This is a genomic window from Thermomonas alba (genome assembly GCF_022419205.1).
GTDB classification, from domain to species: domain Bacteria; phylum Pseudomonadota; class Gammaproteobacteria; order Xanthomonadales; family Xanthomonadaceae; genus Thermomonas; species Thermomonas alba.
In genome coordinates, this window is the sequence record NZ_JAJOZU010000001.1 from 167,925 (window position 1) to 393,535 (window position 225,611).

At 67.8% G+C, this 225,611-nt stretch carries 209 protein-coding genes, 3 tRNA genes and 5 pseudogenes (2 of these 217 cut by a window edge); 123 read left to right on the top strand and 94 right to left on the bottom strand.

Annotated elements, in window-relative coordinates; genetic code table 11:
* On the top strand, window positions 1-356 hold the 3' end of the coding sequence (locus tag ML342_RS00830) for a 5-(carboxyamino)imidazole ribonucleotide synthase (RefSeq protein WP_240125342.1). Its footprint begins 787 nt before the window's first position; 356 of the gene's 1,143 nt are visible here — the last part of the coding sequence; its start codon lies off the left edge, out of view; the stop codon is at window positions 354-356.
* An 81-nt stretch (window positions 357-437) separates the two neighbouring features.
* On the opposite strand, the gene ML342_RS00835 is transcribed toward ML342_RS00830, so the two are convergent.
* Window positions 438-1,016, bottom strand: a complete 579-nt coding sequence (locus ML342_RS00835) for a superoxide dismutase (RefSeq protein ID WP_240125019.1) — start codon at window positions 1,014-1,016, stop codon at window positions 438-440.
* 143 nt (window positions 1,017-1,159) lie between these two features.
* Between ML342_RS00835 and grxD the strand changes: the two genes are divergently transcribed.
* The 5 genes from grxD (at window position 1,160) to ppnN (ending at window position 7,874) form a co-directional block, all read left to right on the top strand.
* Complete coding sequence (gene grxD / locus ML342_RS00840; RefSeq protein ID WP_240125343.1) at window positions 1,160-1,480, top strand: Grx4 family monothiol glutaredoxin; 321 nt, start codon at window positions 1,160-1,162, stop codon at window positions 1,478-1,480.
* Window positions 1,477-2,205 (top strand): SDR family NAD(P)-dependent oxidoreductase, encoded by a 729-nt coding sequence (locus ML342_RS00845; RefSeq protein WP_439655133.1) that lies wholly within the window; start codon window positions 1,477-1,479, stop codon window positions 2,203-2,205. Before grxD ends, ML342_RS00845 begins: the two co-directional genes overlap by 4 nt.
* Complete coding sequence (locus ML342_RS00850; RefSeq protein WP_240125021.1) at window positions 2,202-2,795, top strand: YhgN family NAAT transporter; 594 nt, start codon at window positions 2,202-2,204, stop codon at window positions 2,793-2,795. Before ML342_RS00845 ends, ML342_RS00850 begins: the two co-directional genes overlap by 4 nt.
* Before the next feature lie 211 nt (window positions 2,796-3,006).
* Window positions 3,007-6,351 (top strand): TonB-dependent receptor, encoded by a 3,345-nt coding sequence (locus ML342_RS00855; RefSeq protein WP_240125022.1) that lies wholly within the window; start codon window positions 3,007-3,009, stop codon window positions 6,349-6,351.
* 119 nt (window positions 6,352-6,470) lie between these two features.
* The gene (ppnN, locus tag ML342_RS00860; protein WP_240125023.1) at window positions 6,471-7,874 is read left to right on the top strand and encodes a nucleotide 5'-monophosphate nucleosidase PpnN; all 1,404 of its coding nucleotides are present in this window, start codon (window positions 6,471-6,473) and stop codon (window positions 7,872-7,874) included.
* A gap of 49 nt (window positions 7,875-7,923) precedes the next feature.
* Here the strand turns inward: ppnN and ML342_RS00865 are convergent, their stop codons facing one another.
* Both ML342_RS00865 and ML342_RS00870 read right to left on the bottom strand, forming a co-directional pair.
* Window positions 7,924-8,928: a sensor histidine kinase gene (locus ML342_RS00865; RefSeq protein WP_240125024.1), complete on the bottom strand. Its 1,005-nt coding sequence runs from the start codon at window positions 8,926-8,928 to the stop codon at window positions 7,924-7,926.
* A gap of 244 nt (window positions 8,929-9,172) precedes the next feature.
* Window positions 9,173-9,562 (bottom strand): hypothetical protein, encoded by a 390-nt coding sequence (locus tag ML342_RS00870; RefSeq protein WP_240125025.1) that lies wholly within the window; start codon window positions 9,560-9,562, stop codon window positions 9,173-9,175.
* A gap of 98 nt (window positions 9,563-9,660) precedes the next feature.
* Here ML342_RS00870 and ML342_RS00875 point away from each other — a divergent pair, with 98 nt between their 5' ends.
* The 6 genes from ML342_RS00875 (at window position 9,661) to ML342_RS00900 (ending at window position 17,977) form a co-directional block, all read left to right on the top strand.
* Window positions 9,661-10,377 (top strand): pseudouridine synthase, encoded by a 717-nt coding sequence (locus tag ML342_RS00875; protein WP_240125026.1) that lies wholly within the window; start codon window positions 9,661-9,663, stop codon window positions 10,375-10,377.
* Window positions 10,378-10,604: 227 nt separating this feature from the next.
* Entirely contained in the window at window positions 10,605-10,814 is a 210-nt protein-coding gene (locus ML342_RS00880; protein ID WP_072755265.1) for a cold-shock protein, read from the top strand.
* Between the two features lie 106 nt (window positions 10,815-10,920).
* On the top strand, window positions 10,921-11,742 hold the full coding sequence (locus ML342_RS00885; protein WP_240125027.1) for an RsiV family protein: 822 nt from the start codon (window positions 10,921-10,923) through the stop codon (window positions 11,740-11,742).
* 124 nt (window positions 11,743-11,866) lie between these two features.
* Window positions 11,867-16,207: a DEAD/DEAH box helicase gene (locus tag ML342_RS00890; RefSeq protein ID WP_240125028.1), complete on the top strand. Its 4,341-nt coding sequence runs from the start codon at window positions 11,867-11,869 to the stop codon at window positions 16,205-16,207.
* 146 nt (window positions 16,208-16,353) lie between these two features.
* Complete coding sequence (locus tag ML342_RS00895; RefSeq protein WP_240125029.1) at window positions 16,354-17,538, top strand: porin; 1,185 nt, start codon at window positions 16,354-16,356, stop codon at window positions 17,536-17,538.
* Window positions 17,539-17,635: 97 nt separating this feature from the next.
* Window positions 17,636-17,977 carry a type 2 periplasmic-binding domain-containing protein gene (locus tag ML342_RS00900; protein ID WP_240125344.1) on the top strand — a complete coding sequence of 114 codons (342 nt, stop codon included), beginning with the start codon at window positions 17,636-17,638 and terminating at the stop codon, window positions 17,975-17,977.
* A 138-nt stretch (window positions 17,978-18,115) separates the two neighbouring features.
* On the opposite strand, the gene ML342_RS00905 is transcribed toward ML342_RS00900, so the two are convergent.
* Window positions 18,116-20,308, bottom strand: a complete 2,193-nt coding sequence (locus ML342_RS00905) for a M3 family metallopeptidase (protein ID WP_240125030.1) — start codon at window positions 20,306-20,308, stop codon at window positions 18,116-18,118.
* Between the two features lie 144 nt (window positions 20,309-20,452).
* Here ML342_RS00905 and ML342_RS00910 point away from each other — a divergent pair, with 144 nt between their 5' ends.
* Together ML342_RS00910 and ML342_RS00915 are read left to right on the top strand one after the other, a co-directional pair.
* On the top strand, window positions 20,453-20,935 hold the full coding sequence (locus tag ML342_RS00910) for a glutathione peroxidase (protein WP_240125031.1): 483 nt from the start codon (window positions 20,453-20,455) through the stop codon (window positions 20,933-20,935).
* A complete protein-coding gene (locus tag ML342_RS00915) occupies window positions 20,935-21,342 on the top strand; it encodes a hypothetical protein (RefSeq protein WP_240125032.1) in 408 nt (135 codons plus the stop codon). The genes ML342_RS00910 and ML342_RS00915 overlap by 1 nt, the downstream gene beginning before the upstream one ends.
* Before the next feature lie 23 nt (window positions 21,343-21,365).
* Here ML342_RS00915 and ML342_RS00920 read toward each other — a convergent pair whose 3' ends face one another.
* The gene (locus ML342_RS00920) at window positions 21,366-22,160 is read right to left on the bottom strand and encodes a ferredoxin--NADP reductase (protein ID WP_240125033.1); all 795 of its coding nucleotides are present in this window, start codon (window positions 22,158-22,160) and stop codon (window positions 21,366-21,368) included.
* A 146-nt stretch (window positions 22,161-22,306) separates the two neighbouring features.
* Here ML342_RS00920 and ML342_RS00925 point away from each other — a divergent pair, with 146 nt between their 5' ends.
* Entirely contained in the window at window positions 22,307-23,827 is a 1,521-nt protein-coding gene (locus ML342_RS00925) for a fumarate hydratase (protein ID WP_240125345.1), read from the top strand.
* Complete coding sequence (locus tag ML342_RS00930) at window positions 23,824-24,219, top strand: hypothetical protein (protein WP_240125034.1); 396 nt, start codon at window positions 23,824-23,826, stop codon at window positions 24,217-24,219. Before ML342_RS00925 ends, ML342_RS00930 begins: the two co-directional genes overlap by 4 nt.
* Before the next feature lie 15 nt (window positions 24,220-24,234).
* On the opposite strand, the gene ML342_RS00935 is transcribed toward ML342_RS00930, so the two are convergent.
* The 4 genes from ML342_RS00935 to gluQRS all read right to left on the bottom strand — a co-directional run bounded on the left by ML342_RS00935 (window position 24,235) and on the right by gluQRS (window position 27,003).
* Window positions 24,235-24,735, bottom strand: coding sequence for a DUF456 domain-containing protein (locus ML342_RS00935; protein ID WP_240125035.1), 501 nt, complete (start codon window positions 24,733-24,735; stop codon window positions 24,235-24,237).
* A gap of 67 nt (window positions 24,736-24,802) precedes the next feature.
* Entirely contained in the window at window positions 24,803-25,249 is a 447-nt protein-coding gene (locus tag ML342_RS00940; RefSeq protein WP_240125036.1) for a cytochrome c, read from the bottom strand.
* Between the two features lie 50 nt (window positions 25,250-25,299).
* A complete protein-coding gene (gene phbB / locus ML342_RS00945) occupies window positions 25,300-26,040 on the bottom strand; it encodes an acetoacetyl-CoA reductase (RefSeq protein WP_240125037.1) in 741 nt (246 codons plus the stop codon).
* A gap of 42 nt (window positions 26,041-26,082) precedes the next feature.
* The gene (gluQRS, locus tag ML342_RS00950) at window positions 26,083-27,003 is read right to left on the bottom strand and encodes a tRNA glutamyl-Q(34) synthetase GluQRS (RefSeq protein WP_240125038.1); all 921 of its coding nucleotides are present in this window, start codon (window positions 27,001-27,003) and stop codon (window positions 26,083-26,085) included.
* 86 nt (window positions 27,004-27,089) lie between these two features.
* On the opposite strand from gluQRS, the gene htpX reads away from it, so the two are divergent.
* Complete coding sequence (htpX, locus tag ML342_RS00955) at window positions 27,090-27,989, top strand: protease HtpX (protein ID WP_240125039.1); 900 nt, start codon at window positions 27,090-27,092, stop codon at window positions 27,987-27,989.
* Between the two features lie 81 nt (window positions 27,990-28,070).
* Here htpX and ML342_RS00960 read toward each other — a convergent pair whose 3' ends face one another.
* Window positions 28,071-30,155 (bottom strand): EAL domain-containing protein, encoded by a 2,085-nt coding sequence (locus tag ML342_RS00960; RefSeq protein ID WP_240125040.1) that lies wholly within the window; start codon window positions 30,153-30,155, stop codon window positions 28,071-28,073.
* A gap of 68 nt (window positions 30,156-30,223) precedes the next feature.
* Window positions 30,224-31,246, bottom strand: coding sequence for an EF-P beta-lysylation protein EpmB (epmB, locus tag ML342_RS00965; RefSeq protein ID WP_240125041.1), 1,023 nt, complete (start codon window positions 31,244-31,246; stop codon window positions 30,224-30,226).
* A 92-nt stretch (window positions 31,247-31,338) separates the two neighbouring features.
* On the opposite strand from epmB, the gene efp reads away from it, so the two are divergent.
* The 6 genes from efp to folE2 are packed head-to-tail and all read left to right on the top strand — an operon-like array spanning window position 31,339 to window position 36,317.
* Window positions 31,339-31,905: an elongation factor P gene (efp, locus tag ML342_RS00970; protein ID WP_240125042.1), complete on the top strand. Its 567-nt coding sequence runs from the start codon at window positions 31,339-31,341 to the stop codon at window positions 31,903-31,905.
* A gap of 53 nt (window positions 31,906-31,958) precedes the next feature.
* Window positions 31,959-33,296, top strand: a complete 1,338-nt coding sequence (locus ML342_RS00975; protein ID WP_240125043.1) for a TRZ/ATZ family hydrolase — start codon at window positions 31,959-31,961, stop codon at window positions 33,294-33,296.
* A complete protein-coding gene (ubiG, locus tag ML342_RS00980; RefSeq protein ID WP_240125044.1) occupies window positions 33,293-34,003 on the top strand; it encodes a bifunctional 2-polyprenyl-6-hydroxyphenol methylase/3-demethylubiquinol 3-O-methyltransferase UbiG in 711 nt (236 codons plus the stop codon). The genes ML342_RS00975 and ubiG overlap by 4 nt, the downstream gene beginning before the upstream one ends.
* Entirely contained in the window at window positions 33,982-34,665 is a 684-nt protein-coding gene (gene gph / locus ML342_RS00985) for a phosphoglycolate phosphatase (protein WP_240125346.1), read from the top strand. The genes ubiG and gph overlap by 22 nt, the downstream gene beginning before the upstream one ends.
* Window positions 34,662-35,345 (top strand): isoprenoid biosynthesis enzyme family protein, encoded by a 684-nt coding sequence (locus ML342_RS00990; RefSeq protein WP_240125045.1) that lies wholly within the window; start codon window positions 34,662-34,664, stop codon window positions 35,343-35,345. The genes gph and ML342_RS00990 overlap by 4 nt, the downstream gene beginning before the upstream one ends.
* A 48-nt stretch (window positions 35,346-35,393) precedes the next feature.
* Window positions 35,394-36,317 (top strand): GTP cyclohydrolase FolE2, encoded by a 924-nt coding sequence (gene folE2 / locus ML342_RS00995; protein WP_240125046.1) that lies wholly within the window; start codon window positions 35,394-35,396, stop codon window positions 36,315-36,317.
* 21 nt (window positions 36,318-36,338) lie between these two features.
* Here folE2 and ML342_RS01000 read toward each other — a convergent pair whose 3' ends face one another.
* Window positions 36,339-37,217 carry a M23 family metallopeptidase gene (locus ML342_RS01000; RefSeq protein WP_240125047.1) on the bottom strand — a complete coding sequence of 293 codons (879 nt, stop codon included), beginning with the start codon at window positions 37,215-37,217 and terminating at the stop codon, window positions 36,339-36,341.
* A complete protein-coding gene (gene yidD / locus ML342_RS01005; RefSeq protein ID WP_240125048.1) occupies window positions 37,214-37,432 on the bottom strand; it encodes a membrane protein insertion efficiency factor YidD in 219 nt (72 codons plus the stop codon). The genes ML342_RS01000 and yidD overlap by 4 nt, the downstream gene beginning before the upstream one ends.
* Window positions 37,433-37,542: 110 nt before the next feature.
* Between yidD and dksA the strand changes: the two genes are divergently transcribed.
* A complete protein-coding gene (gene dksA, locus ML342_RS01010) occupies window positions 37,543-38,538 on the top strand; it encodes an RNA polymerase-binding protein DksA (protein ID WP_240125049.1) in 996 nt (331 codons plus the stop codon).
* A 98-nt stretch (window positions 38,539-38,636) separates the two neighbouring features.
* On the opposite strand, the gene ML342_RS01015 is transcribed toward dksA, so the two are convergent.
* The 3 genes from ML342_RS01015 to cysS are packed head-to-tail and all read right to left on the bottom strand — an operon-like array spanning window position 38,637 to window position 41,706.
* On the bottom strand, window positions 38,637-39,893 hold the full coding sequence (locus tag ML342_RS01015; RefSeq protein ID WP_275672332.1) for an MFS transporter: 1,257 nt from the start codon (window positions 39,891-39,893) through the stop codon (window positions 38,637-38,639).
* Window positions 39,890-40,333, bottom strand: a complete 444-nt coding sequence (locus tag ML342_RS01020) for a SufE family protein (protein ID WP_240125050.1) — start codon at window positions 40,331-40,333, stop codon at window positions 39,890-39,892. Before ML342_RS01020 ends, ML342_RS01015 begins: the two co-directional genes overlap by 4 nt.
* Complete coding sequence (cysS, locus tag ML342_RS01025) at window positions 40,330-41,706, bottom strand: cysteine--tRNA ligase (RefSeq protein ID WP_240125051.1); 1,377 nt, start codon at window positions 41,704-41,706, stop codon at window positions 40,330-40,332. Before cysS ends, ML342_RS01020 begins: the two co-directional genes overlap by 4 nt.
* A 109-nt stretch (window positions 41,707-41,815) precedes the next feature.
* On the opposite strand from cysS, the gene ML342_RS01030 reads away from it, so the two are divergent.
* The 7 genes from ML342_RS01030 (at window position 41,816) to argH (ending at window position 49,539) form a co-directional block, all read left to right on the top strand.
* On the top strand, window positions 41,816-42,256 hold the full coding sequence (locus tag ML342_RS01030; RefSeq protein ID WP_439655134.1) for a hypothetical protein: 441 nt from the start codon (window positions 41,816-41,818) through the stop codon (window positions 42,254-42,256).
* A gap of 262 nt (window positions 42,257-42,518) precedes the next feature.
* Complete coding sequence (locus ML342_RS01035; RefSeq protein ID WP_240125053.1) at window positions 42,519-43,532, top strand: N-acetylornithine carbamoyltransferase; 1,014 nt, start codon at window positions 42,519-42,521, stop codon at window positions 43,530-43,532.
* Window positions 43,533-43,602: 70 nt separating this feature from the next.
* Window positions 43,603-44,832 (top strand): argininosuccinate synthase, encoded by a 1,230-nt coding sequence (locus tag ML342_RS01040; protein WP_240125054.1) that lies wholly within the window; start codon window positions 43,603-43,605, stop codon window positions 44,830-44,832.
* Entirely contained in the window at window positions 44,825-45,919 is a 1,095-nt protein-coding gene (locus ML342_RS01045; protein ID WP_240125055.1) for an acetylornithine deacetylase, read from the top strand. Before ML342_RS01040 ends, ML342_RS01045 begins: the two co-directional genes overlap by 8 nt.
* Window positions 45,920-45,935: 16 nt before the next feature.
* On the top strand, window positions 45,936-47,288 hold the full coding sequence (locus tag ML342_RS01050; protein ID WP_338064975.1) for an acetylglutamate kinase: 1,353 nt from the start codon (window positions 45,936-45,938) through the stop codon (window positions 47,286-47,288).
* The gene (gene argC, locus ML342_RS01055; RefSeq protein WP_240125056.1) at window positions 47,285-48,247 is read left to right on the top strand and encodes an N-acetyl-gamma-glutamyl-phosphate reductase; all 963 of its coding nucleotides are present in this window, start codon (window positions 47,285-47,287) and stop codon (window positions 48,245-48,247) included. The genes ML342_RS01050 and argC overlap by 4 nt, the downstream gene beginning before the upstream one ends.
* A complete protein-coding gene (gene argH, locus ML342_RS01060; protein ID WP_240125057.1) occupies window positions 48,244-49,539 on the top strand; it encodes an argininosuccinate lyase in 1,296 nt (431 codons plus the stop codon). Before argC ends, argH begins: the two co-directional genes overlap by 4 nt.
* A gap of 57 nt (window positions 49,540-49,596) precedes the next feature.
* Here the strand turns inward: argH and motB are convergent.
* The 3 genes and pseudogenes from motB to ML342_RS01075 form a co-directional block, all read right to left on the bottom strand.
* Window positions 49,597-50,565 (bottom strand): annotated as a pseudogene (gene motB, locus ML342_RS01065) (flagellar motor protein MotB); the annotation flags it as partial.
* A complete protein-coding gene (motA, locus tag ML342_RS01070; RefSeq protein WP_240125058.1) occupies window positions 50,565-51,419 on the bottom strand; it encodes a flagellar motor stator protein MotA in 855 nt (284 codons plus the stop codon). The pseudogene motB and the gene motA, both read right to left, overlap by 1 nt.
* 434 nt (window positions 51,420-51,853) lie before the next feature.
* Window positions 51,854-51,930 (bottom strand) — tRNA-Pro (locus ML342_RS01075).
* 179 nt (window positions 51,931-52,109) lie between these two features.
* Here ML342_RS01075 and hisS point away from each other — a divergent pair.
* From hisS to hisIE, 11 genes are all read left to right on the top strand, one after another.
* The gene (gene hisS, locus ML342_RS01080) at window positions 52,110-53,492 is read left to right on the top strand and encodes a histidine--tRNA ligase (RefSeq protein WP_240125059.1); all 1,383 of its coding nucleotides are present in this window, start codon (window positions 52,110-52,112) and stop codon (window positions 53,490-53,492) included.
* Complete coding sequence (locus tag ML342_RS01085) at window positions 53,492-55,396, top strand: HAL/PAL/TAL family ammonia-lyase (RefSeq protein ID WP_240125060.1); 1,905 nt, start codon at window positions 53,492-53,494, stop codon at window positions 55,394-55,396. Before hisS ends, ML342_RS01085 begins: the two co-directional genes overlap by 1 nt.
* Before the next feature lie 202 nt (window positions 55,397-55,598).
* The gene (locus ML342_RS01090) at window positions 55,599-55,922 is read left to right on the top strand and encodes a YerC/YecD family TrpR-related protein (RefSeq protein WP_240125061.1); all 324 of its coding nucleotides are present in this window, start codon (window positions 55,599-55,601) and stop codon (window positions 55,920-55,922) included.
* Between the two features lie 12 nt (window positions 55,923-55,934).
* Window positions 55,935-56,849: an ATP phosphoribosyltransferase gene (hisG, locus tag ML342_RS01095; RefSeq protein ID WP_240125062.1), complete on the top strand. Its 915-nt coding sequence runs from the start codon at window positions 55,935-55,937 to the stop codon at window positions 56,847-56,849.
* Window positions 56,846-58,144, top strand: coding sequence for a histidinol dehydrogenase (hisD, locus tag ML342_RS01100; RefSeq protein WP_240125063.1), 1,299 nt, complete (start codon window positions 56,846-56,848; stop codon window positions 58,142-58,144). The genes hisG and hisD overlap by 4 nt, the downstream gene beginning before the upstream one ends.
* Entirely contained in the window at window positions 58,141-59,232 is a 1,092-nt protein-coding gene (gene hisC, locus ML342_RS01105; RefSeq protein WP_240125064.1) for a histidinol-phosphate transaminase, read from the top strand. The genes hisD and hisC overlap by 4 nt, the downstream gene beginning before the upstream one ends.
* 2 nt (window positions 59,233-59,234) lie before the next feature.
* Window positions 59,235-60,308 carry a bifunctional histidinol-phosphatase/imidazoleglycerol-phosphate dehydratase HisB gene (gene hisB / locus ML342_RS01110; RefSeq protein ID WP_240125349.1) on the top strand — a complete coding sequence of 358 codons (1,074 nt, stop codon included), beginning with the start codon at window positions 59,235-59,237 and terminating at the stop codon, window positions 60,306-60,308.
* The gene (gene hisH / locus ML342_RS01115) at window positions 60,305-60,907 is read left to right on the top strand and encodes an imidazole glycerol phosphate synthase subunit HisH (RefSeq protein ID WP_240125065.1); all 603 of its coding nucleotides are present in this window, start codon (window positions 60,305-60,307) and stop codon (window positions 60,905-60,907) included. Before hisB ends, hisH begins: the two co-directional genes overlap by 4 nt.
* Window positions 60,904-61,638 carry a 1-(5-phosphoribosyl)-5-[(5-phosphoribosylamino)methylideneamino]imidazole-4-carboxamide isomerase gene (gene hisA, locus ML342_RS01120; protein ID WP_240125066.1) on the top strand — a complete coding sequence of 245 codons (735 nt, stop codon included), beginning with the start codon at window positions 60,904-60,906 and terminating at the stop codon, window positions 61,636-61,638. Before hisH ends, hisA begins: the two co-directional genes overlap by 4 nt.
* Window positions 61,632-62,402, top strand: a complete 771-nt coding sequence (gene hisF / locus ML342_RS01125) for an imidazole glycerol phosphate synthase subunit HisF (protein WP_240125067.1) — start codon at window positions 61,632-61,634, stop codon at window positions 62,400-62,402. The genes hisA and hisF overlap by 7 nt, the downstream gene beginning before the upstream one ends.
* Window positions 62,399-63,007 carry a bifunctional phosphoribosyl-AMP cyclohydrolase/phosphoribosyl-ATP diphosphatase HisIE gene (hisIE, locus tag ML342_RS01130; protein ID WP_240125068.1) on the top strand — a complete coding sequence of 203 codons (609 nt, stop codon included), beginning with the start codon at window positions 62,399-62,401 and terminating at the stop codon, window positions 63,005-63,007. Before hisF ends, hisIE begins: the two co-directional genes overlap by 4 nt.
* A 15-nt stretch (window positions 63,008-63,022) precedes the next feature.
* On the opposite strand, the gene ML342_RS01135 is transcribed toward hisIE, so the two are convergent.
* The gene (locus ML342_RS01135; protein WP_240125069.1) at window positions 63,023-64,879 is read right to left on the bottom strand and encodes a sensor domain-containing diguanylate cyclase; all 1,857 of its coding nucleotides are present in this window, start codon (window positions 64,877-64,879) and stop codon (window positions 63,023-63,025) included.
* 78 nt (window positions 64,880-64,957) lie between these two features.
* On the opposite strand from ML342_RS01135, the gene ML342_RS01140 reads away from it, so the two are divergent.
* Complete coding sequence (locus ML342_RS01140; RefSeq protein WP_240125070.1) at window positions 64,958-66,334, top strand: calcineurin-like phosphoesterase C-terminal domain-containing protein; 1,377 nt, start codon at window positions 64,958-64,960, stop codon at window positions 66,332-66,334.
* A gap of 109 nt (window positions 66,335-66,443) precedes the next feature.
* Here the strand turns inward: ML342_RS01140 and mtnC are convergent, their stop codons facing one another.
* Genes mtnC through ML342_RS01160 form a run of 4 tightly spaced genes read right to left on the bottom strand, consistent with a single transcriptional unit; the run spans window position 66,444 to window position 69,076 of the window.
* Window positions 66,444-67,139 (bottom strand): acireductone synthase, encoded by a 696-nt coding sequence (gene mtnC / locus ML342_RS01145; protein WP_240125071.1) that lies wholly within the window; start codon window positions 67,137-67,139, stop codon window positions 66,444-66,446.
* A complete protein-coding gene (locus tag ML342_RS01150; RefSeq protein ID WP_240125072.1) occupies window positions 67,136-67,693 on the bottom strand; it encodes a 1,2-dihydroxy-3-keto-5-methylthiopentene dioxygenase in 558 nt (185 codons plus the stop codon). The genes mtnC and ML342_RS01150 overlap by 4 nt, the downstream gene beginning before the upstream one ends.
* A gap of 21 nt (window positions 67,694-67,714) precedes the next feature.
* Window positions 67,715-68,353 (bottom strand): methylthioribulose 1-phosphate dehydratase, encoded by a 639-nt coding sequence (locus ML342_RS01155; RefSeq protein WP_240125073.1) that lies wholly within the window; start codon window positions 68,351-68,353, stop codon window positions 67,715-67,717.
* Between the two features lie 57 nt (window positions 68,354-68,410).
* Complete coding sequence (locus ML342_RS01160; protein ID WP_240125074.1) at window positions 68,411-69,076, bottom strand: class II aldolase/adducin family protein; 666 nt, start codon at window positions 69,074-69,076, stop codon at window positions 68,411-68,413.
* Window positions 69,077-69,210: 134 nt separating this feature from the next.
* On the opposite strand from ML342_RS01160, the gene ML342_RS01165 reads away from it, so the two are divergent.
* Window positions 69,211-69,528, top strand: a complete 318-nt coding sequence (locus ML342_RS01165; protein ID WP_240125075.1) for a high-potential iron-sulfur protein — start codon at window positions 69,211-69,213, stop codon at window positions 69,526-69,528.
* Between the two features lie 80 nt (window positions 69,529-69,608).
* Here ML342_RS01165 and ML342_RS01170 read toward each other — a convergent pair whose 3' ends face one another.
* Entirely contained in the window at window positions 69,609-71,222 is a 1,614-nt protein-coding gene (locus ML342_RS01170) for an amino acid permease (RefSeq protein WP_240125076.1), read from the bottom strand.
* 120 nt (window positions 71,223-71,342) lie between these two features.
* Between ML342_RS01170 and ML342_RS01175 the strand changes: the two genes are divergently transcribed.
* A complete protein-coding gene (locus ML342_RS01175; RefSeq protein WP_338064965.1) occupies window positions 71,343-71,903 on the top strand; it encodes an NUDIX hydrolase in 561 nt (186 codons plus the stop codon).
* A gap of 2 nt (window positions 71,904-71,905) precedes the next feature.
* On the opposite strand, the gene serA is transcribed toward ML342_RS01175, so the two are convergent.
* Window positions 71,906-73,150 (bottom strand): phosphoglycerate dehydrogenase, encoded by a 1,245-nt coding sequence (serA, locus tag ML342_RS01180; protein ID WP_240125077.1) that lies wholly within the window; start codon window positions 73,148-73,150, stop codon window positions 71,906-71,908.
* 118 nt (window positions 73,151-73,268) lie between these two features.
* Between serA and ML342_RS01185 the strand changes: the two genes are divergently transcribed.
* Window positions 73,269-74,651: a D-2-hydroxyglutarate dehydrogenase gene (locus ML342_RS01185; protein WP_240125078.1), complete on the top strand. Its 1,383-nt coding sequence runs from the start codon at window positions 73,269-73,271 to the stop codon at window positions 74,649-74,651.
* Between the two features lie 66 nt (window positions 74,652-74,717).
* Here the strand turns inward: ML342_RS01185 and yeiP are convergent, their stop codons facing one another.
* The 6 genes from yeiP to ML342_RS01215 all read right to left on the bottom strand — a co-directional run bounded on the left by yeiP (window position 74,718) and on the right by ML342_RS01215 (window position 80,391).
* On the bottom strand, window positions 74,718-75,284 hold the full coding sequence (yeiP, locus tag ML342_RS01190; RefSeq protein WP_240125079.1) for an elongation factor P-like protein YeiP: 567 nt from the start codon (window positions 75,282-75,284) through the stop codon (window positions 74,718-74,720).
* A gap of 46 nt (window positions 75,285-75,330) precedes the next feature.
* Window positions 75,331-76,101, bottom strand: coding sequence for an SDR family NAD(P)-dependent oxidoreductase (locus tag ML342_RS01195; RefSeq protein ID WP_240125080.1), 771 nt, complete (start codon window positions 76,099-76,101; stop codon window positions 75,331-75,333).
* Between the two features lie 66 nt (window positions 76,102-76,167).
* On the bottom strand, window positions 76,168-76,662 hold the full coding sequence (locus tag ML342_RS01200) for a GNAT family N-acetyltransferase (RefSeq protein ID WP_240125081.1): 495 nt from the start codon (window positions 76,660-76,662) through the stop codon (window positions 76,168-76,170).
* 30 nt (window positions 76,663-76,692) lie between these two features.
* Window positions 76,693-77,583, bottom strand: coding sequence for a hydroxymethylglutaryl-CoA lyase (locus ML342_RS01205; RefSeq protein WP_240125350.1), 891 nt, complete (start codon window positions 77,581-77,583; stop codon window positions 76,693-76,695).
* A 22-nt stretch (window positions 77,584-77,605) separates the two neighbouring features.
* A complete protein-coding gene (locus ML342_RS01210) occupies window positions 77,606-79,606 on the bottom strand; it encodes an acetyl/propionyl/methylcrotonyl-CoA carboxylase subunit alpha (RefSeq protein WP_240125082.1) in 2,001 nt (666 codons plus the stop codon).
* A complete protein-coding gene (locus ML342_RS01215; protein WP_240125083.1) occupies window positions 79,606-80,391 on the bottom strand; it encodes an enoyl-CoA hydratase/isomerase family protein in 786 nt (261 codons plus the stop codon). Before ML342_RS01215 ends, ML342_RS01210 begins: the two co-directional genes overlap by 1 nt.
* Window positions 80,392-80,526: 135 nt before the next feature.
* Between ML342_RS01215 and ML342_RS01220 the strand changes: the two genes are divergently transcribed.
* The 3 genes from ML342_RS01220 to ML342_RS01230 are packed head-to-tail and all read left to right on the top strand — an operon-like array spanning window position 80,527 to window position 82,861.
* Window positions 80,527-80,778, top strand: a complete 252-nt coding sequence (locus ML342_RS01220; RefSeq protein ID WP_240125084.1) for a FeoA family protein — start codon at window positions 80,527-80,529, stop codon at window positions 80,776-80,778.
* Window positions 80,775-82,628 carry a ferrous iron transporter B gene (gene feoB, locus ML342_RS01225; RefSeq protein ID WP_240125085.1) on the top strand — a complete coding sequence of 618 codons (1,854 nt, stop codon included), beginning with the start codon at window positions 80,775-80,777 and terminating at the stop codon, window positions 82,626-82,628. Before ML342_RS01220 ends, feoB begins: the two co-directional genes overlap by 4 nt.
* A complete protein-coding gene (locus tag ML342_RS01230; RefSeq protein ID WP_439655127.1) occupies window positions 82,625-82,861 on the top strand; it encodes a DUF6587 family protein in 237 nt (78 codons plus the stop codon). The genes feoB and ML342_RS01230 overlap by 4 nt, the downstream gene beginning before the upstream one ends.
* Before the next feature lie 9 nt (window positions 82,862-82,870).
* Here the strand turns inward: ML342_RS01230 and ML342_RS01235 are convergent, their stop codons facing one another.
* From ML342_RS01235 to zwf, 5 genes are read right to left on the bottom strand one after another with little or no spacing between them, the layout of a single operon-like run.
* On the bottom strand, window positions 82,871-83,515 hold the full coding sequence (locus ML342_RS01235) for a bifunctional 4-hydroxy-2-oxoglutarate aldolase/2-dehydro-3-deoxy-phosphogluconate aldolase (protein WP_240125086.1): 645 nt from the start codon (window positions 83,513-83,515) through the stop codon (window positions 82,871-82,873).
* A gap of 2 nt (window positions 83,516-83,517) precedes the next feature.
* Window positions 83,518-84,528, bottom strand: a complete 1,011-nt coding sequence (gene glk, locus ML342_RS01240) for a glucokinase (protein ID WP_240125087.1) — start codon at window positions 84,526-84,528, stop codon at window positions 83,518-83,520.
* Window positions 84,525-86,354: a phosphogluconate dehydratase gene (edd, locus tag ML342_RS01245; protein ID WP_240125088.1), complete on the bottom strand. Its 1,830-nt coding sequence runs from the start codon at window positions 86,352-86,354 to the stop codon at window positions 84,525-84,527. The genes glk and edd overlap by 4 nt, the downstream gene beginning before the upstream one ends.
* A 1-nt stretch (window position 86,355) precedes the next feature.
* Window positions 86,356-87,051, bottom strand: coding sequence for a 6-phosphogluconolactonase (pgl, locus tag ML342_RS01250; RefSeq protein ID WP_240125089.1), 696 nt, complete (start codon window positions 87,049-87,051; stop codon window positions 86,356-86,358).
* A 6-nt stretch (window positions 87,052-87,057) separates the two neighbouring features.
* On the bottom strand, window positions 87,058-88,527 hold the full coding sequence (gene zwf, locus ML342_RS01255; RefSeq protein WP_240125090.1) for a glucose-6-phosphate dehydrogenase: 1,470 nt from the start codon (window positions 88,525-88,527) through the stop codon (window positions 87,058-87,060).
* Between the two features lie 177 nt (window positions 88,528-88,704).
* On the opposite strand from zwf, the gene fabA reads away from it, so the two are divergent.
* The 8 genes from fabA to ML342_RS01295 all read left to right on the top strand — a co-directional run bounded on the left by fabA (window position 88,705) and on the right by ML342_RS01295 (window position 94,089).
* Window positions 88,705-89,220 carry a 3-hydroxyacyl-[acyl-carrier-protein] dehydratase FabA gene (fabA, locus tag ML342_RS01260; RefSeq protein ID WP_240125091.1) on the top strand — a complete coding sequence of 172 codons (516 nt, stop codon included), beginning with the start codon at window positions 88,705-88,707 and terminating at the stop codon, window positions 89,218-89,220.
* Window position 89,221: 1 nt separating this feature from the next.
* Window positions 89,222-90,430 (top strand): beta-ketoacyl-ACP synthase I, encoded by a 1,209-nt coding sequence (gene fabB, locus ML342_RS01265; protein WP_240125092.1) that lies wholly within the window; start codon window positions 89,222-89,224, stop codon window positions 90,428-90,430.
* A 116-nt stretch (window positions 90,431-90,546) separates the two neighbouring features.
* Complete coding sequence (gene rpsP, locus ML342_RS01270) at window positions 90,547-90,795, top strand: 30S ribosomal protein S16 (RefSeq protein WP_240125093.1); 249 nt, start codon at window positions 90,547-90,549, stop codon at window positions 90,793-90,795.
* A gap of 50 nt (window positions 90,796-90,845) precedes the next feature.
* Entirely contained in the window at window positions 90,846-91,367 is a 522-nt protein-coding gene (gene rimM / locus ML342_RS01275; protein ID WP_240125094.1) for a ribosome maturation factor RimM, read from the top strand.
* Between the two features lie 12 nt (window positions 91,368-91,379).
* The gene (gene trmD / locus ML342_RS01280; RefSeq protein WP_240125095.1) at window positions 91,380-92,153 is read left to right on the top strand and encodes a tRNA (guanosine(37)-N1)-methyltransferase TrmD; all 774 of its coding nucleotides are present in this window, start codon (window positions 91,380-91,382) and stop codon (window positions 92,151-92,153) included.
* A 175-nt stretch (window positions 92,154-92,328) separates the two neighbouring features.
* Window positions 92,329-92,736: a 50S ribosomal protein L19 gene (gene rplS / locus ML342_RS01285; RefSeq protein WP_240125096.1), complete on the top strand. Its 408-nt coding sequence runs from the start codon at window positions 92,329-92,331 to the stop codon at window positions 92,734-92,736.
* 72 nt (window positions 92,737-92,808) lie between these two features.
* Complete coding sequence (locus ML342_RS01290) at window positions 92,809-93,213, top strand: RNA-binding S4 domain-containing protein (RefSeq protein ID WP_240125097.1); 405 nt, start codon at window positions 92,809-92,811, stop codon at window positions 93,211-93,213.
* A 141-nt stretch (window positions 93,214-93,354) separates the two neighbouring features.
* Window positions 93,355-94,089, top strand: coding sequence for a peptidoglycan-binding protein (locus ML342_RS01295; protein ID WP_240125098.1), 735 nt, complete (start codon window positions 93,355-93,357; stop codon window positions 94,087-94,089).
* A gap of 2 nt (window positions 94,090-94,091) precedes the next feature.
* Here the strand turns inward: ML342_RS01295 and ML342_RS01300 are convergent, their stop codons facing one another.
* Entirely contained in the window at window positions 94,092-94,559 is a 468-nt protein-coding gene (locus ML342_RS01300; protein ID WP_240125099.1) for an Lrp/AsnC family transcriptional regulator, read from the bottom strand.
* A 96-nt stretch (window positions 94,560-94,655) separates the two neighbouring features.
* Here ML342_RS01300 and ML342_RS01305 point away from each other — a divergent pair, with 96 nt between their 5' ends.
* A complete protein-coding gene (locus tag ML342_RS01305; protein ID WP_240125100.1) occupies window positions 94,656-95,825 on the top strand; it encodes a trans-sulfuration enzyme family protein in 1,170 nt (389 codons plus the stop codon).
* A gap of 72 nt (window positions 95,826-95,897) precedes the next feature.
* On the opposite strand, the gene katG is transcribed toward ML342_RS01305, so the two are convergent.
* Complete coding sequence (gene katG, locus ML342_RS01310) at window positions 95,898-98,072, bottom strand: catalase/peroxidase HPI (RefSeq protein WP_275672335.1); 2,175 nt, start codon at window positions 98,070-98,072, stop codon at window positions 95,898-95,900.
* Window positions 98,073-98,240: 168 nt separating this feature from the next.
* On the opposite strand from katG, the gene ML342_RS01315 reads away from it, so the two are divergent.
* Entirely contained in the window at window positions 98,241-99,287 is a 1,047-nt protein-coding gene (locus ML342_RS01315; RefSeq protein ID WP_240125101.1) for a LacI family DNA-binding transcriptional regulator, read from the top strand.
* Window positions 99,288-99,299: 12 nt separating this feature from the next.
* Here ML342_RS01315 and ML342_RS01320 read toward each other — a convergent pair whose 3' ends face one another.
* Window positions 99,300-101,078: an alpha-amylase family glycosyl hydrolase gene (locus ML342_RS01320; RefSeq protein ID WP_240125102.1), complete on the bottom strand. Its 1,779-nt coding sequence runs from the start codon at window positions 101,076-101,078 to the stop codon at window positions 99,300-99,302.
* Between the two features lie 8 nt (window positions 101,079-101,086).
* Window positions 101,087-102,577, bottom strand: a complete 1,491-nt coding sequence (locus ML342_RS01325) for an MFS transporter (RefSeq protein WP_240125103.1) — start codon at window positions 102,575-102,577, stop codon at window positions 101,087-101,089.
* 164 nt (window positions 102,578-102,741) lie between these two features.
* Between ML342_RS01325 and ML342_RS01330 the strand changes: the two genes are divergently transcribed.
* The 3 genes from ML342_RS01330 (at window position 102,742) to ML342_RS01340 (ending at window position 109,528) form a co-directional block, all read left to right on the top strand.
* Window positions 102,742-104,361, top strand: a complete 1,620-nt coding sequence (locus tag ML342_RS01330; protein WP_240125104.1) for an alpha-glucosidase family protein — start codon at window positions 102,742-102,744, stop codon at window positions 104,359-104,361.
* Window positions 104,362-104,366: 5 nt separating this feature from the next.
* On the top strand, window positions 104,367-106,481 hold the full coding sequence (locus tag ML342_RS01335) for a glycoside hydrolase family 97 protein (RefSeq protein WP_240125105.1): 2,115 nt from the start codon (window positions 104,367-104,369) through the stop codon (window positions 106,479-106,481).
* 266 nt (window positions 106,482-106,747) lie between these two features.
* A complete protein-coding gene (locus ML342_RS01340; RefSeq protein WP_240125106.1) occupies window positions 106,748-109,528 on the top strand; it encodes a TonB-dependent receptor in 2,781 nt (926 codons plus the stop codon).
* Window positions 109,529-109,725: 197 nt separating this feature from the next.
* Here the strand turns inward: ML342_RS01340 and ML342_RS01345 are convergent, their stop codons facing one another.
* From ML342_RS01345 to ML342_RS01355, 3 genes are all read right to left on the bottom strand, one after another.
* Window positions 109,726-110,079 (bottom strand): hypothetical protein, encoded by a 354-nt coding sequence (locus ML342_RS01345; protein WP_240125107.1) that lies wholly within the window; start codon window positions 110,077-110,079, stop codon window positions 109,726-109,728.
* Window positions 110,076-110,555: a bactofilin family protein gene (locus ML342_RS01350; RefSeq protein ID WP_240125108.1), complete on the bottom strand. Its 480-nt coding sequence runs from the start codon at window positions 110,553-110,555 to the stop codon at window positions 110,076-110,078. Before ML342_RS01350 ends, ML342_RS01345 begins: the two co-directional genes overlap by 4 nt.
* A 106-nt stretch (window positions 110,556-110,661) precedes the next feature.
* Window positions 110,662-112,272, bottom strand: a complete 1,611-nt coding sequence (locus ML342_RS01355) for a carboxyl transferase domain-containing protein (protein WP_240125109.1) — start codon at window positions 112,270-112,272, stop codon at window positions 110,662-110,664.
* 103 nt (window positions 112,273-112,375) lie between these two features.
* On the opposite strand from ML342_RS01355, the gene rlmD reads away from it, so the two are divergent.
* The 6 genes from rlmD (at window position 112,376) to ML342_RS01385 (ending at window position 117,091) form a co-directional block, all read left to right on the top strand.
* Window positions 112,376-113,719 (top strand): 23S rRNA (uracil(1939)-C(5))-methyltransferase RlmD, encoded by a 1,344-nt coding sequence (gene rlmD / locus ML342_RS01360; RefSeq protein ID WP_240125110.1) that lies wholly within the window; start codon window positions 112,376-112,378, stop codon window positions 113,717-113,719.
* A 3-nt stretch (window positions 113,720-113,722) separates the two neighbouring features.
* Complete coding sequence (locus tag ML342_RS01365; RefSeq protein WP_240125111.1) at window positions 113,723-114,259, top strand: CYTH domain-containing protein; 537 nt, start codon at window positions 113,723-113,725, stop codon at window positions 114,257-114,259.
* The gene (gene nagZ / locus ML342_RS01370; protein ID WP_240125112.1) at window positions 114,253-115,305 is read left to right on the top strand and encodes a beta-N-acetylhexosaminidase; all 1,053 of its coding nucleotides are present in this window, start codon (window positions 114,253-114,255) and stop codon (window positions 115,303-115,305) included. Before ML342_RS01365 ends, nagZ begins: the two co-directional genes overlap by 7 nt.
* Window positions 115,302-115,862 carry a hypoxanthine-guanine phosphoribosyltransferase gene (locus ML342_RS01375; protein ID WP_240125113.1) on the top strand — a complete coding sequence of 187 codons (561 nt, stop codon included), beginning with the start codon at window positions 115,302-115,304 and terminating at the stop codon, window positions 115,860-115,862. Before nagZ ends, ML342_RS01375 begins: the two co-directional genes overlap by 4 nt.
* 151 nt (window positions 115,863-116,013) lie before the next feature.
* Window positions 116,014-116,763 (top strand): S-methyl-5'-thioinosine phosphorylase, encoded by a 750-nt coding sequence (locus ML342_RS01380; protein ID WP_240125114.1) that lies wholly within the window; start codon window positions 116,014-116,016, stop codon window positions 116,761-116,763.
* Between the two features lie 124 nt (window positions 116,764-116,887).
* Window positions 116,888-117,091, top strand: coding sequence for a cold-shock protein (locus ML342_RS01385; protein ID WP_240125115.1), 204 nt, complete (start codon window positions 116,888-116,890; stop codon window positions 117,089-117,091).
* A gap of 166 nt (window positions 117,092-117,257) precedes the next feature.
* Here the strand turns inward: ML342_RS01385 and ML342_RS01390 are convergent, their stop codons facing one another.
* The 3 genes from ML342_RS01390 to ML342_RS01400 form a co-directional block, all read right to left on the bottom strand.
* A complete protein-coding gene (locus tag ML342_RS01390; protein WP_240125116.1) occupies window positions 117,258-117,554 on the bottom strand; it encodes a hypothetical protein in 297 nt (98 codons plus the stop codon).
* A gap of 206 nt (window positions 117,555-117,760) precedes the next feature.
* Window positions 117,761-118,063 (bottom strand): hypothetical protein, encoded by a 303-nt coding sequence (locus tag ML342_RS01395; protein WP_240125117.1) that lies wholly within the window; start codon window positions 118,061-118,063, stop codon window positions 117,761-117,763.
* A gap of 127 nt (window positions 118,064-118,190) precedes the next feature.
* Entirely contained in the window at window positions 118,191-119,366 is a 1,176-nt protein-coding gene (locus ML342_RS01400; RefSeq protein ID WP_240125118.1) for a thiolase family protein, read from the bottom strand.
* Window positions 119,367-119,549: 183 nt separating this feature from the next.
* On the opposite strand from ML342_RS01400, the gene ML342_RS01405 reads away from it, so the two are divergent.
* A complete protein-coding gene (locus ML342_RS01405) occupies window positions 119,550-122,462 on the top strand; it encodes an autotransporter serine protease (protein WP_240125119.1) in 2,913 nt (970 codons plus the stop codon).
* A 72-nt stretch (window positions 122,463-122,534) separates the two neighbouring features.
* Here the strand turns inward: ML342_RS01405 and ML342_RS01410 are convergent, their stop codons facing one another.
* From ML342_RS01410 to ML342_RS01425, 4 genes are all read right to left on the bottom strand, one after another.
* Window positions 122,535-122,912 carry a hypothetical protein gene (locus ML342_RS01410; protein ID WP_240125120.1) on the bottom strand — a complete coding sequence of 126 codons (378 nt, stop codon included), beginning with the start codon at window positions 122,910-122,912 and terminating at the stop codon, window positions 122,535-122,537.
* A 210-nt stretch (window positions 122,913-123,122) separates the two neighbouring features.
* Window positions 123,123-124,280, bottom strand: a complete 1,158-nt coding sequence (locus tag ML342_RS01415; protein ID WP_240125121.1) for an isovaleryl-CoA dehydrogenase — start codon at window positions 124,278-124,280, stop codon at window positions 123,123-123,125.
* Window positions 124,281-124,381: 101 nt separating this feature from the next.
* A complete protein-coding gene (locus ML342_RS01420) occupies window positions 124,382-125,482 on the bottom strand; it encodes a Glu/Leu/Phe/Val dehydrogenase dimerization domain-containing protein (protein ID WP_240125122.1) in 1,101 nt (366 codons plus the stop codon).
* Between the two features lie 161 nt (window positions 125,483-125,643).
* Window positions 125,644-126,483 (bottom strand): ChaN family lipoprotein, encoded by an 840-nt coding sequence (locus ML342_RS01425; protein WP_240125123.1) that lies wholly within the window; start codon window positions 126,481-126,483, stop codon window positions 125,644-125,646.
* Between the two features lie 68 nt (window positions 126,484-126,551).
* Here ML342_RS01425 and ML342_RS01430 point away from each other — a divergent pair, with 68 nt between their 5' ends.
* Window positions 126,552-129,992, top strand: coding sequence for a methylmalonyl-CoA mutase family protein (locus tag ML342_RS01430; protein WP_240125124.1), 3,441 nt, complete (start codon window positions 126,552-126,554; stop codon window positions 129,990-129,992).
* Between the two features lie 66 nt (window positions 129,993-130,058).
* Here the strand turns inward: ML342_RS01430 and ML342_RS01435 are convergent.
* Window positions 130,059-130,133 (bottom strand) — tRNA-Val (locus ML342_RS01435).
* 194 nt (window positions 130,134-130,327) lie between these two features.
* Here ML342_RS01435 and ML342_RS01440 point away from each other — a divergent pair.
* From ML342_RS01440 to wecB, 25 genes are all read left to right on the top strand, one after another.
* Window positions 130,328-131,050 carry a polysaccharide biosynthesis/export family protein gene (locus ML342_RS01440; protein WP_240125125.1) on the top strand — a complete coding sequence of 241 codons (723 nt, stop codon included), beginning with the start codon at window positions 130,328-130,330 and terminating at the stop codon, window positions 131,048-131,050.
* A gap of 21 nt (window positions 131,051-131,071) precedes the next feature.
* Entirely contained in the window at window positions 131,072-133,375 is a 2,304-nt protein-coding gene (locus tag ML342_RS01445; RefSeq protein WP_240125126.1) for a GumC family protein, read from the top strand.
* A 5-nt stretch (window positions 133,376-133,380) separates the two neighbouring features.
* A complete protein-coding gene (locus ML342_RS01450) occupies window positions 133,381-134,754 on the top strand; it encodes a DnaJ domain-containing protein (protein WP_240125127.1) in 1,374 nt (457 codons plus the stop codon).
* Window positions 134,751-135,971: a tetratricopeptide repeat protein gene (locus tag ML342_RS01455; RefSeq protein ID WP_240125128.1), complete on the top strand. Its 1,221-nt coding sequence runs from the start codon at window positions 134,751-134,753 to the stop codon at window positions 135,969-135,971. The genes ML342_RS01450 and ML342_RS01455 overlap by 4 nt, the downstream gene beginning before the upstream one ends.
* Before the next feature lie 89 nt (window positions 135,972-136,060).
* Window positions 136,061-136,498: a hypothetical protein gene (locus ML342_RS01460; RefSeq protein ID WP_240125129.1), complete on the top strand. Its 438-nt coding sequence runs from the start codon at window positions 136,061-136,063 to the stop codon at window positions 136,496-136,498.
* Window positions 136,499-136,612: 114 nt separating this feature from the next.
* Window positions 136,613-137,992: an O-antigen ligase family protein gene (locus ML342_RS01465; protein WP_240125130.1), complete on the top strand. Its 1,380-nt coding sequence runs from the start codon at window positions 136,613-136,615 to the stop codon at window positions 137,990-137,992.
* Window positions 137,993-138,089: 97 nt separating this feature from the next.
* Window positions 138,090-138,455: a MarR family EPS-associated transcriptional regulator gene (locus ML342_RS01470; RefSeq protein WP_240125131.1), complete on the top strand. Its 366-nt coding sequence runs from the start codon at window positions 138,090-138,092 to the stop codon at window positions 138,453-138,455.
* 52 nt (window positions 138,456-138,507) lie between these two features.
* On the top strand, window positions 138,508-139,791 hold the full coding sequence (gene tviB / locus ML342_RS01475; protein ID WP_240125132.1) for a Vi polysaccharide biosynthesis UDP-N-acetylglucosamine C-6 dehydrogenase TviB: 1,284 nt from the start codon (window positions 138,508-138,510) through the stop codon (window positions 139,789-139,791).
* A gap of 1 nt (window position 139,792) precedes the next feature.
* Window positions 139,793-140,848: a dTDP-glucose 4,6-dehydratase gene (gene rfbB / locus ML342_RS01480; RefSeq protein ID WP_240125133.1), complete on the top strand. Its 1,056-nt coding sequence runs from the start codon at window positions 139,793-139,795 to the stop codon at window positions 140,846-140,848.
* Complete coding sequence (gene rfbA / locus ML342_RS01485; RefSeq protein ID WP_240125134.1) at window positions 140,845-141,732, top strand: glucose-1-phosphate thymidylyltransferase RfbA; 888 nt, start codon at window positions 140,845-140,847, stop codon at window positions 141,730-141,732. The genes rfbB and rfbA overlap by 4 nt, the downstream gene beginning before the upstream one ends.
* A 31-nt stretch (window positions 141,733-141,763) precedes the next feature.
* Complete coding sequence (locus ML342_RS01490) at window positions 141,764-142,543, top strand: acyltransferase (RefSeq protein WP_240125135.1); 780 nt, start codon at window positions 141,764-141,766, stop codon at window positions 142,541-142,543.
* On the top strand, window positions 142,518-142,943 hold the full coding sequence (locus tag ML342_RS01495) for a sugar 3,4-ketoisomerase (RefSeq protein ID WP_240125136.1): 426 nt from the start codon (window positions 142,518-142,520) through the stop codon (window positions 142,941-142,943). Before ML342_RS01490 ends, ML342_RS01495 begins: the two co-directional genes overlap by 26 nt.
* Window positions 142,940-144,031: a DegT/DnrJ/EryC1/StrS family aminotransferase gene (locus ML342_RS01500; RefSeq protein WP_240125137.1), complete on the top strand. Its 1,092-nt coding sequence runs from the start codon at window positions 142,940-142,942 to the stop codon at window positions 144,029-144,031. The genes ML342_RS01495 and ML342_RS01500 overlap by 4 nt, the downstream gene beginning before the upstream one ends.
* The gene (locus tag ML342_RS01505; protein ID WP_240125138.1) at window positions 144,025-144,618 is read left to right on the top strand and encodes an acyltransferase; all 594 of its coding nucleotides are present in this window, start codon (window positions 144,025-144,027) and stop codon (window positions 144,616-144,618) included. Before ML342_RS01500 ends, ML342_RS01505 begins: the two co-directional genes overlap by 7 nt.
* A gap of 1 nt (window position 144,619) precedes the next feature.
* On the top strand, window positions 144,620-146,128 hold the full coding sequence (locus ML342_RS01510; RefSeq protein WP_240125139.1) for an O-antigen translocase: 1,509 nt from the start codon (window positions 144,620-144,622) through the stop codon (window positions 146,126-146,128).
* Window positions 146,129-146,147: 19 nt separating this feature from the next.
* Complete coding sequence (locus tag ML342_RS01515; RefSeq protein WP_240125140.1) at window positions 146,148-147,023, top strand: glycosyltransferase family 2 protein; 876 nt, start codon at window positions 146,148-146,150, stop codon at window positions 147,021-147,023.
* The gene (locus ML342_RS11860; protein WP_275672337.1) at window positions 146,990-147,556 is read left to right on the top strand and encodes an acyltransferase; all 567 of its coding nucleotides are present in this window, start codon (window positions 146,990-146,992) and stop codon (window positions 147,554-147,556) included. The genes ML342_RS01515 and ML342_RS11860 overlap by 34 nt, the downstream gene beginning before the upstream one ends.
* 8 nt (window positions 147,557-147,564) lie before the next feature.
* Window positions 147,565-148,962 (top strand): O-antigen ligase family protein, encoded by a 1,398-nt coding sequence (locus tag ML342_RS11970; RefSeq protein ID WP_240125141.1) that lies wholly within the window; start codon window positions 147,565-147,567, stop codon window positions 148,960-148,962.
* Window positions 148,955-150,112, top strand: coding sequence for a glycosyltransferase family 4 protein (locus ML342_RS11975; RefSeq protein ID WP_240125142.1), 1,158 nt, complete (start codon window positions 148,955-148,957; stop codon window positions 150,110-150,112). Before ML342_RS11970 ends, ML342_RS11975 begins: the two co-directional genes overlap by 8 nt.
* A gap of 18 nt (window positions 150,113-150,130) precedes the next feature.
* Window positions 150,131-151,918, top strand: coding sequence for an asparagine synthase (glutamine-hydrolyzing) (gene asnB, locus ML342_RS01535; protein ID WP_500809965.1), 1,788 nt, complete (start codon window positions 150,131-150,133; stop codon window positions 151,916-151,918).
* Complete coding sequence (locus tag ML342_RS01540; protein ID WP_240125352.1) at window positions 151,915-153,042, top strand: glycosyltransferase; 1,128 nt, start codon at window positions 151,915-151,917, stop codon at window positions 153,040-153,042. Before asnB ends, ML342_RS01540 begins: the two co-directional genes overlap by 4 nt.
* A gap of 12 nt (window positions 153,043-153,054) precedes the next feature.
* Window positions 153,055-153,888: an FkbM family methyltransferase gene (locus ML342_RS01545; RefSeq protein ID WP_240125144.1), complete on the top strand. Its 834-nt coding sequence runs from the start codon at window positions 153,055-153,057 to the stop codon at window positions 153,886-153,888.
* Entirely contained in the window at window positions 153,878-154,786 is a 909-nt protein-coding gene (locus tag ML342_RS01550) for a glycosyltransferase family 2 protein (RefSeq protein WP_240125145.1), read from the top strand. Before ML342_RS01545 ends, ML342_RS01550 begins: the two co-directional genes overlap by 11 nt.
* Window positions 154,787-154,798: 12 nt before the next feature.
* Window positions 154,799-156,937, top strand: a complete 2,139-nt coding sequence (locus ML342_RS01555; protein ID WP_240125146.1) for a bi-domain-containing oxidoreductase — start codon at window positions 154,799-154,801, stop codon at window positions 156,935-156,937.
* Window positions 156,934-158,037, top strand: coding sequence for a non-hydrolyzing UDP-N-acetylglucosamine 2-epimerase (gene wecB, locus ML342_RS01560; protein WP_240125147.1), 1,104 nt, complete (start codon window positions 156,934-156,936; stop codon window positions 158,035-158,037). Before ML342_RS01555 ends, wecB begins: the two co-directional genes overlap by 4 nt.
* A 62-nt stretch (window positions 158,038-158,099) precedes the next feature.
* Here the strand turns inward: wecB and ML342_RS01565 are convergent, their stop codons facing one another.
* Window positions 158,100-158,513: a type II toxin-antitoxin system VapC family toxin gene (locus ML342_RS01565; protein WP_240125148.1), complete on the bottom strand. Its 414-nt coding sequence runs from the start codon at window positions 158,511-158,513 to the stop codon at window positions 158,100-158,102.
* Entirely contained in the window at window positions 158,513-158,764 is a 252-nt protein-coding gene (locus ML342_RS01570) for a type II toxin-antitoxin system Phd/YefM family antitoxin (RefSeq protein ID WP_240125149.1), read from the bottom strand. Before ML342_RS01570 ends, ML342_RS01565 begins: the two co-directional genes overlap by 1 nt.
* Before the next feature lie 105 nt (window positions 158,765-158,869).
* Between ML342_RS01570 and ML342_RS01575 the strand changes: the two genes are divergently transcribed.
* The 4 genes from ML342_RS01575 to ML342_RS01590 are packed head-to-tail and all read left to right on the top strand — an operon-like array spanning window position 158,870 to window position 163,855.
* The gene (locus ML342_RS01575) at window positions 158,870-160,456 is read left to right on the top strand and encodes a heparinase II/III family protein (RefSeq protein ID WP_240125150.1); all 1,587 of its coding nucleotides are present in this window, start codon (window positions 158,870-158,872) and stop codon (window positions 160,454-160,456) included.
* A gap of 8 nt (window positions 160,457-160,464) precedes the next feature.
* The gene (locus tag ML342_RS01580) at window positions 160,465-161,688 is read left to right on the top strand and encodes a glycosyltransferase family 4 protein (protein WP_240125151.1); all 1,224 of its coding nucleotides are present in this window, start codon (window positions 160,465-160,467) and stop codon (window positions 161,686-161,688) included.
* Entirely contained in the window at window positions 161,685-162,848 is a 1,164-nt protein-coding gene (locus tag ML342_RS01585) for a nucleotidyltransferase family protein (RefSeq protein WP_240125152.1), read from the top strand. The genes ML342_RS01580 and ML342_RS01585 overlap by 4 nt, the downstream gene beginning before the upstream one ends.
* Entirely contained in the window at window positions 162,845-163,855 is a 1,011-nt protein-coding gene (locus ML342_RS01590; RefSeq protein WP_240125153.1) for an NAD-dependent epimerase, read from the top strand. The genes ML342_RS01585 and ML342_RS01590 overlap by 4 nt, the downstream gene beginning before the upstream one ends.
* Here the strand turns inward: ML342_RS01590 and ML342_RS01595 are convergent.
* The 6 genes from ML342_RS01595 to ML342_RS01620 are packed head-to-tail and all read right to left on the bottom strand — an operon-like array spanning window position 163,843 to window position 166,800.
* Entirely contained in the window at window positions 163,843-164,703 is an 861-nt protein-coding gene (locus ML342_RS01595; RefSeq protein WP_240125154.1) for a hypothetical protein, read from the bottom strand. The genes ML342_RS01590 and ML342_RS01595 overlap by 13 nt on opposite strands.
* Window positions 164,696-165,175, bottom strand: coding sequence for a lasso peptide biosynthesis B2 protein (locus tag ML342_RS01600; protein ID WP_240125155.1), 480 nt, complete (start codon window positions 165,173-165,175; stop codon window positions 164,696-164,698). The genes ML342_RS01595 and ML342_RS01600 overlap by 8 nt, the downstream gene beginning before the upstream one ends.
* Window positions 165,172-165,438, bottom strand: a complete 267-nt coding sequence (locus ML342_RS01605) for a PqqD family protein (RefSeq protein WP_240125156.1) — start codon at window positions 165,436-165,438, stop codon at window positions 165,172-165,174. Before ML342_RS01605 ends, ML342_RS01600 begins: the two co-directional genes overlap by 4 nt.
* Window positions 165,439-165,461: 23 nt before the next feature.
* Window positions 165,462-165,614, bottom strand: coding sequence for a lasso RiPP family leader peptide-containing protein (locus ML342_RS01610; RefSeq protein WP_240125157.1), 153 nt, complete (start codon window positions 165,612-165,614; stop codon window positions 165,462-165,464).
* 22 nt (window positions 165,615-165,636) lie between these two features.
* On the bottom strand, window positions 165,637-166,242 hold the full coding sequence (locus tag ML342_RS01615; RefSeq protein WP_240125158.1) for a hypothetical protein: 606 nt from the start codon (window positions 166,240-166,242) through the stop codon (window positions 165,637-165,639).
* A gap of 21 nt (window positions 166,243-166,263) precedes the next feature.
* Window positions 166,264-166,800 carry a hypothetical protein gene (locus ML342_RS01620; RefSeq protein ID WP_240125159.1) on the bottom strand — a complete coding sequence of 179 codons (537 nt, stop codon included), beginning with the start codon at window positions 166,798-166,800 and terminating at the stop codon, window positions 166,264-166,266.
* Window positions 166,801-167,107: 307 nt separating this feature from the next.
* Between ML342_RS01620 and ML342_RS01625 the strand changes: the two genes are divergently transcribed.
* From ML342_RS01625 to ML342_RS01635, 3 genes are read left to right on the top strand one after another with little or no spacing between them, the layout of a single operon-like run.
* On the top strand, window positions 167,108-168,865 hold the full coding sequence (locus ML342_RS01625; RefSeq protein WP_240125160.1) for an asparagine synthetase B family protein: 1,758 nt from the start codon (window positions 167,108-167,110) through the stop codon (window positions 168,863-168,865).
* Window positions 168,866-168,878: 13 nt separating this feature from the next.
* A complete protein-coding gene (locus tag ML342_RS01630; RefSeq protein WP_240125161.1) occupies window positions 168,879-170,573 on the top strand; it encodes an ABC transporter ATP-binding protein in 1,695 nt (564 codons plus the stop codon).
* 30 nt (window positions 170,574-170,603) lie between these two features.
* A complete protein-coding gene (locus ML342_RS01635) occupies window positions 170,604-171,728 on the top strand; it encodes an MraY family glycosyltransferase (RefSeq protein ID WP_240125162.1) in 1,125 nt (374 codons plus the stop codon).
* A 9-nt stretch (window positions 171,729-171,737) separates the two neighbouring features.
* On the opposite strand, the gene ML342_RS01640 is transcribed toward ML342_RS01635, so the two are convergent.
* From ML342_RS01640 to ccmA, 12 genes are all read right to left on the bottom strand, one after another.
* A complete protein-coding gene (locus ML342_RS01640) occupies window positions 171,738-172,595 on the bottom strand; it encodes a hypothetical protein (protein ID WP_240125163.1) in 858 nt (285 codons plus the stop codon).
* A gap of 328 nt (window positions 172,596-172,923) precedes the next feature.
* Window positions 172,924-173,010: transfer RNA gene (locus tag ML342_RS01645), tRNA-Leu, on the bottom strand.
* A gap of 30 nt (window positions 173,011-173,040) precedes the next feature.
* A complete protein-coding gene (gene metX, locus ML342_RS01650; RefSeq protein ID WP_240125164.1) occupies window positions 173,041-174,192 on the bottom strand; it encodes a homoserine O-acetyltransferase MetX in 1,152 nt (383 codons plus the stop codon).
* A 145-nt stretch (window positions 174,193-174,337) separates the two neighbouring features.
* Entirely contained in the window at window positions 174,338-175,339 is a 1,002-nt protein-coding gene (locus tag ML342_RS01655; protein WP_439655128.1) for a tetratricopeptide repeat protein, read from the bottom strand.
* Entirely contained in the window at window positions 175,333-175,779 is a 447-nt protein-coding gene (locus tag ML342_RS01660; RefSeq protein WP_275672339.1) for a cytochrome c-type biogenesis protein, read from the bottom strand. The genes ML342_RS01655 and ML342_RS01660 overlap by 7 nt, the downstream gene beginning before the upstream one ends.
* A complete protein-coding gene (locus ML342_RS01665) occupies window positions 175,776-176,321 on the bottom strand; it encodes a DsbE family thiol:disulfide interchange protein (protein WP_240125166.1) in 546 nt (181 codons plus the stop codon). Before ML342_RS01665 ends, ML342_RS01660 begins: the two co-directional genes overlap by 4 nt.
* Entirely contained in the window at window positions 176,318-178,240 is a 1,923-nt protein-coding gene (locus ML342_RS01670) for a heme lyase CcmF/NrfE family subunit (protein ID WP_240125167.1), read from the bottom strand. Before ML342_RS01670 ends, ML342_RS01665 begins: the two co-directional genes overlap by 4 nt.
* Complete coding sequence (gene ccmE / locus ML342_RS01675; protein WP_240125168.1) at window positions 178,240-178,728, bottom strand: cytochrome c maturation protein CcmE; 489 nt, start codon at window positions 178,726-178,728, stop codon at window positions 178,240-178,242. The genes ML342_RS01670 and ccmE overlap by 1 nt, the downstream gene beginning before the upstream one ends.
* Before the next feature lie 9 nt (window positions 178,729-178,737).
* Window positions 178,738-178,914 (bottom strand): heme exporter protein CcmD, encoded by a 177-nt coding sequence (locus ML342_RS01680; RefSeq protein ID WP_240125169.1) that lies wholly within the window; start codon window positions 178,912-178,914, stop codon window positions 178,738-178,740.
* Window positions 178,911-179,666, bottom strand: a complete 756-nt coding sequence (locus ML342_RS01685; protein WP_240125170.1) for a heme ABC transporter permease — start codon at window positions 179,664-179,666, stop codon at window positions 178,911-178,913. Before ML342_RS01685 ends, ML342_RS01680 begins: the two co-directional genes overlap by 4 nt.
* Before the next feature lie 173 nt (window positions 179,667-179,839).
* Window positions 179,840-180,511 (bottom strand): heme exporter protein CcmB, encoded by a 672-nt coding sequence (ccmB, locus tag ML342_RS01690; protein ID WP_240125171.1) that lies wholly within the window; start codon window positions 180,509-180,511, stop codon window positions 179,840-179,842.
* Window positions 180,508-181,164: a heme ABC exporter ATP-binding protein CcmA gene (gene ccmA, locus ML342_RS01695; RefSeq protein ID WP_240125172.1), complete on the bottom strand. Its 657-nt coding sequence runs from the start codon at window positions 181,162-181,164 to the stop codon at window positions 180,508-180,510. The genes ccmB and ccmA overlap by 4 nt, the downstream gene beginning before the upstream one ends.
* A gap of 103 nt (window positions 181,165-181,267) precedes the next feature.
* Here ccmA and ML342_RS01700 point away from each other — a divergent pair, with 103 nt between their 5' ends.
* From ML342_RS01700 to tpx, 4 genes are all read left to right on the top strand, one after another.
* On the top strand, window positions 181,268-182,416 hold the full coding sequence (locus ML342_RS01700; protein WP_240125173.1) for a pyridoxal phosphate-dependent aminotransferase: 1,149 nt from the start codon (window positions 181,268-181,270) through the stop codon (window positions 182,414-182,416).
* Between the two features lie 55 nt (window positions 182,417-182,471).
* Window positions 182,472-183,806, top strand: a complete 1,335-nt coding sequence (gene msrA / locus ML342_RS01705) for a peptide-methionine (S)-S-oxide reductase MsrA (protein WP_240125174.1) — start codon at window positions 182,472-182,474, stop codon at window positions 183,804-183,806.
* A gap of 85 nt (window positions 183,807-183,891) precedes the next feature.
* Complete coding sequence (locus ML342_RS01710; protein ID WP_240125354.1) at window positions 183,892-184,692, top strand: amidohydrolase; 801 nt, start codon at window positions 183,892-183,894, stop codon at window positions 184,690-184,692.
* 76 nt (window positions 184,693-184,768) lie between these two features.
* Window positions 184,769-185,269, top strand: a complete 501-nt coding sequence (gene tpx, locus ML342_RS01715; protein ID WP_240125175.1) for a thiol peroxidase — start codon at window positions 184,769-184,771, stop codon at window positions 185,267-185,269.
* Between the two features lie 102 nt (window positions 185,270-185,371).
* Here the strand turns inward: tpx and ML342_RS01720 are convergent, their stop codons facing one another.
* The 5 genes and pseudogenes from ML342_RS01720 to ML342_RS01740 all read right to left on the bottom strand — a co-directional run bounded on the left by ML342_RS01720 (window position 185,372) and on the right by ML342_RS01740 (window position 189,923).
* A complete protein-coding gene (locus ML342_RS01720; RefSeq protein WP_240125176.1) occupies window positions 185,372-186,244 on the bottom strand; it encodes a pirin family protein in 873 nt (290 codons plus the stop codon).
* Window positions 186,245-186,376: 132 nt separating this feature from the next.
* Window positions 186,377-186,757 (bottom strand): hypothetical protein, encoded by a 381-nt coding sequence (locus tag ML342_RS01725; protein WP_240125177.1) that lies wholly within the window; start codon window positions 186,755-186,757, stop codon window positions 186,377-186,379.
* Window positions 186,669-188,153: pseudogene (rluB, locus tag ML342_RS01730) on the bottom strand (23S rRNA pseudouridine(2605) synthase RluB); the annotation flags it as partial. The pseudogene rluB and the gene ML342_RS01725, both read right to left, overlap by 89 nt.
* Window positions 188,153-188,926, bottom strand: a pseudogene (gene scpB / locus ML342_RS01735) (SMC-Scp complex subunit ScpB); the annotation flags it as partial. The pseudogenes scpB and rluB, both read right to left, overlap by 1 nt.
* Before the next feature lie 121 nt (window positions 188,927-189,047).
* Window positions 189,048-189,923 (bottom strand): segregation and condensation protein A, encoded by an 876-nt coding sequence (locus ML342_RS01740; RefSeq protein ID WP_240125179.1) that lies wholly within the window; start codon window positions 189,921-189,923, stop codon window positions 189,048-189,050.
* A 354-nt stretch (window positions 189,924-190,277) separates the two neighbouring features.
* Between ML342_RS01740 and ML342_RS01745 the strand changes: the two genes are divergently transcribed.
* From ML342_RS01745 to ML342_RS01785, 11 genes and pseudogenes are all read left to right on the top strand, one after another.
* Entirely contained in the window at window positions 190,278-190,577 is a 300-nt protein-coding gene (locus tag ML342_RS01745; RefSeq protein WP_240125180.1) for a YciI family protein, read from the top strand.
* Window positions 190,574-190,885, top strand: a complete 312-nt coding sequence (locus ML342_RS01750; protein ID WP_240125181.1) for a BolA family protein — start codon at window positions 190,574-190,576, stop codon at window positions 190,883-190,885. The genes ML342_RS01745 and ML342_RS01750 overlap by 4 nt, the downstream gene beginning before the upstream one ends.
* Before the next feature lie 286 nt (window positions 190,886-191,171).
* Window positions 191,172-194,678, top strand: coding sequence for a chromosome segregation protein SMC (gene smc / locus ML342_RS01755; RefSeq protein WP_240125182.1), 3,507 nt, complete (start codon window positions 191,172-191,174; stop codon window positions 194,676-194,678).
* A gap of 22 nt (window positions 194,679-194,700) precedes the next feature.
* The gene (gene zipA / locus ML342_RS01760) at window positions 194,701-195,420 is read left to right on the top strand and encodes a cell division protein ZipA (protein WP_240125183.1); all 720 of its coding nucleotides are present in this window, start codon (window positions 194,701-194,703) and stop codon (window positions 195,418-195,420) included.
* A gap of 78 nt (window positions 195,421-195,498) precedes the next feature.
* A pseudogene (gene ligA / locus ML342_RS01765) lies at window positions 195,499-197,413 on the top strand (NAD-dependent DNA ligase LigA); the annotation flags it as partial.
* 203 nt (window positions 197,414-197,616) lie between these two features.
* A pseudogene (locus ML342_RS12030) lies at window positions 197,617-197,838 on the top strand (BRCT domain-containing protein); the annotation flags it as partial.
* Window positions 197,835-198,821 carry an EF-P lysine aminoacylase EpmA gene (gene epmA / locus ML342_RS01770; protein WP_240125185.1) on the top strand — a complete coding sequence of 329 codons (987 nt, stop codon included), beginning with the start codon at window positions 197,835-197,837 and terminating at the stop codon, window positions 198,819-198,821. The pseudogene ML342_RS12030 and the gene epmA, both read left to right, overlap by 4 nt.
* A 172-nt stretch (window positions 198,822-198,993) precedes the next feature.
* Window positions 198,994-199,098, top strand: a complete 105-nt coding sequence (locus ML342_RS11990; protein WP_369408257.1) for a DUF3011 domain-containing protein — start codon at window positions 198,994-198,996, stop codon at window positions 199,096-199,098.
* Window positions 199,099-199,135: 37 nt separating this feature from the next.
* Entirely contained in the window at window positions 199,136-200,209 is a 1,074-nt protein-coding gene (gene mtnA / locus ML342_RS01775) for an S-methyl-5-thioribose-1-phosphate isomerase (RefSeq protein WP_240125186.1), read from the top strand.
* Window positions 200,210-200,426: 217 nt separating this feature from the next.
* Window positions 200,427-203,003, top strand: a complete 2,577-nt coding sequence (gyrA, locus tag ML342_RS01780; RefSeq protein ID WP_240125187.1) for a DNA gyrase subunit A — start codon at window positions 200,427-200,429, stop codon at window positions 203,001-203,003.
* 323 nt (window positions 203,004-203,326) lie between these two features.
* Entirely contained in the window at window positions 203,327-204,226 is a 900-nt protein-coding gene (locus tag ML342_RS01785; protein ID WP_240125188.1) for an HDOD domain-containing protein, read from the top strand.
* A 23-nt stretch (window positions 204,227-204,249) separates the two neighbouring features.
* Here ML342_RS01785 and ML342_RS01790 read toward each other — a convergent pair whose 3' ends face one another.
* Window positions 204,250-204,735, bottom strand: a complete 486-nt coding sequence (locus ML342_RS01790) for a peroxiredoxin (RefSeq protein ID WP_240125189.1) — start codon at window positions 204,733-204,735, stop codon at window positions 204,250-204,252.
* A 139-nt stretch (window positions 204,736-204,874) separates the two neighbouring features.
* Here ML342_RS01790 and ML342_RS01795 point away from each other — a divergent pair, with 139 nt between their 5' ends.
* Window positions 204,875-205,369: an Hsp20/alpha crystallin family protein gene (locus ML342_RS01795; RefSeq protein WP_240125190.1), complete on the top strand. Its 495-nt coding sequence runs from the start codon at window positions 204,875-204,877 to the stop codon at window positions 205,367-205,369.
* A 157-nt stretch (window positions 205,370-205,526) separates the two neighbouring features.
* A complete protein-coding gene (locus tag ML342_RS01800; protein WP_240125191.1) occupies window positions 205,527-206,435 on the top strand; it encodes a DnaJ C-terminal domain-containing protein in 909 nt (302 codons plus the stop codon).
* 257 nt (window positions 206,436-206,692) lie between these two features.
* On the opposite strand, the gene ML342_RS01805 is transcribed toward ML342_RS01800, so the two are convergent.
* From ML342_RS01805 to purB, 10 genes are all read right to left on the bottom strand, one after another.
* Window positions 206,693-207,061, bottom strand: a complete 369-nt coding sequence (locus ML342_RS01805) for a response regulator (protein WP_240125192.1) — start codon at window positions 207,059-207,061, stop codon at window positions 206,693-206,695.
* Between the two features lie 59 nt (window positions 207,062-207,120).
* Window positions 207,121-208,131, bottom strand: a complete 1,011-nt coding sequence (locus ML342_RS01810) for a YhdH/YhfP family quinone oxidoreductase (protein WP_240125193.1) — start codon at window positions 208,129-208,131, stop codon at window positions 207,121-207,123.
* Window positions 208,128-208,739, bottom strand: coding sequence for an LOG family protein (locus tag ML342_RS01815; RefSeq protein WP_240125194.1), 612 nt, complete (start codon window positions 208,737-208,739; stop codon window positions 208,128-208,130). The genes ML342_RS01810 and ML342_RS01815 overlap by 4 nt, the downstream gene beginning before the upstream one ends.
* Window positions 208,736-208,894, bottom strand: a complete 159-nt coding sequence (locus ML342_RS01820; protein WP_240125195.1) for a hypothetical protein — start codon at window positions 208,892-208,894, stop codon at window positions 208,736-208,738. Before ML342_RS01820 ends, ML342_RS01815 begins: the two co-directional genes overlap by 4 nt.
* A gap of 65 nt (window positions 208,895-208,959) precedes the next feature.
* Window positions 208,960-210,390 (bottom strand): dihydrolipoyl dehydrogenase, encoded by a 1,431-nt coding sequence (lpdA, locus tag ML342_RS01825; protein WP_240125196.1) that lies wholly within the window; start codon window positions 210,388-210,390, stop codon window positions 208,960-208,962.
* Between the two features lie 60 nt (window positions 210,391-210,450).
* Window positions 210,451-211,650, bottom strand: coding sequence for a dihydrolipoyllysine-residue succinyltransferase (sucB, locus tag ML342_RS01830; RefSeq protein ID WP_240125197.1), 1,200 nt, complete (start codon window positions 211,648-211,650; stop codon window positions 210,451-210,453).
* Window positions 211,651-211,683: 33 nt separating this feature from the next.
* Window positions 211,684-214,509, bottom strand: a complete 2,826-nt coding sequence (locus ML342_RS01835; RefSeq protein WP_240125198.1) for a 2-oxoglutarate dehydrogenase E1 component — start codon at window positions 214,507-214,509, stop codon at window positions 211,684-211,686.
* Window positions 214,510-214,671: 162 nt separating this feature from the next.
* Window positions 214,672-215,208: a DUF7931 domain-containing protein gene (locus tag ML342_RS01840; protein ID WP_240125199.1), complete on the bottom strand. Its 537-nt coding sequence runs from the start codon at window positions 215,206-215,208 to the stop codon at window positions 214,672-214,674.
* The gene (locus tag ML342_RS01845) at window positions 215,205-216,404 is read right to left on the bottom strand and encodes a ribosomal protein uL16 3-hydroxylase (RefSeq protein ID WP_240125200.1); all 1,200 of its coding nucleotides are present in this window, start codon (window positions 216,402-216,404) and stop codon (window positions 215,205-215,207) included. Before ML342_RS01845 ends, ML342_RS01840 begins: the two co-directional genes overlap by 4 nt.
* Window positions 216,405-216,407: 3 nt before the next feature.
* Window positions 216,408-217,772, bottom strand: a complete 1,365-nt coding sequence (gene purB / locus ML342_RS01850) for an adenylosuccinate lyase (RefSeq protein ID WP_240125201.1) — start codon at window positions 217,770-217,772, stop codon at window positions 216,408-216,410.
* 84 nt (window positions 217,773-217,856) lie between these two features.
* Between purB and ML342_RS01855 the strand changes: the two genes are divergently transcribed.
* On the top strand, window positions 217,857-219,287 hold the full coding sequence (locus ML342_RS01855) for a class II fumarate hydratase (protein ID WP_240125202.1): 1,431 nt from the start codon (window positions 217,857-217,859) through the stop codon (window positions 219,285-219,287).
* Window positions 219,288-219,308: 21 nt separating this feature from the next.
* On the opposite strand, the gene ML342_RS01860 is transcribed toward ML342_RS01855, so the two are convergent.
* From ML342_RS01860 to ML342_RS01885, 6 genes are all read right to left on the bottom strand, one after another.
* Entirely contained in the window at window positions 219,309-219,806 is a 498-nt protein-coding gene (locus ML342_RS01860; protein WP_240125203.1) for an outer membrane lipoprotein, read from the bottom strand.
* A gap of 352 nt (window positions 219,807-220,158) precedes the next feature.
* Window positions 220,159-220,851 carry a DUF2884 family protein gene (locus ML342_RS01865; RefSeq protein ID WP_240125204.1) on the bottom strand — a complete coding sequence of 231 codons (693 nt, stop codon included), beginning with the start codon at window positions 220,849-220,851 and terminating at the stop codon, window positions 220,159-220,161.
* 30 nt (window positions 220,852-220,881) lie between these two features.
* A complete protein-coding gene (locus ML342_RS01870; protein ID WP_240125205.1) occupies window positions 220,882-221,943 on the bottom strand; it encodes an ABC-2 transporter permease in 1,062 nt (353 codons plus the stop codon).
* On the bottom strand, window positions 221,940-222,815 hold the full coding sequence (locus ML342_RS01875; protein WP_240125206.1) for an ABC transporter ATP-binding protein: 876 nt from the start codon (window positions 222,813-222,815) through the stop codon (window positions 221,940-221,942). Before ML342_RS01875 ends, ML342_RS01870 begins: the two co-directional genes overlap by 4 nt.
* Window positions 222,812-223,183, bottom strand: a complete 372-nt coding sequence (locus ML342_RS01880; protein ID WP_240125207.1) for a GntR family transcriptional regulator — start codon at window positions 223,181-223,183, stop codon at window positions 222,812-222,814. The genes ML342_RS01875 and ML342_RS01880 overlap by 4 nt, the downstream gene beginning before the upstream one ends.
* Before the next feature lie 3 nt (window positions 223,184-223,186).
* Complete coding sequence (locus tag ML342_RS01885) at window positions 223,187-223,435, bottom strand: hypothetical protein (protein ID WP_240125208.1); 249 nt, start codon at window positions 223,433-223,435, stop codon at window positions 223,187-223,189.
* A gap of 204 nt (window positions 223,436-223,639) precedes the next feature.
* Between ML342_RS01885 and ML342_RS01890 the strand changes: the two genes are divergently transcribed.
* From ML342_RS01890 to ML342_RS01900, 3 genes are all read left to right on the top strand, one after another.
* On the top strand, window positions 223,640-224,557 hold the full coding sequence (locus ML342_RS01890) for an FKBP-type peptidyl-prolyl cis-trans isomerase (protein WP_240125209.1): 918 nt from the start codon (window positions 223,640-223,642) through the stop codon (window positions 224,555-224,557).
* An 88-nt stretch (window positions 224,558-224,645) separates the two neighbouring features.
* Window positions 224,646-225,425: an FKBP-type peptidyl-prolyl cis-trans isomerase N-terminal domain-containing protein gene (locus tag ML342_RS01895; protein ID WP_240125210.1), complete on the top strand. Its 780-nt coding sequence runs from the start codon at window positions 224,646-224,648 to the stop codon at window positions 225,423-225,425.
* A gap of 85 nt (window positions 225,426-225,510) precedes the next feature.
* Window positions 225,511-225,611, top strand: the beginning of a protein-coding gene (locus ML342_RS01900) for a UDP-glucose dehydrogenase family protein (protein ID WP_240125211.1). 1,255 nt of this gene lie beyond the right edge of the window; the window shows 101 of its 1,356 coding nt (coding positions 1-101); its start codon is at window positions 225,511-225,513; its stop codon lies off the right edge, out of view.

Sequence of the window (225,611 nt, forward strand, 5' to 3'; positions counted from 1 at the left end):
AGATGGCGCCGCGCGTGCACAACTCCGGGCACTGGACCATCGAAGGCAGCGAGACCAGCCAGTTCCAGAACCATCTGCGCGCGGTGCTCGGCCTGCCGCTGGGCGATACCCGCATGGTCGGCCATGCCTGCATGCTGAACTGGATCGGTGCCCTGCCCGACGCGGGCCCGGTGCTGCGTGAAGCGGGCGGGCACTGGCACGATTACGGCAAGCTGCCGCGCGCGGGCCGCAAGGTCGGCCATGCCACCTTGCGCGCCGAGCATCCGGCGGAGCTGGCGGCATCGCTGCGCCGCATCGGTGAGGCGCTGGGCCGGCAGGCGCAGGTCGCGCCGGTGATCGCGCGGTTGACGGCCTGAGCGCGTCTCACGGCGGGGATCGCAACGAAAACGGCCGGGCTGCCCCGGCCGTTTCTCCATGACATGGAATGATTGGACGGCTTATTTCATTTGGGCCGCCACGAAATCCCAATTCACCAGATTCCAGAACGCCTCGACATACTTCGGGCGGGCGTTGCGGTAATCGATGTAGTAGGCGTGCTCCCACACGTCGCAGGTGAGCAGCGGGGTGTCCTCGCCGGTCAGCGGGGTGGCCGCGTTGGAGGTGCTGACCAGCGCCAGCGCGCCATCCGGACGCTGCACCAGCCAGGCCCAGCCAGAGCCGAACGTGCCGATCGCGGTCTTGGTGAAGGCTTCCTTGAACGCGGCAAAGCTGCCGAATGCGGCGTTGATCGCCTCGCCCAGCTTGCCGCCGGGCTCGCCACCGCCGCCCGGCTTCAGGCAGTTCCAGTAGAAGGTGTGGTTCCACACTTGCGCGGCGTTGTTGAACATGCCGCCCTGCGACTTGCGGATGATCTCCTCCAGCGGCATGCCGTCGAACTCGGTGCCGGCGATCATCGCGTTCAGATTGGTGACGTAGGCCTGATGATGCTTGCCGTAGTGGTAGTCGATGGTTTCGGCCGAAATGTGCGGCTCGAGTGCAGTGCGGTCATAGGGCAGAGCGGGCAGTTCGATGGCCACGGCAGACTCCTTGAGTGGTTGGGGTGGGGCGCGGCAGCGGCCGCGCGGACGGCTTACAATGCGGCATTGTATCCGCCACGCTCGTTGTCAAAAGGTGAAGCAGGCGGTTTGCACCGTTGCAGGAGTTCATCCGCATGTCGTCCATGTCCGTGGAAGAGCGCATCCGCGCGATCATCGAAAATCATCCCATCGTGCTGTTCATGAAGGGCACTCCGCAGTTCCCGATGTGCGGCTTCTCCAGCCGCGCCGTGCAGGCGCTGAAGGCGGCCGGCGCCACCGATCTGCATGCCGTGAACGTGCTGGAGGATCCGGAGATCCGCGCCAACTTGCCCCGCTATTCGGACTGGCCGACCTTCCCGCAGCTGTTCATCAACGGTGAGTTGATCGGCGGTTGCGACATCACCGTGGAGCTGGCCGAATCCGGCGAGCTCGCGCGGTTGGTGGCCGACGCGCGGAAGGACTGAGCGTGCCGGGCGCGCTGCAAGACCGCGCCGTGCTGGTGACCGGCGCCACCGGTGGGCTGGGGGCGGCCGCGGCCGTGGCCTGCGCCGAGGCCGGGGCGACCGTGGTCCTGCTCGGGCGCCGGGTCGCCGCGCTCAACCGCGTGTACGACGCTGCGCGGGCGGTCGGGCCGGAGCCGGCGCTGTATCCGCTGGATCTGGAAGGCGCCTCGCCCGACGATTACGACCAGCTGGCGCAGGTCCTGGAGCGCGAGTTCGGGCGACTCGACGGCCTGCTGCACTGCGCCGCCGAGTTCAAAGGGTTGACTCCGCTGGCACATACCGATCCGGCCGATTTCGCCCGCGCCCTCCATGTCGATCTGACCGCGCGCTGGTGGCTGACCCAGGCCTGCCTGCCGCTGCTGGCGAAGTCCGATCTCGGCGCGGCCGTTTTCGTGCTGGACGATCCTGCCCGCACCAGTGGCGCGTTCTGGGGCGGGTATGGCCTGGCGCAGGCCGCGCAGGCGGCATTGATCGGCATGCTGCAGGCCGAGCTGGGCGAAGCCGGTCCGCGCATCAGCGGGCTGCGGCTGGGCCCGATGCGCACCGGCCTGCGCGCCCGCGCCTACCAGGCCAATGCCGATACCGAGGCGCGTCCGCCTGGGGAATACGCCGCCGCCTGCGTGGAGTTGTTGTCCGCGGCCGGTATGGCTTGGCGTGGGCGGGTGCGCGAGGTGGCTGCGGCATGACCATCATTTCCGCCGCCGTCCTGCTGTTCTTCATCCTCGACCCGCTGGGCAACATCCCGGTGCTGCTGAGCCTGTTCCGCAGCGTGCCGCCCGAGCGCCAGCGCAAGGTCCTGCTGCGCGAGCTGCTGATTGCGCTCATCGTGCTGATGCTGTTCCTGTGGGGCGGCCAGTACGCGCTGGAGCTGATGCACCTGCGTCAGGAATCGGTGTCGATCGCCGGCGGCATCGTACTGTTCCTGATCGGCTTGCGCATGATCTTCCCGACCGCGGACGGGGTGATGGGCGAGGTGCCGGGCGGCGAGCCCTTCATCGTGCCGCTGGCGGTTCCGATGATCGCCGGGCCGTCCGGCATGGCCGCAGTCATGCTGCTGGGCAGCCAGCAGCCCGATCGCATGGGCGACTGGATGCTGGCCCTCACCCTGGCCTGGCTGGCCACCGCGGTGATCCTGCTGAGCGCCACCTGGCTCAAGACGCTGCTGGGCACCCGCGCGCTGATCGCGCTGGAGCGCCTGATGGGCATGGTGATCGTGGCGCTGTCGGTGCAGATGTTCCTGGACGGACTCTCCAGCTACCTGCGCGCGGTGGCGTGAGGGTTGCGTCCGGTCCAGGGATGTTGCCAAGAGGGCTGTCATGACGCCGTCATGATCCCCCTCCAGCATGTTAAACTTCAGTGATTCCGTACGCCGGGGCACGGCGTGCGGAAATCCCGCAGAACGGGCCGGTGACCGCAGGGGGCGGGCGCACCAGCCCTCGAGCCGATTCGCCCGCGTATTTTTCTATACAACCGTTAGAGGTCATACCATGAACCACCTGAACCGCGTCCGGCTGTCGAAGCTGTCGCTGGGCCTGATGGTCGCGCTTGCCGCGGCTCCCGTGTTCGCGCAGAGCACATCGTCCGGCCTCGCTGGCCAGGTGACCGGCGCCAACGGCCAGCCCGTGGCTGGCGCCGAGGTCACCATCGTCCACGTCGAATCCGGCACGGTCAGTCGCGCCGTCACTGACGCCAATGGTCGTTACAACGCCCGCGGTCTGCGCGTGGGTGGTCCGTACCGGATCACCATCAGCAAGCCGGGCGAAGGTACCAAGACCGAGGATGGCGTGTATCTGGAGCTGAACCAGGTCAGCACCGTCAACGCCTCGCTGGCGCCGGTGTCGAAGGATCTGGACAAGGTGGTCGTGGTGGGCGATGCGGGCAACTACCTGTTCGACCCCAACAACCGCGGCATCAGCACCTCGATCAGCGGCCGCCAGCTGGAAACCGCAGTCAGCGGTAACCGCTCGCTGGATGACATCGCGCGCCTGGATCCGCGCGTCACCGTGACCGACCAGAACGACGGCTCGATCTCGGTCAGCGGCCAGAACAACCGCTACAACAGCATCAGCGTGGACGGCCTGTCGGTGAACGACCCGTTCGGCCTGAACGCCAACGGCCTGGGCTTCACCGGTTCGCCGATCTCGCCGGATACGATCGCCGCGTATGACATCAAGATCACCGGCTTCGACGTCACCAACGATTCCGTCGGCGCCAGCATCAATGCCGTGACCAAGTCCGGCACCAACGATTTCCATGGCTCGCTGTACTACGCGCTGACCGACGCCAGCAGCATGGTCGGTCGCCGGGGTGGCCCGGCTTATAAGGGCTTCGACAAGAATGAGACCACCGGCTTCACCTTCGGTGGCCCGATCATCAAGGACAAGCTGTTCTTCTTCACCTCCTACGAGGAGCAGAAGATCAGCAATCTGGCCGGCGTCGGCACCGATGCCGTCACTAGCAGCAAGCTGACGGCCCAGCAGGTGGCCGACGTAGTGGCGGCGTTCAATGCCATTGGTCTGAACGTCGGCAACTACGGCGACGTGGCGGCTTCGCTCGACAACAAGCGTACCCTGGCCAAGCTGGACTGGAACATCAACGACAACCACCGCGCCAGCTTCACCTTCCAGCGCACCGACGAGAAGCGCCCGACGCCGTACAGCTCGTACGCACGCGATTACACCGTGCTTCTGCCGAGCAACTGGTACACCGTCGCCAACAAGACCGACAACTATTCGGTGCAGCTGTTCAGCGACTGGACCGAGAACTTCAGCACTGAGCTGAAGATCGGCTATCAGCACTACCACGCCAACAACGGCGCGGCGATCGACCAGCCCGAGGTCTATGCCTGCTTCACTGCGACCGCCAGCCAGTGCAGCAACGCGACCAACTCCAGCGCGGTCAACGGTTCCGCGCCGCGCGTGATCGGTGGCGAGGATCGGTTCCGTCACGAGAACTCGATCGACAGCAAGCGCATCAGTGGCACTTTCTCCGGCACCTACTATGCCGGCGATCACGTGATCAAGGGCGGCGTGGACTTCCTGAGCAACAAGGTGGCCAACGTGTTCGGCCAGCTGCTGCACGGGTCCTACAGCTTCTACGACAAGAACAACAACGGATCGGTGGTCGATGAGATCCTGGCCAAGAACTACTACTCGTTCGTCAAGAACTACCTGCCGACCGGCGTGACCCTGGCCGACAGCGCCGGCACCTGGAAGTACACCCAGATCAGCCCGTTCCTGCAGGACACCTGGCAGGTGACCGACAACCTGTCGCTGGTGTTCGGTGTGCGCGTCAACATCCCGAAGGCCGACCATGCGCCGCCGGTCGCGGTGGAGAGCAGCACCAACACCGCGCCGGGCGCCACCCCGGGCGCGCCGGTGTGGGAGAGCCGCTTTGGCTACACCAGCGCCACCACCCTGAGCTCGAAGAACAAGGTGATCGAGCCGCGCTTCGCGTTCAACTACACCTTCCCGACCGAGAACAAGATGCAGCTGCGCGGTGGCGCCGGCCTGTTCCAGACCGTGCCGCCCTATGTGTGGATGACCAATCCGTACACCAACAACGGCGTGGTCTCGGCCAAGCAGTACAGCAGCACCAATCCGAGCGCCGATCCGTTCAGCCCGGATCCCTACAACCAGCCGGGCCCGACCGCGGTGGCGTCCGGCGTGTGCGCGACCAACGCAGTCTGCCAGATCGACGTGGTGGACCCGAACTTCAAGCTCCCCACCGCCTGGAAGTTCAGCCTGGGCTTCGATGCCGAGCTGCCCTGGCTGTGGGGGATCACCGCCAGCCTGGACTATCAGCATCTGCAGGCGAAGGATGCGATCGACTACAAGATTCCGAACGTCGGCGTGCCGAACGGCAAGCTGCCGGATGGGCGTGATTCGTACTGGGTGACTTATCCCAATTCCAGCACTACCTCGATTGGTACGGGCACCAATAACGGCGCGTATGCCGAGATCAGCACCCGTTCGACCCTGCTGACCAATACCAACAAGGGCCATACCGACGCGCTGACCCTGACCCTGTCCAAGAGCATGGCCAACGGCTTCCGCGGCAGCTTCAGCATCACCCAGACCCGCAGCACCGAGGTCATGCCGGGTACCGCCTCGCAGGCGTTCTCGAACTACAACTACGTGGCGCGGGTGAATCCGAACGATTCGGTGGAGGCGGCCTCGCGCTTCGAGGTGCCGCTGTCGGTCAAGGCCTCGCTGAACTGGGATCACGCGTTCTTCGGTGATTACAAGACCACGATCTCGGTGTACTACAACGGGCGCAACGGCCTGCCGTACAGCTGGGTGTTTGGCACCGACGTGAACGGCGATGGCATCGCCAACGTCGACCTGGCGTACATTCCGACGTTGAACGACCCCAAGGTCACTTACAAGCCTGGCACCACCCAGGCGCAGATCGATGCCTTCCAGGCGCTCATCAGCAGCGATCCATACCTGAACGCCCACCGTGGCCAGATCGCGGAGCGCAACAAGTCGCATCAGCCCTGGATCAATCAGCTGGACGTGGGCTTCCAGCAGGAGCTGCCCGGCTTCTTCAAGGGCAACAAGTTCGTGGTACGCCTGGACATCTACAACTTCCTGAACCTGCTCAACAAGAACTGGGGCCAGCAGAACGGCCTGGGCTTCTTCGGTACCCGCCGTCTGGCCAATGTCGTGGACGTCACCGGTACCTGCCCGACCAACTGCCAGTATGTGTATGATCTGGGTACTCCCACCAACCCGACCTGGCAGAGCTTCGGCGTGTACGACACCTATGCCAACCCGGCGCGCGTGATCTCGCGCTGGCAGGCGCTGTTGACCATCAAGTACAAGTTCTGATCCCGATAGTCATCGGTTCTCTCTGCGAACGCCCGGGGCCACCCGGGCGTTTTTTTCGTGCGTTTTCCAGCCGCGCCGTCGTTGCGTCGCGGCGGTGGCAACTGCGCTAAAGTGGACGCATGAACGACAACAACGATTCGCCCAATCTCGCCGCTGCGGCGGCTTCCACGCTCCCCACGGTTTCCACCCATATCTATCCCCGCGGCGGGCTGGACGTGCTCTCGCGCGAGGAGGTGGCGCGCCTGCGCGATGCCTCCTCCGGTGGCCTGCATGAACTTCTGCGCCGCTGCGCGCTGGCAGTGCTGACCTCCGGCAGCGCCTCCGACGACCCGCGCGCCGCGCAGGAGCTGTATCCCGAGTTCGATATCCAGGTGCGGCAGCAGGACCGCGGCGTGCGCATCGAGCTGACCCACGCGCCGGCGATGGCGTTCGTCGATGGCCAGATCATCGCGGGCGTGGCCGAGCTGCTGTTCGCGGTGGTGCGCGACATCGCGTTCACCGCGATCGACCTCAACGGCGACTGTCAGCCGCAGACGTCGGCCGACATCACCGACGCGGTGTTCCGCCTGCTGCGCAATGCGCGCGTGCTGCAGCCGGGCGACCCGAATCTGGTGGTGTGCTGGGGCGGCCACTCGATCGGCCAGGAGGAGTACAAGTACACCAAACAGGTCGGCTACGAGCTGGGCCTGCGCGGGCTCGACATCTGCACCGGCTGTGGCCCGGGCGCGATGAAGGGGCCGATGAAGGGCGCCACCATCGCGCATGCCAAGCAGCGCCGCCGCCGCAGCCGCTACATCGGCATCACCGAGCCGGGGATCATCGCAGCCGAGTCGCCCAACCCGATCGTCAACCACCTGGTGATCATGCCGGACATCGAAAAGCGCCTGGAGGCGTTCGTCCGCATCGGGCACGGCATCATCGTATTCCCCGGTGGCGTCGGAACCTGCGAGGAGATCCTGTATCTGCTGGGCATCCTGCTGCGCGAGGAAAACGCGAATCTGCATTTCCCCTTGATCCTTACCGGCCCGACCGGCGCGGCGCCGTATTTCGAGCAGATCGACAAATTCATCCGCCTGACCCTGGGCGATGCCGCAGCAGCGCGCTATGAGATCATCGTTGCCGATCCGGTGCAGGTGGCCAAGCGCATGGAGGCGGGCATCCGCAAGGTGAAGGAACAGCGCATCGCGCAGCAGGATTCGTTCTTCTTCAACTGGGGGTTGCATGTGCCGCTGGAGTTCCAGCAGCCGTTCACCCCGACCCACGAGCTGATGGCAGGATTGGACCTGCACCACGGGCGCAAGCCGTACGAGCTGGCGGCCGATCTGCGACGCGCGTTCTCCGGGATCGTGGCGGGCAACGTGAAGGAGGACGGCATGCGCCGGATCGAGGCGCACGGGCCGTTCGAGATTCACGGCGATGCCGACATCATGCAGGCGCTGGATGCGCTGTTGCGCGCCTTCGTCCAGCAGCGGCGGATGAAGATCGCCGGCGACTATCAGCCCTGCTACAGGGTGGTGGCCTGATCCACTGCGATCACCGCCGCCACGCTGCGGCGGTGGTCCATGTTGGTGCTCATGCCGGCAGGAGCATGCGCGCGACGTAGCGCCCGTGCTCGACCCCGGCGTCCACCCGGCCGCGGTCGGCGGTCATCGCCTGCACCCGCTCGCGCGCGGAGGCAAGCCCGATGGCATGGCCGCGTCGGGCCTCATCGTCCGCGGGCAGGTCATTGCTGATCCGGATCTCGATCCAGCTACCGTCGATGCGCACCTGCACTTCGACCCGGCCGCCTTGCGGCAGGCGCTCGATGCCGTGGCGGATCGCGTTCTCGGCGAGCGGCTGGATCGACAGCGACGGCACCTGCACGGCCGGCACCGGCTCTGGCACCTGCCAGTCCAGCTGCAGCCGCGGGCCGAGGCGCAGGGCTTCGATGTCCAGGTAGCGCCGGGTCAGCGCCAGTTCTTCGGCCAGCGGGATTTCTTGCGGCCCGCGCAGCGCGCTGCGGAACAGGTCGGCCAGATCCAGCAGCACGCGTTCGGCCGCATCCGGCTGCGCGTGCACCAGCGCGGCGCCGGTATTGAGGGTGTTGAACAGGAAGTGCGGATGGATGCGCGCCTGCAGCGCCTCCAGTTCCAGCTGTTTTGCGCGGACCGCCCATTGCCGCGAGCGCCAGTAGTTCTGGTAGGTGAGCAGCCCGATCAAGCCCACCACCAGGGCCAGTCCCAGCATGCGCAGGATGAAGCCGGTGCGCGTGCCTTCGGCGTTGGCGGTCATCACCAGCACGCTCCAGGCCGCCGCGGCCACCAACAGGCTCATCAGCAGGAACAGGACCAGGCAGGCCCAGGCCAGGCGCAGCGGCGGCAGGCGTCCCAGCGGCCGCCGCAGCAAGTAAATCGCGCACAGGGTGCCCAGGGCCACCCACTGGATGCCGAGCGAGGCCAGCCCGAAATGCACCAGACGCTCGCCGCCGTGGGTGGGCGCCAGCGCCAGGATCGCGGCCAGGGCTTCGCCGCCCAGCACCACGCCCATCAGCGCGGGCGGGCGCCATAGCGCGGCCAGCGGGTCATCGGCAGTGGACATGCGCCTCCTCCGGTTGTCACCAGATTGCATCGCATGATAGGCGCACCAGTGAAGGTCTGAACAACGCCGTCCAGGCGTTGTCAGCCCGCGCCGAGCCCGGTACAGGCCCGGACTGGCCCAAACGCATCAATCACTTGCATGATTGATGCGCGGCTGGCCATCCATCGCCGACGGGAACCTTTGAGCTGATCAGAGGTTCCTGCCGAGGCCCGCGGGGACGCGCGGTATTCCGTCCCGGCTCGCCTCACTTGGTCGGCGAGGCGACCGGCACGGTATGGGTCGGAGCCGAGGTCGGCGTCGGATTGCCGCCGGCTGCGCGTCGTTCCAGCATGGCCTTGGGGGTGGCCGGCAGGCTACCGCAGGGCGGGCATTCGATCGGCGCCGGGAGCTGGGATTGCTGCGGGCGCGTGCCGGGCTGGGCGGTGGTCGCGCCGCGCGCCGTATCGAGGGTGATGCGGTTGTGGAAAGGCGTGTGCCGGCCTCCGGCTTCGGCGGTGCGGGCAGCGTCGGCCTTGGTCAGCTTGGCGCCGGCGGCGATGTCATCGCGGGTCTTGGCGACGGGTTCGGTGGCGTGCAGGGACGCGCTGGCGAACGTCAGCATGAGCAAGCCTGGAAGCAGCCAATGAGGGCGCATGTGAAGCTCCTGTGAGTGTTGGAGGAATGCAGGCCAGATCGGCGTGACGGGTGGATTTTTTCATCGTCTGACGCGCACCGGCCGGTAGAATGCCGTTCATGCGCCTGAACCGTCACATCGCCGACACCGGCTTCTGCTCCCGTCGCGAGGCCGATCGCCTGATCGTGCAAGGGCGGGTCACCGTCAATGGGCTGCCCGCCCGCATCGGCGCGGAGCTGGGAGCAGGCGACGAGGTGCGCATCGACGGCAACCTGCTTGCCGCACGCACTGCCGCCGCAGGCAAACGCCGGCACGTCTATATCGCGCTGAACAAGCCGGTGGGCATCACCTGCACCACTGAGACCGACGTGAAGGACAACATCGTCGATTTCGTTGGTCACGAGCAGCGCATCTTCCCGATCGGCCGGCTGGACAAGGACTCGGAAGGGCTGATCCTGCTGACCAGCAACGGCGACATCGTCAACCGCATCCTGCGCGCCGAGAACAAGCTGGAGAAGGAATATCTGGTCGCGGTGAATCACCCGGTGACGGAGGAGTTCCTGCGCGGGATGGCCCGGGGTGGGGTGCCGGTGCACGGTGTGCCCACGCTGCCCTGCAAGACCGGCAAGCTGGGGCGGTATGGCTTTCGGATCGTGCTGGTGCAGGGCCTGAACCGGCAGATCCGGCTGATGGCGGCGCATTTCGGCTACCGGGTCAAGCGGCTGCTCCGGGTCCGGATCGGCAACGTCAAGCTGGGCCATCTCAAGCCCGGACGATGGCGCAACCTGACCGACGCCGAGCTGCGTGGTCTACTGCCTGGACACACCGACTGGTAGCCCCAACGTCCGGCACGGGACGAAAAAAATCTTGCGGAAGATGCACAAATGCACTCGAAAACAGGGTAATGTGCGCTCACTGTTTCAAGCGGGATCACGGTACATCGTGACCCGATGCGGTAGATCCATTGCGATCCGCTACATCGTGTGCGTTGCCCCTTGCTCGACAGTCGCGGCTGGCTCGCCTGCCGTGTTTCCATTTCAAACTGTTCTTCAGGAGTAGCAACATGTCGGATCGTCAGACCGGTACCGTCAAGTGGTTCAACGACGCCAAGGGCTTCGGCTTCATCACCCCGGAATCCGGCCCGGACGTCTTCGTCCACTTCCGCTCGATCGTGGGCACTGGCTTCAAGTCCTTGCAGGAAGGCCAGAAGGTCTCCTTCAAGGTCGTGCAGGGCCAGAAGGGCCTGCAGGCCGACGAAGTGCAGGCGCTGTAAGCCGCCCGCGCATCGCGCAGAAAAGCCCGGCGTAAGCCGGGCTTTTTCTTTGCGCGCGTCGTGTCAGAATCCGCGCGCTTCCTGGTTGTCAGCGAGTGCTCGTTGCATGGCGGCGTTCACATCCGGTCTTCGCATCGTCTTCCTGGGATGCCTGCTGCTGGCAGCTTGCCAGCGTGGGCGCGAGGTGCAGGCATCCGTGGGGGCTTCGGAGGCATCCAGACAGGCCTCGGTCGAGGCCGCCCCAGAGTTGCAGGACGTGATCGAAACCACGCCTGCCTACATCATCGGCATCAGCTATCCGCAGGCGGCCAGGCGCTATCCACCGCTAGCGCGGGCGCTGCAGGATTACGCCGTGGCGATGCAGGATCAACTGATGCAGGCGGTAGGCAAGTTGCAAGGCCGCAAGCCGCCGGCGCCCTATGACCTCAGCCTGCAGTTCAGCATGGTCGCGGAAACGCCGCGGGTGGTCGCGGTGGCCGCCAGCGGTAGCAGCTATCAGGGCGGCGCGCATGGCATTCCGTTGGAGCAGCGCTTCGTCTGGCTGCCGCAGATGCAGCAGATGCTGGCGGCCGAGCAGTTGATTCCAGATGCAGCAGGCTGGCAGGCGGTGGCCGACTATGCGCGCGCCCGCCTGAAGGCCCAGCTGCAGCGCGATCTCGACGATGACCACCTGGAGCCCGACGTCTACGCGGAGCAACTGCAGATGCGCGGCGGCATGATCGATGCGGGCACTGCACCGAAGCCGGCGCATTTCGCACTGTTCGAGCCGGTGATGAATGCCGATGGCAGCATCCGCGCGCTGCGCTTCGTGTTCCCGCCCTACCAGGTCGCGCCCTACGTGGAAGGCACCCAGACCGTGGAGGTACCAGCCAAGGTGCTGCTGCCGTGGGTGGCGCCCACCTTCCGGCCGCTGTTCCGCGCCGGCTGAGCGGCACGCCGTCGCAGGCGTTGCGACGGCATACGGGCAAGCTGCGCGGATGCCCGCCCAGTTGCGCATCGCCTTCGCGCACCCCGTTCAGGCGCCTGCCGCAGGCGCGGCGGATAATCCGCGCATGGACGTCCATCCCGTGTTCGCGGCGTTCCATCCGGCGGTGGCCGGATGGTTCGCGCGCACGTTTACCGCACCAACCCCGGCCCAGGAGCGGGCGTGGCCAGCAATCCACACTGGCAGCGACGTGCTGGTGGCGGCCCCGACCGGCGCAGGCAAGACCCTGACCGGTTTTCTCGCCGCACTGGACGGCCTGGTGCGCGAGGGCCTCGCGCACGGGCTGCCGGACGCCACCTGCGTGCTGTACGTCTCGCCGCTGAAGGCGCTGTCCAACGACATCCACCTCAACCTGGAGGCGCCGCTGGCTGGAATCGCCGCGGAGCTGGCGCGGCTGGGCCTGCCCGAGGTGGCGATCCGCACCGCCGTCCGCACCGGCGATACCCCCGCCGGCGAGCGGGCCGCCCTGCGCCGGCATCCGCCGCACGTGCTGGTGACCACCCCGGAGTCGCTGTACATCCTGCTCAACTCGGCCTCGGGCCGGGCGATGCTGGGCGGCGTGCGCACGGTGATCGTGGACGAGATCCACGCCCTGGTGCAGAGCAAGCGCGGCAGCCATCTGGCGCTGTCGCTGGCGCGGCTGGATGCGCTGACCGGTCGCCGCGCCCAGCGGATCGGGCTGTCGGCCACCCAGAAGCCGGTGGAGGCGGTGGCACGCTTCCTCGCCGGGGCGGCGCCGCTGCCAGTGATCATCGACATCGGCCACGACCGCCCGCGCGATCTCGCGCTGGAGCTGCCGCCGACGCCGCTGGAGCCGGTGATGTCGCATCCGCAGTGGGCGCAGGTGTATGCGCGCATCGCCGAGCTCGCTGGCGCGCACGCCACCACCCTGGTGTTCGTCAACACCCGGCGCATGGCCGAGCGCACCGCGCGCCATCTGGCCGAGCTGCTGGGCGAGCAACAGGTGGCCGCGCACCACGGCTCGCTGTCCAAGGAGCTGCGGCTGGACGCCGAGCAGCGGCTCAAGCGCGGCCAGCTGAAGGTGCTGGTGGCCACCGCCTCGCTGGAGCTGGGGATCGACATCGGCGACGTCGAGCTGGTCTGCCAGATCGGCTCGCCGCGCAGTATCGCTGCCTTCCTGCAGCGGGTGGGGCGTTCCGGCCACCACGTTGGCGGCGTGCCCAAGGGCCGCCTGTTCCCCACCAGCCGCGATGAACTGCTGGAATGCGCGGCGCTGCTGGATGCGGTGCGGCGCGGCGAGCTTGACGCCCTGCGCATGCCGCTGGCGCCGCTGGACGTGCTGGCGCAGCAGATCGTGGCCGAGGTGGCCGCGCGCGACTGGGACGAGGACGCGCTGTATGCCTGCCTGTGCAGCGCGTATCCGTATGCGGATTTGCCGCGCGAACGCTTCGATGCGGTCGTGCGCATGCTGGACGAGGGCTTCGCCAGCCGCTACGGCCCCCGTGCCCGCTATCTGCATCGCGACGCCGTGCAGCGGCGGCTGCGTGCGCGCAAGGGCGCGCGCCTGGTCGCCACCCAGTCCGGCGGCACCATTCCCGACCTCGGCGACTACAGCGTGGTGCTGGAGCCGCAGGCGATCACCATCGGCAGCGTCACCGAGGATTTCGCGATCGAGAGCATCGGCGGCGACGTGTTCCAGCTCGGCAACGCCAGCTACCGCGTGCTGCGGGTCGAGGCCGGGGTGCTGCGGGTCGAGGATGCGCAGGGCCAGCCGCCGAGCATCCCGTTCTGGGTCGGCGAGGCGCCCGGGCGCACGGACGAGCTGTCGATCGCGCTGTCGCGCCTGCGCGCGCAGGTGCAGGCGGCTTTGGCGCAGGGTGGGGAAGCGCAGGCGCTGGCCTGGCTGTGCAATGACGTGGGCCTGTCGCCGCAGGCGGCGCAGCAGATCGCCGGCTACGCCGCGGCGCAGGTGGCCGGGTTCGGAATGCTGCCGACCCGCGAGCACATCGCGCTGGAGCGCTTCTTCGACGAATCCGGCGGTACCCAGCTGGTCATCCATTCGCCCTACGGCAGCCGCATCAACAAGGCCTGGGGCCTGGCCCTGCGCAAGCGCTTCTGCCGCAAGTTCAACTTCGAGCTGCAGGCGGCGGCGACCGAGGACTGCATCCTGCTGTCGCTGTCCACCAGCCACAGCTTCCCGCTGATCGAAGTGATCGGCTATCTGCATTCCTCCAGCGCGCGCGAGGTGCTGGTGCAGGCGTTGCTGGATGCGCCGCTGTTCCCGGCGCGTTTTCGCTGGAACGCCGCGACGGCGCTGGTTCTGCCGCGCTTTTCCGGCGGCCGCCGGGTGCTGCCGCAACTGCAGCGGATGAAGGCGGAAGACTTGATGGCCACGGTCTTCCCCGATCAGGTCGCGTGCCTGGAGAACATCGTCGGCGAACGCCAGGTGCCCGACCATCCGCTGGTGGCGCAGACCCTGGACGACTGCCTGCGTGAGGCGATGGACGTAGACGGCTGGCTGGCCCTGCTGCGCGCGCTGGAGGCGGGGCAGGTGGAGGTCACCGCGCGCGACCTCACCGCGCCATCGCCGTTCGCCGCAGAGGTGCTCGGGGCGCGGCCGTATGCCTTCCTCGACGATGCCCCGCTGGAGGAGCGCCGCACCCGCGCGGTGGCCGTGCGCCGGTTCGGCCTGCCCGAGCAGATGGATGATCTCGGCCGGCTGGACGAAGGTGCGATCACCGCCGCGCGCGAGGATGCCTGGCCGCAGGCCGCCAGTGCCGACGAGATGCACGCCGCGCTGGGCGATCTGGGCGTGCTCACGGACCACGAGGCGGAGGCGAGCGGCTGGCGGCCGCTGCTCGAAGCGCTGGCGGCGCAGGGGCGGGCGTGCTGCGCGCAGACCACGGCCGGCACGCGCTGGGTGGCTGCCGAGCGCCTGCCACTGCTGCGTGCGCTGCATCCAGACGCCGTCTGCACCCCGCCGCTGGCGTTGCCGCCCGCGCTGGCGCACGAATGGCCGCGCGAGGAGGCGCTGCGCGAGCTGGTGCGCGCGCGGCTGTCGGCGCTGGCGGTGACCGACGCGCAGGAACTGGCGGTGGGACTGGCGGTACCGGTGGCCGAGGTGGAGCTCGCGCTGCTGGCGCTGGAGCAGGAGGGCTACGCCCTGCGCGGCCGCTTCGCGCCGCAGGCGCAGGCCGAACAGTGGTGCGAGCGCACCCTGCTGGCGTGCATCCACCGGCACACCGTGGTGCGGCTGCGGCGCGAGATCGAGCCGGTCGCGGTGCGCGATTACGTGCGTTTTTTGTGCGACTGGCAGCACCTCTCCGGCGCCACCCGCATGCGCGGGCCGGAGGCGCTGGCGCGGGTACTGGCGCAACTAGAGGGGTTCGAGGCGCCGGCGCTGGCGTGGGAGGCCGAGCTGCTGCCGGCGCGGGTGCAGGGCTACGACCTGGCCTGGCTGGATGCGATGTGCGGCAGCGGGCGGATTGCCTGGGCGCGGCTGCGCGCCGGTGGCGAGGCGCTGGTGCGGGCGGCGCCGCTGGTGCTGCTGCCGCGCCCGCAGCTGGGGCGCTGGAGCCGGCTGGCCGCGGGCCAGCCGGAACCGGAGTCGCCGCCATCCTCGCGCGCGCAGCGGGTGGAGGCGGCGCTACAGGCGCATGGGGCGCTGTTCTTCGACGAGCTGCGGCAGGCCTCCGGCCTGCTGGAGGCCGAGCTGGAGGACGCGTTGGGCGAGCTGGTGGCGCGCGGGCGGGTGGGCTGCGACAGCTTCGCCGGCCTGCGCGCGCTGCTGCTGCCGGCCAGCCGGCGCGCGCCGCGGTTCATCCGCCGCGGGCACCGCGCCGCGCTGCGCGGGATCGCCGATGCCGGCCGCTGGGCGCGGGTCGCGCCGGTGCTGGGTGGGCTGCACGATCTCGATCCGCAGCAGGCGCAGGCCGACCGCGAGCATCTGGCGCGCGTCCTGCTCGCGCGCTGGGGCGTGGTGTGCTGGCCGCTGCTGGCGCGCGAGGCGCCGTGGCTGCCGCCGTGGCGGGAACTGCTGCGCGAGTATCAGCGGCTGGAGGCGCGTGGCGAGATCCGCGGCGGGCGCTTCATCGCCGGGGTGGCCGGGCCGCAGTTCGCGCTGCCGGAGGCGGTGGCCGGGCTGCGCGCGGTGCGCGCGCGTGCGCCCGACGGCACGCTGCTGGCGGTGTCCGCGGCCGACCCGCTGAACCTCGCCGGGCTGCTGCTGCCGGGCGAGAAGGTGCCGCGCCAGCCGGGCGCGCGGCTGCTGCTGCGCGACGGCGTGGTGATCGCCACCCAGATCGGCGGCGTGTTCGCGCCACGCGAGGCGCTGGCGCTGGACGCGCTCGAGGCGGCGCGCCACGCGCTGCGGCGGGAGCCGGGCGCCGCCTCGTTGCCGGCACCGGGATCGCGCCCGCAGGCCGATCCGTTTGGGCTGCGCTGTTGAGAGGGGCGTCACATTCCAATCGCGCGCACGATGTAAGTCGTCCCCGTAGCTAAAGATTCGATAAAAGGCGCCGTTACCTTCCTGGAGGGTGCGCCTGCATCTGTCGGGCTGGAGGCTCTCGTGAACCAATCGATGAGGGGATGGCAATGAACCGAGTGCAAAAAAGCAGCATCGTGCTGGCAGTCATGGCCGTAATGGCTGGGCCGGCGGCGGCGCAGGACGCCGACATGTTCAAACTGAGCGGTTTTGGCACGCTCGGTGTGGCTCACTCCAGCGAGGATAAGGCGGACGTCACCGCCGACTTCCAGACCGACAAGGCCGTGGGAGCGAGCGGAGATACCTCGATGCGTCTGGATTCACGTCTTGGCGTGCAAGTCGATGCCCGCTTCAGTGAAAACTTCAGTGGTGTCCTGCAGGTCGTCAGCGAATATGCGGTGACGCAGTCTTATTCGCCGCAGGTGACGCTGGCGCATGTGAAGTACCGGTTTGGTCCAAATTTCAGCATGCGTGTGGGGCGTATCAATACGCCGCTGTACATGCTTTCGGAATTTCAGCGGGTTGGTTATGCGGTGCCGTGGGCGCGACCACCGCAGGAGGTCTATAACTATCTCGTTCCGCTGGATGGAGTCGAGGGGACGTACAAATGGCAGGCCGGGGAAGCGGTGATCGGGCTGCAGGGTTTTTACGGTCGAATCAAGTCGGAGCGTGCGCACGTCCATGGTTTGCATGGTCTGGCTGTCAGCATTGATTATGGCGATTCCAGCGTGCGCATGAGCCATATCCGTGGGCAGGCGGGATATGTCACTCCGAGTATCGATGCGCTGTTCAACTTCTATCGTGGGCTTCCGATTCCGCCATTGGCTGCGCTGGCGGCGCGGCTGGATAACCGCGACATGCCAGGGCAGTTCAGTGGGATCGGCTACAGCTATGATCCAGGTAGCTGGTTCCTGCGGGCTGAAGTCATTCAGGCGGATTATGCGCCAACCCTTGCCAGCAGGACGACGTCGGGTTATCTCAGCAGCGGCATGCGTATCGGGAGTTTCACGCCTTCCATCACGGTTGCCCATGTGGATCGTGCCAAGCCGCAGCTGCCTGGAGCGCTGGACCCATTCAATCTCCTGAATGCGGCGGTTCTTGCAAGCAACAGTAACCGGCACAGTATCAGTGCGGCGCTGCGGTGGGATATACATTCAAATCTCGCGCTCAAGTTTCAGGCCAGCCATGTGAAGAATCATGCAGGATCGTATGGCGGTCTTGGTAATCTACAACCAGGATTCGTGCCGGGGAGAAGCTACAACCTGGTATCGGCGTCTTTGGACTTCGTATTCTGACATGGGGTGGGCCATGAAATTTTTTATTTCGAAGCGTGTATGGCCGGCTCTTTTCCTGTTGGCGGGCGTTCCGGTCCAGGCAGGGGTGGTGGTAGTGATGTCGGCGAAGAGCGATACCAATGCCTTGAGCAAGGCGCAGGTAGCACAGATCTACATGGCTAAGTCGGATGCGTTGCCGGATGGCAAGCTGGCACGTCCGATCGATCAGCCCGAAGGTACGGCCGTGCGGAATGAGTTTTACCAGAAGGTCGTGGGCAAGGATGCCGCGCAGATGAAGGCTTATTGGTCACAGTTGGTCTTTACCGGGAAAGCCCAGCCGCCGCGTGTGGAATCCGGTGATGCAGCCGTCAAGCAGGCGGTCGCGGCAAATGCATCGGCGCTTGGTTACATTAATGAAAATGCCGTGGATGGCAGTGTGAAAGTGGTATTTCGACCTTGATGGTCAGGTCATCTCCGTGATCCATGCCTCATCGGTTTGAATGGGGCATCGAAGTATTGCGGAGAGATGGGAAAACAGCGTGTGATGATGCACGAACGCCGCCCGCAGGCGGCGTTCGTGTCGTGCTGACGGGCGGTCTTACTTGCTGTCCAGTCCGCGCTGCTCCAGCAGCGGTTCGATCGTAGGCTCATGACCGGCCAGGTTCGGGAACAGACGATCCGGCGCGATCTCGCCGCCCGGCGCCAGCACCTTCTCGCGCACGCGATCGCCGTTCTCGCGGGTGAGCCCGCCGTGGTCGCGGATCCACTTGCTGGTGTTGGCCGCCAGCACTTCCGACCAGATGTAGGCGTAATAGCCGGCCGCGTAGCCGCCCATGATGTGGCTGAAGTACGGCGTGCGGTAGCGCGGCGGCACCGGCGCGTAGTCGAAGCCGTCGGCCTTGAGCGCGCTGGCTTCGAACGCCATCACCCCGGAGGCGTCGGGGATCTGCTCGAGCGGCAGCTGGTGCCAGCGCTGGTCGAGCATCGCGGCTTCCAGGTATTCGGTGGTGGCGAAGCCCTGGTTGAACTTGGACGCGGCGATCACCTTGTCCAGCAGTTCCTTCGGCATCGGCGCGCCGGTCTGGTAGTGCTTGGCGTAGTGCGCAAGCACCTCCGGCCAGTCGGCCCACATTTCGTTGACTTGCGATGGGTATTCCACGAAGTCACGCGGCACGTTCATCGAGAAGTACGGGTAGCGCACGTCCTGGAAGAAGCCGTGCAGGGCATGGCCGAACTCGTGGAAGGCGGTGGTGACCTCGTCCCAGGTCAGCAGGGTGGGCTTGCCTTCCGACGGCTTGGGGATGTTCAGGTGGTTGGCCACCACCGGCTGCTCGCCCAGCAGCTTGGACTGCGCGACGTAGGTGTTCATCCACGCGCCACCGCGCTTGGAGGCGCGTGCGTACGGGTCCCAGATGAAGATCGCCAGCGGCTTGCCGTCGCGGTCGAACACCTCGTAGGTCCAGGTGTCGGGATGGTACTTGGGCAGGTCGGTGCGCTCCTTGAAGGTCAGCCCGTACAGCTTGTTGGCGGCGTAGAACACGCCGTTTTCCAGCACGTTGCGCATTTCGAAATACGGCTTGAGCTGGCTTTCATCGAAGCTGAACTTGGCTTTGCGCACCTTCTCGCTGTAATAGGCCCAGTCCCACGGCTGCAGCGTAAAGCCCGGCTGGCCGGCCGCCTTCTGTTCGGCATCGATCATCGCCTGCAGGTCGGCGCCCTCGCGGCGGGCATTGGCCACTGCCTTCGGCGCCAGCTGGCGCAGCATGGCGTTGACGTTGTCCTGGTTGCCGGCGGTCTCGTCGGCCAGCACGTAGTTGGCGTAGGTGTCATAGCCCAGCAGGCGCGCGCGCTCCGCACGCAGCTTGAGCACCTGCGAAATGACGCCGGTGTTGTCCCACTGGTTGCCACGGCTTCCGCGCGCCACCGAGGCAGCAAAGATGCGCTGGCGCAGCGCGCGGTCCTGCAGCTGCGCCAGCACCGGCTGGCCGGTGGTATTGAGCAGGGCGATCACGTACTTGCCCGGCAGGTTGCGCGCCTTGGCGGCCTCCGCGGCGGCCGCGATCTGCTCCTCGCTCATCCCGGCCAGCTGGGCGCGGTCGTCCACCACCACTGCCGAGTCATTCACCTCGGCCAGCACGTTCTGGTCGAAGCGGGTGTTGAGCGTGGCCAGCTCGGTGTTGATCGCGCGGATGCGCGCCTTCTGGGTCTCGTCCAGCGCGGCGCCGGCGCGCACGAAGTCCTGGTAGCGCTTCTCCAGCAGGCGGCGATCCACCGCGTCCAGACCCAGGGTGTCACGCGCGTCGTACAGGGTCTTGATCCGCGCGAACAGCTTGGGGTTCAGCGCGATGGCATCGGCATGCGCGGAGAACTTCGGCGCGTACTCGGTCTCCAGCTTCTCGCGCACCGGGTTCTTGTCGGTGGCGACCAGGTTGAAGAACACGCTGGTGGCCCGGTTCAGCACCTGGCCGCTTTTCTCCAGCGCCACGATGGTGTTTTCGAAGGTCGGCGGTGCCGGGTTGTTGGCGATCGCCTCCACTTCGCGCAGCTGGATCGCCATGCCGGCGTCGAACGCGGGCGCGAAGTCGCTGTCCTTGATCTTGTCGAACTGCGGGTAGTGCATCGGCAGCGGGCTGGGCGCGGCGAATGGCCCGCTGTAGGCGGTGGCGGACGTCGTGGCGTGCGGCATCTTCTTGTGCGGGGCGGTCTTCTGGGCGGCGAGGGCGGGATTTGCTGGCGCGGCCATCGCAGCGGCCACTGCGAGCGCGAGCGCGCAGGCGATCGGGCGGGTCATGGGCGAAGGTCAGGAGTTGATGGAACTCACATTCTAGTCGATGCGGCCACGGCCGGTTTGGGCGGTGATTGATCGCTCGTGGAGCTGCAATGGCGTGTGATTACGCGCACAATAGAAGCAGGGGTCACACAACGGAGTCGGATCATGCCGACCGCATTCGATTTCGAGGCCGTCGATCTGGACGGCCGGGTGCAGCCATTGGCGCAATGGCGCGACAAGGTGCTGCTGATCGTCAACGTCGCCAGCAAGTGCGGGTTCACGCCGCAGTACGAAGGGCTGGAGGCGCTATGGCGCAAATACGGGCCGCGTGGGCTGGTAGTGCTGGGCTTTCCGTGCGATCAGTTTGGGCATCAGGAGCCGGGCGACGCGGAGGAGATCCGCCGCTTCTGCTCGCTGACCTACGACGTCAGCTTCCCGATGTTCGCCAAGATCGAGGTGAACGGGCCGAACGCACACCCGCTATGGCAGTGGCTCAAGCGCGAGAAGGGCGGGCTGCTCGGGATCGATGCGATCAAATGGAACTTCACCAAGTTCCTGGTCGGGCGTGATGGCCGCGTGCTCAAGCGCTATGCACCCACGGACAGGCCGGAATCGCTCGCGGCCGACATCGAGGCGGCGCTGGCATGATGCCGGCACCGATCGAGGGGCGCGGCTACCGGCTGGAGTTCGAGTTCCACCCCCCGCTGCTCACCGTGCATCTGCGTGGCGTGGTCTCGCCGGAGGCCAATCTTGCCGTGACGACCGAGTATTGGCAGCAGATCGCGCGGACCGTGCGCGAGGTCGGCGCCGAGCAGCTGCTGGTGCTCGATGAGCTGCCGGGCGAGGTCATGAGCGATGACGACCTGCTGCGCTTCTTCGACAGCCTGGCCGGGCTGGGGCTGGAGAAGGTGCAAATCGCCTACGTCGAAGCGCGCCTGGACCAGGTTCCCCGCATCGAGTACGCGCAGCTGCTGGCGCAGGAACGCGGCTACCAGGTGCGTGCGTTCGCCAATGAGCCGGAGGCGCGGCTATGGCTGCGCTATGGCGGGGCCTGAGCGCGGCCACGCTGGCGCGGTGGTCACTTTTCCACGAAGGCGCGCTCGAACACGTACTCGCCCGGGCTGCCGATGCGCGGTGAGGCGGTGAAGCCGCGGCGGTCGAGGATGGCGCGGAAGTCGGCCAGCATCTGCGGGCTGCCGCACAGCATCGCGCGATCGAAGGCGGGATCGAGCGCGGGCAGACCGAGATCGGCCGCGATCCGGCCGCTGTCGAGCAGATCGGTGATGCGCCCGCGCTGCAGGCGGCCATGCCAGTAGAAGTCCTCGCGGCTGACCGCCGGGTAATACAGTAGCTGGGCGCGGATCTGCTCGCCCAGATATTCGTGGCACTGCAGGCCACGGCTGAGGTAGTCGCGATAGGCCAGGTCCTGCTCGGTGCGCACGCCATGCACCACGATCACCTTCTCGAAGCGCTCGTAGGTGGCCGGATCCTTGATCACCGACAGCCACGGCGCCAGCCCGGTGCCGGTGCCCAGCAGGTACAGGTTGCGTCCGGGATGTAGATCTGAGATCAGCAAGGTCCCGGTCGGCTTGCGGCTGATCAGGAGGGTGTCGCCGGGCTTGATGTGCTGCAGGCGCGAGGTCAGCGGCCCGTTGGGGACCTTGATGCTGAAGAACTCCAGTTCCTCTTCCCAGTTGGCGCTGGCGATGGAGTAAGCGCGCATCAGCGGCTTGCCGTCCACTTCCAGCCCGATCATCACGAACTGGCCGTTGTCGAAGCGAAAGCCATCGTCGCGGGTGGTGGTGAAGCTGAAGTAGGCGTCGGTCCAGTGCCGGACGTCGAGCACCGTTTCGGTACCGAAAGGAGAAGCCATTGGGGGGGGGACTCTTGAGAATCTGAATCGCCCATTTTACGGGCAGCCTGGGGTGCTGGCTTGATCCTGCGCAACTCTGCCAACCCGCAGGCGACTCCATGTGGCCAGCGGTTAAAATGCCGGCAACCCAACGCACCCGCATGACCGTGACCACCATCAAGCAGGACGATCTGATCCAGTCGATTGCCGACGCGCTGCAGTACATCAGCTACTACCACCCGGTCGATTACATCCAGAGCCTGACGGCCGCCTACGAGCGCGAACAGTCGCCGGCGGCCCGGGATGCGATCGCGCAGATCCTGATCAACTCACGCATGTGCGCGGAAGGGCATCGCCCGATCTGTCAGGACACCGGCATCGTCACCGTGTTCCTCAAGGTGGGCATGGACGTGCGCTGGGAGGGCTTCACTGGTTCACTGGAGGATGCCGTCAACGAGGGCGTGCGGCGCGCCTACAACCATCCGGATAACAAGCTGCGCGCCTCGGTGCTGGCCGATCCGGCAGGACGGCGGCTCAACACCCGCGACAACACGCCGGCGGTGATCAACATGACGGTGGTGCCGGGCGACACGGTCGACGTGATCGTGGCGGCCAAGGGCGGCGGCAGTGAGGCCAAAAGCAAGTTCGTGATGCTCAACCCGTCCGATTCGATCGTGGACTGGGTGCTCAAGACGGTGCCGACCATGGGCGCCGGCTGGTGCCCGCCGGGCATGCTCGGCATCGGCATCGGCGGCACCGCCGAGAAGGCGATGCTGCTGGCCAAGGAGGCCCTGATGGAGCCGATCGACATCCAGGACCTGATCGCGCGCGGGCCGCGCAACCGGATCGAAGAGCTGCGCATCGAACTGTACGAGAAGGTCAACGCGCTAGGGATAGGCGCCCAGGGCCTGGGCGGGCTCACCACGGTGCTCGATGTGAAAATCAAGGACTACCCGACCCACGCCGCCAACCTGCCGGTGGCGATGATCCCGAACTGCGCCGCGACCCGGCACGCCCACTTCACCCTGGACGGCTCCGGCCCGGTGGCGCTCGAGCCGCCGTCGCTGGAGCACTGGCCGGCGCTGACCTACAGCCCGGCCAGCGCGCGCCGGGTGAACCTGGATACCATCACGCGCGAGGAAGTCGCCGCCTTCCAGCCGGGCGAGGTGCTGCTACTCAGCGGCAAGCTCCTGACCGGGCGCGACGCCGCGCACAAGCGCATCGTGGACATGCTGGATCGTGGGGAGCCGCTGCCGGTCGATTTCAACGGGCGCTTCATCTATTACGTCGGCCCGGTCGATCCGGTGCGCGACGAGGTGGTCGGCCCGGCCGGCCCCACCACTGCCACCCGCATGGACAAGTTCACGGAGCAGGTGTTGGCGCAGACCGGCTTGCTGGGCATGATCGGCAAGGCCGAGCGCGGCCCGGCAGCGATCGCGGCGATCAAGAAGCACAAGTCGGTGTACCTGATGGCCGTCGGCGGGGCCGCCTATCTGGTCTCGAAAGCCATCCGCGCCGCGCGCGTAGTGGCCTTCGAGGATCTCGGCATGGAGGCGATCTACGAGTTCGAGGTCAAGGATATGCCGGTGACGGTGGCGGTGGACAGCTGCGGCACCTCGGTGCACGAGACGGGGCCGCGCCAATGGCGCGAGAAGATCGGCAAGATTCCGCTGAAGGTGCTGGATTGAGCGCAGAGCAGGTGATCCAGGGCGAGGGCTTCAGGCTCCGTCTGCTACAAGAGGCCGACTACCTGCGCGCGCATGTGTACGATGGAACCGACTCCCAGGCCGTATCCATCGCCTATTGGCGGATGCTCGGCGCGGCCTGCCGCGCCGCCGGCTGCCAGCGGCTGCTGGTGGTGGAGGAGCTGGAAGATTCGGTCGATGCGGTCGAGGTGGATGCCGTGATCGCAGCAGCGCTGGAGGCGGGCCTCGGCGGGGTACGGATAGCCTTCGTCGAGTTGCTCGACGATCTGCCCGGCAACGAATACGCAGAAATCCTGTGCCGCGAGCACGGCATGCATGTGCGCACATTCACCGACGAGCTCAGCGCGCGGCAGTGGTTGCTGTACGGGGAGTAGGCCCGCGCCGACGGCCTACAGCCACCATGCCAGCGCGAACACGCCCACCATCGTCAGCGCCAGCGCCAGCTTGAACGCGGCCCCCAGCGCCAGCCCGAGCCAGGTGCCGGCGCCCACCTTGCCCGCTGCGCCGAGGTGCTGCGGATGCAGGCTGCGCCGGTGCAGCAGCTCGCCGATCAGCGCGCCCAGGAACGGCCCCAGCAGCAGCCCCGGCAGCCCGAAGAACAGCCCGATCACGCTGCCGAGGGTGGCGCCCAGCATCGCCAGCCGGCTGGCGCCGACCCGGCGCGCGCCGTGTGCGCTGGCCCATAGATCCACCGTCAGCGCCAGCAGCGTCAGCGCGCCCAGTGCCAGCAAGGGCCAGGGCCCGACGTGCTGGAAACCATCGGCCCACGCCGCGAGCAGCAGCCCGGCGAACACCAGCGGCGCGCCGGGCAGCACCGGTAGCAGGGTGCCGACCAACCCTGCCAGCACCAGCACGGCTGCCAGCACGTACAGCACGATGGGCAGGCTCATGGTGTGGTCATATGGTCAGGATCGACGAAGAGCAGGGGCTGCCGGCCGTCGCGCCGCGCTCACGCGCTCAGTTTTTGAAGTCGCGGTGGCAGGTTTTGCAGCCGTCGCCCAGCGACTTCATGGTGCCGGCCAGGCTCTCGCAGCTCAGCGGCGGCGCCGAGATGGCCTTGTCGGCCGCGGCACGCATACCTGCCGCGGCGGTACGGAAGCGCTCGTCGTCCCGCAGATCGGGAAAGGCCGCTTCGAGATCCGTGCCCATCGCGCGCAGCGCCTGCAGATGCGGTAGCACGTCGGTGGGCGTGCAGCGGTTCTGCTCCAGCGCCGCCTTCAGCTGGCCCATGTGCCAGGCCTGCACTTCCATCAGCGCCTCCGGGAAGTGGTCCTTGCGGGCATTCAGGGCGCGCAGCACCATGACCGTCGCCACGGCGCCGATCACCAGGCCCAGCACCAGCAGAAACAGATAGCGGCCAGCGTTGGACTTACGCGCGGGAGTTTCCGGGGTGGGGGTGGACATGCGGCCTCCTGGACTGGATGAGTGGGAAATGGACACCGAGCGGGGCGATCTTACCAGCCCATGTGGTGCCCGCCGTTGATGTCGAGGTTCGATCCGGTGATCCAGCCGGCCTGCTCGTCCACCAGGAACGCCACGCCGTGGGCGATTTCCTCCGGCGTGCCAAGCCGACCGGTGGGGATGTCGGCGATGATCTTGGCGCGCACCTCCTCCGGCACCGCCATCACCATGTCGGTGGCGATGTAGCCGGGCGAAATGGTGTTGACGGTGATGCCGTGGCGGGCATTCTCGCGCGCTAGCGAGATGGTGAAGCCGTGCATGCCGGCTTTGGAGGCTGCATAGTTGGCCTGACCGTATTGGCCCTTGAGGCCGTTGATCGAGCTGATCTGGATGATCCGGCCCCAGCGCCGCTCGCGCATGCCTTCGATCACGGGACGGGTGACGTTGAAGCAAGAGTTGAGGTTGGTATTGATGACCTCCATCCACTGCTCCGCCGTCATGCGGTGGAAGGTCGTGTCGCGGGTGATGCCGGCATTGTTGATCAGGATCTCGATGGGCCCCAGCGCCTGCTCGACCGTGCGCACCATGGTCGCGGCCTCTTGCGGGGAGGTGACGTCGCCACGGGCGATGAACACATCGAAGCCCTCATCGCGCATTCGCTGCTGCCAGGCGCGCGCTTTTTCCTCATTGCGGTAGTTGGTGGCGACTTTATGGCCCATCTGGGCCAGCCGTTTGACGATGGCGGTGCCGATGCCGCCGGTGCCACCTGTGACCAATGCAACCCTTGAAGTCATGCCAAGCTCCTTGCAAAAGCCGAGGAAGAGGGTGGAGCGATTCTAGGCGGGCGTGATGGCATTTGTGTTGTGCGGCGCGCAAGCCGATGCTGGAAGCCAGCGCGGCACGCGTGCCGGCTGAAAGGCTTCCCGTGCCGCGCGCAGGAAATCCTGCGGCGTGCGCATTCCGGCCAGCGCCAGCGGAGGCTGGCCCAGCCATTGCCATAGTCGGGCCAGGGCGCGCAGCGGCGCATGGGTTTCCACCGGATGTGCGGCGTCCGATTTCGACAGCTTGCGCCCGTTTGCGTCCAGCACCAGCGGCAGGTGCGCATAGGCCGGAGTCGGCAGGCCCAGCGCCTGCTGCAGCAGAATCTGGCGCGGGGTGGAGTCGAGCAGGTCGGCGCCGCGCACGACCTGGGTGATGCCTTGCGCCGCATCGTCCACCACCACTGCGAGCTGATAGGCCCAGAGGCCGTCGCTGCGGCGCAGGACGAAATCGCCGACGTGCTGGTCTATGCGTTGTGCGATCCGGCCGTGCACGGCGTCCTCGAAGACGATCATGCAGCCATCCGGAACCCGCAGCCGGATCGCCGGATCGGGCCGCCGCTGCGTGGTCACGCAGCCGCGATGGATGCCGCCGGTCGCGGCCAGCGCGCGGCGGCTGCAGTGGCATTCGAATGCCTGTCCGGTTGCCAGCAGACGTTCGAGCGCAGCTTGATAGAGTGCGTGGCGGCTGCTCTGGTACACCACCTCGCCATCCGGATGCAGACCAAACGCGGCCAGCGTGTCCAACTGCATCCGTGCTGCGCCTGGGACTTCGCGCGGTGGGTCGAGGTCTTCGATCCGCACCCGCCATTGACCGCCAGAATGACGCGCGAACAGCCAGCTTCCGAGCGCGGTCAGCAGCGACCCGGCGTGCAGCGGGCCGGTCGGCGAGGGCGCGAAACGTCCGCAGGCGTGCGTGTGGTCTGGGGACATGAACATGGCGTTCAGGGTGGTGGATTGAAATCTGGCAGGATCGGCCACACTACCGCAGACACGCGCGCGCCGGGCGCGCAGGAGTCGAACCGATGTTCAAGCGCATGTTCTTGTTTTTGGCGACCAATCTCGCGGTGCTGCTGCTGGTCAGCATCGTGTTGTCCATCCTGGGCGTGAATCCGCAGCAGTTCAGCGGCCTGATCGTCATGGCGGCGCTGTTCGGGTTTGGCGGGTCGATTCTTTCACTCCTGATGTCCAAATGGGTTGCCGTGCACAGCACCGGCGCCCAGATCATCACCCAGCCGCGCGATGAGGTCGAGCACTGGCTGCTGGCCACCGTGCAGCGGCAGGCGCAGGCGGCCGGAATCGGAATGCCGGACGTGGCCATCTACGATGCGCCCGAGATCAACGCCTTCGCCACTGGCGCCAATCGCAACCATGCGCTGGTGGCGGTCTCCACCGGCCTGCTGCGGGCCATGACCCGCGATGAGGCGGAGGCCGTGCTCGGTCACGAAGTCAGCCATGTGGCCAATGGCGACATGATCACCATGGCCTTGCTGCAGGGCGTGCTGAATACTTTCGTCATCGTGCTGGCGCGCGTGGTCGGGCGTGTGGTGGATGGCGTGCTCGGCGGCAATCGCGACAACGATGCGCCCGGAATCGGCTATTACCTGATCGTGTTCGTGCTGGAGATGGTGTTCGGGTTGCTGGCCTCGATGATCGCGATGTGGTTCTCGCGTTACCGTGAGTTCCGCGCGGATGCCGGCGGGGCGGCCCTGGCCGGTCGCGGCAAGATGATCGCCGCGCTGGAGCGGCTGGCGCAGATGCACGGGGCGAGCACGCTGCCCAAGCAGATTGCCGCTTTCGGTATCAGCGGTGGGGTCGGATACGGGTTGCAGCGTCTGCTGATGAGCCATCCGCCGATCGAGGAGCGTATCGCCGCGCTGCGCAACGCCGCGCCCGAGGCGCTTCGCGAGGCCTTGATGCCCTGAAAATGCGGTGCGCCGTCTGCGCTGCAGATCCCGGCGGGCGTCCGCAAGAACGCGGGCGCCTTGCGCGGTCAGCGCGGTGAATCACAGACTGAAGTCGTAGCTCATCTCGGGCGTGACCGGCGCCAGGAAGTCGCCCTGCACATAGCTGACTCCGGTCGAGTACAGCAGCGTCATGCTGGCGGCATCTTGCACATGCGGGACGATGGTGCGGATGCCGCAGTCGTGGGCCTTCTGCACGATCTCGCGCAGTTTGGCCTGGGAGGCGCTGTTCTTGGTCAGGTCTTCCATGAACTGCGGATCGACCTTGAGCAGAGCCGGCGTCACGTGCTGCAGCAGTTGCAGCGAGTTGAGCCCGGCGCCGAAACGCTCCAGCGCCAGGTGCACGCCCATCTCGGACAGGGCATTGGCGAAGGTCTGCACGCCATTGAGGTTGACGAACACCTTGGCTTCCGCGACCGCCAGCATCAGCAGTTCGCCCGGCACTTTGGACTGCGCCAGCTGTGCGCGGATGAAGCCTGGCATGTCCGGATCCAGCACGGCCTCCTGCGATACCGACAGCAGCAGGCTGGTGCGCTTGCCCATGCGCAGGCGGTCGCCGATCACGCTGATCGCGCGCGCCACCGCCCAGCGGTCGATCTCGCCGAGCAGGTCATGCTCTTCGGCGATCGGCAGGAAGATATTGGCTTCCACCGGCTCACCATCGCTGCCGAGCAGGCGCAGGAACATCTCGTAGGCTTCCTCGCTTTGGCCCTGGAGCGAGATGACCGGCTGGAAGCCGAGCTGGAACCCGTCCCCGGCGAGCGCGCCGCGGATGCGTTCCACCCACGCGGCGATCCGTTCCTGCTCGGCGCGGTCCAGTGCGCTGGGGTCGTACAGCTCCACCCGGTTGCCTCCGACGCCGACCGCAGCGGCCAGCTGATGGCTGGCTTTGGCCAGAACCTGGCTGGTGCTGGCGATCTTCTCGCCGATCTGGACGCCGCCGAGGCTGATGGTGGCATTGAGCGAGTTGTTGCCGACCGCCAGCACGCAGTCGGCCACGGCCGAGCGCAGCCGCTCGGCCAACGCGCTGGTGGCGTGGTAGTCGCTGTTGCGCGCCAGCACCGCCAGCTGGTGCTCGCCGAAGCGGGCGATCTGCGCCTGCTCGGCGGTCTCGGCGAGGCGCTGCCCGAGCGCCGCCAGCAGGGCGTCGGCGGCATCCAGTCCGATCACGTCTAGCAGTTGCATGTAATGGTCGGGCTCGACCAGCAGCAGGCCATGCGCGGCGCTGCCGGCGGCGGCCTCGCTCACTGCGGCATCCAGCAGGCCGAGGAAGGTCGGGCGGTTGAGCAGGCCCGTGGCCGGATCGCGCTGCTTGAGTTCTTCGACCTGGCGCGCCAGCTCCGGATCGACCTCGCTCGCCTGGTGGCGGAAGATCACTTGCAGGCAGGCCTCGCCCTGATATTGCGCCGGAGTGAATTCCATCACCGCCGGGAAGGTGTGGCCGGCGACGTCACGCGCGGTCAGCTCGTAGCGCGGCGGCGCCTCCTCGCCCTTGGACAGGCGCTTGAGCAGCGCTTTGAAGTCGGGGACGTCCTGCGGCGCCACCAGATCCAGCAGCGACATGCCCTCGATGTCCTCGAACGACTCGAACCCGAACATCTCGAGATAGGCCTGGTTGGCGCGGATGTGCATGCCCTCGTGGACATAGGCGATCGGCTCACGCGAGGAGTCGATCAGCATGTCGCAGCGGCGCTGGGTCTCGCGCATCTGCGCTTCCAGCCGGCGCTGCGTGCGGCGGGATTCCAGCGCCTCCCATTCGGCATGCACGGCTTTCAGGAACTGCTGCGGGCGGTCGCGCAGCGCCACTGCATGCGCCCCTAGCGTCTGCACCTGTTCCAGGATGTCGTCGTTGATCCCGTCCAGCAGCGCCAGCAGGGGCACGTCGCGACCGCCGCCGGCGACCGCCTTGGCCACCTGCTCGAACGGCACCAGCACCGAGGCGTAATCGGCCAGCACCATGTCCACCGGCTGCTGCGCCAGCATGGCCAGCAGCTCGTCCAGGCTTTCCGGGCGCAGCGGACGCACCGCGGTGCCCGCATTGCGCAGGCGGCTGACCATGGCCTCGGCCTCGTTCACCAGGTCGGTCACGAGCATCAAGCGCAGTGCGGTGTCCTTGCCAGTCGCCATGGGGGGTCGTAGTGCCGTCGTGTCGGGGGATGAATATCAGGCTACCGTACTCACGAATGTGATGCGGGTCAAAACTTGCCGAGAGGCGTCTTGCCTGGCTGGCCGGGGATCTCGCGCACCAGGCGCGGAACCAGATAGCCCGGCAGGCGGGCATGCAGGGCAGCGTGCAGCGCCAGCGCGGTTGCGTCTTCCACTTCGAAATGCGCCGCGCCGGCCACCCGGTCCAACTGGTGCAGGTAGTAAGGCAGCACGCCGGCGGCGAAGCCGCGTTCGCACAGATCGGCCAGCGTCTCCACGTCGTCGTTCACGCCGCGCAGCAAGACGGCCTGATTGAGCAGCGTCGTGCCGGCCCGGCGCAGGCGTGCCATCGCGGCGTCCACCGTGGGGTCGAACTCGCGGGCGTGATTGGCGTGGATCACCACGGTCACCGGCCATGGCAGTTGCTCCAGCCAGGCCAGCAGGCCGGCGTCCACGCGCTCGGGCAGTACCACCGGCAGGCGGGTATGCAGGCGCAGGCGGCGCAGATGCGGAAGGCCGCGCAGGGCGTCGCTCAGCTCGGCCAGCTTGTGGTCGGCCAGCGACAGCGGATCGCCGCCGGAGAGGATCACCTCGTGGATCGAAGGATCGGCGGCGATCAGCGCCACCGCGTCGCGCCAGCCATTGGCCGCCGCGCTGTCCTCGGCATACGGGTAGTGACGGCGGAAGCAGTAGCGGCAGTGGACTGCGCAGCTGCCGGTGGCGATCAGCAGGGCGCGGCCGTTGTACTTGTGGATGACCCCGCTACCCCGACGTGCAGCGATATCGCCCACCGCGTCCAGGCCGAATCCCGGCGCGACCCGGTCTTCGTCCAGCACCGGCAGCACCTGCCGCAGCAGCGGGTCGTGCGGGTCGCCAGGGCGCATCCGGGCTACGAAGCCGCGCGGAACGCGCAGCGGGAACTGCCGTGCCGCGGCCTCGGAGATGCTCGAAGCGATCGCGTTCAGGCCCAGCAGCGTCAGCAGCTCACGCGGGTCGCGTATGGCCTCCCGCCACAGTGTCTGCCAACGGGCGTGGGGAGGCTGCTGCAATGACGTCGGGGCTGCGGGTATCATGTCGGGCTGCAAGCACACCGTTCCGGTTTGCCCGGAACCCTCGTAAAACCCACAGTGTAGCCGCCCGCGCCGGGTGGCCCCAAGGAGTACGCATGGCCTCCCTCGGCATGAACGACGTCAAAGCCGGCCAGAAGATTCTGGTCAACAACGAACCCTGCATCATCACCGAGACCGACTACGTCAAGCCGGGCAAGGGGCAGGCGTTCACCCGCGTGCGCTATCGCCAGATCCGCACCGGCCGCGTGCAGGAACTCACCATGAAATCCACCGATTCGGTGGAGGCCGCGGACGTGGTCGATACCGACATGCAGTACCTGTACACCGATGGCGAGTACTGGCACTTCATGAATCCGGAGACCTTCGAGCAGATCCAGGCCGACAAGGCTGGCGTGGGCGATGCGGCCAAGTGGATCAAGGGCGAGGAAATGTGCATCGTCACCCTGTTCAACGGGGTGCCGATCCAGGTGACGCCGCCCAACTTCGTCGAGCTCAGGATCGTCGAAACCGACCCCGGCGTGCGTGGCGACACCTCCGGCGGCGGCGGCAAGCCGGCCACGCTGGAGACCGGCGCGGTGGTGCGGGTGCCGCTGTTCGTGGCGCAGGATGAAATCATCAAGGTCGATACCCGCAGCGGCGAGTACGTCTCGCGCGTGAAGTGATGCTCTGCCTGCCCGCGTCCGACGCGGGCAGGCGTTGCGGCCAAAGGACTCCCATGACCGAGCTTGCACCGCAGCCCTGCGACCTCTTGATCGAAGCCGGCTGGGTGGTGCCGGTCGTCCCGCACGGCGTGGTCCTGGAGGATCACGCCGTCGCCGTTTCCGAAGGGCGCATCCTGGCCGTGCTGCCGAGCGCCGAGGCGTGTCTGCGCTTTGCGCCGGCGCAGAGCGTCGCGCGTCCCGACGCGGCACTGATTCCCGGTCTGGTCAACGCCCACACCCACAACCCGATGACGCTGCTGCGCGGCGTGGCCGACGACCTGCCGCTGATGACCTGGCTGCGCGAGCACATCTGGCCGGTGGAAGCAGCGGTGATCGGCCCCGAGTTCGTGGCCGATGGCGTGGCCTTGGCGATCGCCGAGATGCTGCGCGGCGGCACCACCTGCGCCAACGAGAACTACTTCTTCCCGGACGTGCAGGCCGCGGTGTACCGCAAACACGGTTTCCGCGCACGGGTGGGGCTGCCGGTGATCGATTTCCCGACGGCCTGGGCCAGGACCGCGGACGAATATTTCGGCCGTGCCGTCGAAGTGCACGATCTGTGGCGGTGCGACCCGCTCATCACGACCGCGTTCGCGCCGCATGCGCCCTATACCGTCAGCGACGCCAACTTCGAGCGGGTGCGGATGCTGGCCGACCAGCTGGACGTGCCGGTGCATCTGCACACGCACGAGACCGCGCAGGAAGTGGCGGACTCGGTGAAGCTGCATGGCCAGCGTCCGCTGGCGCGGCTGGACCGGCTGGGGCTGGTGAATGACCGTCTGATCGCGGTACACATGACCCAGCTCACCGAGGCCGAGATCCAGCTGTGCGCCGAACGCGGCGTCAGCGTGGTGCACTGCCCGGAATCCAACCTCAAGCTGGCCTCGGGCTTCTGCCCGGCCTGCGCGCTGCTGAAGGCAGGCGTGAATCTGGCGATCGGCACCGATGGCTGCGCCAGCAACAACGACCTCGACATGTTCGGGGAGACCCGCACGGCCGCGCTGCTGGGCAAGGCGGTGGCGAACGACGCTGCCGGTTTCTCGGCCTTCGAGGCGCTGCACGCGGCGACGCTGGGCGGCGCCCGCGCGCTGGGGCTAGAGCAGCGCATCGGCTCGATCGAGCCTGGCAAGGAAGCCGACCTGGTCTGTGTGGACCTGTCCGCGTTGGAGACCCAGCCGCTGCACCATGTGGTTTCGCAGCTGGTGTACGCCGCCGGCCGCCAGCAGGTGACGGACGTGTGGATCGCCGGCCAGCCGAAGCTGCGCGATCGCACGCTGGTGGACCTCGATCTCGACGCCGTTCTGGCCAACGCGCGCCAGTGGCGGGCGCGGATCGCGGAGGTGCGGGCATGAGCGCGGCTTCCGGCAACTTCACTCAGGCCGAGCTCGACAAGTTCGACGCGCTCGCGCAGCGCTGGTGGGATCCTGAAGGTCCGCAGCAGGCGCTGCACGCGCTGAACCCGGCGCGACTGGGCTATGTCGCCGAGCGCATCGCCCTGCGCGATGCCGCAGTGCTGGATGTGGGCTGCGGCGGCGGCTTGCTGAGCGAGGCGCTGGCGCGCGCGGGCGCGCGGGTGGCGGGGATCGATCTGGCGCCCAATCTGCTCAAGGTCGCCCGCCTGCACGGGCTCGAATCCGGGGTGAAAGTCGAATATCGCCAGGCGGCGGTGGAAACCATCGCGGAGCAGATGCCCGGCGCGTTCGATGCGGTGACCTGCATGGAGATGCTGGAGCACGTGCCGGATCCTGGCGCGGTGGTACGCGCCTGTAATGCCGTTCTCAAGCCCGGTGGACGCCTGTTCCTATCGACCTTGAATCGGACTGTTGCCGCATTCGCGCTGGCCATCGTCGGCGCGGAATACATCGCCCGCCTGCTGCCCAAAGGCACCCATCAGTACCGCGATTTCATTCGTCCTTCCGAGCTGGCGCGCCTGCTGCGCGACGCCGGTCTGGTGCTGGAGGATGTCAGCGGCCTGCACTACGACCCGCTGCAACGGCGTGCCTGGGTCGGCGGCGCACCGCGTGTGAACTATCTGGCCTGCGCCTACAAGCCGGAATGAGCGCGGCCCCGTTTCCGGACGTCGTGCTGTTCGACCTGGACGGCACCTTGCTCGACAGCGCGCCGGACATGCTGGCCACGGTCAACCGCATGCGCGCTGCGCGCGGGCAGGAGCCGATGGCCCTCCCGGCGCTACGTCCGCATGTCTCCCGCGGGGCGCGGGCGATGACGGCGGCCGCGTTTCCTGGGCTCGACGGCGAAGTGCCCACCGCAATGGTCCACGAGTTTCTCGACGTCTATGCCCAGGAGCTGGGCCGACATAGCGCCCCGTTCGCAGGTGTGCCGGCGCTGCTGGAGGCGATCGAGGCCGCCGGCCGCCGCTGGGGGATCGTCACCAACAAACCCGAACGGCTGGCCCGGCGGGTGCTGGCCGGGCTTGGCTGGGAGGAACGCTGCGCGGTGCTGGTCGGGGGCGACACTCTGGCCGAGCGCAAGCCGCATCCGCTGCCGCTGCTGCATGCGGCGCAGAGCTTGGGCGTGGCGCCTGCGGACTGCGCGTACGTGGGCGACGACGCGCGCGACATCGCGGCCGCGCGGGCGGCCGGCATGCCGGCGGTGGTCGCGCTGTGGGGGTATCGACTGGCGGAAGACGACCCCAGCAGCTGGGGTGGCGATGCGCTGGTGGAAGCGCCTCGCGATCTACTGGACTGGCCGTTGGCATGAGCGATCCGATCGTCCTGCAAGGATTCTTGGGCAAGTGGCGCGCCCGCTGGCCGGAATGGGCCATCGCGGAGGCGTTTCTGTCGCCGGCGCAGCGGCCGCTGGCGCAGGCCTGGCTGGCGCTGCGCGCGGAACTGCTCGAAGCCGCCTGGGGCGGAGAGGATCCCACCCCGGGTGCGGCCAAGCTGGGCTGGTGGGAGGAGGAGTTGCGCGGCTGGGCGCGCGGCGCGCGCCGGCATCCGCTGGGGCTGGCCCTGCAGAAGCAGCCGCTGGATTGGGCCGCGCTGGCGGCAGTGCTCCCAGTGCTGCGCCTGCGGCGGGTGCCGGAAGACGATCGTACGGCCACCCTGGCCGGGCTGGCGCCGCTGGCTGCGGTGCTGGCGCCGCTGGCCGCGCGTCTGTTCGATGCGCGTGACGATGCGTGCGAGGGCACCTCTGCCGAGGCCATGGCCGAGGCGCTGCTGGCCGAATGGGTGCTGCTGCTGCCACAGCGTGGGGTGCCGGCGGCCGGAACGGCGATCGCGGATCTGCTCGCCCTGCCTGCGCCGCGCGCCGGCGTGCGCGTCGAGCGCATCCATGCCGCGCTGGTGCGCGGCCGCCTGCGGCGGATCGCCGCCGGGCGTCGGCCGCCGATTCCGGCGCCGGCGGCGCTGCTGGTGGCCTGGCGCGGCGCGCGCGGCTGAATCACAGCGTTGCAGGGCCGCTCACGCCCGGCTCGCTACAATGTCGCGATGCACAAGCCGCTGACCTCGCCGATCTTGCCCGATGTGGCCTTCGATACCGCCGCGCAGGCGCGTGCGCTGGATTGGGTGGGGATGGACGGGATGGCCTTGCCGATCCGGCTGCAGGACGCGGCGGGCCAGGTGATCACGGTGCCGGCCAGCGTGGACATCGCCGTCGATCTGCGCGATCCGGCGGCGCGCGGCATCCATATGTCGCGTCTGTACCTGCAGCTGCAGCAGGGGCTGGCGAACGAGGCGCTGAGCGCGCCGGCGCTGCGCCGCCTGCTGGAGGCTTGCATTACCTCGCAGCAGGGCCTGTCCAGCCGCGCCCGCCTGCGCCTGCGCTATGACCAGCTGCTATTGCGGCGCGCGCTGCGCAGCGGCAATGCCGGCTGGAAGCGCTATCCGGTCGAGGTCGAGGCGGAACTGGCCGATGGCCAGCTGCGCCTGGCGCTGGCGTTCGCGCTGGACTATTCCAGCACCTGTCCGGCCTCCGCGGCGCTGTCGCAGCAGGCCAATGCACAGCGCTTCGCCGCCGATTTCGCGGAGGCCGACGCGGTTCCGGTCGAGGCCGTGCGCGACTGGCTGCAAGGTCCGCGCGGGCTGGCCGCCACCCCGCATGCCCAGCGCAGCCGCGCCGAGGTGCGCGTGGAGCTGAAGCCGGCCTTTGACGGCCTGCCGCTGGTTCCACTGGTGGATGCGCTGGAAGCCGCGCTGGGCACGCCGGTGCAGACCGCGGTCAAGCGCGAGGATGAGCAGGCCTTCGCGCAGGCGAATGCCGCCAACCTGATGTTCTGCGAGGATGCCGCGCGCCGGGTGGCCGCCGTGCTGGCCGCGGATGCCCGTATCGCCGCCTGGAGCGCGCGCGTGGCGCATCTGGAAAGCCTGCACCCGCACGATGCGGTGGCCAGCGTCAGCGGCCGCAACGGCTGATCGCGCGGCCGGTGGCGCCGGCTATTGCCCGCGTTCGAGCACCAGCAGCGGGTCGATCCGGGTATCGAACCAATTCATCCCCCAATGCAGGTGCGGCCCGGTCGCGCGCCCGCTGGCGCCGACCGCGCCGATCACCTGGCCCTGTCGGACCACCTCGCCCACCTGCACGTCGATTCGCGACAGGTGCAGGAAGTTGCTGCTGATGCCATGGCCATGATCCAGCAGCACAGTGCCGCCGGTGAGGTAGAGATCCGGGGCGGCGAAGGTCACCACGCCGCTGGCGGGTGCCTGTACCGGGGTGCCCGCCGGGGCGGCGATGTCCATGCCCGAATGCGGGGCGCCGGGGATGCCGTCGTAGATCCGCTGGTTGCCGAAACGCCCGCTGATGCGGCCCTGCACGGGCCATTGAAAACGCTGGGCGAAGCCGGTTTCATCCCCATCGCGCTCGCGCGCGGCGCTCACCTGCGCTTGTTCCTGCGCGATCCGGCGGGCGATCTCCGGCGGCGGATTCACCGTGGCCGGCGGGGCACCGCGCACGATTTCCACCGGCCAGTCTCGCGGAGTCACCGCGATGCAGACACGGTGTGGCGGCGCCCCGGGGGGCTGAACCGTCAGCTCCAGCGGGCCCGGCTCGTCGCGACCGACGCCGAACACCACGCTGCCATAGGCGGTAGGGCGCAGGCTGCGGCCGCGATAGCGCACCGCGCTGCCCGCGGGCACCTTGCCGATCACCATGGCCCCCTGCGGCACGCTGGTCGGAAACACTACGCCCGGTGCGACGTCGGTGATGGCGCGAACTGTGGCGGTCGCTGCTTGCGACGGTCCTCGGGCGGCCGCCAGCGGGAGCGCGGCCAGCAGTACCAGCGCGATGGCGTGGCGGGTCGGCGCGCGCAGGCTCATGCCGGGGGGACGGGATCATGCCCGCCCGGATGCAGCGGATGACAGCGGGCGATACGACGCGCCGCTAGGTAGCTGCCTTTGATCGGCCCAAACCGGGCGATCGCCTCCATGGCGTATTCCGAGCAGGTGGGGACGAAGCGGCAGCGTGGACCCAGCAGCGGGCTGATCCAGCGCTTGTAGCCGCGAAGCAGGGTAATCAGCAGTTTGGAAATCACGGCGTCCCGGTGGGGATGAGGGCGCGGCGGGCGCGGTTGCCGCCTTGCCTCTGGCAAGGTATAACAGCGCGCCTTCCCGCCTCAAGGGAAAACGACGAGGAACACCTGACGTGGCAGCGAAGAAACCCGCCAAAAAGGCCGCCAAGCCGGCCACCAAGGCCGCTTCGGTGAAGAAGTCGGCTCCCGCCAAGAAGCCCGTCGCCAAGGCGGCTGCAAAGAAGGTCGCGGTGAAGAAAGCAGCGCCGGTCAAGAAAGCGGTGGTCGCGAAAAAAGCGGCGCCTGTGAAAAAGGCTGCAGCTGTGGGCAAGGCATCGCCTGCAAAGACGCCGGCGACCAAGAAGACGGCTCCCAAGGCGCCCGCCGCGGGCGCGAAGAAACCGACGAGCAAGGCAGCCGCCCCTGCGAAGAAGGCGGTCTCCAAGCCGGTTGCCAAGGCCCCGGCAGCGGCGAAGCAGCCAGCGGTAGAGAAGAAGCCAACGGTCAAGCCGGTGCAGGACGAGGCACGGGTCAAGTCCAGCCAGTCCGAGCCGAAGAAGCAAGATGCAGGTACTCGCGTGCCGCCGTCCTCCGGGCCGCAGGCACCGACATCGCAAGGGAAAGTCATGGTGGCAGTGAAGAAGACGTCCACGGCGCCGGCTGCGCCTGAGGGCAAGAAGTTCAAAGTGGTGCCCTACGAGGTCGATGAGGCCACCGGGCGCCCGATCGTCCCGCCGGGCTACAAGCCCTCGCCGGACGAGGAATACATGAATCCGCTGATGCTCGAATACTTCCGTCAGCGCCTGCTGCAGTGGCGCGCGGAACTGGTGGAAGAATCCAAGCAGACCATCGAGAACCTGAAGGAAGAGGTGCGCGACATCGGTGACGAGGCCGAGCGTGCCACCCGCGAAACCGAGAACTCGCTGGAGCTGCGCACCCGCGACCGCTATCGCAAGCTGATCGGCAAGATCGATTCCACCCTCAAGCGGATCGATAGCGGCGAGTACGGCTACTGCGTGGATACCGGCGAGGAGATCGGCCTGGAGCGCATGGAGGCACGCCTTACCGCCGAGCGCACGATCGACGCGCAGGAGCGCTGGGAGCATGCGCAAAAGCTGATGGGGGAATGAGCCTCCCGTCGGATTGATCGACACGCGATCTGGATTCATGCTGGCCCCGCTTCGGCGGGGCCAGCGCATTTGCAGGGCGCGGCGCCGCTGGACCGTGATCAGTGCAGCTCGCGCAGGTCCAGCCGGCGCAGACGCGGGGCCAGGCGCGCGGTGGTGGCGACCACCGCCAGGGTGACGCAGCCGCCCACGATGATCGCCGGCACCAGCCCGAGCAGGCGCGCCATCACGCCGTCGTAGAAGGCGCCCAGTTCGTTCGACGAGCTGATGAACAGGCCGTTGATCGAGGACACCCGCCCGCGCATGTCATCCGGCGTCACCAGCTGCATGATGGTGGAGCGCAGCACGACGGAAACGCCGTCGCACATCCCGTACAACACCAGCAGCACGGTGGACAGCCACAGCTGCCGCGACAGCGCGAACGCGATCGTGCACAGGCCGAAGCCTGCCACTGCCAGCAGCAGGGCCCGCCCCGCGTGCCGCTGCAGCGGGTAGCGGGTGAGCCACAGCGCGATCGCGATCGAGCCCAGCGCCGGGGCTGCGCGCAGCACGCCCAGCGCCTCCGGCCCGGCGTGCAGGATGTCCTGGATGAAGGCCGGCAGCATCGACACCGCGCCGCCCAGCAGTACCGCGAACATGTCCAGCGCCATCGCGCCCAGCAGGATCTGGTTGCCGGCGACGAAACGCGCGCCTTCTCGGATGCTGGCGAAGATCGGGCCGCGCTGCAGCGGTCGCGGTGGTTCGCTCACCGGCATCGCCAGCAGGGTGGCGCTTGCCAGCAGCGCCAGCGCGGTGCCAGTGGCGAACGCCGCGCCGACGCCCAGCGCACCCACCAACACCCCGCCCAGCGCCGGGCCCAGCACCAGCCCGGCCTGGAACACCACGCTGCCGAGGCTGGCCCCGCGCGCGAACTGTTCGCGCTGCAGCACCCGCGCGAACAGCGCGTTATAGACCGGCCCGAGGAAGGAGCGCCCGATGCCGCCCACCGCGACGGCGAGATAGATCGGCCAGGTGCCGTGCAGCGCCAGCACACCGCTGGCGGCCAGGGCCAGCACGCCGGCATTGAGCGCGAGCAGGGCGCAGGCCGCGGCGCCCAGCTTGCGACGCGGCAGGTGGTCCACCAGATAACCGGAGAACGGCGCGATGCAGAAATACGGCACCACTTCCGCCAGCCCCACCAGCCCCAGCGCCAGCGGATCGCGGGTGAACATGTAGAGATGCCAGCCCACCGCCACTGCCACCACCTGGTAGGAGAGCAGGGTGCAGATGCGGTACAGCATCAGCCAGCGAAAGCCGACGCTGCGCAGTGGTGAGTCCGGGGCGGGCTCCACCGCTGCGGATCCGGCGTCGATCCTCATGCGTTCGCGGCGGCCTGCGCGCGCTCGCGGATGAAGGCGAGCAGGGCGGCGAGGCCGTTGCTGCGGGTGGGCGACAGGTGCTTGGCCAGGCCGATGGCGGCGATGTAGTCCGGCGTGGTCGCCAGGATCTCGGCCGCGCTGCGGCCCGAATACACGCGCAGAGCGAGATAGATCAACCCGGAGACGATGGCCGAGTCGCTGGCGGCGTGGAACACCAGCCGCTGCGCGTCCCCTTCGGCCACGATCCACACCAGCGATTGGCAGCCGTGCAGGCGGTGCTCGTCCGTCTTCCAGGCCTCGGGGAAGGGCGGCAGCTTGCGGCCGAGGTCGATCAGGTACTGGTAGCGCTCCGACCAGTCGCCGAAGAACGCGAATTCCTCCGCGATCGCGGCCTGCGCCTCGGCGGCGGTGGGCTCGAGGGGAAAGGGGGGCTCGCTCATGTGCGCTTCCACCTGACGCCCTGCGGCGTGTCCTCCAGCAGGATGCCTTCGTCCGCCAGCTGCTGCCGGATCGCATCGGCACGGGCGAAATCACGCGCCTGCTTGGCCGCGATGCGCTCGTCGATCAGGGCCTGGATGCGGGCATCGTCGTCGCTGCCCGCGCCGCGGGTGAACCAGACGGCCGGAGCCTGCTGCAGCAGGCCGAGCGTGCCGCCCGCGCCCAGCAACTGCGCCTTCAGCGCGGCTTTTTCCTCGCTTGAGGCGGCCTTGCGCGCCTCGCCGGCGATGCGGGCGATCTCCGCCAGCGCCGCCGGGGTGTTGAGGTCGTCGCACAGCGCGGCTTCGACACTGTCTGGGATCACGGGTTCGGCCGGAATGTCCGCGAGGTCGCGCAGGGTGCCGTACAGCCGGTCGAGGGTGCGCACCGACTGCTCGATCAGGCCATCCGACCATTCCAGCGGCTGCCGGTAGTGCGCCGAGAGCAGGGCATAGCGCAGGGCTTCCGGCGGATGCGCGCGCACCAGATCATGCACGCGCTGGATGTTGCCCACCGATTTGGCCATCTTGGCGCCGCCGAAGTTCAGCATGCCGTTGTGCAGCCAGAACCGTGCGAATACCTTGCCGCCGTGCGCGCATTCGCTCTGCGCGATCTCGTTCTCGTGATGCGGAAACTGCAGATCCACGCCGCCGGCGTGGATGTCGATGGTCTGGCCCAGGTGGGCCTCGGCCATCGCCGAGCATTCGATGTGCCAGCCCGGGCGGCCGCGGCCCCAGGGCGAGTCCCAGCCCGGCAGGTCGTCGCTGGAGGGCTTCCACAGCACGAAGTCGCCGGGATCGCGTTTGTAGGGCGCCACCTCGACCCGCGCGCCGGCCAGCATCTCGTCGCGATCGCGGCGCGACAGCTTGCCGTAGTCCGGGAAGCTGGCCACTGCGAACAGCACGTGACCCTCCGCCGCGTAAGCGTGGCCGTCGGCGATCAGGCGTTCGATCATCGCGATCATCTGCGGCATGTGCGCGGTCGCCGCCGGCTCGATGTCGGGCGCGAAATCGCCGCTGACGCCCAGCGCGGCCATGTCCTGCCGGTAGGCGGCGGCGTACTTGTCGGTGAGCACGTGGATCGGCACGCCCAGCTCTTTCGCGGCCGCATTGATCTTGTCGTCCACGTCGGTGATGTTGCGGGCGAAGCGCAGACGGCCATAGCGGCGGCGCAGCAGCGCGGCCAGCACCCCGAACACCACCGGGCCACGCGCGTTGCCGATGTGCACGTAGTTGTAGACCGTGGGCCCGCACAGATACATGGTCGGGCCGGCTGGATCCTGCGGCGTGAACGGCTCGATTTGGCGGGTCAGGCTGTTGTAGAGATGCAGATCCATGGCGGCGAAATCGAAGCGGAGCGACATTGTAGCGGGGTGAACGCAGCCTGCTGCGACAGCGGCGATTCATGCGCCACGCCATGCCCGCCGATACACTCCGGGCATGCCGATGCGACCTTTTCCCCTCTCCTTGTTCGCACTGCCGACGGGCCTGCTCACATGCGCGCTGACGGCGGCGCAGGAGGCCCCGCGCGAGACGGTGATGCCGGTGGAGAACGTGCGCTACGACTACGCCCAGGTGCTGTCGGTGCGTCCGGTGTACCAGACCCTGCGCACCACCAGCATGGAAAAGGTCTGCGATCCACGCGAGCCGGCCAAGAGCGCGACCCTGGCGCGGGTGATGAACGCGGTGCGCGACCGCTTGAACCCCGCCAAGGAGGGGGAAGGCGAAAACTGCCGGATGGAGCCGGTGGTCAAGGAATACCGCCGCACGATCGCCTATGACGTCGATTACATGTACCGCGGCAGCAAGTTCCGCACGCGCATGGATAGCGACCCCGGCAACCGTCTGCGCATCCGCATCTCGATCACGCCGCATCCGGTCGAATAAGTCTCCGAGCCTGCCGCCGGTCTCCGCCTGCTTGCACCGGCCGCTCCGGCATGCGAGTATGCGCGCCCCGATGAACGCTCACCTCGCCACGCGCCACGCTGATTCCGCCCGGATGGCTTCCGGCATGACCTCGCGTGCGCGCCGACCCGAATCCACGCCTAAGGCTGGGTAATCCGGAGCGCCTCTTTTTTGCTTTGCATCCGAAACCCCGGCCCCCGCGCCGGGGTTTTTCGTTATTTCCTCCCACTTGCTGCCTGCGAGCTTGCCGATGAAGCATTTCCTCAACACCCAGGACTGGAGCCGCGCCGACCTCGACGCCCTGCTGGCGCAGGCCGCCGCGTTCAAGCGCCACAAGCTGGGTGATGCCATGAAGGGGCGCGCGATCGCGCTGGTGTTCTTCAATCCGTCGATGCGCACCCGCACCAGCTTCGAGCTGGGCGCGTTCCAACTGGGTGGCCATGCGGTGGTGCTGCAGCCGGGCAAGGACGCCTGGCCGATCGAGTTCGATCTGGGGGCGGTAATGGACGGCGAGGCGGAGGAGCACATCGCGGAAGTGGCGCGGGTGCTGGCGCGCTACGTGGACCTGATCGGCGTGCGCGCGTTCCCCAAGTTCGTGGACTGGGCGCAGGACCGCGAGGATCGCGTGCTCAAGGCGTTCGCCCGCTATTCCACGGTGCCGGTGATCAATATGGAAACGATCACCCACCCTTGCCAGGAGCTGGCGCACGTGCTGGCGCTGCAGGAGCACTTCGGCACCACCGATCTGCGCGGTAAGAAGTACGTGTTGACCTGGACCTACCATCCCAAGCCGCTGAATACTGCGGTCGCCAACTCTGCATTGACCATCGCCACCCGCATGGGGATGGACGTCACCTTGCTCTGTCCGACGCCGGATTACATCCTCGATCAGCGCTATCTGGCCTGGGCACAGGCCAATGTGGAGGAGTCGGGCGGCAGCTTCACCATCAGTCACGACATCGAATCGGCCTACCGGGGCGCCGACGTGGTGTATGCCAAGAGCTGGGGCGCACTGCCGTATTTCGGCAACTGGGCGGAGGAAAAGCCGATTCGCGACCGGTTCAAGCACTTCATCGTGGACGAGGCCAAGATGGCGCTCACCCGCGATGGGGTGTTCAGCCATTGCCTGCCACTGCGGCGTAACGTCAAGGCCACCGATGCGGTGATGGACTCCCCGCGTTGTCTGGCCATCGATGAAGCCGAAAACCGCCTGCACGTGCAGAAAGCCATCATGGCCGCACTGCTGAAGCAGGGGTGAGCCGCCGGCCGGCACTCGACCTCTTGCTCGTACCTGTCTTCATCCGATTCTCTTGCATTGGGCCATCGCCATGAACCCGACTGACTCCCGCGACATCGTCCTCGCCTTCTCCGGCGGTCTCGACACCAGCTTCTGCGTGCCCTATCTGCAGGAGCAGGGCTGGACCGTCCATACCGTGTTCGCCGATACCGGCGGCGTCAGCGCGGAAGAGCGCGCTGCGATCGAAGCGCGCGCCGCCGAGCTGGGCGCGGCCTCGCACGTCACCGTGGACGGCGGCCCGGCGCTGTGGGCCGGCTTCGTCAAGCCGTTCGTCTGGGCCGGCGAGCCGTATCAGGGCCAGTACCCGCTACTGGTGTCCGATCGCTATCTGATCGTGGAGGCCACCCTGGCGCGCGCACGCGAGCTTGGCACCAACGCAATCGCGCACGGTTGCACCGGCATGGGCAACGACCAGGTGCGCTTCGATCTGGCGGTGAAAGCACAGGGCGATTACCGCATCGTGGCGCCGATCCGCGAGATCCAGAAGGCGCATCCGCACACCCGCGCCTTCGAGCAGGCCTATCTGGAGGCCCGCGGGTTTTCCGTGCTGACCCGGCAGAAGGCCTACACCATCAATGAGAACCTGCTCGGGATCACCCTGTCGGGTGGAGAGATCGATGCCTGGGAGGCGCCGGGCGAAGCCGCACGCGGCTGGTGCGCGCGCCGTGAGCAGTGGCCGCTCGAGCCGCTGGAAGTGACGCTGCGCTTCGAGCACGGCGAGGCGGTGGCGCTGGACGGCACGCGGCTTCCGGGCGAAAAGATCTTGGCCAAGCTCAACACCATGTTCGCCCAGTACGGAGTCGGGCGCGGCATCTACACCGGCGACACCACGATCGGGCTCAAGGGCCGGATCGTGTTCGAGGCGCCGGGCCTGGTTGCGTTGTTGACGGCGCACCGCGCGCTGGAGGAGGCGGTGCTGACCAAGCAGCAGAACCGCTTCAAGCCCGAGGTGGCGCGCAAGTGGGTGGAGCTGGTCTATGAAGGGTTCTATCACGATCCGCTCAAGACCGACCTGGAAGCGTTCCTGGCGTCCAGCCAGCGCATGGTCAATGGCGAGGTGCTGCTGCGCACCCGTGGCGGGCGCGTGGATGCGGTGGCGGTGCGTTCGCCGCATATCCTCACCAGCAGGAACGCGACCTATGCGCAGTCGGCCGACTGGGGCGTGGAACAGGCGGAGGGCTTCATCAAGCTGTTCGGCATGAGCAGCACCCTGTGGGCCGAGGTGAACGGCGGGCAAATCGACGAGAAGGGCGGTGACTGACATGCTCGCCGTGGTTCTGCGCCACCTCGATGCGCTGGTGGCGTTCGACACCCGCAATCCGCCGCGACGGATCGGCACGGACGGGATCTTCGACTACATTCGCGCCCAGTTGCCGGACTTTCAGTGCGAGGTGACCGATCACGGCGACGGCGCGGTGTCGCTGCTGGCCGTGCGCGGCGCGCCGACGCGGGTGTTCAACGTGCATCTGGACACGGTGCCGTCCTCGGATGCCTGGAGCGCCGATCCGCTGCGTCTGCGAGTGGACGGCGAGCGTGCCATCGGGCTGGGCGCCTGCGACATCAAGGGCGCGGCGGCCGGCCTGCTGGCCGCGGCCAGCGCCACCAGGGGGGATGCCGCGTTCCTGTTCACCACCGATGAGGAGGCCAACGATGCGCGCTGCGTCGTCGCTTTCCTCGCCCGTGATCACGGGTTTTGCGAGGCGATCATCGCCGAGCCCACCCGCTGCGAGGCGGTGCTGGCCCACCGCGGGATCAGTTCGGTGTTGATGCGTTTCAAGGGCGAGGCCGGCCACGCTTCTGGCACCGGCGCACTGCAGGCCAATGCGCTGCATCAGGCGATGCGCTGGGGCGCCGCGGCACTGGCGCAGGTAGAAGCCGAAGCCGGCGCCCGGTTCGGTGAGCTGAGCGGCCTGCGCTTCAACATCGGCAAGGTCGAGGGCGGGATCAAGGCCAATGTGATCGCACCCAGCGCGGAGGTGCGCTTCGGCTTTCGGCCGCTGCCGTCGCACGACATCGACGCGCTGCATGACCGTTTCCGCGCCTGCGCCGCACCCGATGCGCTGGAGCGCTATGAGGAAACTTTTCGCGGGCCGTCGTTGCCGGCCGGGGATCCGGCCGATGCCGGGCAGCGCAGGCAAGCCGCGCAGGCGCTGGCCGAACGCCTGGGCTTGGCGGTCGGCCCGGCGGTCGATTTCTGGACCGAGGCCGCGCTGTTCTCGCAGGCCGGCCTGACCGCGCTGGTCTATGGGCCGGGCGACATCGCCCAGGCGCATGCCGCCGACGAATGGGTGGCGCTGGAGCAACTGCAGCGCTATGCCGAGTCCATTACCCGCATCCTTGGGAACTGAAGACACCGTGACGCCGATCCTGAAATCCCACGCCGTACACGATCCGCAGACACGCCAGACCATCGTGCGCCTGCTCTCCAGCATGGGGAGCGCCAAGGAGATCCAGCAGTATCTCAAGCGGTTCTCGCAGTTGGATGCCGCACGCTTCGCCGTGGTCAAGGTCGGCGGCGCGGTCCTGCGCGATGATCTGGACGCGCTGGTGTCATCGCTCGCCTTTTTGCAGGATGTCGGCTTGACTCCAATCGTGATCCACGGCGCCGGCCCGCAGCTGGATGCGGAACTTGCTGCTGCCGGTATCGAAAAGCAGACCATCGATGGCCTGCGCGTCACCTCGCCGGAGGCGCTGGCGATCGTGCGCCGGATCTTCCACACCCAGAATCTGACCCTGGTCGAGGCCTTGCAGGCGGCGGATGCGCGCGCGACCTCGATCGTCTCCGGCGTGTTCGAGGCCGACTACCTCGACCGCGAACGTTATGGCCTGGTGGGCGAGGTCAAGCGCGTCGAGCTGGCGCCGATCCAGGCCAGCCTGCAGGCCGGCTCGATCCCGGTGATCGCATCCCTCGGCGAGACCGCCGGCGGGCAGATCCTCAACATCAATGCAGATATCGCCGCCAATGCCCTGGTCAGGCAGCTGCAGCCGTACAAGATCGTGTTCCTGACCGGTACCGGCGGGCTGCTGGATGCCGAGGGCCGCATCATCGATTCGATCAACCTTTCCAGCGAGTACGAGTCGCTGATGCAGCAGCCTTGGATCGAGGGCGGCATGCGCTTGAAGCTCGCGCAGATCAAGGACCTGCTGGACGGCCTGCCGCAAGCTTCTTCGGTGTCGATCACGCGCCCGGCGGAACTGGCCAAGGAGCTGTTCACCCACAAGGGCTCGGGCACGCTGGTGCGACGCGGCGAGCGCGTGCTGCAAGGTCAGGCATGGAGCGATTTCGATTTGCCGCGCCTGCGCGCGCTGATCGAATCGGCGTTCGGGCGCCGTCTGGTCCCCGATTATTTCGAAACCACCCGATTGCATCGGGCTTATGTCAGCGAGCATTACCGCGCGGCGGTGATCCTCACCTGCGAGGACGCCGGCCTGTATCTGGACAAGTTCGCGGTGCTGGACGAGGCGCAGGGCGAGGGACTGGGGCGTGCCGTGTGGCAGGTGATGCGCGCGCAGACTCCGGCGCTGTTCTGGCGCTCGCGCCACGGTAATCCGGTAAATGCGTTCTACGATGCCGAATCCGACGGTTGCATCAAGCAGGCGCGCTGGAAGGTGTACTGGTACGGCGAGACCGGCTTCGACCGCATCGCGCAGTACGTCGCGCATTGCGCGCAGCGGCCCGCCACCTTGGAAGATGGCGAACGGGAGAGCCGGACATGAAGCGAGCGCGGATCGGGATCGTGGGCGCGCGCGGCTACGTGGGCGCGGAGCTGATCGCCCTGCTGGCACGGCATCCGGTCTTCGAGCTGGCGTATGTCACCTCGCGTGAGCTGGCCGGGCGCGCGCTGGCCGATCACGTCCCTGGCTATGCCGGCGACCTGACCTACACCGCGCCTGCCTATGACTGCCTGCCGGAGCTGGGCGCGGACGCGGTGGTGCTGGCGCTGCCCAACGGCAAGGCCGGCCACATCGTGCAGCGGTTCGACGATGCCGGTGCGGATACGGTGTTGTTGGACCTGTCGGCGGACTTCCGCTTCGACGATGGCTGGTATTACGGCCTGCCGGAGCTGACCCGCGCCCGCTACGTCGGCCAGCGCCGGATCAGCAATCCCGGCTGCTATGCCACCGCGATGCAGCTGGCGATCGCGCCGATGCTGGGCGTGCTGGACGGGCCGGTGCAGTGCTTCGGCGTGTCCGGCTATTCCGGCGCCGGCACCACCCCGTCCGAGCGCAACGACCCGGTGCTGCTGCGCGACAATCTGATGCCGTACGCGCTCACCGGGCATGTGCACGAGCGCGAGGTGACCTGCCGCCTCGGTCATCCGGTCGAGTTCATGCCGCACGTGGCGCCGCATTTCCGCGGGCTTACGGTCACCTGCAACCTGCACCTGGCGATCGCGTTCGAGCGCGACGAGGTGCTGGCGCGCTATCGCAGCCGCTATCACGCCGAACCGCTGGTGAAGGTGGAAGATGCAGCGCCGTGGGTCAGCCGGATCGCGGGGCGCCATCACGTCGAAATCGGCGGTTTCGCACTGTCCGCGGACCGGCGCCGGCTGGTGGTGGTGGCGACCGCGGACAACCTCTTGAAGGGCGCGGCGACGCAGGCGCTGCAGAATCTCAATCGGGCATTCGGACTCGATGAAATGGTCGGGATTCCGCTGCTGGAGGATATGGCATGAGTGATCTTCTGTGGCAGAAGCCCGGCGTGCAGGTGGATGCCGGCCTGCAGGCCTTTCTGGCCGGCGAGGATGTGCTGCTGGACCGTGAGTTCTTCGTGTACGACATCGCGGCCAGCGCCGCGCACGCCGAAGGGCTACAGCGCATCGGTATTCTGGCCGCCGCCGAGTTGGAGGACATCCAGCGCGAGCTGGCCACCCTGGCCGATGATTTTCGTAGTGGTGCGTTCGTGCTGGATGCGCGCTTCGAGGACGGCCATTCTGCGATCGAGGCACGCCTGACCGAGCGTCTGGGCGACGTCGGCCGCAAGATCCACACCGGCCGCAGCCGCAACGACCAAGTGCTGGTGGCCACCCGGCTGTGGCTGAAGGAGAAGCTTGACCGTCTGGCGGCGTTGTCGCGCGCGATCGCCAAGGTCGCACTGGACCGCGCCGAGGCGGAACAGAAGCTGCCGATGCCAGGCTATACCCATCTCCAGCGCGCGGTCGTCTCCTCTGCCGGCATGTGGTGGGCGGGCTGGGCCGAAGCCTTCATCGACGATGCGGTGCGTGCTCTCGATACGCGCGTGCTGGTGGACTGCAATCCGCTCGGCACCGCCGCCGGCTATGGCGTCAATCTACCGCTGGACCGCGAGCACACCTCCCGTGCGCTGGGCTTTGCGCGGCTGCAGGTGTCGCCGGTGTATGCGCAGCTCTCGCGCGGCAAGTTCGAGCTGGCCGCGCTGGAGGCCCTGGGAAGCGCCACCCTCGACCTGCGCCGGGTCGCCTGGGACCTGTCGCTGTTTACCAGCGCCGAGTTCGGCTTCGTCGCGCTGCCAGCGCAGTACACCACCGGCAGCTCGATCATGCCCAACAAGCGCAACCCGGACGTGATCGAGTTGATGCGTGCCACGCATGCCAGCGTCGCCGCGGCGCGCACCGAGATCGAGCAGCTGCTGTCGCTGCCGTCGGGCTACCACCGCGACCTGCAGGCGTCCAAGAGTGCGATCGTGCGTGGTTTCGGATGCGGCCTCGCCGCGCTGGCGCTGCTGCCGGATCTCATTGCCAATCTCGAATGGCGGCCGGAGCGCATGCGCGCGGCGATCGATGCCGGCATGTACGCCACCGACGTGGCGGTGGAATCGGCGATCGCCGGGGTGCCATTCCGCGAGGCTTACAGGGCCGCGGCCGCGGATGCCGAGAGTGTGGGGCAGGGCAGAACACCGGAAGGGTCGCTGGCCGCGCGCACCTCGCCCGGCGCAGCCGCCGATCTGCGCTTGCACGAACTGCGGCAGCGGTGGGACGCGCTGGGCTGATGGGAGAACCGCCATGCGGCACCGTCAGCCGGATTGCTGATTTCCGGCACTCCCTCACGGGGTGCTGGCGGCCGACGCGGGCGCTGCGGCCGGGGATGCCGCGCCCGGAAGCGTCGGCACCGGGCTTTCTACCGAGACCGGCACTGCAGCGGTATTGCCCAGCGCCTCGTCTTCCGCGGCCTTGGTCATGACGACGATGCTGATGCGGCGGTTGATCGGATTCAGCGGGTTTTTCTTGTCGAAGAGCACCGAGGAGCCGAACCCCACCACGCGCACCACCTTGTCCGGCTGCATGCCGCCCTCCAGCAGCGCGCGGCGGGCGGCGTTGGCGCGATCGGCGCTGAGCTCCCAGTTGCTGTAGCCGATGCGGTTGGCATAGGTGGCGGTATCGGTATGTCCGGCGATGGTGATCCGGTTGGGCACGCGGTTCACGAAGTTTCCGATCTCATGCAGGATGCCCACGGTATAAGGCATCAGCTTGGCGCTGCCGAGATCGAACATTGCACGGTTTTGCTTGTCTACGATCTGGATACGCAGCCCTTCCGGCGTGATGTCCAGCAGCAGTTGGTCCTTGAACGGCTCCAGCGCTTGGCTCTTGGCGATCGCTTCTTGCAGATCCTTCATCAGCTGCTCTAGCCGCTTTTGATCCAGCTTGCGCTGATCCACGTCGGAAGGCGGTTCATCCTTGCGCGGCGCGCGCGTGAGTTCCTTGCCGTCGTTCTTGGGCAGTTCCATGGTGCCGCCCAGCTTGATCATCGAGGTGCTGGCGCCGCCGGGCCCGTTCTGACCCTGCGCCTTCACCGTGCTCTGGCCGGCGACCGGGCTCGGGTTCTTGAAGTAGTCGGAAATCGCCTCACGCTGCTTGGTGGTCAGCGCCCCGACCAGCCACATGACCAGGAAGAACGCCATCATCGCGGTCACGAAGTCGGCATATGCCACCTTCCAGGAGCCGCCATGATGGCCGCCGCCCTGGATCTTTTTGACGCGGCGGATGACGATCGTGGGTTTATCTTCCTTGCCGGCCATTACTTGATGTTCTTCAGGTGTTGCTCGAACTCGAGGAAGCCCGGGCGCAACTCGGTGGGTACGGTCTTGCGCGCGAACTCCAGCGCGATCTTCGGCGGATAGCCGCGCAGGCTGGCGATCAACGCGGTCTTGACCGTTTCATAGATGCGCGAGTCCTGCTCGGCGCGGGCCTCGATGGCCGATGCCAGCGGCGCTACGAAACCATAGGCCAGCAAAATGCCGAGGAAGGTGCCGACCAGCGCGCCTGCCACGTGTGCGCCGACCTGTGCGATGTCGCCACCGATCGACCCCATGGTGATGACGATGCCCAGCACCGCGGCCACGATGCCGAAGCCGGGTAGGCTGTCGGCGACCTTGGTCAGCGCATGCGCCGGGGCCAGCGCTTCGTGGTGGTGCTTTTCCAGCTCCAGCTCCAGCAACGGCTCGAGTTCGTGCGGCTCGATATTCGAGCCGATCATCAGCCGCAGGCAGTCGGTAATGAAATCCAGCAGGTGGTGATCGCCCTGGATCGTGGGGTAGTTGCCGAAGATGGAGCTTTCGGATGGATTTTCGACATGGCTTTCCAGCGCCATGAAGCCTTCCTTGCGGGCGCGGTTGAGCAGCTCGTAGAGCAAGGTCAGCGCACCCAGATAGTCCTCGCTCTTGTAGCGTGGCCCCTTGAAGACGCCGAGCACGGCGGCCAGCGTTTCCTTGACCACTTTGACCGGGTTGGCGACCAGAAACGCGCCCAGGGCCGCGCCGCCGATGATGACGAACTCGAACGGCTGAAACAGCGCGCCCAGGCGGCCGTGAGATCCGAGGAAGCCCCCGATCACGCTGGCGATGACGACGATGAAGCCGACGATGATGAGCATGTGCGGGTAAGGTGGATGCAGCCAGAGGGAACCGGATTATTACCGGTAAAAAGGGGCTTGTAATCCCGTGACACCGCATCCTTGGATTTGAAGGGGCGGCCGGGCGTCTCGGCGCGATCAGAGGGGGGGTGCGGTTACGGTATCCGCGGCTGCCGGCGGCCAGCCGTGCATACCCAGTTCGCGCTATGCCTTATCGCGAATAGGCTGGATGGCGGTGGCTTCCTAGACTCGCCGGATCGTGCAGGCCGGGCCTGCCGTCTGACCGGGAGTGGTGTCCATGCCGCGAACGCTCTGGTGTTTGCTGGATCTGCCAAGGTTTGGCTTCCACTGCCAGTGGGACGGGCAGACTGCGCGCCGGTTGCGGCATTGGCCGCCTCGATGACACGAAAAAGCCGCCTTGCGGCGGCTTTCGTGCCCGTTTTCGGAGCTAAAACTGGTCGGGGAGACAGGATTTGAACCTGCGACTTCTACGTCCCGAACGTAGCGCTCTACCAGGCTGAGCTACACCCCGACGGTCGAGCCGCGCATTTTAGGGGCAAGCGGCGGTTACGGCAAGAGGGTGGCTCCAGAGGGTGGCTCCGGGTCGTTCGGGAGCACGGTGTCCAGTGAGGGGCGAATGCGCGGGCGGCCGCGGCAAGCTGACGGCCCCCGCTAAACTAATGCCCTTCTGCGACTTCCTGGAGCCTTGCCTTGATCAAGCCGCGTACCCCCGCCGGGGTGATGGAACTGCTGCCGCGCGACCAGATCGCATTCCAGCGCATGCTGGACATCATCCGCCAGACGTTCGAGCGTTTCGGCTTCCTGCCGGTGGAGACCCCGGTGATGGAGCTGTCCGAGGTGCTGCTGACCAAATCGGGCGGCGAGACCGAGCGTCAGGTGTACTTCGTGCAGTCCACCGGCGCGCTGGAGAAGGGAGGGGAGGGGCTGCCCGAGCTGGCGCTGCGCTTCGATCTGACCGTGCCTCTGGCGCGCTATGTCGCCGAGCATGAGCATGAGCTGGCGTTCCCGTTCCGGCGCTACCAGATGCAGCGCGTGTATCGCGGCGAGCGCGCCCAGCGCGGGCGGTTTCGCGAGTTCTATCAGTGCGATATCGACGTGATCGGCAAGGACAGCCTGTCGATCCGCTTCGATGCCGAGTTGCCGGCCGTGATCGCCGCCGTGTTCGAGCGGCTGGCCATCGGCGAGTTCACCATCCAGCTCAACCACCGCAAGCTGCTGCGCGGCTATTTCGAGGGCCTGGGGATCACCGGGGAGGCGCAGATGCTGGTGCTGCGCGAGCTCGACAAGCTGGACAAGCGCGGAAGTGATGCGGTTCGTGCGACTCTCGCGGGCGATGGGTTTGGCCTGAGTGCCGATGTCATCGACCGCCTGATGGCATTTTCGCAGGTGCGTTCGCAGGGGCACGCCGATGCGCTCGCCAAGCTCGATGCGCTGGGGCCCGGCTCGCCGCTCTTCGAAGAGGGGCGGGCCGAGCTGCGTGCGATTCTCGAGCAGATCCGCGCGCTGGGGGTGGCGGAGTCGCGCTATGCGCTGAATCTGTCCATCGCGCGTGGCCTGGATTACTACACCGGCGTGGTGTACGAGACCACGCTCGATGACTATCCGCAGATCGGCTCGATCTGCTCCGGCGGGCGCTATGAGAATCTGGCCGGCCACTACACCAAGTCGAAGCTGCCGGGCGTGGGCATCTCCATCGGCCTGACCCGGCTGTTCTTCCAGCTGAAAGAGGCCGGGCTGGTGCAGACCGCCGACAGTTCGGTGGACGTGCTGATGGCGCTGCTGGACGACGCTGGCCTGGAGCACGCTCTGGCGCTGTCGCAGCGGCTGCGTGCGGCGGGATTGAATGTGGAGACCCAGCTGGAGCCGCGCCGGCTGAAGAAGCAACTGGAGTACGCCGACAAGGCGGGCATTCGTTTCGTGGTGCTGCGTGGCGAGGATGAGGCCGCGCGCGGCGTGGTGGCAGTCAAGGATCTGCGTCGTGGCGAGCAGTTCGAGGTGGCGGAGGCGGAGCTGGCCGCGGCGCTGCTGGTCGAACGCGAGCAGCTGCGCAGCGGCGTGGGGAGTCCGCGATGATGGCGGTTGTCCGCCTCGACGGGCATTCGCTGACGCGTGAGCGGCTGGTGGCGGTGGCCCGCGGGGCCCGCGTGGAGCTGGATCCCGATGCGCTGGCGCGGGTGGCGCGCGCTGCCGACTTCCTGGCCGCGCAGGTGGCGAAGCAGGAGCCGATCTACGGGGTGTCCACCGGTTTCGGCAGCAACGCCGACAAGTTGTTGGGCGCGCACCGTCTGCGCGACGAGTTGCCGGGAGCGAAACCTTCGCAAGAGCCGCCGCACATCGAGCTGCAGCGCAACCTGATCGTCACCCATGCGGTCTGTGTCGGCGAGCCGTTTCCGCCGGAGGTGGTGCGGGCGATGCTGTGCATCCGCATCAACACCCTGCTGCGCGGGCATTCCGGCATCCGCGTGCAGACGTTGCAGGCACTGGCGGCGATGCTCAACGCCGGCATCGTGCCGGTGGTGCCGCAGCTGGGTTCGGTGGGCGCTTCCGGTGACCTGGCGCCGCTGTCGCACCTGGCCATCGTCCTGCTGGGCGGCGGCGAGGCTTTCGTGGATGGTCAGCGCATGCCCGGCGCGGACGCGCTGGCGCGCAAGGGCCTGGCGCCGGTTGCGCTGTCCTACAAGGAAGGCTTGGCGCTGAACAATGGCACCGCGCAAATGCTGGCCACCGGCGTGCTGGCGGTGCAGCGCCTGGAGGAGTTGCTGGATATTGCCGATTTGGCTGCGGCGATGACGCTGGACGCCTTCGCCGGCCGCCTCGGCGCATTCGCGCCCGAGGTGCACGCGCTGCGTCCACATCCCGGCCAGGTGGCGACCGCGGCGAATCTGCTGCGCCTGCTGGACGGCTCCTCGCTGGCCGGGATTGCCTATCACCTGGTGCCCAAGTTCCGGCCGTGGCTGCCCTCCAGTTGGGATACTCCGGATGCGCAGGCGCTCGGCTTCGACATCGGCTGGGACTGGGTGCCGCTCAGCCAGCGGCATGGGCGCGAAAAGTTCTACCAGCGTTTCCTGCCGTTCCGCGGCGGCAAGAAGCACCAGCCGCAGGACAGCTATTCGCTGCGCTGCATCCCGCAGGTGCATGGCGCGGTGCGCGATGCGCTGGCGCAGGCCAAGCGGGTGCTGGACATCGAGCTGAACGCGGTCACCGACAACCCGCTGGTGTTCCCGGACAAGGCCGATGCCGCGCACGTGGAGGAGCAGGTGATTTCCGCCGGTCATTTCCACGGCATGCCGCTGGCGCTGGCGATGAGCTACCTGAAGGCCGCCATTCCGGTGCTGGCTTCGATCAGCGAACGCCGCCTCAACAAGCTGGTGGACCCGGCGACCAGCGACGGTCTGCCGCCGTTTTTGATCGGCAACGAGGACGGCACCGAGTCCGGCCACATGATCGTGCAGTACACCGCGGCAGCCATCGTCAATGACCTGGCCAGCCGTGCGATGCCGGCCACGGTCTATTCCATCCCAACCTCTGCCAATGCCGAGGATCACGTCTCGATGGGCGCCAACGAGGCGCGCCACGTGCTGGCGATGGTGGAGGATCTGGGTAAGGTGCTCGCGCTGGAGCTGTACACCGCGGCGCAGGCTCTGGATCTGCGTCGCGACATGATCAACGCCGCGCGTGCGCTGGCGCGCCGGGTCGATGCCCAGGGCTTCGCTGTCAAGGTGCAGGGCGGGCCGCCGCCGGAATCCCCACAATGGCCGGTGTTCTTGCGGGAAGTGGAAGCACTGCGAACGCAGTTGGCGGAGGCTCCGGAGTTCCGCCCGGGGCGCGCGGTCGCAGCCGCGCACGCGGCGCTACGTGCGCGCATCCCGTATCTCGACCGCGATCGCGCGCTGGATGGCGAAGTCGCGGCGGCGGTGGCGATGGTGGCCGATGGCAGTCTGCTCGCCGCGATGCGCAGCGCGCTTGCTCCAGCGTGAAGACCGCCTGGCAGGTGGCGGGCTGCCAGGCGGGGCGCATGGTGGGCCCGCGCGCTGGACTGCGGGCCACGCCGGGAAATACGCCCCAGGGAAAGAGGAGGGCGCGGTTGACGCGCTCTTTTTTTTGGATTATCGTGCTAATACATTAATACGCTAATGCGTTAGTTCGTTAACGCGACACCCATTCCTTCCCAGTCTCCAGATGAAGCAGCGCCCCGAACCCCTGCCGCCTTACGATGCTGCCGTCGCCATCGACGCACTGGCTTATGTGCTGGCATCGCTCAAGGATCCGGCCGAGGTGCGCGCGTTCCTCGAAGATCTGTGCACGCCGGCCGAACTGGAGGCGATGGGCGACCGTTGGCGGGTAGTGCCTCAGCTGCTGCAAGGCTTGCCGTATCGCGAAATCCACGAGCGCACCAAGGTCAGCGTCACCACCATTGGTCGCGTCGCGCGCTGCCTGGAGCGCGGCGCTGGCGGCTACCGGATCGCCGCCCGCCGTCTCGGACTTCTCCACGACTCCCACTGAAATCGCCTCGCCATGAGCCCTTCCGCCACTCCGGCGGTGCGTGACCGTCTGCGCATCGCCATCCAGAAATCCGGACGCCTGAGCGAGCCGGCGCGTGCCCTGCTGGCCTCCGCCGGCCTGAGCTGGCGTGAAAGCCGCGACCGCTTGTTCTGCTATGGCGAATCGCTGCCCATCGATCTGCTGCTGGTGCGTGATGACGACATCCCCGGGCTGATCGCCGACGGCGTCTGCGACCTCGGCGTGGTCGGCCGCAACGTCCTGCTGGAGCAGGCGGGCGAGCGCAGCGAGGCCGGCCTGCCGCCGGCGTTCCGCGAATGGCGCGCGCTCGCCTTCGGCGGCTGCCGGCTGTCGATCGCGGTGCCCGAAGGCTGGGACTGGCAGGGGCCGGCACAGCTGGCCGGCAAGCGCATCGCCACCACCTATCCCAATCAGCTGCGCGCCTGGCTGCGCCAGCAGCAGGTCGACGCCGACATCGTGGTGCTCAGCGGCTCGGTGGAGATCGCGCCGCGCCTCGGTCAGGCCGATGCCGTCTGCGACCTGGTGTCCAGTGGTGCCACTCTGGCCGCCAACCAGCTCAAACCGGTGCTGGACATCTTGCAGAGCGAAGCGGTGCTGGCGGGGCCGGTGCAGCCGTTTTCCGACGTGCGCGCCGAGCTTGCCGACCTGCTGCTGCGGCGCATGGACGGCGTGCTGCGTATCCGCGACAGCAAGCTGCTGCTGTTCCAGGCCCCGCGCGAGGCATTGCCGCAGGTGTTGCAACTGCTGCCGGACGCCGAGCCGCCGACCGTATGTCCGATCGATGGCGCCGATACCCTGGCCTTACAGGCCCTGTGCCACGGGGCGATGACCTGGCAGCGGCTGGAAGACCTCAAGCGCGCCGGGGCGCGCGGGCTGATGGTGCTGCCGGTGGAGCGGATGCTGGCATGAAGCGCATCGACTGGAACCAGTTGGACGAGGCCGCGCGCGCGGCCGTGCTGCAGCGGCCGGTGCAGGCGGTGTCCGACGCCGTGCGCCGCGGCGTGCAGGCGATCTTCGAGGCGGTCGCCGCGCGCGGCGACGACGCCCTGCGCGACTTCACCGCGCGGTTCGATGGCGTGACGCTGCAGGATTTCGAAGTGGATGCGGATGAGTTCGCCCGCGCTGCCGAGGCCGTGCCTGCGGAGGTGCAGGCGGCGATCGCCGAGGCGGCCGCGCGGATCGAGGCCTTCCACCAGGCCGGCATCGCGCAGCCTTATGAAGTGGAAACCGCACCCGGCCTGACCTGCCAGCGCGTGCAGCGACCGATTCGCCGGGTGGGCCTGTACGTGCCCGCGGGCAGCGCGCCGCTGCCTTCGACCGCGTTGATGCTGTGCGTGCCGGCGCGGCTGGCCGGCTGCGCCGAAGTGATCCTGTGCACGCCACCGCGCGCGGACGGCAGCGCCGATCCGGCGGTGCTGCTGGCCGCGCGGCAGGCGCCGGGCGTGCGCGTGTTCAAGCTCGGCGGCGCCCAGGCGATCGCGGCGATGGCGCTTGGCACCGTCCGTGTTCCGCGCTGCGACAAGCTGTTCGGCCCCGGCAACGCGTGGGTGGACGAAGCCAAGCGGCAGGCCGCGCAGCGTCCTGGCGGTCCCGGGATCGATATGCCGGCCGGCCCGTCGGAAGTGCTGGTGATCGCAGATAGCGGCGCCAACCCCGCGTTCGTCGCCGCCGACCTGCTGTCGCAGGCCGAACACGGGCCCGATTCGCAGGTGTTGCTGCTGACCGACAGCGCCGTGCTGCTGGATGCGGTGGCGGCGGAAGTCGAGTCCCAGCTGGCGCGACTGCCGCGCGCCGAGATCGCGCAGCGCGCGCTGGAGGCATCGCGGCTGGTGCTGGTGCGCGACATCGCGCAGGCGATCGACATCAGCAATATGTATGCGCCTGAGCATCTGATCCTGGCGGTGCGCGCGCCGCGCGCCTGGCTGGACCGCATCGACAGCGCCGGCAGCATCTTCCTCGGCGACTGGACGCCGGAGGCACTGGGCGACTACTGCAGCGGCAGCAATCACGTCCTGCCCACCGGCGGCGCTGCGCGCGCGTGGAGCGGGCTGTCCGTGGCCAGTTTCCAGAAAGCCATCAGCGTGCAGGAAGCCAGCCGCGCCGGGATCGCCAGCGCCGGGCCCTGCGCGGCCACCCTGGCGCACGCCGAGGGCCTGCAGGCCCACGCGCGCGCAGTCGAACTGCGATTGGAGCAAGCGGCATGAGCACCACGGTGAACGCGCTGTTGCGCGAGGATCTGCGCGACTTCGGCGGCTACAGGTCGGCACGCAGCGAAGCGCTGTCCGGTTCGGTCTGGCTCAATGCCAACGAGTCGGCGTGGGCGAATCCGTCCGACCCCGGCGCGACCCTGCGCCGCTATCCTTCACCTCAGCCGCAGGGGCTGCGCGAGCGCCTGGCCCAGCTCTATCGCGTCGCGCCGGCGCAGCTGCTGATCGGCCGCGGCAGCGACGAAGGCATCGACCTGCTGGTGCGCGCGTTCTGCGCGCCGGGGCGCGGCCGCATCGTCATCGCCCCGCCGGTGTTTGGCATGTACGCGGTGTGCGCGCGCCTGCACGGGGCGGAGGTCGTCGAGGTGCCGCTGCGCGACAGCGAGGCAGGGCTGTGCGCGGATCTTGCCGCGATGGGCGATGCCGCGCTGGAGAGCGGCGCGAGCCTGCTGTTCCTGTGCTCGCCGGGAAACCCGTCCGGCGAACTGCTGCCGCTGGACGCGATCGCCGCGCTGGCGCGGCATCTGCGCGGCCGCTGCCTGGTAGTGGTGGACGAGGCCTACGGCGAATATGCCGACGTGCCGTCCGCCACTACGCTGCTGACCGACCACGACAACATCGCGGTGCTGCGCACCCTGTCCAAAGCACACGCGCTGGCTGCGGCGCGGGTGGGCTGCGTGATTGGCAATCCCGCGCTGATCGAGGCCCTGCGCCGCTGTCAGGCCCCGTATCCGGTGCCGCAGCCGGTGGTGGAGGCGGCGCTGGCCGCGCTGGCGCCGGAGGCGCTGGCGCTGACCCGCAACCGCATGCAGGCCGTGCGCGAGGCGCGCGCGCGGCTGGCCGATGGCCTGCGCGCGCTGCCGGCCGTGCGCCGGGTCTACCCCTCGGCGGGCAACTTCCTGCTGGTGCGCTTTGTCGATGCGCAGGATGCGTTCAATGCGCTGCTGGCTGCGGGCGTAGTGGTGCGCGACATGCGCGCGTTGCCGCAGCTGGGCGATGCCCTGCGCATCAGTGTGGGCACCATGGAGGAATGCCGGCGGGTGCTGGCCGTGCTCGCGACGCTGCGTGTGGAGGCGGCGGCATGAGCCTGCGTCCGATTCTGTTCGTCGATCGCGACGGCACTCTGATCGAGGAGCCGGCCGATTTCCAGATCGACGCCTACGAAAAGCTGCGCTTCGTGCGCGGGGTCATCCCAGCACTGCTGAAGCTGCGCGATGCCGGCTATGAGTTCGTGATCGTCAGCAACCAGGATGGCCTCGGTAGCGACGCCTTCCCGCGCGCGGCGTTCGATGGCCCGCACGCGCTGATGCGGCAGGTGTTCGAAAGCCAGGGCATCGTGTTCCGCGATGAGCTGATCGACTGCAGCCTGCCGGCCGACAACAGCCCCAACCGCAAGCCCGGGATCGGCATGCTGACCGCCTATCTACAGGATCGCCGCATCGACTGGGCGCGTAGCGCGATGGTGGGCGACCGTCCGACCGACATGGAGTTCGCCGCGAACCTGCATATCCGCGGCTTTCAGCTCGCCACTGCGCAGTTCGGCGGCGAGTGGGATTGGGCGGGCATCGCCCACGCACTGGCGGATGCGCCGCGCCAGGCCACGGTCGTGCGCAACACGAAGGAAACGAAGATCCGCGTGGAAGTGGACCTGGATCGCGCGGCGGAGCCGCAGGTCGCCACCGGGCTTGCCTTTTTCGACCACATGCTGGAGCAGCTCGGCAAGCACGGCGGGTTTGCGCTCACGATCCGCGCCGAGGGCGATTTGCACATCGACGAGCACCATACCGTCGAGGACACCGCGCTGGCGCTAGGCCAGGCCCTGCGCGAAGCGCTGGGCGACAAGCGTGGCATCGGCCGCTACGGGTTCACCCTGCCGATGGACGAGACGCTGGCCAGCGCTGCGCTCGATTGCAGCGGCCGTCCCTATTGCGTGTTCACGGGCGCATTTCGGCGTGAACGCGTGGGCGAGCTTCCCACCGAGCTCGTACCGCACTTCTTCCGTTCCCTGTGCGATGCCGCCGGCTTCAACCTGCATTTGCAGGTGCAAGGCGAGAACGATCATCACCAGATCGAAGCCTGCTTCAAAGCGGTGGCACGCGCATTGCGGCAAGCAATCCGCCGTGACGGCATGGAGCTGCCCTCGACCAAGGGGGTGCTGTGATGGACGTCGCAGTGATCGACGCCGGCGGGGCCAACTTCGGATCGGTCTGCTACGCGTTGGAGCGGCTGGGCGCGCGCCCGCGCATCGTGCGCGACGCTGATGGCCTACGCGGCATGCCGCGCGTGCTGCTGCCGGGCGTCGGTGCGGCAGCACCCGCGATGGCGCTGCTGCGCGAACGCGGCTTCGCCGACGTGCTGCCGCGCCTGGAGGTGCCGCTGCTGGGCATCTGCCTTGGCATGCAGCTGCTATTCGAAGGCTCGGAGGAGGGCGAGGTGGCCTGCCTCGGGCTGCTGCCCGGCCGCGTGCGCAAGCTGCAGGGTGGCCCCGGCCAGCGGGTGCCGCACATGGGTTGGAACACGCTGGAGCCATGCGTGGATTCGCCGCTGCTGGAAGGTATTGCCTCAGGCAGCCACGCTTATTTCGTCCACGGCTACGCGGCGCCGGTGACCGGCGACTGCATCGCCGCGTGCACCCACGGCGAGTGTTTCGCCGCCATGGTCGCGCGTGGCCGTATCGCTGGTGCCCAGTTCCACCCCGAGCGCTCCGCCAGTGTTGGGGCGCGCCTGCTCGCCAACTTCCTGCGCTGGACGCCTGCATGAGCTTCACCGTCTATCCCGCCCTCGACATCCGCGCCGGCCGGGTGGTGCGCCTGCGTCAGGGCGACTACGCCGACGAAACCCGCTACGGCGACGACCCGCTGGCATTCGCGCAGCGCTATGCCGACGCCGGCGCGGCATGGCTGCATCTGGTCGATCTGGACGCCGCCAAGGCCGGCGGTTACACCCTGCAGCCGCTGCTGCGCGACATCCATGCACGCACCGGCTTGCAGGTGCAGACCGGCGGCGGCGTGCGCAGCGCGCATGATGTGGCGGCGCTGCTGGAGGCCGGCGCGGCGCGGGTAGTGGTGGGCTCGCTGGCGGTGACCGCGCCGGATACCGTGATCGGCTGGCTGGCCACGTTCGGCAGCGAGCGGATCACTATCGCGCTGGACGCACGGCAGGACGCGGCGGGCACATGGCGCCTGCCGGTGCACGGCTGGACGCAGGTCGCCGCCGAGACGCTGGACGCGCTGCTGGCGCGCTATGCCGACGCCGGGCTGGTGCACCTGCTGTGCACCGACATCGCCCGCGACGGCATGCTGGCCGGGCCGAACCTCGACCTCTACCGTCGCCTGTGCGTGGCGCATCCGGGTGTGCGCGTGCAGGCCAGCGGCGGGGTGCGCGATGCCGCCGACGTGGCCGCGGCGCGCGCCGCTGGCTGCGCCGGCGCGGTGCTGGGCAAGGCGCTGCTGGACGGGCGGCTGGCGCTGGCGGAGGCGCTGGCATGTTGAGCCGCCGCCTGATTCCCTGCCTGGACGTGCGCGATGGCCGCGTGGTCAAGGGGGTGCGCTTCCGCGACCACGTGGACATGGGCGATATCGTCGAGCTGGCACTGCGCTACCGCGACGCCGGCGCCGACGAGCTGGTGTTCTACGACATCGCCGCCAGCCCCGAAGGGCGAAGCGTCGATCGCGCCTGGGTGGAGCGGGTGGCGCGGCTCATCGACATTCCGTTCTGCGTGGCGGGCGGCATCCGCAGCGTGGAGGATGCGCGCGCGGTGCTGCATGCCGGCGCCGACAAGATTTCCGTCAACACCCCGGCACTGGAGCGGCCGGCGCTGATCGCCGAACTGGCCGAGGCGTTCGGCGTGCAGTGCGTGGTGGTCGGCATCGATTCCGTGCGCGAGGCCGACGGCGAATGGCGCGTGCGCAGCCATACCGGAAATCCCGATGCGATGCGCGCGCCGGGCAAGCGTACCCTGGACTGGATCGCACAGGCGCAGCGCCTGGGGGCCGGGGAGATCGTGCTCAACTGCATGGGCAGCGACGGCGTGCGCAGTGGCTATGACATCGCCCAGCTCAAGGCCGCGCGCGCCGTTTGCCAGGTGCCGCTGGTGGCCTCCGGTGGGGCCGGCGCGCCGGCGCACTTCGCGCAGGTCTTTCTGGAGAGCGACGTGGATGCGGCGCTGGCGGCCAGCGTGTTCCATTCCGGCGCGGTGGAGATCCCCGCGCTCAAGCAATTCCTGCGCGGGCAGGGGATCGAGGTGCGGCTATGAGCAAGGCGACGTTGGAGATCGAGGCGCTGGCCTGGGACAAGCAGGGCGGCCTGCTGCCGGCCATCGTGCAGGACGCCGATACCCTGCGCGTGCTGATGCTGGGCTACATGGACCGCGCGGCACTGGCGGCGACGCTGGCCAGCGGCCAGGTGACGTTCTACAGCCGCAGCAGGCAGCGGCTGTGGACCAAGGGCGAGTCCTCCGGGCACGTGCTGGCGCTGGTGACGGTGGACGCCGATTGCGATGCCGACACCCTGCTGGTGCAGGCGCGCCCGCACGGCCCGACCTGCCACCTCGGGCGTGCCAGTTGTTTCCCCGCGGCGCCGGGTGATGCGCTGTCCGCGCTGGACGCCCTCATCGCCCGCCGCGCGCAGGAGCGCCCGCAGGGCAGCTACACCACCCGGCTGTTGGAGGCCGGCATCCGCCGGATCGCGCAGAAGGTCGGCGAGGAGGGCGTGGAAACCGCGCTGGCCGCGGTGGCGCAGGACGACGAGGCGCTGCTGGGCGAGGCGGCGGACCTGCTGTATCACCTGCTGGTGCTGCTGCGCGCGCGCGGGCTGGGGCTGGACGATGCCCGGCGCGTGCTCGCCGCGCGGGGAAGCTGACGGCCGCGCGCCGGATCAGGCGACGCTGATCGAATGCCGCACGCAGTTGCGGCCCTCGCGCTTGGCGCGGTACAGCGCCTCGTCCGCCAGCCGGATCACGGTCTCCGGTAGGATCGTCTGACCGGGGCTGACGGTATGCACCCCGATGCTGGTGCTCAGCGGAATGCGCTGGCCGTGATTCTCCACGCAGGTCTGCTGGATCCGCAGCCGCACCGATTCGGCCACTTGCAGCGCGGTCTGGGCGTCGGCGCCCGGCAGCACGAGCACGAACTCCTCGCCGCCGAAGCGTGCGGCCAGGCCGGCATGCTTGCGTGCAACTTCCTCCAGACAACGCGCGGCGGCGTTCAGGCAATCATCCCCGGCCAGGTGGCCATAGGTGTCGTTGATCTGCTTGAAATGATCCAGATCCAGCAGCAGCAACGCCAACGGCCGATTCTGGCCGTCCTGCGCGTGCAGCCACTGGGTGAGCGACTCGTGGAAGTGGCGGCGGTTGAACAGCCCGGTCAGGGGGTCGCGCCGGCTGTATTCGCGCAGCTGCACGTTGGCTTCGCCCAGCTGGGCCATGGTGGTGCGCAGCTCGCGGGTGCGGTCGATCAGGCCGCGCTCCAGCCGCTCGTTGGCATCCTGCACGATGCGGATGTTTTCCTCGCGCAGGCCCGCATACCGGCGTCCGAGCGCCAGCGACAGCAGCAATAGCTCCAGTGCCGAGCCGACCTGCACGCCGTTCTGAGTCCAGAAGTTCTGCGGAACCAGGCCGAAGGCCAGCAGGGTGAACGCCGTGACGCCCGCCAGAAACAGGGCCCAGGCCAGCAGGAACAGGCGGGCCGGCTGGTAGCCGCGGCGCATCATCACCAGCGAGGCGGTGATGATCCAGATGATCCCCACCAGCACCGCGCGCGAGGCGATCGGAGTGGCCACGCTGTAGGGCAGCCACAGCGAGGCCAGCCCGAGCAGGGCAAAGAAACCGACCAGGCACAGGCAGGCAAGATTGCCCGCCGGCCAGCGTTTGGGGAGATCGAGGAAGCTGCGCGAGAACAGCTGCATGCCGATCAGTGCGAGGCAGATCGACAGCGGCACCGACACGTCCGCCAGCCAGGGCGAATTCGGCCACAGATATTCGAAGCCATAGCCGTTGAGGGTGAACAGCACCAGCCCGAACGCAGCGGTATGCAGCAGATACCAGAAATGGCCGGCATCGCGCAGCATCAGCCACAGCACCAGGTTGTAGCACAGCAGCGCCAGCACGATGCCGTAGTACAGCCCGTTGGAGAACTGCGCATCGCGCATCAGCTCGGCAAACGCTTTGGGTGAGTACAGCACCAGCGGCACCTGCATCGAGCTCTCGCTCTGCACCCGCAGCAGCAGTTCCACCCGCTGCCCCGCCGGAAGATCAATGCGGAAGTTCGGGTGCCGGTAGCGCACGAAGCGGTCTTCGAACGGCACGTGATCGCCGCCCACCTGATGTTCGATGTGGCCATCGGGGTAGCGCAGGTAAAGATCCAGGGTGTCGCTGAGGGCGTATTCCTGCACCAGCAGCCAGCGGGGCTCGTCGGGCTGCGCGTTTTCGATCGGCAGATAGAACCAATAGGCGCCGGTTTGGAAGCCGAATGCCGGGTTGCCGTCCGGCAGCGGGGCGAACAACCCGGCTTCGGCGCGCCGAAAAGCCTGAGTGACGTCCGCCCTGGCCTGGGTGTCGTGCCAATAGGTCAGGCTGGGCGAGAGCGAAAAGCGGGAGTCGCCGGGCGTCAGCCGTAGCGCTGCCGGCGCATTCGCAGCGCTGGCGAACGCGCAGATGTGCAGCGCAAGCAGCGCCAGCGCGGCCAGCCACGACGTGCGGGCGCGGTTGCGCCATGTCCCCCGATGCATCCCCATGCCGGCATTCTAGGGCAGGGCGGGCGTGGCTGCAGAGGCGCGGCTGGCCGGTTGCCTCCGGCCTGCGCATAATGGGGCATGCGCAAGAGCTTCCTGCTGTGTTGCCTGCTGCCGCTGACGGCGGCCCTTCCGCCCGCCGCGGCCTCGCAGGCCGGTGGCGACCGGCCCGCCTGCGTCCCGGTGGTGGTGGAAGCCCCGCAGGCGCTGCCCGCCGCGGATGGCTGGCGTGGCCCGGGCTGCATCGACTATCGCCGCGCGCCGGCGGCGCTGGCCGGGGCGGGCGCGCAAGTGCTGGTGTTCGGCGATCCGCAGGTGAAATCGGACGCCGACGTGGATTACTTCCGCCGCGACATCGTGCAGCCGCTGCAGGGCCGTCTGCCGGTACGCCTGGGGCTGACCCTGGGCGATCTGGTGGACGATGTGCCGGCCCTGCTGCCGGCAGTGCGCCGGGTGACCGAGTCGCTCGGGGTGCCGTGGCTGTATGCGCCGGGCAACCACGATCTGGACCTTGCGGCGGGCGAGGCGGCCAGCGCCGCATTCCGCGCTGCGATCGGCCCGGACACCCAGGCGCGGCAGGCGGCGCTGGCCAACGTCGTGGTGCTGAACGACGTGATTCCGCTGCCGGGGCAGCGACCGGCCTATATCGGCGGCCTGCGCGAGGACCAGTTCGCCTTCCTCGAGCGCTGGCTGCCGACCCTGCCCAAGGACCGGCTGCTGGTGCTGGCGATGCACATCCCGCTGTTCGACCAGCCCGGCAAGAAGAACTTCCGCGACGCCGACCGCGCCCGCCTGTTCGCGCTGCTGCAGCCGTTCCCGCACGTGCTGGTGCTGAGCGCGCACACCCACACCCAGCGCCACTACTGGCACACCGCAGCCGACGGCTGGCAGGGCGCGGCGCCGCTGCACGAGTTCAACCTGGGCGCGGCCTGCGGCGCGTACTGGTCGGGCGTGAAGGACGCCGCGGGGATCCCGGATGCGACCATGGCCGATGGCACCCCGAACGGTTACGCGGTGCTCACCCTGAAGTCGGGCGGCGACTATGCGCTGGCCTGGCATGCCGCGCGCGACCCCGACGATGCCCAGATCGGCCTGTGGGCGCCGAAGGTGCTGCGGCGCGGGGCGTATCCGGCCTGGGGCGTGTTCGCCAACGTGTACATGGGCGACGACGCCACCCGCGTCGAGTTCCGGGTGGACGGCGGCGACTGGATGCCGATGAAGAAGGTGCTGCTGCCGGACCCGCGCCTGCAGGCCGAGAACCGGCGCGACGACGAGGCGACCGCGCTGCGCGGCTACGACCGTTCGCCGGAAGCGGAGATTTCGATGCACCTCTGGCGCGGCGCGCTGCCGACCTCGCTGGCCGCAGGCACGCATCGCATCGAGGTGCGCGCGTTCGACCGCTGGCGCGGGCCGGTGCAGGCCAGCACCAGCTATCGCCTCGACGAGGCCGCCCCGTAGGCGGGTCCATTTCCCGCCGGCGCGCGGGGCGTTCATTTCGTACGCATCCCCGGCCATGGTTCGACAGGCTCGCCACGAACGCGAGCGGTCGCGGCGCCGGCGGCCTGCCTCAGGGCGTGACCTGTGCGAACGATTCCGCGCGCGGGTGCCCGTGGGTGGCCTCCCCCAGCCGCGGCTGCGGGTAATCCTGCGCACGGTCGAGCAGGGTGGTGCGCAGCCCGGCTTCGTGCGCGGCGTCCAGTTCCTCCACCACATCGGACAGGAACAGGATCGCCTCCGGTGCCAGATCCAGTCGCTGCGCGATCGCGCGGTAGCTGGAAACCTCGCGCTTGCCGCCGATCTCGGTGTCGAAGAAGCCGGAAAACAGCGGGGTGAGATCGCCCGCCTCGGTGTGCGAGAACAGCAGCTTCTGCGCCGGCACCGAGCCGGAGGAGTACACCGCCAGCCGGTGTCCGGCCGCATGCCAGCCCTGCAGTGCGGGCAGCACGTCGGGGTAGAGTGGCGCGGTGAAATCGCCGTCGCGGTAGCCGGCCTCCCAGATCATGCCCTGCAGCGCCTTCAGCGCGGTGTGCTTGCGGTCCTGATCGATCCAGCCCTGCAGGGTTTCGACGATCACCGCATCGTCGCAGGCGCCGGCGGCGATCTCCACCGCCACCGCATCCAGCCAGCGGCGCACTTCCGGCGCCTGCCCATGGGCCCGGATGAACCCCGGCAGGCGCGCGCGCGCATAAGGAAACAGCACCTCGCGCACGAAGGCGATCGGCGAGGTGGTGCCTTCGATATCGGTGAGGATAGCCGTCGTCACGCCGCTTGCCCCTGCTCATAGCGCGGGAACCGCCGCGCGATGTCGCTACCGGTGAAGTGGCCGACCCAGCCGTCCGGGGTGGTGAAGAAGCGGATCGCCACGAAGCTGGGCGCCGGGCCCATGTCGAACCAGTGGGTCATGCCGTCCGGCACCGCGATCAGATCGCCGGCTTCGCACAGCACCTCGTACACTTTGTCGCCCACGTGCAGAGTGAACAGCCCGCTGCCGGCCACGAAGAAGCGCACCTCGTCTTCCTTGTGGAAATGCTCGTCGAGGAACTTGGCGCGCAGCGCGTCCTTCTGCGGGTTGTCCGGGGCGATGCTGACCACGTCCACGCTCTGGAAGCCGCGCTGCGCCATCAGGCGGTCGATGTCGGCGCGATAGGCGGCCATGATCGCCTCAGGAGCGTCGCCCGGCTGGACCGGGTGCGCCGGCTGCCAGCGCTCCAGTTGCACGCCGATCCGCGCCAGCTCGGCCGCCATGGTCTCGAACGCGGTGGTGGCCAGCAGCGGGGAGTCGGGGGCGTGTTCGTCGAAGATGCGCAAACGGCTCATCGCCATCGTCCTCCGCAAATCTCAGCGCGCGCCCAGGCGGCGCATTTCCAGCTCGCAGCCGAGCATGAACTCGAACGCGTCCAGGTGCCGGCGCGCCTCGTTGATGTCGCGGCCCCAGGCGTACAGGCCGTGGCCGGCGATCAGGTAGCCCCAGGTGTTGGGCGTGGTCAGCACCGCATCCACGCTGGCGGTCAGCGCGTCCATGTCTTGCGCGTTCGGCACCACCGGCAGGTCCACCTCGGTGTCGTGGGTGGTGTGCCCGCGCAGGGCTTTGAACAGCTCATAGCCGCGCAGGCGCACCCGGCCTTGGTCGGCATACAGCAGGCCGGCGATGGTCTGGGTGCGCGAATGGGTATGCAGCACCGCGCCCACCTCGGGGAACTTGCGGTACAGGTGCGTGTGCAGCGCGGCCTCCGCCGAGGGGCGGTGGTGGGTGGCGACCGGGTGGTTGTTCATGTCCACCACCATGATGTCGGCCTCGGTCAGGCGCCCTTTGTCCTTGCCGGAAATGGTGATGGCCGCGTGTTCCGGGCTCATCCGGATCGAGAAGTTGCCAGCGGTGGCCGGAGTCCAGCCGCGCGCGGCCAGCTCGCGGGTGTGCTGGATGATCTGCGCGGCGCAGCCGGCAAACAGGGTATGGTCGAAGGCGGGAGTTTCCATGCGTGCAGTGTAGCGGCTGCGGCGCCGCCTCCATATGACGATTCGGCAGCAGGACGGTCAGCCGCGTTCTGGCGTGCGCTGCTGGCCGTAGTACTTGAACTTCTCCAGCACCAGGGCCATTTCCTCGGGTGGTAGGTTGCGCGTCGGGCCCAGGCTGCGCGCCAGCAGGTACTGGCGGGCCAGGTTCTCGACCTCTTCCGCCAGGGCATAGGCGTCGGCCAGGGTCTTGCCGGTCGCCACCTGGCCGTGGTTGGCCATCAGACAGGCGCGCAGGCCGCCGTCCAGGGCGCGCAGCACGTTGTCCGACAGCGCCGCGGTGCCGAAGGTGGCGTACTCCGCGCATGGGATGTGGTCGCCCCCGGCCACGGCGACCATGTAATGGAACGCCGGGATTCCCTCACCCAGGCAGGCCAGCGCGGTGGCATGGGTGGAGTGCACGTGCACGACCGCGTTCACGTCCGGAAACGCATTCATGATGTCCACGTGGAAGCGCCATTCGCTGGATGGGATCAGCTGCCCCGGCGGGCAGGTGCCGTCTGCCTCGAGATACACGATGTCCTCCGGCAGCAGGCGATCATAGGCGCGGCCGGTCGGCGTGATCAGTAGGCCAGTGCCCCAGCGCAGGCTGGCATTGCCGGATTTGTGCAGGGACAGGCCGCTGGCGTTCATCGCCCGGCAGTGGTCGATCAGCGACTGGCGGGCGGCGCGCTCGTGGTCGTGCATGCGGGCGTGAAGCAGAGGAAAACAGCGGAATAGGATAATGGAGGCGGCCTTCGCGCAGGGTTGATCTCGATCAGTGCAGGGCGTCTCGAAAGGCGTATGTTCCCCGCAGCGTTCCCCAAGCCACGAGGTAGACCATGACGATCGATCGCTCCCGCCGCCGTTTCGTGACGCTCGCCGCGGCCGCCGCTGCGGCCCCGCTGGTGCTGCGCACCCTGTCGGCGCAGGCCGCCGACCTGCCGAAGCTGACCCCGGCCGATCCTGCGGCCAAGGCGCTGGCCTATGCCGAGGATGCGGCCACCGTCAAGCATCCGGCATTCAAGCCAGGCAGCCACTGCGCCAACTGCAACTTCTTCAAGGGTGCCGCCGGCGCAGCCTATGGCCCCTGCCAGCTGTTCCCGAAAAACAGCGTGGCATCCAAGGGCTGGTGCAGCGCCTGGGCGAAGAAGGCCTGATAGCGGCTACGGCATCTTCGCCGCGTCCAAAACGAACGGCGCCTTGCGGCGCCGTTCGTTTTTGTCCGATGCGGATCAAGTCAGTCCTTGATCGGCGGAACCGGCTTGGGCGGAATGCCGGCATCGCCTTCGTGCACTTCCACGGTGCCGCGGCCGAGATGGCTCTTGCGGTAGCCATAGATGAAATAGAGCACCAAGCCAATGCCGCCCCAGACCGGCAGCACCATCTTTGCTTCGAACGGCAGGTTGAGATACAGGAACACGGTACCGGCCGCCGCCACCGGGGCCACGATCCACACCAGCGGGGTGCGGAAAGGGCGCGGATGGTGGGGGGCTTTCACGCGCAGGATCAGCACCGCCAGCGCCACCATGAAGAAAGCGAACAGGGTGCCGGAGTTGGAGATGTCGGCCAACTGGCCCACCGGGAACAGCGCGGCGGCCAGCGCGACGAACAGACCGGTGATGAGGGTGACCTTGTGCGGCGTCTTCCACTTGGGATGCACGTCGGACAGGCTCTCGGGCAGCAGGCCGTCGCGCGCCATGACGAAGAAGATGCGGGTCTGCCCGTAGAGCATCATCAGGATCACCGAGGGCAGCGCCAGGTTCGCGGCCAGGCCGACCATGTCGCCCACGCGCGGGTGGTTCAGCATGCGCAGCACGTGCGCCAGCGCTTCGTTGGAGCAGACCAGCGGCTGCTGGCCCTGCGCCAGCAGCGCCTGGCACTGGGCGACGAACTCCGGCGTGCCGGGCTGCACTCCGGGGGCGGTCGGCTGGGCGCCGATCGCACCGACCGCGCCGGCGGCCACCAGCAGGTAGAAGATGGTGCACACCGCCAGGCTGCCGATCAGACCGATCGGGACGTTGCGCTGCGGGTTCTTGGTTTCCTCGGCCGCGGTGGAGACCGCGTCGAAGCCGACGTAGGCGAAGAAGATCGAGGCCGCGGCACCGACGATGCCCAACCCTGAGCCGTTGCCGTTGCCGAACCAGCCATTCGGTGCGAACGGCTCGAAGTGCCCCTTATCGATGACGGGCAGGGTCAATGCGATGAATGCGCTCAGCGCGGCGATCTTGATCGCCACCAGCACTGCGTTGACGCGTGCGCTCTCGGTGGTGCCGATCACCAGCAGGCCGGTGATCGCCAGCGCGATCAGCACGGCGGGCAGGTTGAACACACCGTGGCTGAAATCGACGTGCGGGATGCCGTTGGCGAACGACCATGCCGGGCCCGCGGCCAGCGCGGCGGGCAGTTCGAAGCCGGTCGCGCTTTTCACCAGCCCCATGAAATAGCCGGACCAGCCGACCGAGACCGCGGAGGCAGCGACCGCATATTCCAGGATCAGCGCCCAGCCCACCATCCACGCCAGCAACTCGCCCATCACCGCATAGGTGTAGGTGTAGGCAGAGCCAGATACCGGCACCATCGCGGCGATCTCTGAATAGCACAGCGCCGCCACCGCGCACACCGCGCCGGCGATCACGAAGCTCCACATCATGCCCGGGCCGGCCTTTTGCGCCGCCGCGGCGGTGAGCACGAAGATACCGGTGCCGATGATGGCGCCGATCCCGAGCATGGTCAGCTGGAAGGCGCCGAGCTGGCGGGTGAGGGATTTCTTCTCGGCAGTCTCGAGGATCTTGTCGAGCGGCTTGATTCGCTGGAACAGCATCAGGTGGCTCCCCTTTACTGGCTGGTGCATGGATGACCGCCGCGCCGGCAGTCACAAGCCGCCGACCATAAACGCTCTAGGGGCTCTGGCACAAGCGCCGGCGGTCAGGGCGCGGGATAATGTGCGCATTCATTATCGAGAGGGAGCGTGATGCGCGTCGAAGACACCGGATTTTCCACCGCACTGGACGATTACGCCTCTTGCAATCCCGGCGAGCAGGCCAAGGTGGCCCTGTTTCGCGAGCTATTGGCAGACCCGCAGGATCCCTTCCGGCGCGAGCGCCTGGCGGGGCATTTCACCGCCTCGTGCTGGCTGGTGGATAGAACCGGCGCGCGCGTGCTGCTGACCCATCACCGCAAGCTGGGGATGTGGCTGCAACTCGGCGGGCATGCGGATGGCGAGCACGATCTGGTGCGCGTCGCGCTGCGTGAGGCCGAGGAGGAGTCGGGGCTTTCGGGATTGCGCATCGCCCCGGACATTTTCGATCTGGATCGTCACTGGATCCCCGAGCACAAGGGCGTGCCGGCCCACTGGCATTACGATGTGCGCTATGTGGTGCACGCGGGCGAGTGCGAGGATTTCGTGGTCGGCCCGGAGTCGCTGGATCTGGCCTGGCGCCGGATCGACGAACTGGCGGCCGATCCCTTGGCGGATGCCTCGCTGCGCCGCATGGCCGGCAAGTGGATGGCGCGGCGGCAGGACGCGCGGTAGCGTCAGTACAGCACCCGCGTGCGCAGGGTGCCGGGAATCGCGGCCAGTTCCTCGCGCAGCGCGCTGGCCTGCGCCTCGTCGGCGGCCACGTCGATCACCACGTAGCCCACCTTCGGGTGGGTGCGCAGGAACTGGCCGTCGATGTTGAGCGCATGCCGGCTGAATACCTCGTTGACCTGCGACAGCACGCCCGGCACGTTGCGATGGATGTGCAGGAAGCGCCGGCTGCCGGCGTGCTCGGGGAGCGTGACCTCGGGAAAGTTCACCGCCGACAGAGTGCTGCCGTTGTCGCTGTAGCGGATCAGCTTGGCGGCGACCTCGGTACCGATGTTGTCCTGTGCCTCCAGCGTGCTGCCGCCCACGTGCGGAGTGAGCAGCACGTTGTCGAAGCCGCGCAGGGGTGACTCGAAGCCGGGTCCGTTGGCCTCCGGCTCAATCGGGAACACGTCCACCGCCGCGCCGCCTAGATGGCCCGAGGCCAGCGCCGAGGCCAGCGCGTCGATCACCACCACGCTGCCGCGCGAGGCGTTGATCAGATGCGCGCCCGGCTTCATCAGGCTCAGCTTTTCGGAATCGATCATCCACTGCGTCGCCGGGGTCTCCGGCACGTGCAGAGTCACCACATCCGCCTGCGCGAGCAGGTCGTCCAGCCCCGCGGCCGGCTGCGCGTTGCCCAGCGCCAGCTTGGTCTGGATGTCGTGGAAGATCACCCGCATTCCGAGCGCTTCGGCCAGCACGCCGACCTGGGTGCCGATGTGGCCGTAACCGATGATCCCCAGCGTCTTGCCGCGCACCTCGTGGCTGCCGGCGGCGGATTTGTCCCAGACCCCGCGATGGCACTGCGCGTTCTTCTGAGGGATCCCGCGCATCAGCATCACCGCCTGCGCCACCACCAGTTCAGCCACGCTGCGGGTGTTGGAGTAGGGCGCGTTGAACACCGGGATGCCGGCCAGTTCGGCCGCGTCCAGGTCCACCTGGTTGGTGCCGATGCAGAAGCAGCCGACCGCGATCAGGCGCCGTGCCTCGGCCAGCACATCCGCGGTCAGCTGCGTGCGTGAGCGGATGCCGAGGATGTGGGCGTGGGCGATGCGCTCCTTGAGCTTGTCGGGCGGTAGCGCCTTGGGGTGGGTTTCGATCTGGGTATAGCCGGCCGCGCGGAAGGCCTCCACCGCGCTCGCGCTGATGCCTTCCAGCAGCAGCACGCGGATGTCCTGTTTCGGGAACGAGGTTTTCTTCTTCGGCGGCATGGCGGCGTGCAGGCGAGGCGATGAGGAAACGAGCGCCGACTATAGCCAGAAACCGCCCGCGTTGTTGCGCTGCGGCATGCTATGTTCCGGCTACGTCCAGACGGCCCTGCGCCTTTCCATGACCGATGCTCGCCTTGCCTCGCTGCGCGCCGCCCTGCCTGGGCTGCGCCTGCTGACCGATCCCGCCGACCTTGCGCACTACGGCCGCGACTGGACCCGGCGCTGGACGCCGGCGCCGCTCGCGATCGCCCTGCCGGGCAGCGTGGAGGAGGTGCAGGCGGTGGTGCGCTGGGCGAATGCCGAGGGCGTGGCGCTGGTGCCCTCGGGCGGGCGCACCGGGCTGTCGGGCGGGGCGGTCGCCGCCAACGGCGAGCTGGTGGTCAGCCTCGAACGCATGAACAGGGTGCTGGGCTTCGACCCGGTGGACCGCAGCCTCAGCGTGCAGGCCGGCATTCCGCTGCAGCTGGCGCAGGAGGCGGCGCGCGCGCACGGGCTGTACTACCCGGTGGACTTCGCCGCGCGCGGTTCCTGCACCATCGGCGGCAATATCGCCACCAATGCCGGCGGCATCCGGGTGGTGCGCTACGGCAATACCCGCGACTGGATCGCCGGGCTCACTTTCGTCACCGGCAGCGGCGAGGTGCTGCGGCTGGGGCGTGGACTGGTGAAGGATTCCAGCGGCTACGACCTGCGTCATCTGGCGATTGCCTCGGAAGGCACGCTGGGGATCGTGGTGGAGGCGACGCTGCGGCTGACCGACCCGCCGCCGCCGACCCGGGTGATGCTGCTGGCGCTGCCCAGTTTCACGGCGCTGATGCAGGTGTTCGCCGCATTCCGCGGCCGGCTGCAACTGCAGGCGTTCGAGTTCTTCACCGACGTCGCCCTGAAGCACGTGCTGGCGCATGGCGGGCAGGCGCCGTTCGATGCGGTCCATCCCTTCTACGTGGTCACCGAGTTCGCCAGCGATGACACCAGCGAGGCCGAGGCGCTGGCGGCGTTCGAGCAGTGCATGGGAGAGGGGCTGGCCAGCGATGGCGTGATCGCCGCCAGCCAGGCGCAGGCGGCCCAGCTGTGGCACCTGCGCGAGGGCATCACCGAAAGCCTGGCGAAATACCTGCCCTACAAGAACGACGTGTCGGTGCGGATCGCGGCGATGCCGGCGTTCCTTGCCGAGGCGCAGGCATTGCTGGCGCGCGAGTACCCGCAGTTCGAGGTGGTCTGGTTCGGCCACATCGGCGACGGCAACCTGCACATCAACATCCTCAAGCCCGAAACGGCGGCGCAGGCGGACTTCGTGGCCGACTGCGAGCGCGTCACCAAGCTGCTGGCCGAAGTGTTGCAGCGGCATGGCGGCAGCATCTCGGCCGAGCACGGCATCGGGCTGGTGAAGAAGCCCTACCTGTGGTGCACGCGCAGCGCGGCGGAGATCGCGGCGATGCGCGGCATCAAGGCGGCGCTGGACCCGAACGGAGTGATGAACCCCGGCAAGCTGTTCGATTGAAGCCGCATTGGCGGCTGGCGCGCTTGCAAGTTTGCGTGCGCTTGCCGGGCGTTCGTGGGTGCGTTCTTACTCCGCCCGTCCGGCGAACTCGCCGGTGGTGGTGTTCACCCACACCTTCTCGCCGTTGCCGATGTACTCCGGCACCATGATCTCGATGCCGGTCGCCAGCTTGGCCGGCTTCGGGCGCTTGGTGGCGGTGCCGCCCTTCAGCTCCGGCGGGGTATCCACTACTTCGATCGCCACCGACTGCGGCAGCTGGATCGCCACCGGCGCATCCTCGATCAGTTGCACGTAGATACCGCTCAGCCCCTCCACGATGTAGCCGGCGGCATCGCCCACCGCGTCGGCATCCAGGGTGTACGGGGTGTAGTCCTCGTCGTCCAGAAACACGAAGGCGTCGCCATCGCGGTAGGAATAGGTGCATTGACGGCGCACCAGGTCCACCTCGCGCAGATCGTCGTCGGCATCGAAGCTGGCGTCCAGCTTGTTGCCGCCGGGGATGGCGTACATGGTGAAACGGTAGCGCACGTTGCCGCCGCGGCCCTGCGGGCTGCTGCGCTCGATGTCGCGGATCTGGTACACGCCGCCGTTGTATTCGACGACGTTGCCTTTCTTGATGTCGTAAGCCTTCATGCGTGGATTGGCCTGTGCAGAGTGGGAAGAATGGCGCGCGGCTGGCTTACTTCGGGGCCAGCCGGGTGGCGCCATCCAGGCGGATGGTTTCGCCGTTGAGGTAGGCGTTGGTCAGAATGTGGCCGACCAGGTCCGCGAACTCCTCCGGTTTGCCCAGGCGCGATGGGAACGGGATGGTCGCGGCCAGCGATTTCTGGACGTCTTCCGGCATGCCGTCCACCATCGGAGTCCAGAACACGCCGGGCGCCACGGTCATCACGCGGATGCCGAAGCGCGCCAGTTCGCGCGCCATCGGCAGGGTCATGCCGATCACGCCGGCCTTGCTGGCGGAGTAGGCGGCCTGGCCGATCTGGCCCTCGTAGGCGGCCACCGAGGCGGTATTGACGATCACGCCGCGCTCGCCGTCGGCGCCGGCGTCGTTGTGCTGCATGCGGTCGGCGCAGGCCTTGGCCACATTGAAGCTGCCGACCAGGTTCACCATCACGGTAGTCTGGAAGTGGGCGAGCGTCATCGGGCCGGTCTTGCCCAGCACGCGCCCGGCGCCAAGGATGCCGGCGCAGTTGATGCAGGCGTTCAGCCCGCCGAGGAAGGCCTGCGCCGCGCCGACGTTGGTAGCGACCTGGACTTCGTCGGTGACGTTGGTGTTGAAGTAGCGGGCGTTGGCCTCGCCGAGTTCGGCGACCGCGGCCGCGCCCTTTTCATCGTTGAGGTCGAACAGGGCGACCTTGCCGCCGTGGGCGACCAGATGCCGGGCCACGGCCAGGCCGAGGCCGGAGACGCCGCCGGTGACGACGGCGCGGACGTTCGAAAGCTGCATAGGGAGATCCTGCTGCTGCGGGGAAGCGCGGATTTTACCGGAGCAGGGCAGACCGCCGGAGGGGGCTCATTCGGCCACGAGGTCGCGCAGGTAGAAGCGATTGCAGCCGCCGTGCCCGGTGGCGCCCAGCGGGGCGTCGAGGCGGCGAAAGCCGCTGCGCTCGTACAGCCGCATCGCCGCGTCCATCCCGGTCAGGGTCTCCAGGTAGCAGCGGGTGAAGCCGAAGCCGCGCGCGGTCTCCAGGCAGCGCGCCATCAGCGCCGTGCCGGCGCCAAGCCCGCGCGCCTCGCGCAGGAAATACATCTTGCGCAACTCGCAGGTGTCGGGATCGCCGCCGGAAAGCGGCGCGATGCCGCCGCCTCCGACCACGCGCCCGTCGCGTTCGGCCACGAAATAGGCATGTCGCGGTGCGGCGTAGGCGCGGCTCATCCAGTCCACTTCCGGGTCGGCGATGGCAAAGCCGCTGCCCACCGCGCCGAACTCCGGCATCACGGTGCGGATGATGGCGGCAATGGCCGCATCGTCACTGGGTTGGATCGGGCGCAGGAGAAATGGAGGCATGTGGGAGCGGGCAGGCGGCAGGAGAGAGGATCAGGAGGACAGCGCGCGGCCGACCTTGCTGCCGGTTTCGCGCCCGAGCAGGCCGGCCAGCCAGCGCCCGGTCTCGGCCAGGCGCGCCAGGTCCACCCCGGTTTCGATGCCCAGTCCGTGCAGCATGTACACCAGATCCTCGCTGGCGAGGTTGCCGCTGGCGCCTTTCGCATACGGGCAGCCGCCGGCGCCGGCCACCGCGCTGTCCACCACCGCCACGCCTTCCTCCAGGCAGGCCAGCACGTTCGCCAGTGCCTGCCCGTAGGTATCGTGGAAATGGATCGCCAGCGCGGCCATCGGCACTTCGCCGGCGACCGCGCGCAGCATCGCGCGCGCCTTGCCCGGGGTACCGACGCCGATGGTGTCGCCGAGCGAGATTTCGTAGCAGCCCATCTGATACAGGGCGCGCGCCACGCGCACCACGTCGGCCAGCGGCACCTCGCCCTGGTAGGGGCAGCCGAGCACGGTGGAGACGTAGCCGCGCACGCGCACCCCGTCGGCGCGGGCGCGCTCCAGCACAGGCTGGAAGCGCTGCAGCGACTCCTCGATCCCGGCGTTGGTGTTCCTGCGGTTGAACGCCTCGGAGGCCGCGGTGAACACCGCCACTTCCCGCGCGCCGGCGGCAAGGGCGCGGTCGTAGCCGGCTTCGTTCGGCACCAGCACCGGGTAGGACACGCCCGGCGCGCGCGCGATCCCGGCCAGCACCTCGGCGGCATCGGCCATCTGCGGCACCCACTTCGGGCTGACGAAGGCGGTGGCCTCGATGCTGCGCAGGCCGGTTTGCGACAGGCGGTCGATCAGCTCGATCTTGCGCGCGGTGCCGATGTCGGTCTTCTCGTTCTGCAGCCCGTCGCGCGGGCCGACTTCCACGATGCGGACGGCGGCGGGCATGGCAGCGGATGCGGACATGGGATCAATCCTCCAGCACGGCCAGCACGGCATCGGCATCCACGAAGTCGCCGGCGGCGGCGCGCAGCTCCGCCAGCACGCCGTCGCGCGGGGCCTTCAGGGCCAGCTCCATCTTCATCGCCTCCAGCACCAGCACCACCTCGCCGGCTTTGACCGACTGTCCGGGGCGGGCCTGCACCAGCACTACGCGGCCGGGCATCGGCGCGCGGATGCGGTGGTCGCCGGCGGCCTCGCCGCCGCCGCCGTCGCGGTTGCCGGCGTCGATCCGCAGGGTCAGCCGGGTGTGGCCATCATGCACCTGCACCTGGCCGGTGGCGAGATCGGTGTCGGCGTGGAAGCGGCGCATCGCGCCGTCGATGCGCAGGCTGAGCGCGCCGTCCTGCCAGCGTGCGCCATCGATCACGTGGGGATGTCCGTCACGCAGCACACGATAGTGGCCGCCGTGGCCGTGCGCACGCAGTTCGATCCTGGCCTCGCCGTGCAGCAGGTGCAGCCGGCGCGCGCCGGCATGGCCCAGGCGCCAGCCGTCGGCCAGCGCCCATGGCGAGGTTGGGTCGGGCGAGGCCGCGGCCGCCGTGGCGGCTGCCGCTTCCTGCGCCAGCAGGCAGGCGCAGGCGGCGGCCAGCACCGCGGACGGCTCCGGGCAGGCGGGGGCGAGGAATTCGTCGAGATGGCGGTCGAGGTAGCTGGTGTCGATCCGCGCCTCCACCACCGCCGGGTGCCGCACCAGCCGTTCGAGGAAGGCCACGTTCGATTTCGGGCCCGCGATCCGGCAGTGCGCCAGCGCCTCGCGCAGGCGCGCCAGCGCGCGCGGGCGGTCTTCGTCCCACACGATGAGCTTGGCGATCATCGGGTCGTAGAAAATGGTGACGGTGTCGCCCTCGACCACGCCCGCGTCGATCCGCACGTGCCGCGACGGCGGCGGCAGGCGCAGCGTCTGCAGGGTGCCGGAGCCGGGCAGGAAGCCGGCATCGGGGTCTTCCGCATACAGCCGCACCTCGATCGCATGGCCGCGCTGCACGATGGCCTCCTGCGCCAGCGGCAGCGGCTCGCCGGCGGCGATCCGCAGCTGCCATTCCACCAGGTCGAGCCCGGTCACCAGCTCGGTGACCGGGTGTTCCACCTGCAGGCGGGTGTTGATCTCCATGAAGAAGAACTCGCCGCTTGGGGCCACGATGAACTCCACCGTGCCGGCGTTGGCATAATCGATCGCGCGCGCCGCCTGCACCGCCGCGGCGCCCATCGCGGCGCGCAGCTCCGGGGTGAGGAACGGCGAGGGCGATTCCTCCAGCACCTTCTGGTAGCGGCGCTGCGCCGAGCACTCGCGCTCGCCCAGATGCAGCGCATGGCCGTGATGGTCGGCGAATACCTGGATCTCGATGTGGCGCGGATGCTCGATGTAGCGCTCCAGCAGCACGCGGTCGCGGCCGAAGGCGTTTTTGGCCTCGCGCTGGCAGCTTTCCAGGGCGGAAGCGAACTCGAAGGGTTCGCGCACGATGCGCATGCCCTTACCGCCGCCGCCGTGCGCGGCCTTGATCATCAGCGGGTAGCCGATGCGGTCGGCCTCGCGCTGCAGCCGCTCGGGCGACTGGTCCTCGCCGGTGTAGCCCGGCACCACCGGCACGCCGGCGGCGGCCATCAGGTCCTTGGCGCCGGCCTTGCTGCCCATCTTGCGCATCGAGGCGCCGGATGGGCCCACGAACACCAGCCCGGCGGCCTGCACCGCGTCGGCGAAGTCGGCGTTCTCGGACAGAAAGCCGTAGCCGGGGTGGATCGCCTGCGCGCCGGTCTTCCTCGCCACTTCGAGGATGGCGTCGCCGCGCAGGTAGCTGTCCTGCGGGCGCGGGCCGCCGATGCAGTGCGCCTCGTCGGCCAGCCGCACGTGCTGGGCGTCGGCGTCGGCCTCGGAGAACACCGCGATAGTGCGGATGCCGAGCTTGCGCGCGGTGCGGATCACGCGGCAGGCGATTTCGCCGCGGTTGGCGATGAGCAGGGATTCGAACATCAGCGGGGCATCCAGCGGGGCTTGCGTTTTTCCAGGAAAGCGGCGATGCCTTCCTGGCCCTCGGGGGAGACGCGCAGGCGGGCGATCAGGGCGGCGTTGTCGGCGTCGTGTCTGGCGCCGTCGTGATGCGCGCACACGGCACGCACCAGCTGCTTGGCGGTCGCGCTCGCCCGCGGGGCGGCGTTCAGCAGTAGATCGACCTGGCGCTGCACCGCCGCATCCAGCGTCTCCGTGGGAACGACCTGATGCAGCAGGCCAATGCGCAGGGCTTCGGCGGCATCGAAGATTTCAGCGGTTGCGAAATAGCGGCGCGCGTTGCGGCTGCCGATGGCGGCGATCACATACGGCGAGATCACCGCCGGCAGCAGGCCCAGCCTGCTTTCGGTCAGGCCGAACTTCGCCGTGGGCACCCCGATGGCGATGTCGCAGCAGGCCACCAGGCCCACCCCGCCGCCGTAGGCATCGCCGTGGACGCGCGCGATGGTCGGCTTCGGCAGTTCGTCCAGGGTGCGCATCAGGCGGGCGAGGGCGAGCGAATCCTCGCGGTTTTGCTCCTCGCTGGCGGCGGCCATGGCGCGCATCCAGTTCAGATCGGCGCCGGCGGAGAACGCGGGGCCGTCGCCTTCGAGCACCACGACGCGCACGTCGGGGGCGGTTGCCAGCGTCTGCAGGGCAGCGGTGAGTTCCGCGATCAGCGCGGCGTCGAAGGCGTTACGCAGATCAGGGCGCGTCAGGCGCAGGCGCGCGAGTGGACCCTGGCGGTCGAGGTGCAGGGCAGCGGGCATGGGCGCAGCGGGTCTCCGGGAGTTTCGGGCCAAGCGCAATGATAAACGCCACATTGGCCGGGCTTGCGCAGGATCAAGGCGGCGCTTCCTCTTGGTGCTAGAATCGAGAACGATTCCTATTTGTGTGCCGCCTGCATGGTGCTGACCGAACTTCCGCCGCGCAAATCCGCCGTCGTTGCCGCGGTCGATGAGCGCGCGCCCAACGACCCAGTGGCGCGCCGGCTACGTGAACTCGGGTTCGTCGCCGGCGAGCCGGTCACGGTGGTCGCGACCGGGCCTCTGGGCGCCGACCCGCTGCTGGTGCAGGTGGGCTTCACCCGCTTCGCGCTGCGCAGGGTCGAGGCCGCACGCGTGCGTCTGCGCGGCCATGACGGAGCCGGCGCATGAGTCATTCCGTCGCCGTTTCGCGTATCGCCCTGGTCGGTAATCCCAACTGCGGCAAGACTGCGCTGTTCAATCTGCTCACCGGCAGCCGCCAGAAGGTGGCCAACTATGCCGGTGTCACCGTCGAGCGTAAGGAGGGCTGGCTGACGCTGCCGTCCGGGCAGCGCTGTTCGGTGCTGGACTTGCCGGGCGCCTACAGCCTGCATGCGGCCAGCCTGGACGAGGCGGTGACGCGCGATTTGATCCGCGGCTTCTATCCCGGCGAGCCGGCTCCGGACGTCCTGGTATGCGTGGTGGATGCCACCAATCTGCGCTTGCACCTGCGTTTCGTGCTGGAGCTGCGTGCGCTCGGGCGCCCGATGCTGGTGGCGCTGAACATGATGGACGTGGCGCGCCGGCGCGGGATCGCGATCGACGCCGCGGCCTTGGCGCGCGAACTCGGGGTGCCGGTGGTGGAGACGGTGGCGGTGCGCCGCGACGGCGCGCAGGCGCTGGTGCAGGCTCTGCAGCACATGCCGGCAGCGCCGCCCGAGACCCGGCAGCTCGACGAGGCGGCACTGCACGCCGAGGTGCGCAGGCTGCTGGGGTTGGCGGTGCGCATGCCGCGCCGCACCGCGGCGATCGACGATGCGCTCGACCGTTGGCTGCTGCATCCAGTGGTTGGGCTGCTGGTGCTGGCGCTGGTGATGTTCCTGATCTTCCAGGCGGTGTACGCCTGGTCCGCGCCGCTGATGGAGGCGATCGAGGCAGCCACCACCTGGGTCGGCGTCCAGCTCGGTCAGGCGTTGCCCGAAGGACCGCTGCGCAGCCTGCTGGTGGACGGTGTGATCGCCGGAGCCGGCAGCGTGCTGGTGTTCCTGCCGCAGATCCTGATTCTGTTTTTGTTCATCCTGGCGCTGGAGGAATCCGGCTATCTGCCGCGCGCGGCATTCCTGCTGGACCGGCCGATGGCGGCGGCGGGCCTGTCCGGACGCAGTTTCATCCCGCTGCTGTCCAGCTTCGCCTGCGCGGTGCCCGGCATCATGGCCACGCGTTCGATCCAGGACCCGCGCGACCGCCTGACCACGATCCTGGTCGCGCCGCTGATGACCTGCTCGGCGCGGCTGCCCATCTACACGCTGCTGATCGGCGCGTTCGTGCCGCGGCGCGACGTCTGGCTCGGGCTGAACCTGCAGGGGTTGGTGCTGTTCGGTCTGTATATGGCCGGCATCCTCAGCGCGCTGCTGGTGTCTTTCGCGATGAAGACATGGCGTCATGATGGGAGCGAGCATCCGTTGCTGATGGAACTGCCGTCCTACCGCCTGCCGCATCCGCGCGATCTGGCGATCGGGCTGTGGGAGCGGGCACTGATCTTTCTCAAGCGGGTGGGCGGCATCATCCTGGCGCTGACCGTCCTGCTCTGGTTTCTGCTGAGTTTCCCGGCTCCGCCCCCGGGCGCCGCCGGCCCGGCGATCGACTACAGCCTGGCCGGTCGTATCGGGCATGCGCTTACGTATGTCTTTGCGCCAATCGGCTTCAACTGGCAGATTTGCGTCGCGCTGATTCCGGGGCTGGCCGCGCGCGAGGTAGTGGTGTCCTCGCTGGCGACCGTGTATGCGCTGTCCGCCGGTAGCGACGAAGCGGCGGCGCAGGCGCTGGCTCCGCTGCTGCAGAGCCAGTGGTCGCTGGCCACCGGGCTGTCGCTGCTGGTCTGGTACATCTATGCGCCGCAGTGCCTGTCGACCCTGGTGACGATCCGCCGCGAGACCCATTCCTGGCGGCAGACCGTGTTCGCCGCTGGCTATCTGTTCGCGCTGGCCTATCTGGCCTCGCTACTGACCTACCATCTCGTATCGGTCTTGGGGGCGGGATGATCGCAGTGCCGCTGTGGCTGCAATACCTGCTGGTCGCGCTGGCGGTGCTGGCCAGCGCGGCGGTGGTCATGCGCAGGCAGTTTCCGAATGTCAGCCGTCGCCTGCGGCTGATGCTGGCGCTGCCGTTGGCGCGTCCTGGGCGGCCGGCGTGGATGCACGCGCTGGCACGCCGGATCGCACCGCCGGTGCAAGACCACGGCAAGCGCTGTAGCGGCTGCGATGGTTGCGACTGAAAGCGCGCTTCAGCGGCGCAGTGCCGCCTGCTGCGCGAGCTGGGTGATGCGCGTCCAATCACCCGCGCCAATGGCATCCTCCGGCAGCATCCACGAACCGCCGACGCAGGCCACGTTGGGCAGCGCGAGATAAGCCGGCGCCTTGCCGGCGTCGATTCCACCGGTGGGACAAAAGCGTGCCATCGGCAGCGGCCCGGCCAGGCCCTTGAGCGCGGCCACGCCGCCGCTGGCCTCGGCCGGGAAAAACTTGAAGCGTTGCCAGCCATGTTCCAACCCGCGCATCAGCTCACTGGCGGTGGCGATGCCGGGGATCAGTGGAATGCCGCAGTCTTTGCCGGCCGCATAGAGCGCGTCGGTGGCGCCAGGCGAGATCGCGAAGGCGGCGCCGGCATCTGCCACGCGCGCCAGGTCTTCGGCGGATAGCACCGTGCCCGCGCCCACGCAGGCCTCGGGCAGCGCGCGCCTGAGCAGGGCGATGGCGTCCAGCGCGCAGGGCGTGCGCAGGGTCACTTCCAGTACCGGCAGGCCGCCGGCGAGCAGGGCGCGCGCCAGCGGCAGGGCATCCTCCAGGCGGGCGATGGTGAGCACCGGGATCACCGGCGCGCGCGCGAACACGGCATCGATGCGTTCGCGCAGCTGGATGGGATCGAACATGGTTAGGACTCCGAGGCGCGCAGCGCGCAGGCGGCGCCGAGCAGGCCGGGATGGGGGTGGGTGATGACCTGGATCGGGACCGATTCCAGCAGGGTCGCCATGCGGCCTTTGGCCAGGAAACGCTCGCGGAAGGCGCTGCTGCGCAGGAACGGCAGGAAGCGCGGCACGATGCCACCAGCGATCATCACCCGGCGCGCGCCGTGGATCAGGGCGCAGTCGCCGGCCACGCTGCCCAGCACCGCGCAGAAGCGCGCCAGCGCGCGGCGTGCGGCCAGGTCATGCCCATCCAGCGCGGCGGCCACGATCTCGGCCGGATCGCGCAGGGCCGGGCGGCGCAGGCTGCTCTCGCCCGGCAGCAGGGTAGCCGCGGGCGGCACGGCCGCCCCGCGCAGCACCAGGTCGATTTCCGACAGGCCGCGGCCGCACAGCAGGCGCTCGGTGGACGTGCGCCCGTGCTGGGCGGTCAGCCATGCGGCGATCGCGCGCTCTTCGTCGCCGATCGGGGCGAAGCCGACGTGGCCACCTTCGGTTTCCACCACCTGCCAGCCGCGTTCGCCATCCCCGACCAGCAGCGCCACGCCCAGCCCGGTGCCGGGGCCGAGCACGCTGATCGGCCCACGTAGCGGCGCGCGCGCATCGCCATGCAGGGTCACCAGATGCTCGTCCGCCAGCGCCGGCACGGCCCAGGCGACCGCGCCGAAGTCGTTGAGCATGCGCAGTTCGGAGAGCCCCAGCGCGGCTTGCAGCTCGTTGCGTGAGAACGACCAGGCGCGGTTGGTCAGCCGGATCTCGTCGCTGCCCACCGGGCAGGCCACCGCCAGCGCAGCGCGGCGCGGGGCCGCCTGCACGTCGGCCAGATAGTGTTCGATCGCATGCTGCAGGCTGGCGAACTCGGCGTTCGGCAGCGACTTCGAGGCGCGCAGCTCGGTCCGCGGCGCCGTCAGATCCACCAGCGCGAAGCGGGCATTGGTCCCGCCGATATCGCCTACCAGGGCCAGCGAATCCGTGCTCATGCATCGGCCCCGAACAGGCTGCAGGCGCCTTCTTCGGCGGAGCCGACGGTGTGGCGCATCAGCCCGAACAGCTCGCGCCCGGTGCCTGCCTGATTGGCGTCCAGTGCCAGCGCGGCCGGCGAGCGGGCCTCCCATTCGGCGGCATCGACTAGGGCTTCCACGGTTCCGGCCTCGGCGTCGATGCGCACCAGATCGCCTTCGCGTAGCTTCGCCAGCGGCCCGCCGCAGGCAGCTTCCGGGGTGAGATGGATCGCTGCCAGCACCTTGCCCGAGGCGCCGGACATGCGGCCGTCGGTGAGCAGGGCGACGCGTTGGCCGCGGTCCTGCAGGGCGGCCAGGGTCGGGGTGAGTTTGTGCAGCTCCGGCATGCCGTTGGCGCGCGGCCCCTGGCCGCGCACCACCGCGACGAAATCCCCTTCCAGCGCACCGGCCTGGAACGCCGCGAGCAGGGCGTCCTGCGAGTCGAAGATCCGTGCCGATGCCGTGATCCGGCGGAACTCTGGCGCGACCGCGGAAATCTTGACCACGGCGCGGCCGAGATTGCCTTGCAGCCGGCGCAGGCCGCCTTCGGCATCGAACGGCGCGCTGACCGGGCGCACGATGTCGAGGTCGCCCGATTGCGCGGAAGGGGCCCGCCAGCGCAGGGCCAGATCGTCCAGATACGGCTGCATCGCCTGCTGGCGCAGGCTGCCGCCATGCATGCAGGCGATGTCCTCGTGCAGCAGCCCGGCGTCCAGCAGTTGCGCGATCACGAAGCCGATGCCGCCGGCGGCTTCGAACTGATTCACATCGGCCGCGCCGTTGGGGTAGATCCGCGCCAGTAGCGGGGTGGCGCGTGAAATCGCGTCGAAATCGTCCCAGTCGATCAGCAGCCCGGCCGCGCGCGCGATCGCGACCAGATGCAGCGTGTGGTTGGTGGAGCCGCCGGTGGCGGCCAGCCCGACCATCGCATTGACGATGGCTTTTTCGTCGATGGTGCGCGCCAGCGGTCGATAGTCGTCGCCGAGCGCGGTGATGCGCAGCGCCTGCTCGGCCGCGGCCACGGTCAGCGCATCGCGCAGCGGGGTATTGGGCGGCACGAAGGCGCTGCCGGGCAGGTGCAGGCCCATCACCTCCATCAGCATCTGGTTGGAGTTGGCGGTGCCATAGAAGGTGCAGGTGCCGGGCGCGTGGTAGGAAGCCGCCTCGGCGTCCAGCAGCTCGTCGCGGCTGGCCTGGCCGAGCGCGTAGCGCTGGCGCACTTCCGCCTTCTGCTTGTTGGGAATGCCCGAGGGCATTGGCCCGGCCGGCACGAAGATCACCGGCAGGTGGCCAAAGCGGAGCGCGCCGATCAGCATGCCCGGCACGATCTTGTCGCATACGCCAAGACACAGCACGGCGTCGAAACAGTCGTGCGAGAGCGCCACCGCGGTGGCCATCGCGATCACGTCGCGCGAGAACAGCGAAAGCTCCATCCCGGCGCGGCCCTGGGTGATGCCGTCGCACATCGCCGGCACGCCGCCGGCCACTTGCGCGCTGCCGCCGGCGTTGCGCGCGGCCATCCGGATCAGCGCCGGGTAGTGTTCCAGCGGCTGGTGCGCGCTGAGCATGTCGTTATAGGCGGTGACGATGCCGATGTGGGGGCCGCGTCCAGCGCGCAGGGCCGGTTTGTCAGGGCCGGCAGCGGCGAAGGCGTGCGCGAGGTTGCCGCAGGAGAGCCGGTGACGGAACGGACCCTGGGCGCGTGCTGCCTCCATCTGCGCCAGATACCCGGCACGGGTCGCGCGGCTGCGTTCGGCGATCCGGGCGGTGATGCGCGCGATGACGGGATGCAGGGGGACGGCCATCTTAAGGACTCCAGTGAACGTCGATGGGGAGGCCGGCTCGCAGCAGGGCGGCGATCGGAAGCGATGAGTCGCGGGCGTGCCAGGCGCGTTCCAGCATCGCGCGTTTGTCCTGCCCGGTGATCGCCAGCAATACGCTGTGTGCGCGCAGCAGGCGTGGCAGGGTCAGACTGATGCGCGCGAACGGGGCCTGCGGCGGCAGCGGATCGGGCAGGGTGGCGATGACCTCCTGGCCACTGTCCAGGGCCAGACCGGCGGCCAGGTTGGCATCGCCCGGGAACAGCGAGGCGATGTGACCGTCCGCGCCCATGCCGAGCAGTACCGCATCGAACGGCGCAGGATGGGCGGATAGCAGGGCGCGTGCCTGCATCAACGATGCCTGGATGTCGCCATCGGCGCAGGTCAGCGCGTGCACCTGCGCATCGCGCGTGGCTGTGAATGCCGCGCGCAGCTCCCTCACATTGCTGGCGGGGTGGTCATGCGCGACACAGCGATCGTCGGTAGGAACCACGTCGAGGCGGCCGGGCCGCTTCGACGCGGCGAGGCGTGCGTAGATCGGAAGCGGGGTGCGCCCGCCGGCCAGCGCCAGCCAGGCATGGCCGCGCTCGGCCACGCCGGCATCGCAGCGCTTGGCCAGCACCGCGGCGACAGCCCTGGTCAGGGCATCGGGGTCGGCATGTGCGTGGAAGCGGACCCCCATCGCGGTTTACTCCCGCCAGGCATGGCCGAGGCGATCCAGAAGCGAGGCTGCGGCCGCCGGGCCCCAGGTGCCGGCAGGATAAGGGCGCGGCAGCATGCTGGCAGCGCGCCAGCCGGAGGCGATCGCGTCCACCCACTGCCAGGCGGCTTCGGTCTCGTCGCGGCGCACGAACAGGGTGCCGTTGCCTTCGATTGCATCCAAATACAGCCGCTCGTAAGCGATGCGCCGGCGCGCGCTGGAAAACTCCTGGTGGAAATCGAGGTCCAGTGCCACCTGCGACAGGCGCAGGCCGTGCCGGTCCAGCCCTGGAGTCTTGCTCATCAGGTCGAGTTCGATGCGCTCCTCGGGCTGCAGCTTGATCAGCAGCCCGTTCGGGCGCATGTCGGCGGCCGCCGCGCCGCCGAAGATCGAGTACGGGACCTTGCGGAACTGCAGATAGATCTCGGTGCTGCGCGCCGGCAGGCGCTTGCCGGTACGCAGATAGAACGGCACCCCGGACCAGCGCCAGTTGTCCACGTGCGCGCGCAGGGCCACGAAGGTTTCGGTAGGGCTGGGGTGCCCCAGTTCCTCGGCGTAGCCGGGAACCAGGCGGCCTTCGACCGCGCCGGCGGTGTATTGACCGGTGACCGATTCGCTGGCGACGTTGCCGGCGTCGATCGCACGCAGCGAGCGCAGCACCTTGATCTTCTCGTTGCGCACCGCGCTCGGGTCGAACCGCGCCGGCGGCTCCATCGCGACCAGGCACAGCAGCTGCAGCAGGTGGTTCTGCAGCATGTCGCGCAATGCGCCGGCCTCGTCGTAATAGTCGCCGCGGCCCTCCACGCCGACGGTCTCGGCGACCGAGATCTGCACCTGCTCGATGTGGCGGGCGTTCCACAGTGGTTCGAACAGCGCATTGCCGAAGCGCAGCGCGATCAGGTTTTGCACGCCTTCCTTGCCGAGGTAGTGATCGACCCGATACACGCGCTCCTCGTCGAAGGCGTGCGCCACTGCCTCATTGATGGCGATGGCGCTGGCCAGATCGTTGCCGATTGGCTTTTCCAGCATCACCCGGGTGCCGGATCCGGCGGCGCCATGCGCGGCCAGCGCCTGGCAGATGGGGCCATAGAACTTCGGCGCGGTGCTCAGGTGGTAGAGCACATCGCCTGTGCGCAGGGCCTGCACGCGCGCGGCCAGTGCCGCCATCGAGGCATCGTCATCGGCGCCGGCGGGCAGGTAGTCCAGGCGCTCCAGCAGGCCGCGCAGGGCATCCTCGCTGCGCTCGTGCGCGGGGATGCGCTGCGCGATGCTGTCAGCCACCAACTGCACGAAGCCCTCGCGATCCAGCTCACTACGCGCGCTGCCGAGAATGCGCATGCCCTCCGGCAGCAGACGTTCGGCCTGCAGGCTGTACAGCGAGGGCAACAGCATGCGCCGGGCCAAATCACCGGTGGCGCCGAAGATGGTCAGCAGTGAAGCGGATGCAGGGCGGGTCACGTAGCGTGGTCTGGAAGAGCGTAAGGTGTTTCGAGCTTAATACGCTTTGCCGTACGCGATGGCCTGCACACGATTTCATTCATGTCTGGCCGCATCTCTGGCCGCATCGCGCATACGTCTGGGTATGTCCAGGGGCTGCGATTTAGAATCCGCTTCCAGATTCCTCAAGGCCATGGCATGCCCCGCGCTTCTTCCTTTACCCGTGAACAGCTGCTGGCCAGCGCCCGTGGCGAGTTGTTTCCCAACAGCGTCGCGCGCCTTCCGGCGCCTCCGATGCTGATGTTCGACCGCATCGTCGAGATCAACGACCACGGCGGCACGCATGGCAAGGGCTTCGTCCGCGCCGAGCTGGACATCCGCCCGGATCTCTGGTTCTTCCAGTGCCATTTCCTCGGTGACCCGGTGATGCCGGGCTGCCTCGGGTTGGATGCGATGTGGCAGCTGGTCGGCTTCTATCTGACTTGGCTCGGCGCGCCTGGGCGCGGGCGTGCGCTCGGTTGCGGCGAAGTGAAGTTCAGCGGCCAGGTACTGCCCACCGCCAAGGTGGTGAGCTACGAGATCGACGTCGCCCGCGTCATCAACCGCAAGCTGGTGGTGGCGCAGGCCGATGCCCGCACCCTGGTGGATGGTCGCGAGATCTACACCGCCAAGGACCTGCGGGTTGGCCTGTTTACTTCTACGGAAAGTCTCTGACATGCGTCGCGTCGCAATCACTGGCATGGGCATCACGTCCTGCCTCGGCAACGATCTGGATACCGTCTCGCGCGCCCTGCGCGAGGGCCGCTCCGGCATCCGCACGCTGCCCGACTCGGTCGAGCGCGGCCTGCGCAGCCAGGTGGGCGGCGCGGTCGAGGTGGACCTCGAGGCCGCGATCGACCGCAAGCTGAAGCGCTTCATGAGCGATGCCGCCGCCTACAGCTATCTGGCGCTGCGGGATGCGATCGCCGATGCCGGGCTGGACGAGGCGCAGGTCAGCCATCCGCGCACCGGCCTGATCGCGGGCTCGGGCGGCGGCTCCAGCCGTTGGCAGGTGGAGACCGCCGACATCGCCCGCACTCGCGGCGCGCGCAAGGTGGGGCCGTACATGGTGCCGCGCACGATGTGCTCCACGGTATCCGCCAATCTCGCCACCGCCTTCCACATCAAGGGTGTGAGCTACTCCATCAGCGCCGCCTGCGCGACCTCCGCGCACTGCATCGGCGCGGCCGCGGACCTGATCCGCCATGGCGTGCAGGACATCGTGTTCGCCGGCGGCGGCGAGGACCTGGACTGGACGATGACGGTGATGTTCGACGCGATGGGTGCGCTGTCCACCGGCTACAACGCCACGCCCGAGCGCGCCTCGCGTCCGTACGATGCCGGCCGCGACGGTTTCGTGATCGGCAGCGGTGGCGGCATGCTGGTGCTGGAGGACTGGGATCATGCGGTCGCGCGCGGTGCTCGCATCTATGCCGAGCTGGTCGGCTACGGCGTCACCAGCGACGGCGCCGACATGGTTGCGCCCAGCGGAGAAGGCGCGGTGCGCTGCATGCAGATGGCGCTGGCCCACGTCGATCGTCCGGTGGATTACCTCAATACCCATGGCACCGCGACCCCGTTGGGCGACATCGTCGAGCTCAAAGCAGTGCGCGAGGTGTTCGGCGATGCGATGCCGCCGCTGTCGTCCACCAAGGCGCTGAGCGGCCATTCGCTGGGCGCCGCGAGCGTGCACGAGGCGATCTACAGCCTGCTGATGCTGCGCGACGGCTTCATCGCCGGCTCCGCCAACATCGACGTGCTTGACCCGCAGGCGGAGGGCTTTCCGATCGTGCGCACGAGCCGCGAGGCGCGGCTGGACGTGGTGATGTCCAACAGCTTCGGCTTCGGCGGCACCAACGCCGCGCTGGTGTTCGCGCGCGCCTGATGGCGGGCGGTCCCTGCGTGGTCAGCCGACGTCCTGAGCCTTGGTTTGGGGCGGAAAACCGGCTATCATTCTCCGCTTACCCGGCCATCCCGGCCGCTGGGCAACACTGAAACGCTATGGTCAAGATCCGTCTCACCCGTGGTGGCGCGAAGAAGCGTCCCTTCTATCACATCATCGTCACCGACAGCCGCAGTGCGCGCGACGGCCGTAACATCGAGCGCCTGGGCTACTACAACCCGGTGGCGCAGGGCCAGGAAAAGCGCGTCGAGCTGAACCTGGAGCGCCTGAAGTACTGGGTGGACAACGGCGCGCAGATGACCGACAAGGTCGCCGACCTGTACAAGGCGGCCGCCAAGGCGGCTTGATCCACCGCGGCGACGCCCGTGCAGCGGCGTCGCCGGATGCATTGATTCCGATGAGCGCACCGTCAGCCGGTCAGCGGATGATTGCCGTGGGCCGCTTGCACGGTGCGTTCGGCGTGCGCGGAGAGGTCAAGCTGGAAAGCTATACCGAGCCGGCCCGCGCCATTGCCCGCTATCAGCCGTGGACCCTGCGCGATGCGCGCGGTGGCGAGCGTGTGTGCGAGGGAGCAAAAGTGCGCGCCGGCGCCAAGGGCCTGATCGCCACCCTGCCCGGTGTCACCGATCGCGATGCCGCCGACGCACTGCGCGGAACCGAGGTGCTGGTGCCGCGCAGCGTCCTGCCGCCGCCAGCGCCCGGCGAGTACTACTGGGTGGACCTGGAAGGCCTGCGCGTGGCCAATGTCGAGGGCGTGGACTTCGGGCGCGTGGCCTACCTGTTCGATAACGGCGCCAACCACGTGCTGGTGGCGCAGGGCGAGCGCGAGCGCATGATCCCGTTCGTCCAGCCCGACTTCATCCGCGGCGTCGATTTCGAGGCCGGTCTGGTGACGGTGGACTGGGACCCGGATTTCTAGCGTCCTGCCGGCATGCGCTTCGACATCGTCAGCCTGTTTCCCGAGTTCGTCGCGCAGCTTGCTGCGCACGGCGTGGTCGGGCGTGCCGGCGAGCGCGGGCTGCTGACGATCCAGGGCTGGAACCCGCGCGATTTCGCCGAAGGCAATTACCGCCGGGTGGACGATCGCCCGTTCGGCGGCGGCCCGGGCATGGTGATGCTGATCGACCCGCTGCGCGCCGCCCTGGCCGCCGCGCGCGCGGCCGATCCTGCGCCGGCGCGGGTGGTCTATCTCAGTCCGCAGGGGCGTCGCCTCGACCAGCGCAAGGTGCGCGAGCTGGCGGCGCTGCCGCGCCTGATCCTGCTGTGCGGCCGCTATGAAGGGGTGGACGAACGCCTGTTGCAGGCCGAGGTGGACGAAGAGCTGTCGATCGGCGACTACGTGCTGTCCGGCGGCGAATTGGCCGCGGCGGTGGTGATCGACGCGGTGGCGCGGCTGCTGGACGGCGCCCTGGGTGATGCCGACTCCGCGGCCCAGGACAGCTTCGAGGGCGACGGGTTGCTGGATTGCCCGCATTACACCCGCCCGGTGGAACACCCGCTGGGCCGGGTGCCGGAGGTGCTGCTGTCCGGTAATCACGCCGAGATCGCGCGCTGGCGGCGGCAGCAGTCGCTCGGACGCACCTGGCTGCGCCGGCCCGACCTGCTGAACGAGGCGGCGCTGTCGAAGGCTGATCGCGCCCTGTTGGAGGCATTCCGGACGCAATGGCTGGCGGCGGCTGGCAAACCGCCGGACGAGGACGCCTGAGGCGCGATGCCTGGGCCTGAGACAGCCGACACGCGTCAAGATTTCCGGCTATAATGCGCGGCTGGGCTTTGTCCCAGAATCTTTAGTGCCATGACGCGGGTCCACGTGCACTCGCGCAACAACGACTCCAACAGGCGCGTGCCGTGCACGCAACATTTTTGACAGGTTGATCCCCATGAACAAGCCCTCGATCCACACCCTCGTCCAGGACTTCGAAGCCGCCCAGGTGGCGCGCAAGCTGCCCGACTTCGGCCCCGGCGACACCGTCGTCGTCAACGTCAAGGTGAAGGAAGGCAACCGCGAGCGCGTGCAGGCCTATGAGGGCGTGGTGATCGCGAAGAAGAACGCCGGTCTGAACTCTTCGTTCACCGTGCGCAAGATTTCTCACGGCTATGGCGTCGAGCGCGTGTTCCAGACCCACAGCCCCACGATCGAGTCGGTGGAAGTCAAGCGCCGTGGCGATGTGCGCGCCAGCAAGCTGTACTACCTGCGGGGCCTGGAAGGCAAGAAGGCGCGCATCAAGGAAGATCTGGCCGGCAACGCCAAGGCCAAGGCCGCCGCGGCCGCCGCGGCCGCCGAGTAAGGCGCCTTCGCGGTTCTTGCGACGGCCACCCTTGGGTGGCCGTTTGCGTTTCCAGCGCAGCAACGCCTCCGCATGCCGATTCCAGACGTCAGTGCCAGCGTCCGCCTCGACCTGTGGCTGTGGGCCGCGCGCTTCTTCAAGACCCGTGCGCTGGCCAAGCGTGCGATCGAAACCGGCAAGGTCGAGGTCGGCGGCCAGCGCGCCAAGCCCGCGCGCGGCGTGCGGGTGGGCGATGCACTGATCGTGCAGCGCGCGGAGGAGCGGTTCGAGATCGAAGTGCTGGCGCTCAGCGATACGCGCGGCCCGGCCAGCGTCGCCCAGGCTCTGTACCGCGAATCCGAGGCCTCGCGCCAGGCGCGCGAGCTCGCGCGCGCGCAGCGTGCGGCCGAGCGCGCCGGCTACCAGCCGCCCGAGACCAAGCCGGACAAGCGTGCCCGCCGCCTGATCCGTGCGTTGGGCGATATCGACGCGCTGTAGCCCGCCTGCCGCCGCTCGCGTTGCCGTGCGGCCTTTCCCCTATGCCGAACGCAAGGGGCGCATAGGCCGTTTCGGGAATGGCGGCGGCGCCGATGGCTCCGCATCCTGCGCGGCATTGCAAGGTTTGCGGCGGAGAGGCAGATGACGGTGCTCAGGAATGGGTCCAGCGGGCCCGAGGTGCGGCGCCTGCAGGAGGCGCTGAATCGCAAGCTGCCGGGCTGCAACCTGCAGCCGGATGGCCGTTACGGGCCGCGCACGCAGGACGCGGTGCGCCGCTTCCAGGACCAGGCCTGGCTGGTGGTGGACGGCGAAGCCGGCCCCTGCACCCAGAACGCGCTGTTCGATACCGAGGCCTATCCGCCGGTCCAGCACCAGCGGCCCTTCATCCCGCAGCCGACCAGCTCCACCTGCTGGGCCGCTGCCACCGCCATGCTCAAGCGCAGCAGCGTGGCGGCGGTCAAGGCCGCCACGCCGTCCGACATGTGGGACGATGTGAACGGGCTGTACAACGCCTCCGATCTCGCCAACTGGCGACCGCTGACCGAGCGCTATGCGCGCGTGCATGGGCTGCGTTTCTATCCACCGACGTCGTGGACCCCGCAGGCATTCGCCGGCATGGTGCGGCAGGGGCCGGTGATGGTGGACACCCTGTGGAGCCCGAGCGGCTATCTCAAGCGCGTCCCCAGCGGCTACCAGGGCAGCCCCGGGCACATGACCCTGGTGGTGGGCGTGCGCGGCGACAACGATCCCAGCGGGCGCGGTACTACGTTGATGGTGTACGACCCGTGGGAGCCGAACGTGGGCCGGCGCTGGCGGGTGAGCTATTACCACTGGATGGGCGAAGTCTCCACCCGCACCTACCGCCTGTTCCAGTAGCATCAGTTCGCTGCGGGCAGCGGCGGCAGGTCCACGTTGCGCTGAAACTCGAAGATCAGCCGGGTCTCGATGTGCGCCACCTCTTCGCGCTCGGTGAACGCGGACAGGGTGAACTGGCGCAGATGTTCACTGTCGCGCACCCCGACATGGGCGAGGAAGTCGTCGGCACCGGCCACGTGATAGCAGGCCAGCACTTCCGGCAGGCTCAGCAGGTGGCGGTGGAAACCGTCCACCAGCGCGCGCGAATGCCGCGCCAGGCGTACCGACACCATCGCCTGCAGGCCGATGCCGAGCGCCTCCGGCGCGATCTCGGCGTGGTAGCCCAGCAGGATCTTCGCCTCGCGCATCCGCCGCACCCGCTCCAGCGCGGTGGAAGGGGCGATCCCGGTCTTGTCCGCCAGGTCCTTGTTGGGCAGCCGCGCATTCTTCCGCAGCAGCCGCAGCAGGGCGTAGTCGATTCGGTCGAGCATGCGGATTTCCCCGTAATGCGAAATATTATTCGGTCAAGATATGGTCAGGCGAACTAGGTTCTAGCATAGCGGCAGTCGACCGTATCGGAGGCTGCCATGCACCGTTTCCAGACCACCGCCGTCCATGCCGGCCGCGCCGACTTCGGCGCCCTGTGCGTGCACGCCCCGCCGCTGGATCTGTCCACCACCTACCCGGTGGCGGATCTGGCCGTGGGCACGGCCAGCTTCGATGCGTTGGTGGCCGGCGCCGCCGAGGCGGCCAATCCGATCTACGCGCGCTTGCACAATCCCACCGTGGCCCGCACCGAGCGCGCGATCGCTGCGCTGGAAGGCACCCAGGCGTGCGTCGCGTTCGCCTCCGGGATGGCGGCGATGACCGCGGTGCTGTTGGCGCGCGCGCAGCATGGCAGGCACGTGCTGGTGGTGCGCCCCTTGTACGGCACGTCCGATCATTTGCTGGCCAGTGGCATGTGCGGGCTCGAGGCCGAGTTCGTGCAGGCCGACGAGATCGCTGCCAGGCGCCGCGCCGACACCGCGCTGGTGGTGATCGAGACTCCGGCCAACCCGACCCTGCAGCTGGTGGATATCCGCGCGGTGGTGGCGGCCGCCGGCGAGGTGCCGGTGCTGGTGGATTCCACCTTCGCCACCCCGGTGCTGCAGCGCCCGGCCGAGCTCGGCGCTACCTACGTGCTGCACAGCGCGACCAAGTTCCTCGGCGGCCACGGCGACGTGATCGCCGGGGTCATCTGCTGCGACGAGGCGCATGCGGCGCCGCTGCGCACCGTGCGCGCGGCGACCGGCGCGCTGCTGCATCCGCTGGCCGCGTATCTCCTGCATCGTGGCCTGCCGACCCTGAAGCTGCGGGTGGAGGCGGCGCAGGCGAATGCGCAGGCGCTGGCGCAGCGCCTGCAGCAGCATCCGGCGGTGGCGCGGGTGTTCTACCCGGGCCTGGCGGGTGCGCAGGGTGCGCACCTGGTGGGCAGCCAGATGCGCGGTCCCGGCTGCCTGCTGGCGTTCGAGCTGCGCGGTGGCCACGCCGCGGCGGCGGCGGTGATGGCCGCGGTGAAGGTAATGACGCCGGCGGTGAGCCTGGGTTCGGTGGATACCCTGATCCAGCATCCGGCAGGCCTGACCCATCGGGTGGTGGAGGAGTCCGTGCGGGCCGCTACTGGCATCACTCCCGGCCTGTTGCGGCTGTCGGTGGGTATCGAGGATGTCGAGGATCTGTGGGACGACCTCGCGCAGGCGCTGGCGACTGTGGGCTGAAATCGTCCGTGGGCCGCAACCGGCCGACAACGGCCGCTGACGCGGCCGTTGCCATGACTGCCTGCGAGGAGATCAGGCGTGCAGGTCGAAGCGGTCGGCGTTCATGACCTTGGTCCAGGCCGCCACGAAGTCGCGCACGAACTTCTCCTTGTTGTCGTCCTGGGCGTACACCTCGGCGTAGGCGCGCAGGATCGAGTTGGAGCCGAACACCAGGTCCACCCGGGTGGCGGTCCACTTCACCGCGCCGGTCTTGCGGTCGCGCACTTCGTAATGGTCGCCGACCTTGATCCAGGTATTGGCCATGTCGGTGAGGTTGACGAAGAAGTCATTCGTCAGCACGCCGACGTGGTCGGTGAACACGCCATGCTTGCTGCCGCCGTGGTTGGTGCCGAGCACGCGCATGCCGCCGATCAGCACCGTCATCTCCGGCGCGGTCAGGCCCATCAGCTGGGTGCGGTCCAGCAGCAGTTCCTCCGGGCTCACCGCATAGTCCTTCTTCAGCCAGTTGCGGTAGCCATCCGCCAGCGGTTCCAGATAGGCGAAAGATTCCACATCGGTCTGCTCCTGGCTGGCATCGCCGCGGCCGGGCGAGAACGGCACCGGCACGGCGAAGCCCGCGGCCTTGATCGCCTGTTCCAGCCCGACGTTGCCGCCCAGCACGATCACGTCCGCCAGCGAGGCGCCGGTTTCACGCGCGATCGGCTCCAGCACCGCCAGTACCCGCGCCAGCCGCGCCGGTTCGTTGCCTTCCCAGTCCTTTTGCGGGGCCAGGCGGATGCGCGCGCCGTTGGCGCCGCCGCGGTAGTCGGACTGGCGGAAGGTGCGTGCGCTGTCCCACGCCGTGCTGACCAGATCGGAGACGGACAGGCCGCTGGCGGCGATCTTTGCCTTCACCGCGGCCACGTCGTAGTCCTTGCGGCCGGCCGGCACCGGGTCCTGCCAAATCAGATCTTCCTGCGGAACTTCCGGGCCGATGTAGCGTGTTCTCGGGCCCATGTCGCGGTGGGTGAGCTTGAACCAGGCGCGCGCGAAGGTGTCCTTGAAATACTCCGGATCGGCCATGAACTTGCGGCAGATCGCGTGGTAGATCGGGTCCACTTTCATCGCCATGTCGGCATCGGTCATCGCCGGATTGCGGCGCTTGCTGGGATCCGTCGGATCCAGTGGCTTGTCTTCCTCCCGGATATCGACCGGCTCCCACTGCCAGGCGCCGGCAGGGGATTTGCGCAGCTCCCACTCGTGGTTGAACAGCATCTCGAAGTAGCCCATGTCGAACCGGGTGGGGTGGGTGGTCCAGGCGCCTTCGAGCCCAGAGGCCATGGCGTTGGCAGCCTTGCCCTGCATGTCCGGATTGGCCCAGCCCAGGCCTTGCTCCGTGATGTCGGCCGCTTCGGGATTCGGGCCCAAGCGCTCGGGGCGACCGTTGCCGTGCATCTTGCCGACCGTGTGGCCGCCAGCGGTCAGGGCGACGGTCTCTTCGTCATTCATGGCCATGCGTTTGAAGGTCTCGCGCACTTCCAGCGCAGTCTTGGCCGGGTCGGGCTTGCCGCCCACGCCCTCCGGATTGACGTAGATCAGGCCCATCTGCACCGCGGCCAGCGGGTTTTCCAGCGAGTCGGGCTTGTCGTCGCTCTCGTAGCGGTCGCGGCCCAGCCATTCCTTCTCGGAACCCCAGTAGATGTCCTTCTCGGGGTGCCAGATGTCCTCGCGGCCGAAGGCGAAGCCGTAGGTCTTCAGCCCCATCGATTCATAGGCCACGTTGCCGGCCAGGATCATCAGGTCGGCCCAGCTGATCTTGTTGCCGTATTTCTTCTTGATCGGCCACAGCAGGCGCCGTGCCTTGTCCAGGCTGACGTTGTCCGGCCAGCTGTTGAGCGGGGCGAAGCGCTGGTTGCCGGTGCCGCCGCCGCCGCGGCCGTCGGCCACGCGGTAGGTGCCGGCCGCGTGCCAGGCCATGCGGATCATCAGGCCACCGTAGTGGCCCCAGTCGGCTGGCCACCAGTCCTGGCTGTCGGTCATCAGCGCGCGCAGATCCTGCTTGAGCGCGGCCACGTCGAGCGATTTCACCGCCTCCCGATAGTTGAAGTCCTTGTCCATCGGGTTGGTCTTGCTGTCGTGCTGATGGAGGATGTCCAGGTTCAGCGCGTTCGGCCACCAGTGGGTATTGGCATCGGCTGCGCCGATCGAGGTCGGGGCGCCGTGCATCACCGGGCATTGGCCGCGGCGGGGTTGGGCATTGCTTGCCATGAGGGCTGCTCCTTGAAGAGGTGGGATGGTGTGGGTGGCTCGCAGCCGAGCCGCAGGAGCACTCTAGGTTTGCCGCTTTGATAGGTGAAATACTTATTTGAGATCGGCTCGATAGCTCTCTTCGATTGCTTTTCGGGCGCAGGCGGCGCGGATTGCTACACTCGCGGCATGACCGAACCACGCCGTCCTCGCAAGAAGACCCGCGTCACCTCGCTGGACATCGCGCACCGGGCGGGCGTCTCGCAGGCCACCGTCTCGCGCGTGCTGGCCGGTAGTCCGCTGGTGAATGCCGAGACCCGGCGCCGGGTCGAGCAGGCGGTGCGCGAGCTCAACTACAAGGTGGACCGCCACGCCTCCAGCCTGCGTACCCAGCGCGCCGGCACCCTGGCGCTGCTGCTGTTCGAGGATCCGACGCCCGACGATTCCCACATCAACCCGTTCTTCCTGTCGATGCTGGGCTCGATCACCCGCGCCTGCGCGCGCCATGGGCACGATTTGCTGGTGTCGTTCCAGCAGCTCTCGGACGACTGGCATGCCGACTACGAGGACAGCATGAAGGCCGACGGGCTGATCCTGCTCGGCTACGGCGATTATCTGGCCTACCAGAGCAAGCTGGAGAAGCTGGTGGAGCAGGGCACCCACTTCGTGCGCTGGGGCCAGGTCGAACCCGGCCAGCCAGGGATTTCCATCGGCTGCGACAACCTGGCAGGTGGCATGCTGGCCGGACGCCATTTGCTGGCGCGCGGCCGGCGTCGGGTCGCCTTCATCGGGCACGCCTCCTCGCGGTTTCCCGAGTTCTTCGCCCGTTATCAGGGCTGCGATGCCGCGCTACGGGAGGCTGACTTGTGCCTGTTGCCCGAGCTGCAGGCGGATGCCGACAGCACCGAGGAAGCCGGCTACGCCGCCACCCGCGCGCTGCTGGCGCGTGGGCAGGCGTTCGATGCGCTGTTCGCCGCCAGCGACCTGATCGCGATCGGCGCGCTGCATGCGCTGAAAGAGGCCGGCCTGCGGGTGCCCCAGGACGTGGCGGTGGTGGGCTTCGACGGCACCCCGATGGCGCGCTTTGCCGATCCGCCGCTGACCACAGTGGTGCAGGACACCTCGCGCGCGGGCGGGCTGTTGGTGGAGACACTGCTGGCGCTGATCCGTGACCAGCCTGCATACAGCCAAATGCTCGCGCCGACGCTGGAGGTCCGCGCCTCCAGCGCCGAGTGAGCGCCGCAGGCGTCAGCGCGGGCGCTGCGCGTCGGCCATGGCCGCGTCCAGTGCCACGGCCAGCGCCGGATCGCTGACCGGCGCATCCAGCAGGAACACCTGCACGCCATGCGCCGGAACTTCGGCCGTGAGCGCGCCGCCGGCGCCGACATCGCGCACGCTGCCGTCCAGCGCGGAGACCCAATGGCCGGGCTGCAACAGGCGGTCGATCTGGAAGCGTTCCGGCGCATCGCCCTTGTTCAGTAGCACCAGCGCGATCTGGTGCTGGCCGGCGTGCTGGTACACCCGGTAGAACGCGGCGTGGGTGCCGGCCAGTTCGAGATTCAGCTGCAGCCCGCGTTGCAGGGCGGGCGAGGCCTTGCGCACGTGGGCGATGCGGGCCAGCGCGGCGTGAATCGGGCTGGTCTGCGCGGCGCGGATGCCTTCCACCCCGAAATAGTTGCGGTTGCCATTGTGTTCCGGGCGCCCGCGCATGAAGCCCATCTCCGAGCCGTAATAGACCACCGGGATGCCGCGCGCGGTGAACAGCCAGTTGTGGGCGTCGATGAAGCCGGTGTCGCTGGCATCCAGCCGTGGCATGTCGTGGTTGTCGTAGAAGGTGGCGAGCTCATAGGGATTGGCGTAGGGCCCGCCCGTGAGATGCAGCGCCGCAGCGAGCCGCTCGAAGCCGGCTTGCTGGCGGCCGAACACATCCTTCATCGCTTGCTGCAGCGGGAAGTCGAGCACGCTGGTCTGGCCGTGGCCCGGCAGGGTGTGATGGGCAATGGCGTTGGCATCGAAGTTGAAATCCTCGCCAAACATGAAAAAGCCCGGGTGCTTGGCGCGAATGCGGCGGGTGAACTTCTCCCAGAAACTGTCCGGCATCCAGGCGATGGTGTCGATGCGGAAGGCGTCCGCGCCCTGTTCGATCCACTGCTCGTAGGCGCCGGCCAGGTAGTCGAGCACCGCCGGGTTGTTCTCGTCGAAGTCCGAGAGCTGGGCGAGGTTGCCGTCGAAGATCGACCCCTTGCCGTCCTCGACCGGGCCGCGCGTGTTGTAGAAGCTGTGCAGCGGGTTGTGCGCCGGGTCGAGCTTCTGCGGCGGCAGGTTCTGGTGGTCGGCGATCAGGCGGCCGTCGCGGTCGTACACCTTGCCGAACTTGGGCTGGTCGAAGGCCATGCCCCAGGCCGGCGAGCCGTGGTTGGCCACGATGTCCAGCACCAGCTTCATGCCTTTGGCATGCATCGCCGCGGTCAAGTCCTTGAAGTCCATGCCGGGGCTGGGCAGGTGCTCATCCACCTTGTAGAAGTTCACGCCCCAGTAGCCGTGATAGCCGGCCATGCCGTGGTCGGTCAGAACGCTGCCGCAGGTCGCTGGTTTCCCACCGGTGAAGTGCTGGTCGGGATTGTCCACGATCGGGGTGATCCACACCGCGGTGAAGCCCATATCGCGGATGTAGTCCAGGTGTTCGGCCAGGCCTTTGAAGTCGCCGCCCAGGTAGCCGATGTTGCCGGATACGCCCGCGCAAGGAGGTTCCGGGATGTCGAAAGTGCGGTACTTGCCACCCTGGTCACGGTGGTCGTTGCCGGGATCGCCGTTGACGAAGCGGTCGGTCATCACGAAGTACACCGCCTCCCGCGCAAACGGCTCCAGGGTGCCGTAGTAATCCGCCGCCGGCGTCGCCTGTCCTTTCGCCTGTTCTTCCACCTGCACGTTCGGCTGCGCCGGCGGCGCGGGGCGGGCCGGGGTGCCGGCGCAGGCGGTGGTGGCAGCCAGCAGGGTGGCGGCGAGCAGGGTGCGGGTCGGGTGCATGGGCGGCCTCAGGCGCGGTGGGCGGACGGCTCGGGCACGCGCAGCACGCACAGCCCGGCCACGACCAGGCTGGCGCCGCCCAGCACCAGCACCTTCGCGGGGTCGTCCGCGAACAGGTGCTTGAGCAGGTAGCCCAGCGTGGCCACCGCCACCAGTTGGGGAATCACGATGAAGAAATTGAAGATGCCCATGTACACGCCCATCTTGGCGGCGGGCACGCTGTCGGACAGCAGCGCGTAGGGCAGCGACAGGATCGAGGCCCAGGCGATGCCCACCCCGACCATCGACAGCACCAGCCAGTTCTCGTTGGGCAGGAACGGGATCGAGGCCAGCCCGGCCCCGCCCAGGACGAGATTGAGCAGATGGCTGCCGCGCAGGCCGAAGCGACGCGCCATCCACGGAATCGCGATCGCGGCCAGCGCGGCGAAGCCGTTGTAGGCGGCGAACAGCACGCCCACCCAGTTGGCGCCGCTGTTGTAAGCGGCAGACGCGGTATCGGTGGCGCCGTAGTACACCTTCGTCACCGCCGCGGTGGTGTAGATCCACATCGCGAACAGCGCGAACCACGAGAAGAACTGGACCACCGCCAGCCGCCGCATCGCCAACGGCATGGCGTAGATGTCGCCCATCACCTGGGCGAAGCCGCTGTCGCGGCCGACCACGGTCAGCGTCAGCAGCGCCACGCCGTAGGCGGCCAGCAGCGCGCCCAGCAGGTACAGCTCGCGCGGCAGCTCATGCCAGGCCACGCCGGCCAGGCCCAGCGCGCCGATCGCCAGCCACAGCAGGCCGAAGCGGGTGGCGCGCGCGCGGTCCAGCGGCGCGCGGTCCAGCGGCGGTACCTGGTCGAAGGCGTGCAGCTGCTCGGGCGGATATTCGCGGGTGCGCAGCACCGTCCACAGGATCGCGCCGACCAGCACCACCGCGCCGGCATAGAAGGCGTAGCGCACGGTGTCCGGCACCTGGCCGGGGCCGGCAGTGTTCGCCACCCCGGCTTTTTCCAGCAGCCACGGCAGCAGGCTGGCGACCACCGAGCCGATGCCGATGAAGAAGCTCTGCATCGCATAGCCCTGGGCGCGCTGCGACATCGGCAACTGATCGCCGACGAAGGCGCGGAAGGGTTCCATCGATACATTGATCGAGGCGTCCAGCACCCACAGCAGGCCGGCGGCCACCCACAGGGTCGGTGAGGCCGGCATCAGCACCAGCGCCAGCGAGGCAAGCAGGGCGCCGGCGAGGAAGTAAGGGCGGCGGCGGCCGAGGCCGGTCCAGGTGCGATCGGAGAGGTAGCCGATCACCGGCTGCACCAGCAGCCCCGTCAGTGGCGCGGCGATCCACAGCCCAGGCAGCGCATCCATGTCCGCGCCCAGGGTCTGGAAGATGCGGCTGACATTGGCATTCTGCAGCGCGAATCCGAACTGGATGCCGAGAAAGCCAAAGCACATGTTCCAGATCTGCCAGAACGAAAGCGGCGGTTTGTCCTGTGCGATGGCAGCGTGCATGGCATCCCCGATGGCGGTGGCGATTCGGCCACCCGTGCGCGGCCTGGCTACATATAGCGCAGGCGCGCCGCGCTTCGCCGTGTAAACGTATTCAGCCTGACGGCTTTCGTATCCGCACGCGCCAGGCGGCATAGTCGCAGGCGACGACGGTATGGGTGGCTAGGATGGCAGCAGACAACTGGTGGCGCGGCGCGGTGATCTATCAGGTCTACCCGCGCAGCTTCAGCGACAGCAACGGCGACGGCGTGGGCGACCTGCCGGGGTTGCTGGCGCGCCTGGACTACATCGCCAGCCTTGGCGTGGACGCGATCTGGATCTCGCCGTTCTTCACCTCGCCGATGGCCGATTTCGGCTACGACATCGCCGACTACCGCAATGTCGATCCGCTGTTCGGCACCCTGGCCGATTTCGACCGCGTGCTGGCCAAGGCCCACGCGCTGGGCCTGAAGGTGATGATCGACCAGGTCCTGAGCCACTGCTCGAGCGCGCACCCCTGGTTCCAGGAAAGCCGCCAGAGCCGCGACAACCCGAAGGCCGACTGGTTCGTCTGGGCGGATCCGAAGCCGGACGGCACGCCGCCCAACAACTGGCTGTCGATCTTCGGCGGCGTTGCCTGGACCTGGGAGCCGCGGCGCGGGCAGTACTACCTGCACAACTTCCTCGCATCGCAGCCAGACCTGAACTTCCACAATCCCGCGGTGCGCGCGGCGCAGCTGGAGAATGTGAAGTTCTGGCTCGACCGCGGGGTGGACGGCCTGCGCCTGGACGCCATCAACTTCTGCTTCCACGACGCGCAGCTGCGCGACAACCCGCCCAAGCCGGCGGCGCTGCGCACCGGGCGCGGGTTCAGCCCCGACAACCCGTATGCCTTCCAGTACCACTGGTACAACAACACCCAGCCGGAGAACCTCGGCTTCCTGCACGAGCTGCGCGCGCTGATGGACCGCTATCCGGACGTGGGCGCGCTGGGCGAGATTTCGTCGGAGGATTCGCTGGCGACCATGGCCGAGTACTGCGCGCCCGGCCGCCTGCACATGGGCTACAGCTTCGAGTTGCTGACCGAGGACGCCAGCCCGGCCTACATCCGGTCCACGGTGGAGGCGCTGGAAGCGAAGCTGGGCGCGGGCTGGCCGTGCTGGGCGATCTCCAACCACGACGTGCAGCGCGCGGTGACGCGCTGGGGCAGCGGCGCGCCAGAAGCCGGCGACGACGCGCTGGCGCGGCAGCTGGTGGCGCTGGTGTGCTGTCTGCGCGGCAGCGTCTGCCTGTACCAGGGCGAAGAACTGGGCCTGCCCGAGGCCGAGGTGCCGTTCGAGGCGCTGCAGGACCCGTACGGCAAGACGTTCTGGCCGAACTTCAAGGGCCGCGACGGCTGCCGCACGCCGATGCCGTGGGACGCAAGCGCGCAGGCCGGCTTCACCACCGGCACGCCGTGGCTGCCGATCCCCGAGGCCCACCGCGCGCGCAGCGTGGCCGCGCAGGAGCAGGACCCGCGCTCGGTGCTGCACGCCACCCGCGCCTTCCTGCAGTGGCGCCGCGGGCAGCCGGCGCTGGTGGAAGGCGGCATCCGCTTCCTCGATGCGCCGCCGCCGCTGCTGGCGTTCGTGCGCGAGCACGCCGGCCAGCGCCTGCTGGCGGTGTTCAACCTGTCGCCCGCGCCGGTGGCGTGGCCGGCGTTCGCCGCCGGCGCGCTGCTTGCGGTTCCCGGCCCGGAGGCGGGCCACTTGCAGGACGGCACCCTGCACCTGCCGCCGCGCGGCGCTGCGTTCGCCATGTTGGAGTGATGCCGATGGCCGCCCATCCCTGTCATCGCCGTGGCGATGGAAATCCGCGACCCTCCCTGCGTGGATGCCTGCAGCGGCGCGGTGCGTCAAAGACCGGCGCGGGCTGGCTGCTGGCGGCGTTGCTGCTGTCGCCACTGGCGCAGGCCGAGACCGTGGCCCGCGTGGCCTCGCCCGACGGCCGCATCGAGGTGCAGCTGGACCTCAATGGCGAGGGCCGGCTGGCCTATCGCGTGCTGCGCGACGGCAAGCCGGTGATCAACGATTCGCGGCTAGGCTTCATCTTCCGCAATGGCCGCCAGCTGCTGCGCAACCTGCGCCTGGAAGGGCAGGCAAGCACCCAGGTGGACACCACCTGGGAGCAGCCCTGGGGCGAGCGCCGCTACGTGCGCGACCACCACAACGAGCTGCGCGCGTATTTCGTCGAGAAGGACGGCGACCACCGCCGCTTCGACATGGTGTTCCGGGTGTTCGACGACGGCGTCGGCTTCCGCTACGACATCCCGCGCCAGCCCGCGCTGCAGCAGGCGCAGATCGTGCAGGAGCTGACCGAGTTCGCGATCGCACGCCCGGCTACCGCATGGTGGATTCCGGCGCTGGAATGGAACCGCGAGGAATACCTGTACCGCAAGACCCCGCCGGCCGAGGTCGGTCTGGCGCAGACCCCGCTGACCCTGCGCACCGATGACGGCCTGCACCTGAGCATCCACGAGGCCGCGCTGGTGGACTATGCCGGCATGAACCTGGTGCGCGGTGGCGATGGCGAGCTCCGCGCCGCGCTGACTCCAGGCAGCCCGGTGCCGGTGGTGCGTACGACCCCGTTCGCCACGCCCTGGCGCACCATCACTATCAGCGAGCGCGCCGGCGGGCTGGCGGAATCCAGCCTGATCCTCAACCTCAACGAGCCGAACAAGCTCGGGGATGTCAGTTGGTTCAAACCCTCGAAATACGTTGGCGTGTGGTGGTCGCTGCACCTGAACCAGCAGAGCTGGGCGACCGGCCCGGGGCACGGCGCGACCACCGAAAACACCCGTCGCATGATCGACTTCGCCGCCGCCAACGGCTTTCGCGGCGTGCTGGTAGAAGGCTGGAACCTCGGCTGGGATGGTGACTGGTTCGCCAACGGCTGGAACTTCGACTTCCGCAGGCCGACGCCCGATTACGACCTCGAGGGCCTGGCCGCGTACGCCGCATCGCGCGGCGTGCACCTGATCGGGCACCACGAAACCGCCTGCGCGGTGAGCCATTACGAGCGCCAGATGGACAGCGCGTTCGCATTGTTCCAGCAGCTGGGGATCGACGTGGTGAAGACCGGCTATGTGTGCGACGCCGGCCAGATCGAGCGCCAGGACACGCCAGGCGGCCCCATCCTGCGCGAATGGCACGAAGGGCAGTGGATGAGCAACCATCATCTGCGGGTGGTACGCGATGCCGCCCGCCACCACATCGCCATCGACGCGCACGAGCCGATCAAGGACACCGGCCTGCGCCGCACCTATCCGAACTGGGTCTCCCGCGAGGGCGCGCGCGGCATGGAATACAACGCCTGGGGCCACCCGCCGAACCCGCCCGAGCACGAGGTGACCCTGGTGTTCACCCGCCTGCTGGCCGGGCCGATGGACTACACCCCCGGCATCGTCAGCCTGACCGGGCGCGACGGCCAGGAGATCCAGAGCACGCTGGCGCGCCAGTTGGCGCTTTACGTCGGCATCTACAGCCCGATCCAGATGGTGGCCGACCTGCCCGAGCACTACGCCGAGCACCCGCAGGCGTTCCAGTTCATCAAGGACGTGGCGGTGGACTGGGACGAGAGCCGGGTGCTGGCCGGCGAGGTGGGCGAGTACGTCGCCATCGCGCGCAAGCAGCGCGGCGCGCCGGTGTGGTTCGTGGGCGCGATGAACGACCGCCACCCGCGCACGCTGTCGCTGACGCTGGAGTTTCTCGAGCCCGGCAAGCGCTACCGCGCGGAGATCTACCGCGACGGCGAGGGCGCGGACTGGCGGGGACCGGCGCGCTTCCGCTTCGTGCGCGAGGACAAGACGGTCGCCCGCGGCGACGTGCTCTCGCTGTGGCTGGCCGGTGGCGGTGGCGCGGCGATCCGGCTGGTGCCATTGGGCGATTGATCGCACGGCCCGTGGCAGGCAAGCCATTGGTTCGCTGGCGGCCGACGTGCAGACGACGGTATTCATTCGGCACCGGTGGGGCCGTGCGACCTCGCGCGCGCATGCTCCTGCGCGTTCGTGAGCCATGAATACGTATGCAGATGCTTTCGTTTGCGCGGGCGCTGCCACACCATCGCAGCGTTCATGCATTCACGCGTGATACAGGCATGAAACCGTGGGCGACGCAGAGCGCCCGGATCTCACAAAGACCATTCCTGGAGGGGACCATGGTGCAGTTGAAGCGGAATCTGTTGAGCGTGGCGCTGGCTTCTGCCGCGCTGATGTTGGCGGTGCAGGCGCAGGCCCAGGAGGCGGCGAACAAGCAAACTGCGTCGGCCAGTGCAAAGAAGGAGAAAGAAGAGGCCAAGAACCTGGATAAAGTGGTGGTGACCGGTATCCGCGGCGGCATCGAGCGCGCGATCGACATCAAGAAGGATGCGACCTCGATCGTCGAGGCGGTGTCGGCGGAGGACATCGGCAAGCTGCCCGACGTCAGCATCGCCGAATCCATCGCCCGCCTGCCGGGCCTGGCCGCGCAGCGCGTCGCCGGCCGCGCGCAGGTGATCAGCGTGCGCGGCCTCTCGCCCGATTTCGCCACCACCTTGCTCAACGGCCGCGAGATGGTCAGCACCGGCGACAACCGCAGCGTCGAGTTCGACCAGTACCCGTCCGAGCTGATGGCCGGCGTCACCGTGTACAAGACCCCGGATGCGTCGCTGGTGGGGCAGGGCCTGTCGGGAACCATCGATATGCGCACCGTGCGCCCACTGGATTATGACAAGCCGGTGATCGCGATCAGCGGCCGCTGGCAGCAGAACTCGTTGGGGGCTGCCGCCAACCAGGGTTCGGCAGGCAACCGTTTCAACGTGAGTTACATCGGCCAGAACGCCGACCGCACGCTGGGCTTTTCGATCGGCTATTCGCATTCCGATACGCCGATCCAGGAAAACCAGGTCGGTCTGTACGAACCGTGGCAGGCGATCGGCGCCAACTGGCGGCCGGGCGTGCCCGCCGGCACCTACTATTCCGACGGCATCAAGGCGCTGCGCCGCACCGGCTACACCAAGCGCGATGGCGTGATGGCGACCCTGGAGTTCCGTCCGTCCGACGCCTGGACCAGCACCCTCGACGTGTTCCACTCGCAGGCGCACCAGGAAGACACTGCCAACCAGTTCGAGGTGCATATCGGTGACTACAACGGCGGCTATGGCCGCCTGAACGTGGTCAACGCGCAGATCAACAGCAACGGCACCTTCACTGGCGGCACCGCGCAGAACGTCTATCCGCTGGTGCGCGGCATGTACAACGACCGCAAGGACAAGATCGACGCGGCCGGCTGGCGCAACGAGTTCTCTTTCGCCAACGGCATCAAGCTGACCGCCGATGCCAGCTGGTCGCGCGCCAAGCGCGACGAGCTGAACCTGGAGAACAACACCCAGCTGCTGCCGGCGCCGCAGCTTGATTCGGTGCAGCTGGCCTTCACCTCGGACGGCTTCTCGCAGCTGCATCCGGGGCGTGATTACTCCAATCCGGCCAACCTCTACCTGGCCAACACCATCTACGGCTCCGGCTACGGCAAGGTGCCGAAGGTGCTGGACGAGCTCAAGAGCGGCCGCCTGGTGGCCTCGCTGCCGGCCCCGCACGCGATGGAGACCGTGTTCTCCGGGATCGACGTGGGCGTGAACTACGCCGACCGCAGCAAGGACAAGACCCAGCCCGAAGGCCCCATTTTGCTGGGCAGCCAGGGCGTCACCCCGATCGCCTCCGACCTGCAGTACGGGCTGGTGGACCTGGGTTTCGCCGGCGTTGGATTCATTCCTTCGTGGAACGTGCCGGCCGCGGTGGCCCGCTACATGACCTTCAATCCCAGCGACTCCTCGGCGCCGTACCTGATCCCGAAGGCGTGGAAGGTGTTCGAAAAGATCAGCACCGCTTTCGTGCAGGCCAACATCGACACGATGTGGGGCTCGGTGCCGGTACGCGGCAACGTCGGCGTGCAGATCCAGCACACCGACCAGTCCTCGGCCTCGCGCGTGTGGGACAGCTCGCAGCCCGCGGGCCAGGAAATCCGTCCCTATCAGAACGGCAAGACCTACACCGACGTGCTGCCCAGCCTGAACCTGGCGTTCTCGCTGGCGGACGACCAGACCCTGCGCGTGGCCCTGGCCCGCCAGGTGGCGCGTGCGCGCGTGGACCAGCTGCGCGCCTCGGTGGAGTTCGGCGTGAATACCGCCACCGGCAAGCCCGGCGCCGGCGGCGGCAATCCGCTGCTGGATCCGTGGCGCGCCAACGCGTTCGACATCTCCTGGGAGAAGTATTTCGGCAACAAGGCCTACATCGCCGCCGCCTACTTCTACAAGCAGCTGACCAGCTACATCTACACCCAGACCCGGGACGGCTATGACTTCACCGAGCTGCTGAAGGGCTGGGTGCCGCCGCCGGGGATGACCGTGCCGGTGCAGACCACCGGCACCATGACGGCGCCGTTCAACGGCAAGGGCGGCAAGCTGCAGGGCATCGAGCTCACGGCGTCGATGCCGCTCGACATGGTGTTCGGCGACAGCCTGCGCGGGTTCGGCGTGATCGCCAGCGCCAGCTTCACTGACAGCAGCATCAAGATCCTCGATCCGGAGAGCAGCAGCAGCGTCGGCAGCGGCCCGATCAGCCTGCCGGGGCTGTCCAAGCAGGTCTACAACCTGACCGCCTACTACGAGCGCAACGGCTTCGAGTTCCGCATCAACAACCGCCGCCGCTCGGACTTCATCGGCGAGATCGGAAACTTCGCTGGCAACCGCACGCTGCGCTACGTGGTCGGTGAGAACATCACCGATGCGCAGGTCAGCTACACCTTCGGCGAGGGCAGCCGCTTCAACGGGCTGAGCCTGCTGCTGCAGGCCAACAACCTGGGCGATGCGGCCTACCGCACCTACGCCGGCAGCAAGGACCGTCCGCTGGAATACATCAAGTGGGGCCGCACCCTGCTGCTGGGGGCCAGCTACAAGTTCTGATCGTTCGGCGCCCCTGGGATACGCCACCCCGCCGGTCGCTGGCCGGCGGGGTTTTTTGCGCTTTCGACCCGCGCGCGGCACGCCGATGTGATCGCCCTCCCGGGTGTCTAGCGACGCTTTCCTTGATCGGGGATGGCTTGCGGCCAGTCGCTCGAGCGCACGTATCGGCGTGCGTGTGCGGCGTGATGAGATGTGCTTCAGTGGCGCCGGCGCTTGCCCGCCGGCACCGGAACCGCTTCCACCGATACGCTGAAACTGCGCGCCTCGCCAGGGAAGACCGCACCCACGCCGGCCACGTGGCGGCTGACTTCCTCGCCGCGTTCGTTGCGGATCACCACCACCATCGTGTATTCGAAACTGCCGTGGTCATCCCCACGCAGGGTGCCTTCCACGTGCAGCGGTACGAAGCGCTGGGCCGCATCGGTGGCGGCGGCATCGAACCGTAGGTGACCGCGGCAGGCCGGGCAGACCGCCGAGCTTTCCAGGATGGTGGCCTTGCAGTGCGGGCAGGCGCGGGTGGCGCCTGCCTCGCCCGGGCGGATGGCGCTCATGCGGCGGCGCCGGGCTCCGGTTTCGCGGCCTTGGCGTCCTTCTCCCAGCCGCATTCGACGTGGCCGCGGATGCGGCTGCCGGCGGCGACGGTGAGCGAGCCGGCCTTGATGTCGCCGTTGAGCGCGCCGCTGGCCAGCAGCTCCACGTGCTGGGCCGAGGTGATGTTGCCGTCCAACTCGCCGGCCAGGGTCACCTTGCCGGCGGTGACGCTACCGGACACCTTGGCGCCCTGGTCGATCGTCAGGTTGCCCTGCACCTTGATGTCGCCCTTGAACTTGCCGGCAATGCGGACGTGGCCGGCGCCTTCGATCTTGCCTTCGATCGACAGGTCGGCGGCGATCACCGATTCGCGCGCGGGCGTTTCCACCGCGCGCACCGGCGCGGACTGGGCGGCCAGGTCGGGCAGATGGGTGGGCGGATCGAAGCGGGCGGGTTCGGGCTTGGACGCCGGCGCGGGGTCTTTCCAGATGGCCATGGGTGAGCTCTCCACGGGAGGAATCCTGGAGGCTACCACCATGAAGCGACGATTTGCGGCATGAATGCGCGCGTTGCGTCGGTCTCGCGTCTCAGTGTGAATCACATCACATTCTGAACACGCCGAACCGGGTGCGCTCCTCGATCGGCGCGTTCAGCGCCGCCGACAAGCCCAGGCCCAGCACGCGCCGGGTGTCGGCCGGATCGATGATGCCATCGTCCCACAGTCGCGCGGTGGCATAGTAGGGGTTGCCTTGGTCTTCGTACTGCTGGCGGATCGGCGCCTTGAACGCTTCTTCTTCCTCCAGCGTCCAGGTGCCGCCGCGCGCCTCGATGCCGTCGCGCTTGACCGTGGCCAGCACGCTGGCCGCCTGTTCGCCGCCCATCACGCTGATGCGCGCGTTCGGCCACATCCACAGAAAGCGCGCGCCGTAGGCGCGGCCGCACATCGCGTAGTTGCCGGCGCCGAAGCTGCCGCCGATCACCACGGTGAACTTGGGTACATGCGAGCAGGCCACCGCGGTCACCATCTTGGCGCCGTCCTTCGCAATGCCGGCCTGCTCGTACTTCTTGCCGACCATGAAGCCGGTGATGTTCTGCAGGAACACCAGCGGGATGCCGCGCTGGTTGCACAGCTCGATGAAGTGCGCGCCCTTGAGGGCGCTTTCCGGAAACAGGATGCCGTTGTTGGCGACGATCCCCACTGGATAGCCGTGCAGGTGGGCGAAGCCGGTGACCAGGGTCTTGCCGTAGCGCGCCTTGAACTCCTGCAACTCGCTGCCATCCACGATGCGGGCGATGACCTCGCGGATGTCGAACGGCCGGCGCGCGTCTTTCGGCACGATGCCGTACAGCTCCTCGGCCGGATATAGCGGCTCGCGTACGGGACGGGTCGCGACCGGCAGCACCTTCCTGCGGTTGAGCGAGCCAACGATGTTGCGCGCGATCTGCAGCGCGTGGCGGTCGTCCTCGGCAAAGTGATCGGCCACGCCGGAAAGAGTGGTGTGCACCTCGGCGCCGCCCAGGGTCTCGGCGTCCACCACTTCGCCGGTGGCGGCCTTCACCAGCGGCGGGCCGCCGAGGAAGATGGTGCCCTGTTCCTTGACGATCACGGATTCGTCGCACATCGCCGGCACGTAGGCGCCGCCAGCGGTGCAAGAGCCCATCACCACGGCGATCTGCGGGATGTTCTCCGCGCTCATTCGCGCCTGGTTATAGAAGATTCGCCCGAAGTGCTCCTTGTCCGGGAAGACCTCGTCCTGCAGTGGCAGGAAGGCGCCGCCGGAATCCACCAGGTAGACGCAGGGCAGGCGGTTCTCGCGGGCGATCTCCTGCGCGCGCAGGTGCTTTTTCACCGTCATCGGGAAATAGGTGCCGCCTTTCACGGTGGCGTCGTTGGCCACCACCATCACCTCGATTCCCATCACCCGGCCAATGCCGCAGACGATGCCGGCACCGGGGGCCTGGTCTTCGTACATGCCTTCCGCCGCCAGCGGTGCGATCTCCAGAAACGGTGAGCCGGGGTCGAGCAGGGCTTCGATGCGCTCGCGGACCAGCAGCTTTCCGCGCTCGGTGTGCTTGGCCCGCGCCTTCTCGCCGCCGCCGTCCGCCACGCGGGCCAGCCGACGCTCGAGCTCTGCTACCAGGCTGCGATGGAACGTGGCGTTGTCCTGAAACTCCTGTGAGCGAGGGTCGATCTGCGAGGTCAGCGCGGGCATGGGCATGCTGAGTGCGGGAAAGCCATAAGGATACTGCCAGCCGCGCCCAGCTCCGCATCCGGTCTGCGACAATGATCGGCCGTTTGCTGCACATCGATTTTCCGTGGCCCGCATCGACCGTTCCCCGCAGACCCTCTCCATTCTCGACCTCAGTCATGACGGGCGCGGCGTGGCGCGCTGGCCGGAGGGCCACGCCCAGGCGGGCAAGACCGTGTTCGTGGCCGGGGCGCTGCCGGGCGAGACCGTGCTGGCCGAGCAGACGGCGCGCAGCCGGCATTTCGATGAGGCGCATACGCTCAAGGTGCAGACCGCCTCGCCGGATCGGGTGTCCCCGCGCTGCCCGCACTTCGGCACCTGCGGCGGCTGCGTGCTGCAGCACCTGGCCGAAGAGCGCCAGATCGCCTACAAGCAGCAGGTGCTGCTGGACAATCTGCAGCGCATCGGCCGCGTGGTGCCGGCCGATGTCCTGCCGCCGCTGCGCGCCGAGGCCTGGGGCTACCGTCGCAAGGGGCGGCTCTCGGTGCGTCGGGTGGAGAAGAAGGACAAGACCCTGGTCGGGTTCCGCGAGCAGGATCCGCGCTTCGTCGCCGACCTGTCCGAATGCCACGTCGTGGTGCCGCAGCTGGGGTTCAAACTGGGGGCGCTGGGCATGCTGGTGGACGCCCTGGACGCGCGACGCGAGATCCCGCAGATCGAGTTCATTGCCGGCGATGCGGCCACCGCGCTGGTGTTCCGCCACCTGCAGCCGCTGTCTGCGGCCGACCGTGCGCGGCTGGCCGCATTCGGGCAGGAACACGGGTTTGTGATCTTCCTGCAGCCGGGTGGGGTGGACTCGGTGCATCCGCTGGGCGAGGACGCCACGCTGGCGTTTCGGCTTCCAGACTGGGACATCGAGCTGCAGTTTCGTCCGCTCGACTTCATCCAGGTCAACGCGCGTCTCAACGAGATGATGATCGCGCGCGCGCTGGACCTGCTGGAGGTGCAGCCAGGGGAACGTGTCCTGGATCTGTTCTGTGGGCTGGGCAACTTCACCCTGCCGCTGGCGCGTGTGGCCGGGGATGGCGTGGTGGTCGGGGTCGAGGGCGATGCCGGGCTGGTGGCGCGCGCGCGCGCCAATGCCGAACGCAATGGCCTGCGCAACGTGCGGTTTCATGCGGCGGACCTCGCGCAGGATCTGACTGGGCAGCCGTGGCTCAAGGCCGGCTTCGACAAGCTGCTGCTGGACCCGGCGCGCGCCGGCGCGATCGAGGTGCTGCGCCAGCTACCGCTGAAGGGCTTCAAGCGCATCGTGTACGTCAGCTGCCATCCCGGCTCGTTGGCGCGGGATGCCGGGTATCTGGTGCATGAGGCCGGCTGGACGCTGCGTGCGGCCGGGGTGATGGACATGTTCCCGCACACCGCGCACGTGGAGTCGATCGCGGTGTTCGATCCACCGGCGAAGAGGTGAGAGATGGGCGTCGAGATCGAACGCAAGTTCCTGGTGGCCGGCGAAGGCTGGCGTGCTGCCGTGCACGCCGTGGTGCCGATGGCGCAGGGCTATCTGAATGATCTGGATCTGCTGGAGCAGGGGCGTATGCGCGCTTCGGTGCGCGTGCGCATCGAGAGCGAATCAGGGTTTCTCAACATCAAGTCGAGCCAAATGGGCGCGATGCGGCAGGAGTTCGAATATGCGATCCCGCTGCCAGATGCGCAGCAGCTTTTGGCATTGTGCGTGGGCGGCCGGGTGGAAAAGCGCCGGCATTTGGTCATGCACGCGGGCCGGCAATGGGAAATCGACGAGTTTCTGGGCGATAACGCCGGGCTCGTGGTGGCCGAGATCGAGCTGGAGTCGGAGGATGCTTCCTTCGAGCGACCGGACTGGCTGGGGCCCGAGGTGACCTGGCTGTCGCGCTACTACAACCTGGCGCTGGCGACGCGGCCCTTTTGCCAGTGGACCCCGCAGGAGCGGGAGGCCCGCGATGCGCAGGCGGGAGGTGGTGCATGCTGATGATCGGCATCGCCGGGTTCGCTCTGGGCGCACACGAGCGCGACTGGTTGCAGCATCCGGCCTGCGCGGGCGTGGTGCTGTTCGCGCGTAACTTCGCCTCGCGCGCGCAGCTCGCAGAGTTGGCGCAGGCAATCCGCGCCGCCGCGCCGCGGCCGGTGCTGATCGCGGTAGACCAGGAAGGCGGGCGGGTACAGCGCTTCCGCGAAGGATTCACCAGGCTGCCGGCGCTGCAGGGTTTCGAGGCGCTTTATCGGCGTGACTCCGACGCCGCGCTGGCACTGGCGCGCGAGCACGCCTGGCTGATGGCCAGCGAACTGCGTGCCAGCGGGATCGACCTCAGCTTCGCTCCGGTCGTGGACCTGGCGCGCGGCAACCGCGCGATCGGTGATCGCGCCTTCGCCGCCGACCCGGCGGTGGTGGCGGCGTTCGCGCGCAGCTACGTGGCGGGCATGCATGAGGCCGGGATGGCGGCCACGCTCAAGCATTTCCCCGGTCACGGTTCGGTGCAGGAGGATACCCATTTCGATACGGCGATCGATCCACGTTCGCTGGAGGACCTTCGCGCGCAGGACCTGGTGCCGTTTGCCGCCGGGATCGCTTCCGGCGCGGATGCGGTGATGATGGCGCACGTGATCTACCCGCAGGTAGCGCCGGAGCCGGCTGGCTGCGCGCGGCGCTGGGTCACGGATATCTTGCGTGGCGAGCTTGGTTTTCGCGGCGTGGTGTTTTCCGATGATCTGGGGATGGCTGCCGCCGACGCCGCGGGCGACCTGCCTGCGCGCCTCCACGCCCATCTGGACGCTGGCTGCGACGTAGCGCTGGTCTGTCAGCCGGCACAGGTGCCGACCGCACTGGAGGCGCTCGCCTCGCGGCCGTCCAACACGCTGGCGCTGGCCGCCTTGCTCGGTCGCGGTGGGCTGGGCTGGGATGCGCTTCTGGCGGATCCCCGTCGGGAGGCGGCACAGCGCAGCCTCGCGGCATTGCCGACGCTGCAGTCGGAATCCGGCGCCGGGTCTGGCGCGATTCATTCAGGAGACGTGGCATGACCACCCCCAAACTGGCCAATGCGCTGGCCAATGCGCAAAAACTGTTCGATCGCATGGAGTTGGAGGCGGCGATCAACCGCATGGCCGGCGAGATCCGCGCCGCCTATGCCGATGGCGAAGTGCCGGTATTTCTCACGGTGATGCACGGCGGGCTGCCGTTCGCCGCGCAGCTGGCGTTCGCGCTCGGCGAGCGCGGGCTCGACCTCGAGTTCGACTATCTGCACGCCACACGCTATCGCGGCCAAACCACCGGCTCTGGCCTGGCCTGGCTACATCGTCCGGCGACTCCGCTGCAGGGGCGCAAAGTGCTGCTGGCCGATGACATCCTCGACGAGGGCCATACGCTGTTGGCGATCAAACGGTGGTGCGAGGATCAAGGTGCGATCGAAGTGCGGGTGGCGGTGCTGGCCGAGAAGATGCACGGCCGCTGCGTGGAGGGTATCGCCGCCGATCACGTCGGGGTGCAGGTGCCGGATGCCTATGTGTTCGGCTATGGCATGGATTTCCACGAGCAGGGGCGCAACCTGCCGGCGATCTATGCGCTGGGGGATGAGTGAAATTGCGATGGCCGGCGTGAGTGCCGGCTGCGCTTCGACGGACTCTCGATGGCGTGGATGCCGCCGAGAAGCCTACATGGATGTATTCACGGCGTGTCCGGCGAAGCGCAGCCGGTGCGTGCGTCTGCCTGCGGCGAATACGGAGTGAACGATGACCATCGAACTGGCGGTGATCGGCGGTACCGGCGTGTACGCGCTGGGCGAACTGGACGATGTCGAGACCCATCAGCCGCTGACGCCTTACGGCGCGCCCTCGGGGCCGGTGCGTGTCGGGTGGTATGCGGGCAAGCGTGTCGCCTTTCTCGCCCGGCATGGCGAGGGGCATTCGCTGCCGCCGCATCGCATCAACTATCGCGCCAATCTGGCAGCGCTCAAGGCGCTGGGCGCGCGCCGGGTGTTGGCGCTGAATACCGTCGGAGGCATCACCGAGCGGTTCGCACCGCGCGTGCTGGCCTGTCCGGATCAGCTCATCGACTATACCTGGGGCCGTATTTCGACCATCTGCGAAGAGCCGGGCAGCCCCGTGCTGCATGTGGATTTCGGCGATCCCTACACCCCCGCGCTGAGGCAGGCGCTGTTACGGGCCGCCGTGCGCGCCGGAGTGAGCGTAGTCGATGGCGGCTGCTATGGGGCGACCCAGGGCCCGCGCCTGGAAACCCGCGCCGAGATCGCGCGCTTGCGCCGCGACGGCTGCGACCTGGTGGGCATGACCGGCATGCCCGAAGCGGGTCTGGCGCGTGAGCTGGAGCTGGACTATGCCTGCCTGGCCATCGTCGCCAACTGGGCGGCTGGCGCCGGGCCTGACGCGGACGAGGTGATCACCCTGCAGGACGTGCTGGACAACGTGGCGGCGGCGATGGCCGGAGTGCCGCCGCTGCTGCGCCATTTGCTGATGGAATGAGAAACCAAAGCCAATACTGCTTGCGCGTGCAAGCGGTTGATGCATACTCCTGCCGAGCCGCCCCATGGCGGTGCCCCCACCATCCGGTTCATCACCACCCGCATCGCAAGAGGTTTCCGTAGTCATGCAGTACGGCACCGTGAAGTGGTTCAACGACGCCAAGGGGTACGGATTCATCGCGCCCGAAGATGGCGGCGCAGACGTGTTCGTGCATTTTTCCGCGATCGACGCCAAGGGCTTCCGCAGCCTGCAGGAAGGTCAGCGCGTCAGTTTCGAAGTACAGCAGGGGCCAAAAGGGCTGCAGGCGGCCAGCGTCAAGCCGGCATGAATCGCTGAATCAGTCCAGGATTTGCAGATTTTCAAAACCCCGCCGCATGGCGGGGTTTTTGTTGCGTGAACTTGTTGTACCCAGTCGCAGGCTGAAGCCGCGCATATAAAAAAACAGGGCCCGCGGAAGCGGGCCCTGTTCGCGTCGAATGCGTGGAAGAAGCAGATTACTTCTTCTCGCCCTCGGCGGCCGGAGCAGCCGGAGCCTCAGCAGCCGGGGCAGCGGCGTCGGCGGCCGGAGCGGCAGCGGCGTCGGCGGCCGGAGCAGCGGCGGCGTCGGCGGCCGGAGCAGCGGCGGCGTCGGCGGCCGGAGCAGCAGCCGGGGCAGCGGCGTCGGCAGCCGGAGCGGCCGGAGCCTCAGCAGCCGGGGCAGCGGCGTCGGCAGCCGGAGCAGCTTCTTCCTTCTTGCAAGCCGACAGGGCCAGGACGCCAGCGGCCAGGAGCACGAAAAGCTTGTTGTTCATTGGGACTCTCCAGAGGGTTGACTGATGGAACAGTTGGAAGTGGAACTTCAGGCAACGCCAGTGCGCTTAGCGTACCGGCTTGCACCGGTGGGTCGTTCACTGACTTACGTTTTTCCCGGTCGCCCGGGGCACGAAAAAGCCGTCGCGACTCCGACGGCATTTTCGGATTCTAGCAGCAATGCGCCGGCAAAACGCTCCGCCGACGATTACTTCTTGGCTTCTGCCGCAGTAGCCGCCTTCTCCGCTTCGTCGGCCGCTTTCTGGGCCTGTTCCGGAGTGGCAGCAGCGTCGGCCGGAGCCGCTTCCGCCGCCGGCGCTGCGGCCGCATCGGCCGCCGGAGCTTCGGCAGTGGCATCGGCCGCTTGGGCGGCCGCGTTGTCGGCAGCAGCCTGCTCGGCAGCCGGGGCTTCATTACCGGCAGCAGCGGTGTCGGCGGCGGGCTCGGACTTGCTGCAGGCAGTCAGGGCCAGGCCCAGGGCCATTGCCAGCAGGATCTTGTTGATCGACATGTTGCGGTTTCCTCGTCTTAAGTGGGGCAACGCTAAAAATAGCGCGCCCTATCATGATGACGTGCTGGTGTCGCGTGTCAAGCGGTTGGCCGAAAATTTCTCGCTCAGCCGTTTCGCGCGGCGGTTGTCATGCCAGCTCGATCGCCACCGCGGTGGCCTCGCCCCCGCCGATGCACAGCGAGGCGACGCCGCGCTTGCCGCCGCGTGCCTGCAGCGCATGCAGCAACGTCACCAGCAGGCGCGCACCGGAGGCGCCGATCGGATGGCCCAGTGCCAGCGCGCCGCCGTTGACGTTCAGCTTCTCGTGCGGGATGCCGAGGTCGGTCATCGGCGCCATCGCCACGCAGGCAAACGCCTCGTTGACTTCGAACAGATCGACGTCGGACACGTTCCAGCCGGCCTTGTCGAGGACTTTGCGGATGGCCGCCACCGGCGCGGTGGTGAACCATTCCGGCGCCTGCGCATGGGTGGCATGGGCGACGATGCGGGCCAGCGGCCTGACGCCGGCGGCGGCCGCGGCCTCGGCGGACATCACCACCAGCGCGGCGGCGCCATCGGAGATCTTGGAGGATGAGGCGGCGGTCAGGACGCCGTCCTTGCCGAAGGCAGGGCGCAGGTCCGGGATCTTGGCCGGATCGATCTTGCCCGGCTCCTCGTCCTTGCTGACCACGACCTCGCCCTTGCGGGTCTTGACCGTCACCGGCGCGATCTCGGCGTCGAACGCGCCGCTGGCCTGGGCCGCCTGCGCGCGGCGCGCGCTTTCCGCGGCATAGGCGTCGATGGTTGCGCGGTCGTAGCCGTACTTGCCGCAGGCCATGTCGCCGAACACGCCCATCGCTTTGCCGTCGTAAGGGTTGGTCAGGCCATCGAAGGCCATGTGGTCGAGGAACTCGGCGCTGCCGTAGCGGATGCCGGTGCGCGAGCCGTTGAGTAGGTGGGGCGCGTTGGTCATCGACTCCATGCCGCCGGCGACCACCGCCTGCGCGGAGCCGGCCTGGATGATGTCGTGCGCCAGCATCACCGCCTTCATGCCGGAGCCGCAGACCTTGTTGATGGTGGTGCAGCCGGCCGCATCCGGGATGCCAGCCATGCGCGAAGCCTGACGCGCCGGGGCTTGACCGAGGCCCGCCGGCAGCACGCAGCCCATGATCACTTCGTCCACCTTGTCCGCCGGCAGGCCGGCCTGCGCGAGCGCGGCGGCGATGGCGGCGCTGCCGAGCACGGGCGTGGGCGTGCCGGTGAACTGGCCGAGGAAGGAACCGATGGCGGTGCGCTTGGCACCGACGATGACGACATCGCGCATGGGAAAGCTCCGGTATGCCTGTGGCCGTGGGGGCCGGGAAATCCCGATTATGGCGCGAATCGAGCCCGCATGGCGCATGGCCACGTGTGCGGCGGCGTTGCATCCGAGAGGGTGCCTGACTTACAACTTCGATCGGTCGAGGTGCGGTGCCATGGGGGTGCCGACCTCCGGGGAGCCATCCACATGCCGATGAACCAGTTCTTTCCTGCGCGCCGCCCTATCGCGGCGCTCCTGCCGTGCGCGATTGCGCTGCTGCTGGCCGCTTGTGGCGGTGGTGGCGGCGCGGTGCGGTCTACGCCGCCACCATCGCCGCCCACCACGCCGGGCGGCGGTATCGGTTTCACGCCGACCGTGGCCATCGACAGCAGCCTCGTCGTGAACCCGCCGGCCATCCCCGCGCTGGCTGGGCCGGCCAGCCTGCCGCAATACAGCCAGCACCTGGTGCTGACGAATGCCGCCGGCGCGCTGGGCGCGGGGCTGAAGGGGCAGGGCGTCACCATTGGGCTGGTCGATACCGGAGTGAGCCGGCAGCACCCGGCGCTAACCGGGCGGGTGACGGCCAGCTTCATCCACGTCAACCCGAATACCAACGACACCAGCGTGGACGACGTGGTCGGGCACGGCACGGTGGTCGCGGAGATGGCCGCCGGCAAGGGCATCGGTAGCTGGGGCGGCGGGGTGGCGCAGAACGCGAATATCGTGTCCTCGCGCATCATCAGCGATTCTCCGCCGCCGGATGACGGGTCGGGTGCCGGCAACGAGATCCACGCCGGCGAGGGCTACGGCGATTTCTTCCAGGCCGTCAATACCGAACTGGCCAATGCCGGCGCGAAGATCATCAACAACTCCTGGGGCGGGCTGTACTGGAACGACCCGGCGTTGACCACCGAGCTGGCCAATGCCTGGCGCGATTTCGTGGTCAACCGTGGCGGCATCATCGTGTTCGCCAACGGCAACAGCGGCGGCGACCCGCGCTATGCCAGTGAGCCGTCCGACAACGCGCGCCTGCCCACGCTCGCCAACGATGCGCAGCTGGAAAAAGGCTGGCTGACGGTCGGCGCGCTCGATCCCAGCAACCCGACCCAGCTCGCCTCGTATTCGCAGCAGTGCGGTAGCGCGATGAACTACTGCCTGGTGGCGCCGGGCAACGTGGTCTTCATCGATCCGCAGGCCAAGGTCGGCGATGCCAGCTATGCGCTGTACCAGGGCGGCGGCACCTCATTCGCTGCGCCGCAGGTGGCCGGCGCGGCCGCGGTGGTGTGGTCGGCCTTTCCGTATCTGAACAACGATCAGGTGCGGCAGCTGATCCTGGGCGGGGCCAAGGATCTCGGCGCGCCCGGGGTGGACCCGGTGTTCGGCTGGGGTCTGCTGGATGTCACCAGGGCGGCGATGGGCCCCAGCAACTTCGCCTGGGGCGATTTCAGCGTGGCGTTCTCCGGCAACTCGGTCTGGCGCAACGAGATCGTCGGCAGCGGCGGGCTGATCAAGGGCGGCAGCGGCATTCTCACGCTGGCCGAGGCGGGCAAGTTCAGCGGCGACACCCGCGTCGATGCCGGCGGGCTGGACGTGCGCAAGGGGCTGCGCGGCAATCTCGCGGTGGCCGATGGCGCCACCGTGTGGGCCAGCGGGGCGTTCGGCGGCAACGTCGCCAACAGCGGCCGGTTCCTGGTCGGGGCGAGCACGCCGGCGAGCATCGCCGGCAACTTCCAGCAGTCGGCCAGCGGCAATCTCGGGGTGTGGCTGGGCAGCCCGCTGCAGGTAGGAGGCAGCGCCAGCGTGGCCGGGACGCTGTCCATCCTCGGCGTGCGCAGCGGCTACACCACCAGCGCCAAGGAAACCCTGCTCAGCGCCAACGGCGGCGTCAGCGGCAGCTTCGCCAGCCTGAAGGCGGCGTCGAACGTGTTTCTCGATGCCAGCCTCGGCTACGACCCCACCCACGTGTTCCTGAACATCAACCGGATCGACGTCAGCAAGGCGGTGGCGGCGCTGGGGTTGACCGGGGTGGCCGTGCCCAGTGCCCTGCGCATGGAATCGGCGATGCGGGCGATCGATGCCCAGCTCGGCGGGATTGCGCCTGGCGGCATCGGTGCGGCCTTCATCGACGCGGCCGGGGCGTTCCAGCAGGCGACCAGCGCGGAGCAGGCCTCGCTGTCGCTGCGCAGCCTGTCCGGCCAGCTGCACGGCGCTTCGCTGGCGCTGACGCTGGAGGGCATCGAAGCCGGCCGGCGCGCGCTCGATCAGCGCCTGGATGCGCTGACCCTGGCCCCGGCCCGCAGCGGCGGCTGGTATCGCGACCTCGCTGGCGGTGGCCAGCTGGCGCAGGCCGGGTTCGACACGGTGACGCTGGACAGCCGCGGCACGCTGGTCGGCAACGACTGGCGGCTGGGCGACTCGGCCCTGCTGGGGCTGGCGATCGATCACCAGCAGCAGGTGAGCTGGCTGGGCGCGCTGGGCGACCGCAGCGCCGGCGTGCAGCGCGAGGTGCAGCTGTACGCGGCGGCCTGGCGCGGGCCGTGGCAGGCGCGGGTACAGCTGGCCAGCGGCAGCTTCCAGCGCCAGATGCAGCGCAGCCTGCTGCTGGGCGGACTGCAGGACCACGTCGGCAGCCGCCTGTCTGGCGACTATCTTGGGCTCGCGTTCGAACTGGCGCATCGGCTGCAGGCCGGGCCGCTGGTGCTGCGTCCATACCTGTCCGGCGACTACGTGCGGGTGGCCAACGACGGGTTCGCGGAAGCCGGCGCCACCGGCTTCGGCCTGCAGGCGCCCGCCTGGGACGGCCGCCGCTGGCAGGCCGGCGCCGGGCTGCGCGCCGAGCGCAGTTGGCGCGTGGGCGATGTGCAGTGGACGCTGGACGCGCGGATGGAGTGGCAGCGCACGCTGGCGAACGCTGGCACCGCCTTCGATGCCAGCTTCACCGGTCTTGCGCAGTGGGCGCCGCTGCAGGGCATGGCGCTGTCGCCTCGGGCGCGCCAGTTCGGGCTGGGGCTGGGCGCGCAGTTCGGCCGCCACGGCCTGCTGCGCTTCGACCTCGGCCGTCGCGACGACGGCCTGCGCCAGGCCGGCATGGCCCAGCTGCAGGCCGGCTATCGATTCTGAGCAAGGCGCCGCTGGGGCGTGCATACTCATGCCGGGGCGCGGACCCCGGCATCCGGGTCGCTGCACCTGGGCTCAATTCTTGCCGGCGATCGGGATGATCGAGCGCACCGTCACCTGCTGGCCGTCGGGCGTGGTGAATGTCGTCTGCGCGGTCTGGACGTAGCCCTGCTTGGCCTCGGCGGCCAGTTGCATGTCGCCGGCGGCGCGGTCGGCTTCGCGGGCAGCCGCGGTCATGCGCACGCCTGCCGCGGTGGCATTGAGATCGGCGGCCACGGCATTGGCGGCGGTCGCGGTCTCGGCCTGATGGGCGACGGTTTGCTCGGCGTTGCCCTTCTTCTGCGCGTGCGCGGCCTGCTGCGGTGCGGGCTGGGCGGCCAGGGCGGAGGCGCTGGCCAGCACCAGGGCGCCCAGCAGCAGGGTGCGGGTGATCGGGGCCAGACGGGTCTTCATGGCGTTCTCCATCGGTGTTTGTGGGGGCGTGGGGCCAGGCCATGCCGGCGGCGGTTCCACGTGGCCAGCATCCGACCGCGCCGGTTAATCGCGCATGCACCGTGGATGAAAGATTGGTCATGATCCGGCCACCTGTCGGGCCGATGCAGGAAGCACGAAGCCCGCCGGAGGGGCGGGCTTCGCGGGGTATTACCGGTGCCGTCGTGGCCGTCAGTGGTTGCCGGCGAACAGTTCGCGGCCGATCAGCATCCGACGGATCTCGTTGGTGCCGGCACCGATGGCGTACAGCTTGGCATCGCGCAGGAGGCGCCCAGTCGGGTATTCGTTGATGTAGCCGTTGCCGCCCAGCGACTGGATGGCTTCCAGCGCCACCTGCACCGCCGCTTCGCTGGCATGCAGCAGGCAGGCCGCGGCATCCACGCGGCTCTTGTGGCCGGCGTCGTAATCACGTGCCACCTGGTAGGCGAAGGCGCGGCTGGACTGCAGCGCGGTGTACATGTCGGCGATCTTGGCTTGCATCAGCTCGAAGGTGCCGATCGGCTGGCCGAACTGGCGACGCTCGCGCACATAGGGCAGGGCGATGTCCAGTGCCGCCTGCATCAGGCCGATCGGGCCGCCGGTCAGCACCAGGCGCTCGGTGTTCAGGCCGCTCATCAGCACCTTGACGCCGTTGTTGACCTCGCCCAGCACGTTTTCCTGCGGGATCTCGCAGTTCTCGAACACCAGCTCGCAGGTGTTGCTGCCGCGCATGCCCAGCTTGTCCAGCTTCTGCGCGGTGGAAAAGCCCGGCATGCCTTTTTCGACGATGAAGGCAGTCATGCACTTGCTGCCGAGCTCGCGGCTGGCGGTGCGCATGTACACGATCAACACGTCGGCATCGGGGCCGTTGGTGATCCACATCTTGCTGCCATTGGCCACCCACACATCGCCCTTCAGCTCGGCGCGGCAGGCCATCGAGCCGACCACGTCGGAACCGGCGCCGGGCTCGCTCATCGCCAGCGCGCCCACCCACTCGCCGCTGCACAGCCGCGGCAGATACTTGGCGCGCTGCGCCGGGGTGCCGTTGGCGTAGAGATTGCTGACGCACAGGTTGGAATGCGCGCCATAGCTCAGGCCGACCGAACCGGAGGCGCGGCTGATCTCCTCCATCGCCACCAGGTGAGCGAGATAGCCCATGCCGCTGCCGCCGAACTCGGTGGGGGCGGTCAGCCCCAGCAGCCCCATCTCTCCCAGCTTCGGCCACAGATCGGGCGGAAAGGCGTTGTCGGCGTCGATCTGCGCTGCGCGTGGGGCGATCTCGGCCTCCGCGAAACGGCGCACTGCCTCGCGCAGGGCATCGATATCTTCACCGAGGGGAAACGAACGCATGGGAACTCGCTCAGCAGTGGCCAGGATGCGCGGGGCCCGCATCGGCTGGCCCCGCAGGATTACGCAGGCGGCATCGGGATGGATGCCGCGCGATGGAGTGCTCAGTTGCCGCGGATGCGGCCCTGGAAGCGGGTGCGTCCGCGGCCCATCGGCAGCTTCAGCTTGCCGATCTTTTCGATGCGCTCCTCGGCGAGGCGGTCGGCGGCCTTGTAGGTCGGGATGCCGTCGCGGTCGGAGATTTCGTAGATGCGGGTCAGGTTGTGATAGATCGTGCGCATCATGCGCATCGCGCGCTCGCGGTTGTAGCCGTCGAGTTCCAGCGCCACGTTCATGACGCCGCCGGCGTTGACGGCATAGTCCGGCGCATACAGGATGCCGCGCCGTTGCACTTCGTCACCGATTTCGTTGTTGGCGAGCTGGTTGTTGGCCGCGCCGCAGATCACCTTGCACTTCAGGCGTGGCAGAGTCTGCTCGTTGATGGTTCCGCCCAGCGCGCACGGCGAATACACGTCGGCCGGCACGTCGTAGATCTCATCCAGCCCCACGGCCTCGGCGCCGTATTCGGACACCGCCTTGTCCACCAGCGCCGGGTTGATGTCGGTGACGAAGATCTTGGCGCCGCGTTCCTTCAGCAGCTTCACGTATTCCATCCCGACGTGCCCCAGGCCTTGCACGGCATAGGAATATTTGCCGACTTCCTCGTTGCCGAACTTCTTGTTGAGGGTGGCCATCAGGCCCTGCAGGGTGCCGTAGGCGGTGAACGGCGAGGGATCGCCCGAGCCGCCGTGCACCTGATGCACGCCGGTGACGTACTCGGTTTCGCGGTACACGTACTCCATGTCGTTGACGTCGATGCCGACGTCCTCGGCGGTGATGTAGCGGCCGCCAAGGGAGTCCACGAACTGGCCGAAGGCGCGGAACAAGGCTTCCGACTTGTCCTTGGCCGGATCGCCGATGATCACCGCCTTGCCGCCGCCGATGTTCAGGCCGGCCACGGCGTTCTTGTAGGTCATGCCGCGCGAGAGCCGCAGCACGTCGTTGAGGGCTTCCTGCTCGCTCTTGTAGGGCCACATGCGGGTACCGCCCAGCGCCGGCCCCAGCACCGTATTGTGGATGGCGATGATCGCCTTCAGGCCGGCGTCCTTGTTGTGGCAGAACACGACCTGTTCGTGGCCGTAGGTGTCGAGCGTCTCGAAGATCATGGCAAAGCTCCGACCGGCGTCGCGCGAGGCGCGGCTGCAGGCACAGGTGAGAGGGAATGTTGAACCGCGGCAGGGCAAGCCGCCCGTCGCAGCCGTGCATTTTAAGCCATCTGCTCCGCGCGATCCGGCATACGTGAAGGTATGGATCGGAGGCTGCCCATTCAGCGGGATGTCGGTGGTGCTTTGAACCCTGCACAGGGATCCGGCCGCGCCGCCGCTGGGATGCGTTCCACTGCATCGAACATGGCGGCATCCGTCGTCGGTTCCAGAAAGCCGACGGCGCGTGCATGCAGGCCCTGGTGACGCAGCCAATACGGCACGGCGATGTCGCGGCGCACGTGGCCGTTGCCGGCGATCAGCACCACGCCTTGGCCGGCATGCACGCGCATGGTTTCGGCCATCACCACGTCGCGCGCGATCTGCGCTTTCGCCATCGGCGCCACCAGCGCCTCTGGCAGCGCGCCGCAGTGACTGTTGCGGACTTCCGCTGCCTGCGCGGCTAGTACCTCGGCGGGCACGTCGTCCAGCCGGTAACGGATGACGAGTTCCGCCGGCAGCGCGGCGGCCAAGCCGTCCTTGACTATTTTCGAGGCATCGCCGCGCGAGAGGTTGGCGGCATACAGCGGCAGCCTGTACTGCAGTGCCAGCGCGATGATCGGCTGGTAATACGCCCAGGTCCAGCCGGCTGTGGCGGGCGCGGCACGCGCAATCACGCAGCCGGCATCCGCGCACTCGCGCATCGCTGCGTCCAAGGCAGGCTGCTGGGCGATGTCGAACTGCTCCATCGCGATCGCCGGACGCCAGCCCGCTTCGAGTTCCTTGCGCAGCAGTGCGGCGCGCGCGGCATGGCCGGCCGCATTGTCATGCACCTCGCCGAGCAGCAGGAGACGCGGCGGACTGGCAGCTGGCGGCGCGTTCCGGCAGGCGGTGGCGGAGAGGATCGCAAGCAGGGCAACGAAGAGCAGGAACGTGCGCAGGCGCATGGCGAGAAAGGCGAGCAAGGCGACGGCCCATGCTACCCCGCGCGCTACAATCCGCAGGTTGTCATGATTTCGTGGATGCCCCGCCGATGAGCACCCCCGCCCACCACATTCCCGCGCCGCAGCCCGATGCCACTCCGCTGCGCTTCGTCACTGCCGCCAGTCTGTTCGATGGTCATGATGCCGCCATCAACATCATGCGGCGCCTGATTCAGGCGCAGGGCGCAGAAGTGATCCACCTCGGACACAACCGCAGCGTCGAGGACGTCGTGCGCGCCGCGCTGCAGGAGGATGCCGATGCGATCGCGCTGTCCAGTTATCAGGGCGGACACGTCGAATACTTCAAGTACATGGTGGACATGCTGAAAGCGCGCAATGCCGCGCATATCCGCGTGTTCGGCGGTGGCGGCGGCACCATCACTCCAGAGGAGATCCGCGAGCTGCAGGCCTACGGGGTTGAGCGCATCTACCACCCTAACGATGGCATGCACATGGGGTTGGTGGCGATGATCGAGGATGTGATCAAGCGCGCAGAAGCCGCTCGCTTGCCCGCCGCAATGCCGCATCAGGTCGCGCTCGATGATGACATCGCGATCGGGCGCATGCTCTCGGCGATCGAGGATGCGGTCGTGCCTGACGCCGAGCTGGCGCGCCTGCGAAAGGAATGGCAGCTGGCCGGCCACAAGACGCCGGTGCTGGGCATCACCGGGACCGGCGGCGCCGGCAAGTCGTCGGTCACCGACGAGCTGCTCAACCGCTTCCTGGCGCAGTTCCCCGGGATGCGCATCGCCGTGATTTCGGTGGATCCCACTCGCCGTCGCACTGGCGGTGCCCTGCTCGGCGACCGCATCCGCATGAACAGCCTGCGCAGCCCGCGCGTGTTCATGCGTTCGATGGCGACCCGCCGCCAGCACGCCGCGACCAATGCAGTGCTGAAGGACTGTATCGGCTTTCTGAAGTCGCTGGGGTTCGATCTGGTGATCGTGGAGACCGCCGGCATCGGCCAGAGCGATTCGGAGATCGTGGATCTGGTCGATTTCCCGGTCTATGTCATGACCTCCGATTTCGGCGCGCCCAGCCAGCTCGAGAAGATCGACATGCTGGACTTCGCCGAGCTCGTCGTGCTCAACAAGTTCGACAAGCGCGGCGCCGAGGACGCGCTGCGCGACGTGCGCAAGCAGTGGAAGCGCAACCGCGCAAGGTTCGACCTCAAGGACGAGGAGGTGCCGGTCTATCCCACCATCGCCAGCCAGTTCAACGATCCTGGGCTGAACTGGATGTTCGTCAATCTGTGCCGCCTGCTGCGTGAGAAGCTCGCGCTGCCGGCCGAGCGCTGGACGCCGCATCTGGACACCTCCTTGAGGGAGCCGCGCGCCACCGTGCTGATTCCCGGCAACCGCGTGCGCTATCTGGCCGAGATCGCCGAGCAGGGCCGCGCCATCAATGCCCGCATCGAGTCGCAGGCGGAGATCGCCGACCGCGCGCAGTCGCTGTGGGAGGCGCTCAAAGAGTTGGGCGATGCCGCGCTGCCCAAGCCGCTGGATCTGTACCCGGCAGAAGCCCTCATCGAGGGCGACGACCGCAGCCTGAAGACCCTGCGCCAGCGCTACAACGACGCCATCCAGTCGCTGGATTCCGAGGCGCTGAAGCTGCTGCGCGACTGGCCGGCGCGCCTGAAATCCATCACCGCGCCGGTCAACGAATACCAGGTGCGTGACAAGACCATCCGCGTGGAGAACTACCGCGAGTCGCTCAGCCACCAGCAGATCCCCAAGATCGCCGCGCCCACCTACAAGGCCTGGGGCGAGCTGCTCACCTTCTTGCAGAAGGAAAACCTGCCGGGCTACTACCCCTACACCGGCGGCGTGTACCCGTACCGCCGCACCGGCGAGGACCCCATCCGCATGTTCGCGGGCGAAGGCACGCCGGAGCGCACCAATCGTCGCTTTCACTACCTCAGCCTCGGCCAGCCGGCCGCGCGGCTGTCCACGGCGTTCGATAGCGTCACCCTGTACGGCGAGGATCCCGCCGAGCGTCCGGACATCTACGGCAAGATCGGCAACTCTGGCGTCAACGTGCCCACGCTGGACGACATGAAGAAGCTGTACTCCGGCTTCGACCTGTGCGCGCCCACCACCAGCGTATCGATGACCATCAATGGCCCGGCGCCGATCATCCTGGCGATGTTTCTGAACACCGCCATCGATCAGCAGGTGGAGAAGTATCTGAAAGCGGATCCAGCGCGCTGGGCCGAGGCCCAGGGGAAGATCGACGCCCTCTTTGAAGGCAAGCCGCGCCCGCGCTACGAAGGTCCGCTGCCGGAAGGCAACAATGGCCTGGGGCTGGCCCTGCTGGGCGTCACCGGCGACCAGCTAGTGGACGCCGAGACCTACGCGCAGATCAAGGCCGACACGCTGAAAACCGTGCGCGGCACCGTGCAGGCCGATATCCTCAAAGAAGACCAGGCGCAGAACACCTGCATCTTCAGCACCGAGTTCGCACTGCGCATGATGGGCGACATCCAGCAGTACTTCGTCGATCACCAGGTGCGCAACTTCTACTCGGTGTCCATCTCCGGCTACCACATCGCCGAAGCCGGGGCGAACCCGATCAGCCAGCTGGCCTTCACCCTGTCCAACGGCTTCACCATCGTCGAGTACTACCTGGCGCGCGGGATGAAGATCGACGACTTCGCGCCCAACCTGAGCTTCTTCTTCAGCAACGGCATGGACCCGGAGTACACCGTCATCGGGCGCGTGGCCCGCCGCATCTGGGCGCGCGCCATGCGCGAGCGCTACGGCGCCAGCCCGCGCAGCCAGATGCTCAAGTACCACGTCCAGACCAGCGGTCGCTCCCTGCACGCGCAGGAGATCCAGTTCAATGACATCCGCACCACGTTGCAAGCGCTGTATGCATTGTTCGACAACTGCAACAGCCTGCACACCAACGCCTATGACGAGGCCATCACCACGCCGACGGAAGAAAGCGTGCGGCGCGCGGTGGCGATCCAGATGATCATCAACAAGGAGCTGGGGCTGAACTTCTGCGAGAACCCCTGGCAGGGCAGCTTCATCGTCGGATATCTCACCGATCTGGTCGAAGAGGCGGTTTACCGGGAGTTCGAGGCGATCAGCGAGCGCGGTGGCGTGCTGGGTGCCATGGACACCATGTACCAGCGCGGCAAGATCCAGGAGGAGAGCCTGTACTACGAGCAGAAGAAGCACGACGGCAGCCTGCCCATCGTCGGGGTCAACACCTTCCTGCCCAAGGAGCACGGCGGCGACATCGTCACCGAGATCGAGCTGATCCGCTCCACCGAGGCCGAGAAGCGCCAGCAGATCGAAAATCTGCATGCCTTCCAGCGCAACCGCAATGCACATGCCCCGCACGCGCTGCAGCGGCTGCAGGCGGCGGCGCGGGAGCGCCGCAACGTGTTTGAATCACTGATGGAGGCGGTGAAGACACACTCGCTGGGGCAGATCAGCCACGCACTGTACGAGGTGGGCGGAGAGTACCGGCGCAACATGTAGCGCGGCCAGCGCCAGCGCTGGCAATGAAAAACCCCGGCTTGGCCGGGGTTTTTCGCGTTCATTCGGTGGTGGGCGGTGCAGGGATCGAACCTGCGACCCTTGCCGTGTGAAGGCAATGCTCTACCGCTGAGCTAACCGCCCCAAGTGAAGCGCGCATTGTACATGAATGGCGCGGCCAGGCAAGAGGGCGTGCGCGTAGCGGACGGGCCGACAGTGATGGGTGAACGAAGGGGATCGCGACGCGGGGTGATGAGCGTGAGGGTGGGCTGCATGTTCAGCTTGCGCATCGCGGTCGACCCCGCATAATGCAACATCCTTGGGAGAGAGGGTGACGCATGCGCAACGGCTTGCTGTTCTTGTTGGTCCTGATGCTGGTCTTGGGGATCTCGGGATGCGCCAGCGACGGCGCCGCCCGCGTCGGCCAGGCCAATGCGGTGACCGGCCATGCATTGCCGCCGCCGGATACCACCACGGCTTCCGGCGCCTATGAAGGCACCACCGACTACCGCATCGGCGCCCAGGATCTGCTGAGCATCAGTGTGTTCGGGGTGCAGGACCTCGACAAAGAAGTGCGGGTGAACTCCAACGGCCAGATCTCGCTGCCGCTGGTCGGCACCGTGCAGGCCGGCGGCAAGACGGTGCCGGAACTGGAGGCAGAACTGGCGCGGCGCTATGCCGACGGCTACCTGCAGAACCCGCAGGTGACGGTGTTCATCAAGGAATACACGAGCCAGCGCATCACCTTGGAAGGCGCCGTCAACAAGCCCGGCATCTATCCACTCACGGGCAAGACCACCTTGCTGCAGGCCATCGCGCTGGCTGGCGGGCTCGACGACAAATACGCCGATCTGGGTGGCATCGTGCTGATGCGTCAGGTCAATGGCAAGCGCATGGCGGCGGTGTATGACCTGCGCCAAGTGCGGCGCGGTATCGTCGAGGACCCGCAGGTATTTGGTGACGATATCGTGGTCGTCGAACAATCGGGCAGTAAGTCTGCCTATCGCCGCTTCATCGAGAGTGCGCCGGCCATCGGCGTGTTCCGCTGGCTCTTCCCCTGACCGATCACGGACGATTCCGGAATGACTGACGATCGTTTGCCCGCCGGCCCTGCCGGTGATGACAGCCGCCTGCCGACCCAATCCGAAGTGCGTGCGGCTGGCGCGTTGGCCGAGCGCAGGGCCGGCGCCGCGTTGGCGCTGGAACTGCACGAAGAGCAGCGGCGTGACGAGGACGAGATCGATCTGCTCGCCTTTTGGCACATCCTGGTCAAGCGCCGCCGTCTGATCGTGGGCGTATTGGCAGCAGTGGTGGCCTTGGCGCTGCTGTACACCCTGACGGCCACGCCGATCTATCGGGCAACGGCCGTCCTACAGCTGGAAAAATCGGGGATTCAGGTTCTGCCGGTCAATGGGATCCAGCCCGGAGACAGCATCGGCTGGGATCCGGAGTTCCTGCAGACTCAATACGAGCTGATCAAGAGCCGCGCGCTCGCCGAGCGCGTCGCCAACGAACTCGACTTGGATCCCGCCACTCTGCAGCGGCTCGAGGATCCGGGTTGGCTCGGGCGCATGCTGGGCTTGCTGCAGCCGAAAAAAACGACGCCAGCCAAGGCCAAGCCTGGGACAGGGGAGGCTCGTCGCGATGCGTTGCGGCAGATGCGCGAGGTGGCCGGGATCATCAGCGCGGGGCTTAGCGTGGAGCCCATCCGCGATTCAAGGCTGGTGCGCATTCATTTCGACAGCCCGTCTCCGGAGTTTTCCGCGCGCGCCGCCAACGCGATCGCCGAGGGCTACATCGCCGCGGGATTGGAGCGGCGCTTTGGCGCATCTTCATACGCAAAAACTTATTTGGAAGAGCAGCTCAAGTTGGCCAAGGCCCGACTCGAGGACTCTGAGCGCAAGCTGGTCGAGTTCGCGCAGAAAGAGAATCTGGTCAATACCGGAGAGCAAGGACAGTCGCTGGCGGCTCAGAACCTCACCCAGCTCAATGCCGCCCTGGCCACCGCCCAGGATCAGCGCATCCGTGCGCAGGCACGCTGGCAGCAGGCGGCCAGCGGCGCGATGCCGGCCGACATGCTGGCCAACTCCAACGTGCGTGCGCTGCAGCAGCAGAAAGGGCAGCTGCAGGCGCAGTACCAGCTGAAGCTGCAGACTTTCAAGCCGGACTATCCGGAGATGCTGCAGCTCAAGAGCCAGATCGACGAGTTGGACCGACAGATCGCCAAGGAGTTTGACGCCATCCGTGCCTCGGTCAAGGCCGAATACGACGCCGCGGTCAGGCAGGAGCAGATGCTCACCGGGCAGATCGCCGCCCTGCGCACGCAGGCGCTGGACGTGGATGGACGCAGCATCCAGTACAACATCCTCAAGCGCGAGGTGGACACCAACCGCCAGCTCTATGACGCGCTGCTGCAGCGCTACAAGGAAGTGGGTGTGGCCGGCGACGTGCGCGCCAACAACATCTCCATCATCGATCGCGCGGAAGTGCCCACCAGCCGCTTCAAGCCCAGCCTGACCCTGAACCTGGCGATCGGCCTGCTGCTGGGCGGCGTGCTCGGCGTGTTGCTGGCGTTCCTGCTGGAGTTCCTCGACGACACCCTGAAGACCCCGGAGGACATCGAGCAGAAGCTGAAGCTGCCGGTGCTCGGCATCATTCCCAAGCTCGGGCCGAAGGAGAGCGTGGCAGAGGTCGCGGCCAATCCGCAGTCATCATTCTCGGAGGCGTATCGCTCGGTACGCACGGCGCTGCAGTTTGCTACCGACCACGGCGTGCCCAAGACCTTGCTGGTCACCAGCAGCGGGCCCGGTGAGGGCAAATCCACCACTGCCCTCGCGTTGGCGCGCAATCTGACCCAGCTCGGCAAGCGCGTGCTGCTCATCGATGCCGACCTGCGCAATCCGTCGCTGCACAAGACCCTGGGGCTGCGCCCCGAGTTCGGGCTGAGCAACCTGCTGGCGGGGGCCTGCGCTTTCAGCGATACCGTGCAATCCACTGGCGAGGCGCAGCTGGATGTGATCCTGGCCGGCCCCCTGCCGCCGAATCCTGCCGAACTATTGTCCGGCTCCAAGCTGATTTCGCTGCTGACGGTCGGGAGTGAGCGCTACGACCACGTCATCGTCGACGGCCCGCCAGTGCTGGGGCTGGCGGATGCCCCGATTCTCTCCAATGCAATCGACGGCACGTTGCTGGTCGTCACCAGCGCCAAGACCAAGATCAGCGCTGCGCAGGCCGCGTTGAAACGGCTGCTGGCGGCCCGCGCGCGGATCGTCGGCGCGCTGTTGACCAAGTACGATGCGCGCACCGCAGGCTATGGGTATGGCTACGGCTACCGCTACGACTCCTACTATGCGTATGGCGGCAAGCCGCGGTTGACCAAGGGGTGATCGCCGTGGCCGGCGCGAAGGGGAGCGCGCTGGAATGGGCGCTGGCACTGCTGCAGGTGCCGGGGCAGCGCTACCTGCTGCGGCAGAAACCGTTGCCCGACGGGATGGAGCAGTTGCTGGCGATCGCGGCCGGCAGCTCTCCCGAAGTCATGGCTCAGGCGGTGGCCGCGTTCGGGGAGAGCGAGGCGCGGTTGCGCGAGGCGGCGCAGTTCTACGCGCGTGAAGTGCTGTTCTTCCCCGAGGCGGATGCGTATCGCGTGCTCGGAGTGACGGCGGATGCCTCTTGGGATCGCATCAAGCTTCACCATCGTCTGCTGCAATCGTGGCTGCACCCGGACCGGCCGCATAGCGAGGAGGATGCCGCCTTCGCGGCGCGCGTTAATGCGGCTTGGAACCAGCTGCGTAGCCCGGAGCGCCGGCGTGTGTATGACCAGACGCGTCGATCTGGTGTGGTCGAAAACGCGAGGGCAGGCGCGAGCCAGACTGCTGCGATAGTGGTTCCGGCGTGGCGTTCTGTGCATGAGCCGCTGCCGATGGAACTGCGTTGGCGCCGGCGTCTTCCCATCCTGGCGCTGCTCGGCGTATGCGCTTTGTTGGCGGTGTTGGCAGTACGCGATCTGGCACGCGATCCGGAACCTTGGGATGTGCCAGCGCCTGAGGCGCAGGAAATCGCCAGCGTGAGTACGCAGGCAAAACCAGACGGCCCGTCCGCCGACGTCTTGCCGACGTCCAGGCGCGGCAAGCCGAATGCGCGCGCGAGTGCGATCGCGCCGCCGTCGAAGTTGCCGCCGCGCGCGCACCTTGCGCCGCAACGCATGCGAGCGATGCCGGTGCCCGTGCCTGCCGCGGCAGTGGCGGCGTCTGTGGAAACGAAGGCCGTCGCCGTCCCGGCAAGCGCGGTGGATACCCTGCGGCCAGAGGGTCAGCGACGCAGCGCTGCGCCCGTGATCGCCGCGTCTTCAACACTGCCTCCATCCGATGAGGGCGCGGCTGGCGAGCCAGAGATGCCGGCAGCGCGCGGCGATGCCGTTGCAGAGAGCGCGCAATCTGCCGTGCCCGGTTTCGACCGTCTGCAGGCGGCGCAGCAGGCAGGCGACATGCTGCTGCGCTACATGCGCGATCCTGACCGTGCCCCACCTCCGATTTGGAACAGCCCGCAGGTGGAAGACGAGGCCGACCGCCTGCGCCAGCGGCTGCACGCCCGCGGACGCGTGAGGCTGGCGCAGGCGAAATGGCAGATCGGCTATGACAGCGCCGGTCTGGAATCGGCCTACATCATCAGTGGAAACGCGCCCGCCAATGGCCAGTTGCGCGCGCGCCTGCGCTGGCGCGATGGCTATTGGCTGGTGACCGCGATTGCTCTGGATGGACTTCCATGACGGCGACAATGCGTAAAGGCATCCTGCTGGCCCTCTCCATATTCGCGCTGTGGATCGCATGGCGGATCTACGGCCAGCTGCGTGCAGAGCAGGCGGCCGCATCAGACCCGGCGCTGGCCCTGGATTGGCGCCCGGAGTTTTCCAGCGCCCTGTTGGCGCAGGCGGAACGCCAGCTCGCCGCAGGCGATCTGCAGGCGGCACAGGACAGCGCACGCCGGGTGCTCGCCAACTCCCCCTTGCGCGGGCAGGCGTTCCGGATCCTGGCGCAGGTGGCCGATCGCCGCGGCGATGCGGCGCAGGCGCTGCGCCTCTACCAGATCGCCGCCCGGCGCGCGCCGCGTGACTTGCCCAGCCGCGCTTGGCTGGCGCAGTACTATCTGCGGCAGGGGCGCCATGCCGATGCGTTGACGCAGATCGACGACATGCTGCGGATGGCTCCGCAACGCGCATCCGCGATCGTCCCCGTCCTGGTACGGCTGGCGTCCGATCCCGCCTTCGCTGTCGCCCTGGCGCAAAAATTGGCCGCACGACCGCCCTGGCGCGAGGGCGTGCTGGCGGCTCTGCGCAATCCGCAAACCGGGAACCCCGAGGCGGCGGGGCGCATCATGGAGATGCTGCAGGCGCAGGGCGGGTTGAGCGAGCCCGAATACAAGGACTGGCTCGACAGCCTCATCGCCCAGGGGCGCTGGGGCGAAGCCTATGCGCGCTGGGCCAGCCGCGTGGACAAACCTGGCGGCCGCCTGCCGCTGCTCTACAACGGCGATTTCCGCCAGCCACCCTCGGATGTGGGATTCGACTGGCGGACCCGGCGCATTCCCGGAGTGTTGCTGGACTTCGTGCCGATGGCGGGCGTTCGCGGACAGGCGGCTTATTTCAGCTTCCTCGACCGGCGAGTGCCAGAAGGGGGGCTGGGCCAGCCGCTGATGCTGCTTCCCGGCCGCTACCGGCTGACCTTTCGCGCCCGCGCAGCCGCTCTGCGCAGCGAGATGGGCCTGCAGTGGCAGCTGGTGTGCGCCGGGCCTGCCGGCGTGCTGGCGCGCAGCGACCCGCTGCAGGGCGACATGGGCTGGAGGACGTTCCAGCTTCAGTTCGAGGTGCCGGCCTCGGGGTGTCCCGGGCAGTGGTTGCGCCTGGTCAACCCGGTGCCGCCCGGCGCGGCCCAGCGCATCTCGGGCGAACTTTGGGCGACTGGTTTCACGCTCACGCCACAAACCTGAATGTCTCCAAATAAAGATGCGCAGTATTGACTCTTGTCTTGTGAGTCGCTAACTTCGAGTCCGCGAGTCGCCCCCACTCCAAACCAAGGATGATTGCCATGAACAAGCTCTCCGTCGCTCTGATCGCCGTCTGCATGGGGCTTGCCGCTCCTGCATTCGCCCAGCAGCAAAACAAGGACGATGACATCGTCATCCAGATCAACGCCGGCACGGCGATGACCAGCACCGGTGGCGACTTCATGACGGCTTCCAGCGGCCAGCCGGTCGTGGTCGGCGGGAAAGTCATGATCAACGCGGGCTCTGCAGCTACGCTGGTCTACAAGAATGGCTGCAAGATGGAGCTGCGGCAGCCGGGTGTGTACACCGTGCCGGCGGACTGCAAGGTGGCCGGTTGGGCCAACAATGGCGGTGCCTCTGGCGCCAACGCCGCGATCATCGCCGGCGCAGCCGCCCTCGGGGCCGCCGTGTTGGTCAACGAGAAGGACGTGAAGGTTGGCCCGCTCAGCGCCAGCATCCGTCACTTCTGATCTTCCGCGTCACCTCGTAGTGCTCACACGCAGGGCAGGCCGCAAAGCCTGCCCTGCTGCATTTGCGCCGCCTGCCAGTCGCCAAGCGCGCGCTCGGCCGGATATGCTTGGACGATGCTGACCGAATATGCCCATCGTGCCGTGTTGCCGGCACTGTTCCTGTTGCTGCTGGCCTGCTGGCTGGGCGGCGGCGTCACCGTGGATGACACCGGTATCGATGAGGGCCTGCAGCTGCTGGCGCTACCGGTGCTGCTGCTGGCAGTGTGGCGGCTGCTCATGGAGGGGGGCTCGCCCTGGGTGCGCGTCGGCGTCGTGGCCGCATTGCTGATTGTGCTGGTGCCGGCGCTGCAGCTGCTGCCGATTCCGATGGCGCTCTGGCAGCTGCCGCCGGCGCGTCAGGCGCTGGCGGCGGATCTCGCGGTGGCGAGTGTGCAGGTCAATCCGCACTGGAGCCTGACGCCCGCTTCGACCGAGCGCGGCCTGTGGGCGCTGCTGCCGGCGCTGGCGGCGTTCATGGGCGCGTGCACGCTCGATGCGCGCGAGCGCCGACTGCTGGTGCAGGGGGTGCTCGGGCTGGTCGTCTTCAATGTGTTTTTCGCGTTCTTCCAGGCCGGGTTGCCGCCAGACAGCCCGCTGCGCCTGTATCAGGACTTCAACAACGGGTTCGGCGGGCTGCTGGTGAACACCAACCACCAGGCCACCGCTTGCATCATCGGCATGGCCCTGGCGGTCGGGCTTGCGGCCGAGGCGCGTCTGCGCGAAGCGCGTGGGGAGCTGCGGCCGCGCCATCACTGGCGCTATCTTGCGTTGGCGGGATTTCTGCTGCTGATGGTGCCGCTGTCCACCTCGCGTGCCGGCATGGCGATTGCGCTGCCAGTGCTGGGGCTGGCGCTGCTGTCGACCGGCTGGCTACAGATCACCCGCTTGCTGCGGCATCCGCGCCGGCTGGTGATCGCACTGGGCGCTCTGGTGCTGGCGGTGATTGGGGTGCGTGCCGGCATGGGCTGGCTGGCCGTGGACGAGCTCGAGGAGATGCGCCATACGATGGCCCGCGCGGCGTTTGTCATCGGTCAGGCCGAGGCGCCCTTGGGGAGCGGCGTGGGCAGTTTCGTGCCTGCGTTCGAGCAGGCCGCGCCGGAGTCTTTGCGCTTGCCGCAGTACGTCAACCACGCGCACAACGAATATGCTCAGTGGTGGATGACCACCGGCTGGCTGGGAATCATGGCGTTGGCGCTGGTGCTGGGGGTGCTGCTGGCGGCCGCCTGGCGCGTATGGCATGGCGAAGGTCGGCAGGCGGCGCTGGCCGGCGCCTGCCTCACGGCGCTGGTGGCCGTGCTGGCGCATTCGTGGGCCGATTATCCGCTGCGCACGCTTACCTTGATGGCGACCTGCGGCGCCGTGGCAGGGGTGCTGATGGCGGCGCTTGCAGAGATGCGGCGGCGTTCATCCGTTCGCAATGTGCCGGAGCGGCCGCCTGGGGAGGCGGCTGCATAGCGCTCAGAATCTGCGCAGCGCGGGCATGAGTTGGGCTTGCAAATGCCTTGCAGGCTGGTTTAAGGTCGCCTTGTTCAACGGATGAACAGGGCCTGACATGCCGACCTCCCATGATGAGCTCCAGGTGGCCATCCTGCGCCGGCTCGAGCAGGCGCCGCAGGCCAGCCAGCGCGACCTGGCGCGGGAGGCGGGGGTTTCACTCGGCAAGCTCAACTATGTGCTGCGCGCCCTGATCGAGAAAGGCTGGGTGAAGGTTGGCAACTTCTCCCGCAATCCGGACAAGCTGGGCTATGCCTACCTGCTGACACCGCGCGGGATCGAGGCCAAGGCGCGGCTGACCCGCCAGTTTCTGGCCCGCAAGATGCGCGAATACGACCAACTGCGCGCGGAGATCGAGCGCCTGCAGCAGGAAGTGGCACGCGCCGAGCGCGACTGCGACTTCCAGCACAACGACGACGGCTGACGCGTTCGCGCAGCCGTTTTTTTATCACCGTGAGTCAATGGAGCCTGACCCGATGCAACATCTTCATGACGCCCGCATCGCCATCGTTGGCCTGGGCTACGTGGGCCTGCCGCTGGCGGTGGAGTTCGGAAAGCAGTACCCCACCACCGGCTTCGACATCAACCAGGCGCGGATCGCCGAATTGCGCCAAGGGCGCGATAGCACGCTCGAGGTGGAGCCGGAGCTGCTGGCCCAGGCCACCCGGCTGACTTTCACCGACCAGCTGCAAGACATCGCGGAGTGCAATGTCTACATCGTCACCGTGCCGACCCCGATCGACGCCGCCAAGCGGCCCGATCTCACGCCGCTGACCAAGGCCAGCGAGACCATCGGCAGCGTCCTCAAGCCCGGGGATACCGTGATCTACGAATCCACCGTGTATCCCGGCTGTACCGAGGAAGTCTGCATCCCCATCCTGGAGCGCGTCTCGGGGCTGCGTTTCAACGCCGATTTCTTCGTCGGCTATAGCCCCGAGCGCATCAACCCGGGCGATAAGGCCCACCGCGTCACCACGATCAAGAAAGTCACCTCCGGCTCCACGCCGGAAGCGGCAGATTTTGTCGATGCGCTTTACGCCAGCATCATCACCGCCGGCACCCACAAAGCGCCTAGCCTGAAGGTGGCGGAGGCCGCCAAGGTCATCGAGAACACCCAGCGCGACGTGAATATCGCCCTGATGAACGAGTTTGCCCTGATCTTCCAGCGCCTGGGCATCGATACCCACGATGTGCTGGAGGCGGCCGGAAGCAAGTGGAACTTCCTGCCGTTCAAGCCCGGTCTGGTAGGTGGCCATTGCATCGGCGTGGATCCGTACTACCTGATCCAGAAAGCGCAGAGCGCCGGCTATTACCCGGACATCCTGCTGGCTTGCCGGCGCATCAATGACGCCATGGGCACCCACGTCGCCGCCGAGGTGGTGCGCATGATGCTCAAGCGTCGGCTGCCGGTGGTCGGCGCGCGGATGCTCATTCTTGGGTTCGCGTTCAAGGAAGACTGCCCGGATCTACGTAATACGCGGGTGGCCGATCTGGTGCGCGAGTTTCAGGAGTATGGCGCGCAGGTGGATGTGCATGATCCGTGGGTGCATCCCCTCGAAGCCCAGCAGGAATATGGAATCACGCCGATCTCATCGCTCACCCACGAGACCTATGACACCGTCATTCTGGCGGTTGGCCATCGGCAATACCGCGAAATGACGGGTGCCCAAGTGCGTGGTTTGCTGCGCGAGCCGGCGATCGGCGTGGTGTATGACGTCAAGGGCGTGCTGCCGCGGGATGCGGTGGACGGGAGGCTATGACATGACCACCTGGCTCGTCACCGGCGGTGCCGGCTTCATCGGCGGCAACTTCGTGCTGGACGCGGTCGCGCGCGGGATCCGGGTGGTGAACCTGGACGCGCTGACCTATGCCGGCAATCTGGACACGCTGGCCGAGGTTGCCCATGACCCGCACCATGTGTTCGTGCACGGCGATATCGGCGATCGCGCGCTGGTGGCACGCCTGCTGGCCGAGCATCGCCCGGAGGCGGTACTGAACTTCGCCGCCGAGAGCCACGTGGACCGTTCCATCGACGGCCCCGCGGCCTTCATCCAGACCAATGTGGTCGGCACCCTGGCCCTGCTGGAGGCGGTGCGCGACCACTGGAAAACGCTGGATGCGGCAGCGCGCGACGGGTTCCGCTTCCTGCACGTCTCCACCGACGAGGTGTACGGCAGCCTGGGCGAGACCGGTGCCTTCACCGAGGACACGCCGTATGCGCCGAACTCGCCCTATGCCGCGTCCAAGGCCGCGTCCGACCACCTGGTGCGCGCCTTCCACCACACCTACGGGCTGCCCACGCTGACCACCAATTGCAGCAACAACTACGGGCCCTACCAGTTCCCGGAGAAGCTCATTCCGCTGATGATCGCCAAGGCGCTGGCCGGCGAGCCGCTGCCGGTGTATGGCGATGGCCGCCAGGTGCGCGACTGGCTGCATGTGCACGACCACTGCGCCGCGATCCGCGCGGTGCTGAGCGGCGGCCGGGCGGGGGAGACCTACAACATCGGCGGCAATGCCGAGCGCGAGAACATCGCGGTCGTACGCGCCATTTGCGCGCATCTGGATTGGCGTCGTCCGCGCGCGGACGGGCAGTCCTATGCCGCGCAGATCACCTTCGTGCAGGACCGCCCCGGACATGACCGCCGCTATGCCATCGACGCCGGCAAGCTGCGCCGCGAGCTGGGTTGGGCGCCGGCGCGCAGCTTCGAGCAGGGCCTGGCCGACACCGTGGACTGGTACCTCGCGCACCAGGACTGGGTGGCGCGGGTGCTGGATGGTTCTTACCGCCTGGAACGCATCGGGACCGCGGCATGAGCGCGCACACGCCATCTTCGCAACGCAAGGGCATCATCCTGGCCGGCGGCTCCGGTACCCGGCTGTATCCGATCACCCGCGCGGTGAGCAAGCAGCTGCTGCCGGTGTACGACAAGCCGATGATCTATTACCCGCTGGGCGTGCTGATGCTGGCGGGCCTGCGCGAGGTGCTGATCATCACCACCCCGCACGAGCAGGCCTTGTTCCAGCGCCTGCTGGGCGATGGCAGCCAGTGGGGCATGCGCCTCGAATACGCGGTGCAGCCCAGCCCGGACGGGTTGGCGCAGGCGCTGCTGATCGCCCGCGACTTTCTGGCCGGCGCGCCCAGCTGCCTGGTGCTGGGCGACAACATCTTCCACGGCCAGGGCCTGACCGAACTGCTGCGCCGCGCCGATGCCCGTATCGAGGGCGCCACCGTGTTCGGCTACTGGGTGCGCGACCCGCAGCGCTACGGCGTGGCCGAGTTCGATGCGCAGGGGCGGGTGATCGGGCTGGAGGAAAAACCGGCGCAGCCGAAATCCCACTACGCCGTCACCGGCCTGTATTTCTACGATGGCCGCGCCAGCGATTTCGCGGCGCAGCTGGCGCCTTCCGCGCGCGGCGAGCTGGAGATCACCGACCTCAACCGCCGCTACCTCGAGGACGGCAGCCTGCACCTGGAGACCCTGGGGCGCGGCTTCGCGTGGCTGGATACCGGCACCCACGAGTCGCTGGTGGAGGCGGCGGCGTACATGGAGACCATTGAAAAACGCCAGGGCCTGCGCGTGTGCTGCCCGGAGGAGATCGCCTGGCGCAACGGCTGGATCGATGATGCCGCCCTGCGCGAACTGGCGCGGCCGCTGGGGAAGAGTGGGTATGGAGAGTATTTGCTGGGGTTGATTTGAGAGATATGGCCAAGATGGTTATGGAGGGGATATGAGGAATTTTGATGGCATTCACCCAACTGTTCAAATCGGTGATGGGGTGGTGCTGGGGGAAGATATCGTAATTGGCCCCAATACAATTATTTATGATAACGTGCATATTGGAAGCGGTAGCAGAATTGGGGCTAATGTCATATTAGGTGAGCCGTGTTCAGGATTTTACGCGTCTAGTGCTGGATATGAAAATCCAGTTCTTATGATAGGTTCTGGTGCGCGTATCAGGGCTGGTTCTATATTGTACTCTGGTAGTACGTTTGGGGATGGGTTAGAGACTGGTCATAGAGTAACGATTCGCGAGGGTACTAGCGCCGGGCTCAATTTTCGGGTAGGGACACTCTCAGACATTCAGGGCGATTGCTACATCGGAGACTATGTTCGCCTGCATAGCAATGTTCATATTGGGCAGAAAAGTAAAATAGGGAACTTCGTTTGGATATTTCCTTATGTTGTACTCACCAATGACCCGCATCCTCCTTCGAATGAGCTAGTAGGAGTGGAGGTTGATGATTTTGCAGTGATCGCTACCATGTCGGTGATTCTGCCTGGCATCAGGATCGGTCAAGATGCTTTGGTTGGAGCTGGCTCAATAGTCAATCGGAATGTTGAGCCTGAGTCTGTAGTGGTCGGTAATCCTGCAAAAAAAGTGGCAACCGTTCGAGAAATTAAGTCTAAAAAAGACGGGGGGGCGGTCTATCCTTGGCGCCACTATTTTGATCGCGGAATGCCTTGGCAGGGGATTGGGTATGATGCATGGCTCGCAAATAAAGAGTAGTGCCTGCCTGATTGAGCTTCCAAACGTGATTGATTCTAGAGGGAATCTGACGTTTGCGGAGTTTGAGCGCCATATCCCATTCCAGGCCAAACGCTACTTTATTGTTTATCAGGTTCCGCTTGTAGAGGTGCGTGGTGAGCATGCTCATAAGCAATGCCATCAGTTTCTGATTTGTGTTCGTGGACGATTGTCTGTAATTGGCGACAATGGGTCATCCCAGGTGGAGTATGTTTTGGATAGACCTAATATTGGCTTTTATATGCCGCCCATGACCTGGGGTACCCAGTACAAATATTCGCCCGATGCAGTGCTGCTGGTGTTCGCTTCGCATTATTACGATCCGGATGACTACATCCGGGATTACGACGAGTTCCTGAGACTGGTGCGGGGTGAGCAGTGATTCCGTTTCTTGATTTGAAAGCGCCGCATCAAGAGTTGCAGTCGGAACTGGATGAGGTCTGGGCGCGGGTTCGGGATTCCGGCTGGTACATCCTCGGCCCCGAGGTCGATGCTTTCGAGCAGGAATATGCGGCCTATTGCGGCGCCCAGCATTGCGTGGGGGTTGCCAATGGCCTGGATGCCCTGCATCTGGCGCTGCGTGCGCTGGGCGTGGGTACCGGCGATGAGGTCATCGTCCCGTCCAATACCTATATCGCCACCTGGCTGGCGGTGAGCCAGTGCGGCGCGGTGCCGGTGCCAGTGGAGCCGGATCCGGCGACCCACAATCTTGACCCGGAGCGGGTCGAGGCGGCGATCACTCCGCGTACCAAAGTGATTCTGCCGGTCCATCTGTATGGACAGCCGGCCGACCTCGATCCGATTCTGTCGATTGCGCGCCGGCACGGCCTGCGCGTCCTGGAGGATGCCGCGCAGGCGCACGGCGCGCGCTACAAGGGCCAGCGCATCGGTGCGCATGGCGATGCCGTGGCCTGGAGTTTCTATCCAGGCAAGAATCTCGGCGCTCTGGGCGATGCGGGGGCGGTCACCACGAATGACCCGGAGCTCGCCGATCGCCTGCGCGTGCTGCGCAACTATGGTTCGCGCGCGAAATACGTCAACGAGGTGCAAGGCTGGAACAGCCGGCTGGACCCGCTGCAGGCCGCCATCCTGCGCGTGAAGCTGGCGCATCTGGACGAGTGGAATGCCCGCCGCGCGGAGATCGCCGCGCTGTACCTGCGAGAACTGGCGGATTGCGGCGTGGTGCTGCCGCAGGTGCCGGACTGGGCGCAGCCGGTCTGGCATTTGTTCGTGGTGCGGCATCCGCGCCGCGATGACTTCCAGCAGCGGCTTGCGCAGGCGGGCGTCCAGACGCTGATTCACTATCCCATCCCGCCGCACCGGCAGCAGGCCTATGCCGGATTGGGTCTCGCCGAAGGTGCGCTTCCCATCGCCGAGCGTCTGGCTGCCGAGGTGTTGAGCCTGCCGATGGGGCCGCATTTGCCGCATGCTGATGCCAAGATGATCATCGGGGCCGTCTCGGAATGCTGATCCTCAAGATCCGTCGCAGGCTTGCGCTCGTTGCGATTCTGATAGTCCAGAAACTCAGGATTGCCTGGTATTTCCTGCTTTCGACAAATCGTGTATCGGGTCATCCGGTTCTGCATCAGCCTTTACAGGCAGCCGGAGCGGGCGTCATCAGCTTTGAATCCAGTGTCCGCCTTGGCGTGTTTCCATCGCCTGGCTTTCTGGACAGTTATGCCTATATCGAGGCGCGCAGTCCGAACGCCATGGTCATTTTGGGTGCTGGAACCTGGGTCAACAACGGGTTTCGTTGCATTGCGGAGCACTCTTCGATCCGCATAGGCAGGGGTTGTCTGATCGGCGCCAATGTCGAGATACTGGACAGCGACTTTCATGGCATCGCACCTGCGGAGCGTGGTATTTCGAAACCTGAATGGGCAGCACCGGTCGTGGTGGAGGATAACGTTTTTATCGGATCGAATGTCCGTATCCTCAAGGGCGTGCGGATTGGTGCGGGTGCCGTCATTGCCAATTCGGCGGTAGTGATTGCAGACATTCCGCCCATGGTCGTTGCGGCAGGAATCCCTGCGAAAGTCATCCGTCCGATTGCGTGACATGAGCAATTCCTACCGCCAGATCCTGCGTTCCTCGTCCATCATCGGCGGGGCCAGTATCATCAATATTGTGGTGGGCCTGCTGCGCATGAAGGCGGCGGCGCTATTGCTGGGGCCGGCGGGCGTTGGTTTGATTGGATTGCTGCAGAACATCCTGAGTACGGCATCCGGCATTGCCGGCTTGGGCGTGGGCAATGTGGGCACGCGTCAAATCGCGGAGGCTGCCGCCAGTGGAGAGGTGCAGGCAGTCGCCGCCACCCGGCGTGCCTTGTTTTGGCTGACGCTGGCGCTGGCCGTGCTTGGTGCGCTGGTCGTATGGATGCTGCGCCAGGAGTTGGCCTGGCGTGTGCTGGGTGATCGCGCATATGGGCGCGAAGTGGGCTGGCTGGCGCTGGGCGTGGGCTTGACGGTGGCCGCCGCTTCGCAAGCCGCGCTACTGAACGGAATGCGCCGAATCGGCGATTTGGCCCGCATCAGCATCGGCTCGGCGTTGCTGTCCACGCTGGTGGCGGTGGCGGCCATTGGGCGATGGGGCGAGCACGGAATTCTGGTTTTCGTGCTGGCGGCGCCTGTGGCCAGTTTTCTGCTGGGGCATTGGTATGTGGCCAAACTGGGCCGGCTACATGCGCCGCCCAGTCCAGTGTCAAGGTTGGCGGCGCAGTGGGGGACGATGCTGCGGCTCGGCCTCGCTTTCATGTTGAGTGGAGTGGTCGTCAACCTGGGGCAGCTGTGGGTGCGCACGCTCATTCAGCGCGAGGCGGGCGCGGAGGCGTTGGGGCATTTTCAGGCCGCATGGTTGATCAGCATGACCTATCTGGGGTTCGTGCTAGGCGCGATGGGGACGGACTACTACCCGCGGCTCACGGCGGTGATTCGCGACTCGCAGGCCGTGAACCGGCTGGTGAACGAGCAGACCGAGGTCGCGCTGCTGCTGGCTGGGCCGGCGTTCCTGACGCTGCTTGCGTTGGCGCCCTGGGTTGTCGAACTGCTGTATTCGCGGGAGTTTGCGGAGGCCGCTGCCATCCTGCGTTGGCAGGTGCTGGGTGATGTGCTGAAGGTGGCGGCATGGCCGTTGGGCTTTGTGATTCTGGCGGCGGGGGATGGACGTACGTTCATGCTGACAGAGTCGTTGGCGATTGGCGTGTTTTGCCTATTTGTGACGGGGTGGTTGCCTGTCATGGGCGTTATGAGCACGGGGGCTGCGTTTTGCGTGATGAATGCTGTACTGCTGCCATTGGTGTATTGGCTGGCGCGCCGGCGTACGGGGTTTCGCTGGCAGACGGGCGTGCGGCGCAGGCTCGAGCTGCTGCTGCTGGCATGCGCCGCAGTGGCGGGGGTGGGGGTGTGGTCGCAGGCCGCGGCTGCGGGTATTGGGGTGATGCTGGCGGCGGTGTTCGGGCTGGAGGGGCTGGCGCGGCTTGGTCACATGGCGGGGTTGACCGGCCCGGTCGGCCGCCTGGCGGCGCTCAGCCGCAAATTGATGGTGCGTAGTGGGGTGTGGCGTGGATAGTAATCAAGAATGGCCGTTGGTGAGCTATGTGGTTTTGAGTTACAACCATGCCCGTTTCATCCGTCAGGCGATTGATAGTATCCTTGCACAGGAATATCCGGCGATCGAGTTGATCGTCGTGGATGATGGTTCCACCGATGGTAGCCGAGAGCTGCTGCGCGGGTTGAGCAAAGAAAAAGGCTTTCGGTTGATCGAGAAGGAAAACGGCGGCGTAGTGTCGGCGCTCAATGCAGGCATTCCGGTTGCGCGTGGTGATTTCATCGTTCCGCACGCGTCGGATGATGTCAGCCATTCTGGGCGAACGCGTGCGCAGGTGGCAGCGTTGCAGGCGCTGCCGCAGGCTGGATTTACGGTGGGTGGGATTCGAAAAATTTCCGAAGATGGCGCCATTCTGGAGGAAAATCAGGCGATTGGGCCAAAAGTGTTCTGTTTCGATGATTTTCTGATGCGACGCGCCAGTGTGCCGGCTGTCTCGTGCATGTATCGCGCAGATGCGATCAGGGCGGCGTTGCCTCTGGATGAGAGTCTCTGTTTTGAGGATGTGCAATTGTTTTGGGTGGTGACGGAGAAGGGTTGGCATTGCCTGCTGGATGATCGCATTTTGGCAGTTGACTACCGGATTCTTCCGCGCAGCCTTGGGCGTCAACGTAAAGTCAGGTTGTGGCGTGATTACCTGAAGTTTGTTCGACGCTATGAGGGGCGTCCTTGGTATGACTCGTTGTTGAGGGATGCGAAATCGGGTTTGTTTGTACAGCTTGCGATCGAACAGAAGCGGGACGCGCTCGGATTCCTGCGGGCGCATGCAAAGGATATTCGTCTGCCCTTGCTTCTTCGTGGGTGCGTACTGCTGTCAATGCCAGAATGGATCATTCGCCGCCTGCGGAAGAAGCACTGATGCAAGCAATCGGTCTATATGCCTTTTCTCTCGTCGGTCAGCTGTTGCCGGCCACGCGACTGTTTGGCTTCAAGCGCTGGCTGCTGCGTTTGGCGGGCGCGAAAGTGGGCAACAACGTCCGCTGCGCATCGAGTGCGCGGTTCCAGCTGACGGGGCCTTTGCAGATTGGCGCCGATACCTGGATCGGGCACGAGGTCCTGGTCGTGGGGGGCGATGCGCCGGTCGAAATCGGCGCATGTTGTGATATTGCGCCACGCGTGCTGATCGCGACAGGCACTCATCAGATTGCGCCGCATGCAGCGCACGTGGCGGGTAAGGGATATTCGCTTCCTATCCGCATCGGCGATGGGTGCTGGATCGGCGCCGGCGCCATCATCCTGGGCGGCACCACGCTCGGGGCGCACTGCATCGTCGCGGCCGGCGCGGTCGTGCGTGGGCAGTTTCCTGAGCGGGTATTGATTGGTGGCGTGCCGGCGCGGGTCATCAAATCCATCGATGCGCTGACATCGCCTTCTGCAGATGCTATTGAGTAGGACTCTTTGTGCAACGACCGCATTCCGCATCTCTGACCATGAGCCTAGCGCCACGCCTGCGCGTGCGAGCGTTTCTTCTCATTGCGCTCGTGCTGTTGGCATTGCGTCTGGCCTCTTCGGCTACGGCAGGGGCGGCGTTTTTCCTGCTTGCCGCCTATGCCCTCACCGGTCGCGCCCAGGCCATTCAGGCATTGGCGCTGTCCTGGCTGTTCAGCATGCTCAATCCTGCGCTGTCACCCGAGGCGTCGATGGCCGCGCTTGGGCGCTATGCAGTGATCGCGGGGGCGGCGCTGTCGGTTCTGCTGCGTACGCGGCGCAGCAGAGATTCCAGCGGCGTTGCGATTCATCGCCTGGTGCTAGTCACCCTGTTGCTGGGCGCAGGCATCGTGGCGCATGCGCTACTGTTCAGTCCGATGCGGGACGTTTCCGTGCTGAAGGCCATTTCGTGGACGGTTGCCTTCGCTACCCTGCTGTCGGCCTGGTCGGGCCTGGGTGAGAGTGCGCGCCAGCGTCTGGAACGCCAGTTATTCGCAGGGTTGACGGCGATCCTGCTAGCGAGCCTGCCGCTGGTGGCCAGTGGGCGTGGCTATCTGGTCAATGGCACCGGCTTTCAGGGCGTGCTGGCTCACCCGCAGACCTTCGGGCCGACGGTTGCGCTGCTGGCAGCCTGGCTGGGTAGCCGGATCGTGGCGGATCGCCGTCCTTCCTGGTGGCTGGTGGGGATGTTCGCGCTCTGCCTAGTCATGATCGTGTTGTCGGAAGCGCGCACGGCGGGCCTGGGGTTGTTGTTGGGTCTGTTATTTGCAGCGTTGACCGGACGCATCCTGGCGCGCAGGAAGCTGCGCGATTATCTGCCCGGCCTGCGCAGCCGACGGGTGCAGCTGGCGGTTGGGCTGGGGCTGCTCGCCGTGATCGCCGCTGGCCCTTTCCTGGGGCAGCGCGTGGGCACTTACTTGGCCAAGCGCAGTGGCACCAGCAATGTGGTTGAGGCCTACGACCGTTCCCGTGGCGCCAAAGTGGACCAGATGTGGGACAACATCCGCGAACACCCGCTGCGCGGCATCGGGTTTGGCGTGGCGTCCGATCCGTTTGAAATGGAAGTGAAGCGCGACCCCGTGCTGGGCTTGCCCACGGGGGCGTCCATCGAGAAGGGGGTGGTGTATCTGGCCGTTTGGGAAGAGCTGGGCCTGCTGGGGCTGCTGGCCGTCCTCGTCTGGCTGTGGCTGCTGGTGCGGCGCGCGGCCCGCGCCGGTATGACGCCCCTCGCCGTGGGGTTGACGGCGCTGTTCATGAACTTCGGCGAGGCTACTTTGTTTTCACCGAGCGGGATGGGCATGCTCAGCCTGATTCTGCTGGCGTGGGCGGCCACCGGGCGATCGTCGCGCAAGGGTCACGCACGTGGCTGAGGTCTGGTTCTGGCAGACGGTGGTGACTCCGCACATGGCGGCCCTGGCGGCTGCGTGCGCGGCCGCGGGCCATCGCGTCACTTATGTGGCGCAGTGCGCGATGACGCCGGATCGCATCCAGCAGGGCTGGTCGGTTCCGGAAATCAAAGGGGTGGACGTGCGGTTGGCTGGCGATGCCGCGCAGATGCGCAGGGTGGCAAAGGAGGCGCCGCAGACGGCCCATCACCTGTTCCAGGGGCTGCGCGGGAACGATCTGCTGGCCGTGGCGCAGCGCCAACTGCGCTGGCGCGGCATGCGCCAGTGGGTCGTTATGGAGGCCGTAGCAGATGCAGGGGCGCCTGGCCACATCAAGCGTGCCCTCTATCGCGCTCTGTTCCTGCGATATCGACGCGATCTTGCGGGCGTGCTGGCCATTGGATGTGGCACCCGCGATTGGGTCGTGGCGCGGGGTATGCCAGCGCAGCGCGTCTTTCCCTTTGCCTATTTTTTGGGAGAACCAACAACCGGTTTCGAATCATCATCGACAAGCAAGATGGTGGAGGAGAAGGCCGGGAAAAGCCCGTCATCTTGCGTACGGTTGTTGTTCGTTGGCCGGCTGATATCGCTTAAACGGGTCGATCTGTTGATCGAGGCCTTGCGTCGTCTGTTTGACGCAGGTTTTTCGGGGTTCTCTTTGGAGATCGTGGGAGATGGTCCGCTGAGGGAAGGCCTGCGGCAACAGGCGGCGTTCTTGGGCGATCGTGTGACGTGGCATGGCGCTGTGCCGATGCCGCAGGCGCGCCGACATATGGCGCAGGCGGATTGTCTGGTGCTGCCCAGCGATCACGACGGGTGGGGCGCGGTGGTGTCGGAGGCATTGATGGCCGGCACGCCTGTGATCTGCAGCGATGCCTGCGGCGCGGCGGAAGTCGTGCGCGCCAGTGGCGTTGGCGCTGTGTTTCCGGCGGGAGATGCGGCAGCGCTGGCGGAGTGTCTGAAATCTGTGCTCGAAGCCGGCGCGCAGTCGCCGCAAGCGCGGCAGGAGTTGGCGGCCTGGGCGCGTTGCCTTGGCGCCGAGGCGGGCGCCGATTACCTGCAGCGCATTTTTGCGTATATGGAAGGACATGTACCGAGGCCACGGCCGCCGTGGCAGACCAAGGAGAGGACGTGACATGTCAGGGGTGAGGGAATGTGTGGGTTGATTGCGGCGTTTGCGCGAAACGGGGTGTCTCCGGCCGGGGTGACTCTCGCATTGGCAGCAATGCAACCGCGTGGTCCCGATGGGGAGGGGCTTTGGCAAGAGGGCGGGGTAGCCCTGGGCCATCGACGGCTGGCCATTCTGGATCTGGATGCGCGCGCGGCGCAGCCCATGCAGTCGGCCGATGGGCGCTACCTGATCGTCTTCAACGGGGAGATCTACAACTTCCGCGACTTGCGTCGGGAACTGGAGCGCGAGGGCCACGCTTTCCGTACCGAAAGCGATACCGAGGTGCTGCTGGCGCTGTTCGCGCGCGATGGCGAGGCGATGCTGGACAAACTTCATGGCATGTTCGCTTTCGTCGTCTGGGACCGGCAAGCACGCCGCGCATTCGCAGCACGCGATCCCTACGGCATCAAGCCGCTGTACGTGGCGAAGACCGGCAACGGGATCATGCTGGCCTCGCAGGTGAAGGCGCTATTGGCAAGCGGGCAGGTGGCGCATGATCCAGATCCGGAGGGGCAAGCCGGATTCTGGTTGCTGGGTAGCGTGCCGGAGCCACGCACTTGGTATCGCGATATCCAGGCGGTGCCGGCAGGTCACTTTGCCTGGATTGCGGAAGGGGCCGTCCAGCGCATGGTCTGTTGGCACGATATCGGCCAGGTATGGCGCAATGCCGAATCGATGGGCGAACGCGACGATGCGAGTGTGGTGGCAAGCGTGCGCGCGGCGTTGCGCGAGTCAGTGGCCCGGCATCTGGTCGCTGACGTGCCGGTGGGTGTGTTCCTCTCGGGAGGCATCGACTCAGGGGCGCTGGCCGGACTGATGGTGGAGGCCGGTACGCGCGACTTGCAAGGTGTCACTATCGCCTATGACGAGTTCGCTGGCAGTCACCAGGACGAAGCCCCCGCCGCCGCCGCCCTTGCGCGGCATTACGGTATCCGCCACCACGTGCGCCGGGTGACACGGGAAGAATTCCTTGCAGATTTGCCGCGCATTCTTGCGTCGATGGATCAGCCCAGCATCGACGGCATCAACACCTGGTATGCCAGCAAGGCGGTCGCGGAGCTGGGCCTGAAGGTGGTGGTGTCGGGCGTCGGTGGCGACGAGCTGTTCCAGGGGTATCGAAGCTTCCGCCAGCTTCCGGCGCTGGTGTCGCGTTGGCGCAAGCTGTCGTCGATTCCGGGGGCGCTCGCGTTGGGGCGTCTGGCCGGGGCCCTGCATGCGCGTCGCACTGGCAATGCGCGCTGGCGTCATGCGGCCGATTGGCTGCGTTCGCTGGAGGGGGCGTACTTGCTGAGCCGGGGACTGTTTGCGCCGGATGCATTTCCGACCGAGGCGGATACAGCGGTCCTCGCGAAAGGGTTCGATCCCGTTGCTCATGTCGTGGCGATGACCGGTTCATTGCCGGCTGATCGGCGTCTCGCATTAGGGCAAATCGAATCGATGACCTATCTGCGCAACCAGCTGCTGCGGGATTCCGACTGGGCCAGCATGGCGCATAGCGTGGAACTGCGCACGCCGCTGGTGGATGCGCATCTGCTGACGCAGTTGCAGCCACTGTTGCCCAGCTTCACCCGCTTCCCGGGCAAATCCCTGCTTGCGCAGGCTCCGGAAAAACCACTGCCAGAGGCCATTCGGCAGCGCCGTAAGACCGGGTTCGGCATTCCCGTGTCGCGGTGGCTGGCTGAAGGCGGCATCGCGGCCAATGATGGCAGCCGCAGTTGGGCCCGGCAGGTGGCGCGGGCCTGGAGCCAGCCGAGGAAAATGTCGGCATGAAGCTACTGCACGTCGTCCCCCATATCAGCGCCGAGGCATCCGGCCCGTCTTATTCGGTACCGCGGTTGTGCCAAGCCTTGGCCGAGGATGGGCATGCGGTGCGGCTGAGCTGCCTGGGGGCCGCGCGCCCGGTGCCGGGCGTGCAGGTGGACGTGCATCCGCAGTGGCCCGTGGCGCGACGCTTTGCCATTTCCCCGGCGCATGCGCGGGCCCTGGCGCGCGCGGCGCACGAGGTGGATATCGTCCACAACCACAGTCTGTGGTCGATGGTGAACGTCGCCGCGGGTTGGGTGGTGCCAGGCAAGCGCGCCAAGCTGGTGGTCTCGCCGCGCGGCACGCTGTCATCGTGGGCGCTGGGGCACAGCCGCTGGCGCAAACGGCTGCTGTGGCCCTTGCAGCGCCGCGTGCTGGCGCGTGCGGACCTGCTGCATGCCACCAGCGAGGCCGAATACCACGACATCCGGGCGCGCGGATTCCAGGCGCCGGTGGTGGTGATCCCCAACGGAATCGACGTGCCGCCGTTGCCGCCCCGCAGGCCGCAAGACGGACTGCGCACTCTGTTGTTCCTGGGGCGGCTGCATCCCGTGAAGGGCATTGATCGTTTGCTTGACGCGTGGGCCGCATTGGAAGCCATGTTCCCGGAGTGGCAGCTCGTCATCGCAGGCAAGGGCGAGTCGGCGCACGAGGAGGCGATCAAGGCACAGGCGGCGCGGCTCGGTCTGCAGCGCGTCCATTTCCCGGGGGCGCTGTACGGCGAGGACAAGGCGGTGGCCTACCGGGCGGCGGACCTGTTCGTGCTGCCCACCCATTCGGAGAATTTCGGCATGGTGGTAGCGGAGGCGCTGGCGCATGGCTGCCCGGCCATCGTGTCCAAGGGGGCGCCGTGGAGTGGATTGGAGCGCGAAGGCTGCGGTTGGTGGATCGACCATGACGTGCCAACCCTCCAGGCCGCGCTGACGCATGCGATGGCTCAATCCGCAGATATCTTGCAAGCGATGGGGGCACAAGGCCGGGAGTGGATGCGACGTGAATATGGCTGGATGTCAGTTGCACAGCGGATGACGGCGGCCTATGCATGGTTGCTTCATGGCGGCACCGTGCCTGCCTGGATTCAATTGGAGTGAATGAGGGAGATGATGATCCAGGAGGCTCATGTCTCGGTACCCAAGAAGACGGCACGGTTGCGCCGCCTGGCGGAAATCGTGTTTGGTCCATTGGTCGTGTTGCGTCGGTTGCCAGCCACTTCCGGCGGGGGGCGCATTCTGGTGAGCGGGCGCGTAGGGGGGTTGAAATACCTGCTCAAGTCTGCGCCACGTTGGGATATGCCGCTGCTGAACGTGGCACGTGCATTGGTCAAGCCCGGACATGTGGTATGGGATATCGGTGCCAATGTCGGGTTATTTGCGCGTGCGGCCGCGTTCCATGCGGGTGTGGATGGTTTCGTGCTGGCGGTGGAGGCCGATGCCGATGTCGTGAGATTACTGCGAAAGACCGCGGCCATGACAGAGCCAGGGCACGCGCGCATAGACGTATTGCCGGTCGCTGTTTCCGATGCGTGTGGTGTTGTCAGGTTTGATATTGCAACTCGGGCGCGGGCGGCCAATGCCATCCATGGTTTTGGCTCGACTCAGACTGGCGGTGTGCAGGAGACACGGCTTTTGCCAAGTCTCACGCTGGATGCGTTGTTGGACCATTTTCCCGCGCCAGGTGTTTTGAAAATCGATGTCGAAGGCGCGGAACTTGGCGTGCTTGCCGGCGCGCGGTGTCTGCTGACTGCTTGCCGGCCTATGGTTTACTGCGAGGTACAAGACTATACGCGCAGGCAGGCTGTCCAACTCCTCGAAGACGGTGGCTATACCGTCTTCGATGGGGATCGCTTCGCGGTGCAGGGAGCACTGCTGCCAGTGAACGATCGCACCAGCAATGTCATTGCCTTGCCGCGTGATGCGGAGAGTGGCGATGCAGGCTGATTTTCCCCGGGGGTATGGCATTCACTGGATGCCGGGCGTCGCCCCCGTCGCGGTAGTGATGATCTCGTTGAACGAGGCCCACAACATGGAGGCCGTGTTGGCTAACCTGGAGGGCTGGGCGCAGGAGGTCTTCCTGGTCGACAGCCACAGCGCGGACGACACGGTGGACATCGCGCTGCGGCATGGCGTGCACGTGGTGCAGCGTCGCTTTCGCGGATTCGGCGACCAGTGGAACTTCGCCCTGCGCGAGTTGCCCATCACGGCGCCGTGGACGATGAAGCTGGATCCGGACGAGCGCCTGTCCGACGAATTGAAGCGCAATCTGGCCGATGCCATGCGGCGGGGCGAGGTGGACGGTTTCACCCTGCAGCGCCGGCTGTGGTTCATGGGGCGGCCATTGCCGGTGCGACAGGAGATTTTGCGCGTCTGGAAAACAGGAAGATGCCGTTTTTCAGACGTGCTGGTAAACGAGCATCCCCTGCTGGATGGGCGCAGCATTCCAGTGGTGGGTGAACTCGAGCATCACGATAGCCCTGATCTGGAGCACTGGCTGCACAAGCAGAACAAATACACCACCGCCGAAGCGCTTGCTGCAGTGCGTGGAGATGCGCTGTCGGTGCAGCCGAGCCTGTTCGGAGGCTCCGCGCAGCGCCGAATGTGGCTCAAGCGCCATTTTTTTAAAATTCCATTTCGATATGCGTTGGTTTTTCTGTATTACCTAGTATTTGCTGGCGTCTGGCGAGCTGGGCGTGTTGGGTTGATATGGGCCAGGCTGCGTGCCGACGTCTATCGCTTCAGGCAGTACAAAATTTTCGAGATGCAGGTCACGGGCAGGGCACCGGGCAAGAGGGTTTACGCCCTCGGGCATCCGGATCTGCGCGTCCGGCAATTCGATTAGGAAGTTCATGGAATGAAACAAATCCTGCAAAGCCTCAAAACCGGCCAGACCACGCTGCTGGAGGTGCCGGCGCCGCGCCCAGGGCCTGGTCAGCTGGCCATCCAGACGCATGCCACGCTCGTGTCGGCCGGCACCGAGCGGATGCTGGTGGAGTTCGGCAAGGCGGGCTGGATCGCCAAGGCGCGCAGCCAGCCGGACAAGGTGCGGATGGTGCTGGAAAAGGTTCGCACCGATGGGCTGGCGGCCACGCTGGAGGCGGTGCGTAGCAAGCTGGACCAGCCGCTGGCGCTGGGGTACTGCAACGTGGGAACGGTGATCGCGGTCGGGCGCGGCGTGAGCGGCTTTGCGGTTGGTGACCGGGTGGTGAGCAACGGCAAGCATGCGGAGCTGGTGTGCGTGCCGCAGACGCTGTGCGCGAAGGTGCCGGATGGGGTCGGCGACGAGCAGGCGGTGTTCACCGTGCTGGCGGCCATCGGCCTGCAGGGCATTCGCCTGGCGCAGCCGACGCTGGGCGAGTGCGTGGTGGTGACCGGCCTGGGCCTGATCGGCCTGCTGACCGTGCAGCTGCTGCGCGCGCAGGGCTGCCGGGTGATGGGCATCGATTTCGATGCGGCCCGCTGCGCGCTGGCGCGTGACCTGGGCGCGGAGGTGGTGGTGAACCCGGCAGCCGGCGAGGACGTGCTGGCCGCGGCGCAGGCGTTTTCGCGCGGGCGCGGGGTGGATGTGGTGCTGATCACCGCCTCCACCCGCAGCAACGAGCCGGTGCACCAGGCCGCGCAGATGTGCCGCAAGCGCGGCCGCATCGTGCTGGTGGGCGTGACCGGGCTGACGCTGTCGCGGGCGGATTTCTACGAGAAGGAGCTGAGCTTCCAGGTCAGCTGCAGCTATGGGCCGGGCCGCTATGACCCGGCGTATGAGGAACAGGGGCACGATTATCCGGTGGGCTTCGTGCGCTGGACCGAGCAGCGCAACTTCGAGGCGGTGCTGGACATGCTGGCCAGCGGCGCGCTCACCGTGGCGCCGCTGGTGTCGCATCGCTTCCCGCTGGAGCAGGCGGAGGCGGCCTATGCGCTGTTGTCCTCGGATGCGCCGTCGCTGGGCATCGTGTTGGACTACCCGCGCGACGATGCGGCGCGTCTGCAGGAACGCACGGTGGCGCTGGCTTCGCCGGCGGGGGCTGGCGTGGCGGCACCGGGCAAGGTGGCCTTCATCGGCGCGGGCAACTATGCCGGGCGGGTGCTGATCCCGGCGTTCAAGGCGGCCGGCGCGCAGTTGCAGTCGCTCGCCAGCGGTGGCGGCGTCAGCGCGGTGCATTTCGGCAGGAAGTACGGATTCCGCAAGGCGTCCACCGATTGGGCCGACTGCGTGGCGGATGCGGACGTGGACACCGTGGTCATCGCCACCCGCCATGACGCCCACGCACGCCAGGTGCTGGCCGCGCTGCGGGCCGGCAAGCACGTGTTCTGCGAAAAGCCGCTGTGCCTGACGCAGGAAGAACTGGACACGATCGAGGCCGAGGCGCGTGCCCGGCCCGGCCAACGGCTGATGGTCGGTTTCAACCGTCGCTTCGCGCCGCAGGTGGTGAAGATCCGTCAGCTGCTGGCGCCAGTGGCGGAGCCGAAGAGCTTCGTCATGACCGTCAACGCGGGCGCCATTCCGGCCGACCACTGGACGCAGGACAAGGCCGTGGGCGGCGGGCGCATCGTCGGCGAAGGCTGCCACTTCATCGACCTGCTGCGGCATCTGGCGGGCGCGCCGATCGTCCAGCAGCACGCGGTGGCCCTGGGGCCGCATCCGGCGCTGGGCGTGCGCGACGACAAGGCGACCCTCACCCTGGTCTTCGCGGACGGCTCGGTGGGGACGATCCACTATCTCGCCAACGGCCATAAAGGCTTTCCCAAGGAGCGGCTGGAGGTGTTCTGCGCCGGCCGCGTGCTGCAGCTGGACAACTTCCGTGTCCTGCGCGGCTGGGGCTGGGCGGGCTTTTCGCGCATGCGCCTGTGGCGGCAGGACAAGGGCCAGGCGGCCTGCGCCCGTGCGTTCATGGACGCGGTCCGAGGCCATGCGCCCGCGCCTATCCCGCTGGATGAAGTGCTGGAGGTGAGCCGCGCCAGCATCGAGGCGCAGCTGGCGTTGGAGGGCAGGGCATGAGCGTGCTGGTGGACATCATCGCGGGCGCGCGTCCCAACTTCATGAAGATCGCGCCGATCCTGCACGCGATGCAGGCCCGACGCGATGCCGGCGGCCCCTTGCGCTGGCGGCTGGTGCATACCGGGCAGCATTACGACCCGCGGATGTCGGGGGAGTTCTTCGCGCAGCTCGGCATCCCCGCGCCGGACGTGAACCTGGAGGTCGGCTCCGGCACCCAGGCCGAGCAGACCGCCGGGATCATGGTTGGCTACGAGCGCCTGCTGATGCAGCAACGCAGCGCCTGCTGCCTGGTAGTGGGCGATGTCACCTCCACGATGGCCTGCGCCATCACCGCGCAGAAGCTGCACGTGCCGGTGGCGCACGTGGAGGCCGGGATCCGCTCCGGCGACTGGACGATGCCGGAGGAGATCAACCGGCTGGCGACGGATGCGGTGACCAACTGGTTCTTCACCACCAGCGAGCACGCCAATGCCAACCTGCGCCGCGCCGGCGTGGAGGAGTCGCGCATCTTCTTCGTCGGCAACACCATGATCGACACCTTGCTGGCGAACATGGAGCGCCTGCGGCCGCCGCCGTTCGTGGAAACCCTCGGCCTGCAGCCAGGTGGATATTTCGTCGCCACCTTGCACCGGCCGGCCAATGTGGACAGCGCCGAGGGCTTGGCACGCTTGCTACACGCGATTGGGAATGGCTGCCGCGGCTTGCCCGTCGTCTTTCCGGTGCATCCGCGCACGGCCAGGACATTGCGCGAGTTGCCCGGTTTCCCGGCCAACCTGCTGCTGGTCGATCCGCAGCCCTACCTGGAGTTCAACTGGCTAGTGAAGCACGCCAAGGGCGTGATCACCGACTCCGGCGGGATCACCGAGGAGACCACGGTGATGGGCGTGCCCTGCCTGACTCTGCGCGACAACACCGAGCGCCCGGAAACCGTGGAGCTTGGCACCAACGAGCTGGTCGGCACCGATCCGGCCAAGCTGGCGCCGGCGCTGGCGCGGTTGTTCGACGGGCAGTGGAAGCAGGGACGGGTGCCGCCGCTGTGGGATGGCCGCACGGGCGAGCGCATCGTGGCGACGCTGGAGCGGCTGCTGGCGTGCGGGTGACCGGACTCGCCCGATGACGGATCAGGGCGGGCTCCGATCCGTGCAGTTCGGTGCGGGGTCGATCAAGCCTCCGCCATGACCACGCCAACGCCGGCGGCACGGGCGGCATCGGCCAGCGCGGTGTCCACGGTAGCGATGGGGAGTTGCAGGCGCAGCGCCAGTTCCAGATAGGCGGCGTCGTATGCGCTGAGGTCGTAGCGCAGCGCCAGCGCGAGTAGTTGCGCTGGTTGCGGCGGGACCTTGTCGGTCTGGATCGGCAGCAGTGCCAATTGCTGGATGGCGGCCTGGGCCTGTTGCGCGATCATCACTCCGCGTTTGCAGGCGGTACGCATGACGTTGGCGTACTCCAGGTGAAGCAAGGGCGGCGCATGCGCATGGTCGTTTAGCAGCAGTTGCGCCACGGCTTCGGTGTAGGGATTGGATTGCGAGTCCAGCAGCCAGCCGCAGACCACCGAGTTGTCCAGTACGAACGGCATCAGTCCAGGCCTTGCCGGGCGATCGCCTTGAGATCGCCATCCAGGGTCGTGCCGCGCCGGAGTTGGGCCAGGCGCTGGAATACCTGTTGCGTCTGCGCTTGCCGGGACTTGCTGCCGATACGGGCGCGGGCTGGCACCAACCGCGCCACGGGCTTGCCGTGCCGGGTGACGGCGATGTCCTCCCCGGCTTCGGCGCGTGCGACCAGTTCGGAGAACCGGTTCTTGGCTTCGGCAATAGGGAAGCTGGGCATGCGAATCCTCAAAAAAATGGCTAGCCAGAATATAAATAGGCTGGACAGTATAGGCAATGCCTATGCGTTGGATATGATGTGCCGGATTAAGGCAGCGGAGCCGGCATGGCCGGAAGAGACGTTCTCACTCGTTACTGGCACACCCTGCGCTGGCTGCGGCCAGTGCAATGGTATGGCCGTGCCTGGCACCGCCTGTATCGGCCGGCGCCCGACCTGCGCCCGGCGCCTGCGCTGGTCTTGCCGGCTAGACGCTGGCAGGCGTGCGCGCGCGTGCCGTCGCTGGTGGGGCCGGAGGTCTTCCGCTTCCTGTCGGTCGAGCGCCGGATCGCGACCGTGGCCGACTGGAACCGCGCCGACTGGCCCAAGCTGTGGCTGTACAACGCGCACTATTTCGATGATCTGGTCGCGGACGACGCGGCGGCGCGCACGGACTGGCACCGTGCGCTGATCGCGCGCTGGATCGCGGAGAACCCGCCGGGGCAGGGCAACGGCTGGGAGCCGTATCCCACCTCCCTGCGCATCGTGAACTGGCTGAAATGGCTGCTGGCCGGCCACGCGCCGGTGCCCGGCATGCTCGATAGCCTGGCCGTGCAGGTGCGCTGGCTAGGGCGCCGGCTGGAGCATCACCTGCTGGGCAACCACCTGTGGGCGAATGCGAAGGCGCTGGTGTTCGCAGGTGCGTGCTTCGATGGCAGCGAGGCGCGGGCGTGGCTGCGCAAGGGGCTGCAGCTGCTGCGGCGCGAGCTGCGCGAACAGGTGCTGGCCGACGGCGGGCATTTCGAGCGCAGCCCGATGTACCACGCGATCCTCACCGAAGACCTGCTGGATCTTGTGCAGCTGGCGCAATCGTTCGACGCGCTGGGCACGGAGGCAGAACGCTGGCAGGACACGGTGCGGCCTATGCTCGACTGGGCCACGGCGATGGCGCATCCGGATGGAGACGTTGCGTTCTTCAATGACGCAGCTTTCGGTATCGCCGCGCCTTTACCCGCCTTGCGGGCATATGCGCAGGCGCTGGGCATGAGCGTTCCGCCATTTCCCGCCCCGGGCCTGCGGTTGCTGGAGGCCTCGGGCTATGCCCGCCTGCAGACGGGCCCAGCGCTGCTGCTGGCGGACGTGGCGCCGGTCGGGCCGGATTATCTGCCGGGGCATGCGCACGCTGATACGCTGAGCTTCGAGTTGTCGCTGCACGGTCGCCGTGTGCTGGTGAATGGCGGCACCTCCACCTACGAGAACAACGCCGAACGCCAGCGCCAGCGCGGTACCGCGGCGCACAACACGGTGGTGGTGGACGGGCAGGATTCCTCGGAGGTCTGGTCGGCGTTCCGGGTGGCGCGGCGCGCGCGCGTGCATGAGGTCAACGCCAGACAGCAGGAAGGAGTGTTGTCCCTCTCGGCCTGGCACGACGGTTTTCTGCGCCTGCCAGGGCGGGTGCGCCACCGCCGTCGCTGGCGGCTTTCCGCGCAGGCACTGGTGGTCGAGGACGTGCTGGAAGGCCATTACCGCGAGGCCGAGGCCCACTTCCTGTTCGCGCCGGGTGAGCATGACACGCTGCGCTGGCAGGTGGAGGGCGGCGAAGCGAGAATGGAAAACGCCGTCTGGTGCCCGCGTTTCGGGGAGGCGCAGCCCACCTGCAAGCTGGTGATCCGCTTCCTGCAACCCCGCTGCGCGGTGACCTTCTACTGGGATTGAACTCGCCCGTGCGTATCCTGTTTCTGTCCGACAACTTCCCGCCCGAGGGCAATGCCCCGGCGACCCGACTCTACGAGCACGCCACGCGCTGGGTGCGCGCAGGCCATGAAGTCACGGTCATCACGTGCGCGCCGAACTTTCCGGAGGGAAAACTCTTTGCGGGCTATCGCAATGCCTGGCGACAAGTGGAGTGGATGGACGGCATCCGGGTGGTGCGGGTCAAGACCTACATCACGGCAAACGAAGGCTTTCTCAAGCGCACGCTGGATTACCTCAGCTTCATGCTGATGGCCACTTTCATGAGCCTGTTCGAGCGCCGGCCGGACGTGGTGGTGGCGACCTCGCCGCAGTTCTTCTGCGCGCTGGCCGGCTGGATGGTCAGCGTCCTGAAGTGGCGGCCGTTCGTGTTCGAACTGCGCGATTTGTGGCCGGCTTCGATCGTGGCGGTGGGAGCCATGCGTAAGAGCCTGCTCATCCGCCTGCTGGAGCATCTGGAGCTGTTTCTGTACCGGCGCGCGGCAGCAGTCGTTTCGGTGACGGAAGCTTTCCGCGCCGATTTGATCGCCCGCGGTGTTCCGGCATGCAAAGTCGAGGTGGTCATCAATGGCGTAGACCTCGATCGCTACGAACCGCGGGAGCGCGATGGCATTTTAGCGCGGCAGTTCGATCTCGAGGGAAGATTCGTGGCCGGCTACATCGGCACGCACGGCATGGCGCATGCGCTTCCGAAAGTGCTGGAGGCAGCTGAACTGCTGCGAGGCCGGGATGACATTGCATTCTTTTTCGCCGGATCTGGCGCCGAGCGCGCGCATGTGGAGCAGATCGTCGCCGCACGGAGGCTGCATAACGTGCGGCTGATTCCGCGCCAACCGAAAGAAGCGATGCCGGCGCTATGGAGCCTGTGCGATCTGGCCATCGTGCCGCTACGCGACACCCCGGTGTTCACTACGGTGATTCCGTCGAAGATTTTCGAGGCGATGGGCATGGGCGTGCCGATCCTGATGAGCCTGCCGGAAGGCGAGGCCACCAGCATCGTGCGTGCCACCGGTAGCGGGGTGTGCGTACCGCCCGAGAATCCGCAGGCAATGGCCGCGGAGATCGCACGCCTGGCGGATGCGTCGGCAGAGATGGCGCGTCTGCGTCGGCAGGCGCGTGCGGCTGCTCCGCAGTTCTCGCGCGAGACGCTCGCGCAGCGCATGCTCGCCGTGTTGGAGCGGGTGGCCGCGCGATGACCGCACAAGACCCCGGACGACCAATTCAGCATGCGCGGCGAGCGTTGGCGCAGACCCTGCTGGGCGCGCCCTTGCCACAAATGCTGGCGGGTGCCGAGGGTCTGGCGCTGGCGCGGCGCGAGGGCGTGCTGCCCCTGCTGGAGGCGGCCCTGCGCGCATCGCCGCAATGGCCGGAACTACCGCAGGAGTTCACGCGCGAACTGCAGGAGGAGGTGCGACGCGCCATCGGACTGGATCTGTACCGCCGGCATGAATTGGCTCGGGTTGCCGCTGCGCTAGCGGATGCAGGCGTGCGTGCTCTGTTGCTCAAGGGCAATGCGCTCGGCTTGTGGCTGTATCCGCAGCCCTATCTGCGGGTGACGCGCGACATCGATTTGTTGCTGACTTCGCGTGCCGAGATCGAGCGCGTCGTGGAGTTGCTGGCGCCACTGGGGTATACGGCAGAGCCGGATCCGGGGCGCTTCTTCTTCGAACGCAAATGCCAGATGAAAGTCGCAGGCCATAACCGCTGCGAGCTGGATCTTCATCGCCGCCTGCTCAATGCGCCTCTGTTTGCGGAGGCGCTGTCGTTTGATCTGCTATGGTCGCAGTCGCGGCCGCTGCCCGGGCTGCCTGATGGCATCCGCGGGCTATCGCCCGCGCATGCCCTGTTGCATGCCTGCCTGAATCGGGTGCTCGACATCCAGACCGGCGAACCGCAGCGGTTGAAGCTGCTGCTCGATGTGCATCTGCTGGCGGAGCGTCTGGAGGCGGGGCATTGGGTGGAGCTTGTCGGACAAGCGCGCGCAAGCCGGATCGCAGGGGGCTGCTTGCGGGTATTCGATGAGACATCCGCCTTGTTCGATACCCGGTTCCCTGCGGATGTGCTTGAGGACTTGCGCCGTTTCGCTGCGAGCGAGGCGCTGGACTGGACACGTCTGGCCGACTGGCGCTACATGCAATGGCGAAATTTCTTGGCTGTGCCAGGATGGGGAGCGCGTTTGTGTTGGGTGTGGGAACGCCTGTTTCCGACACGCAGCCGACTTCTCGGGCGGCGCAACCGCTACGGAGAGGGGCATTGGCTGCTTTTGCTGCTTCGTCGTCTGGCTTATGGGATTCGTCGATTACACAAAAATGAGCATACGGGGCGCCCTGGGGCGTCGGATGGAGTGATCGAATGAGTATTCTGGTCACCGGCACCGCCGGTTTCATCGGTTCCCACGTCGCCCAGCGCCTGCTGGCGCGCGGCGATCAGGTCATTGGCCTCGACAACCTCAACGACTACTACGACGTCAGCCTCAAGCAGGCGCGGCTGGCGCGGCTGATGGATGTGCCGGGGTACACCCATATCACCGCGGATCTGGCAGACCGTGCGGCCATTGAGCAAGTGTTCGCAGCACACAAGCCGCAGCGCGTGGTGCACCTGGCCGCGCAGGCGGGCGTGCGTTATGCCGCGCAGAACCCGCACGTGTACGTGCAGAGCAACGTGGTCGGCTTCCTGCATGTGCTGGAGGGGTGTCGCCATCACGATGTGGAGCATCTGGTCTATGCCTCCACCAGCTCGGTGTACGGCGCCAACACCGCGATGCCGTTTTCCGAGCATGCCTCCACCGAGCATCCGCTGACGCTGTACGCAGCCAGCAAGAAAGCCAACGAGATGATGGCGCACAGCTACGCCCATCTGTATGGGATTCCCTGCACCGGGCTGCGCTTTTTCACCGTGTATGGCCCGTGGGGCCGGCCGGACATGGCTCCGATTCTGTTTGCTCGGGCGATCAGCGAGGGTAAGCCGATCCGGGTGTTCAACCACGGGCGCCACAAGCGCAGCTTCACCTATGTGGACGATATCGTGGAGGGCGTGGTGCGCACGCTGGATCGGGTGCCGGGCCAGGATCCGGCCTGGTCGGGAGCCCACCCGGACCCGGCCACCAGCGGGGTGGCACCGTATCGGCTTTACAACATCGGACACGAGCAGCCGATCGAGCTGCTGCATTTCATCGAATTGTTGGAACAGAACCTGGGGCGCAAGGCGCAGATGGAACTGCTGCCGTTGCAGGCGGGTGATGTGCCGGATACAGAGGCGGATGTCTCCGACCTGGTGGCCGCCACGGGCTATCGGCCGCAGGTTTCGGTGGAGGAGGGCGTGGCCCGTTTCGTGCGCTGGTACCGGGAGTACTACGGCACGTGAGCGTCGGGCGACAGCATCGCCAGCAGGATCGATTCGACCTGCGCGAGCGCGCCGTATTCGCGGGGATAGTCCAGCTGATAGCTCAAGCCTGCCGCCGCCAGTCGCGCCACCAGTCGAAACTGTCTGGCGAGCGTCTGCTTGTCGTGCACGTCCAGCATGAAGGCGTGGCGAATCCAGGCTAGATGTGCCTGGGATGGCGTCAGATGCGTGATGGTGGGCTCCCTGGCACTGCCATCGCCCAAAAAGAACGCCGCGCGCAAAGGGGCAGCCGAAGTGGCCAGCGGCAACAGGCTGCGAACATCGAAGCGCTGCTTGTGGGTGTAGCTGACCGCGGGCATGGGCGCGATATCGGTCGGCAGCAGGGCCGTCCGGCTGTCTTGCCACAGACGAACCGAGGGGCGATTGGGCATCGCCAGGATGTTGCCGTCTGCCTCGCGAAGTTCCAGCCCGTCATCGGTGAGCAGGGGATGCCCGCGGCTTGCAAGATAGGTCGCCAGCGTAGATTTGCCGCGCCCGCTTTGGCCGAGAAACCCCACGGCTGCGCCATCGATCGAAAGCGCGCTGGCATGGAAGACTGGCCGGTGTTGCAGGCTGAGGGCAGCTGGGAGTACCTGGTTGGCGAACAGATGCTCCAGGGTGGGCGCGTCAGTGCCGGGCACTGGGATGGCCGTGATCTGGCCTGCGTGCGTGACGTGGAAATCGGCCAGCTTGGGGAATCGCATGCGATAGCCGTCGGGCATGCGATGGATCAGGCACCAGATGCCTCCGTTCGGCAGCGTCCAGCAGTGCAGCGGGGACGTGTGATCTTCGGCCTGCGGCCTGGCCGGAAGTTTTAGGTAATCACGCATCATCGCAAGGCGTCCGGGGCGGCAGGGGAACTGCCGTGAAAGGTTTGGCTGGAGCCGAAGAGGGATCGAGCGATAGGCCGTTCAACTCGACCCAGGCATGCATTTCAGGTGGGCTGTCCGAGATGCGCCGCACGCCCAGCAGCAACTGGCTGGGAAGGCCGCGCCGGCGCAGGAGGACGTGCAGCAGGAGGGCCTGGCGCAGGCAGGTCGTTTTGATGGGCCCGCGGCGACCGGCAATGGCGATCAGCCTCGCCAGACGTTGCGCGCGCGCCAGCTCCGCCCGGGTGATGTTAGGCGCTGGGGCAATGGGCGTGTTGCTACAGAACCGTTCGAGCAGCGAACGCGTGCGACGGTATCCAAGGCGCTTTAGCAGCAGCGAAACGACCGGCAGGGCGAGCATCAGCAGCGGAAGCAGGATGCGTTCGCGCGGCGCCAATGCCCGCCAGCGCGCCAGGGCGCGCGACGGGTTCATTCCAGTTCGATCAGGCCGGCATCTTGCAGGCGTGCCATCAACGCCAGCAGATCGCGTTCGATGCGCTCGGCTGGAGCGTCAAACTCCACGCACAGCGCCGCGTGCAGCGCCCGCAGTGGGGTAGGCTGCTCCATCAGCTGCCAGATACGGGCGCCAACCCGATTCAGCCCGAAATAGCGCTCGCCGGCAAGGTCGAGCAGCACGGCCTCGTCGCCGTCGTCCTGGCACAGCACATGCCCGGAGCGGCGTACGCTCCGGGACATGTCAATCATGTTCCCCACGCAGATCAGGGCTTCTTGTTCGGGATCGGGGTCGCGCCTTCGACCTGGCTGACACCGCCGGCCTGGGTGAGTTCGGCGATCGAGCCAAACTCGATCAGTGCTGGGGCTTCATACGGCTGGCGTTCACGCGTCTGGGAACGGTCATCGCAACGATTCATGGGAGTTCCTCCTTGAGTAGCGTTAATGCAGATACAACTGTAAGGCGACTGCACCGTTGCCGCCATCCACCGGCACCGTGATGATGCGGGCAGCGCGTGGCAGCCCAGGTCCGCCCGCCAGCAACAGGTGCTGCGCCCAGCGGGTGGCCTGGAGATCATCCGCGAAGCCACCGCTGACCAGGCAGCGGCGGCCCCGACAAGTGGTTTGCAGGCCGACCGGCTGGCCCAAATCGGCCGGTATCTTCTGCAAAGCCTCGCGGATGGCCTGCTGGTGGCCCTGTTCCACGCTGGGCAGGGCGGGTTCCTGTGTCAGCAGGCGGTCTTGCTCGGCGACCAGACGGGCCGGATCGTCCGCGGATCTGCGGGCCTTGAACTGGACGGGATCGAAGGCAGCAGCCGCTGAGTCTGGCAAACGGCTGCTGGTCGGCGCCGAGTGAGCCGGGGAGGACAAATCCGCGAACGAAGATGCGTCGGTGACGTCGGCTGCCGCCGCCCCGGCGGGCGCAGCGGCAGGCTGCAAGGCAGCCATCCTGCTGGAAAGCCGCCAGTAAAGCACCGCATTACCTGCTGAAAGCAGGCAAGCAAGGCCGACGGCGGCGGCAAGCCAGCGGGAGGACGGCGCAGTCATGGGGTGTCGTCGTGACGCGGATCAGATGTCGTACTTGACGAACCAGTCGTTCAGCTCGGTATAGGCCGGTAGGGTGCAATAGATGTTCACCGGCGCCAGAAACTTGTTCGTCCCGGAAGGTGTCCACTCGGCGATCGCCTGCGCCCCTGAGTTCGGCAGGCTGATCGGGTTGCCTGCATTGGGAGCGTAGACGCTTGCGCCGCTTTCTCCGTAGAAACCTTCGTTCAAGGTGCAGGAAATGGTGCGACCGGTGCCGGCGTAGCGTCGCGCCCAGATGGCGACATAGCTCACTGCGCCATTGTTTGCACCAAGAATGGCATATGCATCGGCCGGCAGGTTGCACACCACATCCACCGAGGAGTTGGTCTTGTTGATCAGCCGGTTCTCGGTGCGCGTCAGCTTGCTGTCGCTGACGGCATCCACGCCGTGACAGGTCGCGCCCGCGTTCTGGTAGAAGGAGCGGGTAGCTGCCGCGGCCGGGGTCGAGTAAAGCAGGCCGCAGGCCAGGGCCAGCGCGCCATACAGGGCGGTCTTGGTGACGAGGTTGCTGGTGCACATATGGGTATTCCCTCCCGGTGGATTGGCATGTGTGGGGGTCGGCAGTCCGTAAGAACACCAACGTTGTCGCCCTGGCAGGCGCATGGGCGGCGCATCGGTGACCGATCAACCCAACCCTATTTAGATCCTGATAAGCTCGCTCGTCAAGCGGAACTTTGTGACAGCGGAGCGGCGGCAGGCCAGGGACGAGGTGCGGATGCGCGGGGTGGTGGGGGAGTTTCGGCTGGACGGTGGCCAGACCGCCGCGGGGGGTGGGCCGAGCTTTACTGGAGATGACGGCTGGCGCTCACCGGAGGGTGCGCTCGCGGTGCGTCGCTGGGGAGCGCCGGTCGCCGGGGATGGGCTGGGCTGGCGGCAGGATCCCGCGACTGGCCTGCTGCTGGTGGCGGATGCCGCGCTGTATGACGCCGATCGCCTGTGCCGCGCGCTGGAGGCGCCCGCGGACGAGGCGCGTGCGCCGCTGTCGCTGCTGCTGCGTGCCTGGCAGCGCTGGGGCGAGGGCCTGTTGGAGCATCTGGATGGCGACTTCGCGCTGCTGGTGTGCGACGGGCACCGGCGCCAGGTGTTCGCGGCGGTCGATCCGGTCGGCATGCGCTCGCTGTTCTACCGCTTCGATCCGGCGCGCGGGATCGTGTTCGGCTCCACGCCCGAGGCGGTGGCCGAATGGTGCGGGCTGGATGCGCGGATTCCGGAGCACCGCCTGCTGGAGCCGCTGTTCGGCGCCGAGCAGCTGGCGCATCGTGAGCCTGAGATCGCCGGAGTGGACCGGCTGCCGGCCGCGCACATGCTCACCGCCGGGCCGGGGCGTCTGCAGGTGCGGCGCTGGTGGCGGCCCGGCCAGCGCAATCCCGGACTGGCGGCGGACGACCTCGACGGCTGGACGGAAGGGGTGCGCTGGCATCTGGCCGAGGCGGTGCGCAAGCGGTTGGCGGATGGCGTGCAGGCCGGCGTCCAGTTCAGCGGCGGTCTCGATTCGGCCGCGGTGCTGGCCTTGGCGCAGCGGCACGCATCCGCGCGCGTGCGCGCCTTTTCCCTGGTGGATCATGGGCGGCCGGATTGCCCCGAGACCCGCGCCATCGAAGCCACGCTGGCATTCACTGGGGTGCCCGCGCAAGTGGTCGATCTGGCCGATCCGCAGGCATCGATCGCGCAGGCGCGCGCGGCCACCGCGCTACTGCCGCGCTTCATCTACGGGCGCAACGGATTTCTGCCCCTGTTCGAGCGGCAGGCGGCGACTGCCGGCGTCCAGGTGATGATGAACGGCCTGGATGGCGACCTGCTGTTTTTCTACGAGGATCTGCTGGAGCGTCAGGTGCGTGCCGGGCGCGGCGAGGCCCTGCGTAATGCCCGGCTGCAGGATGCGCTCTCGATCGAGCCTTGGATGGAAGCGGAAGTGCGGCGCCTGCGCGTGAGCAGCCGTCTGCCCTGGTGGCTGCGCGAGCGTATCCGCGATCTGCGCGCGCACCTGGAAGTGGCGCCCCGCCTACACGCGGCCTGTCTGAATCAGCAGACCATCGCGCGCTTCGAGCTGCGTGCGCGCATGCGCGACTATCTGGCGTCGCTACGCCGGCCGCGTCCGCCGGCTTCTGGCGTGCCTACCGAGAGCTTCATGGGGCTGATCACGCAAGAGGGCATCGCCCGCTTCCAGCAGCGCATGCGGCATGCCGGGATCGAAATGCGCTGCCCGCTGCTGGATCGGGCCCTGATCGAGTTCGCGGCCTGGCTGCCGCTGGAGTTTCGCCTGCGCGAGGGACATCTGAAATGGATCATGCGGCGTGCGGTCGCGCCGCTGCTGCCGGCCGAGGTGGTTTGGCGCGGCGATAAGCTGCATCTCGGCTCGCACTTCGACCGCCTCATGCTGCAGCCGGTGCTGGAGGGCATGGTGCGGAGTTTCGAGCGCGGCAGTGGCCCGGCGGTTGCATCCTGGGTGGATCGCCCGCGCTTTCTGCACATGGCTCGGCGCTGGCAGGCGGGCCACCTGGACGGCGTCTGGCAACTGCGCGTGCTGGTGCTGCTGGAGCACTGGCTGCAGCACAATGCGGACAAAGTGGCTTGGGCGCATTGAGGGCGCATTGAGCATGAGGACGGGGCTTGCGCATACGTGGCGTGCCTATGCGGCGTGGCTGCGTCCGTATGCTCCATCCTTGGGGCTGGCGCTGCTGCTGATGCTGGTGCAGAGCATCGCGACCCTGGTGCAGCCGTGGCTGGGCGGGCAGGTGGTGGCGCGCTTGCTGCGCGCGCAGGGCGTCGGCTTGCTGCTGTGGGGGCTATTCATTGCATTCGCTGCCCAGGCCGTCCTGGGTTATGTCACGGCGATGCAGCTACAGAAAGTCAACGGCCGATTGGTGGCCGAGGCGGGCAGTCGCGTGTATGCCCATTTGCAGGCCTTGCCGCTGAGCTGGCATCACGCCCGTCGGCGCGGCGAGGTGTTGGCGCTGCTGACCGGGGACATCCACCGGATCGGGGATTTCCTCACCGGCACCCTGCTGCCGCTGTTGCCGCTGCTGGTGACGTTGGTGGGCGCCTGGCTGGTGATGTGGCATCTGGCACCCCTCATCGCCTGGGCGGTCGCGCTGATGCTGCCGTTGATCGTGTTGCTGCTCAAGCTCGCCGGCCGTCGTTTGCGCCCGCTGGGGCAGGCCACCGTACAGGCGTGGGCCGCGCTATCCGGCTTGGCCGAGCAGAATCTGGAGCTTTTACCGGTGCTCAAGGCTTTTGCCACCGAAGCGCTGGAGGAGCGCCGGTATCGCGAGGGAGCGTACCGGCTGGCGGCAGCGCAGCTGCGCCAGGTGCGCTGGCAGGGCGCGATCCTGCCGCTGACGCAGATCGTGGGGGCCGGATTGGTGCTGGCGCTGTTGGGGGTGGCTGGGCAGCAGGTCGTGGCGGGCCGATTGCAGGTCGGTGGGCTGGTCAGCGTGTTTTTGTATGGGATGGTGTTGGTGAATCCGCTGAGCCAGCTGGCCAGCGTCTACGGGCAGGCGCAGACGGCCCGCGGCGCCGCGCAGCGTCTGCTGGACGTGATGCAAACGGCACCCGAGGCGGACGCGGGCGATGTCGATGCCGTTCCTGCTGGCGGCGATCTCGTGTTCGATCGTGTCGACTTCGCTTATCCGGGGCGCCCGCCGCTATTCAGCGATTTCTCCTTGCGCATCCGGGCCGGGGAGACGCTGGCCATCACCGGGCCCAATGGAGCAGGCAAGAGCACGTTGGCGCACCTGCTGCTGCGCCTGCATGAGCCCCAGCGTGGCCAGATTTGCATCGGCGGGATACCACTGGCCCGTTTTCGTCTGAGCGCGCTGCGCGGTGGGATTGGGCTGGTATCGCAGCAGGTCTTGCTATGGCATGCCTCGATTCGCGACAACATCGCCTATGGGCGCGTGGATGCAGACCAGGCGGCGATCGAGCGGGCCGCGCGCGCAGCCCGCGCGCACGACTTCATCCAGGCCCTGCCGCAGGGCTATGACACCGTGATTGGCGACCAGGGTGTGCGCCTGTCGGGCGGGCAGAGGCAGCGCATCGCCCTGGCGCGGGCGCTGCTCAAGGACCCGCCGATTCTGATTCTGGATGAGGCGACCGCAATGTTCGATCCTGCGGGGGAGGCCGAATTCATCGCCGAATGCCGTGAAGTCCTGCGCGAACGCACCGTGCTGCTGATCACCCACCGTCCGGCCAGCCTGGCGCTGGCGGATCGGGTCATCCGGCTCGCGCACGGGCGCTGGGAGGCGCTGGAAAAAATCGGTGATCGTCATCCCGATTCTGCTAGCAGCGTTTAGACTGGGGTGACCTGCAGGGAAGGCAGACCGATGCTCTCGAAGTTCCAGGGGTTCGATGTGATCTGGATGCTGGCGGCGTTCCTCCTCACCGCCGGCCTGCTGTGGGCGTTGCAGCCGCTGGCGCGCCGGTGGAACCTGCTGGACCATCCGGCCGGGCGCAAGGACCACGCGGTGCCGACCCCGATCACCGGCGGCATCGCGATTTTCCTCGCGGTGCTGGTGATGTTTTTCTGGACCGGCGCCAGCAGCCCGGCCGCCCATTCCTTCCTGGCGGCTTCCGCCCTGCTGATCGTGCTCGGCGTGCTGGATGACCTGTACGACCTGCGCTGGTACTGGCGGATCCTCGGACAGACCTTGGCCGCGCTGCTGATCATCTACTGGGGCGGAGTGCGGGTGGAATACATCGGCCCGGTGTTTGGCATGAGCCCGACCGCGCTGGGCTGGCTGTCGGTGCCGTTCACCGTCTTCGCCACCCTCGGCGTGATCAATGCGATGAACATGATCGACGGTGCCGACGGCCTGTGCGGCCTGCTCGGGCTGGCGGCGCTGGCGATGCTGACGGCGGCGGCGATCTATTCTGGCAATGATCTGCTGGCCGCGCGGCTATCGGTGCTGGTCGGCGCGCTGGCTGGCTTTCTGCTGTGGAACATGCGCCTGCCATGGCGGCCACGCGCCAAGGTGTTCCTGGGTAATGCCGGTAGCGCGATGCTGGGGCTGGTGATCGCCTGGATCAGTTTCCGCCTCACCCAGGAGCCCAAGCATCCGGTAATCCCGGTGCTGGCGCTGTGGATGCTGCCGATTCCGGTGATGGACTGCCTGGTGCTGATCGTGCGTCGCCTGCAGGAAGGCCGCTCGCCGTTCTCGGCCGGCCGCGACCATATTCATCACATCATGCAGGATGCCGGTTTTGGCCCGACCCGCGCTGCGGTGCATCTGGCCTGGGTCAGCCTGCTGCTTGGGTTCACCGCGGCCTGGCTCAAGCGCATGCAGGTGCCGCCGCCGCTGCTGCTGCTGGCCTTCGCGCTGCTGTGCGTGGGATGGTATGCGCTCACGGTGCGCCGCGAGCGCGCGGTGGCTTTCTTCCGCCGTCTGCGGCGTGCGCCGGCTGCCTGCCCGCAGCGCCAGGCCTCGCTGCCGCTGCCGGAAGTGGAGTAGCCGGCCCGGTCACTCCAACTGGTCGGCGGCCCAGGCCGCGTCCAGCGCTTCCATCGCGTCCAGTGGCTTGCACTTGGCGGCCTTCTCATAGGCCGCGGCGGCAGCGTCTTCATTGCGCCGCTCGTCCAGCAACAGCAGGATGTTGCCATGCTCGACGTGTGTGATCGGCGAGGCCGGGGTCAGCTTCAGCGCGGTGGCGATGTGCTTTTCGGCTTCCGCGGCCTTGGCGCCGTAGGTCAGGCCGGCCAGCATCGTGCCGATCTTGCTGACGATCTCGGCGTGGTACACCGCCAGCGCGGTATGCGCCTCGGCATGCTTGGGGGCCAGCTCCAGCGCGGTGTCCAGCGCCGTGCGCACCTTTCCGGCGATGCCCATTTTGAGCGCCTTGGCGATCGACAGGCCCTGGCTGTAGCGGCCGAGCGCGAACGCCAGCCGATAGTGGCTGTTGGCTTCTTCCGGTAGCGCCTGCACCGCCGCTTCCGCCAGTTCGGCGGCGCGCTGGAAGCGGCGGAGCTTTTCGTCGTCGTCCTCCACCAGGTAGGTGGCGTGGATGCCGATCGCCTTCACCGCTACCGAAGCACCGACCGGCCCCAGCGCTTCGCCCGCGCTGAATGCGGTCTGGAAGTCGCCGCGATGGAAGGCGCGCCAGGCTTCTTGCAATGCGCTTGCCAGCGCCTCGGCCTCGAGCTTCGGGGCGGCTTTGCCCGCCGCTTTCAGGAGCGCCGCGGCGCGTTTGACATCGGGGTAGGGCTCGGTGTCGCCGGCATGCAGCTTGGGCCAGGCTTTCTTCAGCGCATCTCCGGGATAGGCGTAGGGCGTGGCATCGAAGGGGAACGGCGCCCAGGCGGACGATGTCTTGCGGGCCATGCGGCAGGCTCCTGATCGGCTCAGGTTTGCAGCATCCAACGCCGGGCGATCACTGGCAAGAGGGTGGGCGACAGGGTAGTGTGAGTGTGCCGGGATCGCGCCCGGCACCAGGGCCGTTCGATGGGGCGCAGCATGCAGGACCGCCGACGATCGCATCCGCATCCTTTTCCGCTGCTCGGGTTTCGGCCGACGCCGCGCCATCTTTGGCTGGCTGCGCTCGGGGTGCTGGCCGCGCTGCGCCGGCGTACGCGCGGCGCTCGCAAGCGCTGATGGCCAGATGCTTTCAGACAAAGCGTCTGCCGGCTGGCCCTGCGAGAGCCTTCGCGGCTGGTGCCGGAGGTGGGACTCGAACCCACACGCTTTTGAGGGCGGCGGATTTTGAGTCCGCTGCGTCTACCGATTCCGCCACTCCGGCGCGGATGCGCAGTATAGCCGAGTCGCGGGTCTAGGCCACCTGGCCTGCGTCCAGCTCGGCTTGCGCGAGCGCATCGAGAAAGCCGGCCATGGCGGGGGCGAAGCGCGCCTGGTCTACCAGGAACGCATCGTGGCCCTGCGGCGAGGGCATCGCCAGAAAGCGCGTCTGGCAACCGGCCTGACGCAGCCCGGCGGCGATTTCCTCCTGCTGCTGGATCGGGAACAGGATGTCGGTCCTGACCCCGATCACCAACGCTTGCCGCACGCCGCTGATCGCGGCGAGCGCCGCCTGTGGGTCGCCGCCGTGGGCTTCGCCGAGGTCGAACCAGTCCATCGAGCGGCTCAGGTACAGGTAGCTATTGGGATCGAACGTATGCACGAAACGGCGCGCGTGCCCTTCCAGATAGCGCTCGACTTCGAACTCCAGCCCGAACGGATCATCGTCCCGGCGCTCCGCGTCCAGCCGCACGCGGCCGAAGCGGCCATCCCATTCCAGCGCCGAGCGGTAGGTGATGACGCCCAGCTTGCGCGCCATGCGCATGCCGTTTTCCGGGTAGGTGCCGGCGGCCTCGTAGTCGCCGTCGCGCCACTCCGGGTCGAGCCGGATCGCCTCCCGCTGCAGCGAGCGGATCGCGATCGAGAATGGCAGCGCGCGCGCCGCGCCGCAAATGTTCACGTGGCTGCGGGCGATGCCGGGATGGCGCGCCAGCAGCGCGAGCGCGCTCATGCCGCCCATCGAGTTGCCGATCACGCAGGCCAGTTGCGCGATGCCCAGCCCGCGCACCAGCGCGGCTGCGGCATCGGCGATGTCTTCGATCGACAAGGCCGGAAAGTCGAGCCGGTAGGGCGTGCCGGTGGCCGGATCCGGCGAGGCTGGGCCGGTGCTGCCCTTGCAGCTGCCGAGCGCGTTCACGCAGATCACGAACCAGCGACGGGTATCGATCGGCTTGCCCGGGCCGATCATCCACTCCCACCAGCCGGGCGCCGGGTTGTCGGCATGGCTGGCGGCGTGCGCGTCCGGCGACATGCCGGTGAGGAGGAGGATGGCGTTGCCGCCCGCCGCGTCCAACTGGCCCCAGGTTTCATAGGCCAGGCGCGCGCCATGCAGCATGCCGCCACGCTTCATCGGGAACGGCGATGGCAGCGCGAACCAGCGGGTGCCGGGAGGGATGAACTCGGCCATGAGAAGAGGGGCGGAGAGCGGGAGCCGGTGTCCCATCATCCCCCAGCGGCGGCCATATCGACATACCGAATCGGCATTTCGGCATGAACGATCCGCAGGCAGCGGCTTGCATCCAAACGCGGAGCCTGCGCGTCAGTGCGGGCTCTCAGCGCGGCCCGATCACCAGCGCGATGGGCTGACGGGCCGGCAGCGTCACCCGCACCGGCGCCGATTCGGGATCGTCGTCCTGGCGCATGGCCTGGCCGCTGGCCGATAGCCGCGCCACCAGTTCCACCTCGCGCAGCTGCGACAGCCTGAGGGTGGGCATCGGGCTGTCGGCATCGCTGAGCTGGACTTCCAGCGGCAGCGCGCTGGCCGGATGCTTCTGCACCGCTACCGGCATCGGCGGGCCGCCGATTTGGCGGGCGATCACGAAGACTGCGGCATTCGGCGGCAGCTGTCCCCGCGCGGCCAGCGCGGGATCCAGGGAGACCTTCACGGACAGCAGCGGTGCCGGTGCGGCAGGTTCTGCCAGTGGCGCCAGGCCGGCCTGCGCGCGGGCGGCATTGATTTCCTTGCGCAGGCTGGACGCCGTGGCGGCGTCGACCTGCGCTAGCAGCGGCTGCCAGGTGGCGGCGGCCTGCGCGTTTTCGCCGCGCTGGCGCTGCGCCACGCCGAGGAACCAGCGCGCGCGCTGGTGCGCGGGATTGGCGCGCAGCGCCGATTCGAGCAGGGCGATGGCCTGCGCATCGAAGGCATGTGCCTGGTCTGCCAGCGCCCGCGTCTGCGCCGCCTCGGTGAGAAGATCGGCATCATTCGGCGCCAACGCCACCGCCCTGGCGAGGGCATCTCGTGCCTTGCCTGGATCGCCCAGCCGCAGGTAGGCCTGCCCGAGCAGGGCCCAGCCTTCCACTTGCCGTGGATCTCGCGCCAGCACCGTCTGCAGCTGCGCCACCGCCTCTTGCAGAGTGCGCGGAGGCTGTCGCGCAGCCGCATCCAGCGCGTGCGGCGTGCCCAGCAGGCGATAGAGCAGGGCGGCGGATGTCAGCGTCACCAGACCGATGCCCAGTGCCACCCCGCGCGCCTGCGGCCATAGCGGCCGCAGCAGGGTGGCCAGCACCAGCACGCCCAGAATCAGCGAGAGGACAAGGAACGCGGCCATCACCATTCCTGCCCGTCGTCGCCATCGGCCGTCGGCACCTCGTGCCGGCGGCGGCGCACCAGCGCGACCACTACCGCCGCGCCGGCCAGCAGCACCAGGATCGGACCGAGCCACAGCAGCAGGGTGCGGCCCTGCAGCGGTGGCTGATACAGCACGAACTCACCGTAGCGCTGCACCAGGTAGTCCTTGATCGCCGCGTCGCTCTTGCCCTGGCGCATCAGGTCCAGCACCTCGCGCCGCAGCTGCAGGGCGATCAGCGCGTTCGAATCGGCCAGCGACTGGTTCTGGCACATCACGCAGCGCAGCTGCACGGTGAGCGCGTGGAAGCGCGCCTCCTCGGTGGCATCGCGGAACTGCAGCGGCGCGGCGTCGGCCTGCTGGCCTGCTTGGGCGAAGGCGGGCAGCGCGGTCAGCCAGAGCAGGGCGGCGAGCAGGTAGCGGATCATCGCCCGGCCTCGATCTTCGCCAGCAGCGGCAGCAGTTCCTGGGTGATGATGGCGTCGGTCAGCGGCCCGACGTGCTTCCAGCGCACGATGCCCTTGCCATCGACCAGGAAGGTTTCCGGCGCGCCGTACACGCCCCAGTCCAGCGCGGTGCGGCCTTCGACGTCGGACAGCACGACCATGTACGGGTTGCCGAACTGCTCCAGCCAGCGCAGCGCGTCGCTGCGTTCGTCCTTCCAGTTGTAGCCGACCACGCGCACGCGCTTGCTCTCGGCGAACCGGGTCAGCACCGGGTGCTCGACCCGGCATTCCACGCACCAGCTGCCCCACACGTTGAGCAGGAACGGCTGGCCGCGCAGGTCGGAGAGCTTCACCACATAGGCAGGATCGTGCAGCACCGGCAGCGCGAAATCGGGTGCCGGCTTGCCGATCAGCGGCGAGGGCAGGGCGTCGCGGTCGGGCTTGCGGCTCAGCCACACTCCGGCGGCGAGCAGCGCGGCGAGCAGCGCGAAGATGGCCAGCGGCAGCCAGCGCGAGGCTTTCATGCGGTGTTTGCCTCCTTCGGGGTGCGGTGGAAGCGGCGATCCAGCGCGGTCACGGCGCCTCCCAGCGCCATCAGCAGCGCACCGGCCCAGATCCAGCGCACGAACGGTTTGACGTACAGGCGCACGGCCCAGGCTTGATCGCCCAGTGGCTCACCGAGCGCGACGTACACGTCGGCCAAGGCGCCGGGGGCGATCGCCGTCTCGGTCATCACCTGGCCGCCGGCCAGGTAGCGGCGTTTTTCCGGATGCAGCGTGGCGAGCGGGCGGCCGTCTTCGTCCACCTGCACGGTGGCGTAATCGGAGGTGTAGTTCGGCCCCTGCAGCGCGCGGGTGCCCTCGAAGCGGAACGCATAGCGGCCCAGGGTCACGCGCTCGCCTGGTTTCATCGCCAGCTCGTGCTGGCGGCCCAGTCCTTCGACCAGCAGCGCGCCGATCAGGAATACCGCGATGCCGAAATGGGCCAGGCTCATGCCCCACATTTCCAGGGTCAGCCGCCCGCTGGCGCGCAGCCGCGTCCACACGAAGCGCAGCGTGCCGGCCGCCACCCAGGCCGCGCCGAGCAGCCCGGCGGCGGTCTTCCAGCGCCCCTGCGGGGCAAGCACGAACGCGATCGCGCCAAGCACCAGCGCCAGCACCGCCCACGGCGCCAGCAGCCGCAGCGGGGTGGCCATGTCCTCGCGCTGCCAGCGGGTCAGCGGGCCCAGCGGGAGCAGCGCCACCAGCGGCGCCATCAGCAGGGTGAACAGGGTGGCGAAGTAGGGCGGCCCGACCGAGATCTTGCCCAGCTCCAGCGCATCGGCCAGCAGCGGGTACAGGGTGCCCAGCAGCACCATCGCGCAGGCGCTGGCCAGCAGCAGGTTGTTGATCAGCAGCAGGGTTTCGCGCGAGCCGGCGCTGAACGGCTTGCCGGCGGCCTCGGGCGCGCGCAGGGCATACAGCAGCAGCGAGCCGCCGACCACGAGGCCGAGGAAGACCAGCACGAACAGACCGCGCCCGGGGTCGGCCGCGAATGCGTGCACGCTGGTCAGCACGCCGGAGCGCACCAGGAAGGTACCCAGCAGCGACAGCGAGAATGCGGCGATCGCCAGCAGCAGGGTCCAGCCGCCGAAGCTGCCGCGCTTTTCGGTCACCGCCTGCGAATGCAGCAGCGCCGCGCCGACCAGCCACGGCATGAAGCTGGCATTCTCCACCGGATCCCAGAACCACCAGCCGCCCCAGCCCAGTTCGTAATAGGCCCACCAGCTGCCGAGGGCGATGCCGAGGGTCAGGAAGGCCCAGGCGACATTCGTCCAGGGGCGCGCCCAGCGCAGCCACTGCGCGTCGATGCGGCCTTCCAGCAGCGCCGCGATGGCGAACGCGAACGGCACCGAAAAGCCGACGTAGCCGGCATACAGCAGCGGCGGGTGCATGATCAGCCCCGGGTCCTGCAGCAGCGGGTTGAGGTCGCGCCCGTCGCTGGGCGCCGGCAGCAGCCGCATGAACGGGTTGCTGGTGAAGATCAGGAACGCCAGGAAACCGGTCGCCACGATCCCCAGCACGCCCAGCACGCGCGCGACCACCGCAAGCGGCAGACGGCTGGAAAAGCGCGCCAGCGCGGCGGTCCACAGCGCCAGCACCAGCGCCCACAGCAGCAGCGAGCCTTCATGCGCGCCCCACACCGCGGTGTAGCGATACACCGTCGGCAGCAGGGAGTTGGCGTTTTCAGCCACGTAGCGCACCGAAAAATCGGCAGTGAGAAAGGCGTGGGTGAGCAGCACGAACGCCAGCCCCACCAGCAGCAGCTGCATGTAGGCGGCCGGCCGCGCCACCGCCATCAGCGCCGGCTCACCGCGCCAGGCGCCGAGCAGCGGCAGCAGCGCCTGCAGCGCCGCCACCAGCAGCGCGAGGATCAGCGCGACTTGCCCCAGCTCCGGCAGCATCAGCGCGAGCCCTCGGCGGGCAGCGTCGACGCGGATGGCACCTGGTGCTTGCGGTGCGCAGCCGCCATTTTGTCGGCCACTTCCTTGGGCATGTAGGTCTCATCGTGCTTGGCCAGCACCTGCTCGGCCACGAACACGTTGCCATGCATGCGCCCAGTGGCGATCACCGACTGCTTCTCGCGGAACAGGTCGGGCAGGATGCCGGTATAGACCACCGGCAGGCGGGCATCGCCGTCATCCACCTCGAAATGCGCTTCCAGCGAGCCAGGAGCACGTTTGAACGAGCCGGCGGCCACCATCCCGCCCAGCCGGAACTTCGCCTGGCCATTGCGCACGTTTTCGCCGGCGCTGCCGTCGAGCACCTCGTGCGGGGTATACAGATAGGCGACATTGCGCTGCAGGGCGAGCGCGATCAGCGTGGTGGCCAGAGCGGCGGCGGCCAGCACGGCAAAAATCAGCAGCAGGCGGCGTTTGCGAGTGGGGTGCATGGAATCGGGTCAGTCGCGCTGGAGGGGAGCATCGGCTGTCGCGTGGGCGACCGCTTGCCGCGCACGGCGCGAGCGGAGGATCGTGCGCAACGCGCGGCGCAGCTGCAGGCGCGGGACGATGAAGTCCCACAGCAGGAACACGGCGAATACCGTATAGGCGGCGATGACGTAGTCGCGGTAGCTCATTCGGCGCGTCCCGTAGCGGCGAGTTTGGCCACCCAGTCCTTGCCGGCTTCGCGACGCAGATTGTCGGCGCGCGCGCGCGCCAGCAGCGAGCCGAGGAACCACAGCTTGGTTCCGACCAGCATCCACACCAGCGGCGGCAGCATGCTCGCATCCATGCTGGAAGGGCCGAACAGGCGGATGGTCTGGCCCTGGTGCAGCGAGTTCCACCACACCACCGACCAGCGGATCACCGGCAGCAGGGCGACGCCGACGATGGCCAGCAGGCCAGCGGCGCGCGCGGCGTTGCGGCGGTCGTCGATCGCCGCGTACAGGCCGATCACGCCCAGGTACAGGAACAGCAGGATCAGCTCGGTGGTCAGGCGCGGGTCCCAGTCCCACCAGGTCCCCCACATCGGCTTGCCCCAGATCGAGCCGGTGGCCAGGGTCACCGCGGTGAAGCCGGCCCCGGCGGGCGCGCAGGCCATCGCCAGGATCTCGCACAGCTTGATCCGCCAGATCAAGCCGATCGCCGCATACACCGCCATCAGCGCGAATACCGCCATGCTCATCCAGGCCGCAGGGACATGGATGTAGAAGATGCGGAAGGCATCGCCCTGCTGATAATCGGCAGGCACTTGCCACAGCGCGCCATAAGCGCCATACAGCATCGTCACGATCCCGAGTCCATAGCCCCAGGGCGACCAGCGCGCGGCAAAGCGGTCGAAGGTCGGAGGCGAGCCGAGTTGGTGGAACCAGCGGATCAGCGGATGCATCAGGGAGGTGGACGAGTTCCGGCGGACATTGAGGGGCGAGGCCCGCGCAAGGATACCAGCCTGTCCTGGGCCACATGCTCGGACGGGTTTCCGGTCATGCCGGCCTCAGCGGCAGGCGCGCACTATCCCGCAGCGGCAAGCGGGGTGGTTTGATCTGCCTCAAGCGAGCGAAATCAGGCATGGCCGATGCGCAGTGCGGCGGCGGCCGTCGGCGGCGCGAGCAAGAGCGCCAGCACCAGCCCGGCCGCGAGCAGCAGCAGCGCCCCGACCGCATCCAGCCCCTGCGCGTGTGCCGCCACCGCGCCGGCACCGAAGACCAGCACTGGCACATACAGCGGTAGCGCCAACAGCGCGACCAGAACGCCGGCGCGACGCATCCCGACGGTCAGTGCTGCGACCACCGCGCCCAGCAGGCTCAGGGTCGGCGTGCCCAGCAGCAGCGAAGCCAGCAGCACCGGCAGCTGCGCGTGCGGCAGGTGCAGCAGTTCGCCCAGCAGCGGTACCGCCACGATCACCGGCAGCGCGGTGGTGGCCCAATGCATCAGGGTGCGTACCAGCACCAGCCACCACAGCGGCACCGGCGCCAGCATCCACTGCTCCAGCGAGCCGTCTTCGGCATCGCCGCGGAACAGGCCGTCCAGCGCCAGCAGCCCGGCCAGCAGCACCGCCAGCCACAGCACCGCGGAGGCCACCGGCGCCAGCGCGCGCGCCTCGCCGCCGAGCCCGAGCGCGAACAGCACCACCGTCAGCAGCGCGAACAGCGCCGGTTGCAGGGCATCGCCGCGGCGTGCCCACAGCAGGGCAAGATCACGCCGAACGAGCGCGCGCGTCGCCCGCCAGATCATGCCGTCGCCTCTGCGCGTGCCGGAGGGGGCAGCTCCAGCAGCCGGGTGCGTACCGGAGGCGCGGCATAGGCGCCGTGGGTGGTGATCAGCGCAGCGCCACCGGCGTGCAGATGGGCCTGGACCATGCGATTGACCAGCCGGATACCGTCCAGGTCGAGGTTGGCGTAGGGCTCGTCCAGCAGCCACAGTGGCGCCGGCGACAGCCATAGCCGCGCCAGCCCCAGGCGTTTCTTCTGGCCTGCCGAGAGCGTGCGCAGCGGAGCATCCTCGAAACCGGCCAGGCCGACGAGCGCCAGTGCCTGCTCCAACTCCAGACCGGGGCGGCGGCCGTGCAGCCCGCACAGATAGTCGAGATTCTCCAGCGCCGACAAATCCGCCTTCAGGCCGGGCAGATGGCCGAGGTAGGCCATGTGCCGCGCGCGCGCCTGTGGCCGCGCCGGACGCCCGGCAATCGCCAGCGTGCCTGCGTCTGCGCGCAGCAGCCCGGCCAGCACCCGCAGCAGCGTGGTCTTGCCGGCGCCGTTGTCGCCTTGCACCAGCAAGGCTTCGCCGGCGTTCAGCTCGAAGTCGAGCGGCCCGAACACCGGCAGTTCGTCGCGGGTGAAGCGCAGGCCGCGGGCAGCGAGCAAGACAGGGGCGGAATCGGCAGACATGGCCGGCGATTCTACGGGATCGCACCGCGCAGCCGGCGGCGGATGCCGCATCCGTGGCGCAGCCCCATGCGTACACTAAATGCCCCTTCAACGCGGCATGGCCATGCACATCGATTCCAAACTGCCGAAGGTCGGCACCACCATCTTCACCGTGATGTCGCAGCTCGCGGCCGAGCACAGCGCGGTCAATCTCGGCCAGGGCTTCCCCGATTTCCCGGTGCCCGCGCGCCTGATGGACGCGCTGGGTCGCGCGATGCAGGCCGGCCACAACCAGTACGCGCCGATGACCGGCGTTCCCGCGCTGCGCCAGGCCATCGCGGCCAAGACCGAGCGCTGCTACGGCTGGCGCCCCGATGCCGAGGCCGAGATCACCGTCACCAGCGGCGCCACCGAGGCGATCTTCAGCGCGATCCACGCGGTGGTGCGCGCCGGTGAGGACGTGATCGTGCTCGACCCCTGCTACGACTGCTACGAGCCGGCCATCGACCTGGCCGGCGCCAGGGCCGTACACGTGCCGCTGGACCCGGCGACCTTCGCCCCCGACTGGGACGCGGTGCGCAATGCCATCACCCCGCGCACGCGGATGCTGATAGTCAACAGCCCGCACAACCCGTCGGGCGCGATGCTGAGCGCGGCCGACATGCAGGCCCTGCAGGACCTCCTGCGCGGGACCGACATCCTGCTGCTCAGCGACGAGGTGTACGAGCACATCGTGTTCGACGGCGCCCGCCACGAATCCGCGTTGCTGTATCCGGAGCTGCGCGCGCGCGCATTCGTCATTTCCAGCTTCGGCAAGACCTACCACTGCACCGGCTGGAAGCTCGGCTACTGCATCGCGCCGCCCGCGCTGTCGGCCGAGTTTCGCAAGGTGCACCAGTACAACGTGTTCTGCAGCTTCAATCCGGCGCAGCATGCATTCGCGGAGATGATCGAAGCCGAGCCGGGCCATTACGAGACACTGGGCGCGTTCTATCAGGCCAAGCGCGACCGTTTTCGTGAGCACTTGCAGGCGACCCGCCTGAAGCCGCTGCCGGTCCCGGGCGGCTATTTCCAGTTGGTGGATTATTCGGCGGTGAGCGATTTGCCGGATGTGGAGTTCGCGCGTTGGCTGACGGTGGAGCACGGCGTCACCGGCATCCCGCTGTCGCCGTTCTATGCCGCGCCGCCGCCGGGGCAGCGCCTGCTGCGGCTGTGCTTCGCCAAGAACGACGACACCATGAACCTTGCGATGCAGCGCCTGTCCAAGCTGTGACGGCCGCGCGGGGCGCTGCCGCAGTGATCTGTCCATTCCTACGTCAGAGGGCGCCATGACGACCGAAAAGATCATCGCGATGCTGCTGGCCCTGCTGCTGACCGTCGGGGGCGCGATCTGGGTCTGGCGTGGGTTGCAGGCGCAGCCGGTGCCACATGCACGAGGAGGTGCAACCGTGAACGAGGCCAATCTGCAGGACATTTATTTCGGCATGGGCTGCTTCTGGGGCGCGGAGAAGCGCCTGCGCGCGGTGCCGGGGGTGGTCGCGGTGGAAGTGGGCTATGCCGGTGGCGATGCGCCGAAGGTGACCTACGAAGACGTGCTGCGCGAGGAGCGCATGATCCGGCTCGGCCGCAGCCACGCGCGCAACCATGCCGAGGTGGTGCGGGTGCGCTATGACCCGCGCAAGCTCGACCTAATGACGCTGCTCGCCGCGTTCTGGGAGAACCACGACCCCACCCAGGTCGGCGGGCAGGGCAACGACATCGGCAGCAACTACCGCAGCGCGATCTATTACACCAGCGAGGCGCAGAAGGTGGTCGCCGAACAGAGCCGCGACATCTACCAGAAGAACCTCACCCGCGCCGGGTTCGGGCCGATCACCACCGAGATCCTGCCGGTGCGCCACTACAACCGCGCCGAGGAGTACCACCAGGACTACCTCATCAAGAACCCGGATGGCTACTGCGGGCTGGGCGGCACCGGCGTGAAGTTCGGACTGGATGCCGTGGCCGGCGCCACCCCGCCGCCGGACGGCGCAGCCCTGCACGCCGACCGCCAGCTGGTGGTGTACGAGGCCGAGGACTGCCCGTACTGCGAGAAGTTCGAGGCCGATGTGCTGTCCGACTGGAAGGCCGACGTGCCGTTCGTGCGCACCCGCGCGCAGAAGGCCCCGACCGGCTGGACCCTGGCCGGGCCGCTGCTGGGCACGCCGACCATCGTCCTGTTCGAGCACGGCAAGGAAACCGCGCGCTTCACCGGCTACGCCGGCGACCCGAAGAAGTTTTGGCAGTGGCTGGGGTTCTACCTGCTCACGCCCGAGCAGCAGCGGATCGCGTTCGAAAACGGCACCGAGCGCCCGGGCACCGGCGCGCATCTGTATGAATCGCGGCCGGGCACCTATTACGACCCGGTGAGCGGGGCGGCGCTGTTCCGCAGCGATGCCAAGTTCGACAGCAGCTGCGGCTGGCCGAGCTTCTTCGAGCCGCTGCCGGGCGCGCTGGAGTATCGGCCCGACGACAGCCACGGCATGCACCGCATCGAGGTGCGCAGCCGCAGCTCCGGCATCCACCTCGGGCACGTGTTCGACGACGGCCCGCCGCCCACCGGCAAGCGCTACTGCATCAACGGCAACGTGCTGAAGTTCGTGCCGGATCCGCCCAAGGCCTGAGCGCGGATTTCCTTCTGCGCCCGCAGATGGAACAATCGGGTCCGGCATCCCACCCCACGAGCGACCGTCTCCCATGTCTGCCGAACTGCCCGACCTGCGCGTCTCCCTCGTCCAGGGCGAGACCCGCTGGCACGATCCGGACGCCAACCGCGCCTACTACGGCGCGCTGATCGCGCCGCTGCACGGGCTGACCGACCTGGTGGTGCTGCCGGAGACCTTCACCAGCGGCTTCTCGAACGAGGCGATCGCGCGCGCCGAGGGCATGGACGGCCCGACCGTGGCCTGGATGCGCGCGCAGGCGGCGGCGCTGGATGCGGCGGTCGCCGGCAGCGTGCAGATCCGCACGCCGGAGGGCGTGTTCAACCGCCTGCTGCTGGCCACCCCGGACGGCAAGCTTGTGCATTACGACAAGCGCCACCTGTTCACCTTCGCCCGTGAGCACGAGCGCTACGCGCCCGGGCGCGAGCGCGTGGTGGTGGAGTGGAAGGGCTGGCGAATTTTGCTGCAGGTCTGCTACGACCTGCGCTTTCCGGTGTTCTCGCGCAACCGCCATGATCCAGCGCGCGCCGGCCTGGCCGACTACGACCTGGCGCTGTATGTCGCCAACTGGCCGTCGGCCCGCGCCTATCCGTGGAAGACCCTGCTGCGCGCGCGCGCGATCGAGAACCTGTGCTTTGTCGTCGGCGTGAACCGGGTCGGCACCGATGGCAACGGCCTGCACTACAGCGGCGACAGCGCGGTGATCGACTTCCTCGGCCAGCCGGTCAGCGAATGCATGGACGAGCCGGTGGTGGTCACCACCACCCTGCAGGCGGCCGAACTGCTGGCGCATCGCCGGCATTTTCCAGCATTGCAGGATGCCGATCGGTTCGAGCTTTTGCCCTGATCCGGGATGCCCTGCACGCGGCGGCGACCCCCCGCCGCTACGCTTTTCATCTCCCGCCAATCCCCAGGAGTCCCGCATGTCCAGCGTCACCCTCAAAGGCAACCCGGTCCGTGTCGGCGGCCAGCTCCCGGCCGTCGGCAGCAAGGCGCCGGCGTTCACTCTGGTCGGCACCGATCTGGCCGACCGCTCGCTCACCGATTTCGCCGGCAAGCGCAAGCTGCTCAACATCTTCCCGAGCGTGGATACCGGCGTGTGCGCGGCTTCGGTGCGCCACTTCAACCAGGACGCCGCCAAGCTGGCCGACACCGTGGTGCTGTGCATCTCCGCCGACCTGCCGTTCGCGCAGGCGCGTTTCTGCGGTGCCGAAGGGATCGACAGCGTGGTGATGCTGTCCACCCTGCGCGGGCGCGGCTTTCTGCGCGATTACGGGGTGGAGTTGGAAGACGGCCCGCTGGCCGGCCTGGCGGCGCGCGCGGTGATCGTGCTGGACGCCGACGACACCGTGCGCCATGTGCAGCTGGTGCCGGAGATCACCCAGGAGCCGGACTACGCCGCCGCGCTGGCCGCGCTGGGCTGACCAGCGCAGTGCCCGGGCTTGCCGGTCGACGGGCGATAGCCCTCGCCGCGAGCAGGCGCTGGCGCCATCGCCGGGCGCTGGCTCCCATGCGGACGCGCGGCGTCAAGAGGCGAGGGTGCCGAAGCGGCCGCTGTTGAAATCCGCGATGGCCTGCAGGATTTCCTGCTGGCTGTTCATCACGAACGGGCCGTAGCCGACCACCGGCTCGTCGATCGGCTCGCCGGCGAGCAGCAGCAGCTTGGCATCGCCGCTGGTCTCGATCGTGATGCCAGTGCCCGCGGTGGACAGCGTGGCCATCTGCGCCGGGCGCAGCACTTGCGTGCCGTTCAGCTGGATGGTGCCGTCCAGCACCACCAGCAGCGTGGTCCAGCCCTCCGGCTGCGGCAGCTCCAGCGTCTTGCCGGCGGCCAGGCGCAGGTCCCACACGTTCATCGGGGTGAAGGTGCGCGCGGGGCCGCGCTGGCCCGCGTATTCGCCGGCGATGATGCGCGCGGTGCCGGCGCGCTCGGGCAGGGCGATCGCAGGAATCTGCGCATCCCGAAGGCTTTGATAGCCCGGCGGGCCGAGTTTGTGCCTGGCGGGCAGGTTGACCCACAGCTGCACCATCTCGAACGGCCCGCCCTGCGCGGCGTACGCGCTGGAGTGGAACTCCTCGTGCAGGATACCGCCGGCGGCGGTCATCCACTGCACGTCGCCCGGCCCGATCACGCCGCCGTTGCCGGCGGAGTCGCGGTGCTCCACTTCGCCCGCGTACACGATGGTCACGGTCTCGAACCCGCGGTGCGGGTGCTGGCCGACCCCGCGGCGCTCGCGGGTGGGCGAAAAATGGGTGGGGGCCGCGTAGTCCAGCAGCAGGAACGGGCTGCGTGCTGCCACGCCGGGGCCGCTGTAGCCGAACATCCCATGCACGGGGAAGCCGTTGCCGACCCAGTGGCGGCCGGGGGCGCTGGTGATTTCGAGGATCTGCTTGTGCATGGACAGGCTCCGATGGCGGCACGCAGCTGCCGCAAGGCCTATGCAGCATGGAGGCCACGGCGGAGGCGTTCAACGAGGCCGACGGGCGACGGATCGTTGCATCCGTGACGCCATGCCCGCGCGGGGGCGGCGCTATTTGGTGAAACTGATGTCCAGCGCGGTGTAGAACGGCGCTTTCGGCGGCGCGAACACGGTCTTCTCGCGCACGTAGCGCTGCAGGCAGATCGCCAGCGGCGAACTGCCCTGGCGCCAGGTCTGCTGCACCCGGCCCTCGGCATCCAGGCGCATGACGATGGTGAACGGGCTGAAGTCGGTCTGCGGCCGGCCCAGCGCGCACTCCGCCACCCCGGCATTCAGCAGGGACTGCTGCGCGGCCAGCATCGCCGCGTGTGCCGGCCCGGTCACGCCGGCCTCGTCGGCATCGGCGAGGCGTTTGGCGTCGATGTATTCCAGGTCGGCCGGGGCCGCCGCTTGCGCGGCGGCCAGCCACAGCCCGAGCAGCACCGCAGGCATGGCCTCAGCGGTTCCCGCCGCGCGGGCCGCGGTTCCCGGCGCGGGGCTTGCCGCCGCGGGGCTGTTTCGGCGGTGCGCCGTAGGGGTTGAAGCCGCTGCCATGGGCGTGATCCGACGGCAGGTGCAGGGCCTGGCCGGAACGGCCTCCAGGCTTGGGCGCGCGCTGCGAGCCAGATTTCCTGGGGCCGCGCTGACCGGGGTTGCGATGGCCGGACGGACCGGTGTCCACGCCGTCCGGCACGTACCAGGTGCGCAGCGCCGCCGGATTTTCACCGCGCTGCTCGCCCGGCTTCATGCGCTGCCCCGGCTGCCGCGGGCCTTTCACCTTGAGCCGCTTGTCGCGTTGCTTTGCGGCCATTTCGCCGGTCACGGTCAGGCCACCGCCCGGCTTCTTGCCGCCGCGCCGGCCGCGCTCCTCGCGCAGCTGGTCGAAGCGGCGCAGTTCGCGGCTTTCATCGACGGTGGTATGGCCGCCCACATAGCCCTGCCCGCGTGCGTTGCCGGCAATCACGGTCTTGCTGGCCTTGCGTTGGCCCAGCACCGGCATCAGCGTCAATGCAGAGGGCGGGCCATCCTCCAGCCCGACTGCCTTGCGCAGCGCATCGACTTCGGCCTGCGGTAGTTCCTGCGACTGCCCGCGCAGCAGCGGCTGCGGCAGCCGCACCTGTCCGTAGCGAATGCGCTTCAAGCGCGAGACCTGGCAGCCCTGCGATTCCCACAGGCGGCGCACTTCGCGGTTGCGGCCTTCCTTGACCACGACCCGGAACCAGTCGTGCGAATCGCTGGCGCCGATCCGTTCGATTTCGTCGAACTTGGCCGGGCCATCCTCCAGCGCGACGCCGCGCGCCAGGCGATCCACGATCTTGTCGGAGACATGCGCTTCACCTTCCGGAGGACGCACCCGGCAGACGTATTCGCGCTCGACTTCGTGGCTGGGATGCATCATCGCATTGGCCAGCTCGCCATCGGTGGTGAGCAGCAGCAGTCCGCTGGTGTTGATGTCGAGGCGGCCGATCGCGATCCAGCGCGCGCCCTTCAGCGCCGGCAGGGAATCGAACACGGTCGGCCGCCCTTCGGGATCTTCGCGGGTGGTGACCTCGCCTTCCGGCTTGTTGTACATCAGTACCCGCGGCGGGTCGCTCAGGGCGGTGGCGACGAAGGTCTTGCCGTCGATTTCGATCTTGTCGCCGCCGGTGATGCTCATGCCGGTCTGCGCGATCTCGCCGTTGACCTTGACCAGCCCGGCGGCGATGCGCTGTTCCAGCGCGCGGCGCGAGCCGAGGCCGGCCTGTGCCAGGACCTTGTGCAGACGCTCGCTGATGCGCGGAGTGTTGGCATCGGCGGCGACGGCACGCTTGAGGCTGAGCGGGCGGCGGGTCTGTTCGGTAGTGCTCATGGGGTTTGCTCCGACGATGCGGCGTCCGCGTCGTCTCTGTGGGGGGGTACGTTGGATGGGAGTTCTTCAGGGATGTCTGCGGTCGCGGTCGCTTCGGCCATTTCCGGGCCGTGTTGCCGGATATCGGCATCGCTGGACGCCGACGGCTGCACGCCGTCGTCTGCGTCGGCCTGTGCCGCGGTATCCGGCGCGCTGGCCGGAATCGCTGGTTCCAGCGACAGTTGTGGCTCCAGCTCACCGAGGTCTTTCAGTTCCGACAGCGGCGGAAGCTCGTCGAGCCGCTTGAGGCCGAAATAGTCGAGGAACGCCTTGGTGGTGGCCAGCAACTCGGGTTTGCCCGGCACGTCGCGGTGGCCGACCACGCGAATCCAGCCGCGTTCCTCCAGCGTCTTGATGATGCTGCTGTTGACCGCCACGCCGCGGATTTGCTCGATCTCGCCGCGGGTGATCGGCTGGCGGTAGGCAATCAGCGCCAGGGTCTCCAAAGTGGCGCGGGTGTATTTGGTCTGGCGTTCGGTCCATAGCCGCGCCACCCAAGGGTGGACGTCGGGCTTGACCTGGAAACGCCAGCCGGACGCCACTTCCACCAGCTCCACGCCGCGCGTCTCGCAGGCCGCTTGGAGTTCCAGCAGCGCGTTTTCCACGGCATTGTCCGGAATCGGCTCGTCCAGGGTGAACAGGCCCTTGAGCTGGACCAGGCTGAGCGGCTGCTGCGACGCCAGCAGCGCCGCTTCGACGATGCGGGTGACGAGAGTTTGGTCGAGCTCGGTCATGTGCGATTGCCTTGGTGCTTGGGTGCCGCGCATGGAAGGCCGTCAGCCTGACTGCCAACATGGGCGGCCGGTCTGCGCGGCGCTGGGGCCCTGCCTGCGCGGGGGCGACGGTCGCGGCGATTCATGCCTGCGCACCGTCGTCATCATCGAATTCCGAGGACAGCGCATCCACCGCGGTAGGGGTGGCGGCGCTCGCCAGCGATTTCACGTAAATCGGGGCCAGCGGTGCCTCCTGCACGATGTCGATCAGTTGCTCCTTGGCCAGGGTCAGCAGGCCGAGGAAGGTGACGACCACGCCGAGTTTGCCTTCCTCGGGGGCGAACAGCGATTCGAATCGGTGGAACGCGCCGCCGGCCAGGCGCTGCAGCAGTTCGCCCATGCGCTGGCGCACGCTGAGCGCATCACGCTTGATCGCATGCTGGGTGAACAGCTCGGCGCGCTTGAGCACCTCGTGCAGGGCCAGCAGCATCTCGCGCAGCTCCACCGGCGGCGGCAGGCGCACCGCCGCACGGTCGGGCACGTGGGCGCAGGCCACGCTGGTGTCGCGCTCCAGGCGTGGTAGCGCGTCCAGGTCCTCGGCGGCTTTCTTGTAGCGCTCGTATTCCTGCAGCCGGCGCACCAGTTCTGCGCGCGGGTCTTCCTCTTCGCCGTCCTCGCTGGGAGGGCGCGGCAGCAGCATGCGCGATTTGATCTCGGCCAGGATCGCCGCCATCACCAGATACTCGGCGGCCAGCTCGAAGCGCATTTCGTGCATGGCCTGGATGTAGTCCACGTACTGCCGGGTGATCTCCGCGACCGGGATGTCCAGGATGTCCAGGTTCTGCCGGCGGATCAGGTACAGCAGCAGGTCCAGCGGGCCTTCGAAGGCGTCGAGAATCACCTCCAGCGCGTCCGGCGGAATGTAGAGATCCTTGGGGATTTCCACCACCGGCTGCCCGAGCACGATCGCCAGCGGCATTTCCTGCTGCTGTGGGATGGCCTGCGGATCGTGGCGCATGCTCGGATTCTGGGCGCGGGCATCGGCCACCGGGCCGCTGCTGGATTCGGATGTCATCTGGTTTGCGGCCCCCTCCGGGCCACAGCATGGATCTGGCGAAGGCCGTCGAGGGCCGGATCATGTCGCGCTTGCCGCGATCCGCCCTGCCTGCGCGCTTGCGGTCCTTGATTTAAGGCGCAGCGAAGCAGGTGGCGGGCGGCCGGATCGGCGGGCGCGCAGCGGCGTGGGGAGCCGGTTGGCCGCGCGGACCGCATGGACCGGCCTGACACGAGGAATGAAGGGTACGGGTTGCCGCGGCGGCTGTCCACTGGCGGGCCGTACAATGGCGGCATTGGTTCATGGAGCAGGCACGCCATGTGGTATGCGATCGAAGGCTTTGACGGGCAAGACGTGTTGCCCCAGCGGCAGCAGGCACGGCCTGCGCATCTGGCGCGGCTGCACGCACTGCGCGATGCCGGCCGCCTGTTGCTGGCGGGGCCGTGTCCCGCGATCGATGCGGAGGATCCAGGTCCAGCCGGCTTTTCGGGAAGCATCGTGATCGCCGAGTTCGACTCCTTGGAGGAGGCGCGCGCCTGGGCCGAGGCCGATCCGTACGTCGCGGCGGGCGTGTACGCGCGGGTCGAGGTGCGGCCGTTCCGCAAGGTGCTGCCATGAGCCCGGGCTGGACCGAGGCTGACATCCCGCGGCTCAATCCGGCGCGGGTGGAGCGCATTCGCGCGTTGCTCACGGAGGCGCTGGCGCCGCTGGCGCTCAAGGTGCATGACGACAGCCACCGTCACGCCGGGCATGCCGGCGCGCGCGGCGGGTTGGGGCATTTCCGGGTCGAGATCGTCAGCGCCGCATTTGTCGGCAAGCCGCTGCTGGCCCGACACCGGATGGTTCATGCCGCGCTCGGCGAGATGCTGCGCACTGACATCCACGCCCTGGCGATCACTGCCAGGGCGCCAGGCGAGGGCGATTGACCCCGGCTATACTCGCTCGACGGCACCTGCGTGCCAGTCCACTTCCTCTGGGTGGATCCGACATTCAGGGACCTCTGATCAACGCAGAGGTTTCCGCCGGCCATGGAGGGCCGGCCACGCATCCGTCATGTAAGTGATCGATGCGTGTGAGCCGAGTCCGGGCTCGTGCCGGACTCGGCGGCGGCTGACAACGCTCGGATGGCGTTGTTCAGACCTTCCTGGAGGAGTATTCGTTCCATCTTCGTAACGGGCGGCGCGGCGGCGCCGCCAGGGCTAACCGACGCGCATGCGCCTTTCCACCATCAAGCTGTCCGGCTTCAAATCGTTCGTCGATCCGACCACCTTGCATCTGCCGACCAACATGACCGGCATCGTCGGTCCGAACGGCTGCGGCAAGTCGAACATCATCGACGCCATCCGCTGGGTGATGGGCGAGAGCGCGGCCAGCCGCCTGCGCGGCGATTCGCTGACCGACGTGATCTTCTCCGGCAGCTCGGCGCGCAAGCCGGTGTCGCAGGCCAGCGTCGAGCTGATCTTCGATAACTCCGATCACACCATCACCGGCGAGTACGCCGCGTTCAACGAGATTTCGGTCAAGCGCACGGTCAGCCGTGACGGCCAGAGCGCGTATTACCTCAATGGCAGCAAATGCCGCCGGCGCGATATCACCGACCTGTTCCTGGGTACCGGCCTGGGGCCGCGCAGCTATTCGATCATCGAGCAGGGCATGATCTCGCAGGTCATCGAGGCGCGGCCCGAGGAACTGCGAATCTATCTGGAGGAAGCCGCAGGCATCTCCAAGTACAAGGAGCGTCGAAAAGAGACCGAGGCCCGCATCCGCCATACCCGCGAGAATCTGGATCGTCTGAACGATCTGCGCGAGGAGGTGGACAAGCAACTCCAGCATCTCGCCCGGCAGGCGCGCCAGGCCGAGCAGTACAACGCGATCCAGGCCGAACGCAGAATCAAGGAAGCCGAGTGGAAGGCGCTCGAGTTCCGCGCGCTGGACGGCCAGTTGCGCGCGCTACGCGAGCAGCTCGCGCAGGAGGAAACCCGGCTGGAACAGCTGGTCGCCGAGCAGCGGCATGCCGAGAGCGTGCTGGAAGCCGGGCGCGTACGCCGCGAGGCGGCGAGCGAGGCGTTGAATGCGGCGCAGGCGGCGGTCTATCAGGTGGGCAGCACCCTGGCCCGAGTGGAGCAGCAGATCGCCCATCAACGCGAACTGTCGATCCGCTTGCAGCGGGCGCGTGATGAGGCGCAGGCGGCATTGATCGAGCTTGGTCATCACATCAGCGGTGACCAGCAGAAGCTCGACGCACTGAAAGCCGCGCTGGCCGAAGCGGAGCCGCGGCTGGAACTGCTGCAGGAAGAAGACCTGCAGCGTCAGGAGGCGCTGCGCGAGGCCGAGGCGCGGCTGGCGGACTGGCAGCAGCGCTGGGACGCGCATAGTCGCGAGCAGGCCGACGCCGCCCGGGCGTGCGACGTCGAGCGCACCCGGATCGAACACCTGGATCGCCAGATCCTGGAGGCCGATCGCCGCCGTCAGCAGCTGCGCGAGGAGCGCGCCAGCCTCGATCTGGACGTCCTCACCGACGGATTCGATCAGCTGCAGCAGCAGCATGACGAGCAGCGCGAGCGGCTGGAGATGCTCAGTGCCGAGGTCGAGGCCCGCCGTCAGGCGACCGCCGACGTGCAGGAACGCCAGCGCGCCGTGCAGGCAGAGCTAGCGGAACTGCGCAAGCAGGCGCAGACTGCGCGCGGTCGGCTGGCCTCGCTGGAGACCTTGCAGGCCGCCGCGCTCGGGCAAGAACAAGGGGCCGCAAGGCAATGGCTGCAGGCGCACGGGCTGCTGGACGCCGCGCGCGTCGGCGAGCGTCTGCAGGTGGAGCCCGGCTGGGAGAACGCGGTCGAGACCGCCCTGGGCCAGCTGATCGAAGCCGTGATCGTGGATGCGCCCGAGCAGTTGATCGACGCCCTCGGCGAACTCGGTGAAGGCCGTCTCGCGTTGGTGGCAGGCGCGGAGGGGGATGACGCCGTCTATCCTCCGACTTCGCTGGCGGCCAAGGTCCGTGGTCCGCGTGCGATTCGGTCGCTGCTGGCGCGCCTGCATGCCGCCGAGACCTTGCCCGAGGCGCGGGCGCTGCAATCGACGCTGGGCGAGGGCGAGTCGGTCATCACCCGCAATGGCGAGCGCCTGGGTGACGGCTGGGTGCGCATCGCTCGGTCCGGCGCGGCCCAGCAGGGGGCGCTGCTGCGTGAGAAAGAAATCCAGGCGCTGCGCGCGGAAATCGAGCAGCACGTCCAGCGCGAGCGCGCGCTGGAGGCCAATCTGGCGCAGCTGCGCGACGCCCATCTGGCCGCGGAGCAGCAGCGCGAGGACGTCCAGCGCCAGCTGTACATGGCGCACCGCAGCGTCTCGGAACTGGCGGGCCGGCTGCAGAGCCAGCAGGGCCGGCTGGAGACGGCGCGCAACCGCATCGCGCGCATCGACGCGGAGCTGGCGCAGTTGGAGGAGGCGCTGCACAGCCACAAGGAGCAGGCAGCCGAAGCCCGTGTGCGGATCGAGGAAGCGCTCGCGCGCATGGGCAACCTGGAGTCGGCCCGGCAGACGCTGGAAAACGAGCGCCGCTATCTCTCCGACCGGCGCGAAGCCGCGCGTATCGCTGCGCGTGAGGCGCGCGACGCGGCACACGCGCTGGCCTTGACCCTGGAGTCGCAGCGCGTGCAGGCGGTGGCGCTGGCGCAGGCGCTGGAACGCATGGGCGGTCAGCGCGGCCAGCTGGATGCGCGCCTGGAGGAGCTCGCTGCGCAGTTGGCCGAGGGCGACGCGCCGGTCCAGGCGCTGGAGGCGGAACGGCAGGTGGCGCTGGAAGAGCGGGTGCGCGTCGAGCGCGAGCTGGCGCAGGCGCGGTCTTTGCTCGATGGCATCGATGCCGAGCTGCGCCAGTACGAACAGGTGCGCCAGCAGCGCGATGCGCAGGCGCTCGCGCAGCGCGAGGCGATCGCCCAGCGCAGGCTGGCGCAGCAGGCGCTCGCGCTCAAGGCCGAACAGTTTTCCGCCGCAGTCGCCGAGGCCGGTTTCGTGCTGCAGGACTTGCTCGACGCACTGCCCGCGGATGCTGACCCCGCCGTCTGGGAGCGCGCGGTGGCGGATCTGGACGCGCGCCTGCGGCGGCTGGAGCCGGTCAATCTGGCCGCCATTGCCGAGCACGCCGAAGCGGCCCAGCGCAAGGAATATCTGGATGCCCAGGATGCCGATTTGCGGGTTGCGCTGGAGACGCTGGAGGAGGCCATCCGCAAGATCGACCGCGAAACCCGCGGCCGTTTCAAGGACACCTTCGATCGTGTCAATGCGGGGATGCAGGAGCTGTATCCGCGCCTGTTCGGCGGCGGCCATGCCTATCTCGAGCTCACCGGCGAGGATCTGCTGGATACCGGTGTGGCGATCATGGCGCGCCCGCCAGGCAAGCGCGTGTCGAACATTTCGCTGCTGTCCGGCGGTGAAAAGGCGATGACCGCGGTGGCGCTGGTGTTCTCGATCTTCCGTCTGAACCCGGCGCCGTTCTGCCTGCTCGACGAGGTGGACGCGCCGCTGGACGAGGCCAATGTCGGTCGCTTCACCGCGATGGTCAGTGAGATGAGCGAGCAGGTACAGTTCCTGTTCGTGACCCACAACAAGGCGACCATGGAAGCGGCGCACCAGCTGTTGGGCGTGACCATGCGCGAGCCGGGCGTTTCGCGCCTGGTGTCGGTGGATCTGGCCGAAGCCGCGCGCCTGGCCGGCGCGGCATGACCTGCTTCAGGAGGGCATTCGGATGTCGGACATGACCCTGCTTCGAATCGGCATCGCAGTGGCGATGTCGCTGCTGCTGGGCGCGATCATTTACTTCGGCCGCAACCGTCACGATGGTCAGGGCCGTCGCGTGCCGCGGGCTGCGGCAGACCGGCGCGCGGCCCCCGAGTCAGTGGCGTCTGCGGAGCAGGAGGCGGGGGAGCGGGAAGCGGCGGCGGTGGCACAGGACGAGTTGCCGCTGCCGGCGCCAGCGCCGGAGCGCGAGCCGCCCGGCCGCCGCCCCCATGATCAGTTCGATCGCATCCTGACTCTGTATGTGGCTGCCAAGGCCGGCTGCACCCTGCGCGGCACGGACATCGTGGTCGCGGCCGAGAAGGCGGGGCTCACCTTTGGCTACATGGACGTGTTCCACCGCCTGGTGGACGGCCGCCCGGAGCTGGGGCCGATCTTCAGCGTGGCCAATATCCTCAAGCCCGGCAGCTTCGATATGGCGCGTATCGCCGAGCTGGAGACACCGGCGATCGCGTTTTTCCTGACCCTGCCAGCGCCGGTGCCAGCACTGGATGCGTGGGAGGCCATGGAGCCGGCAGCGCAGCGCATGGCGGCTCTGCTCGATGGCGTGGTGCTGGACGAGGAGCGCAATGCGCTCGGGCGCCAGCGCATCCAGCATATCCGCGAGGAGCTGCGTGCCTACGACCGTCAGCATGCCGCGCCGCCGCTGGGCAAGTCCACGCGCTGGTGAAGCGCAGGCCATGCGCGCTCCAGTCTCGCCCAGTCCAGGGCTTGGGGAGCGGCGGCAGGGCAGGCGACAATCTGGGCCATGACTGACATCGCTGCCCGCATCATCGCGCTTCGCCAGCGCATCGAGGACGCCAACCGGCGCTATCACGAGCTGGACGATCCCGACATCCCGGATGCCGAATACGACGCGCTGGTGCGCGAGCTGGAAGCGCTGGAGCGCGCGCATCCCGAGCTGGCCAGCCCGGACTCACCGACCCGCAAGGTCGGCGCGACCCCTTCCGGGCGCTTTGCCCAGGTCGTGCACGCAGTGCCGATGCTGTCGCTGAACAATGCCTTCAGCGACGCCGAAGTGGCAGATTTCGTGCGGCGCATCCAGGAGCGGCTCGGGCGCGACGACCTGGTGTTCTCGGCCGAGCCCAAGCTCGACGGACTGGCGGTCAGCCTGCGCTACGAAGACGGCCTGTTCGTGCAGGGCGCGACCCGCGGCGACGGTGCCACCGGCGAAGACGTCACCGCCAATCTGCGCACGATTTCCGTCATCCCGCGGCGGCTGCAGGGCGCGGGCTGGCCGCAGGTGCTGGAGGTGCGCGGCGAGGTGTACATGGCGCGCGCCGACTTCGAGCGTTGGAACGAACATGCCCGCCTGCATGGCGGCAAGGTGCTGGCCAACCCGCGCAACGGCGCGGCCGGCTCGCTGCGCCAGCAGGACCCGGCGGTGACCGCGCAGCGCCCGCTGAGTTTTTATGCCTATGGCATCGGCCAGGTCGAGGGTGGGGCGTTGCCGGATACCCATTCGGCCACTCTGGCGCGGCTGCGCGACTGGGGCTTTCCGGTCAGCGATCTGGTGGAGGTGGTGCGCGGCCTGGACGGTCTGCTCGACTACTACCGCCGCATCGGCGCGGCCCGCGACGGCCTGGCGTTCGACATCGATGGCGTGGTGTACAAGCTGGATGACTACGCAGGCCAGCGCGAGATGGGCTTCGTCGCGCGTGCGCCGCGCTGGGCGATCGCGCACAAGTTTCCGGCGCAGGAGCAGGTCACCGTGGTGGAGTCGATCGAGGTCAGCGTCGGCCGCACTGGCGCGGTGACCCCGTGGGCGCTGATGCGCCCGGTGCAGGTGGGCGGCGTCACCGTCACCCGCGCCACGTTGCACAATGCCGATCACGTCGCGCGGCTGGACGTGCGCGTGGGCGATGCCGTGATCGTGCGCCGCGCCGGGGATGTGATCCCGGAGGTGGTGCAGGTGGTGCGTTCGCGGCGGCCGGCGGGAACCGTGCCCTGGCAGATGCCGACCCACTGCCCGGTGTGCGGCGCGGAACTGGTGCGCGAAGAGGGAGCGGCGGTGTGGCGCTGCTCCGGCGAGCTCAGCTGTCCGGCGCAGCGGGTGCAGGCGGTGTTCCACTTCGCCTCGCGGCGCGCGATGGACATCGACGGGCTGGGCGAGCGCCATATCGAATCGCTGGTGGAGTTCGGCTACCTGCGCGACGTCTCCGATCTGTATCGGCTGACGCTGCACGACCTGCTGGACATGAAGCGACGCGCGGACGAACGCGACGGCAGCGTGCCGGAGGTGGTCAAGGCCGGGCGCGTGGCCACCAAGTGGGCGGAGAATCTGATCGAAGCGATCGACCGCAGCCGTGAGACCACTCTGGCGCGGTTCCTGTACGCGCTCGGGATCCCGCACGTCGGCGAGAGCACGGCCAAGGCGCTGGCGCAGTGGTTCGGCGACCTTGCGCTGATCCGCCACCTGCCGTGGCCGCTGCTCAAGCGCGTGCCCGACGTGGGTGGCGAGGTGGCGCGTTCGATCGGGCATTTCTTCGACCAGCCCGGCAACCAGCAGGTGATCGACCGCCTGCTCGCGCGCGGCGTGCGCATTCGCGACCAACACATGCCCGATCCGCGCCTGCGCGACGGGCTGGATTTGGCGACGTTGCTGGCGGATCTGGAGATTCCCAAAGTCACCGCCCTGCGCGCTGCGCAGCTAGGGGCGGCGTTTGGCACTGCGCAGGCGCTGCTGGACGCGCCGCTGCCTGCGCTCGTCCGCGCCGGCTTGCCGGAGGAGGCTGCCGAGGCGTTGGCCGCGTGGCTGGAGGTGGAGGCCAATGCCGCCCTGCTGCTGCGCAGCGCCGAGGCGCAGGCATCGCTGCGCGCGCGCCTGCCTGCGCAGGCGGTGCAGGCGGCGGGCCCGCTTGCCGGCCAGACCGTGGTGCTGACCGGCACGCTGGCCTCGATGGGTCGCGAGCAGGCCAAGGAGAAACTCGAAGCGCTCGGCGCCAGGGTGGCCGGCAGCGTATCCAGGAAGACCAGCTTCGTGGTGGCCGGGGCCGAGGCCGGCTCCAAGCTGGCCAAGGCGGAGGAACTGGGCGTGCCTGTCTGGGATGAGGCCAGGCTACTCGCCTTCCTGACGGAGCAGGCATGAGCGGCATCGGGGGATGCGACTGGCCGCCGACGGCGAGCGTAGAGGCGCTGCGCCTGCGTGCCAGCTTCAACCGCCTGGCGCGCGAGTTCTTCCATGCGCGTGGCGTGCTGGAAGTCGAAACCCCGGTGCTGTCGCGCGCCGGCAACACCGAGCCGAACATCGCCTCGTTCGCGCTGGAGTTCTGCGGACGCACCGATGGCGCGCCGCGCACGCGCTGGCTGCGCACCTCGCCCGAGTTCGCGCTCAAGCGCCTGCTGGCGGCCGGCATCGGCGACTGCTACGAGCTCGGGCGGGTGTTCCGCGACGGTGAGGCCGGCGGCCGCCACAACCCCGAGTTCACCATGCTGGAGTGGTATCGCGTCGGCTGGGACCACTTGCGCCTGCTGGACGAGACGGTGGCGCTGGTGCGTGAGGCGCTGGCGCTGGTGGGGCGCACGGCGACGCTGCGGGTGACGACCTTCCGCGACCTCTACCGCGACCGCCTGGGACTGGATCCATTCACCGCAGATGCGGGCGAACTGCACGCGGCGCTGGGCGATGTCGTCATCGACCCTGCCGGGCTAAACCGCGACGACTGGCTGGACCTGCTGATGACCCATCGCCTGCAGCCGGCGTTCGATGCCGACACCCTGCTGGCGGTGCATGACTGGCCGGCCTCACAGGCGGCGCTGGCGCGCATCCGCGAAGGCGATCCACCGGTGGCCGAACGCTTCGAGCTGTACCTGGGGTCGCTGGAGCTGGCCAATGGCTACCACGAGCTGCTGGATGCCGGTGAGCAGCGCGCCCGCTTCGAGCGCGACGGTCGCGTGCGCGCGGCGCGCGGACTGCCGGCCGTACCGATGGATCAGGCGCTGCTGGCGGCGCTCGCCAACGGCCTTCCGGAATGTGCCGGGGTGGCGCTGGGCGTGGATCGGCTGCTGATGGCGCTGCTTAGAACCGACCGCATCGCGGATGTGCTGGCGTTCGATTTCGCTCGCGCGTGAGACGCCACGCGACGGGAGGGCGATCGCTGAATGGCATATGGAGATCCAGGCGGGACGGCGCAGAAGTTTGGGGACGGGATGGCACCTCGGCGGAGCGTGGCGACTGTCGTGGCGGCGAGGCGCGCGTGGCGAGCCGAACCACGGGTGGTTCCGCGTATATGCCTGACCTGCGGTGAACGCGCGGAGCCGCCGTATCGAGGATCTCACCTGGGGCTACGGCCGCGGCGTGGTTTGGGTTGCGCAGGGCTGCCGCGCCGAGTTCCGCAGCAGTCGCTGAGTGGGGCGCAGGCTCGGGTCCGTGGTTAAATGCGCGGATGACCGATACCGCGCTTGCACTCGCCGATCTCGACTTCGACCGTTATGACCACGTCCGCCCGATCCGCTGGACCGGCGAGGCGCTGGAGCTGCTGGATCAACGGTTGCTGCCGTTTTCCGTGGTGCATGAAGTCTGCCGCAGCAGCGATGAGGTGGCCGAGGCCATCGCCAAGCTGGTGGTGCGTGGCGCACCCGCGATCGGGATCGCGGCCGCCTGGGGCGTCGTGCTGGCCGCACGCAGCATCGAGGTAACCCGCGCGCAGACGGCGCTGCATCAGCTGGAGCCGGCCTTGCAGCGTTTGAATGCGGCGCGGCCGACCGCGGTCAATCTGATGTGGGCGCTGGCGCGCATGCGCCGCGCGCTGGCGACGGCCGATGGCGACTGGCGCGCCGCGCTGGAGCGCGAGGCGCAGGCGATCGAGCGTGAGGACCTGGCCGCCAACCGCCGCATGGGCGCGCTCGGCGCCGCCTTGCTCGCGCCCGCCAGCGGGGTGCTGACCCACTGCAATACCGGCTCGCTGGCCACCGCCGGCTTCGGTACCGCGCTCGGCGTGATCCGCGCTGGCGTCGCCGCCGGCCGCGTCGCGCGCGTGTTCGCCACCGAAACCCGCCCCTGGAACCAGGGCGCGCGCCTGACCGTGTGGGAGCTGATGCAGGACGGGATCGACGCCACCCTGATCGCCGATTCCGCCGCCGCACACCTGATGAAGACCGGACAAGTGCAGTGGGTGGTGGTCGGCGCCGACCGCATTTGCGCCAATGGCGATACCGCCAACAAGATCGGCACCTACCAGCTGGCGATCGCGGCCAAGCACCACGGGGTGAAGGTGATGGTGGTGGCGCCGTCTTCGACCGTGGACATGGCGACCGCGGCGGGCGATGCGATCGAGATCGAGGAGCGCGACCCGGCCGAGTTGCTGAGCTTCCGTGGCGAGCGGGTGGTCGCCACGGGCGTGCGCGCCTGGAACCCGGTATTCGACGTCACCCCGCACGCACTCATCGATGCCATCGTCACCGAGCGCGGCGTGGTCGAGCAGCCCGATGCAGCGCGCATGCGCGCGCTGTTCGGCTGAGGCGTCGGCCGCTGCCGGCAAGGTGCCCGGCACGGGTCGCAGCTTTCCGCGCAAGCGATTGATTTTTCCGGTGAAATCCGGGTGCTTTGAGAGGCGGCGGATGATACAATCCAAGGCTTGCTCGAGCCCCGCCTGATGCGCGCGCGGATGCCGTTTCCGCGCCTCTGGCGTGGGCTCGCAATCCCGACCCAGATTCGCGACAGGAACCGCACCTACGATGGCCGATCTCGCCAAGGAAATCATCCCCGTCAAGCTGGAAGACGAGATGCGGCGCAGCTACCTCGATTACGCCATGAGCGTGATCGTCGGGCGCGCGCTGCCGGACGTGCGGGATGGCCTCAAGCCGGTGCACCGGCGCGTGCTGCACGCGATGAACGAGCTGGGCGCGCATAGCAACAAGCCCTATTACAAGTCGGCGCGCATCGTCGGCGACGTCATCGGTAAATACCACCCGCACGGCGACAGCGCGGTGTATGACACCCTGGTGCGCATGGCGCAGCCGTTCTCCCTGCGCTATCTGCTGGTGGATGGCCAGGGTAACTTCGGCTCGATCGACGGTGATTCGGCAGCCGCCATGCGCTATACCGAAGCGCGCATGTCGCGTCTGGCGCACGAGTTGATCGCCGACATCGACAAGGACACGGTCGATTTCCAGCCCAACTACGACGAGAAGGAGCTCGAACCCACGGTCATGCCGACCCGGGTGCCGAACCTGCTGGTCAATGGTTCGGCCGGCATCGCGGTCGGCATGGCGACCAACATCCCGCCGCACAACCTCGGCGAGGTGGTGGACGCGACGATCGCGCTGATCGACAACCCGGACATCGACATCGACGGCCTGATGGAATTCATCCCGGGCCCGGACTTCCCCACCGCCGGCATCATCAACGGCGTCGGTGGCATCCATGTCGCGTACCGCACCGGCAAGGGTCGCGTGCGCATCCGCGCCAAAGCCGAGATCGAGGTGGCCGATAACGGCCGCGAGTCGATCATCGTCACCGAGATCCCCTACCAGGTGAACAAGGCGCGGCTGATCGAGAAGATCGCCGAGCTGGTGAAGGAGAAGAAGCTCGAGGGCATCAGCGAGCTGCGCGACGAGTCCGACAAGGACGGCATGCGCATCTACATCGAGGTCAAGCGCGGCGAGTCGGCCGAGGTCGTGCTCAACAACCTGTACGCGCAGACCCAGATGGAGTCGGTGTTCGGCATCAACATGGTGGCGCTGGTCGATGGCCGCCCGCAGCTGCTGAACCTCAAGCAGATCCTTCAGGCCTTCGTGCGCCACCGCCGCGAGGTGGTGACCCGCCGCACCATCTTCGAGCTGCGCAAGGCGCGCGCCCGCGCCCACATCCTCGAAGGCCTGACCGTCGCGCTAGCCAACATCGACGCGATGATCGAGCTGATCAAGACCTCGGAGAACCCGCAGGTCGCCAAGGAACGCATGCTGGCGCGCACCTGGCAGCCGGGCCTGGTCGGCAGCCTGCTGGCCGCGGCAGGCGCGGAGGCTTCGCGTCCGGAGGACCTGCCGGCCGGCGTGGGCCTGCTGGCGGAGGGCTACCAGCTCACCGACACCCAGGCCCAGCAGATCCTGGAGATGCGCCTGCACCGCCTGACCGGGCTGGAGCAGGAGAAGCTCACCGACGAATACCGCCAGCTGCTGGAGGAGATCGCCGGGCTGATCCGCATCCTCGAAAACCCGGACGTGCTGCTGGAGGTGATCCGTGAGGAGCTGCGTGCGCTCAAGGCCGAGTTCGGTGATCCGCGCCGCAGCGAGATCCGCGCTTCCGAGGAAGATCTGGACATCCTCGACCTGATCGCGCCGGAAGACGTGGTGGTCACCCTGTCCCACGCCGGCTACGCCAAGCGCCAGCCGGCCACCGCCTACCGCGCGCAGAGGCGCGGCGGCAAGGGGCGCAACGCGGCGGCGACCAAGGACGAGGACTTCATCGACCAGCTGTGGCTGGTGAATACCCACGACACGCTGCTGACCTTCACCAGCCGCGGCCGCGTGTTCTGGCTGCCGGTGTATCAGCTGCCGGAGGCCGGGCCGAACGCGCGCGGGCGCCCGATCATCAACTGGATCCCGCTGGAAGAGGGCGAGAAGGTGCAGGCAGTACTGCCGGTGCGCGCGTACGAAGAGGGCAAGTTCGTATTCTTCGCCACCGCGAACGGCACGGTGAAGAAGACCGCGCTGACCGAGTTCGCATTCAAACTGGCGCGCGGCAAGATCGCGATCAGCCTGGACGAGGGCGATGCGCTCATCGGCGCGGCGCTGACCGACGGCGCGCGCGACATCATGTTGTTCGCCAGCAACGGCAAGGCCGTGCGTTTCGATGAGGGCGAGGTGCGCGCGATGGGGCGGGCGGCGGCCGGCGTGCGTGGAATGCGGCTGGCCGAGGGCGAGCGCGTGGTCAGCCTGATCGTGGTGGAGGGCGAGGGTGACATCCTCACCGCCAGCGAGCATGGCTATGGCAAGCGCACCGCGCTTGCGGAGTTCCCGAAGAAAGGCCGCGGCACCCAGGGCGTGATCGCGATGAAGACCAGCGAGCGCAACGGCGCACTGATCGGCGCGATCCAGCTTTCCGACCACCATGACGTGCTGCTGATCTCCGATGGCGGCACCCTGGTGCGCACGCGCGCGGCCGAGATTTCGCAGGTGGGTCGCAACACCCAGGGCGTCACCCTGATGCGGCTGGCCGAGGGCGAGAAGCTGCAGGCGATCGAACGGGTGGACGCCAGCTTCGATTCCGATGCCGACACCGAGGGCGACGGCGATCAGGCAAACGCCGACTGATCCCCGTCCCCGGGGGGGGGGCGCTGCAGGAGGGCGTGTCGGCTGCCGCGCCCACCGCGCATGCGATAGCCTGTAGTCGGATCGACGGATGCGGAGCATGGGAGCCGATGGACACGTGGGGGTGGGCCGCGGTTGCGGGGAGCGTGCTGGCGCTGGCCGGCATCGCGGCATGGCGACTGCGCCGCGGCACGGGCGCGGCGGCCTCGCGTAGCGCGCCATCCGTAGTCGCGGCAATGCATCCGCCGCCCTCGGCCGAGGCAGACGGGAATCGAGACCGCGCTGCTGACGCTGCAGCCGCGCCGGCGCCGCCCAGTGGACGCGAGTTGACCCGCGACCTGCTGGCCTCTGCGGTGGAATCCTCGCTGAGAGACGGAATCGCGCCTTCTGCCGACGAGGCGGCCCGCGCGGCGATCGCCACGGCCTGTGCCCACCTGCTGTCGCGCCCGCAGTTCCTGGCGCGCCATCTGCCGCGCCGCCCGCAGCTGTTGCCCCGGTTGATGCGCGCCTTCAACGATCCGGAGGTCGGGCTCGATCAGATCGTGCAGATCGTAAGCGAAGATCCGGCGCTGTCGGCCAATCTGCTGCGGATTGCCAACAGCGCCTACTACCGGGTGCAGGAGAGCGTCGTGGAGAATCTGCCGCGGGCCGCTGCCTTGCTCGGCCTGGACGGAATGCGCCAAGTATTGCTCGATGCGCTGCTGCAGCCGGTGCTGTCGGTGGGAGTCGGCCCGCTGCGGCGTTTGCCGGAGGTCATTTGGGAACATACCCGGCTGACGGCTGATATCGCAGCCGATCTGGCGCGCACGCGCCAGGACGCGGATGCCGCACTGGTCGCCCAGATGGCGGCGTTGCTGCATGGGCTGGGCATGCTCGTGGTCGTGCAGCTGCTGCGGGAGAACCCGCAACTGACGCCGGATGCGATGGCCGTGGCACAGATCCTGGAAGAGCAGGCCGCGCCGGTGGCGCACCGTATCGCCCAAAGCTGGGAACTGCCGCCGCGCATCGAGGCGGCGCTCGAGGCGCAGCGCGGCGAGCGCATGCCGACGGATCCGGTCGGGTGTGCGCTACGCAGCGGGCGCATGCTGGCTGCGCTCGCCATGCATTGCCACGCGGGGCGCTGGACGCCGGAGCAGGGGCTGGCCCTGCTGCAAGCCTGGGCCGACCAGCGCGGGCTGCAGGATGATCTCGGGTCGATCTGGCGGCGTCTGCACGCCCAGGATTAGCAGGCCCGCACGCGCTGCCGGCTTCAGTCCGGCAGATGGGCCAGCACGTGCTCGGCCGAAGATACCCGGTATTCGCCAGGGGCCTCCACCCACAGGCCCTTGACGATGCCATTCTCGGCGTACAGGGCGAAGCGCTTGCTGCGCAGCCCCATGCCATAGCCGCTGGCGTCCATTTCAAGCCCCAGCGCGCGGGTGAAGTCCGCATTGCCGTCGGCCAACAGGAGCAGGCCATCCGGCACGCCCTGGGCGCGTCCCCAGGCTTGCATCACGAAGGCATCATTCACGGCCATGCATGCCAGCGTGATGCCGCGCGCGCGGAAGGCATCGAAATGCTGGACATAGCTGGGCAGATGTCGTTCCGAGCAGGTCGGGGTGAACGCCCCCGGCACGGAAAACAGCACCAGCTTGCGATGGTCGAATAGCGTGTGGGTATCCACCTTGTGGATGCCGCGGCCGTCGATGTACTGCAGCACCGCTTCTGGAATACGCTCGCCGATTCGGATCGTCATTGGCCATCCTCGCATCACTGAAAAAATCCTGACTGGGGCGCGCGCAGCCGCATGCCTGCTCTTGACCGCGCCGGGCCTCGCTCCCATTTAGCGCTCGCGGCAGTGGTGCAGAGCCGCAACCCGTCAGGAGGAGGATGCCATGAATTCGATCACTCATACGAATGATCCGCGCCTTGCGCAAGCGCCGCGTCGTCTGAGCCAGTCTGCGTTTCCGGATGACGTGCGCCAGTTGTTCGAGCGGTTCTTCCAGATCGGCGACTTCGCCGATGGTTCTTCGGTGGTGACCAGCGAGTGGACACCACGGGTGGACATCCGGGAAGAGGACAATCGTTTCGTGATCCTGGCCGACTTGCCGGGCATCGATCCGAACGATGTGGAAATCATGATGGACAAGGGCATTTTGTCCATCAAGGGCGAGCGCAAGAGCGAGGCCGAACACCACAGCGAGCGCTACAGCCGGATCGAGCGCCGCTACGGCATGTTCCACCGTCGTTTCGCGCTGCCCGACAGCGCCGATCCCGATGCGATCACCGCGCAGGGCTACAACGGCGTGCTGGAGATCAGCATTCCCAAGCGGCCGGAGACCACCCCGCGCCGGATTCATGTCGGCAAGCCGGAGGGCCGCGTTTCCTGAAAAAGTGCGCTTGACGGTCACCGGTTGCTAGCGCTTGCGTCTAGACTACGGCCCGTGATGTTCGCGGGCCGTAGCTTTTGTGGGGCGCTATGGCGCCGCCTGCGCCGGCGCGAACTCGCATCGGCTTCTCATCGAATCGAACTGGAAGCGGCTTGGCATGGAATTCAAGGATTACTACGCGACGCTCGGGGTAGAGCCCAGCGCGGGCGAGGCAGAGATCAAGACTGCCTATCGACGGTTGGCGCGCAAGTACCACCCCGATGTGAGCACGGAAAAAGACGCCGAGGAGCGGTTCAAGGCGGTCAACGAGGCCTACGAAGTGCTGCGCGACCCGCAGAAGCGCGCCGCCTATGACCAGCTGCGTGCCGGCGGCTATCGTCCGGGCGATGAGATCCGGCCGCCGCCGGGCGGCTTCCATCGCGGTGCCGGCGGGCAGCCGGACTTCGATTTCGAAGAAATCTTCGCTGGCGGTGGCGCTGGCGGCGGATTCTCCGATTTCTTCGAGAGTCTGTTCGGGCGCGGCGGCCCAGGCGGTCGCGCTGGTCGTTCGGGCGCGGGCCACAGTGGCGATACCCGCGCCCGGCTCGCGGTGCCGCTGAAGGCCGTGTATGAAGGCAGCAGCGTGCGCGTGACGGTCAACGGCAAGACCCTGGACGTGCGCATCCCCAAGGGCATTCGCCCGGGGCAGGTGATTCGCCTCGCCAAGCAGGGGCGCGGCGGGGGAGATCTGCTACTCGAAATCGAATACGCGGCCGATCCGCAATTCGAGGTCGATGGCCGCAACATCCTCTACACGCTGCCAGTGGCGCCGTGGGAGGCTGCGCTCGGCGCCTCTCTCAGTGTGCCGACCCTCGGAGGCCCTGTGGAAGTGAAGATCCCGCCGGATTCCGAAGGCGGTCGCAAGCTGCGCCTACGTGGCCGCGGCCTGCCAGGTAGCAACGGGCAGCCGGCGGGCGACCAAATCGTGGAGTTGGAGATCCTGGCGCCGAAGGCGCATACCGAGGCCCAGCGCAAAGCCTACGTCGCCATGCGCGACGCGTTCGGGAAAGACTGGCGCCGCAGCTGAGCGGCGCCTTTCCTCTCGTTAGGAAGGTCTGAACGACGCCATCCAGGCGTTGTCAGCCCGGCGTTCCCCCACCTTCAGTAGCGGTTCGATCTAGAGCCCGGCACCGGCCCGGACTGGGCGCACGCGCATCCATCACGTGCATGATGAATGCGTGGCCGGCCATCTGTGGCCGACGGGAATCTCCGAGTTGATCAGAGGCTCTTTGGCGCCCGGCCGTTCCCTGCAACGCGCGCAGACGTGGTTGCGGGCTGGGTTGCTCAGGCTCCGCCCAGATATTGACCGATCGTCTGGGACAGCTCGGCTTCGCTGAACGGCTTGGTGATGTAGGCCTTGGCGCCCTGGCGCATGCCCCACACGCGGTCGGTGTCCTGGTCTTTGGTGGTGACGAGGATGACCGGGATGTGCTTGGTTGCGGGGTCGCGGGTGATCGAGCGGGTAGCCTGGAACCCGTTGAGGTTGGGCATCACCACGTCCATCAGGATCAGGTCGGGCAACTCGCGCTTGGCGGCTTCTACCCCGGCCGCCCCATCCTCGGCGGTGAGCGCTTCGTGGCCGAGCTTTTCCACGATGCGACGGATGCTCATCAGCTGAGAGGGCGAATCATCGACGATCAGGATGCGTGCCATGGACAGTCCCCGGGGTTTCTTCGTCGATTGTAGCGACCGGCTGGCCGCCTGCAAGCAACCTAGGCAGAAGGTGCGATGCGCACCACGGTACGCCCCAGCGAGCCGCCGGCAAGCATGGTGGAGAACACTTCCGGCAGCGCTTCGAGGGGGACTTCGCGAGTGCAGATCGCATCCAGCGATTCGGGTTTCCAGTCACGGGCCAGCCGCCGCCACACCTCGTCGCGGATGGCGCGCGCGGTGCCGGCCGAGGCCACGCCCAGCAGCGATACCCCGCGGATGATGAAGGGCATCACCGTGGCGTGCAGCTCTGGCGAGGCGGCCAGCCCACAGCTGGCGACGTTGCCGTAAGGCGCGGTTTGCGCCAGCAGGCTGGCCAGCATCGGCCCGCCTACGTTGTCGAGACCACCGCCGAAACGTGCCGACTCCATGGGGCGAGTAGTCGCGAGCGCATCGCGGCCCAGCACGGCGCTGGCGCCCAGAGATTTCAGGTAGTCGGCATGTTCCGGCTTGCCGCTGATCGCATGCACGGCAAAGCCGGCCTTGCGGAAGATCGCGATCGCCAGCGAGCCGACGCCGCCGGTGGCGCCGGTGACCGCCAGCGGGCCCAGTTCCGGCGTCTGCCGGTTCTCGATCATGCGCAGCAATGCCAGCCCGGCGGTGAACCCGGCGGTGCCCAGGATCATCGCTTCGCGCAGGGTCAGCCCTGTCGGCAGCGGAATCACCCAGCGTGCGTCCAGTCGCGCGTATTCCGCATAGCCGCCGTCGCGGGTTTCCGACAGCCCGCTGCCGGTCACCAACACCGCATCGCCTTCCTTGAACGCAGGATCGGTGGAGGCGACCACGTGGCCGGCGACATCGATGCCACCGACCAGCGGGAACGCGCGCAGGATCTTGCCTTTGCCGGTGCCGGCCAGCGCGTCCTTGTAGTTGACCGAGGAGTAGGCCGTCCGGATGACGACTTCGCCGGGATTGAGATCATCGAGCGCGATGGTTTCAAGGCCACTGCGATAGCCGCCCTGGCCGTCGTCGCCGTGGATGCGGAAGGCGCGGAAACGGGTGGGGATGCTCATACGTCCTCCGAGGTGAGCTTGAGCTGCGAGCGGCGCTTCTCGTCCAGCCACTTGTCGGCCTGCGCCGGCACATAGGTGCGCATCCAGGCCAGCATGGCGTCGATGTCGCTGCCGTGAAACATGTCGGCGCGTTGCTCCGGATGCAGGAAGCGCTCGCGCACCATGGTATCCAGCATCGCCATCAGCGGCTGCCAGAAGCCGTTCACGTCGAGGAAAGCGCACGGCTTCTTGCCGAGGCCCAGCTGGCGCCAGGTCAGCATCTCGAACATCTCGTCCAGGGTGCCGAAGCCGCCGGGCAGGGCGACGAAGCCGTCGGCCAGTTCGAACATCCGCGCCTTGCGGGTGTGCATGGAGTCGACCACTTCCAGCCGGGTCAGGCCCTTGTGCGCCACTTCCCAGTCCACCAGCTGCTGCGGGATGACGCCGATCACTTCGCCGCCTTCTGCGAGAACCGCATCCGCGATGATGCCCATCAGTCCGACGTTGCCGCCGCCATACACCAGCGTGATGCCGTCGCGCGCCAGGCGCTTGCCGAGGGCGCGCGCCTGGCTGGCATAGGCCGGATCACTGCCGGCATTGGAACCGCAATAGGCGCAGAGGGTTTTCATCCGTGAGCCTTGAAATGGGTGAGCAGGAACTGCACCGCGCTCATGCCGGCGAACCCGGCCAGCGCGGCGAGCAGGCCGGGGCGCTTGGCCAGGCCCGAGGCGAGCAGCACCAGCGCCACCGTGATGATCGTCTTGAGCAGGAACTGCAGGGGCATCGGTGCATTCAGCCTCGAAATGCGAACGGCGCCACGCGGGCGCCGTCCGGGGACGCGGGCGGCCTTCAGTTGGCCTTGTGGATCGCCCGCTTGTGCACCGCCATCGCGGCGTCGTGCACGGCTTCGCTCAGCGACGGGTGGGCGTGGCAGATGCGCGCCAGGTCGTCGGCGCTGCCCTTGAACTCCATCGCCAGCACGCCTTCGTGGACCAGCTCGGATACGTTGGCGCCGACCAGGTGCATGCCGAGGATGGTGTCGGTCTCGGCGTGCGCCAGCACCTTCACGAAGCCCGCCGGCTCGGCCATCGCCACCGCGCGGCCGACCGCCGCGAACGGGAAGCTGCCGGCCTTGTACGGGATGCCCTCGGCCTTCAGCTGCTCCTCGGTCTTGCCGACCCAGGCGATTTCCGGCTCGGTATAGATCACCCACGGGATGGTGTCGAAGTTGACGTGGCCCGGCAGGCCCGCGATCAGCTCGGCCACCGCGATGCCTTCCTCGAAGCCCTTGTGCGCCAGCATCGGCCCGCGCACGCAGTCGCCGACCGCCCACACGCCGTCCACCCCGGTGTGGCAGTGCTCGTCGACCACGATCCGGCCGCGTTCGTCGAGCTGCACGCCGGTGCCTTCGGCCAGCAGCCCCTTGGTGGCAGGGCGACGGCCCACGGCCACCAGCAGCTTGTCCACCACCAGTTCCTGCGCGGCGCCTGCATCGTCGGTGTAGTGGACGTGCACGCCGTCATTCTTCACCTCGGTGTTGGACACCTTGCAGCCCAGGCGAATGTCCAGGCCCTGCTTCTTGAACTCGCGCGCGGCGATCTTGCTGACTTCCGCATCGGCGGCGGCGAGGAACGTCGGCATCCCTTCCAGGATCGTCACCTGCGCGCCCAGACGGTTCCACACGCTGCCCAGCTCCAGGCCGATCACGCCGGCGCCGATCACACCCAGACGCTTGGGCACGTCCTCGAGGTTCAGCGCACCGACGTTGTCGATGATGTGCTCGCCGAACTTGGCAAACGGTAGCTCGATGGAGTCGGATCCCGCAGCCAGGATGACGTTGGTGCCCTTGAGTTCGACCTCGCTGCCGTCGTGCTGCTTCACCTTGACCACGTTGCCCGGCTGCAGCTGGCCGTAGCCGTAGAACGTGGTGATCTTGTTCGCCTTGAACAGCTGCGCGATGCCGCCGGTGAACTGCTTCACGATGGCGTCCTTGCGCGCGATCATCTTCTTCACGTCGATCGCCGGTTTTTCGAAGCTGATCCCGTGCTGGTCGAAGATGTGGCCCATGTTCCAGAACTGGCGGCTGGAATCCAGCAGCGCCTTGGACGGGATGCAGCCCACGCGCAGGCAGGTGCCTCCCAGCGCCGGCTTGCCGTCCTTGCCCAGCGCGGCGTCGATGCAGGCGGTCTTCATGCCCAGCTGCGCGGCGCGGATGGCCGCGTGATAGCCGGCGGGGCCGGCACCGATGACCACGACGTCGAATTGCTGTTGTTCGCTCATTGAAAGGTTCCTTGTCTGCAAGCAGGAAGCCCCGCGAGGCGGGGCTTCGGGCCGGGTTGCTTACATGCCCAGCAGCATGCGGTGCGGGTTCTCGAGCTGGTTCTTGATGTCCACCAGGAACAGCACCGCATCCTTGCCGTCGATGATGCGGTGGTCGTAGCTGAGCGCGATGTACATCATCGGCGCGATCACCACCTGGCCGTTTTCCGCGATCGGACGCTCTTTGATCGCGTGCATGCCGAGGATGGCGCTCTGCGGTGGGTTCACGATCGGCGTGCTCATCAGCGAACCGAAGGTGCCGCCGTTGGTGATCGTGAAGGTGCCGCCCTGCAGATCTTCCAGCTTCAGACCGCCTTCGCGCGCCTGCTTGGCGAAGGTGGCGATGCCTTTTTCGATGTCGGCAAAACTCATGCGCTCGACGTTGCGCAGCACTGGGGTCACTAGGCCCTTGTCGGTGGCGACCGCGACGCTGATGTCGGCGTAGCCGTGGTAGATGATGTCGTTGCCGTCCACCGAGGCGTTGATGATCGGATGGCGCTGCAACGCGTTGGCGGCCGCCTTGGCGAAGAAGCTCATGAAGCCCAGCTTGATGCCGTTGGCCTTCTCGAACTGCTCGCCCAGCTCCTTGCGCATCTGCATGACCTTGGACAGATTCACCTCGTTGAACGAGGTCAGCATGGCGATGGAGTTCTTGGACTGCATCAGGCGCTCGGCGATGCGGGCGCGCATGCGGGTCATCGGCACGCGCTCTTCCGGACGCGCGCCGCCGATCACGCCGGCGGTCTTGCCGCTGGCGTAGTTGACGATGTCTTCCTTGGTGACCATGCCGCGACGGCCGGTGCCGGCCACTTCGGCCGGATTGACGCCCGAGGTGACGGCCGCGAAACGCGCGCCCGGCGGCAGGCCATCTGCGGGGGAGGGCGATGCCGCCTTGGTGGATGCGGCAGGCGCTGCTGCAGCGGCCGCCTTGGGCACCTCTGCTGCTGGCGCCGGCGCTGCCGGGGCCGCAGTCTCCGCCACGGCGCCCTCTTCGATCACTGCGATCACCTGCTGGCTGGTGACGGTGTCGCCTTCCTTGAACCGGATCTCCTTGAGCACCCCATCGACCGGGGCGGGCACTTCCAGCACGACCTTGTCGGTTTCCAGGTCGAGCAGGTTTTCATCGCGCTTGACCGCGTCGCCGGCCTTCTTGTGCCAGCTGGCGATGGTGGCGTCGGAGACGGATTCGGGGAGAACCGGGACTTTGACTTCGATGGCCATGAGGGTGTCCTGTCGGAAGACGGAAGATGGGGGTCAATCGGCGGCGGTGTCGCCGGCGGCGGGGTTGACGAGGGCGTCGGCCAGCAGCTGTTCCAGCTCGGCCAGGTGTTCGGCCATGTGGCCGGCGGCGGGCGAGGGCGAGCGCGGGCGGCCGGCATAGCTCAGGCGCTGCTTCGGCTGCAGGCAGGCGCGCAGATGGTGCTGGATCTGGTACCACGCGCCCTGGTTCTGCGGCTCTTCCTGGCACCAGATCACTTCGCTGGTGGCAGCGAGCCGTTTCAGCTCGGCGGCCAGCTCCGGACGCGGGAACGGATACAGCTGTTCCACGCGCACCAGCGCCACATCGTCGATGCCGCGTTTGTGCGTCTCCTCCAGCAGGTCGTAATAGACCTTGCCAGCGCACACCACCACCCGGCGTACCTTCTTGGCGGTAGCGGTGGTGTCCGGAATCAGGCGCTGGAACTCGCCGTTGGCCAGCTCGTCCAGGGTCGAGACCGCCAGCTTGTGGCGCAGCAGTGACTTCGGCGTCATCACCACCAGCGGCTTGCGCGTGCGCATCTTCATCTGCCGGCGGATCATGTGGAAATCCTGGGCCGGCGTGGTCGGCGCGCACACGATCATGTTGTCCAGCGCGCACAGCTGCAGGAAGCGCTCCAGGCGTGCCGAGCTATGCTCCGGGCCCTGGCCCTCGTAGCCGTGCGGCAGGTACAGGGCCAAGCCGCACAGGCGGTCCCACTTGGCTTCGCCGGCGGCGATGAACTGGTCGATCACCACCTGCGCGCCGTTGGCGAAGTCGCCGAACTGGGCTTCCCAGATGTCCAGGGTATAGGGGTCGGCGGTGGCATAGCCGTATTCGAACGCCAGCACCGCCTCTTCGCTCAGCAGCGAATCGATGACGGTGACGTCTTCCGGGTTCTGCACGAGTTCGCGCAGCGGCAGGTAGTAGGCGTCGGTGGTCTGATCGTGCAGGATCGCGTGGCGGTGGAAGAAGGTGCCGCGCCCGCAGTCCTGGCCGACCAGGCGCAGGCGGTAGCCTTCATCGAGCAGAGTGGCATAGGCCAGGTTCTCGGCGAAGCCCCAGTCGCCCGGCAGTTCGCCGGCCGCCATCTTGCGCCGATCCTCGTAGATCTTCGCCACCCGCGGATGCAGCTTGACCGTCTCGGGGATGGAGTTGATCTGCGCGGCCAGGCGGTCCAGCGTCGCGCGTTCGACACGCGTGTCCACCGGATCGGAGAGTTTGCCCGCCAGGAAGGGACGCCAGTCCACGGTCAGGGTATCGGCCGGCGCGGGAGCCGCCAGCTCGGTGGTGACTTCGCCGGCATCGAGCTTGTGGCGATAGGCCTCCACCAGCGCCTGCGCCTCTGTCGTCGGCACGCTGCCTTCGGCATCCAGACGCGCAGCGTAGAGCTCGCGGGTGGTCTTCATCGCGCGGATCTTCTGGTACATCAGCGGCTGGGTGGCCGCCGGCTCGTCGGCCTCGTTATGGCCATGCCGGCGATAGCAGACCAGATCGATGACGACGTCCTTGCCGAAGGTCTGGCGGAAATCGAAGGCCAGCTCGGCGGCAAAGGCCACCGCCTCCGGATCGTCCCCGTTCACGTGCAGCACCGGGGCGCCGACCATCTTGGCCACGTCGGTGCAGTACAGGGTGGAGCGGGCGTCCTCGGCGGCGCTGGTGGTGAAGCCGACCTGATTGTTGACCACGATGTGGACGGTGCCGCCCACCGTGAAGCCGCGCGCCTGCGACATCTGGAACAGTTCCATCACCACGCCCTGGCCGGCGAACGCGGCGTCGCCGTGGATCAGCACCGGCAGCACCTGCTTGCGCTTGGTATCGCCGCGGCGGTGCTGGCGCGAGCGTGCGCTGCCGGCGACCACCGGGTCCACGATTTCCAGATGCGAGGGGTTGAACGCCAGCGCCAGATGGACCGGGCCACCAGGGGTGGCGACGTCGCTGGAGAAGCCCATGTGGTACTTCACGTCGCCGGTATGCGCATGGTCGCCGCTGCGGGCGTGTTCGAACTTGCCCTCGAACTCGTCGAACAGCTTGCGCGGCGGCTTGCCTAGCGTGTTGACCAGCACGTTCAGGCGGCCGCGATGGGCCATGCCGATCACGATGTCCTTCACGCCGTTTGCCCCGGCGCGGCGGATGGTGACGTCCAGCAGCGGGATCAGGGATTCGCCGCCTTCCAGCGAGAACCGCTTCTGGCCGACGTACTTGGTATGCAGGTAGCGCTCCAGCCCTTCCGCGGCGGTCAGACGCTCGAGGATGCGGCGCTTGTCCTCCACGCTCCGTCCGTAGTTGCCGGCGGCGGCCTCCAGGCGCTCATACACCCAGCGCCGCTGGTCGGCATCGGTGATGTGCATGAACTCGGCGCCGATGCTGCCGGTGTAGGTGGCCTTCAGCAGAGCCAGCAACTCGCGCAGCTTCATGCGCGGGCGGCCACCGACACCGCCGGTGCTGAATTCGGTATCGAGATCGCGTTCGGACAGGTGGTGGAAGGTCAGCTCCAGGTCCGGCGGGTTCAGCGGCGGGGTCAGACCGAGCGGATCGAGCTTGGCGGCCAGATGGCCGCGCGAGCGGTAGGCGGTGATCAGGCGGCCGACGTGGCGCTCGCGCTCATCGCCGGCGCAGGGGGCCGCGTGCGCTGCTTCGCGCGCGGCCTGGGCGATCTGCGCGATCACCGCCGAGTGCGGGACATCACCGGCTTCGCGTCCTCGCAGTCCGTCGAAATAGTGCTTCCACTTCGGATCCACGCTGTCCGGCGCGACCAGGTATTGCTCGTAGAGATCTTCGATATACGCCCCGTTGGCCCCGAGCTGGGAGGTTTGGGCGAACTGCTTGAGGAGACTGTCCACGGTGTGGCGAGCGACCTATGGGGTGGGGAAAGGGATGGGCGAACCAGAGCAGTTCGCTCGGATGTCAAACTGAATGCGCAAGACCAAGAGCCGAGATTATAGCTGCCAGGGCGAGGCGGGACAGCCCGCCGCGGCCCAGAAACAGCGGCGAACGCGTCCGCTTCAGAGCCCCAGCGCCCGGTATTCAGCCACGGGTCGGGAACGCTCCCAGATTTCCTCGAAGCGCTGCTGCAACTGGCGGACGCGGGCGCGGCCGTCCAGGCAGGCGCTGCCGTTCACCGCATCGCCCTGGGCGCGGACGTAATAGCCGCCGCTGTCGTTGGCGATCATCGCGCTGCGGTCTTCGCGGTACACCGGGTCGTCCACTTCCCGGAACTGAAATACGCTGGGCAGGCGCTGCGCCAGCTCCAGCAGTTTGACGTGGGCGGCCTGTGGGGCGGCGGCATCGTGCAGCAGGATGCGCACCTGCACGTCGCGACGGGAAGTGGCGAAGGCCCGCAGGGCCGCCAGCACCTCGGGATGGTCGAATAGCCAGGGTTCCAAATCCAGGCTGCGGATCCACAGCGTGCGCCGGGCCTCGGCCACGATCCGGGCAGTGATGCCGATCGCGGCAGGGTGGTCGTCGATCCGGAGCAGGTTGGTGCCCACGGGGGCGGTGGCGGCTTCGCCGGGGACATCGGCGGGATGCTGGTCGCTCATTCGGCATCCTCCTGTTCCAGCTGGTAATGGCCGGCGCCGACCAGGGCCAGCAGCGCCGCGCGGCCCGGCTCAGACAGGCCGGCGTAGGCCTCAGCGTCGATTTGCTCGGCCGCGGCCAGGCGACGGGCATCCTCGCCTGGTAGCAGGTGCTGCTCGCCGCTGGCGTACAGACGGATGCGCCCGTCGGCGCCGCGGCGCCAGGCCATCCGCGACCACGGATGCCGGCGTAGGCAGCCGCCTGCGGCCAGCGCAGCTTCTAGCGCTTCCGCCGGCGGCGCGGCCTCGGCGGCTGCCGGCAGCACCGCGCTGCGGTAGGTGGTGATGAAGCGGCCGAACCAGTCGCCCAGGCGGTCGGGATCCTCCCGCCACAGCTGGCGCAAGGCGGCTTCGACCCGCTCCAGCGCGGCGGCGTCGATTTCGTTGGGGTCGGCCACCGGAGTGATATCGGGGTCGGCGTAGCGCAGCGCGTCCGGAGCCTCGGCGGCCAGGCTGTCGGCATAGTCGGCCAGCAGCTCGCCGGCGCCCGGGGCGCGCATCCCGATCGAGAAGGTCAGGCACGGGTCCTCGGCGATGCCGTGGTGCGGCACGCCCGGCGGCAGGTAAAGCATGTCGCCCGGGGCCAGCACCCAGTCGTGGGTCGGGGTGAAGCGCTGCAGCAGCTTCAGCTCGACGTCGGGGCGGAAGTCCAGCGGCGGATTGGGGCCGGCATCGATCAGCCAGCGGCGGTGGCCGCGGGCCTGCAGCAGGAACACGTCGTACTGGTCCACGTGCGCGCCGACCGAGCCGCCGGTCGCGGCGAAGCTCACCATCACGTCGTCGATCCGCCAGCGCGGCAGGAACGCGAAATGGTCGAGCAGGGCGCGCAGGTCGGCGTCCCACTTGTCCATGTCCTGCACCAGCAGGGTCCAGTCGTGGTCGGGCAGGCCGGGGAAGTCGTCCTCGGCGAACGGCCCGTGGCGGACGCTCCAGTCATCGCGCGCGCGGTCGTGCTGGATCAGGCGCGCCAGCACGCCCTCCTCGCAGGCCAGCCCGGCCAGGTCCTCCGGCTCCAGCGGCGCGACATAGCCGGGAAAGGCGTTGCGGATCAGCAGTGGACGCTTCTGCCAGTACTCGCGCAGGAAGCGTTCGGGCGGCATGCCCAGCGGGAAGGGGCCGGCGGCGGCGTCGATTTCGATGGGCGGAGGCGGGCCGGCCATTTGTCAGATTTCCCGCGCCAGCCGCTCGGCCAGGCCGGTGTAGCTGGCCGGGGTCATCGCCAGCAGGCGCATTTTGTCGGCCTCCGGCAGAGCGAGCGATTCGACGAAGCCGCGCAGCGCCTCGGCGCTGATGCCCTGGCCACGGGTCAGCGCCTTGAGCTGTTCGTACGGATTCGGCAGGCCGTGGCGGCGCATCACGGTTTGCACGGCCTCGGCCAGCACTTCCCAGCTGGCGTCGAGGTCGGCGGCCAGCCGCTCCGGGTTGGCGCTGAGCTTGCCCAGGCCGCGCTGCAGCGCATCGAACCCGATCAGCATGTGGCCAAACGCCGTGCCCAGCGCGCGCAGCACGGTGGAATCGGTGAGGTCGCGCTGCCAGCGGCTGATCGGCAGCTTGGCAGCGAAATGCTCGAACAGGGCGCTGGCAATGCCGAAGTTGCCTTCCGCGTTCTCGAAGTCGATCGGATTGACCTTGTGCGGCATGGTGCTGCTGCCGACTTCGCCGGCCTTTACCGCCTGCTTGAAGTAACCCTGCGAGATGTAGCCCCAGATGTCGCGGCAGAGGTCGATGGCGATGGTGTCGATCCGCTTGCAGGCGTCGCACAGTTCGGCCACGCCGTCGTGCGGCTCGATCTGGGTGGTGTAGGGCTGCCAGTCTAGACCCAGGGACTCCACGAAACGCCGCGAGAACGCCGGCCAGTCGAACTCCGGATAGGCGGCTACGTGGGCGTTGTAGTTGCCCACGGCGCCATTGATCTTGCCCGGCATCGGCAGCGCGGCCAGCACCTCGCGCTGGCGTCGCAGGCGCGCCACCACGTTGGCCAGCTCCTTGCCGACGGTGGTCGGCGAGGCGGTCTGGCCGTGGGTGCGCGAGAGCATCGGCAGCGCGGCGTATTCGTGCGCCAGCGTGCGCAGTTTCTCGATCAAGGCGTCGAGCTTGGGCAGCAGCACCTCCTGCCGCGCCTGGCGCAGCATCAGCGCATAGGACAGGTTGTTGATGTCCTCGCTGGTGCAGGCGAAGTGCACGAATTCCAGCGCCGGTCCCAGCTCGGCATCGTCCTTCAGGCGCTCTTTGATGAAGTATTCGACCGCCTTTACGTCGTGGTTGGTGGTGGCTTCGATTGCCTTGACCCGCGCCGCATCCTCCACCGAGAAGCCCGCGGCCAGCGCGCGCAGGCGCGCGGCGGCGTCCGCGGAAAACGGCGCCAGCTCCGGGATGCCCGGCTCGGCGGCCAGCGCCAGCAGCCATTCCACTTCGACCTGCACGCGCGCCCGAATCAGTCCGTATTCGGAGAAGATCGGTCGCAGCAGGTCCACCTTGCCGGCGTAGCGGCCATCCAGCGGGGACAGGGCAGTGAGGGTGTGCGGCATGGGGGGCAGGTGGCGTGCAATAGGGGTGCGCATTCTAAACCGTCGCGGCGCTATCCTCCGGACATTCCCGACCTGGAGCAGGCCATGACGACCCGCCCATCCCGCCGCAAGCCGGCAAGCGGCTTCCGCCTCGAACACGACAGCATGGGCGCGCTGCAGGTGCCCACCGACGCGCTGTGGGGCGCGCAGACCCAGCGCGCGATCGACAACTTCCGCATCTCCGGGCGGCCGCTGCCGCCGGCATTCCTGCGCGCCTTGGGGCTGGTCAAGGCCGCGGCGGCGATGGTCAACGGCCATCTCGGGCTGCTGGATGGGGCGCGCGCGGAGGCCATCGTGCAGGCGGCCACCGCGATCGCCGCCGGCGCGCATCTGGACCAGTTCCCGATCGACCGCTACCAGACCGGTTCGGGCACCTCCAGCAACATGAACGCCAACGAGGTGATCGCCCACCTCGCAGCGGCGGCCAGCGGCCTGGCGGTGCATCCCAACGACCACGTCAACCTCGGCCAGAGCAGCAACGACGTGGTGCCGACCAGCATCCGGGTGATGGCGGTGGTGGAAGCGCGGCAGGCGCTGCTGCCGGCGCTGGCGCATCTGCGCAAGACCATCGACCGCCGCGCCAAGGCGCTCGAGGGTGTGGTCAAGACCGGGCGCACGCACCTGATGGATGCGATGCCGCTGACCTTCGCGCAGGAGTTCTCGGCGTGGTCGGCGCAGCTGGCCTCGGCGCAGGCGCGGATCGAGGACAGCCTCAAGCGCGTGCGCCGGCTGCCAATCGGCGGCACCGCCATCGGCACCGGCATCAATGCCCATCCGAAGTTCGGCAAGCGCGTGGCCAAGGCGCTGGCGGCCGCCACCGGCGTCCGCTTCGAGCAGGCCGACAACCTGTTCGAAGGGCTGGCCGCGCAGGACGATCTGGTGGAACTGTCCGGCCAGCTGTCCGCGCTGGCGGTGGCGCTGATGAAGATCGGCAACGACCTGCGCTGGATGAACTCCGGGCCGCTGGCGGGCCTGGGCGAAATCGTGCTGCCGGCGCTGCAGCCGGGCAGCTCGATCATGCCGGGCAAGGTCAATCCGGTGATCCCGGAGGCGCTGTGCATGGTCTGCGCGCAGGTGATCGGCCTGCATCAGGCGATCACCGTGGCCGGCCAGAGCAGCAACTTCCAGCTCAACGTGATGCTGCCCCTGATCGCCGGCAACCTCGACGAGCAGTTCACGCTGCTGGCCAACGGCATGCGCGCGCTGGCCGATCAGGCGATCGCCGGGCTGACGGTGCGCGCCGAGAATGTGGCCGCGGCGCTGGAGCGCAATCCGATCCTGGTGACCGCGCTGAACCCGGTGATCGGCTACGAGAAGGCCGCGGCGATCGCCAAGCGCGCGTATGCCGAAGGCCGCCCGGTGCTGGCGGTGGCGCTGGAGGACAGCGGGCTGGACGAAGCCCGCCTGCGCCGCCTGCTGGATCCGGTCGCGCTCACCCGCGGCGGCATTCATGCCGGCGCGGGGGGCGCAGGCTAGCCGGCGCGCGGTTTTCCCGGCTCAATCCTCTTTGAACGCGCGAATGCTGCTGGCGCTTTCCACCACCCGGATGCGGTCGCCGACGGCCAGCGGATGCTCGGGATCCTTGGCCTGCACCAGCACGTACTCCTGATCGCCACCATCCTCGCGCCAGGTGATTTCCAGGCCGATCTGCTTGGCCAGCGCGCGTTCGGCCTTCTCGCCCAGCGCCTGGCCGATGCCGGCTCCGAGCACACCGCCGACCAGCTGTCCGCGTCCGCCGCCGGTCTCGCTGCCGGCGATGCCCCCCAGGCTGCCGCCCAGTACCTGGCCGGTGCCGGTGGTCGGGTTTTGCAGGGTCACTTCGCGCAGGGCCACGATCACCCCGTGATGGACGATCATCTTCTGCATGACGTCCATCGGGCCGTAGGTGCTGGGGGGTGGGGTGCTGGCGCAGCCGGAGAGGACGCCCAGCAGCAGGGCCAGACAGATCGGTTGAAACCGGATGCGGGTGCCGGAGAGTGTCGAGCGTTGCAACATACGGACATCCTGGGAAATGCCATGGGATGGGAGCCGGGCCGCTGCCGTCATCAGGGCGACGATGGCCGGGAACGGCCCGCTGTGGACGTTATCGGGCGCCGGAGCCGATTTTTTCATCCAGTCGGCGCGCGTCGGGCATTTTTAGGGAACCTCTGATCAACTCAGAGGGTCCCGCCGGCCATGGAGGGCCGGCCACGCATCAATCACGCAAGTGATTGATGCGTGTGAGCCGAGTCCGGGCCTGTACCGGACTCGGCGTGGGCTGACAACGCCTGGATGGCGTTGTTCAGACCTTCCTTAGGATTTTCTGCAGTGGGGCAGGGCGCGGCGGGCGCCTCCCCAACGGTGGAGGTCACGGGCTGGTCACGGCGACGCCATGGCCTTTGGCGTGTGATTTGCCGCACTCGTCGATGTCGGCCTGGGTCATGGTGGCATAGGGCCTGAACGCCGGCAGCGAGGCCGCCAGCGACTGCTGCAACGCCAGCAGCGGCGGCAGCTGCACGCACAGCTTGCGTGCCTCGGCTTCGATCGCATCGCTCTTGGCCTGCATCCGGCGCTCGAACTCCTGGCGCGCCTGTTCACCGCCGAAGGCCGCGCCGAGCACGCCGCCCAATGCCTCCCCGGCGATGTCCGCGCCTTTCCCGCCGATCGCGATGCCGGCCTCGGCCAGCGCGATCACGTGCTGGCGGTAGTCCAGCAGCTGCTTGCGTTGGGTGGCATCGATCGTAACTGGCTTGCCTGCGATCAGCAGGTCACCCTGCGGGGTGATTTCGGCTTTGGGTAGCGATGAATCCGGCCGTCGCACATGGTGCCCATCAATATCGAGATCGATGCTGCCGTTGAGGCTCAGATTCTTTTCGTGCAATTCCTTGCGCGCTTCGGCGAGCGCCTTGTCCACCTGCTGGCCGACGAAGCCGAGCGGAGCATCTGCGCCCGGAGCGGGCGAAGATGCTGGCGCGGGCGGTGCCGGCGATTTGCTGCAGGCGATCAGTGGGAGCGCGGTGAAGAGCGCGAGAGCAAGCGTGGTGAGGGGCTGGCGGTGCATGCTGGAATCCTCGAAATCGAGAAGGGGGGGTTAGTTGTCATCGCGCCAGCGGCGCAGGCGCACGGCGGCGGCGAGCATCGCGATGCCGGCAGCGGCGCCGATCCACAGCTGCGGAGTGGCCAGCACCGAATACATCGCCTGCAGCGTCGCCAGATGGCGGCCCAGGCCATTGCCCTGCAGCACATCGAGATCCATCACGCCGAGCCATGAGCCGGGGAACACGCCGCCCAGCAGGTGCGCTACCACGTGTTTCCAGAACCAACTGCTTTGCAGGTCGAACACCTGCATCAGATCGAACCAGCTGATGAATACCCCGGCGAACACCGGCAGCATGATCGCCCACAGGAATGGCTTGCTGCGGGCCCAGACCGAGCACAGCATCAGCCAGCCGACGCTGGGTAGCGCCCACAGCGCATACACCGGGATCGCCGCGAGCGCCACGCCGGCATTCGCAAGCAGGTTGCCGGGGCTCCACAGCAGGGTCAGCGGATTGCCGTGGTGGAGCAGCACGAACACGCTGAGTACCAGCAGGAACGCGACCATGCAGGCGATTCCGACTGCCACTGCGAGGGATGGCGCCACCAGCAGCGCGCTGGCCGCCTTCGACAGCACGGTGTCGCGGTCGGAGACCGGCAGCGACTTCCAGAACAGCACGCTGCGGTCCTTGCGCTCGTCGTACAGGCTGCCCAGGCAGTAGAAGAACACCACGAAGCCGAGCACCAGCAGGGGCCAGAACATCGCCGAGGCGGTGCTCATGCTGACGCCGTCGGCCAGCTTCTGCAGGTCTTCTGGCGACATTTTGCTCGTTACCAGGCTGAGGTCGAGGCCATTGACCACTACCTGGCCGTCGATCTTGATACCGCCGTGCTCGGACACCGTCCGGCGCAGCCCCACTTCAGCCATCACCAGCGCCATCAGGGTCAACAGCAGGGAGATGCCGCCGGCCCAGATCGGCGCCCAGAAGAAGCCGCCGCGGTGTTCCCAGAACTCGCGCTTGAGCAGCAGCTTCAGCTTGTGGATGGCGTGCGGCGGGGTGCGCGCGGGCGCGCGCGGGGCGGCGTCGAAGCCGTCCATGTCGGTGCGGGCGTTCATGCGTAGGTTCCTTTCATGGTGGCGACGAACAGGTCGGCCAGGCCGGGGGTGCGAGTTTCGCCCAGTTCCGCCAGGCGCGCCGGGTCGGCGCCGTCGAACAGCATCACGGTCTTGCCGAACGGCAGGCTGCGCTCGTCGATGGGTTTCAACGCGCGCGCTTGCTCGAGCCGGTCCGCGTTCACCAGGACTTCGACATAGCGCTCGCCGAGGGTGTCCATCGCGGTTTCCAGCACGATCTTGCCGGCGCGGATGAACATCACGTCGGTCAGGATGTGCTCGATCTCTTCGACCTGGTGGGTGGTGACCAGAATGGTCTTGTTCTCGTCGAAGTAGTCCTCCAGCAGGCGCTGGTAGAACTGCTTGCGGTAGAGGATGTCCAGGCCGAGGGTTGGCTCGTCCAGCACCAGCAGGCGGGCGTCGATCGCCATCACCAGCGCCAGGTGCAGCTGCACGATCATGCCCTTGGACATCTCGCGCACTTTCATCCCGGGCTTGAGCTGGGTGCCCTCGAGGAAGCGCTGGCATCGCGCGGCGTCGAACCGCGGGTGCACGCCGGCGACGAACTCGATCGCCTGCGCCACCGTGATCCAGCGCGGCAACACGGCCACGTCGGCGATGAAGCAGATGTCGTTCATCAGCGCATCGCGTTGGGTGCGCGGGTCCTTGCCCAGGACCTGCAGCTCGCCCTCGAACGGGATCAGGCCGAGGATCGCCTTGAGCGCGGTGGTCTTGCCGGCGCCGTTGGGGCCGATCAGGCCGACGATCCGGCCGGCCGGGATCTCGAAGCGGGTGTCATCCAGTGCCAGCGTGTTCTTGTAAGCCTTGCGCAGGCCGCGGGCGGAGACCACGGGCAGGTTCGTTTCGGCGTTCACTTTTTCCCCCATTTCTGCTGCGGGTCCAGCAGTTCCTCGATGCTCAGGCCAAGGCGCTGGATGCGTTCCAGCACCTGCGGCCATTCCTCGCGCAGAAAGCGCTCGCGCTCGCTCTGCAGCAGGCGCGCGGTGGCGCCCTCGGTGACGTACATGCCAAGCCCCCTGCGTTTTTCGACGAGTTGGTCGTCCACGAGCTCCTGGTAGGCGCGTGAGACGGTGATCGGGTTCAGCTGGTATTCGGCGGCCACCTGTCGGACCGAAGGCAGGGCGTCGCCCGGCTTCAGTACGCCGTCCAGCATCATCGCGATCACGCGCTCCTTGAGCTGGCGGTAGATGGGAGCGCCATCGCTCCATTCGACGGTCGCCATGGTTCAGCTCCGGGGTGAGAAGGAAAAAAACGGCATTCGCAGCGAGTGTCGCGGGCGTGGTATCGCAGCCTGGCTGGTGGATACGGTAAGCGCGCGCATGGCGACGACGGATGCGGGGGGCGTCGGCCGCGCCGCTGCCTGCGCCGGCGACACCGGAGCAGGGTTGGCCGAAGTGCTGACCAGCAGCACGCTGATGAGGAGCGCGCTGGAGGTCAGGGCTGCCATCAGGGAGTTGTGGAGCTTGCGGTTCATGGCGAACGTCCTGCTCTGGGTATTCAGTGTTGTAGGCAACTATAACACTAGGGTTTCGCCTGTCAAGCACCGCATGACCCAACCAAAGACAGGGGGGGCGAGCCGGTGCATCCCAAGGATTGCCGCTGCCGGGCCGGGGAACGACAATGGCGCGTTGCCCGGCCTGCGTATCTCCACGGCGGGCGTCTTCCGGAGAGCGACACGATGTGGTTTTCATTGCGGCGGCCCTGGGCCGCGCTACTGGCCTTGACCCTGGTGGTGGGTACGCTGCAGGCGCAGGAGGCGATGCCTGCCAGCGAGCGCGAGCAGGTCAGCTACATGCTGGGCCTGGACGCCGCCCGCAGTGTCGGCCCCGGCCTGCCGGACATGGACATGGCCGCGTTCCAGCGCGCGGTGGAGAACGCGCTGGCCGGCGGCAAGCCGCTGCTGGCGCCGGACGAAGCACGCGCCACCTGGCAGGGGCTCATGGCCAACATCGCTGCGCGTCGGGCCGGCAAGCCGGGCGCGAGCCTGGATCGCGCCAAGGTGGGGCTGCTGTTGGGCGCCACCGTGGGCCAGACGCTGCAGGATGCGCGCGGCGAGTTCGACATGCCGATGTTCCTGCGTGGGGTCGCGGATGGCGCCGATCCATCCGTCACGCCATTGCTGGATGCGGCGCGGCTGGCCGAGGTGCGCAGCCGGTTTTCGACGCGGCAGGAGGAAAAGCGTGCCGAGGAACGCAAGCGCGCGGGTGAATCGGCGCTCGCGAAGGAACAGGCGTTCCTGGCCAAGAATCGCCAGGTCAAGGGCGTGTTCGTCACCCCCAGCGGCCTGCAGTACCAGATTCTGCGCCAGGGCGACGGCGTGCGTCCCAAGCCAGGGCAGCGCGTGCGCGTGCACTATGTCGGCACGTTGCTGGACGGTACCAAGTTCGACAGTTCCTATGATCGGGGCGAGCCGGCCGAGTTTGGACTCGACCAGGTCATCAAGGGCTGGAGTGAGGGCGTGGCGATGATGCCGGTCGGCGCCAAGTACCGGTTCTGGATTCCGTCCGCGCTCGGTTACGGCGAGAAGGGCGCCGGCCGCGACATCCCGCCCAATGCCACCCTCGTGTTCGACGTGGAACTGTTGGGCGTCGAATGAGTCCTACCAGGCACACTCGCCTGCCATCATGTTTCCTCGGCGCCCGCGCCGCCTTCCCATCGCATCATGTCCCTGGAGTTTCCCGAAGATGAAGCCAATCGTCCGTCCCACCCTGCTCGCTCTGGCCACCGTGCTGGCCGTGTCCGCCTGCAATGCCGAAAAGAAGCCGGTGCAGGTGTCCGATGCCGCCGCGCAGGCCGGCAAGCCCGCCGATGAAAAGACCGGTTACCCGGGCCTGCCCACCGAGAAGCAGCAGGTGAGCTACGCCATTGGCATGGCCATGGGCCGGCAGCTGTCCGAGATCAAGGACGAAGTCGATACCGACACCGTGGTCAAAGCGCTGCGCACCCAGATGAGCGGGGGCAAGGCGCTGATCACCGATGCCCAGGCGCAGCAGATCATGCAGACCTTCGGCCAGAAGATGCAGGCCAAGCAGATCGCCAAGATGATGGAGGAGGCCAAGGCCAACCTGGAGAAGGGCGAGAAGTTCCTGGCCGAAAACGCCAAGAAGCCGGGCGTGATCACAACGACTTCTGGGCTGCAGTACCAGATCATCACCGAGGGCAAGGGCCCCAAGCCGGCGGCGAATGACGGCGTGAAGGTGGACTACCGCGGCACCTTGCTGGACGGTACCGAGTTCGACAGCTCCTACAAGCGCGGCGAGCCGGCGGTGTTGCCGCTGCAGGGCGTGATCCCGGGTTGGTCGGAAGGCCTGCAGCTGATGCCGGTGGGTTCGAAGTTCAAGTTCTGGATTCCGGCGAAGCTGGCCTATGGCGAGCAGGCGCCGCCGATGATCGGCCCCAACCAGGTGCTGGTGTTCGAGGTCGAACTGCACGAGATCGTCAAGCCGCCGCGCGGCGCGCAGTGATCGCGCAGGTTTAAAATCAATCCTGCATGTTCGGGGCCCGGCGCGCCACGAGCGCGCGCGGGCTTTTCGTTTACGGAGGCATTGGATGCGAGTCTGTATTTTCGGCACTGGCTACGTGGGCCTGGTGACCGGTACCTGCCTGGCCGAGGTCGGTCATGAAGTGGTCTGCGTGGACGTGGATGAGGC

Coding starts and splice junctions, on each gene's coding strand:
- rimM (WP_240125094.1), top strand. CDS start 90,846: ATGAGCGCACCGTCAGCCGGTCAGCGGATGATTGCCGTGGGCCGCTTG.
- ML342_RS01355 (WP_240125109.1), bottom strand. CDS start 112,272: ATGCCCGCGCTGACCTCGCAGATCGACCCTCGCTCACAGGAGTTTCAG.
- ML342_RS01325 (WP_240125103.1), bottom strand. CDS start 102,577: ATGCACGCTGCCATCGCACAGGACAAACCGCCGCTTTCGTTCTGGCAG.
- ML342_RS01800 (WP_240125191.1), top strand. CDS start 205,527: ATGGAATTCAAGGATTACTACGCGACGCTCGGGGTAGAGCCCAGCGCG.
- zipA (WP_240125183.1), top strand. CDS start 194,701: ATGTCGGACATGACCCTGCTTCGAATCGGCATCGCAGTGGCGATGTCG.
- ML342_RS01305 (WP_240125100.1), top strand. CDS start 94,656: ATGCACCGTTTCCAGACCACCGCCGTCCATGCCGGCCGCGCCGACTTC.
- ML342_RS01320 (WP_240125102.1), bottom strand. CDS start 101,078: ATGCACCCGACCCGCACCCTGCTCGCCGCCACCCTGCTGGCTGCCACC.
- ML342_RS01395 (WP_240125117.1), bottom strand. CDS start 118,063: ATGTCGATCAACAAGATCCTGCTGGCAATGGCCCTGGGCCTGGCCCTG.
- ML342_RS01745 (WP_240125180.1), top strand. CDS start 190,278: ATGTGGTATGCGATCGAAGGCTTTGACGGGCAAGACGTGTTGCCCCAG.
- ML342_RS01630 (WP_240125161.1), top strand. CDS start 168,879: ATGAGGACGGGGCTTGCGCATACGTGGCGTGCCTATGCGGCGTGGCTG.
- ML342_RS01090 (WP_240125061.1), top strand. CDS start 55,599: ATGAAGCAGCGCCCCGAACCCCTGCCGCCTTACGATGCTGCCGTCGCC.
- ML342_RS01295 (WP_240125098.1), top strand. CDS start 93,355: ATGACGGTGCTCAGGAATGGGTCCAGCGGGCCCGAGGTGCGGCGCCTG.
- ML342_RS01430 (WP_240125124.1), top strand. CDS start 126,552: ATGAGCACCCCCGCCCACCACATTCCCGCGCCGCAGCCCGATGCCACT.
- ML342_RS01665 (WP_240125166.1), bottom strand. CDS start 176,321: ATGAAAGCCTCGCGCTGGCTGCCGCTGGCCATCTTCGCGCTGCTCGCC.
- ML342_RS00915 (WP_240125032.1), top strand. CDS start 20,935: ATGCCGGCACCGATCGAGGGGCGCGGCTACCGGCTGGAGTTCGAGTTC.
- ML342_RS01495 (WP_240125136.1), top strand. CDS start 142,518: ATGCATGGCTCGCAAATAAAGAGTAGTGCCTGCCTGATTGAGCTTCCA.
- ML342_RS01085 (WP_240125060.1), top strand. CDS start 53,492: ATGGCGGTTGTCCGCCTCGACGGGCATTCGCTGACGCGTGAGCGGCTG.
- ubiG (WP_240125044.1), top strand. CDS start 33,293: ATGAGCGCGGCTTCCGGCAACTTCACTCAGGCCGAGCTCGACAAGTTC.
- hisC (WP_240125064.1), top strand. CDS start 58,141: ATGAGCACCACGGTGAACGCGCTGTTGCGCGAGGATCTGCGCGACTTC.
- ML342_RS01635 (WP_240125162.1), top strand. CDS start 170,604: ATGCTCTCGAAGTTCCAGGGGTTCGATGTGATCTGGATGCTGGCGGCG.
- ML342_RS01880 (WP_240125207.1), bottom strand. CDS start 223,183: ATGGCGACCGTCGAATGGAGCGATGGCGCTCCCATCTACCGCCAGCTC.
- ML342_RS01205 (WP_240125350.1), bottom strand. CDS start 77,583: ATGCCCGCCGCCGTCCGCATCGTGGAAGTCGGCCCGCGCGACGGGCTG.
- wecB (WP_240125147.1), top strand. CDS start 156,934: ATGAGCGTGCTGGTGGACATCATCGCGGGCGCGCGTCCCAACTTCATG.
- ML342_RS01680 (WP_240125169.1), bottom strand. CDS start 178,914: ATGAGCTACCGCGACTACGTCATCGCCGCCTATACGGTATTCGCCGTG.
- ML342_RS00880 (WP_072755265.1), top strand. CDS start 10,605: ATGTCGGATCGTCAGACCGGTACCGTCAAGTGGTTCAACGACGCCAAG.
- purB (WP_240125201.1), bottom strand. CDS start 217,772: ATGCCGCACACCCTCACTGCCCTGTCCCCGCTGGATGGCCGCTACGCC.
- ML342_RS01330 (WP_240125104.1), top strand. CDS start 102,742: ATGGCAGCAGACAACTGGTGGCGCGGCGCGGTGATCTATCAGGTCTAC.
- ML342_RS01175 (WP_338064965.1), top strand. CDS start 71,343: ATGCGCGTCGAAGACACCGGATTTTCCACCGCACTGGACGATTACGCC.
- ML342_RS01615 (WP_240125158.1), bottom strand. CDS start 166,242: ATGACTGCGCCGTCCTCCCGCTGGCTTGCCGCCGCCGTCGGCCTTGCT.
- ML342_RS01165 (WP_240125075.1), top strand. CDS start 69,211: ATGACGATCGATCGCTCCCGCCGCCGTTTCGTGACGCTCGCCGCGGCC.
- ML342_RS01345 (WP_240125107.1), bottom strand. CDS start 110,079: ATGAGCGCCATCCGCCCGGGCGAGGCAGGCGCCACCCGCGCCTGCCCG.
- ML342_RS01015 (WP_275672332.1), bottom strand. CDS start 39,893: ATGAGGATCGACGCCGGATCCGCAGCGGTGGAGCCCGCCCCGGACTCA.
- ML342_RS01550 (WP_240125145.1), top strand. CDS start 153,878: ATGCAGGCTGATTTTCCCCGGGGGTATGGCATTCACTGGATGCCGGGC.
- ML342_RS01385 (WP_240125115.1), top strand. CDS start 116,888: ATGCAGTACGGCACCGTGAAGTGGTTCAACGACGCCAAGGGGTACGGA.
- ML342_RS01470 (WP_240125131.1), top strand. CDS start 138,090: ATGCCGACCTCCCATGATGAGCTCCAGGTGGCCATCCTGCGCCGGCTC.
- ML342_RS01575 (WP_240125150.1), top strand. CDS start 158,870: ATGGCCGGAAGAGACGTTCTCACTCGTTACTGGCACACCCTGCGCTGG.
- rfbA (WP_240125134.1), top strand. CDS start 140,845: ATGAGCGCGCACACGCCATCTTCGCAACGCAAGGGCATCATCCTGGCC.
- nagZ (WP_240125112.1), top strand. CDS start 114,253: ATGCTGATGATCGGCATCGCCGGGTTCGCTCTGGGCGCACACGAGCGC.
- ML342_RS01400 (WP_240125118.1), bottom strand. CDS start 119,366: ATGCGCGATGTCGTCATCGTCGGTGCCAAGCGCACCGCCATCGGTTCC.
- ML342_RS01455 (WP_240125128.1), top strand. CDS start 134,751: ATGACGGCGACAATGCGTAAAGGCATCCTGCTGGCCCTCTCCATATTC.
- cysS (WP_240125051.1), bottom strand. CDS start 41,706: ATGGATCTGCATCTCTACAACAGCCTGACCCGCCAAATCGAGCCGTTC.
- ML342_RS01200 (WP_240125081.1), bottom strand. CDS start 76,662: ATGCCTCCATTTCTCCTGCGCCCGATCCAACCCAGTGACGATGCGGCC.
- ML342_RS00885 (WP_240125027.1), top strand. CDS start 10,921: ATGGCGGCGTTCACATCCGGTCTTCGCATCGTCTTCCTGGGATGCCTG.
- phbB (WP_240125037.1), bottom strand. CDS start 26,040: ATGACTTCAAGGGTTGCATTGGTCACAGGTGGCACCGGCGGCATCGGC.
- ML342_RS01460 (WP_240125129.1), top strand. CDS start 136,061: ATGATTGCCATGAACAAGCTCTCCGTCGCTCTGATCGCCGTCTGCATG.
- tviB (WP_240125132.1), top strand. CDS start 138,508: ATGCAACATCTTCATGACGCCCGCATCGCCATCGTTGGCCTGGGCTAC.
- ML342_RS01215 (WP_240125083.1), bottom strand. CDS start 80,391: ATGCCCGCTGCCCTGCACCTCGACCGCCAGGGTCCACTCGCGCGCCTG.
- ML342_RS01505 (WP_240125138.1), top strand. CDS start 144,025: ATGCTGATCCTCAAGATCCGTCGCAGGCTTGCGCTCGTTGCGATTCTG.
- ML342_RS00960 (WP_240125040.1), bottom strand. CDS start 30,155: ATGGCGACTGGCAAGGACACCGCACTGCGCTTGATGCTCGTGACCGAC.
- gyrA (WP_240125187.1), top strand. CDS start 200,427: ATGGCCGATCTCGCCAAGGAAATCATCCCCGTCAAGCTGGAAGACGAG.
- ML342_RS01040 (WP_240125054.1), top strand. CDS start 43,603: ATGAACCCGACTGACTCCCGCGACATCGTCCTCGCCTTCTCCGGCGGT.
- ML342_RS01555 (WP_240125146.1), top strand. CDS start 154,799: ATGAAACAAATCCTGCAAAGCCTCAAAACCGGCCAGACCACGCTGCTG.
- ML342_RS00990 (WP_240125045.1), top strand. CDS start 34,662: ATGAGCGATCCGATCGTCCTGCAAGGATTCTTGGGCAAGTGGCGCGCC.
- rpsP (WP_240125093.1), top strand. CDS start 90,547: ATGGTCAAGATCCGTCTCACCCGTGGTGGCGCGAAGAAGCGTCCCTTC.
- msrA (WP_240125174.1), top strand. CDS start 182,472: ATGACGACCGAAAAGATCATCGCGATGCTGCTGGCCCTGCTGCTGACC.
- ML342_RS01700 (WP_240125173.1), top strand. CDS start 181,268: ATGCACATCGATTCCAAACTGCCGAAGGTCGGCACCACCATCTTCACC.
- ML342_RS00870 (WP_240125025.1), bottom strand. CDS start 9,562: ATGCGCCCTCATTGGCTGCTTCCAGGCTTGCTCATGCTGACGTTCGCC.
- ML342_RS01585 (WP_240125152.1), top strand. CDS start 161,685: ATGACCGCACAAGACCCCGGACGACCAATTCAGCATGCGCGGCGAGCG.
- ML342_RS01720 (WP_240125176.1), bottom strand. CDS start 186,244: ATGCACAAGCAGATCCTCGAAATCACCAGCGCCCCCGGCCGCCACTGG.
- yeiP (WP_240125079.1), bottom strand. CDS start 75,284: ATGAAGGCTTACGACATCAAGAAAGGCAACGTCGTCGAATACAACGGC.
- ML342_RS00935 (WP_240125035.1), bottom strand. CDS start 24,735: ATGAGCCTGCCCATCGTGCTGTACGTGCTGGCAGCCGTGCTGGTGCTG.
- ccmA (WP_240125172.1), bottom strand. CDS start 181,164: ATGTCTGCCGATTCCGCCCCTGTCTTGCTCGCTGCCCGCGGCCTGCGC.
- ML342_RS01795 (WP_240125190.1), top strand. CDS start 204,875: ATGAATTCGATCACTCATACGAATGATCCGCGCCTTGCGCAAGCGCCG.
- metX (WP_240125164.1), bottom strand. CDS start 174,192: ATGGCCGAGTTCATCCCTCCCGGCACCCGCTGGTTCGCGCTGCCATCG.
- ML342_RS01865 (WP_240125204.1), bottom strand. CDS start 220,851: ATGCACCGCCAGCCCCTCACCACGCTTGCTCTCGCGCTCTTCACCGCG.
- ML342_RS01490 (WP_240125135.1), top strand. CDS start 141,764: ATGAGGAATTTTGATGGCATTCACCCAACTGTTCAAATCGGTGATGGG.
- ML342_RS01365 (WP_240125111.1), top strand. CDS start 113,723: ATGGGCGTCGAGATCGAACGCAAGTTCCTGGTGGCCGGCGAAGGCTGG.
- rfbB (WP_240125133.1), top strand. CDS start 139,793: ATGACCACCTGGCTCGTCACCGGCGGTGCCGGCTTCATCGGCGGCAAC.
- ML342_RS01375 (WP_240125113.1), top strand. CDS start 115,302: ATGACCACCCCCAAACTGGCCAATGCGCTGGCCAATGCGCAAAAACTG.
- ML342_RS00900 (WP_240125344.1), top strand. CDS start 17,636: ATGTCGGCGAAGAGCGATACCAATGCCTTGAGCAAGGCGCAGGTAGCA.
- ML342_RS00895 (WP_240125029.1), top strand. CDS start 16,354: ATGAACCGAGTGCAAAAAAGCAGCATCGTGCTGGCAGTCATGGCCGTA.
- edd (WP_240125088.1), bottom strand. CDS start 86,354: ATGGCCGTCCCCCTGCATCCCGTCATCGCGCGCATCACCGCCCGGATC.
- ML342_RS01620 (WP_240125159.1), bottom strand. CDS start 166,800: ATGTGCACCAGCAACCTCGTCACCAAGACCGCCCTGTATGGCGCGCTG.
- smc (WP_240125182.1), top strand. CDS start 191,172: ATGCGCCTTTCCACCATCAAGCTGTCCGGCTTCAAATCGTTCGTCGAT.
- ML342_RS01840 (WP_240125199.1), bottom strand. CDS start 215,208: ATGAGCGACCAGCATCCCGCCGATGTCCCCGGCGAAGCCGCCACCGCC.
- ML342_RS01885 (WP_240125208.1), bottom strand. CDS start 223,435: ATGAACCGCAAGCTCCACAACTCCCTGATGGCAGCCCTGACCTCCAGC.
- ML342_RS01570 (WP_240125149.1), bottom strand. CDS start 158,764: ATGCCCAGCTTCCCTATTGCCGAAGCCAAGAACCGGTTCTCCGAACTG.
- ML342_RS01640 (WP_240125163.1), bottom strand. CDS start 172,595: ATGGCCCGCAAGACATCGTCCGCCTGGGCGCCGTTCCCCTTCGATGCC.
- ML342_RS01000 (WP_240125047.1), bottom strand. CDS start 37,217: ATGAGCCTGCGCGCGCCGACCCGCCACGCCATCGCGCTGGTACTGCTG.
- ML342_RS01420 (WP_240125122.1), bottom strand. CDS start 125,482: ATGATCTTCGAGACGCTCGACACCTACGGCCACGAACAGGTCGTGTTC.
- ML342_RS01170 (WP_240125076.1), bottom strand. CDS start 71,222: ATGCACCAGCCAGTAAAGGGGAGCCACCTGATGCTGTTCCAGCGAATC.
- katG (WP_275672335.1), bottom strand. CDS start 98,072: ATGGCAAGCAATGCCCAACCCCGCCGCGGCCAATGCCCGGTGATGCAC.
- ML342_RS01230 (WP_439655127.1), top strand. CDS start 82,625: ATGATCGCAGTGCCGCTGTGGCTGCAATACCTGCTGGTCGCGCTGGCG.
- ML342_RS01315 (WP_240125101.1), top strand. CDS start 98,241: ATGACCGAACCACGCCGTCCTCGCAAGAAGACCCGCGTCACCTCGCTG.
- lpdA (WP_240125196.1), bottom strand. CDS start 210,390: ATGAGCGAACAACAGCAATTCGACGTCGTGGTCATCGGTGCCGGCCCC.
- ML342_RS01410 (WP_240125120.1), bottom strand. CDS start 122,912: ATGAAGACCCGTCTGGCCCCGATCACCCGCACCCTGCTGCTGGGCGCC.
- ML342_RS01750 (WP_240125181.1), top strand. CDS start 190,574: ATGAGCCCGGGCTGGACCGAGGCTGACATCCCGCGGCTCAATCCGGCG.
- ML342_RS01895 (WP_240125210.1), top strand. CDS start 224,646: ATGAAGCCAATCGTCCGTCCCACCCTGCTCGCTCTGGCCACCGTGCTG.
- ML342_RS01440 (WP_240125125.1), top strand. CDS start 130,328: ATGCGCAACGGCTTGCTGTTCTTGTTGGTCCTGATGCTGGTCTTGGGG.
- gluQRS (WP_240125038.1), bottom strand. CDS start 27,003: ATGTTCATGTCCCCAGACCACACGCACGCCTGCGGACGTTTCGCGCCC.
- argH (WP_240125057.1), top strand. CDS start 48,244: ATGAGTGATCTTCTGTGGCAGAAGCCCGGCGTGCAGGTGGATGCCGGC.
- folE2 (WP_240125046.1), top strand. CDS start 35,394: ATGCACAAGCCGCTGACCTCGCCGATCTTGCCCGATGTGGCCTTCGAT.
- ML342_RS01020 (WP_240125050.1), bottom strand. CDS start 40,333: ATGAGCGAGCCCCCCTTTCCCCTCGAGCCCACCGCCGCCGAGGCGCAG.
- ccmE (WP_240125168.1), bottom strand. CDS start 178,728: ATGCACCCCACTCGCAAACGCCGCCTGCTGCTGATTTTTGCCGTGCTG.
- htpX (WP_240125039.1), top strand. CDS start 27,090: ATGTTCAAGCGCATGTTCTTGTTTTTGGCGACCAATCTCGCGGTGCTG.
- ML342_RS01210 (WP_240125082.1), bottom strand. CDS start 79,606: ATGTTCGAATCCCTGCTCATCGCCAACCGCGGCGAAATCGCCTGCCGC.
- ccmB (WP_240125171.1), bottom strand. CDS start 180,511: ATGATCTGGCGGGCGACGCGCGCGCTCGTTCGGCGTGATCTTGCCCTG.
- ML342_RS01545 (WP_240125144.1), top strand. CDS start 153,055: ATGATCCAGGAGGCTCATGTCTCGGTACCCAAGAAGACGGCACGGTTG.
- mtnA (WP_240125186.1), top strand. CDS start 199,136: ATGACCGATACCGCGCTTGCACTCGCCGATCTCGACTTCGACCGTTAT.
- efp (WP_240125042.1), top strand. CDS start 31,339: ATGGCCTCCCTCGGCATGAACGACGTCAAAGCCGGCCAGAAGATTCTG.
- ML342_RS00850 (WP_240125021.1), top strand. CDS start 2,202: ATGACCATCATTTCCGCCGCCGTCCTGCTGTTCTTCATCCTCGACCCG.
- ML342_RS00890 (WP_240125028.1), top strand. CDS start 11,867: ATGGACGTCCATCCCGTGTTCGCGGCGTTCCATCCGGCGGTGGCCGGA.
- ML342_RS01670 (WP_240125167.1), bottom strand. CDS start 178,240: ATGCTGCCGGAGCTGGGGCAAGTCGCGCTGATCCTCGCGCTGCTGGTG.
- fabA (WP_240125091.1), top strand. CDS start 88,705: ATGCCCCGCGCTTCTTCCTTTACCCGTGAACAGCTGCTGGCCAGCGCC.
- ML342_RS01660 (WP_275672339.1), bottom strand. CDS start 175,779: ATGATCCGCTACCTGCTCGCCGCCCTGCTCTGGCTGACCGCGCTGCCC.
- ML342_RS01820 (WP_240125195.1), bottom strand. CDS start 208,894: ATGCCCCTGCAGTTCCTGCTCAAGACGATCATCACGGTGGCGCTGGTG.
- ML342_RS01445 (WP_240125126.1), top strand. CDS start 131,072: ATGACTGACGATCGTTTGCCCGCCGGCCCTGCCGGTGATGACAGCCGC.
- motA (WP_240125058.1), bottom strand. CDS start 51,419: ATGCTCATCATCGTCGGCTTCATCGTCGTCATCGCCAGCGTGATCGGG.
- ML342_RS01160 (WP_240125074.1), bottom strand. CDS start 69,076: ATGCACGACCACGAGCGCGCCGCCCGCCAGTCGCTGATCGACCACTGC.
- ML342_RS01655 (WP_439655128.1), bottom strand. CDS start 175,339: ATGGTGATGGCCGCGTTCCTTGTCCTCTCGCTGATTCTGGGCGTGCTG.
- ML342_RS01610 (WP_240125157.1), bottom strand. CDS start 165,614: ATGAATCGTTGCGATGACCGTTCCCAGACGCGTGAACGCCAGCCGTAT.
- ML342_RS00920 (WP_240125033.1), bottom strand. CDS start 22,160: ATGGCTTCTCCTTTCGGTACCGAAACGGTGCTCGACGTCCGGCACTGG.
- ML342_RS01150 (WP_240125072.1), bottom strand. CDS start 67,693: ATGAGCCGTTTGCGCATCTTCGACGAACACGCCCCCGACTCCCCGCTG.
- glk (WP_240125087.1), bottom strand. CDS start 84,528: ATGAGCACGGATTCGCTGGCCCTGGTAGGCGATATCGGCGGGACCAAT.
- ML342_RS01685 (WP_240125170.1), bottom strand. CDS start 179,666: ATGCATCCGCTGATCCGCTGGTTCCACCAACTCGGCTCGCCTCCGACC.
- ML342_RS00910 (WP_240125031.1), top strand. CDS start 20,453: ATGCCGACCGCATTCGATTTCGAGGCCGTCGATCTGGACGGCCGGGTG.
- hisIE (WP_240125068.1), top strand. CDS start 62,399: ATGAGCAAGGCGACGTTGGAGATCGAGGCGCTGGCCTGGGACAAGCAG.
- ML342_RS01790 (WP_240125189.1), bottom strand. CDS start 204,735: ATGACGATCCGAATCGGCGAGCGTATTCCAGAAGCGGTGCTGCAGTAC.
- ML342_RS01135 (WP_240125069.1), bottom strand. CDS start 64,879: ATGGGGATGCATCGGGGGACATGGCGCAACCGCGCCCGCACGTCGTGG.
- ppnN (WP_240125023.1), top strand. CDS start 6,471: ATGAACGACAACAACGATTCGCCCAATCTCGCCGCTGCGGCGGCTTCC.
- ML342_RS01185 (WP_240125078.1), top strand. CDS start 73,269: ATGACCGATGCTCGCCTTGCCTCGCTGCGCGCCGCCCTGCCTGGGCTG.
- ML342_RS01890 (WP_240125209.1), top strand. CDS start 223,640: ATGTGGTTTTCATTGCGGCGGCCCTGGGCCGCGCTACTGGCCTTGACC.
- ML342_RS01335 (WP_240125105.1), top strand. CDS start 104,367: ATGGCCGCCCATCCCTGTCATCGCCGTGGCGATGGAAATCCGCGACCC.
- ML342_RS01845 (WP_240125200.1), bottom strand. CDS start 216,404: ATGGCCGGCCCGCCTCCGCCCATCGAAATCGACGCCGCCGCCGGCCCC.
- sucB (WP_240125197.1), bottom strand. CDS start 211,650: ATGGCCATCGAAGTCAAAGTCCCGGTTCTCCCCGAATCCGTCTCCGAC.
- hisF (WP_240125067.1), top strand. CDS start 61,632: ATGTTGAGCCGCCGCCTGATTCCCTGCCTGGACGTGCGCGATGGCCGC.
- ML342_RS01595 (WP_240125154.1), bottom strand. CDS start 164,703: ATGCGTGATTACCTAAAACTTCCGGCCAGGCCGCAGGCCGAAGATCAC.
- serA (WP_240125077.1), bottom strand. CDS start 73,150: ATGCCGCCGAAGAAGAAAACCTCGTTCCCGAAACAGGACATCCGCGTG.
- ML342_RS00905 (WP_240125030.1), bottom strand. CDS start 20,308: ATGACCCGCCCGATCGCCTGCGCGCTCGCGCTCGCAGTGGCCGCTGCG.
- ML342_RS01740 (WP_240125179.1), bottom strand. CDS start 189,923: ATGCGCCACGATCCGCAGGCCATCCCACAGCAGCAGGAAATGCCGCTG.
- ML342_RS00855 (WP_240125022.1), top strand. CDS start 3,007: ATGAACCACCTGAACCGCGTCCGGCTGTCGAAGCTGTCGCTGGGCCTG.
- hisD (WP_240125063.1), top strand. CDS start 56,846: ATGAAGCGCATCGACTGGAACCAGTTGGACGAGGCCGCGCGCGCGGCC.
- ML342_RS01510 (WP_240125139.1), top strand. CDS start 144,620: ATGAGCAATTCCTACCGCCAGATCCTGCGTTCCTCGTCCATCATCGGC.
- ML342_RS01380 (WP_240125114.1), top strand. CDS start 116,014: ATGACCATCGAACTGGCGGTGATCGGCGGTACCGGCGTGTACGCGCTG.
- ML342_RS01405 (WP_240125119.1), top strand. CDS start 119,550: ATGCCGATGAACCAGTTCTTTCCTGCGCGCCGCCCTATCGCGGCGCTC.
- ML342_RS00975 (WP_240125043.1), top strand. CDS start 31,959: ATGACCGAGCTTGCACCGCAGCCCTGCGACCTCTTGATCGAAGCCGGC.
- ML342_RS01350 (WP_240125108.1), bottom strand. CDS start 110,555: ATGGCCATCTGGAAAGACCCCGCGCCGGCGTCCAAGCCCGAACCCGCC.
- ML342_RS00940 (WP_240125036.1), bottom strand. CDS start 25,249: ATGTCCACCCCCACCCCGGAAACTCCCGCGCGTAAGTCCAACGCTGGC.
- ML342_RS01540 (WP_240125352.1), top strand. CDS start 151,915: ATGAAGCTACTGCACGTCGTCCCCCATATCAGCGCCGAGGCATCCGGC.
- ML342_RS01870 (WP_240125205.1), bottom strand. CDS start 221,943: ATGAACGCCCGCACCGACATGGACGGCTTCGACGCCGCCCCGCGCGCG.
- pgl (WP_240125089.1), bottom strand. CDS start 87,051: ATGGGGGTCCGCTTCCACGCACATGCCGACCCCGATGCCCTGACCAGG.
- ML342_RS01465 (WP_240125130.1), top strand. CDS start 136,613: ATGCTGACCGAATATGCCCATCGTGCCGTGTTGCCGGCACTGTTCCTG.
- tpx (WP_240125175.1), top strand. CDS start 184,769: ATGTCCAGCGTCACCCTCAAAGGCAACCCGGTCCGTGTCGGCGGCCAG.
- epmA (WP_240125185.1), top strand. CDS start 197,835: ATGAGCGGCATCGGGGGATGCGACTGGCCGCCGACGGCGAGCGTAGAG.
- fabB (WP_240125092.1), top strand. CDS start 89,222: ATGCGTCGCGTCGCAATCACTGGCATGGGCATCACGTCCTGCCTCGGC.
- ML342_RS01860 (WP_240125203.1), bottom strand. CDS start 219,806: ATGTTGCAACGCTCGACACTCTCCGGCACCCGCATCCGGTTTCAACCG.
- ML342_RS01290 (WP_240125097.1), top strand. CDS start 92,809: ATGCCGATTCCAGACGTCAGTGCCAGCGTCCGCCTCGACCTGTGGCTG.
- ML342_RS01415 (WP_240125121.1), bottom strand. CDS start 124,280: ATGCGTTCGTTTCCCCTCGGTGAAGATATCGATGCCCTGCGCGAGGCA.
- grxD (WP_240125343.1), top strand. CDS start 1,160: ATGTCCGTGGAAGAGCGCATCCGCGCGATCATCGAAAATCATCCCATC.
- ML342_RS01220 (WP_240125084.1), top strand. CDS start 80,527: ATGGTGCTGACCGAACTTCCGCCGCGCAAATCCGCCGTCGTTGCCGCG.
- argC (WP_240125056.1), top strand. CDS start 47,285: ATGAAGCGAGCGCGGATCGGGATCGTGGGCGCGCGCGGCTACGTGGGC.
- feoB (WP_240125085.1), top strand. CDS start 80,775: ATGAGTCATTCCGTCGCCGTTTCGCGTATCGCCCTGGTCGGTAATCCC.
- rplS (WP_240125096.1), top strand. CDS start 92,329: ATGAACAAGCCCTCGATCCACACCCTCGTCCAGGACTTCGAAGCCGCC.
- ML342_RS01855 (WP_240125202.1), top strand. CDS start 217,857: ATGACGACCCGCCCATCCCGCCGCAAGCCGGCAAGCGGCTTCCGCCTC.
- ML342_RS01140 (WP_240125070.1), top strand. CDS start 64,958: ATGCGCAAGAGCTTCCTGCTGTGTTGCCTGCTGCCGCTGACGGCGGCC.
- epmB (WP_240125041.1), bottom strand. CDS start 31,246: ATGATACCCGCAGCCCCGACGTCATTGCAGCAGCCTCCCCACGCCCGT.
- ML342_RS01600 (WP_240125155.1), bottom strand. CDS start 165,175: ATGAACCCGTCGCGCGCCCTGGCGCGCTGGCGGGCATTGGCGCCGCGC.
- ML342_RS00865 (WP_240125024.1), bottom strand. CDS start 8,928: ATGTCCACTGCCGATGACCCGCTGGCCGCGCTATGGCGCCCGCCCGCG.
- ML342_RS01195 (WP_240125080.1), bottom strand. CDS start 76,101: ATGCAGCTTTCGAACGTCCGCGCCGTCGTCACCGGCGGCGTCTCCGGC.
- ML342_RS01725 (WP_240125177.1), bottom strand. CDS start 186,757: ATGCCTGCGGTGCTGCTCGGGCTGTGGCTGGCCGCCGCGCAAGCGGCG.
- ML342_RS01390 (WP_240125116.1), bottom strand. CDS start 117,554: ATGAACAACAAGCTTTTCGTGCTCCTGGCCGCTGGCGTCCTGGCCCTG.
- ML342_RS01605 (WP_240125156.1), bottom strand. CDS start 165,438: ATGTCCCGGAGCGTACGCCGCTCCGGGCATGTGCTGTGCCAGGACGAC.
- asnB (WP_500809965.1), top strand. CDS start 150,131: ATGTGTGGGTTGATTGCGGCGTTTGCGCGAAACGGGGTGTCTCCGGCC.
- ML342_RS01565 (WP_240125148.1), bottom strand. CDS start 158,513: ATGCCGTTCGTACTGGACAACTCGGTGGTCTGCGGCTGGCTGCTGGAC.
- trmD (WP_240125095.1), top strand. CDS start 91,380: ATGCGCTTCGACATCGTCAGCCTGTTTCCCGAGTTCGTCGCGCAGCTT.
- ML342_RS01810 (WP_240125193.1), bottom strand. CDS start 208,131: ATGAGCATCCCCACCCGTTTCCGCGCCTTCCGCATCCACGGCGACGAC.
- ML342_RS01590 (WP_240125153.1), top strand. CDS start 162,845: ATGAGTATTCTGGTCACCGGCACCGCCGGTTTCATCGGTTCCCACGTC.
- ML342_RS11860 (WP_275672337.1), top strand. CDS start 146,990: ATGGATCATTCGCCGCCTGCGGAAGAAGCACTGATGCAAGCAATCGGT.
- hisA (WP_240125066.1), top strand. CDS start 60,904: ATGAGCTTCACCGTCTATCCCGCCCTCGACATCCGCGCCGGCCGGGTG.
- hisG (WP_240125062.1), top strand. CDS start 55,935: ATGAGCCCTTCCGCCACTCCGGCGGTGCGTGACCGTCTGCGCATCGCC.
- ML342_RS01340 (WP_240125106.1), top strand. CDS start 106,748: ATGGTGCAGTTGAAGCGGAATCTGTTGAGCGTGGCGCTGGCTTCTGCC.
- ML342_RS01805 (WP_240125192.1), bottom strand. CDS start 207,061: ATGGCACGCATCCTGATCGTCGATGATTCGCCCTCTCAGCTGATGAGC.
- ML342_RS01815 (WP_240125194.1), bottom strand. CDS start 208,739: ATGAAAACCCTCTGCGCCTATTGCGGTTCCAATGCCGGCAGTGATCCG.
- ML342_RS01155 (WP_240125073.1), bottom strand. CDS start 68,353: ATGGAAACTCCCGCCTTCGACCATACCCTGTTTGCCGGCTGCGCCGCG.
- ML342_RS01300 (WP_240125099.1), bottom strand. CDS start 94,559: ATGCTCGACCGAATCGACTACGCCCTGCTGCGGCTGCTGCGGAAGAAT.
- ML342_RS00875 (WP_240125026.1), top strand. CDS start 9,661: ATGCGCCTGAACCGTCACATCGCCGACACCGGCTTCTGCTCCCGTCGC.
- ML342_RS01030 (WP_439655134.1), top strand. CDS start 41,816: ATGCGACCTTTTCCCCTCTCCTTGTTCGCACTGCCGACGGGCCTGCTC.
- ML342_RS01235 (WP_240125086.1), bottom strand. CDS start 83,515: ATGTTCGATCCCATCCAGCTGCGCGAACGCATCGATGCCGTGTTCGCG.